The organism is Janibacter endophyticus (genome assembly GCF_016888335.1).
GTDB classification, from domain to species: Bacteria; Actinomycetota; Actinomycetes; order Actinomycetales; family Dermatophilaceae; genus Marihabitans; species Marihabitans endophyticum.
This window is the reverse complement of sequence record NZ_JAFEJG010000004.1, coordinates 2,705,726-2,931,935: the sequence shown is the minus strand read 5'-3', so window position 1 is coordinate 2,931,935 and position 226,210 is coordinate 2,705,726. Positions and strand designations below refer to the sequence as shown.

Genomic DNA, 226,210 nt, shown 5'->3' with positions numbered 1-226,210 from the left:
TGGCCGCCAGGTTCTTCCTGTGTGCGCGCCGAGCGATCGCGGCCGAGGAAGCGACTCTGGCCCCTGCGGTGGCCCTGCTGTGCCAGCGCAAGCTCGGCCCACCACTGATCGAGCTGCGGGTCCGCGACGGGGTCTACCCGATCGGCGCTCACGGCGGTGGGCGGCGCACGGTCGTGGTCTCCGACGGTCTGATCGCAGCGATGCGTGAAGGGGTCCTGCCCGCGGAGCAGGCCGCGGCCGTCATCGCGCACAGCAGCGGCCTGGTCCGCTCCGGTGCCGTCCGCTCAGACTTTGCGTTGAACTTCTGGACCCTGCCCTGGCAGATCGTCCAAGGCTTCGGTCTCGGGGTGGGCCGGGCCTTCTCCCGTCTTCCCTTGGTCAGCCTCGCGTGGCGCGCCCGGTTCATCGTCGGCGCGGTAGCCCTGGCCCAGGGGGTCGCCGAGGGAACCCCTGCAACCATCGTCAGCGGCGTCATCGGCGCGGGAGTGATCGCCCTCAGCTACGCCATGCCCCGGTGGGATGCTCGCTGGCAGTGCGCTCTCGTGGCCATCGGCGACACGCAAGTCACCGAAGCAGGCCTCGCCGGGCACCTCGACGAGTTCCTGCAGCGGTGCCCGCAGACACCCGCGACCGCTGATCGCCGCCATCGCCTTACCAGCAGCCGCCAGCCGGACGCGAGGCCCCACCTGGCCCTCGTCACGGGCACAACGTCATGATCTGCCCCGAGTGCCGCCAGGGCGATCACGCCCACTGCTACGACACCAAGCACCCCGCGCAGGACTACCGCGGCTGCGCCTGCCAGCACCACCCGGCCCCGGACAACGCTCCGGAGACGACTCAGGCCGGACGACCCAGGGGTTAGGCGAACCGGTCAACGCCCTTCCCCGTGCTGGAGGGATCTGGCTCGCTCAAGGTCCTGTCGGCGCTGCTCAACCAGGCGGGCCTCGCCCTGTCGGCGCTGCTCTTCGAGCATGCGCTCTCGCGCTTCGCGTGCCTCTCTCGCGGCGGCTTCGTGACGCTCGGTCTGGTCTCTCACGGTGTTCCTTCCTGTCGGCCCGTCAGGTGGGGCAGTGACCCCACAGGCCTGACGGGTTTGATCGAGCCTGGTCTTGTGCTGCTGCGTACTCCGCGCTGCGGTGCGAGCGGGCGGGGGAGTGCCGGGCCGAGCCCTCCTCGAGGAGCTCACGGCCCACGTCCTGGCCGTCGTGCTCGACGTGCCGCAGGAGACGTCCGTAGCGATCTCGGTCAGGCTGGGCCGGGTCAGGGTGCAAGGTGACGGTCGCGCCGACCGGGGTGAGCCTGGCCAGAGCGGTGCGGGCCTGGGGTGCCCAGCACTGGTCTGGCTGGCCGCCGCGGCCCAGCTCGGGCGCGTCGATCCTTGCCAGGCGCACTCGGCCCAGGTCGTGCCCGTCGGGGTCGTGCACGCGGATGGTGTCGCCGTCCGTCACCGCGACGACGATCGCTTGGTGTCCTGCCGGGGCGCGGTCCTCGCCGTGATCGCCGGCCCCGAAGCCGACCGCTGCGCCGATGCTGGCCAGGGCGAGCAGGACCGCTCGACCGAGGCGGTTCACGACTTCGCCTGCGTGGCGATCCCCATGGGGTCAGGGCGCAGGACGACCGCCTGGGACATCTCAGTCGCCAGAGTGGCCGAGGCCTGGAGCGACGTGCGCAGGAACCCGACCGCCATCTGAAGGCAGGCACTCAGACCACGCCCTTGCGAGTCTCCCGGCTCCGGTCTCGGGGCAAGACAGTGCAGCGCAGCGCTGAGCGACGACGCGACCGTTGCCGCGGTGGACGCTGCTGCGCTGATCGTGGCGAGCAGGCCGGGGGAGGGGCGCACGGACTCGGCCAGGTCGAGAGACCCTCGCACGGACCGCTGGACCCCCTGGACCTGGTGGTCGAGCACGGTCATGGCCCCGTAGATTGCGGTGGCTTCGCCGGGGTCGAAACCGATTCCCGCGACCACCCGTTCCCACAGGGCGACCGCCCGACCGAGGACGGAGCGGATGCCCGCGTCCAGAAGCTCGCGCCGCTGTTCGGCCAGGGCAACGCTTCGTGCCAGACGGCTGTCCGCGTGCGGGGCACTGGCGGCGCTCATCGAGAGGGGCCCTCGAAGGAGACCGCTGCCGCAACGTGCGGGGAAGTCTGCTGCTGGGACTGAGGGTGGCCCAGGCGCGCCTGGGCGTCAGCGGTGATGCACTCTGCTTCGGTTGCGACCTTGGCGATGCTCGCCTCAGCCCGGTCCACCGTCCTGCCGAGGTGCCGCTCGTCAGCCTCGGCCCGACCGAGGTCGTTGCTGACCACGCTCAGCGACCCGAACGTCATTGCGGGGATCGGTTCCACGCCGCTCGCATGCCCTCCAAGGGTCCGACCGGCCCCGACACCGTGCGCAGCTGAGTAGAGGTGCTCCGAGGCGGCGGTGGCCATCGGCAGGGCAAGGTCGACGACCTCCCCGACAGCGGCCGTGCGGGCCTCCAGCACAGCCAGGTCGGCGGCTGCTGGCCCTTCGAGCCCTCCTCGGTCTACCCGCTCCAGAGCACGCCGGGCATCCTCGATCGACTCGCTGGCTGTCTTCAGGTGCGATGCGATCTCCACGCCGACAAGGGCAGCCGAGTCACAGAGCCGGCCGACGCGACCCAGGTCCTCGGGAGCGACGGACTGCATCCATGACTCAGGGCTCAGGCCACGCGCGTGCAGCTCGGCCTCCGAGAGGGCAGTGGAGGCCGTCGACACCCCCTGGTGGAGGTCGTCCAGACGGAGACGGGCCAGGGTCACTTCCCTGTGCGCGTCACGCAACGCCCAATCGGCCTTCATCAGCTCCCGCTCACTCATCGCCGACCTCCGGCTCCGCACGGTCGGCCAGAGAGCGCATCGACTGCTCCAGCTCGTCGAGGAGTCTCATCACCTCGAGCAGGTGCCCACGCACATGCGAGACGGGGTCCGGGGTCGACTCGGTGTCATCGACCATCGCACAGTCCTCACGGCGTCGTGGCTGACCCCCGGATGGGCCGCGCTACTTACCAAAGCCGTCGAGCCCCTTCCGAGCGTTCACCACTGATGGAGTACTCGACCGCGTTGAGACTGCCGCGCTGATTGCGAGTGTCCAGCCGTGAGGCGTCAGATGACTGATGGCTTTCCCCCACCCCCGTTTGTCGAGTTGCAAGGGGACTGCTGAAGGTTCGGTTGACACTTCGGGTGTGGTGTTTTCGGCCGCATGTGCGGGCCAGTAGATGGTCTCCAACTCGACCCCGGACGCCTTCGACCTCGACGCATGGCTCGCCGACGCGCAACCTGCCCGAGACGACCGTGAGGGTCAACAAGTTCGGCCCCCTCGCGGCCCGCCTCGAGGACCTCGAGGAGCAGCACGCGCAGGCCCGTCGCGAGGAGTGCGGCGACGTGCGACTGTCGGGCAAGCAGGGCAAGGCGTACCCGCTTGCCTAGGAGATCGAGAAGGTCCGCTCGCAGATGGAGTCGGGTTGGCTGACGATCCGGCTGCGTGGCATGACCTCCAACGAGCTTGAGCGCAGGAGGAGCTCGCCAAGGCGGGCGTGTCCACGGCTGACATTCTCGGCGGTGCGCTGCGTGGGTCGCTCGATCTGGCTGCGGCCGGCGGGCTGGACCTGGCGAAGTCCGCCGAGATCGCCGCGCAGGCGATGAACCTGTTCAACCTCGAGGGGTCCGACGTATCGCACATCGCGGACGTGCTGACGGCGGCGGCGAACAAGAGCGCCGCCGGTGTCGACGACCTGGGCATGGCGCTCTCGCAGTGCGGCACCGTCGCCGCGGCGACCGGGCTGACGATCGAGGAGACCACCGGCACGCTTGCGGCCTTCGCCGACTCCGGCATGAAGGGCTCCGACGCCGGCACGTCTTTCAAGGCGATGCTTCAGCGGCTCAACCCGACGAGCAAAGAGGCCGCTTCCACGATGGAGCGGCTCGGGATCAGCGCATATGACGCGCAGGGCAACTTCGTCCGCATGGAGTCCCTCGCGGGGCAGCTGCAAACGAGCATGGCTGGCCTGACTGCTGAGCAGCGGAACTCGGCGATGGCGACGATGTTCGGGTCCGACGCCGTGCGTGCCGCGAACATCATCTACGGGCAGGGCGAGGCGGGCATCCGCGAATACGTCGCGGCCGTGAATGACCAGGGCGCGGCGCAGCGCATGGAGTCCCTGATGACCGACAACCTCAAGGGCGACTGGGAGGAGCTGACGGGCGCGATCGAGACCGCGCTCATCAAGACCGGCTCCGGTGGCGCGGAGGCGCTGCGCGGGTGGGTGGAGGGGCTGGAGGGCGTCGTTGCCTGGTACAACCAGCTCGATGCTGGCACGCAGTCCGCCGTGCTCAACGTGGCCGCGCTGTCGGCGGCGATTCTCGATCGGGGTGGCCTTGGTCAGGGACCTGATGTGGATGACGGTCCCGTCGGGGTCCTGGCTGATAAACGGCCCGGGGGGTTCATGTTCCTTTGTGGGTCAGGTGGCGGGCGAAATCGTCCTCGACGACGAAGGCGTCGTGTTCTCCTGCACGGAGGCGACGAGCGCCCGTCGTCGCCGAGGGTGAAGGTCTAGCGGTTGGCCATCATGGTGCGCCGCTGGCGCATGATCCTCCGGCGAGCGACGAAGGGAATTTGGCTGCTGCACAGGGAAGGTCGGACTGATCAGCGGGCAGCGATGCCGAGTACCTCCCGAGCAGCCGTCGGGTCCAGCGGCTCACGATTCGCTAGTCGTCCCAGCCCAGCCGCTCTCAGTACGAGCTCGGTGTTCGAGGTCACCGGCCGCCCTGGTGAGAGCGTCAAGGTGTCCTCCATGCCGACACGCAGGTGTCCACCCAGCGCCAGAGCCGTCAGCAACACCGAGACGCTGCTACGGCCCACCCCGGTGGCACTCCAACTCGAAACCTCTGGAGGCAGCATGGAGGCGGCCGCCATGACTGCTTGGGGAGTCCCGGGCATACCGCCCGGCACACCGCATACGAGATTGCAGTGCACGCGGCCCTTCGCTGGCACACCCTCGTCCCGGAGTAGGCGACGCAGAGACTCGATGTGCCCCAGGTCGAACAGTTCGAACTCTGGGACGATGTCTCGCTCCCGGACATCTCGGTAGAGGTCTCGGATGAACCCCGGCGGGTTGTGAAATACGCCGTCCCCGAAGTTCACCGTGCCCATGGACACGGAGCACGAGTCCGGCTCGACCTCGAGCACCGCGAGGCGATCCTTGAAAGAGTCGGTCACTGCCCCGCCCGTCGAGATCTGCACGACGAGATCGGTACTTTCGCGCACGGCGGCCACCCACTCACGCCCGACGCCCACGTCCAAGGTCGGTTCGTGGTCCGCGTCTCGAAGGTGGAGATGGATCATGGCGGCTCCCGCAGCCTCCACCTGCTGCGCGGTTGCGACGATCTCCTCGACGGTCGTCGGCAGGGCCGGCACGTCCTCCTTGCGACTCTCCGCCCCGGTCGGCGCGACCGTGATCATCACACCCATCGACCCTCCCTCTCCGCGGGGATGACGACCGTCCCGGTCGCGCTCGTCACGAGTAGTGGTTCGTCCAGGACATCGGCTTCCCCCGGTCCCCGGCCGCTGCGTCTGGCCAGCACCTCGACCGTAAAGTGCATACGCCGGCTACGCGACCCGACCGCGGCAACACGCGCCCTGCTCTCGACCACGTCACCGGCCCTGACCGGTTCGTGAAAGGTCACCCGCGAGTAGCCCGCGAAGAGCCCCTCGCAACCATCGGTGCGGATGCATAGCTCGGTCGCGAGGTCGCTGAAGGACTGCATGAGCGTCCCTCCCGAGACCAGACCACCTTCGTAGTGACCCTCGTCGTCCCCGACGTACCGGCGGTGACTGACCGAAACACCCACCCGCTCGTCGATCTTGACCGGCACCGGACGGTGCGCCTCCAGGAATGCGCGGACGGCAGGCTCGGTACGCACAATCTCCAGCGCGAGCACAGCGTGTCCGGGCACGAAACCGTTGCCGATGATCATCTCGACCTGTGACGCGAGACCCTCGGCACCGAGCGCCGCCGCTGCGAAAGACGTCGCCATCGAGAAGAAGATGACTGTCCCCGTTGCCGTCGTCGCGAGCACGGCAGAGTGCTCGCACCCTGGAGCATCGACGCACACCACCGTCAGGTCCACCGGGCCGAAGGGCTTGACCTGCTCGGCCGTGCGCAGTGGATCACGAGCGTCCCCCACCAAGACGTGGTCGGCCTTCCCTGTCTCCCGGAGCTCGGTGGCGTCCTCCTCCGAGAGCACCAGACCGATCGTCTCCGCCCCGGCCATCCGGGCAGCCGCTAAAGACAGGACGCCGGCTTTGCCTGCGCCCCCGAGGACGAGAACTCGAGGAGTAACCCCCTCGTCCCGAAGCCGCCTGACCACCCGGTCGGTCTGCGCCGGTGCTCCGCAGACATCCAGGACCGAGAGGCACAACTCTTCCGGCAGGTCCTCCGGGAGCACAGCCGTCTCGGAGCGGGCAAAGAGGATCGCTGTGCCGTCACAGGGGACCTGCTCGGAGAGCCCATCCCAGTCGCGCAGCTCGTCCTCGATACGAAGGGGGGTGAGGGACAAGGACACCAGCGTCGCCACTCTGTCCCCGGGGGAGAGTCCTAGGGATGAGTCAGGGTGGACCTCGTCGACCACGCCGACGAGCATCCCCCCGGAACCCGTGACGGGGTTCTGCATCTTGCCCCGTCGCCTCACGATGTCGAGGACCGCTCCGCGGACACGGTCGCCGTCGTGGCCGTGCTCCTCAACGAGCTGACGAAGCGAGGCTGCGTCAAGGTTGAGGCGTTGGACGCGGACTCGGGTCTCGCCACGCCGGAGTACAGGGTCAGGGTTGAGCCTGTCTGCCGCCTGCGGCAGTACCGCCTCGACGTCGAGCACCCGATGCGCGCCGACCTCCCAGCCCGGTTCCTCAGAACTTCGCATCGTTGATCTTCGCGGTCTCGATCATCGAGTCCTCAACACCCCATTTCTTCATGATCTTCTCGTAGGTGCCGTCGTCGATGAGGGACTGCACTGCCTGCTGAACTGCCTGCGTGAGCTCGGTGCCCTTCGGCAACGCGATTCCAAGCGGAGCGGTTTCGTAGGGCTCCCCGACGATCTCCAGCTCGTTGCCGGACTGCTTGACGGACCACGCCACGACCTGGAGGTCGGTCAACCATGCGTCCTCCTTGCCGGACGCCACGGCCGTCGCCGCGTCAGCGAGGACGGGGTACTGGCTGATCTTGATCTTGTCCTTGCCCTCCGCCTCGCAAGCAGCCGACTTGTCCTGGACATCCTTGAGGTGAGTCGAACCGCGCTGCACCCCGACCTTGGCACCGCACGCGTCATCGGGCGTGATGTTCTTCGGATTTCCCTTCTGCACGGCCCAGGACGTACCGGCGAAGGTGTAGGTGACAAAGTCGACCGTCTTCTCGCGCTCCTTTGTGTCGGTGAACGCCGACATCCCTACCTCGTACTTGCCCGAGTCCAGCCCGGGGATGATCGCGTCGAAAGGTGCCGCCTTGAGCTCGATCTCGAGGCCGAGCTTCTGTCCGATGGACTTCGCCAGGTCGGGCGTGATCCCGATGATCGTCTTGCCGTCCTCGTCAATGAACTCGTTTGGGGCATCAGACGGGTCGGTGCCGACCACGAGTTTGCCGTCGGACGCGATCTCGTCAGGAACCAGGTCTGCCATGCCCTGGTCCTTCTCGACGGCTGGGATCTCGTCGGTGCCGATCTCCGTCTCGGTGCCTGACGCCTCGCGATCGAGCGTCGAGGAGCCGCACGCCGACACTGCAAGAGCGACTGCTGTCGTCAGCGAGAGTACGAGTGCTGCCTTTGTCGACCTCATGCGTGTTCCTTCCGGTGGGTGGTGTTGAGCGGTGCACCGAGCAGACGCAGGGACATGTCTGTGAACTGGGTGCAGATGTCCTCGATGGACGACGGACCGTCAGCGCGATACCAGCGCGCCGGTCCCGTGCACATCTCGAGAAGGCCGAGCACAGCGATCTTGGGGTTCGCGACGTGAAACTGTCCGCTCGCCGTGCCCTCCTCGACGACGGCGACCCAGACCGCTTGGTAGGAGTCCCGCTGAGCGATGATCGCTGCCCTCGCGTCACCGAAGAGCGACCGCACCTCGGTGTCCGTGACGAAGCACGCTTGAGGCTGTTCTGCGTGCATCCGGACGTGGCTCGTGACCAGCGCCCCCAGCGCGTCTGCGGGGTCGGGGTTCGCGAGGACGCACCTCGCGGCTTCTTCCTCCAGCTCCGTCATGGTCGTGCGCATGATCGAGAGGAGGAGCTCCTCCTTCGTGGAGAAGTGGTGGTACATGGCTGACAACGACAGTCCCGCGGCAGAGGCGATCTGCCGGATTCCGGTCGCGGCGTAACCCTGGTTGGCGAAAAGCTCCAGAGCGACCTGCCGCACAGATCCGGAGGTGGCCTCTGATCGTGACTGCGATGACATGGCGAAAGTGTGCTGAACGATCGTTCGAAAAGCAAGCGGTTCGGCGACACATCCTCGAGAACTTCGTTGCCGCGCCCTGTCCGATGCTGCACCCCATAAGTTCGGAGCCTCTGGTCGACGAGGCGCGCGAAGCCGATGGCCGCGAACCGCATTACGGATCTGGTCGCAGCTGGGCTGGTGGGCCGCGTTCGGCAGACCTAAGGGAGGCAAGGCCAAGAAGCCCGGCGGCCCGCCGGTCCGCGAAGGCCTGTGCGCCATGGGACGACAAGGCTGGGGTTCGGCACGAGTTCACCGGCCGACGCTCCAATCCGCGTCTGCTCACCGACATGACCGGACACATCAGGAGCGAAGGCGATCTCTACTGCTACGCGAGATGGGCGTCTACGCCAACCAGATCGTCGACTACTCCATCAGCGACCGGATGACCGCCCAGCTCGCGGTCGACGCTCCCAACAGTGTCGTGGTGCGACGACGTGTCGAGGACCTGTGGTCACGGTTCTTCGAAATGGCTTGGCGCATAGGTCGCTGTCGAACGGCGCGGCGGCAAGCCTCGGCTTTATGGGGTCGATGTTCTTCACGTCGCCGAGCCACGACAGCGTCGGCCAAGGTGTCGTGGAACTCGCCCAGGCAGCGGCACGAGCACTTGCCGTCAGCCTCCAGGGCAAGGAGGCACACGGATGAGGACAGGATGGTCGCCTATCCGGCAGTAGTAGTCCCGCCAATGTGCAAGATTGCGTCGGTGACCAACGAAACGGGTAACGCCGTCGCCGCCTCGCGGCCGACAGCCGACATGACGATCGCTCACGAAGCCGGCGAGGTGATCGCGCACATGCTCGGCGACGGCCAGTCGGTGATCGATCCTGGGACGACGATCTGGACCTATGAGGCGGCGGAGGATCTCCGGGCGAGAATTGGCGACAACCCGATCATCGGTGCGGGACAGGGTCAATGGGAAAAGCTCGACCACCAGCTCAAAGGTGCATCCCGGGAAGTGGTGATCCTGGCCGCCGAGCTGCTGTTCCTTCGCGAGCACCCGCTCCGCTCGGCCACGCCGCAGACCCGCCGAGCTCACCTCGAACGAGTGCTCGCACACCTCGACTCCCCCGTCACCATCCCCGAGCCGATGTCCACCTGGCTCGCACGACCCTCCGGAACCGCCGGGTTGGAGCCGGGATCCTGGTATAACGGCGCTCTGTGGCGACACGTCATCTGGGCCTCCACCTTTGTGTGCCACTGGACTGGCCTGTCGCCCACGGAACGCGAGAAGGCGCGAACGGACCCGTGGGAGTTTCAGCGCGTGATGCTCACCTCGGGTGACGACCGCTCCGACATCCGAAACGTTCTGCAGTTCCTCGCCTGGCCGGGAGTGTTCGAGCCGATCTCGTCGGCAGCCATGAAGGCGAAAGTCCGAGACGGCCTCGCGGAGCGGGTGGGCGGTGCGACCGGCGATGACCCTGCTTCGCTGGACCGCGATCTCCTCGGGATTCGCGCTGCGGTGGCCCGCGAGGTCGAGGGGCCGTTCCACTTCTGGTCACCAGGCGTGAACGAACTCTGGGACAGTGCGCCGGACCAGAGCGCCTCCGACGCTGGGGCCACGGATAAGGCTGAGCCCCGGCAACGGCACTACTGGCTCTATGCTCCCGGTCCGCAGGCCTCGGAATGGGAGGAGTTCTCATCCAGCGGCATCATGGCGATCGGCTGGGACGAGCTCGACGACCTGGCCACCTACCCGAGCCGAGAAGCCATCCGCCGAGCGCTCGGTCCCGCCGGCACGGGCGGGTCCATGAAGAACGACGTTCTCGCGATCTGGCAGTTCCAGAACGAGATGGCCGTCGGCGACATCGTCTTCGCCAAGCGCGGGCGACGGGAGATCGTCGGACGCGGTGAGGTGTCCTCCGATGCACGCTTCGAACCGGACCGTGACGGCTACCGACATGTCCGCTCGGTGAAGTGGACCCACACCGGTTCCTGGCCGCACCCCGGTGATGCGGTGACGAAGACGCTGACCGACGTCACGAAGTACACCGACTACGACGAGCAGCTCGAGGCACTCGTCTCTGGCGAGGATGACCTCCTGCTACCGGAAACGCCGACACCTCCGCCGGCATACGACAAGGACGACTTCTTGAAGGAGGTCTACCTCTCGGAGGTGCGCTACGAGCGCCTGCGGTCGCTGTTGGCGCGTAAGAAGAACGTCATCCTCGCGGGCCCGCCCGGGGTAGGGAAAACCTACGCCGCGAAGCGACTGGCGTACTCAGTCATGGGCGAGAAGGACCCAGCTCGGGTCCAGGTGGTCCAGTTCCACCAGAGTTACTCCTACGAGGACTTCATGATGGGCTACCGGCCTACGGAGACAGGCGGATTCAGTCTTGCCGAAGGGCCGTTCTATCGGTTCTGCGAGGCCGCCCAAGCTGCCGACGACGACCAGCCGTATTTCTTCATCATCGACGAGATCAACCGGGGCAACATCTCGAAGATCTTCGGCGAACTGCTCATGCTCATCGAGGCTGACAAGCGCGGGCATGCCCTGCGGCTCCTCTACAAGAACGAGACGTTCACCGTCCCGGCGAACGTCCACATCATCGGCATGATGAACACCGCCGACCGCAGCCTTGCGGTCATTGACTACGCGCTGCGTCGACGGTTCGGATTCTTCGAGATGCCCCCAGGGTTCGACTCGGCCGGGTTCCGCCGGTGGCAGCAGGAAGCTGGCAGTCCCACTCTCGATCGCCTCGTAGAGGCTGTCGTCGAGCTCAATGTCGTGATCGGGGAGGACCCCGCGCTCGGCCAAGGCTTCGCCATCGGGCACAGCTTCCTGTCCCGCCCAACGGGCACCGACGCTGACGACGCCTGGCTCTACTCGGTTGTCGAGGACGAGCTCGTACCGTTGCTCGACGAGTACTGGTTCGACGAGCCAGCGAAGGCCCAGGAGTGGGCCGGCAGGCTGCGGGCCGCCGTCGCATGATCGACCGATCGATCGCCGTTGGAAACGTGTACGTGATGCTGGCCTACGCGTTCCGGACGATCAGCAGTGCGGGCACGGATCGGCTCAAGACGGAGCCGTTCGGCCACCTCCACGACCTGTTCGCGGAGATCCTCGTTCGAGGCGTCGGCGCACAGGTCAAGCGCGGCCTGCACCGCGACTACCTGGACCGCAACGACGAACTCGCCACGGTACGCGGTCGCATCAACCTCACCCGTACCGTGGCCACACGCTCCACGACGCGAGGGCGGCTGATGTGCGAATTCGACGAGTACGAAGCGGATACGCCGCACAACCGGGCTCTGAAGTCGGTCATCGTGCTGCTGATCCGACACGGGGACGTTGATGCCCAACGCAAGGCGGCACTGCGCCGGCTCCTGCCCTACCTGGACGCCGTGACCCTGGTCGCGCCAACAACCATCCGTTGGGACGCACTCACCTACCACCGCTCCAACGCCACCTACCGGCTGCTGCTGGGCGTCTGTGAGTTGGTCGTCCGCGGGCTCCTGCCGACCGAAGACCCCGGAGCTGCGCAGCTCAGTTCGTGGATGTCGGACGAGCAGATGAACCGGCTCTACGAGCGGTTCATCCGCGAGTACTTCGTGTTTCACCATCCCGAACTGTCGCCTGGTGCTCCCGCCGTCCCCTGGGACTACGACGACACGAACGCGCACGGAGTCGAACAGTTGCCGGCGATGCGCACCGACGTCACACTCCGGTCAGGTCAGCGCACTCTCATCATCGATGCGAAGTACTACGGCACGTCGATGCAGGTCAGTCCGTGGGGCAAGACGACGGTGCACTCCGCGAACCTCTACCAGGTTCTCGCTTACGTGAAGAACGCCGACGTCCGTCGCGACGGGTCCGTCAACGGTCTGTTGCTCTATGCCCGAACGAACGCGCCCGAGCAGCCCGATCTCGACGTCAGCGTCCAAGGTAACCGCATCGGCGCTCGAACACTCGATCTCAACCAGCCGTGGGAGAAACTTCGCGCTCAAATTGAAGGTGTCATCTCCTGGCTGACGGACAAACACCCCTCCTGATTCACAAGAGCAGCGGCTCGTGGCAGGTCACCTCTGACCCACCTCGAAACGCTGGTCCTCAGTCCAGAATGCGGCCAGCAACTGCCGCGCCAGCGCGCCAAGTCCGGCAGCTGCCGCCTGAACTGGAGGTCGCTAGCGAGCACCGGGGCGCTCATCTCGCCCGTCCGCCGCAGGTCAAGTCCATCGGGCAAACCTAGGTGAGCTCACGACGGCTTCTCAGAACCGGCTAAGACGGGCCCAGCAGGTATCGGTTCTATTCGGCCACAAACGGGTGGGAGAGGACGTCCAGGGTGCGGGCAGAGGGGTGGGGAATCCCTCCCAACGAACCGACCTCACGTTGATTCCATCCCACGCCGACTGGCCCGCTCTCCTGTCGAGAGCGAGCTGATCGCAGGCCCCACGACGGCCGTGCACTGCACTACGGGGGGCGGCTCGTGCCGGTTCGCGAGCCTGGAGGTCAATCACCGGGGGCGTCGATCGTTTTTGTGTCGCGGCTGAGGCCCTGTCCAGCGCCGCGTCCTGCGAAGTCAGCGAGTCAGGCGATCACCCCGCTCGGGGGCTGGATCGGCGCCGACGTGAAGCGCTGAGAGGGGACAGGCGAGGTCCGCGCGATTGTGCTCGACACCCTTCTCGGGTGGAGCTGCTACGGGTACTATGAGAGCCACGTGCAGCAACCGCCTTGCTGTCGTCCGGCCCCCGGAGGTTGCCGCCTCGCGGGGGTCATTCACGTCCGCAGCCGGTCGAGTTATGCCTCAGTTGTGCCCATGGGAGGGAACGACGAAGGCCTCTGACTGCGTTTCCGCAGGTCAGAGGCCTAAGTCAGTTGGTCGGGGTGACAGGATTTGAACCTGCGGCCTCTTCGTCCCGAACGAAGCGCGCTACCAAGCTGCGCCACACCCCGTGGCCGGTCGCTGCCCCTTCGGGCAACGACAAGGAAGGATAACTCAGCCCCCAGGCTCACCCGTAATCGGGGCAGAGGTACGTGACGCCTGTGGGGTCAGGGTGGGGGAGCCGGTCGTCGGCTGCGGCGTCGTCGGGTCGCTCGAGGTGCTGCTCGGGTCAGGTGTCGACTGGGTCGACGAAGGGGTCTCCTCCTCCGGGGGTGTCCAGGTGGACGTGGTCTCTGGGGCCGGGGGAGTCCAGGCGGGGGGCGTCCACGAGGACCTCGGCGGTGTCCACGCCGGCACGCTCGGGGTCGACGTCGGCTCCGGGGTCCAGCTGCTGGTCGACGAGCTCGTGGGAGTCCACGTCGCCGAGGTGCGGGTGCTCGATGTCGTGCTGGTGGTGCTCGTGGTCGACGTACGGGTCCGCGACGTCGTCGATGTGCTCGACGTCGTCGTGGTCAGCGTCATCCGCTCGGGGACCGGTGCCGGTGCCTCACCCACACCGAGCGCCACGACCGAGGTGCCCACCGCGAAGATCGCCGCGAGCGCCAGTGCCGCCGCCTCACCCCTGCGCATCAGGGGCCGTCCGATCGGGCTTCGCGGTGAGCGTCAGGAGCGTGGCCTCGGGCCGGCAGGCGAAGCGCACCGGTGCGAAGCGGGACTCGCCGAGCCCGGCGGAGACGTGGAGCCACGAGGCGTCGGCGGGAGCGGCCTCGTCGCGTCGCCCGGCTGCACCCGGCCACCACCGCGACACCCCCTTCGCCCGTCGCCGGTCCAGGTCGCAGTTCGTCACGAGCGCTCCGACGCCGGGCACGCACAGCTGGCCGCCGTGCGTGTGCCCGGCGAGGATGAGATCCGCGCCATCCCGCTGCATGGCGTCGAGGACACGCTGGTAGGGCGCGTGCGTGACGCCGACGAGGAGGTCGCTGCTGGGCGATCCCGGGCCGGCGACGTCCTCGTAGCGGTCCCGCCCGATGTGCGGGTCGTCGACGCCGACGAGCTCGAGGGCGAGACCGTCGACCTCGAGGGTGGTGCGTGCGTTGTCCATGTCGACCCAGCCCGCGGCGAGCATCCCGGCGCGCAGGTCCTCGGTCAGCAGCTCGATGCGCTCCGGCGGCGCCTCGGCGTGGCGCGACGTGAGGTAGAGCGCGGGGTTCTTCGGCCGGGGTGCGTAGTAGTCGTTCGACCCCATGACGAAGGCCCCCGGCACGTCGAGGAGCGGACCCATCGCGGCGAGCGCGCCGGGCACGGCCTCGAGGTGACTGAGGTTGTCGCCGGTGTTGACCACCACGTCGGGGCGCAGCCCCGCGAGATGGCGGATCCACGCGGCCTTGCGGTCCTGGCCCGGCACGAAGTGGATGTCGCTCAGCTGGAGGACGCGCAGCGGTCGCGCCCCGGCCGGGAGCACGGGCAGCGTCCACCGTCGCAGCGTGAAGAGGCGCCGCTCGACGAGGCTCGCGTACGCGAGCGCGGCGACTCCGGCAGCGGCACCACCGGTGGCGGCGCGGACGAGCGTGGACGACATGGAGCCATTGTCGCCCACGGCCGTCGGATATCTGGTCGCTGGGGCGACTGCGACGCGCGACAATGGCTCCATGACCGAGTCCCTCAAGGCCACCCTCCAGCACGACCTGCACGACGCGATGCGCCAGCGCGACGCGCTGCGCTCCTCGACCCTGCGCATGGCGCTGGCCGCCATCACCACCGAGGAGGTCGCCGGAGAGAGCGCCCGTGAGCTCTCCGACGCCGAGACCCTCAAGGTCGTCGCGAAGGAGGCCAAGAAGCGCAAGGAGGCCGCAGCCGCCTACACCGACGCCGGACGCCCCGAGCTCGCCGAGCAGGAGCAGGCCGAGCTCGCCATCCTCGAGGCATACCTCCCCGAGCAGCTCGACGAGGCGGCCCTCGCCGAGATCGTGGACCGGGCCATCGCATCCGTCGGTGCGACGGGCATGGGTCAGATGGGCCAGGTCATGAAGGCCGCCCAGGCCGAGGTCGCCGGGCGGGCCGACGGCGGGGCCGTGGCCGCGATGGTCAAGCAGCGTCTCGCCGGCTGATCGTCCAGGCATGACGAAGGGGTGACCACCCGCGGGTGGTCACCCCTTCGACTGTGTGCCGTCGCTACTCCCGCTTCGGCGGAGGCGTGGGCTTCGGCTTCGGCTTGGGTTTGGCCGTGGTCGTCGACGTCGCCTTCGGCTTGGGTGTCGAGGTCGACGGCTTGGGCGTCGTCGGCGCCGGCGCTGACGTTGTGGACGGTGGTGGCGGCGGGGGCGGCGGGGTGTACGGAGGGATCCCGTTGGAGAGGTAGTAGTCCACGGTCCCGCCCTTGATCGCCTCGCTCGTCGGGGACGTGCTCGTGACGGTGCCCCACGGCGCATGGCTGTTCACGGCGCCGGCGTTGCGCGGGTTGAAGCCCGCTGCGCGGAGGAGCTGCTCGGCCTCCGCGCCCGACTTCCCGACAACGTTGGGGATGTCGCGGACGTCCCCACGGACGACCTTCTCGCTGGGCTTCTTGAAGTCCTTGCGCTCCATCCCCTTGCTGGCGGTGTCCATGGCCTTCTTCCACAGCGGCGCTGCGATGGTCCCCCCGAAGACCTGCCCTGCGCAGATCCCGCCGATGCACACGCCGTCCATGCTCTTCTCGGTGATCGGGGTGCCGACCCAGACTGCGGTCGCGAGCTGCGGGGTGTAGCCGACGAACCAGGACTGACGGTGCTTGTCGGTCGTTCCGGTCTTGCCGGCGGCCGGCCGGCCGCCGTCGAGGACCGCGTTACGGGCCGTACCCTCCTTGATCGGCGACTCGAGGAGACTGGTGACACCTCGCGCCACATCGGGCTCGATGACCTGCTTGCACCGGGTCGGGTTCAGCGTGATCGGCTTGCCGTTGGCCCGGGTGATCGACTCGATGGGGTTCGGCGGGCAGTACTTGCCGTCGGCGGCGAGGGTGGCGAAGGAGTTCGCGAGCTGGATCGGTGAGGTCGAGTCCGAGCCGAGGACGATGTTGGCGATCGAGTAGTCACCCTTGACCTTCGTGCCGTCCGAGCCGTAGACGAGACCGTAGGTCTGACCGTTTCCGTCCGTGAGCCCCATCTGGCTCATCACCTTGGGGATGTTGCACGACCCCACGTCGGAGGCGAGCTGGGCGAACGCGGTGTTGATGGACTGCGCGGTGGCTCGACGCAGAGAGATGTTCCCACCGCTGGTGAAGTCGTTCTGGACCTCCCAGGGTGCGCCGGCGGTGCACTTGGGGTCGAACTCGCTGGGCATGAAGGTGTGGGGTCGACCCAGTCCTGCCATCGGCGCCCGGATGTCGGACTCCATCGGCATGCCCTGCTTGAGCGCCGCGACGAGTGCGTACATCTTCGCCGTCGACCCGATGGCGAAGCCGTTGGTCCCGCCGTAGGCCGAGGGGTAGGTCCAGGCCTGCTCCGAGTACTTCGTCGATGCGTTCTTCAGACCCACCTTGTACTGCGAGGTCTGCGCGATCGCGCGCACCTTGCCGGTGCCCGGCTCGATCACCGCCGCGGCGGCCCCGACGCCGCTGGGGTCGCCGTTGGGCACCCGCTCGGTGAGGTCCTCGTGGATCTCCTTCTGCCAGTCGCGGCGCAGCGTGGTCTTGATCGTCAGGCCGCCGGTGTTGACCGCCTGGAGGCGGGCGTCGGGGTCGGGCCCGAGCTCGGGCAGGGTCTTGAGGTACTCCATGACGTAGTTGCAGAAGTACGGGTCGACTGCCTTGGTGCAGGTGCCGCCCTCGTTGCGCTTGAGGCGCACCATGTCGGCGACGTCCTGCTTGGTGTAGCGCTCGTGCTCCTTCGTGTCGATCATGCCGAGCGCGTGCATCCGGTCGAGGACGAGGTCGCGGCGCTGCTGGACCTCCTCGGGGTTGGTCCGGATGTTGAGCCGGCTGGGGGACTGCACGACGCCCGCGAGGGTGGCCGCCTCGCCGATCGTCAGCTTGCTGGCCCGCTTGGAGAAGAAGTGCTGCGCCGCCGCCTCGACGCCGTAGGCCTGGTCGCCGTAGTAGACGAGGTTGAGGTAGCCGTTGAGGATCTGGCTCTTGGTGTGGGTCTTCTCCACGTCGAGCGCGTACTTCATCTCCTGCAGCTTGCGGCTGTAGCTCTGCTCGACCGCTGCCTTGGCGCCCTCCAGGTCGTCCTGCCGCAGCGCCTTCTCCTGGAGCATGATCTTGACGTACTGCTGCGTGATCGAGGACCCGCCCTGGGTGGAGTCGCTCGAGAGGTTCTGGAAGAAGGCGCGGCTCGTGCCTCGCAGGTCGATCCCGCCGTGCTCGTAGAAGCGGCTGTCCTCGATGGCCAGCTGCGCGTTGATCATGTTCTTGCTGATCGCCTTCATCGGCACGATGATCCGGTTGGCGTCGTACGGCGTCGCGAGGAGCTTGTCGTCCGCCGAGTAGATCTTGCTCTGCTGAGCCAGCGAGACGGCGGAGAACTCGCCGTCGAGGTTGTCGAAGGCGTTGACCGTGCCGCGGGCTGCGCTGCCCGACGCGCCGGCGAGGGGCATGAGCAGGCCCGCGCTGATGAGGCCCATCCCGACGGCGACCGCGACGAAGGCGCCGAGGAGGCGGACCAGGTGGGGGCTGGCGTTTTCCGGCATGAGAGGCAGGGTAACGGCGGAGTCTGAGAGGCGAAGGGAGGCGCGAGGGGCGTCGGGGGGCCGGCCGGCGGCGTGACCTTGGTCGCCGATAGTCCTTTCGGACTATAGGTCGGGGGGGTCGACGTGCTTACCATGGCCGAGGGTCTTACCGGGGAGTAATGGCCTGTGAATAAAGGAGTTGTTCACATGAGCGTCGCAGCAGCCGCCCGCCCCGTCTGGAGCGCCGACTGGGCCAAGGACGGGCAGTGCCGGGGGATGGACCCCGATGCACTCTTCGTCCAGGGCAAGGACCAGCGAGCGGCGAAGCTGGCCTGCCGTGGCTGCCCGGTGATCGCCGAGTGCCTCGCCGACGCTCTCGACAACCGCACCGAGTTCGGCGTCTGGGGCGGCATGACCGAGCGGGAGCGTCGCGCGCTGCTGCGTCGTCGCCCCGAGGTCGCCAGCTGGTCGGAGCTCTTCCGGACCGCCGCCGCCCGGGAGGCCGCGCTCAGCGACGGCCGCTGAGGTCGTCGGCCACGACGCTCAGCGTGGGGATGTCATGGACGTCCCCACGAGACGGGACGACGTGGACGAGCTGATCGCCACCCGGTCGAGCCCGCAGCGACCGCAGGACGCCCGCGTGCCTGCGTGCGGTCCGGGAGCGGTCGACGTGCTCCTCGAGCGCAGCGCGCGCGAGCGGGCCGGGGGAGCGGGTGAGGGCCTGCTGCGCCGCGCTGATCGACAGGCCGCCGCCGGCCCGGACGACCTTCGTCACGACGACGGCCCGCGGACTCACCTCGTCCTCGGCCAGGCGCGCCACGAGGTGCTCCGCCTCGGCCACGGCGGCCTCCTCGGCGGTCGTGACGACGACGAACGCCGTCGACGAGGACGTGAGCGCCGCGTAGGTGGCCTCCGCTCGCTCACGGAACCCCCCGAGCACCGACTCCAGAGCGACGAGGAGCACCTGGACGTCGTCGACGAGCGAGCCGCCCAGCACAGCCCCGACAACACCCCGTGCCAGTCGCAGGCCACCGCCGACGACCCGCAGGCCGGCCCGCCCGCCGACCCGGGCCGGAGCGGAGAGGAGCCGGACGAGACGGCCGTCGAGGAAGCTGCCGAGACGGCGAGGCGCGTCGAGGAAGTCCAGCGCGGAGCGCGAGGGCGGGGTGTCGACGACGAGCAGGTCCCACCGGCCCGACCCGGCCATCTCCTCCCGGAGCTGGCCGAGCCGCTCCATCGCCATGTACTCCTGGGTGCCGGCGAGCGAGGAGGCCAGCGAGTCGTACAGCGGGTGCGTGAGGATCGCCTCGACCCGCCCCGGTGGGGCATGTGCCCGGACGACGTCGTCGAAGGTGCGCCGCATGTCGAGCATGAGCACGTCGAGCACCGCGGGGTCTCCGTCGAGCGTCTCGAGACCCTCCACCCGGTGGGGCTCCGTGCTCACCGTGTCGGCGCCGAGCGCCTGGGCGAGCCGGCGGGCAGGGTCGATGGTGAGGACGGCGACCCGGCGACCCTGCCGGGCGGCGTAGAGGCCGATGGCGGCCGCGGTCGTCGTCTTGCCGACGCCGCCGGCGCCGACGCACACGACAACCCGGGTCGCGGGGTCGGTCACGGTCTGCGCGAGGGAGGAGATCACGGCAGGGCTCCGACCTGCGACAGCTGCGCCGCGAGGGCATCGAGGTCGGGCCGGCCGTCGGGTCCGTGCCCCGGGCGAAGGGGGGCGAGCGGCAGCCCCGTCGTCGCGAGCCGGTCCCGGAGGGCGTGCCGCTCCTCGTCGCGGGCGGTGCGCTGCCGCAGGTGGTCGACGAGGGTGCGCGCGGTCGTCGGGGTGACGTCGAGCCCGCAGGCCGAGAGCTCGGCGGCCAGGTCGGCCGCCGCGTCCGGGCCCGCGAGCGTGGCCACCCCTCCTTCCGCGAGCGCAGCGGGCTCGTCGTCGTTGACGACGACGTCCGAGACGCTCCATCCGTCCTCGGCCAGCTCGGCCACCGCCTCGCACGTCTCCTCGACCGGCAGCTCCTCGAGGAGGGCCACGAGGTGGATCACGGTGCTCTCACGCAGCCAGTCCTCGATCCGCAGGGCCTGAGAGCCGATCGGGCCGGCCTGAGCCAGCTCGGCCACCTGCCGAGGGGCGGCGAGGAACCGTCCGACCCGGCCGGTGGGCGGTGCGTCGAGCACGACGGCGTCGTAGCGCGGCCCGGGCCGGGAGGTGCGCTCGCGGCGCGCCGCCTCGTAGACCTTGCCGAGCGCGATGACGTCGCGCACGCCGGGCGCGACCGTCGTCGCGAAGTCGACGGCCCCGACCGCGCTGAGGACCCCGGCGGCCGCGGGGACGGGCACCTTGAGCCGCAGGTACTGGAGGAGCGCCGCCCGCGGGTCGACGTCGAGCACGTAGACCTCACCCCCGCCCTCCGTCGACACCGCGAGCTGCTCGCCCTTCGCCTCGGTCAGGCCGAAGGCCGCGGCCAGCCCACCACGACCCTCGACCTCGACGACGAGGACGCGGGCCCCTCCCTTCGCCAGGGTGAGCGCGAGGGCGGCGGCGACGGTCGTCTTGCCCGTGCCGCCCTTGCCGGTGACGACGTGGAGCCGCGGTGGACGCGGCGCAGGACGGGCGGGCACGACTGCAGCGTAGAGGTCCGGCGGTTCGTCGCTAGGCTGCCGTCATGACTCAGTGGGAGTACGCAACCGTGCCGCTCATCGTCCATGCGACCAAGCAGATCCTCGACCAGTGGGGCGAGGACGGCTGGGAGCTCGTCCAGGTCGTCACCGGCCCCGACGGATCCGGCCTCGTCGCGTACCTCAAGCGGCCCAAGGGCGCCTGATGGGACGCGTCACCGACCGCCTCGGCGAGCTCGGCCTCGAGCTCCCGCCCGTCGCGCCCCCTGCGGGCTCCTACCAGCCCGCGGTGCGCGACGGCGACCACGTCTGGACCTCCGGGCAGCTGCCCATGGTCGACGGCGCCATGGCGCACACCGGGCAGGTCGGCGAGGGTGACGGGCTCGTCGCCCCCGCCGACGCGCAGGCGCTGGCCCGCACCTGCGTCGTCAACGCGCTCGCCGCCATCGGCTCCGTCGTCGACCTCGATGACATCGTCCAGGTCGTCAAGCTCGTCGGCTTCGTCTCGAGCGACCCGTCCTTCACCGGCCAGCCCGGCGTGATCAACGGGGCGAGCGACCTCCTGGGCGAGGTCTTCGGCGACGCGGGGCTGCATGCCCGCTCTGCCGTCGGTGTGGCAGTGCTGCCGCTCGACGCCAGCGTCGAGGTCGAGGTCGTCGTCCGGGTCCGATGACGACCCGGGACTTCCCCGTCGTCCACGACCGCGGGCTGCTCGACGAGCCGGAGACGATCGCCCCGCTCCGGCCGGCGTCGACCGTCATGCTCGTGCGGGACGGCATCGGCGGGCTCGAGGTCTTCGTGCTGCGCCGGGTGGGCACGATGAGCTTCGCCCCGTCGGTGCACGTCTTCCCGGGTGGCGGGGTCGACGGGAGGGACACCTCCGACGACCTGCCCTGGGCGGGCCCGTCGGTGACCGAGTGGTCCGAGGTCATGGACTGCCCGGAGGACGAGGTGCGCGGCTTCGTCGCCGCCGCGGCGCGCGAGGTCTTCGAGGAGACCGGTGTGCTGCTCGCGGGCGCCGAGGACGGCAGCGACCCGGTCGAGCGGCTCGGTGGGCGTGAGGCGGCCGCGCGCAGCCGCCAGGCGCTCGTCGAGCGCGAGCTGAGCTTCGCCGAGGTGCTCCGGGACGCGGGACTGCGGCTGCGCTCTGACCTGCTGACCTACCGGGCGCACTGGATCACTCCCGTGACCGAGCCGTGGCGCTTCGACACCCGCTTCTTCCTCGCCGAGGTCCCCGCGGGCCAGGAGCCGGACGGCGAGACCTCGGAGGCCGACCACGCCGCCTGGGTGCGGCCGGAGGAGCTGCTCGCCGCCGGTGACTCCGGCGACGCGCTCGTCATGCCGCCGACCCGGGTCTGCCTCGAGCAGCTCGCCGCGGCCGGGTCCGTCGCCCGGGCGATGGCCGAGCGCCCCCCGACGTCGGCGATCCTGCCCGTCTTCGTCAACACCCCCGACGGGCCGGTCGTCCGCGTGGAGCTCCCGTGACCACCCCTGCCCCCCAGCCCTCCGCCCCCTTCGGGCAGTGGGCCGGAGGGCAGGTGACGCCGCACGCCCACTGCCTCCTCCAGGGCAACCCCGGGCCGATGACGCTCGACGGCACCAACACCTGGGTCGTCATGGCGCCCGGGTCGAGCAGCGCGCTCGTCATCGACCCGGGCGAGGACGACCCGGCCCACCAGCAGCGGGTCGTCGACCACGTCGCGGGGCTGGGCGCACGGGTCACCCGGATCGTCCTCACCCACGGCCACCTCGACCACAGCGAGGGCGCTCCGCGGCTGGCCCGGCTCACCGGGGCGCCGGTCCAGGCGGTCGGTGGCGGGCACGACGACCTCGGCGACGGTGACGTGCTCGACGCGGGCGGGGTCGACCTGCGCGTCGTCGCGACGCCGGGGCACACGTCGGACTCGGTGTCCTTCGCGCTGTCGGCGGACCACGCGCTCCTCACGGGTGACACGGTCCTCGGGCGGGGGACGACGGTCGTGGCCCATCCCGATGGCGAGCTCGAGGCATACCTCGCCTCGCTCGAGCGGATCGCGGCGCTCACCGGCGGGGGAGAGGTGACCTCGATCCTGCCGGGGCACGGCCCGGTCGTGCCGGACGCGGCCGCGATGGTCGACTACTACCGGGTGCACCGGAGGGAACGGCTGGAGCAGGTGCGGGCGGCGCTCGCGTCAGGGGCGAAGGGGGTCGACGAGGTCGTCGAGATCGTCTACGCCGATGTCGACCGGTCGGTCTGGTCGGCCGCAGCGATGTCGGTGCGGGCGCAGCTCGCCTATCTCACCGCCCGCTCCTAGGTCAGCGGGCGCGGCGGCGGAGGCGCTCGACGTCGAGCAGGAGCACCGCGCGGGCCTCGAGGCGGAGCCAGCCGCGGGTGGCGAAGTCGGCCAGCGCCTTGTTGACCGTCTCGCGGGAGGCACCGACGAGCTGGGCGAGCTCCTCCTGGGTGAGGTCGTGGGCGACCAAGACGCCCTCCTCGACCGGACGGCCGAAGCGCTGGCTCAGCTCGAGCAGGGCCTTGGCGACGCGGCCCGGGACGTCGGTGAAGACGAGGTCGGCGAGGTTCTCGTTCGTGCGCCGCAGACGGCGGGCGAGCGCGGCGAGCAGGGTCGCCGCGATGCGGGGGTGGCTGCCAAGGAGCTGGCGGAGCTGATCGTTGCCGAGCCCGATGAGCTGCGTCTCGGCCACCGCGGTCGCGGTCGCCGTGCGCGGGCCGGGGTCGAAGAGGCTCAGCTCGCCGAACATCTCGCCGGGGCCGAGGATCGCGAGGAGGTTCTCGCGGCCGTCGGTGCTCGTGCAGCCGAGCTTGATCTTGCCCTCGGTGATGACGTAGAGCCGGTCACCCTGGTCGCCCTCGTGGAAGAGGACGTCGCCGCGCTCCATGCGCACGGCGTCCATGGACGCCATGACCTCGCGGGCCGAGTCGTCGTCGAGGGTCGCGAAAAGAGGGGCGCGTCGCACTACTTCGAGGTCCACAAGCCCACAGTGTGCCACGCCACCTTCTCGGGCGTGGCCGTAGTGTGCGGACTGTGCCTGAGCCCAGCGACAGCCTCCTCGCGCTGAAGCGGCGCGCCCGTCGTGGCTACCGCCTGCTCCACGAGCGCTACCCCTACGCCCACTGCGAGCTCGACTTCGAGACCCCGCTCCAGCTGCTCGTCGCGACGATCCTCTCCGCGCAGACCACCGACGTCGGGGTCAACAAGGTGACGCCGACCCTCTTCGCCCGGTACCCGACCGCCGCCGACCTCGCGGCGGCCGTGCCCGAGGAGATGGAGGAGATCCTGCGGCCCACCGGCTTCTACCGCGCCAAGACCCGCTCGGTCATCGGTCTCGGCCAGGCGCTCGTCGCGGACCACCACGGTGAGGTGCCGCGGCGTCTCGAGGCGCTCGTCACGCTGCCGGGCGTCGGCCGCAAGACGGCCAACGTCGTGCTCGGCAACGCCTTCGGGGTCCCCGGGATCACCGTCGACACCCACTTCGGCCGGGTCGCCCGCCGTCTCGGGTGGACCGAGGAGACCGACCCGGTGACCGTCGAGCACGAGGTCGGCGCGCTCTTCCCCCGCAAGGACTGGACGATGCTCAGCCACGTCCTGATCTTCCACGGCCGCCGCACCTGCCACGCGCGTCGGCCGGCGTGCGGTGCCTGCCCCGTCGCGCGGATCTGCCCGTCGTACGGCGACGGCGAGACCGACCCCGTGAAGGCGGAGAAGCTGCTCAGGTACGAGCTCGCCCCGAAGAAGGACGCATGAGCACCCCGCCCCCCTGGCTCGCAGGCGTCGTCCCGGCGCTGCACGGCGACCTGCCCGACTGGTTCACCCGGTTCGCCCCGCCCCCGGAGGCCGAGCGCGAGTCGGCGGTCCTCATGCTCTTCGGCGAGCGCCCCGGGTCGGACCCGACCGACCCGGTCGTCGAGGTCGTCCTCACCGAGCGCGGGTCGGCCCTCAGCTCGCACGCCGGGCAGGTCTCCTTCCCCGGGGGGCGGCTCGACCCCGGCGAGGACGCGACGACGGCGGCCCTGCGCGAGGCGCAGGAGGAGGTCGGCCTCGACCCCGCGAGCGTCGACGTCGTCGGGGTCTTCCCGCCGCTCTACCTCTCGCCGAGCCGCAACTCGGTCTACCCGGTCCTCGCCTGGTGGCGTGAGCCGCACGACCTCCACATCGCCTCCCCCTTCGAGGTCGCGAGCATCGAGCGGGTCGCCGTCGCCGACCTCGTCGACCCGGCCAGCCGCTTCACCGTCCGGGTCGGTGACGAGTACGAGGGCTACGGCTTCGACGTCCACGGCCTCTTCGTGTGGGGGTTCACCGCGCACCTGCTCGAGGTCTTCCTCGACGCGGCCGGCCAGACCGTGCCCTGGGACGAGGAGCACGTCCGTTCTCTGCCCTGGAAGTACCTCAGGCCGTTCGTCGAGCGCCGGGCCGAGCGGAGCAGCGACGACCTGTGATCAGCGCGCCGGCGGGACGACCGTCGGCAGCCACGCGAGCAGCGTCTCCGTGACGATCTCGGGCCGCTCCTCGTGGACGAAGTGCCCCGCACCGGGGACCGTGACGAGCTGGAGCGGGCCCCGCACGTAGCGGGCGCTCTCGTTGACGAGCGACGGGAGGACGGCCGGGTCGGCCTGCCCGTGGAGGGCGAGGACAGGCACGGTGATCGGCTGGCGCACCTTGTGCATGTACCGCCACCCGTTCAGGGTCACCCGGGAGCGCACCATCCACCGGTAGTACTCGGTCGCGGCCTGCGCGGCGAAGGGCAGCGACATCATCTCCTCGCACCGCGTCTCCACCTCGGGGGTGAGCCAGGACCGGTCCGGCCCGGACCAGGCCCGCAGGTGACGGCTCACGGAGCCCGTCCCGCGGGCGGCCCGCTCGGGGGCGAAGGGGGTCTGCATCGCCCGGATGTAGCTGTTGGCGCGTCGCTGACGGCGCAGCCGCCACGAGGCGGAGCGGAAGACCGACGGGTGCGGCATGCCGAGGCTGGCCACCCCCTTCGTCACGGTGGGGTGCAGTCCAGGCATGGACCAGGCGATGCTGCCGCCGAGCCCGTGACCGACGACGACGGCGCCGTCGGCGCCGAGGGAACGGATCACCGCGGCGACGTCGTCGCAGACGGTCAGCGGGTCATGCCCGCCGGGCGGCTTGTCGGACGCGCCGAACCCGCGGAGGTCGAGAGCGGCGACGCGGTAGCCCGCATCAGCCAGGCGAGGGATCTGCTCGCGCCAGGTCCACCAGAACTCGGGGAACCCGTGGAGGAGCAGCACGAGCGGCCCGTGCCCCGCGACGGCGAGGTGGAACCGGGCGCCGTTCGCCGCGACGAACCGGTGCTCCCACGCCCCCTCGACGAGGGCGGCCGAGGAGTCGGGGGCGCTCAGCGGCCCGGCTTGATCGCCTCGACGGTCTCCTGCGCGTTGCGGATCGCCTTCTCCGGCATGGGCTTGGCCTTCTTGAGGGCCTTGACACCGAGGAGAGCGAGGACGCCCGCGATCGCGAAGAGGAGGACCGTGACGATGAGGTAGCCGGCCCACAGCGGCAGCCACACGTCGAGGGTGTGCGCGAGGGTGTGGAAGAGGAAGATCAAGCCGAGCAGGGCGAGGAAGCCCGCACCGCCGAGCAGCCCGGCACCCTTGCCGCCGATCTTCAGGCCCGCGGTGACCTCGGACTTCGCGAGCTGGATCTCGCTGCGGACCAGGGCCGAGACGTCGTGGCTGGCGTCGGCGACGAGCTGGCCGACGGTGCGCTCGGTCTCACCCTCGGCAGGACGGCCGACGAGACGGCGTGCGGAACGGTCCGCGAGGTCGTTGCGGTCGGTGTCGAGGCGGTCGAAGGTACCCACGACTCTCTCCTTCAGGAAGGCGTCGACGGGTCAGGCCCGTCCTGCTGTCGCGACAACCCTACCTGCGGGCCGGCGCCCGGCAGCCAGATCGGGGGAGGGGGACCGTGGGCGCTCGCCGTGCGTCCGTAAGATGTCCCCATGGTCGGCGCGGTGCAGGGGTCCAGGTCCGCGCGTGGGATGCGTGCATGAGCACCGACGCCGCCCTGCCGCTGACGCTCCTCGCCCTCGGGGCGATCGTCGCCCTCACCCCGCTCCTCACCCGCCTGCTCGGCCGGCACGCCGGCTGGCCGCTTGCCACCGCGTACGTCGCGGTGGCGGCGCTCCTCGTACCGGTCGCGGATGCCGTCCTCTCGGGTCGGACCCCCTCGTGGGCGCGGGAGTGGATGCCCTCGCTCGGCGTCTCGCTCGCGCTGCGGGCCGACGGGCTGGGCATCGTCTTCGCCGCCATCGCCCTGCTCGTCGGGGCGGTCGTCTTCGCCTACTCGACGGCCTACCTCGGCGAAGGGAGGCAGACGAGCTTCTACTGGCTCATGACGACCTTCACCCTGGCGATGGTCGGTCTCGTGCTGGCGGACGACCTTGTGGTGCTCTTCATCTGCTGGGAGCTCACCTCACTGGCCTCCTTCCTCCTCATCGCGCGCTCCGGGACCTCCGGCGAAGGGGCGTCGATGCGCACCCTGCTCATCACCGGGGTCGGTGGGCTCTTCCTCCTCGCCGCTGTCGCGGCGATCGTCGGCCGCCTCGGGACGACCTCGCTCACCGAGGTCCTGGGCTCGCCGGTGTGGGCCGACGACCCGGCCTTCGCCACCGTCGTCGCGGTCCTCGTCGCCCTCGCGGCGTTCACGAAGTCCGCCCAGGTCCCCTTCCACGTCTGGCTGCCGGACGCGATGGCCGCGATCACGCCGGTGAGCGCCTACCTGCACGCCGCCGCGGTCGTCAAGGCCGGCATCTTCCTCATGCTCCGGATGAGCCCGGCGCTGCGCGACGTGCCGGCCTGGCAGGTCCTGCTCGTCGTCGGCGGGCTCGCCACCGCTGTCGTCGGGGGCTTCGCCGCCGCCCGGCAGCGTGACCTCAAGAAGCTCATGGCGTGCTCGACGGTGAGCCAGCTCGGCTTCATCACGGCGGCGATCGGCATCGGCACGACCTTCGCGCTCGCTGCGGCGGTGCTCCACACGATCGCGCACGCGCTCTTCAAGTCCGGCCTCTTCATGATGATCGGCGTCATCGACTCGGCATCGGGTACGCGCGACCTGCGTCGGGTGCCCCGACTCGTCGGAGCGATGCCGGGCAGCTTCGTCGTGCTCGTCCTCGGCTGCGCCTCGATGGCGGGCATCCCGCCGATGCTCGGCTTCATCAGCAAGGAGCAGATCTTCGCCGCGCTGCGAGAGGCTCCCGCGGGCGAAGGGGTGGGACTGCTCGCCCTCGCCGTCGCAGCCGGCGCGGCGGTGCTCACCGTCGTCTACTGCGGCCGGGTCGTCCTCGGTGGCATGGTCGACGGCGACCCGGAGAAGGAGCCTCGTCCCGTCTCACGCGTGATGATCGGCTCCGCGGCCCTGCCCATCGTCGTCGGCCTGCCGCTCGCCCTGGGCGTCGGTGTCCTCGACGGCCCCGTCGGTGCGGCCACCCACGCGGCCACGCACGACGCAGCCGCGCACGACACCCACCTCGCCCTCTGGCACGGGGTGACCCTCGAGCTGCTCGTCACCCTCGCGGTGCTCGGCCTCGGAGGTCTGCTCGTCGCACAGCGGCGCGCGCTCGCCCCCTTCGCCGACGGCCGCCGGCTCACCCCCGACGGGGCGAGCGTCATGGCGACGCTCGACCGGACCGCCACCCGGGCGGGGGAGCGGCTCGTCGCCCTCACCCAGGTAGACCACCCCGGCCGCCACGCCGCGATCATCCTCGCGACCCTCTCCGCCGTCGTCCTCGGTGGGGTGCTCGTCGTCCGCGAAGACATCGCTGCTGCGCCGCTGAAGGCGGGGTTGTCCCGCCCGGTCGACGGCGTCATCCTCGTGCTCGTGACGCTCGCGACCATCGGCGTCGCGGTGACCCGCTCGCGGCTGGCGGCCACCCTGTGCCTCAGCGGCGTCGGCATCCTCGCCACCGCGCAGATCATGGCGCTCGGCGCGCCGGACGTGGGCCTCACCCAGCTCCTCGTCGAGTGCCTGACGATCATCGTCATCATGCTCGTCCTGCAGAAGCTGCCGAAGGCCTTCGGCTCGGCCCGTCGGGACGGCGACCGGGTGCTCGCCGGACGGGTGGCGCTCTCCCTCGTCACCGGCCTGGCCGTAGCCCTGGGGACCTGGGCGCTGACCAGCCGACGGCCACGCACCGAGGTCGGCACGTACTACCTCGCCGAGGGCCCGCGGATCACCGGCGGGGCCAACATCGTCAACACGATCCTTGTCGAGTTCCGCGCCCTGGACACCCTCGGCGAGCTCGCCGTGCTCGGCATGGCCGGCGTCGCGGTCGTCGCGCTGCTCTCGAGCGTCCGGCACGACTTCATCGACCCGCCCCCGGAGAAGAACCGTTGGCACGAGGCGCCCCCCGAGGTTCCGCTGGCCGGTGAGGGGACGACGGCTCACCGGGCGATCCACGAGGCGTGGCCCAACACGGTCGCCCTGCAGCTCATGGTCCGGGTCGCCGGCCCGGTGCTCGGGCTCGTCTCTGTCTATCTCTTCTGGCGCGGTCACAACGCGCCGGGTGGGGGCTTCATCGCCGCGCTCGCCGCCTCTGCGATCGTCGCCCTGCTCTACCTCTCCACCTCGCGGGACCGCCAGATCGGCCCGCCGCGGCTGCCGCTCTACCTCATCGGCGGCGGGGTCGTCGTCGCGGTCGGGAGCGGCATCTGGGGGCTGATGGCGGCGGGGGCCTTCCTCGAGCCGCTCCACGGCGAGGCGCTCGGGCAGCGCTGGACGAGCTCGATCGTCTTCGACGTGGGCGTCTACCTCGCCGTCCTCGGTCTCGTCCTCGTCACGGTCAACCTCCTCGGCACGAGCGAGGGTGACGCACCTCGGCCGGGCGAGGAGTGGACGAGGGAACGCGTCGACGAGAGCGTCGAGGGCGAGCTCGCCGGGCCGCTCGACACCGTGCGTGGTGAGTCGCGGAGCGGCGCCGAGGCGCAGCGCCGGGTCGGCGTCGGCACGCACCACGTCGCCGAGGGCGTGCCCCCGAGGGAGGTCGGCCGATGATCATCTTCGTCCTCATCGGTGTCCTCGTCGCGGGCGGCACCTACCTCGTCCAGCAGCGCTCGATGGTCCAGGTCGTCTTCGGGCTCGCGCTGCTCAGCCACGCGGCCAACTTCGTCCTGCTCAGCGCCGGCGTCGCCGCGTGGCGCGGTGAGCCGCTCGCCGACCGCACGGCCGCGGTCGACGCGGCCGACCCGCTGCCGCAAGCCTTCGTCCTCACCGCGATCGTCATCACCATGGCGGTCACGATCTTCATGCTCGCCACGGCGGTCGTCGGGCACAACGACGACACCCACCGCATGCCGGAGACGGGGGAGGGGCACGACCGATGACCGCCGCCTCCGCACTCCCGCTCCTCGTCGCCGTCCCGCTCGGGCTCGCCGGGCTCACGGTCATCGTGCGACGCCACGTCGTCGGCGTCGCGCTCCTCCTCGCGACCCTGGTCGGCACGCTCGTCGCCTCGGCGCTCCTCGTCCGGCACCACGCTGAGGTGCCGGCCCTCGCGACCGGGGTGGGCGGCTACGCACCGGGCGTGGCCATCCCCTTCGTCTCGGACACGCTCACCGCAGTGATGCTCGCCGTCACCTCGCTCGCCACCCTGGCGACCACCGCGTGGCTCGTGCTCACCGGCGAGACGCGCTACCGCTTCTTCGTCCCGCTCGTGCTGCTCCTCATGACGGGCGTCTACGGGGCGCTGCTCACCGGCGACCTCTTCAACCTCTTCGTCTTCGTCGAGGTCATGCTCCTGCCGAGCTACGCCCTCATCGCGGTCACCGGTACGTGGCGCCGGCTCGGCGTCGGGCGGCTCTTCGTCGTCGTCAACCTCGTGACCTCGGCGATCCTGCTCATGGGCGTCGGCCTCGTCTACGGCACCGCCGGCACCGTCAACATCGCTGCCCTCGCCGGCCAGGGCAGCGCCGACGGGCGCTCCGGCCTCGCCGTCGGCATCGTCCTGCTGGCGCTGGGCATCAAGGCCGGTGTCGTGCCCGTGCACACCTGGCTGCCGCGCAGCTATCCCGCGACCTCGCCGGGCGTCATGTCGCTCTTCGCGGCGCTGCACACCAAGGTCGCCCTCTACGCGATCTACCGCATCGTCTCCGTCATCTACGACGGTCAGGTGCCGTGGGTGAGCGTCCTCGTGGTCGTCGTCGTCCTCACCTGCCTCGTGGGGTCGCTGAGCACCTTCGGCGAGCAGACCTTCCGCCACGCGATGGCGTACCAGATGGTGGCCGGCGTGGGGCACATCCTCATCGGCGTCGTCGTCTTCACCCAGGTGAGCCTCGCGGGCGGCCTGCTCTACCTCGTCCACCACGTCATCACCATGGGCGGGCTGCTGCTCACCGGCGGGGCGATCGAGCACACCTACGGCTCGCAGCGCTTCGACCGGCTCGCCGGTCTCATGCGGCGCGAGCCCTGGGCCGCCGCGGCCGTCGCGCTCGGGCTGCTCTCGCTCGTCGGGCTCCCGCCGACGTCGGGCCTCTGGGGCAAGCTCGGCCTCGTCATCGGTGCCGCCGACGCCCCGGGCTGGCAGGCCTGGGCGCTCATCGGGGCCGTCGTCGCCGCCTCGATCCTCTCGATCATGGCGCTGCAGCGCGTCTGGGCCGAGATCTTCTGGGGGCCGCCGATGGAGCGCTACCGCACCGACAACGCCCAGACCCGGCTCTCCGAGCCGGTGCCACTGCCGGACGAGGTGCGGATCCCCCTTCGCCTCCTGCTGCCCGGTGCTGCGCTCATCGCGCTCTCCGTCGCGATCTTCATCGGCATCGGCGTCCTCGACCCGGTCATCGACCGCGCCGCCGCCGGGCTGGTCGACCCGGCCCCCTACGTCGAGGCGGTGCTGCGATGAGGCTCTGGCAGTGGCTCTCCTACCTCGCCTTCATCGCGGTCGAGCTGCACCGGGGGGCGTTCCAGCTCGCGGTCGACATCGCGACGCCGGGGTCCTCCCGCGCGCCCGCCCTCGTCGAGCTGCCGCTGCGCTGCCGCACCGACCTCGAGATCAGCGCCCTCGCCTCGTCGATCACCATCACGCCCGGGACCCTCGTCGTCGGGACCGCCGCCGCACGCGGTGACACCCCGCCGACGCTCTTCGTCCACTGCCTCTACGGCCGGGACATCGACGAGGTCGTCGAGGGTCTGCGCGACATGGAGTCGCGCCTGCTGCGCGCCACCCGCGGGGCGAAGGGGGTGCCGGCGTGACCGTCGTCGTCTACCTCGCGATGGCCGTCCTGGCCGTCGCCATCGGGCTCTCCCTCTGGCAGATCCGGGCGGCTGTCGATGCGGCGAGCGCCGCCGTCGTCGGTGACCTCGTCTTCTTCAGCGGGATCGGCATCCTCCTGCTGCTCAGCGTCGTCCGGGAGTCGGCCGCGGTCGTCGACGCGGCGCTGCTCGCCGCGCTGCTCGGGATCCTGGCGACCGTGGCGCTGGCCCGCATCATCACGAGGGGGCGCCGATGATCTCGCTCGCCGCCCCCGCGGCCGGCCCCGTGACGCCCGGCGCGGTCGAGCCGATGCTCACCGGCGGCCCCGCGACCGTGGCCACGGTCGTCGCGGCGGTCCTCGTGCTCGGCGGGGCGCTCTGGGTGCTCGTCAGCGCCGTCGCGATGCACCGTGTGACCGACGCCCTGAGCCGGGTCAACGCCCTGGGCCCCGCGACCGGGGTCGGTCTGCCGTGGATCGTCGTCGGTGCCTGGCTGCACAGCCTGACCGTCCACCCCTTCGCCTGGCTCGACGTCGTCAAGGTCGGCGTGACCGTCGCCGCGCTGCTCGTCGTCTCGTCGGTGGCGAGCAACGCGCTGTCGCGCGCCGCGGTGCTCTCCGGCGCCGAGATCGACCCGCGGACCGCGCCGAACGACCTCCTCGACCCCTGAGATCGCCCCCGGCGGCCCTGGGGGAGCGGAGCGACGACCACCGTGTGAAGCGTCGGTGAACCCTTGCCCGCAGACCCCGCGGGTGGCGTGGGAACCCCTTCGGCCGGGCCCACCATGGTGACCATGAGGTACGGCGACACGACCGAGCCCCTGGCCATCGCGCACCGTGGAGGTGCCGCGCTGGCCCCGGAGAACACCCTCGCCGCCTTCGCGAGGTCGACCGCCCTCGGGCTGCGCTACCTCGAGTCCGACATCAAGATCACCGCCGACGGCCAGCTCATCTGCTTCCACGACGACACGCTCGAGCGGAGCACCGACGGGTGGGGCCGGGTCGGTGCCAAGACCCTCGCCGAGCTGCGCGGTGTCCGCGTCCACGGGCGCGAGCCGATCCCGACGCTCGAGGAGGCGCTCGAGGCCTTCCCCGATGCATGCTTCACGATCGACCTCAAGGACCGGGCGGCGATCGCGCCGATGGCCCGGCTGCTGCAACGCCCGGCTTACGCGGAGCGGGTATGCGTCGCCGGGGCGTGGGACGGGTGGCTGCAGCTGCTCCAGTCGCAGGCGCCGCACGCGCGGGTGGCGCTCGGCTGGCGCTCGCTGACGACGCTCGTCTCGATGAGCAAGGCCGGGGCGCCGGTGCCGGCGTGGATGGTGCGCGGCGGCTTCGCGCACGTGCCGATGCACCTGGGGCGCATGCCGATCCACTCCGACAAGCTCGTGCGGCGGGCCCACCGGCTCGGGGTGCGCGTCGTGGTGTGGACCGTCGACGACCCGGCCGTCATGCGCCGCCTGCTCGACATGGGCGTCGACGGGATCATCACCGACCGCCCGGACGTCCTGCGCGAGGTGATGATTGCCCGCGGCACCCGCGGCACCTGGACCCCGATGGTGGCGCGCCCGGAACGCCCCGTGACCGCGGGGCTCTGACCTGCGCAGACTCCTCGTGGACCGGGCGGACGGCCCGGCCGACCCCGCCTGACGCACGACGAAGGGGCCCGACCGCCGAGCGGCCGGGCCCCTTCGTCGTGGGTCCTACTTCTGCAGGCCGGACTGGATGAGGTTCATCACCGAGGAGTCGGCGAGGGTCGTGACGTCGCCGACCTCACGGTTCTCGGCGACGTCCTTGAGCAGGCGGCGCATGATCTTGCCCGAGCGGGTCTTCGGCAGCTCGGGGACGATCATGATCGAGCGCGGCTTGGCGATCGGACCGATCTCCTTCGCGACATGGTTGCGCAGCTCCTGCACGAGGTCGCCACCCTCGCCGACCTCGTCGGCACGCTCCTGGGCCTCCTCGCGGAGGATGACGAAGGCGACGACAGCCTGGCCGGTGGTCTCGTCGGCGGCGCCGACGACCGCGGCCTCCGCGACCGCCTCGTGCGAGACGAGCGCGGACTCGATCTCGGCCGTGGAGAGCCTGTGGCCGGAGACGTTCATGACGTCGTCGACCCGGCCGAGCAGCCAGATGTTGCCCTTCTCGTCGTACTTCGCGCCGTCACCGGCGAAGTAGTACTTCGGCCCGAAGCGGCTCCAGTAGGTGTCCTTGTATCGCTGCTCGTCACCCCAGATGCCGCGCAGCATCGCCGGCCACGGCTTGGTGAGCACGAGGTAGCCGACCTTCTCGGCCTCGGTGAAGGGCTGCCCCTCGTCGTCGAGGATCTCCGCGCTGATGCCGGGGATCGGGCGCTGCGCCGAACCGGGCTCGAGCTCGGTGACGCCGGGCAGCGGGCTGATCATGATGCCGCCGGTCTCGGTCTGCCACCACGTGTCGACGATCGGGGCCGAGCCGCCACCGATGTGCTCGCGGTACCAGCGCCACGCCTCGGGGTTGATCGGCTCGCCGACCGACCCGAGGATGCGGATCGAGGACAGGTCGTACTTCGCGGGGATGTCGTCGCCCCACTTCATGAACGTCCGGATCGCCGTCGGCGCGGTGTAGAGGATCGAGACCTTGTACTTCTCGACGATCTCCCAGAAGCGGCCCTGGTGCGGCGTGTCCGGCGTCCCCTCGTAGAGCACCTGGGTCGCGCCGTTGGCCAGCGGCCCGTAGACGATGTAGCTGTGCCCGGTGACCCAGCCGATGTCGGCGGTGCACCAGTAGACGTCGCTCTCCGGGTGGAGGTCGTGGACGACGGAGTTCGTGTACGCCGCCTGGGTGATGTACCCGCCGCTCGTGTGGAAGATGCCCTTCGGCTTCCCCGTCGTGCCCGAGGTGTAGAGGATGAAGAGCGGGTGCTCGCTGTCGTGCGGCTGCGCCTCGTGGGTGTCGCTCTGACCGTCGACGACGTCGTGCCACCACTGGTCGCGGCCCTCGTGCCAGTCGACGTCACCCTTGGTGCGCTGGACGACGAGCACCGTCTCGACCGGGGACTCGTCGTCGCCGTGCGCGATCGCGGCGTCGACGGCGGCCTTGAGCGGTGCGGGCTTGCCGCGGCGGAACTGGCCGTCGGCGGTGATGACGACCTTGGCGTCCGCGTCGGCGATGCGGGTGTGCAGGGCCTCGGAGGAGAATCCGCCGAAGACCACCGAGTGCGGGGCGCCGAGGCGGGCGCACGCGAGCATCGCGAAGACGGCCTCGGGGATCATCGGGAGGTAGATCGCGACCCGGTCGCCCTTGGCGACGCCGAGCGAGGTGAGCGCGTTGGCCGCCTTGGCGACCTCCTTCTGGAGGTCCGCGTACGTGATGGTGCGGGTGTCTCCCCCTTCGCCCTCGAAGTGGATGGCGACCCGGTCGCCGTTGCCGGCCTCGACGTGCCGGTCGACGCAGTTGTAGGCGACGTTGAGCTCGCCGCCGACGAACCACTTGGCGAAGGGGGCGTTGCTCCAGTCGAGCGTCACGTCGAAGTCCTTGGCCCAGGTGATCCGCTCGCGGGCCTGCGCGGCCCAGAAGCCCTCGAAGTCGGCCTCGGCCTCTGCGAACAGCGACTCCTGGCCGTTGGCCTGGGCGGCGAGCTCGGGGCTCGGTGCGTAGCTCTCCGACACGTGTCCTCCTCGTTGAGTTGCCGCGCGCGGGTGCGCGGGCGTCACGGTGTGCTGCCCCCCACCCTGCCGTCACCCGCGTGGGCGGCACAACTGGCCCGGACGGCCGAACGACGAGTGGACCGCTGACGCGCCCAGCGGCTGCTCGTAGGCACGCTGACCAGGGTGAGCGGTCACCCCTTCGCCGGATGGTGGGCAGTCTGCACAGCAAAGGCGGTAACGGTCGCGCAGGTCGTCCAGGAGTGGCACGGTCCTGGGCACCCCAGGACGTCACGACGAGGTGGCGCCCGTGGCGCAGGAGGACGCGATGTTCGAGGACGGCCAGCTGTACTCCCCGGTGACCGAGCACGAGGACGGGACCGTCGAGGTCCACCTCGCCGACACCCACCCGGGCAAGGACGACCCGGCCTACCTGCACCGACGCGGCGAGATCGCCGGCGCGGCGCTGCGCTGGGACCGCGACGGCGGTGCCCCCGTGCCGACGATCGAGTACACCGAGGCGGAGCACGTGGTCTGGCGCACTGTGAGCGCCGAGCTCGCCCCCAAGCACGAGCGCTACGCCCACCCCGAGTACCTCGTGGCCAAGGAGCGGCTCGGCCTGCCGACCGATCGGGTACCGCAGCTCGCCGAGGTGACCGAGCTGCTCGTGCCGCTCACGGGCTGGACCTACGTCGCCGCTCCCGGTCTCGTGCCGCTGCGTGAGTTCTACGGCGACCTCGGCGACCGGGTCTTCAACAGCACCCAGTACCTGCGCCACGGGAGCGGGCCGCTCTACACGCCCGAGCCGGACATCATCCACGAGGTCATCGGGCACGCGAACCAGCTCGCGAGCCCGCGCTTCGCGGCGATCACGCAGGCTGCCGGTGCGGCCCTGACCCGGCTGGAGACCGACGAGGCGGCCAAGCTCGTCGCTGACGTCTTCTGGTTCTCCATGGAGTTCGGGGTCATGCACGACGGTGACGACCTCACGGCGTACGGCGCGGGCATCCTCTCGAGCTTCGGCGAGATGGACGAGTTCCGCGACATGGAGATCCGCGACCTCGACCTCGCCGACATGGGCACGCTCAACTACGACATCACCCAGTACCAGCCGGTCCTCTTCGCGGCCCGCTCGCTCGACCACCTCGAGGCCGCCGTCGGGGCGTTCTTCGAGACGGCGGACGACGAGGTGTGCGCGCGGCTGCGCCGCGAGGCGCAGAGTCGGGGCCTCGTCGAGGCGACGGTCTGACCCCTACGCTCAGACGCGGGTCGCGACGCCCGCGACGACGATCGCCAGCCCGGTCGCGAAGTTGTCCGGGGTGTCGTCGGTGACGACCCCCAACCGCCGCGCGTGGGCGTTCGACTGCTCGGCGTAGGCGTGCCCGTAGACGAAGTGGAGCAGGGTGCGGGCCGCGGTCGCGGCCTCCTCGGCCGGCAGCCCGGCCTCGGTGAGCAGCTCGCGCAGCTCGACGAAGGGGGCGTCCCCGCCCATCCCGAAGGCCCACATGCTCATGACGACGTCCGCGCCGTCGGGGTAGGCGGTGACCGCTGCGTGGAGGTCCTCGCAGCGGCGGCGCACCCGGTCTTGCCAGGCGTCGTCCTTCCGGGCGCGTCGGCGCGGGCCGCGGGCGAGGATCTCGTCGGCGACCGCGCCGAGGAGGGCCTGCTTGTTCTCGACGTGGTGGTAGAGGGCGCTCTGCTGCACGCCGAGCTCGGTCCCGAGCGCCCGCATCGTCAGGTCGGGCAGGCCCACGCGGCCGAGGATCTGCAGGGCGGTGTCGACGACGTCGGAGCGTCGGAGACGTCGCGTTGACGTGGTCACCCCCAGACCCTAGCCTGAACGCCGTTCACCCCACCTGAACAGCGTTCAGCAGAGCCCGAAGAGGACCCATGACCACGACCACCCAGGCGCCCGCCCGCTCGACGACCGTCGACCTCGCCCTCGTCGCCGCGCTCGCCGCCGTCATCGCGGTCTGCTCGATCCTCCCGGCGATCAACGTCTCGACCTTCGCGCCGATCACCCTCCAGACCTTCGGGGTGCTCCTCGCCGGCGCTCTCCTCGGCGCCCGAAGGGGTCTGCTCGCCGTCCTGCTCTGGGTCGCCGTCGGCGCGGCCGGCCTGCCGGTCTTCGCCAACGGCAAGTCCGGGTTGCCCGTCCTCGTCGGCCCGACCGGCGGCTACATCGTCGGCTTCGTCCTTGGCGCCGCCCTCCTCGGGCTCGTCGTCCAGCGGCTCGCCCGTCAGGGGCAGGCCACCAACCCGCTGGCGATCATCTTCGGCGGGATCGCGGCGCTGCTCGTCATCCACGCCGTCGGCATCGTCGGCCTCAACCTGCGCGCCGGGCTGGACCTGGTCGCCGCCGCGAAGGTCGACGCGGCCTTCTGGATCGGCGACATCCTCAAGCTCGTCGCGACCGGCCTCGTCGCCGCGGCCGTGCACCGCGCCTTCCCCTGGCTGCTGCGCCGCGGCGCCTGATGCCGGCGATCGAGCTCGACCGGGTCACCGTCCGGCGGGCCACCGCCGACGGCGAGATCCTCGCGCTCGACGAGACCAGCCTCGAGATCACCGAGCAGCGGGTCGCCCTCGTCGGCCCCAACGGTGCCGGCAAGTCGACGCTCGCCCGCCTCGTCAATGGGCTCGTCCCCGCGACGACCGGCACGGTGCGGGTCGACGGGCTCGACGTCGCCCGCGAGGGCCGCGAGGTGCGGCGCCGGGTGGCCTTCTCCTTCACCGACCCGAAGGCGCAGCTCGTCATGCCGACCGTGGGCGAGGACATCGCCCTCTCCCTGCGGCGGGCCGTGCGGGACAAGGAGGCGCGAAGGGAGGCGGCCCGGGCCGTGCTCCGACGCTTCGGTCTCGCGGAGCTCGAGGAGCGCAGCGTCCACGCCCTGTCGGGCGGGCAGGCCCAGCTCGTCGCGCTCGCCGGGGTGCTCGCCACGGACCCTGATGTCCTCATCGCCGACGAGCCGACGACCCTGCTCGACCTCGCCAACGCGCGCGCGATCGGTGACCTCCTCCTCGGCCTGGCCCAGCAGCTGCTCCTCGTGACCCACGACCTCGATCTCGCTGCCCGCTGCGACCGGGCCCTGCTTGTCGTCGGCGGACGGGTCGTCGCCGACGGGGCTGCCGCTGAGGTCGTCGACCACTACCGGGCGACGGCGTGAGCAGCGCGATCCTCGGCGCCTACCGGCCCGGCCGCACGGTGCTGCACCGGCTGCCGGCGGGCGCCAAGCTCGCCGGGCTGCTCGTCGCGAGCCTCGTCGTCACGCTCCTCGGGGGGTGGCGCTCCGCCGTCGCGGCGCTCCTCCTGGCCCTCGGCCTCGCCGCGCTCTCGCGCATGCCGTTGCGGGTCGTCGGCCGGTCGCTGCGCGGCCTCGTCGTGCTCGCGGTCCTCCTCGGTGCCTGGCTGACCTGGCAGACCGGCTGGCAGCGGGCCGTCGAGACCGTCGGCGACCTCGTGGCCCTCGTCGTCCTCGCGACCGTGGTCACGACGACGACGCCCGTCGACTCGATGCTCGACACGATCACTCGGGTCCTCTCACCCCTTCGTCCGCTCGGGGTGCGCCCGGAGCGGGTGGCCCTCGCCTTCTCCCTCGTCCTGCGGACCATCCCGGCGACGATCGGCCTCGCCGAAGAGACCCGCGACGCCGCCCGCGCCCGAGGGCTCGAGCGCGACCCGAGGGCACGGCTCACCCCCTTCGCCATCCGCGTCGTCGCCGACGCCCAGGCGACGGGGGAGGCGCTCCACGCCCGAGGCATCGGCGACGACTGACCACCGCACGACCACCCAGGAGGGACCATGACCACCACCTACGACGAGATCGTCGAGCGCATCCTCGCCGGCGGGCAGGCGAGCACCGACGAGGTGCTCACCGTCCTGCGCACCCCCGACGAGGAGGTGATGGACCTCGTCGCCGCCGTGTCGCGGGTGCGGCGGGCGCACTTCGGCATGACCGTCAAGGTCAACTACCTCGTCAACCTCAAGTCCGGCCTGTGTCCCGAGGATTGCGGCTACTGCTCGCAGGCCCTGGGCTCGACGAGCGAGATCCTGCGCTACACCTGGCTCGGGAAGGACGAGGCACTGGCCCAGGCCGAGGCCGGGCTGCGCGGCGGCGCCACCCGGGTGTGCATGGTCGCCAGCGGCCGCGGCCCGACCGACCGCGACATCGACCGCGTCGCCGACATGGTCGGGGCGATCAAGGACGAGAACCCCGACGTCGAGGTCTGCGCCTGCCTCGGCCTGCTCAAGGACGGGCAGGCCGAGCGGCTCCGCGCGGCGGGTGTCGACGCCTACAACCACAACATCAACACCGCCGAGTCGCACCACGACACGATCGTCTCGACGCACACCTACGAGGACCGCGTGCGCACGGTCGCGAAGGCGCAGGGCGCCGGGCTGTCGGCGTGCAGCGGCCTCATCGCCGGGCTCGGCGAGAGCGACGAGCAGCTGGTCGAGGCGTTGACGGCCTTGCGGGACATGGGGTCCGACTCGATCCCGGTGAACTTCCTCATGCCCTTCGACGGCACCCCGAAGCAGCAGACGTGGGAACTCACCCCGCTGCGCTGCCTCAAGATCCTCGCCGCCGCCAGGGTCGTCGCGCCCGCCACCGAGGTGCGGATCGCCGCCGGGCGCGAGATGCACCTGCGCAGCCTCCAGGCGGTCGCGCTGCACCTCGCGAGCTCGATCTTCCTCGGCGACTACCTCACCTCGGAGGGGCAGTCGGCGCAGGACGACCTCGACCTCCTCGCCGACAGCGGCTTCACGATCCTCGGGGCCGACGAGCTCCCCGCCGGGGAACGCACCGGCGACCCGGTCATCCGCCGGCGGGGAGCCGGCACCGCAGAGCCGGCCAACGCCTGAGCACGACGAGGGGGGAGAGCCGGCGGCTCTCCCCCCTTCGCCCGTACCCGAGGTGATCAGTGCTCGAGGGCCTCGGCCACACCGTGACCGGTGAGGCTGCGGACCTCCATCTCGGCGTACTTCGCGCGGTTGAACTCCTTGCTCGTCACCGTGCCGATGAAGCCGAGCAGGAAGCCCAGCGGGATCGAGACGAGGCCCGGGTTGTCGAGCGGGAACCAGTGGAAGTCGACGTTCTGCAGCATCGACGGGCTCTTGCCGGTCAGCGGGTCCACGGGCTTGCCGGAGACCACCGGGCTGAAGAAGATCAGACCGATCGCGGAGATGAGACCGCCGTAGATCGACCACAGCGCACCCCGGGTGTTGAAGCGCTTCCAGAAGAGGCTGTAGAGGATCGTCGGGAGGTTCGCCGAGGCAGCGACCGCGAAGGCCAGCGCCACGAGGAAGGCGATGTTCTGGTCCTTGGCGAGCATGCCGCCGAAGATCGCGATGACACCACCGCCGAGCGCGGCGTACTTGGCAACCTTGACCTCCTGCTCCGGCGTGGCCTGACCTCGCTTGAAGACCTGGTTGTAAAGGTCGTGGGCGAAGGTCGCGCTCGTCGTGATCGTCAGGCCGGCGACCACCGCGAGGATCGTCGCGAAGGCGATGCCGGAGACGATGCCGAGCAGTGGCGAGCCACCGAGCTCGTAGGCGAGCAGCGGTGCCGCGGCGTTGGCCTTGCCCGGTGCCGCCGCGATCCGCTCCGGGCCGACGAGGGCGCCGGCGCCGTAGCCGATGACGAGCGTCAGCAGGTAGAAGCCACCGATGAGCCAGATCGCCCACTCCACCGACTTGCGGGCCTGACGGCTCGTCGGGACGGTATAGAAGCGCTGGAGCACGTGCGGCAGACCCGCGGTACCGAGGACGAGGGCGAGCGAGAGCGAGATGAAGTCGATCTTCGTCGTCATGTTGACGCCGTACTTCAGGCCCGGCTCGAGCAGCTTCTCGCCGGCCTTGGGGTTGTTGTCGATCGCGGCCTGCATGAGCGAGGAGAGATTGAGGCCGTACTTGCCGAGGACCCAGAAGGTCATGACCGCGGTGGCCGCGATGAGCAGGATCGCCTTGATGATCTGCACCCAGGTGGTGCCCTTCATCCCGCCGATCATGACGTAGGCGATCATCACGACGCCGACGATGGCGATGACGATGTTCTGCGCCATGGCGCCGTCGACGCCGAGGAGCAGCGAGACGAGACCGCCGGCGCCGGCCATCTGCGCGAGCAGGTAGAAGAACGAGACCGCGAGGACCGAGGTCGCCGCCGCCATCCGGACCGGGCGCTGCCGCAGCCGGTAGGACAGGACGTCGGCCATCGTGAAGCGGCCGGTGTTGCGCATGAGCTCGGCGACGAGCAGGAGCGCGACGAGCCACGCCACGAGGAAGCCGATGGAGTAGAGGAAGCCGTCGTAGCCCTGGAGCGCGATGGCACCGGCGATACCGAGGAAGGACGCGGCCGAGAGGTAGTCGCCGGCGATGGCGATGCCGTTCTGACGGCCGGAGAAGGAGGACCCACCGGTGTACATCTGGCCGGCGGTCTTCTTGCCGCCGGCGACCTTGATGACGATGCCGAGGGTGACGAGGACGAAGACGGCGAAGATGCCGATGTTCAGCACGGGGCTGCCGACCTGGTCGGCGGCGACAGGGGTGAGGGCGGGGAGCAGGCTCATGGCAGTCACTTCCGGTCCTGGTCGTCGAGGCGCTCGGCCTCGAGGGCACGGTCGATGTCGCCGGGGGCCCAGTCGCCGGAGTCGCTGAAGTCGTGGTCGGAGCGGCTGTCCATCATGGCGCCGACGGCGTCGGCCTTCGGGTCGAAGGTCTTGTTGGCCCACCGCGCGTAGACGAACGTGATCGCAAAGGTCGTGACGAACTGCAGGAGGCCGAAGAGCAGGCCGATCGTGATGTTGCCGGCGATCTTCGTGCCCATGAACTCCGAGGCGAAGATCGAGAGCAAGACGTAGGCGAAGTACCACGCGAGGAAGAACGCGGTCACTGGGAAGACGAAGCGGCGGAAGCTGCGCCGTAGATCGGCGAACTCCGCAGACTCCTGTACGGCGATGTATCGCTCGCCGAGCTGAGCGTCGTTGCTCACTGGGTCTCACCTCCAGGTGATGGTGATGCCGCCCACCTCGTTGTGAGCGGCAGTGGTCACCTTGCTGCGCGTGGGCAGGGTGTGTCTCGCGGTCGGGGGCGTGGCGCGTCCGGTGGCGCCCTCGGGCTGCCGTACGGCACGAAGGGGTGCGACGAACGGTCGGTCTGCCCGGCTCAGCGGTCGGGCAGGGCCGCCTCGGGCGTGTGCAGGCGGGCCATCACGGAGGCGGTCCCCGTCGGGATGCGGCGGTGCGTCAGCAGCGAGACCGTCACCATGACGACGACCGAGATCGGTGCTGACCAGGCGGCCGGGGAGCCGAGGAGCGTGGCCAGCCAGCCGTCCCCGACGTCGGTGAGGATGTTGAGGGTCGCCGCCCCGATGGCGCCGACGCCACCGGCGAGGATGCCCGCCGCGGCGCCGACGGGTGTGAGCCGGCGCCACCAGACGCCGAGGATGACGAGCGGTGCGAAGGTCGACGCGGCGATGGCGAAGGCGTGCCCGACGGCCTGTGACAGGCCGACCGGGTCGACGAGCTGGCTCACGACGAGCGGGACGGCGACGCCCGCGAGCGCGGCGATCCGGAAGGTCTGGACCGGTTGTGAGTCGCCCCCCGTGCGCCGGTTGGCGATGCGCCGCAGGACGTCCTGGTCGATCGCACCGGCCACGGACAGGGCCAGCCCGGAGGCCGTCGAGAGGAAGGCGGCGAAGGCCCCGCCCGCGAGCATCGCGGTGAGGATCTCGCCGCTGACCTCGGGCAGCACCGCGTGCGGCAGGCCGAGGACGACCTCGTCGCTGCGCACCCCTTCGCCGAAGGGCAGGTAGGTCCGGCCGAGCAGCCCGTAGACGGGCGGGAAGACGTAGAAGAGCCCGAGGAGGGCCAGGACGGCCACGGTGGTGCGGCGGGCGGCGCGGCCGTCGGGGTTGGTGTAGAAGCGGACCACGATGTGCGGCAGGCCCATCGTGCCGAGGCAGAGCGCGAGCAGGGTGCTGTACGTCGTGTAGAGCTGGTGGTCCTCGCGGGCGGAGGTGAGGGGCTCCCACCACTGCTCGTCGGCGACGGGGGAGGGCGACCCGTCGCGCAGCCACGCGGTGAGCAGGACGAAGGCGGGGACCGCGATGCAGGCCAGCTTGATCCAGTACTGGACCGCCTGGACGAGGGTGATCGAGCGCATGCCGCCACCGACGACGCCGGCCGCGATGACGACCGCGACGACGACGCTGCCGACCCAGGTCGGCAGGCCGCTCACGTGCCGGAGGGCCAGGCCCGCGCCCTGCATCTGGGGGAGCAGGTAGAGCCACCCGATCCCGACGACGAGTGCGGCGCAGAGCAGCCGCACGGGCTGGGAGCGCAGCCGGATCTCGGCGAAGTCGGGAAGCGTGTAGGCGCCGGACCGGCGCAGGGGAGCCGCGACGAGCACGAGGAGGACGAGGTAGCCGATCGTGTACCCGACCGGCAGCCAGAGCATGTCGGCGCCCTGCGTGTACACCAGCCCGGCGACGCCGAGGAAGCTGGCCGCCGAGAGGTACTCGCCGCCGATCGCGCTCGCGTTGCGCCACGGGCTGACCGTCCGCCCGGCGACGTAGAAGTCGCTCGTCCCGCGGGCCAGCCGCATGCCCCAGGCCCCGAGGACGAGGGTGGCCAGGCAGACGACGGTGATGGCCGCGATGCTCGCGAGGCTGACGTCGGGACTGCTGGTCATCGATCACCGACGACGGCCGCGAACTGTGCCTCGATCCGCTCCGCGGCGCGGGTGTACTGCCGGGCGGAGAGGACGGCCGCCGGGTACACGAGCAGCCCGAGGACGACCCAGGGCAGGGGCAGCCCGAGGACGTCCACCCGACGGGTCGCCGGGACGAGCGCGAAGACGAGCGGCAGCGCCCCGAGGACGATCCCGAGCGTCGCGACGACGGTGAGCGAGAGCCGCAGCTGGGCGCGCATCAGGGAGCCGAGGTAGGCGGCGCCGAGGGGGCTCTGCGAGTCGATCTCGGTGCGGAGCGAAGGGCGGCGTGTGCGGCTGGTCGTCGTCCGCGTCCGGGTGACCCTGACCCGGGGCGGCGTCTGCATCACGTCTTGTCGCCGAGGCGCAGCAGGGTCGAGCGCAGGGCGCGGGTGTGCCGGCGGGAGACCTGGAGCATGACGTCGCCGTCGACGACCACGGTGCAGCGGCCCTGGTCCATCCGGACCTCGGTGATGTGCCGCGTCGAGACGATCGTGCTGCGGTGGATCCGCACGAAGCCCGCCTCCTGCCAGCGCTCCTCGAGCGTCGCGAGCGGGATGCGGACGAGGTGGGAGCCGCGCGCCGTGTGCAGTCGCGCGTAGTCGCCGTGCGCCTGGACGTAGCGGATGTCGTGGCGGGAGACGAAACGGGTCACGCCGCCGAGCTCGACCGGGATGGTCTCGTCCTCCTCGGGCGTGGCCCGCTCACCCCGCTCGAGGTCGACGAGGCAGCGCCGCACCGCCTCGCCGATGCGCTCCTGGCGTACCGGCTTCATGACGTAGTCCACGGCGTCGAGGTCAAAGGCGTCGACGGCGTGGTTGTCATGGGCCGTGACGAAGACGACGGCGGGCGGCTCGCTGAAGCGCTTGATGACCCGGGCGAGCTGCATGCCGTCGAGGCCGGGCATGGAGATGTCGGAGAAGACGACGTCGATCCGCTCGTGCTCCAGCGCGGCCAGCGCGGCCGTGCCGCTCGGAGCAGCGAGCACTCGCGACACCCGCGGGTCCTGGTCCAGGACCCAGGCGAGCTCGTTGCGCGCCGGCGCCTCGTCGTCGACGACCAGGACGACGAGGCCGTCCGTCGGTGCGTCGCTGCCTTCGACCATGGGGTCCACCCTAGGGGGCCGCGTGGACGGCGGGCGAGTACTTCGGGACACGGAAGGATGCACGCATGCCCGCGCCGGGTGCCGTCTCGACGACGAGGCCGTACTCCTCCCCGTACACCTGGCGGAGCCGGGCATCGACGTTGCCCAGCCCGACAGAGTCCGCACGGCTCTGCCCGTCGAGGATCTTGCGGATGGTGGCGGGGTCCGCCCCGACCCCGTCGTCCTCGACGCTCACCTCCGCCTCGGTGCCCACGTCTGCCACCGTGAGGGTGACCCGGCCCGGTCCGTCCTTGGGGGCGAGGCCGTGGCGGACGGCGTTCTCCACGAGAGGCTGGATCGCGAGGTAGGGGAGCTGCACGACGAGCACCTCGGGCGCGATCTTGAGGGTGATGCTCAGCCGCTCGCCGAAACGGGCCTGCTCGAGCACGAGGTAGCGCTCGACGTTGCGCAGCTCCTCGCGCAGGGTCGTGAAGGCACCGCCTCGCCGCAGGGCGTAGCGGGTGAAGTCGGCGAACTCGAGCAGCAGCTCGCGGGCGCGCGCGGGGTCGGTCCGGACGAAGGAGGCGATCGCCGCGAGCGAGTTGTAGATGAAGTGGGGGCTGATCTGGGCGCGCAGGGCACGCAGCTCCGCCTCCATCGCCCGCGTCCGCTCGAAGGAGAGCTCGGCCAGCTCGACCTGGGTCCCGACCCACCCGGCGAGCTCCTCGACGGCCCGGGTCATGCCGGCCGAGGTCCCGGGGCCGTAGGCGGCCAGCGCGCCGACCACGCCGCTCTCGAGCTGGATCGGGGCGATGACGGCCGCCCGGATCGGGCACTCCGTGGACGTGCAGGTCACCTCCTCCGGGCCGAGCACGACGGTCCGTCCCGAGGCCAGCGCCGGGCCGGCCTGGTCGACGACCGACGGGAGGTGGTGCCCCCCTTCGCCCTCCCAGGTGATGACCGACCCGTGGTCGCAGATCGCCAGGGCCGGCGTCGCGACGAGCGCCCGGAGGTACGGGGCCGCCCTCGCGCAGCCGTCGTCGGTCAGGCCGTCGGCGAGATGACGGGCGGCGAGCGCGGCGGTGTGCAGCGTCTCGTAGGTCGCCTGGTCGCCGACCGAGATGAATCCCTGCGGGCGGCTGCGCCACCGGTACAGGAGGACAAGGAGGGCGACGACCGCGACGACGGCGAGCACCGCGAGCGCGGTGGGCAGATGCGGCGCGGTCATGGCCCGCAGCCTAGGCCGGGACGGGCCGTAGGGTGAGCGTCGTGTCCGCGATCGTCACCTCCCTGCACCAGCTGGCCGTCCTCGACGACGTCGCCGCCGCGAGCGAGCGGGCACGCGAGGCGTGCACGGCACTGCGCTGGCACGAGGGCCTGCGGCGCCGGACCCCCGAGGCGGCCGCCGAGTCGCGGGTGCGCGGTGCCTGGGCGAGCGCGGAGCTCGACGGCGCCCGCTCGACGGCCACGATCGTCCGGGACCTCATGCGGGGTGCCCGCGAGCGCGCGACAGAGCCCGACCCGACCGAGCGCATCATCCACGGTGCGATGGCGGCCACCGCCGAGACGGAGCACCTGCGCTCGATGATCGGCTCGGCCCCCGGTCAGGTGCTCGCCCGGCTCCACACCGTCGCCGCGGCCGAGCTGGTCACCGATCGTGACGAGCTGGGACGGCCGCGCCGCGACGGGGAGACCTGTCGCGAGCTGAGCGATCTCGGCCCCGCCCCGGAGGGCGCCGAGCTCCAGCAGCGGCTCGCCGGGATCATCGAGATCATCGCCGCCGCCGACCAGGCGCCGGCGCTCGTCGTCGCGGCGGTCGTCCACGCCGAGATCGCCGCGGTGCGCCCCTTCACCGTGGGCAACGGGCTCGTCGCCCGTGCCGTCGAGCGGCTCCTCGTCCAGTCGACCGGCCTCGACCCGACGGGCGTGGCCGTGCCGGAGGTCGGGCACGGGGCCGAGGGTGGCCCGGCCTACCTCGGGTCGCTGACGGGGTACACGCAGGGCGGTACCGACGGCGTGCGCCTCTGGCTGCGGCACTGCGGGGACGCGGTCGTCGCGGCGGCCGAGGAGGGGCAGCGGGTCGCGGACTCGGTGCGGGCGGGTCGCTTCGTCTGACGTGGTGGGGCCGGGCCCTGGCCCCCGGTGAGTCTTGACCGAATCCTTACTCGACGGCGCCGCCGTCAGGTGGTTGACAACAGCGGGTCAGATGTAGAGTGGTGGGTGTCGCTCCCCGAGAGGGTCGCAGCGACGGCGCGCCAGATTCCCTCCCCCCGGGGCTGGCCGCTGGTGGCCCCGGTCTGCTCCCCCCCAAGACCGGGGCCACCGTCATGCCCGGGGACGGTTCGTCCACAGGCCCCAGGCCGGGCCTCCCGTCGTCCCCAGGCGCTCGCGGGCCCGTCCACCGGCCGCTCCGCCCGCGCCACCGTGGGCACATGCACCCCCTCGTCCTTGTCGTCTCCGCCTCCGGCGGCCTGGGTGCCTCGACGCTCGCGGCGGTCGTGGCCCGCCAGGCCGGCGGGATCCTCGTCGACGGTGACCTGGAGGGCCCTGGCGCCGACGCCACGCTCGTCCTCGAGGAGGAGCCGGGTCTGCGGTGGCCCGACCTCGAGGGTCTCGAGGGGCCCGTCGACCCGCGGCGCCTCGTGGCGCGGCTGCCCGGTCAGTCGCCTCCTGTCCTCGCCGCTGCCGGTGCGTGCCGTCTCCGCGAGGGAGCCGTGCGCTCCGCGGTGACCGCCCTGCGTGAGGTCGGCCCGGTCGTCGTGGACCTCCCGGCGGTCGCGATGCGGGGCTACCCCTGGCTTCAGGAGTGCGACCTCACGGTCCTGCTCGCCGGCCTGCGGCCGCGGCAGGTCCGAGACGCGGAGGTGACCATGCGGGGCCTGAGGGACGTCGCTGCGGACGTCGGTGCGGTGACCCGAGGTGCCCGACGCGCGGAGGGTGTCGGCCGGGAGGTCGCCGATCACCTCGGGGCGCGGTGGCTCGCTCACCTCGCCGACGACCCCTCGGTCCCCCGGGACGAGGGGTGCGGACGGGCGCCGCGGTCCCGTGGGCGGGTGGGCCTGGTCGCCCGGGAGATCGTGGCCCTGGTGCCACCCGTCGCGACGGGCGAAGGGGGTGAGCAGCGGTGGTTGCGGGCAGCCGGGTGACGTCCGTGACCGGTCGCGACGCCGAGGCACTCATCCGGGCGGGAGGAGCCCCCACGCCGGCCTCCATCGACGAGGTCGCGAGGTCCGAGGCCGCGGTCCTCGGCGAGGCGGGCGTGCGACGACGTGAGGCCCAGCTGAGGTCGTCCCTCGTCGGGCTGGGCCCCCTCGAGCGCGTCGTCGCGGAGGCCGGTGTCACGGACGTGCTGGTCAACGGTGACGGCGCGGTGTGGGTGGACCGGGGCGAAGGGGTCGAGACCGCGGGGCTGGTCGTCGGTGACGCAGCAGAGGTGCGACGGCTGGCCACCCGGCTGGCCGGGCTGGCCGGGCGTCGCCTCGACGACGCGTCGCCGTGGGTCGACGGCCTGCTGCCGGACGGGACCCGGCTGCACGCGATGCTGCCGCCGCTCGTCGACGGGGGAGCCCACGTCTCGCTGCGCATCCCGCGTCACCGGCACCGTGGTCTCGACGACCTCACCGAGCTCGGGATGCTCACCTCGGAGCAGGCCGGCGAGCTGCGCGCGGCGGTCGCGGGGCGTCGCTCGATCATCGTCAGCGGCGGTACCGGCTCGGGCAAGACGACGCTGCTCGCGGCCCTGCTCGCCTGCGTGCCCGGCTCCGAGCGCATCCTGCTCGTCGAGGACGTCGCCGAGATGTCGGTGGCGCACCCGCACACCGTGCGTCTCCAGGCCCGCAGCGCCAACACCGAGGGCGCGGGTCGCGTCACGCTCGAGGAGCTCATCCGGCAGGCGCTGCGCATGCGGCCGGACCGGCTCGTCGTCGGTGAGGTCCGCGGCGCTGAGGTGAGGGAGCTCCTCATGGCCCTCAACACCGGGCACGAGGGCGGGTGCGGCACGGTCCATGCCAACGGCGCCGCCGACGTCCCCGCCCGCCTCGAGGCGCTCGGGGGTCTCGCCGGTGCGGCACCCGAGGTGGTGCGGGCGCAGGCGGTCCTCGGGATCGACCTCGTCGTCCACCTGCGTCGGGGACCCTGGGGTCGGCGCGTCGAGGAGATCGTCCCTTTCGCGGACCTGGTGAGCTCGTGAGCCTGCTCCTGCCGCTCGTCGCGGTCCTCGCGGCCCTGGTCTGGCCGAGCCGTCGACCGCAGGTCGGCCCGCGGCCCGGCCTGCGCACCGTGCCGGATGGGCGGGGGCGTCGAGGCGCCATGACCCTGGCGGATGCGGCCGCGCTCGCCGAGCTGCTCGCGATGGCGCTGCGCAGCGGAGGCTCGCGAGCCCGGGCGGTCGAGGTGGTGAGCCCGGACGCACCCTGCTCGCTGCGACCCTTGCTGGACGAGCTCGCGTCGGTCCTCGCGGGTGGCGGGAGCGGGTCGGCGGCCTGGCGGCGCTGGGCCGACGAGCACCCGGCGCTCGAGCCCTGCGCCGCTGCCTGGCGGCTCAGCGACGAGTGCGGCGTCCCTCTCGCCCCGGCGCTCGAGCAGGCAGCGACCTCCGCCCGCTCTCGTCTGGCCGCGGCGCAACGGATCGAGGCCGCGAGCGCGGGCGCCCGGGCGACGATGACGCTGCTCACGCTCCTGCCCGCTCTCGGGCTGGGTGCCGGGTGGGCGCTCGGGGTGTCGCCGGTGCGCGTCGTCCACGAGTCGCCGGTCGCAGCTGCGAGCCTGCTCGCAGGTGCTGTGCTCACGGTGACCGGCTGGGCGGTCGGGCGCATGATCCTCCGGCGGGCGATGCGCCCGGGGCTGGCGTGATGCTGGCCGTCGCCCTGCTCGTGACGAGCGCGGTGCTCCTGTGGCCACCGTGGGGAGCGCCGCCGCAGCAGGTGGGCTCCTCGGCTGCCGCGGGTGACCGGTGCGGTGGGAGGGGGGAGAGCGAGGAGCGCCCGCGGCTCACCGACGTCGCCGATGCCACCGATCTCATCTCCCTCGCGCTGACGGCCGGCGGGAGCATCCCGGACGCCCTCGACTCCGTCGCCCGGGTCGCCCCGTCGGCGGTTGCCCGCGACCTGCGCCGGGTCGGCGCGGCGCTGCGGTGGGGCCGGGACATGCGCGAGGCGTGGAGCTTCGCGAGCCCAGGGTGGGCGCCTGCGGCGACGGCCCTCGTCGTCTCGACGAGCTGCGGAGCCCCGGCGAGCGAGGTGCTCCGGTCCGCGGCAGCGCGCATCCGGGAGAGCGAGGAGCGCCGCCTCGAGGCAGCAGCCGGGCGTGCGGCCGTGCTGCTCGTGCTGCCGCTCGGTCTCTTCTTCCTCCCCGCCTTCGTCGCGACCTCGATCGTGCCCATGCTGCTCGTCCTCCTCGGTGAGAGCCTGCGCTGACCCCACGTCCCGGGCGTCTGTCCCCAGGGCGTGGAGGCGGGCCCACGTCACCCACAGGCTGCGATCCCCGGTCGATCATCGAGCCCGGTCAGAGCAGCGTGGGGCCAGCGGGAGCGAGAGGCGCTCCCGGTCGAAGGGAGTGGATTGCCATGCGAGAGAACATCATCCGACGGTGGCGCAGGACCAGGGCCGCCTGCGAGGCCGGCATGACGACGGCGGAGTACGCGGTCGGGACGCTGGCGGCGGTGACCTTCGCCCTCGTCCTGCTCGCCGTCGTGAAGTCAGGTGCGGTGAGGTCGGGGCTGGCCGGTGTCATCACCGAGGCGCTCGGCCTGCGCTGAGCGGCGGGGCGACGCCGGGATGGTGACCGCCGAGACGGCGGTCGCCCTCCCGGCGGTCGTGCTCGTCCTCGCACTGTCGCTCTCTGCCCTGACGCTCGGCGTCGACGCGGTGCGCTGCCAGGACGCGGCCCGGGTCGCCGTGCGCGAGCTCGCTCGCGGCGAAGGGGTGGACCGGGCCGAGAGCGATGCGGCCCGGGCGCTGCCGTGGGGGTCGGAGGTCACCAGCTCACGGTCCGGGGACGACGTCACGGTCATGGTGCGCACCCCGGCTCCACGCATGCTCCGCGCCATCGGGGTCGTGCGGGGCGCAGAGTGCTCCTCGACGGCCCGGGCCGAGACGGTGACGGGGTGAGGGCTCCAGCGGCCCGTTCCCGTCACCGACGGCCTCGAGGGGACGAGGGCTCCGGTGCGGTGCTCGTGCTCGCCGCGACCGGTGCCGTCCTCAGCGTGCTCGTCGCGGCGCTCGCCGTCGCCGGGGCGCTGCGGGCCGCTCACTCCGCCCGGGATGCCGCCGACCTGGCCGCACTTGGCGCAGCGCAGGAGAGCGTGCTCGGTGCGTCGCCGGCGCGTGCGTGCGAGGTCGCAGCAGTCATCGCCACCCGCAACGGCGCCAGGCTCACCGCGTGCACGGTCACCGGTGCCTCGGTGGTCACCGTCGCGACGGAGGCCGCGGTCCCGTTGCGCCTCTCGGGCCGCTCGCCGTCCGTGCTGGGTGGTCGTGCCCGGGCCGGGCCCGTGCTCGACCCGTAGCTCAGGCGCGCGGTCCGCGGTCGTGGTCGCGGCGGTCCCCGACGTGACGGTCCCGGTCGGCGGCGGGCGCTCGCCCGGCTTCCTCCTCGGCGACCTCGGCGCGCTCGCGGGCCGTCTCGGTGGCCATCCGCTGCTCCTTGAGCTTGGCCTTGTGGTCGCGCTCGGCGGCCTCGCGCTCACGCAGCGCCGCGGCCTGGCGCTGCTGCGCGAGACGGGCCTCCTCCTTGCGCTCCCGGCGCAGGCGCGCCTTGCGCGTGAGGGCGCTGCGGATGAGCACGAGACCGAGCCAGGCGAGGAACATCGCGCCCATGCCGGCGAGGACGAGCGCGAGCGGGTTGAGCGTCACCTGGACCGTGTCGTAGAGCGAGATCTCGACGTCCTGGGCGGCGACGTCGGGGCTGCCGGCACCCATGACGAGGAGCGTGCCGAGCGCGAGAGCGACGAGCAGGATGAGCAGACCGAGGACGACCATCGCGAAGGATCCCTCCGAGGGTGGGTGGCGTGAGCGTCGGCGGCCGGGCCGTCGACGGGGCGGAGCGCGACCAGGCTAACCCCGCTCGGCGAGGATCGCCCGGAGGAGCCGACCCGCGCCGTCCTTGTCGAGCGGTTCGTTGCTGTTGCCGCACTTCGGCGACTGCACGCACCGGGGGCAGCCCTGGCGGCAACCGCACCCGTCGACGATCTCCAGCGTCGCCTGCCACCACCGCTCGACCGTGTCGTGGGCCCGCGCAGAGAAGCCGGCGCCGCCCGGGTACCCGTCGTAGACGAGGATCGTCGGCAGCCCGGTGTCGGGGTGCAGGTCGGTCGAGACGCCGCCGATGTCCCACCGGTCGCACGTCGCCAGCAGCGGCAGCGCGCCGATCGCCGCGTGCTCTGCCGCGTGGGCCGCGCCCGGGACGGCGTCCTCAGCGATCCCGGCGCCCTCGAGCAGGTCGGGCGTCATCGTCCACCACACCCCCCGCGTCGTCAGCACCTGCTCGGGCAGGTCGAGGGCGTGCGTGCCGATGATCTCCCCGCCCGGCAGCCTGCGGACGAAGGAGGTCACCCGGCGTCGCACCCGCACCGCGCCCCACGACAGCCGCAACCGCCCGGATGCCGTGCCCGACTCCTCACCGAGGATGTCGAAGGAGGACACCGACTGCGCCGTCGTCGTCCACCCCGGGTCGCCGCGCACGACCGTCGCCGTCGCGGCGTCGAGATCGAGGTCGGTGACGACGTAGGTCTCGCCCTGGTGGACGTGGACCGCCCCGGTGTGCGCCTGGGAGTGCGCCGCCGCGGCGTCGACGGTCCCGACGACCCGACCGGTCCTCCCTTCGACGAAGCTGACGACGGTCCCGACCCCTCGCAGCGACACGTGGTCGCCCGGACGGTCCTCCCGGGCCCAGTACCAGCCGGACGGGCGGCGACGAAGGATCGAGCGGGCCGTGAGGGTGTCGAGCACGCTGCGCAGCCCGGGACCGAACCACGCCTCGTCGTCGAGGGTGACGGGCACCTCCGCGGCGGCCGCCGCGACGTGCGGGGCGAGGACGTGGACGTTGCCGGGGTCCATGACGATCGCCTCGACCGGGTCCCCGAAGAGATAGTCGGGGTGGTCGAGCAGCCAGCCGTCGAGCGGGTCGTCCGCCGCGACCGACACGACGAGCGCCTCGCGGGCGGACTGCCCGTCCACCGCCTTCTCCCGGCCCGCGCGGCCGGCCTGCTGCCACCAGGACGCGCGTCGCCCGGGCCAGCCCGCGATGACGACGGCGTCGAGACCGTTGATGTCGACACCGAGCTCGAGGGCGTTCGTCGCGGCCACGGCCATGAGGTCGCGCGAGCGCAGCCGGCGCTCGAGCTCTCGCCGCTCCTCGGGCAGGTAGCCGCCCCGGTAGGCCGCGACCGACTCGACGAGGTCGGGCCGGTCGAGCTCGAGCCCCTCACCGACCTGCGAGGCGACCCCCTCGACACCGGCACGTGACCGGACGAAGGCCAACGTCTGCGCGTCGTCACGGACAAGAGCGCCGACGACGTCTGCGGTCTCCGCCGTGAGCGAGCGACGCGACCCGTCTGCCCCCTCCGGCGGCTCCCACAGGACGCATGTCGTGGCCGCGCGGGGCGACCCGTCGTCGGTGACGGCGACCACGGGGCGTCCTACGAGCGCCGACGCATGTCCCTCGGGGTCCGCGACGGTGGCCGAGGCGAGGACGACCGTCGGGGTCGCGCCGTATCGCTGCGCCACCCGGAGGAGCCGGCGCAGCACGAGCGCGACGTGCGCGCCGAAGACGCCCCGGTAGGCGTGGCACTCGTCGACGACGACGTAGGACAGCGAGCGCAGGAAGGGCGCCCACTGCCGGTGCCCCGGCAGCAACGAGTGGTGGAGCAGGTCGGGGTTGGTCAGGACGATCTGGGCGTGCTCCCGGATCCAGCGCCGCTCGTCCGTCGGGGTGTCGCCGTCGTAGGTCGCGGCCCGCACGCCCGGGACGGCCAGCGCATCGATCCGCGCGCGCTGGTCGGCGGCCAGGGCCTTGGTGGGGGAGAGGTAGAGCGTCGTCCCGCCACGCACCGTCGTCCGGCCCGACGGGGGACCGTCGAGCGCCGCGGTGAGGGCGGGCAGGAGGTAGCCGAGGGACTTGCCCGAGGCGGTGCCGGTCGCCACGACGACGTCCTGGCCCTCGTGCGCGAGCCCGGCCGTGCGCGCCTGGTGCGACCACAGGGTCTCGAGGCCGCTGCCGGTCACAGCGGCGCGCACGGCCGGCGAGAGCCACCCGGGGAGGTCGGCGACCACCGCCGGCCGGGAGCTGATCTGCTCGACGTGACGCACCCGGCCAGGCAGCCGACGCACGAGCCGGTAGAGCCGCGCGGACCCCCCGTTTTCCTGCGTCGAGGGGATGCCGGGGCTCACGGTGGTCTACGGTAAGCGCGGAGCAGCACGGATCGATATGACGTCCCTGCCTGTGAGAACGTCGAGATCACGGCGCCCTTGCGGGGGCGCCCCTGTCATGAAGGAGCGAACCGGTGGGCCTCACGATCAGCACCAGCAACAAGAACGGTGCCGTCGTCGTGCACTGCGCCGGCGAGATCGACGTCGCCACGGCGGCCCAGCTGCGCGACGTCGTGCAGCAGGTCTTCGCCGACGGGTCCCGGGCGGTCGCGCTCGACATGAGCGAGGTCTCCTTCATGGACTCCACCGGCCTCGGTGTCGTCGTCGGCCGGCTCAAGACGCTGCGTCGCGCCGGGGGCAACCTCACCATCGCCGTCACCGCTGACCGGGTGCGGCGGGTCTTCGAGATCACCGGTCTCGACAAGGTCTTCGTCCTCCACGAGACGGCGGATGCCGCGGCTTCTGCCGCTGCCCAGACGGGAGCCTGACCCAGGAGTAGGGTGACGCCCACCGCCCACGCACCGCGTGGGCGGGCGCAGGACCGGACCATCGAGGAGGATGGGCATGGCGGGCTATCTCCCTACTGCCACGGAGGCGCTCGAGCTGTCGAGCAGCAACGTGTACCTCACCGCGGGCGTCGCGCTCATCGGTGTCGTCTGTCTCGTCATGGGGCTGGTCTTCCGCTCCCAGGTGATCGCCGCAGACCCTGGTACCGAGCGGATGCGCGAGATCGGGGCGGCGATCGAGGAGGGCGCGCACGCCTACCTGCGGCGCCAGTTCAAGACGCTCGGGATCTTCGTCGTCCTCGTCTTCGCACTCCTTCTCGTCCTGCCTGCGGACACCACCGGGATCCGATGGGGCCGCTCGGGCTTCTTCGTCCTCGGTGCGCTCTTCTCCGCGGCCATCGGCTACCTCGGCATGTCGCTCGCGGTCAAGGCCAACGTCCGGGTCGCCGAGGCGGCCCGCACCTCCGGACGTGACGCCGGCATGCGGATCGCCTTCCGCACCGGCGGGGTGGTCGGCATGTTCACCGTCGGCCTGGGCCTCCTCGGCGCGGCGATCGTCGTCCTCGCCTACCAGGGCAACGCGCCGAAGGTCCTCGAGGGCTTCGGCTTCGGCGCCGCGCTCCTCGCGATGTTCATGCGGGTCGGCGGCGGCATCTTCACCAAGGCCGCCGACGTCGGCGCCGACCTCGTCGGCAAGGTCGAGGCAGGCATCCCCGAGGACGACCCGCGCAACGCCGCGACGATCGCCGACAACGTCGGCGACAACGTCGGCGACTGCGCCGGCATGGCGGCCGACCTCTTCGAGTCCTACGCGGTGATGCTCGTCGCCGCGCTCATCCTCGGCACGGCGGCCTTCGGCGAGTACGGCCTCGTCTTCCCGCTCCTCATCCCTGCCATCGGCGCGCTGACCGCCCTCCTCGGGGTCTACATCACCAAGGCGGCGCCCGGGGGCGACGCGCTCGTCGCCATCAACCGCAGCTTCTACATCACCGCCGGCATCTCCGCTGTTCTCACCGCGGTCGTGGCCTACGCCTACCTGCCCGGCAGCTTCTCCGAGCTCGGCAGCACCAACGAGCAGGTCGGCACGCTCGACGGCGACCCGCGGCTCTCCGCGCTCCTGGCCGTCCTCATCGGTGTCGTGCTCGCCGCGATCATCCTCTGGATGACCGGCTACTTCACCGGGACCGACAAGCGGCCCACCAAGGACGTCGCCCGCACGACGCTCACCGGAGCCGCGACCGTCGTGCTCTCCGGCATCGGCGTCGGTCTCGAGTCGGCGGTCTACAAGGTGACCACCCTGGCGATCGCCATCTACCTCGCCTACATCCTCGGCGGCGGGTCGATGACGCTCTCGCTCTTCTTCATCGCGCTCGCCGGCTGCGGCATCCTCACCACCGTCGGTGTCATCGTCGCCATGGACACCTTCGGCCCGGTCTCCGACAACGCCCAGGGCATCGCCGAGATGTCCGGCGACGTCGACGCGGAGGGCGCCCAGGTCCTCACCGAGCTCGACGCGGTCGGCAACACGACCAAGGCGATCACCAAGGGCATCGCCATCGCGACGGCGGTGCTCGCGGCTACTGCCCTCTTCGGCTCGTACACCGACGCGTGGTCCTCGGAGCTGCGCAAGACCGCCGAGAGTCTCGGCGCCAAGGTGACCAACGGCGAGATCGACCCGTCGGCCGCCCCGGGGATCCAGCAGACCTTCGACGACTTCGCGGTCTCGGCGGGCTCCGAGATCGTCAGCCCGCACACCCTCGTCGGCCTCCTTCTCGGAGCTGCGGTCGTCTTCCTCTTCTCCGGCCTGGCGATCAACGCCGTGACCCGCGCCGCCGGTGCCATCGTCTTCGAGGTGCGCCGCCAGTTCCGCGAGCACCCAGGGATCATGGCGGGCACCGAGAAGCCCGAGTACGGGCGCGTCGTCGACATCTGCACCAAGGACTCCCTGCGCGAGCTGGCCACCCCCGGCCTGCTCGCCGCGTTGACCCCGGTCATCGTCGGCTTCGGTCTCGGTATCGGGGCCCTCGCCGGCTTCCTCGCCGGTGCCATCGCCTGCGGCGCACTCATGGCGGTCTTCCTGTCGAACTCCGGCGGCTCCTGGGACAACGCGAAGAAGATCGTCGAGGACGGGCACCACGGCGGCAAGGGGTCCGAGGCGCACGCGGCGGCCGTCATCGGTGACACCGTCGGCGACCCCTTCAAGGACACCGCCGGTCCGGCGATCAACCCGCTCATCAAGGTGATGAACCTCGTCTCGGTGCTCATCGCTCCTGCGATCGTCGCCCTCATGGTGCGCGAGGAGCCGATGACGGCGCTCCGGCTGGCCATCGCCGGTGTCGCTCTCGTGATCGTCGTCGGCGCGGTCTACGTCAGCAAGCGTCGCGACATCGCGATCGGGGACGATGAGTCGCTCACGGGCGACGAGCGCCCGCTGCGCCACGTCCCGACGAGCTACGACCCGGCCAACCCGTAGGACGAAGGGGGTTCCGCCTCGCCCGCCGTAGGCTGACCGGTCGTGACCGATCTCAGCCCGACGCCGGAGGCGGACCCCCGGCTCCTCCACCTGCTGCGTACCGACCTCGAGGGCGCCGGCGTGACGGTCGACGCCGTCGAGGAGCTCCTCCGCCCGGTCGCGGCAGCGGCCATCCACCGCGAGGACCCCGTGCCGGCGCGCCGCCGGCTCGCCGAGGTCGACGGGCCGCTCGCGACCTTCGTCCGCCTCTTCACCCTGGGGATGCCGGTCGACCCCGCCGAGGTCGACGAGCTGCTGCCGACCCTGGGTGCCACCGGCCTCCTCGAGCTCGGCCTCGCCCGTGAGAGGTCCGCCGGTCTGTGCTCGACGGCCGAGGTGCGTCCCTACGGCGACGAGGAACGCGAGTGGTTCGTCGTCTCCGACCACAGCGAGCTGGTCCTCGGCGGAGCGCTGCCGACCGACCACGTCCTCGGCATCGGTGGCGCCTCGACGACCCTGGCGCGCTGGACGCCCCGGCCGCAGGTGCGCCGCGCCCTTGACCTCGGCACGGGCTGCGGGGTCCAGGCGCTCCACCTCTCGACGCACGCCGACGCGATCGTCGCCACAGACACCTCGCCCCGCGCCCTCGGCTACGCGAGCGTCAACGCCGAGCTCGCGAGCCTCGCCCTCGACCTGCGTGCCGGCTCGCTCCTCGACCCCGTGGCCGGCGAGCGCTTCGACCTCGTCGTGAGCAATCCCCCCTTCGTCATCACCCCGCGGACCGACGACGTGCCGCGCTACGAGTACCGGGACGGCGGGGCGACGGGGCACGCGATCGTCGCGGGGCTCGTCCGTGACCTCGGCGGCGTCCTCGAGCCCGGCGGCATCGCCCAGATGCTCGGCAACTGGGAGGTGCGTGCGGGGGAGAGCTGGACCGGGGTCGTCGGCGCCTGGCTCGACGCGGCCGAGCGGGCCGGCCACCCGGTGGACGCCTGGGTGATCCAGCGCGATGTGCAGGACCCCGCCGAGTACGCCGCGACGTGGTCGCGCGACGGCGGCCACCGCCCGGGCACTTCGGAGCACGAGGCGATGGTCACCGCGTGGCTCGACGACTTCGCGAGCCGGGGGGTCGAGCGGATCGGCTTCGGCGTGATCACGCTGCAGCGACCTGCCGAGGAGCGAGCGACCTTCCGGGACCTCGTCGAGCACACGGGCCCGGTCGCATCACCGATGGGTCCGACCATCCTCGACGGCCTGCGCGCGCGCACCTGGCTGGCCGGGCGCACCGACGCGGAGGTCCTTGACGTCGCGTGGCGGTGCGCACCCGACGTCACCGAGGAGCGGCACGGACGGCCGGGCGCGGACGACCCGTCGGTCATCGTCGTGCGGCAGGGGGCCGGGCTGCGACGCGCGGTCCGGGTCGACACCTTCGGCGCGGCCCTGGTCTCGGTGTGCGACGGCGAGCTCACCGCGGCGCAGGCGAGCGCCGCGATCACGGGGCTGCTGGGGCTCGACGCAGACGAGGCGACGGCTGCCGCAGCGGCCCTCGTGCGTGATCTCGTCGCCGACGGTCTCCTCGTCCGGTAACCCTCAGAGCCCGAAGGTCACCCGCCACGCGTCGTCCACCTTGACGAGCCGGATCTGCGAGCGCTGGCCCTCGTAGGTCGTCGGCACGATGGCGCTGGCTCCGTCCTCGGAGAGCTCCGCATCGCCGATCTCCAGCTTGTCGGGGTCGCCGAGGAGCCCCTCCTCGCCGCTGTCCTCCGCGGCGCCCTTGATGGACTCCTCGCAGGAGGTGCCGTCGGCCTTCTCCGCCGCCTCGACGTACTCCGGGTCGAGCAGCGCGCAGACCCGCGCGAAGTCCTCGGCGGCAGCGGCCTGGGCGAGCTCCTTGACCGTGTCCTCGGGCGATCCGTCCTCGCCGCAGGCGTCCAGCCCGAGCGTGATCGCGCCCGCGAGGGCGACCGTCATGACCGTCTTCATCATGCGTCCCCTGTCTGCCCGGGCAGCTGCCCGGTCCTGGCCGAGGATAGCGAGGCCGGCCTCGGCAGGCTCCCCGGTGCACGCCAGAGGTTGCTCAGCCGAACTGCCAGGACCGCTTGCTCAGGCCGAACCAGAAGCCGTCGATGGTGCTCTCGACGGTGCTCGCGCCGGACGCGTCGGCCGCGCCGAGGGCGAGGTAGAGGGGCGCCCAGTGCTCGGTGCGGGGGTGCGCCTCGTGGGCGGCGGGGGCCCTGTCGAGCATCTGGATGAGCGAGTCGATGTCGCCGGCCGCGACCGTCTCGGCGGCCCAGTGGTCGAACTCGGCCGAGGGGGTGGGCGGCGGCGCGTCGGCGCCGGCGGCCGGGTTGAACCACCGCAGGTTGTGGGTGGTGAAGCCCGAGCCGACGATGAGCGTCCCCTCGTCGCGAAGGGGGGCGAGGGTGCGCCCGATCTCGAAGAGGGTGGCCGGGTCGAGCGTGGGCATCGACATCTGCAGCACGGGGACGTCGGCGTCGGGGTACATCTCGACGAGGGGGACGTAGGCGCCGTGGTCGAGGCCGCGGGTCTCGTCGCGGTGGACCTCGAGCCCGCGTCCGCCGAGCAGCCCGGTGACGGAGTCGGCGAGCTCGGGGGCGAGCGGCGCTGCGTACTCGACCTCGTAGTACTTCTGCGGGAAGCCCCAGAAGTCGTAGGTGAGGGGGACCAGCCGGGTCGTGGGGCTGACCGAGATCGGGGCCTCCTCCCAGTGCGCCGAGATCATGAGGACGTTCTTCGGCTTCTCGAACGCAGCCGACCAGTCGGCGAGCTGCTGGGTCCACCGGGTGTCGTCGGCGAGGGGCGGGGCGCCGTGGCTGAGGTACAGGACGGGTGCGGTCATGCCCCCATGTTAGTTGACATGACAACTAATAACAACCGAACCGGCCCCCTTCGTGCCCGTGGGCTACCGTTCCAGACGCGACCCCTCGTCAGAGCCGCGACGAATCCGCGGCACGAGGGTCACCGAAGGAGTCCGCATGAGTGCCCGCAACCTCGTCATCGTCGAGTCTCCGGCGAAGGCCAAGACCATCGCCGGGTACCTCGGCCCCGACTTCGCCGTCGAGGCGTCGGTCGGCCACATCCGGGACATCCCGCAGCCGCGTGACCTGCCCGCTGCCGAGAAGAAGGGCCCCTTCGGCCGCTTCGGCGTCAACGTCGACGACGGCTCCTTCGACGCGCTCTACGTCATCGACGCGGACAAGAAGAAGAAGGTCGCCGAGCTCAAGCGACTGCTCAAGGACGCCGAGACCCTCTACCTCGCCACCGATGAGGACCGCGAGGGCGAGGCCATCGCGTGGCACCTCCTCGAGGCGCTCAAGCCCAAGGTCCCGGTCAAGCGGATGGTCTTCCACGAGATCACCCAGGAGGCCATCCAGCGCGCCGTGCAGACGACGCGCGACCTCGACATGGACCTCGTCGAGGCCCAGGAGGGGCGGCGGATCCTCGACCGGCTCTACGGCTTCGAGATCAGCCCCGTCCTGTGGCGCAAGATCAAGCAGGGCCTCTCCGCCGGGCGCGTCCAGTCCGTCGCGACCCGGATCGTCGTCGAGCGCGAGCGCGAGCGGATGGCCTTCCGGGCCGCGAGCTACTGGGACGTCACCGGCACCTTCACCCCGAGCCAGGCGCGGCAGGAGTTCACCGCCCGCCTCGCGTCGGTCGACGGCCGGCGGGTCGCGGCCGGTCGCGACTTCGCCGACGACGGCACCCTGACGAAGGGGGATGTGCTCCACCTCGACGAGGTGGCCGCCCGCGCGGTCGCCGAGGCGACCGCCGCCACCTCGGCGAGCGTCACCGCGGTCACCGAGAAGCCGTACACCCGCCGCCCGTACGCGCCCTTCACGACCTCGACGCTCCAGCAGGAGGCCTCGCGCAAGCTGCGGCTCGGCAGCCGCGACGCGATGCGCGTGGCCCAGCGGCTGTACGAGAACGGCTACATCACCTACATGCGGACCGACAGCACGAACCTCTCGCAGTCGGCCGTGAGCGCCGCTCGCGGTCAGGCCCGGGACATGTACGGCGCCGAGTACGTGCCGGACCAACCGCGCGTCTACGGCAAGAAGTCCAAGGGTGCCCAGGAGGCGCACGAGGCGATCCGGCCCGCCGGCGACCGTTTCCGCACCCCCGCGCAGGTCCAGGGCGAGCTGCGCGGCGACGAGTTCCGCCTCTACGAGCTCATCTGGAAGCGCACCATCGCCTCGCAGATGGCCGACGCGAAGGGGTCGACGGCCACGATCCGTCTGGCCGCGGACATCTCCGGCTGCCCCGTCGGTGCCAGTGCCGAGTACTCCGCCTCGGGCACGGTCATCACCTTCAAGGGCTTCCTCGCGGCCTACGAGGAGGGCCGCGACGAGGGCCGTGGTGGCTCCGGCGAGGACGAGGAGCGTCGCCTGCCCAAGCTCTCCGAGGGTGTCGCCCTCGACGTGCTCGGCGCCGAGGCCGCGGGTCACGAGACCTCACCGCCGCCGCGCTACACCGAGGCCAGCCTCGTCAAGCGCATGGAGGAGCTCGGCATCGGCCGTCCCTCGACCTACGCCTCGACGGTCTCGACGATCCAGGACCGCGGCTACGTCCGCCGGCAGGGCTCGGCGCTCGTCGCGACCTGGATGGGCTTCGCGACGACGCAGCTCATGGAGAAGCACTTCCCGCGGCTCGTCGACTACGACTTCACGGCCCGGATGGAGGAGCGGCTCGACGAGATCGCCGGCGGCAACCTCGGCCGGGTCGCGTGGCTCGACCGCTTCTACAACGGGGTCGGCAACGACGACGGCGCCGGCCTGCGCGCCATGGTCACCGACCTCGGCGAGATCGACGCCAAGGCGATCAGCACCGTCGAGATCGGCGAGGGCGTCGTCGTGCGGGTCGGTCGCTACGGGCCGTACGTCGAGGAGGTCGTCCCGGCCGGGGTCGACCCGGCCACCGGCGAGGTCGCCGAGGGCGCGAGCCTGCCGGAGTCCGACAGCGACAAGCCGCGGCGGGCCAACGTCCCCGAGGACATCGCCCCTGACGAGATGACCCCCGAGCGCGGGCGCGAGCTGCTCGCCCAGGCCGCCGACGACGGGCGCGAGCTGGGGAGGCACCCCGAGTCGGGTCGCGTCGTCGTCGCGAAGGCGGGCCGCTACGGCCCCTATGTCACCGAGGTCCTCACCGACGAGGAGGCCGAGCTCAAGGGCAAGGCCAAGGTCAAGCCGCGCACGGCCTCGCTCTTCCAGGACATGGACCTCGCGACGATCGAGCTCGACACCGCGCTCAAGCTCCTGTCCCTGCCTCGGGTCGTCGGCGTGGTCACCGAGAGGGTCACGGCCGAGGACGGCACCGAGTCCGAGCAGCAGGTCGAGATCACGGCGCAGAACGGTCGCTACGGCCCGTACCTCAAGAAGGGGACGGACAGCCGGTCGCTGACCACCGAGCAGCAGCTCTTCGACATCACGCTCGAGGAGGCCGAGGCGATCTACGCCCAGCCCAAGCAGCGCGGACGGGCCGCCGCCAAGCCGCCGCTGCGCGAGTTCGGCGAGGACCCGGCGAGCGGCAAGAAGGTCGTCGTCAAGGACGGCCGCTTCGGCCCCTACGTCACCGACGGTGAGACCAACGCGACGCTGCGCCGCGACGACGAGCCCGAGACGATCACCCAGGAGCGCGCCTTCGAGCTGCTCGCGGAGAAGCGCGCCAAGGGCCCGACGACCCGCAAGAAGGCCGCGAAGAAGACGACCAAGAAGGCCGCGAAGAAGACGACCGCGGCCAAGAAGGCGACGAAGAAGACGACGAAGAAGACGACCAAGAAGGCGTGATCTTCCTGACGGCCGGCCCGACCCCGTCGTGACTCGTCGGTAGGGTCGGTCGGCAGACGTGCCGGACGACCTCGAGACCTCAAGGGTGAGATCACATGGATCTGCTGACCGTCGCCAAGACCATGGCCAAGCGTGGCATGCTCGCGCCGGGCCTGCCGCACCGGCAGGTCACCCAGCTCGCCGCGCTGCACCGGTGGGGCTTCGGCCTCGCCGGTGAGCTGAGGCAGGCGGCCGGCCGGAGCCCGAGCACGATCGCCGTCATCGACGAGCAGCGTGGGGCGATGACCTACGCCGAGCTGCTCGCCCGCTCCGAGCGCGTCGCCGCGGTCCTCCTCGAGCGGGGCTACCAGCCGGGCGACCGGCTGGGCCTGCTCGCCCGCAACCACGTCGGCGCGATCGAGGTCATGTGCGGCACGGCCGCGATCGGCGTCGACGTCGTCCTCGGCAACACCGGCCTCGGCGGGGCACAGCTCGCGCTCGTCGCGGGGCAGCAGGAGCTCAAGGGGATCGTCTACGACGACGAGTTCGCCGAGCACGTCGGTGCGCTCGACCCGGGCATCGAGCAGATCAGCGAGAGCGAGCTTGCCCGACACGCGGATGCGGTCGCGCAGCCGAGCAGGCTGACCCCGCCAGACCGGGTCGCCCGCACGATCATCCTCACCTCGGGCACGACGGGCACCCCGAAGGGCGCGGCCCGCAAGACGCCGGGCGGCTTCGGACCGCTCATCTCGATCATCGACCGGATCCCGCTGCGCGCGAACGACCGGATCCTCATCTCGGCGCCGCTCTTCCACACCTGGGGCTACGCCGCGATGCAGCTCTCGATCGCCCTGCGGGCGACGATCGTGCTCCAGCGTCGTTTCGACCCGGCCGCCGCCCGCCAGGCGCTCGAGGAGCACCAGCCGCACGCGATGTTCGCCGTCCCGGTGATGCTCCAGCGGATGATGGAGCTGCCGTCCGACCCGGCCGCGCGCAACCGGCGCAAGCTCCGCGTCGTCGCGACCTCCGGGTCGGCGTACCCGAGCGGGTTCACGACGACGTTCATGGACGAGTACGGCGACGTCCTCTACAACCTCTACGGCTCGACCGAGGCGTCCTGGGTGTGCATCGCCACGCCGCGCGACATGCGCCGAGAGCCGGACACCGCCGGTACCCCGCCGCTGGGGACGGTCGTCAAGATCCTCGACGCGGACGGTCGGGAGATGCCGAAGGGGGAGACCGGTCGGATCTTCTGCAGCAACGAGATGATCTTCGAGGGCTACACCGACGGGCAGAACAAGGAGTTCCTCGACGGGCTCGTCTCCACGGGGGACATGGGCTTCGAGCGCGACGGGCTCTTCTTCGTCGCCGGCCGGGACGACGACATGATCATCAGTGGCGGCGAGAACGTCTACCCCTCGGAGGTCGAGTCTCTGCTCGTCCAGCACCCCGCGGTCCGTGAGGCCTCCGTCGTGGGTGTCCCCGACCCGGAGTTCGGCCATCGGCTGGCGGCCTTCATCGCGCTGCGGCCAGGGGAGGAGGTCACGGCCGACGAGGTCAAGGACCTCGTCCGGGCCAACCGCGCCCGCCACTGCGTCCCCCGCGAGGTCGTCTTCGTCGACGAGCTCCCGCGCAACGCGACCGGCAAGGTCCTGGCCCGCGAGCTCAAGCAGCACTTCGCCTGACCGCCCCCGCCCGCCCGCCCCTTCGCACGAGCCAAGGCTCCTGCCTCACCCTTTCGCACGAGCCAAGGCTCCTACCCGTCGAACGGGTAGGAGCCTTGGCTCGTGCGGGTCCGGTAGCAGCTACCAGGGGTCCTACGACGCTGACCTCTTTGGCGCGCTCAGCGCCCACTCCCTGGGCCGGGAAAACGCGACCGGGCCGGGCAACCGTGAGGTGGCCGGGACGCGTCCCGGCCACCGGCGGGTTGCGCGGCCACGGGAGGGATTACCGGGCGTCTCGTGCTGCCGCGCCCTCCGTACGAGGCCGCCGAGGGTCGAAGGGGTCAACCCCTTCGCCGCCTCGTCACAGCCACTGCCCGAAGGCCATCGGCTCCCGCGTGAAGATGTACGTCGCCCAGTTGAAGGCGCTCACCCGGCCGTCCTCGCCCCGGCGCACGCGCAGCATCTCGCCGCGCTCGCGCCCCGACACCGTCCGGTAGAGGTCCTCCTCGACCCGCTCGAAGACCGACGGCGGCATCTCCTTCGGCGCGCCGACGACCCGTGCCTCGAGCCGGCCCTCGCGCACGGACAGGACGAAGCCGGCGCCCTCGGAGTACCAGTAGCCGAGGAGCTCGGCGTGCTCGGGCGACACCGCGGTGCCCGGCCGCCACGGCTCCGGCGCGACGGGCTCACGCTCGATCGTCAGCGTGCCGAGCTCGGCGGCGGCCAGCGCGGGCGAGACGGGCGCGGAGTTGTTCATGAGGATCGTCGCCGTCGTCGCCGACTCTCGGTCGGTGAAGCACCCGGTGACCGACCCCGGCCACCCGCCGGTGTGCCCGACCCAGGTGCGCCCCTCGTGCCGCATGAGCTGCCAGCCCAGGCCCCACGCGACGGTCCACCCGCGCTCGTCGGACATGATCTGCGGCTGGCACATCTCCTCGAGGGTGTCGGGGGAGAGCACCTCCTCGACCGGGTCGGCGACGAAGCCGCCCCAGCGCGACATGTCGGCCACCGTCGACGCCAGCCCGCCCGCCGCGTCGAGCGCCTCCGCCGGGAAGTCCGGCTCCGGCAGCGGCACGTCGCTGAAGGGCGGGACGTAGTACCCCTTCGCCCGCTTGCCCGTGTGCCCCAACGTCGTCCGCCGCATCTCGAGCGGTCGCAGGATGCGCGCCTCCACCGACTCGAACCACGAGCGTCCGTCGAGCCGGGTGATGACCTCGCCGAGGATGCCGTAGGCGAGGTTGCTGTAGTGCCACGTCGTGTGCGGGCGGCCGACCCGCTGCGCCTCGCTCCAGCCGCGGACGAGCTCCTCGCGGTCGGGCATCTGCATGACGTCCCAGACGTCGCCGACCGGCTCGCGCTGCATGCCCGAGGTGTGGCTCAGCAGCTGGCGCAGGGTGACCCGCTCGTGCGTCGTGCCCGGCAGGTGCTGGTCGACGGTGTCGTCGAGGTCGAGCCGGCCTTCGTCGCGCAGCGCCATGACGACGACGGCCGTGAACGTCTTGGAGTTGCTCGCCACCGCGTACTGCGTGTCCTCGTCGGGCGCGACGTCGGGGGCGTCGAGATCGGCGGCGCCGATCCCGGTGGACCACTCGAGGGACCCCTTGCGGGCGACGCCGGCGGCGAGCCCCGGCACCCTCCCTTCGCGTTGCTTGTCCAGGGCGAGGTGGTCCAGGGCGCGGCGGGTCTCGTCGGTGAAGGCCATGGGCGTCAACGTATCGGCCGTCGGGCCGGTGGGCTGCAGGGCGAAGGGGGATCCGCTCACCCTCGGTGGCCGTCGGAGGGGTGACCTAGGCTGCGGCAGGTGAGCAGCGCACCCGGTCCCGGCCTCTTCGTCGCCTTCGAGGGGGGCGACGGGGCCGGCAAGTCGACCCAGGTCGAGCTGCTGGCGGGCTGGCTGCGCGACCAGGGTCGTGAGGTGGTGGTCACCCGGCAGCCCGGTGGGACCGCGCTGGGGCAGCAGCTGCGCGATCTCGTCCTCCATGGCGGGCACATGAGCCCCCGTGCGGAGGCGCTGATCTTCGCCGCGGACAAGGCGCAGCACGTCGCCGAGGTCATCGCCCCGGCCCTGGCACGCGGCGCGGTCGTCATCACCGACCGGTACACCGACTCCTCGGTCGCCTACCAGGGGGCAGGTCGCGACCTCGGGCACGCCGAGGTCCACGACCTGCAGATGTGGGCGGTCGGCGATCTCATGCCCGACGTGACGGTCGTCGTCGACATCACCGCCGAGGAGGGCCGCCGCCGCCGGGACGAGGTGCACGACCGGATGGAGTCCGAGGACGACGGCTTCCACGAGGCCGTGCGCTCGCACTTCCTCGCGATGGCGCGGGGGGCTCCGGCGCGGTACCTCGTCGTCGACGGCACCGCTGCGCCCGAGCAGATCCATGGGGCGATCCTCGACGGGCTCGCGTCGCGGGGGGTGCTCGCGTGAGCACCGTCGCGGCCGAGCCCGCAGGCGTGTGGCGCGACGTCGTCGGCCAGGGGCCCGCGCTCGCGGTGCTGCAGCGGGCGGTGGCGGACGAGGCGGCGATGACGCATGCCTGGCTCTTCACCGGGCCGCCCGGGTCCGGGAGGTCGGTGGCGGCGCGGGCCTTCGCCGGGGCGTTGATGTGCGCCCGTGGTGGCTGCGGCGAGTGCAAGGAGTGCGCCACGGCGCTGGACGGCACGCACGCCGACGTCGACGTGCTGAGCACCGAGGCGCTCTCGATCGGGGTCGCCCAGGCGCGCGAGCTCGTCCAGCTCGCCGGGCGCGCACCGTCGGTCGGACGGTGGCGGGTGATCCTCGTCGAGGACGCCGATCGGCTCACCGAGCACTCGGGCAACGCGCTGCTCAAGGCGCTCGAGGAGCCGACGCCGCGCACGGTCTGGCTGCTGTGCGCGCCGGCCCCGGACGACGTCCTCGTCACGGTGCGCTCGCGCTCGCGGCACGTCCGGCTGCGGACCCCCGCCGTCGAGGACGTCGCCGTCCTGCTCATCCGGCGAGACGGCATCGACCCGCCGATGGCGCACTATTCGGCCCGGGCGGCGCAGAGCCACATCGGCATGGCCCGGCGGCTGGCGACCGACGAGGGTGCCCGCATCCGCCGTCGCGACACCATCACGCTCGCGACCCGCATCCGGGGTGTCTCCGACGCCGTCGGCGCCGCGGCCGACCTCGTCCAGATCGCGGAGGAGGAGCGCGACAAGGTGCTCACCGACCGGCTGGCGGAGGAGAAGGCCAAGCTCTTGGCGACCCTCGGCGCCGAGGCCGGGGCGCGCACGCAGCCGCCGCACGTCCGGGCCCAGATCACCGCCCTGGAGAAGTCGCAGAAGACCCGGGCCACCCGCTTCACCCGCGACATGATCGACCGCTCTCTGACCGACCTGCTCTCGGTCTACCGGGACGCGCTCGTCGTGCGCACCGGCGCGACCGTCGGCCTGATCAACGAGGACGCCCGGTCCGTCGTCGACGAGGTGGCGCGGGCGCTGACCTCGGAGCAGATCCTGCGGGCCATGGACGCGATCGGCGTGGCCCGGCGCCGGATCGACGCAAACGTCGCGCCGCTGCTCGCCCTGGAGTCCATGGCGATCGACCTCACCCTGCCTTAGGTAGCGTGCGGGCCATGCGTGCCCAGCTCCTCGCCCTGTTCACGGCGACCGCGCTCGTCCTCTCCGGCTGCTCGCTGCTGCCCGGCCAGGACGAGCCGACGGCCGTCCCCGCGGACGCGACCCAGGCGCCGGAGGGGCAGGAGGACCTCGCCCGCTTCTACGAGCAGCGGCTCGACTGGGGAGACTGCGGTGACCTCACCGGCGAGTGCGCCGAGCTCGAGGTGCCGGTGGACTACGAGCAGCCCGAGGGCGAGACGTTGAGGATCGGCGTGCTCAAGGTCCCGGCCAAGCGCGAGAAGCAGGGCAGCCTCGTGCTCAACCCTGGTGGTCCCGGTGGCTCCGGCATGGAGTACGCGAGCGCCGCGGACTACGTCGTCAGCCCCCAGGTCCGTGACCGCTTCGACGTGGTCGGCTTCGACCCCCGCGGGGTCGGGCGCTCGGCGCCCGTGGACTGCCTCGACGACCGTGCCCTCGACGAGTTCCTCGGGTCCGACCCTACCCCGGACGATGCCGCCGAGGAGGAGCAGCAGGGCGCGGTCATGCGCTCGATGGGCCAGGGCTGCGAGGAGCTGTCCGGGACGATCGCGCCGCACATGTCGACGGCGGAGGCCGCGCGCGACATGGACGTGCTCCGGGCGGCGCTCGGGGAGTCGCAGCTGGACTACCTCGGCAAGTCCTACGGCACCTACCTCGGGGCGACCTACGCCGATCTCTTCCGCGACAAGGTGGGCCGTTTCGTCCTCGACGGGGTCCTCGCGCCCGACCTGACGGCCGCCGAGGTCAACATCGGCCAGGCGAAGGGCTTCGACACCGCGACCCGGGAATGGGCGGCCGCGTGCGTCGAGGAGGGCTGCCCCTTCGGCGGGACGCAGGACGAGGTGATCGACCGGGTCCGGGGCATCCTCGAGGACCTCGACAGCAACCCCGTCCCCGGCGCCGCGGGGCTGGAGCTCACCGAGGGCTGGGCGACCCTCGGCATCGCCCAGGCGATGTACGACCAAGGGGCGTGGAGCACGCTGACGGACGCACTCGCCTCAGTCGAGGAGGGCGACGGTCGGGACCTCATGGAGATGGCATTCCAGTACGCCAGCCGCAACGCCGGCGGTGACTACGCGGGCAACATCATGGAGGCGATCTACGCGGTCAACTGCCTCGACCGCCCGGAGCCCGAGGGCGCCGAGCGCGAGGAGATGGTGGAGGAGGCGGAGCGGGTGGCCCCGATCTGGGGGCAGTTCATCGCCGGTGGCTCAGGGCCGTGCAGCGAGTGGCCGTGGGAGCCGGTGGGCGAGCCGCGCCCGATCGACGCGAAGGGTGCGAACCCGATCCTCGTCGTCGGCACGACCCGTGACCCGGCGACGCCGTACGAGTGGGCGCAGCGCCTGCACGACCAGCTCGCGGACAGCCGCCTCATCACCCACGAGGGCGACGGCCACACCGCCTACATGCGGCAGAACGACTGCGTCGACAAGGCCGTCGACACCTTCTGGCTCACGGGTGAGCTGCCCGCCGAGGACATCACCTGCTCGTGATTTCTCGCCGGGCGAGGCCGTCGGTATGATCGTGCCTCGCGTCCGGGCGACCCCCGGACGTGTGCCGCCTTAGCTCAGACGGTTAGAGCGATTCACTCGTAATGAATAGGTCATCGGTTCGATTCCGATAGGCGGCTCAGAGCAGGCCCCCAGCCCCCGGCTGGGGGCCTTTCTGTGCCCTTCCGTCGCGGACCTGGGTGGGCGACGCCGCGCCTCCTCTCACTGCTCTGCGACGAGGCGTCCTCCTGCACCGGGACGGGCCACCTCGGCGTCGGGGCTACAGCGCGCTCTGACCCGCCTCGGGCCGGGGCGAGCGGACGCGGTCGAGGATGGCCGAGGCCACCTCTGCCGACCGGGTCTCGGGCAGCCAGTGGCCACCGGCCAGCTCGACGAACCGGTATACCGCGTCGGGGTCGAGCCCGGCCTGCTCGGCGGCCCGACGCATGACGACACCCGTCCGCTCGGCCGCGTCCCGGCCGAGCGCCGGGTCCTGCCGGCCCCAGACGTAGGTCGTCGGGACGATCGTGCCGGCGTTCTTCGGGCGTCGGTCGGGGCGGGGCGAGGACGTGCCCTTGCGCCCGAGGCGCTCCTCGACCATCCGGCGAAGGGGGAGTGCCGCGCGGTACCAGTTGAGGCTGGCCTGGGCGGCCCCGGGCTGAGCCATCCGCTCCGCGTACATCTCGGCGTGGTCGGCGGGCAGGCCTGTGCGCAGCAGCAGGGGCTTCGTCGCGCGGCGCATCACCGCGGCGGGGAGCGTCGGCAGGGCGAAGAACACCTGGTACGCGCTGCGTCGAGCCTGGTCGCCGTGCTTGAAGGCCCAGGCCATCGCCGCCGGGTGCGGGGTGGAGATCACCGTGAGGCTGGCGACGCGCTCGGGGTGCCGGGACGCGACGACCCACGCGAGCGCCCCTCCCCAGTCGTGCCCGACGACGTGGACGCGCTCGGCGCCGACCTCGTCGGCCAGGGCGATGACATCGGCGACGGACTCGCCGATCTCGTAGTCCGACGGTCGGGGCGGACGGGCGCCGGGGGAGTAGCCCCGCAGGTCGGGGGCGAGCACGCGCAGCCCGTCGGCGACGAGCGCAGGGGTGATCGCTCGCCAGGCACGACGATCCTGGGGCCAGCCGTGGAGCAGGACGACGACGTCGGTCCCCGGCGCGGCCTCGCCGGCCTCAGGGCCGGCGGAGTCGTCGAGGTCGAAGGTCAGTCGGTCCCGGGAGAAGTAGCGCACCCACCCAACGTACCGGTCGCCCCTTCGTCAGGCACAGTGGAAGAGACATGGTCGACCGACTCGCCTTCCACGACGCCTGGGAGCTGCCCGCGCCCCCGGAGCGGGTCATCGAGGTGCTCGCCGCCGTCGACGAGTACGACCGGTGGTGGCCGCAGGTCAAGGAGATCCACCGGATCGACGAGAGCAGCGGGGTGGCCTGCATCCGCTCCACCATCCCGGTGATCCTGCGGCTGACCCTGACTTGCGAGGCCGAGATCCGCGACGAGGGGATCCTGCGGGTCCGGGTCGAGGGCGAGCTGCGCGGCTGGTGCCAGTGGCACGTCGTGCCGACACCCTCCGGGAGCCTGGCCTGGTTCACCGAGGAGGTGGCCGTCGCGCGGCCCGTCCTGCGTCTCCTCGCGTCGTTGCCGGGCATCGGCGACCGGATCTTGCGGGCGAACCACGAGGCGATGATGCGCGATGGCAAGGTAGGCCTGCGTTCGCGCCTCGTCGCGACGTCGTCCAGTCGTGTCTAGCAAGAGGGTTGACGATGCGTGATGCAGTGATCTGCGAGCCCCTCCGGACCCCTGTCGGCAAGTACGGCGGTGTCTTCAGGGACGTCCCCGCGGCCGAGCTGGCGGCGACCGTCCTCACCGGCCTCGTCGAGCGCACCGGGATCGACCCCGGTGCCGTCGATGACGTGATCTTCGGGCAGTGCTACCCGAACGGCGAGGCACCGGCGATCGGCCGGGTGGCGGCCCTCGATGCGGGCTTCCCGATCACGGTGCCCGGTCAGCAGCTCGACCGTCGCTGCGGCTCGGCGCTCCAGGCCGTCCTCGACGCCGCCATGCGCGTGCAGACCGGGGCCTGCGACGTCGTCATCGCCGGCGGCGCCGAGTCGATGAGCCAGGCCGAGCACTACACGGTCGGTGGTCGCTTCGGCTACCGCGGCGACTCCACACCGATGTGGGACCGCATCGCGCGCGGCCGCATCACCTCGGGTGGCAAGCACTACCCGGTGGAGGGCGGCATGCTCGAGACCGCGGAAAACCTGCGGCGTGAGTTCTCCATCAGCCGCGAGGCGCAGGACGAGCTGGCCCTCGAGTCGCACCGTCGTGCCGTCGCGGCGATGGACGACGGTCGCTTCGCCGACGAGATCGTGCCGGTGACGGTGCGGACCCGTCGCGGCGAGACCGTCGTCGACACCGACGAGCACCCTCGACGGGACGTGACGATGGAGTCGCTCGCCGCCCTGCGCCCGGTGCGGCTCAGGGTGGACGAGGGGTCCACGGTCACAGCGGGCAACGCCAGCGGGCAGAACGACGGCGCGGCTGCCTGCCTCGTCGCGACACCCGAGCAGGCAGAGGCCCTCGGCCTGAGGCCGCTGGCACGCGTCGTCACCTGGGGCGCCGCAGGGGTCGAGCCGAACCGGATGGGGATCGGCCCGGTGCCCTCCACGGAGAAGGCGCTGGCCCGCTGCGGCCTGACTCTTGCCGACATGGACCTCATCGAGCTCAACGAGGCGTTCGCGGCGCAGGCGCTGGCCTGCACGACGGCGTGGGGCCTTGGTCAGGACGACCTCGAGCGGGTCAACGTCAACGGATCGGGGATCTCGCTGGGGCACCCCGTCGGTGCGACCGGGGCGCGGATCCTCACGACGATGCTCCGTGAGCTCGACCGCCGGCAGGGCCGCTACGCCCTCGAGACGATGTGCATCGGCGGCGGTCAGGGCCTGACCGCGATCTTCGAACGGGTCTGAGCGTCAGGTCAGTCGTCGCTGAGCGGCCTGTCCTTCGTCGCGAGCTCCTCGCGTGCCTTGGCCTGGGCCGCGGCGATGTCCTCCTCGGACCGGCCGACGGTGGCGCCGTGGGCGGCAGCGCTGAAGGGCGCCTTCCACCGGGCGGTCGACATGCCGGCGTCCGTGGCGCGCTGGATGGCCTCGTTGATGACGCGCTCGGCATCGGCGCGGCCGGCCCAGTGGGCGCCCTCGACGGACTTGCCGGGCTCGAGGTCCTTGTAGGTCTCGAAGAAGTGCTGGATCTCGAGCCGGTCGAACTCGCTGATGTCCTCGAGCTCGGTGATGTGGTCCTTGCGCGGGTCGCCCGCGGGGATGCACAGGATCTTGTCGTCGCCACCGGCCTCATCGCGCATGTGGAACATGCCGATCGGGCGTACGCGGACCAGGCAGCCAGGCCACGTCGGCTCGTCGAGGAGCACGAGCGCGTCGAGCGGGTCGCCGTCCTCGCCGAGGCTTTCCTCGACGTACCCGTAGTCGCTCGGGTAGGACATCGCGGTGAAGAGAAGGCGGTCCAGGCGGATGCGGCCGGTCTCGTGGTCGACCTCGTACTTGTTCCGATGCCCCTTCGGGATCTCGATCGTGACGTCGAACTCCATGGACTACCCCTTCGTGTCGATGACCTAGGCTCTCGAGGACAGTTTCCACCATGACCCGCCGATCCGGCACCAGGGGGACGTGACGTGCGCCGACTCGCTGCCGGTATCGCTGTGGTCGCCGTCGGCGCAACCGCCTACGGCGCAGCGGATGTGCTCGACGCGGCCCCCGGCGTGCTCACCCGCGATGACAGCGCGACGGTGGCGCAGATCACCCCCGGGCCCACCCCTTCGCCTGCCGGCGAGGTCATCGCCGAGGCATCGAGCAGCGCCCCGCTCCCGACCGAGGCCGGGCTGACGCAGGCGCTCGACCCGCTCGTCACCCACGACTGGCTCGGTCCGCGGGCCGGGGTCGTCGTGCGCGACGCACTCACCGGTGACGTCCTCTACGAGCACCGCTCGGCCGTCGCGATGGTCCCCGCCTCGACGCAGAAGGTCCTCGCGGGCGCGGCCGTCGCCGAGACCAGCGACCTGTCGCGGACGATGACGACGACGGTCGTCCGCGGCGCGCAGCCTGACGAGATCGTCCTCGTCGCGGGTGGCGACACCCTCATGGCGAGGGGGTCCGGTGACCCGGCCGCCGTCGAGGGCCGGGCCGGCATGCGCGACCTCGCCGAGCAGGTCGCGGAGACTGTCGGGCCGACGACGAAGGGGGACAGGCTCACCCTTCGCCTCGACGCCACGTATGCCCCCGGCCCGCGGATGCCCACGACCTGGGACCCGGTGGACGCCGCCAACGGCTTCACCCAGCCGGTGACGATGATCGGCATGGCCGACCAGCGGCCGATGCCGTACGACCCGTCGCCCGAGTACCCCGAGCGGTCTGCGCTGAGCGCGCTCGCGGCCGAGCTGAAGAAGGCGGGCGTCGCCGTCACGGTCGACGACACCCCACAGAGCTGGCAGGAGGCCGCCCCGGCCGGCGCGGAGGTCCTCGGCTCGGTCGCGTCGGCCACGATCGGCGAGGTCCTCGCCGAGGCCCTCTCGAGCAGCGACAACGCCCTGACCGAGAACCTTGCCCGTCAGGCGGCGCTGGCCGACGGCACGAGCGCGGGCGACGCCCAGTCCGTCGCCGACTGGATCAAGCAGACCCTCGCCGCCGCCGGGGCCGACATGACGCGGGTGCGGATGCACGACGCCTCCGGGCTGAGCAGCGGCCAGGCCATCCCCGCGGAGACGATCTCCGAGGTCATGCAGCTCGGCATCACCGGTAGCGCCAAGGGCCTGCGCGGCGTGCTCATGGGCCTGCCCGTCGCGGGGCTCACCGGCACCCTGCACGACCGTTTCGGCCAGCCGGAGGCGCGACCGGCCGCGGGCGTCGCCCGGGCCAAGACCGGCACCCTCACCGGCGTGTCCGGGCTGGCCGGGACGACGGTCACCGAGGACGGCCGGGTCCTCACCTACGTCGTCCTCGCGGACCGGGTCCCCTCGACGACGGGAACTCTCGGGGCCCGCGCGGTGTTGGACCAGATCGTCGGCACCCTCACCGCCTGCGGGTGCCGGTAGCACGCCGGGCGTGGAGATCCCCGCCCGACCAGGACCTTCGAGAGGGCCCGCCCGTGAGTCAGTACGTCGACTGGAGCTTCGCCAAGACCACCGGGGGACGCCTCGCGCCCGCCGGACCCGACGTCAGCGCCGACGAGGCGGTCGAGATCGTCGAGCAGATCCGCGCCCTGGCGGCCCAGGCGGTCGAGCCGGTCGCCCACACCTCGCGCCTGCGCGCGCCCGGCGAAGCGCCCGCCCCGGTCGTCGTCGACCGGCCGACATGGATCAACGTCAACGCCGACTCCATGGCCGCGATGCTCGACCCCGTCGTCGACAAGATGGCCTTAAGGCAGAAGCGCCCCCCCGGCCCGATCGCCCAGGCGATCGGCGGCAAGGTGACCGGTGCGGAGGCCGGCGGCCTCTTCGCCTTCCTCTCGACGAAGGTCCTCGGCCAGTACGACCTCGCACCCGGCGGTACCCCTTCGCTCCTCCTCGTGGCCCCCAACCTCGTGGCGACGGAGCGTGAGCTGGGGGTGGACCCCCGCGACTTCCGCTTCTGGGTGTGCCTGCACGAGGAGACCCACCGCGTGCAGTTCACCGCGGTGCCGTGGCTGCGCGAGCACGTCATCGCCGAGGCGCAGTCGCTCGCGACCGAGCTCGTGCCGGACCCGGACTCGCTCGGCGAGCGCCTCCAGCAGATCGTCCAGGAGATCCCGCGCGCCTTCAGCGGCGAGGGGGCCGGCATCGCCGACGTCTTCGCCACCCCGGCGCAGCGCGAGCGGCTCGCCGAGATCACCGCCGTGATGTCGCTCCTCGAGGGGCACGCCGACGTCGTCATGGACGACGTGGGCCCCGTGCACGTCCCGAGCGTCGAGGAGATCCGCCGCAAGTTCGACGTCCGCCGCAAGGGCGCCGGCTCGGTCGACAAGATCCTGCGCCGCCTGCTCGGGCTCGAGGCCAAGATGCGCCAGTACAAGGACGGTGCCGCCTTCGTCCGCTCGGTCCAGGAGACCGTCGGGGTCGACGGCTTCAACGCGATCTGGAGCTCGCCGGAGACCTTGCCGCGGGCCCGCGAGATCACCGACCCGCAGACCTGGGTCCGCCGCATCCACGGCTGAGCCGCTCGCGGGTCAGGAACGCGCCCAGACGAGCGTCCCGCGGTCGTCGGTGCAGCGGAAGACCTCGACCCGCATGCCGTCCGGGTCGTCCTGCTCGACGGTGCACTCGAACCCCTCGGCGCTCAGCTCGGCCGGCGCCTCGCCGACGGGGTGCAGGGCGTTGACCGCCGTGACGACCGGGACCGCCTCGGGGCACGTGAGCTCCGGCTCGACGGACGCCGAGAGCACCTGACCGTCGTCACCCTGCATGGCGGCGAGCTCGGCCTCGCACGCGGTGTCGACGTGGCCGTCGTCGTGGTCCTCGTGCTCCTCGTCGTCGGCGTCGAGCTCCTCCGTGGTCGGGCTGGCCGAGGAGCTCGCGACGGTCGTGGTCGTGTCGGCCGGCTCGTCGTCGCCACCGCAGCCGGTCAGCAGGAGGGCGGCCGCGGCGAGGGTCAGGGTCGTCGTCCTCATGGGTGCGCATTGTCGTCGGTCATCATGAGACCCATGGCAGCAGGTCATCCGGCGCAGGCCGAGGTCCGCCGCGCCGTGCGGCGTGTCCTCACGGACGTCCCGCCCGGTGGGCTCGTGCTCGCGGCGGTGAGCGGGGGAGCGGACTCGCTCGCGCTCGCCCACGGCCTCCTCGACGAAGGGGGGGCCGCCGGCTGCCGTACCGGCGTCGCCGTCGTCGACCACGGCCTGCAGCACGGGTCGGCCGAGGTCGCGGAGCGGGCCGCGGAGCAGTGCCGGGGGATGCGGGCGACCGACGGCCGTCGGTACGAGGTCGTCGAGGTCGTCCGCGCCGAGGTCCGGGTGACGGGCGCCGGGCCCGAGGCCGACGCCCGGGACGCCCGTTACGCGGCCCTCGTGGTCGCCGCTGCGCAGCACGACGCCGTGCTCGTCCTGCTCGGCCATACCCGCGACGACCAGGCCGAGCAGGTCCTCCTCGGGCTGCTCCGCGGATCGGGCGCCCGGTCCCTCTCCGGGATCCCCCCGACGACCACCCGGGACGGCACCCCCTTCGCCCGGCCGCTGCTCACGGTGACCCGGGCGACGACCGAGGCGGTCTGCGTCGCCGCGGGGCTGGAGCCGTGGCAGGACCCGATGAACGACGACCCCGCCTACTCCCGGGTGCGCGCCCGCGGGGCGCTCGCCGACCTCGCGACCGACCTCGGCCCCGGCATCCCCGAGGCGCTCGCCCGCAGCGCCGAGCTCCTCCGGGCCGACGCCGACCACCTCGACGCTCTCGCCGAGGCCGCACTCACCCCCTTCGCCGATGACGACGCGCCGCTGGCCGCGGACCTCGCCGCCCTCCCCGTGGCGATCCGCACCCGCGTCCTGCGGCGCCTGCTCGTCGCCCGAGGCGCTCGCCCTGGCGATCTCTCCGTCGGCCACGTCGCCGAGGTCGACCGGCTCGTCACCCACCCCCGCGGGCAGGGTCCGCTCCACCTCCCCGGTGTCGACGTCGCCCGGACCGGCAACGGAGCGCAGGCCCGCCTGTCCATCACCCCCCGCGGTCTGGTCTGATAGGCACGTGGACGCCAAGGACATCGAGGCCGATCTCGTCAAGGTGCACTGCACCGAGGAGCAGATCCAGCAGCGGCTGGCCGAGCTCGCCCAGGAGGTCTGGGACTACTACGAGGGCAAGGACCTGCTGCTCGTCGGCGTGCTCAAGGGGGCGGTCATGGTCATGGCCGACTTCATGCGCCACCTCCCGGGCTCCGCGCCGATGGACTGGATGGCGGTCAGCTCCTACGGCTCCGGCACGAAGTCCTCGGGCGTCGTGCGGATCCTCAAGGACCTCGATGCCGACATCACCGGCAAGCACGTGCTCATCGTCGAGGACATCATCGACTCGGGCCTGACCCTGTCGTGGATCCGCGCCAACCTTGAGTCGCGCTCCCCGGCCTCCGTCGAGGTGCTCACGCTCCTCCGCAAGCCCGACGCCGCCAAGGTCCAGGTCGAGACCCGTTGGGTCGGCTTCGACATCCCCAACGAGTTTGTCGTGGGGTACGGCCTCGACTACGCCGAGGCCTACCGCAACCTCCGTGAGGTCGCGACCCTCGCCCCGCACGTCTACAGCTGAGCCCTCCCGCCGGGACGAAGGGGGGAACACCCCTTCGCCGTCGAGCGTTGGGTCGGGTGCCGGGACTGCTCCGACCCCGACCGGTCGGGTAGTTTCGTCTCTTGATCCTGCCGTCCGTCGGGCGGCTGTCGTCGACCAGGAAGATCGGGAAGCACCCGTACCCGCATGAACGCCAAGAAGGTTTTCCGCGCCCCCCTGTTCTGGGCGCTCATGATGCTCGTCCTCTTCATGCTCGTCTTCCGCATGGGCAGCGGGGGGGAGTACTCGCGGATCGACACCTCGGCCGCCGAGCAGCTCATCGACGAGGGCAAGGTCGACAAGGCCCACTTCACGAGCGACAACACCCTCCAGCTCGACCTCAAGGAGGGCCAGACCTACTCCGACGGAGAGGCGGTCACGGACGCGGGGAAGGTCGAGACCGAGTTCGTCGACGCACGCGCCGAGCACATGGTCACGCTCGTCGACGAGAAGGTCCCCGGCGTCATCAACGACACGATCGAGGAGCCGGGCATCCTCAGCTCGCTGCTCTTCTCGCTGCTGCCAATCCTCCTGCTCGTCGGTCTCTTCTGGTTCCTCATGAGCCAGGCGCAGGGCGGCGGCAACAAGGTCATGCAGTTCGGCAAGTCCAAGGCGAAGCTCGCCTCGAAGGAGGCGCCGAAGGTCACCTTCGCCGACGTCGCGGGTGCCGACGAGGCGGTCGAGGAGCTCCACGAGATCAAGGAGTTCCTCCAGGAGCCGAGCAAGTTCCTCGCCGTCGGCGCGAAGATCCCCAAGGGCGTCCTGCTCTACGGCCCGCCCGGCACCGGCAAGACCCTCCTCGCACGCGCCGTCGCCGGCGAGGCGGGCGTCCCCTTCTACTCGATCTCCGGCTCGGACTTCGTCGAGATGTTCGTCGGTGTCGGCGCCTCGCGTGTCCGTGACCTCTTCGAGCAGGCGAAGCAGAACGCTCCGGCGATCGTCTTCGTCGACGAGATCGATGCCGTCGGCCGGCACCGCGGTGCGGGTCTCGGCGGTGGCCACGACGAGCGCGAGCAGACGCTCAACCAGCTGCTCGTCGAGATGGACGGCTTCGACGTCAAGACCAACGTCATCCTCATCGCGGCGACCAACCGTCCCGACATCCTCGACCCGGCGCTGCTGCGCCCCGGCCGCTTCGACCGGCAGATCGCCGTCGAGGCGCCCGACATGATCGGCCGCCACCGCATCCTCGAGGTGCACTCGGCCGGCAAGCCGATGGCCCCCGGCGTCGACCTGCTCGCCGTCGCCCGCCGCACGCCCGGCATGACCGGTGCCGACCTGGCCAACGTCCTCAACGAGGCGGCGCTGCTCACCGCCCGCAGCGACCAGCAGTTCATCGACGACGCGACCCTCGACGAGGCGATCGACCGGGTCATGGCCGGCCCGCAGAAGCGGACCCGGATCATGAGCGCCCGTGAGCGCAAGGTCACCGCCTACCACGAGGGCGGTCACGCGCTCGTCGCCGCGGCGATGAACCACACCGACCCGGTCGCCAAGATCACGATCCTCCCGCGTGGCCGGGCGCTCGGCTACACGATGGTGCTCCCGACGGACGACAAGTACTCGACCTCGCGCAACGAGATCCTCGACCAGCTCGCGTACGCCCTCGGTGGCCGCGTCGCGGAGGAGATCATCTTCCACGACCCGACGACCGGTGCCGCGAACGACATCGAGAAGGCCACCGCGATGGCCCGCAAGATGGTCACCGAGTTCGGCATGAGCGAGCGCATCGGTGCGGTCAAGCTCGGCCAGTCCCAGGGCGAGGTCTTCCTCGGCCGCGACATGGGCCACCAGCGCGACTACTCCGAGGAGATCGCCGGCATCGTCGACGAGGAGGTGCGCCGCTTCATCGAGGCCGCCCACGACGAGGCCTGGCACGCGCTCAACGACAACCGTGACGTGCTCGACCGGCTCGTCCTCGAGCTGCTCGAGCACGAGACCCTCGGCCCGAAGGAGATCGCGGCGATCTTCGAGGACGTCCGCAAGCGGCCGAAGCGCCCGACCTGGCTGTCGTCGGAGAGCCGCACGATCTCCGACATCCCGCCGGTGCTCACGCCCGCCGAGGAGGCGGCGCTCGCGGCCCGCGCCGCGCAGGCCAGCCCGACCGGTGCCCCACCCGCGGGGGTCGACCCGCAGCAGGGTGATCCGGAGACCGTCGCGGCGATCGACGAGGCCGCCGAGGTGGGTGCCAACCCGTACCCGGAGGAGAACCCCGTCGAGGAGACACGGCAGATCCCCGCGGGCGGTCACGTCGACCCCGACGGTCGGCACTGAGGCCCGCCGCGATGGACCTGCCCCGGATCGAGGCCGCCGTGCGGGAGATCCTCCTCGCCGTCGGCGAGGACCCCGACCGCGAGGGTCTGCGCGAGACGCCCGGCCGGGTGGCACGGGCCTACGCGGAGACCTTCGCCGGCCTGCACCAGGACCCGGCGGAGGTCCTCGCGACGACCTTCGACATCGACCACGACGAGCTCGTCATCGTCCGCGACATCGCGCTCTACTCGACCTGCGAGCACCACCTCGTCCCCTTCCACGGGGTGGCGCACGTCGGGTATGTCCCCGGGCGCAGCGGTCAGGTCACGGGACTGTCCAAGCTGGCCCGGCTCGTCGACGTCTACGCACGTCGGCCCCAGGTGCAGGAGCGGCTGACCAGCCAGATCGCCGACGCCCTCGTCGAGCATCTCGACGTCATGGGCGTCATCGTCGTCGTCGAGGCCGAGCACCTCTGCATGTCGATGCGTGGCGTCCGCAAGCCCGGCGCGCGCACCCTGACCTCCGCCGTCAGGGGACAGCTGCGCGACCCGGCGACGCGGGCCGAGGCGATGGCTCTGCTCACCGGGGCGCGATGACCGTGGCGCGGCCGACCTCCGCCGCCGGGCGACCGGTCGTCATGGGGATCGTCAACGTCACCCCCGACTCCTTCAGCGACGGCGGACGGTGGTTCGACGAGGACGCCGCCGTCGCCCACGGCCTCGAGCTCGTCGCCCAGGGCGCCGGGATCGTCGACGTCGGTGGCGAGTCCACCCGACCGGGCGCCGAGCGGCCGGGCGAGGCGGAGGAGCTGCGCCGGGTCGTGCCCGTCGTGCGCCGCCTCGCCGAGCAGGGCGTCGTCGTCTCCGTCGACACGATGCGCTCCGCCGTCGCCGCCGCCGCGGTCGACGCAGGCGCGACGATCATCAACGACGTGAGCGGGGGTCTGGCCGACCCGGCGATCGCCGAGGTCGTCGCCGGGACGGAGATCCCCTTCGTCGCGATGCACTGGCGTGGCCACTCGAGCGACATGTACGCGGGCGCACGCTACGACGACGTCGTCGCCGACGTGTGCCGAGAGCTCTCGGCGCGCGTCGACGAGCTCCTCGCCGCGGGTCTCACCGAGCAGCAGATCGTCGTCGACCCGGGCGTCGGCTTCGCGAAGAACGCGGCGCACAACTGGCAGCTGCTCGCCGGGCTCGCCGACGTCGTGGCCCTGGGCCTGCCCGTGCTGGTCGGGACCTCGCGCAAGCGGTTCCTCGGCTCCGTGGGCCGCGCGGAGGGGGCCGAGCGCCCGCCGACCGAGCGCGACACGGCGACGGCTGTCACGACCGCGCTCGCCGCGAGCACCGGCGTCTGGGCGGTGCGCGTCCACGACGTCGTCGCCTCCGTCGACGCGCTCGACGTCGTCGCCGCCCTGGACGGTGCCCGTGGCTGAGCGCGACAGCATCGAGCTCCTCGGCGTCCGGGCGAAGGGGTACCACGGGGTCTTCCCGGAGGAGCGCCGCGAGGGCCAGGACTTCGTCGTCGACGTCATCATGACCACCGACCTCTCCCGGGCCGGGGCGAGCGACGACCTCGGCGACACTGTGAGCTACGCGGAGATCGCGGCCGACGTCGTCGCCCGCATCGAGGGGGAGCCGCTCGACCTCATCGAGGCGCTCGGCGAGCGCATCGCTGCCGACGTGCTGCACCGTCCCGAGATCGCCGAGGTCGAGGTCGTCGTGCACAAGCCGCAGGCGCCCGTCGGGGTCCCCTTCGGGGACGTGCGGGTGCGGCTGCATCGCACCCGGAGCAGCGCGGTGACGATCGCCCTGGGGTCCAACCTCGGCGACTCGACCGGCACGCTGGGGGAGGCCGTCGAGGCGTTGCGCGAGCACGTCGAGATCGCGGCCGTGAGCCGCCCATACGTCACCGTGCCGGTCGGCGGTCCAGAGCAGCCTGACTACGTCAACGCCGTCGTCACAGGGACGACCCGGCTCACCCCCTGGGCGCTGCTCGACGCGCTCCACGACATCGAGGCCGGTCACGGCCGCACCCGCGAGGTCCGGTGGGGTCCCCGGACGCTCGACCTCGACATCATCACCTTCGGCACGACGGGCGGCCCGGACGAGGCGCGGCTCGACCGCGACCTCCTGACCCTCCCGCACCCGCGCGCCCACGAGCGGGCCTTCGTGCTCGTCCCGTGGCTCGACGCGGACGCTGAGGCCGTCCTGCGGGTCGGCGACGAGGTGCACCCGGTCGCCGCGATCGTCGCCGAGGTCGACTCCGGCGGTGTCCGCCCGGTGGGTGCCTGATGCTCCCCGACGGGCTGCGCCCGCGCATCACCGTGCTCACCGGAGCAGCGGTGACCGTCGTGTCCTGGCTCTTCAGCCGCTGGTGGCTCGCCGGCGGACGTCGCGTCCTCGAGACGCCGTGGCTCGCGGCCGGGCTGCTGGCGGTCATGGCGGTGGCCCTCGTCGTCGTCGCGTGGCCGATGCGGCGCTACCGCCGCGAGGGCCGGCCCGTCGAGCCGCTGCGCGCGGCCCGGACCCTCAGCCTCGCCCAGGCCTCCGCGCTCACGGGGGCGATCGTTGCGGGCCTCTACGCGGGTCACGCGCTCGCGCTCGTCCCCGACCTGGGCTTCGGCCGGCACTCCGAGCTCGCGATGCGGCTGGCGCTCGCGGCCGCCGGGGGAGTGCTCGTCGCCCTCGCCGGTCACCGCGCCCAGGGGTGGTGCCGGATCCGCGACGAGGACCGCTCGGACTTTCGCTCCGACGAGGACTGACCCGGTCGTCGAGCCGTCGGCGGTCGATTCACCGGTGGGGTCAGGCCAGCTCGGCCCAGACCACCCAATTGCCCTCGTAGTGACCGCCGTTGAGCGGGGTCGTCGGGTCGCACGTGATGAGCCGCAGGAGCGGCTCGGGGTTGTCGTGGTCCCAGATCGAGTCGTCCCGGGGCACCTGCTGCTTCGTCGCCGCCTCGGAACGGGTGATCCTCCACTCGACGGTGCGGCCGGAGCCGTAGGTCACCGTCACCCGGTCGCCGAGGCTGACCTGGGGGAGGTTCCAGAAGACGTCGGGCTTGCTGCCGTGGTTGATGTGCCCGACGAGGATGCTCGCCCCGGCGTGGCCCGGCTTGGGCCAGCCGTCCTCGGCGTACCAGCCGGCGGTGCCGAAGGGGGGAGCCAGGACGTTCTGCGCGTCGAGGTAGGTCGGGATGAGGGAGGCATCGACGAGCTCGCGCCCGGCAGAGGTCGTGACGACGACCCGCGTCGGGTCCCCTGGCGGGGCCGGGACGCCGGCCTGGGTCGTCGAGGCAGAGGGCACCGCCGTGGTGCTCGAGGTCGTGGCCTTCGTCGACTTCTTCGTCGGCTTCTTCGTCGGCTTCTTCGTCGCGGTCGTGCTGCTCGAGGTGGCCGGCTCGGAGGTGGTCCGGGAGATCTCGCTCGGGGCGACGTAGGTGCCGGGGTCGACCGCTCGCGCGCTGTCCCACCACCACCAGCCCCCGAGCACGAGCGCCGCGACCGCGGCCAGGGCGAGCAGGCCTCCGACGACGCGGGACGTGGCTGCGTCCTTGCGTCGCTGCTGGGCTCGTCGGGCGCGGGTCACGTGCGCGGTCCTTTCTCGTCAGGTCTGAGCGGGTGACCTCCAGAGTCTCTCAGGGTTCCCTGGGATGGCGAAGGGGGCGTCGCCCCGACCGGGACGACGCCCTCTTCGTCCGGTCCTGTGGTCAGGTCCGGGTGTCGCGCCTCAGCGGTGGAGGCCACCCGTGCGACGGCGGGCGGCGAGCAGGGCCACGGCGGCGCCGGCGAGCGTGGCTCCGCCGTGGAGGAGCGGGGAGGCGCCGAGGGCCCCGCCGTCGGTCTGGACGACGTCCGGACGCTGAGGACCGGACTCGTCGTCACCAGATCCGGTGGCGTCATCGTCGTCCTCGGTGGGCTCGGGCTCGGTGGGCTCGGGCTCGGTGGGCTCGCCTCGGTGGGCTCGTCCTCGACCGGCGCCTCCTCGGCGGTGATGGTGTCGATGACCTGGGTGCCGGACCTGTACTCGCAGGGGATCTCGAACTCGCCCGCGGCAGAGCCGTCGGCCTTGATGCCGGAGAACGTCGAGGTGAATGCGTCCGGCGCCTCGATCGTGTGCTCACCGGCCGCGAGACCGGTGAGGGTGACGGAGCCGCCGGTCAGGGGCAGGGTCGCCTGCGTGGCGGAGACCGGGGTCCGGGGAGTCGTCAGGTTGGTCAGGTCAGAGACCGTCGTGCCCTCGGCCTCGGCCCACCCGAGGAGGCCGACCATGCCGTTGATCGTCCTCTCGTTGAGGGTGACAGAGCCGGTCACGGCCGCGGTGACGTCCGCACCGGGAGTCACCGACTCCGGGGCGTCGGTGTCGAGCGAGACGGTGAAGTCCTGCGCGCCGAGGATCGGCACCTCACAGGTGTAGACGAGGTCGGTGGTTGCAGCGGGCGCGGGGGCGGAAAGCCCGATCGCCGTCACTTGTCGACGTCGCCGACGACGAAGAACATCGAGCCGAGGATGGCGACGAGGTCGGCCACGAGGTGCCCCGGGAGGACCTCGGAGAGCACGGCGACGTTGTTGAAGGAGGCCGAGCGCAGCTTGAGCCGCCACGGGGTCTTCTCACCCCGTGAGACGAGGTAGTACCCGTTGAGGCCGAGCGGGTTCTCCGTCGCGGTGTAGCGATCGCCCTCGGGCACCTTGAGCACCTTGGGCAGCCGCTGGTTGACCGGTCCGGGGGCCAGCGTCCGGAGCCGGTCCACGCAGGCGTCCGCGAGGTCGAGGCTGACGTGGGTCTGCTCGAGCAGCACCTCGAGTCGGGCCAGGCAGTCGCCGTCGGTGCGGGTGACGACCCGGCCAGGCCCCCCTTCGCCGAAGAGCTCGCCATAGGCGAGGTAGGGCGCGTCGCGCCGCAGGTCGAGGTCCACCCCGCTCGCCCGGGCGATCGGTCCCGAGACGCCGTAGGCGTGGACGAGCTCGGGGGAGAGGACACCCACCCCCTTCGTCCTCGCCTGGAGGATCTCGTTGCCGACGAGGAGCGACTCCAGCTGCGGCAGCCGCCCGCGGACCCCGTCCACGGCGCGGGCCACCCGGTCGAGCCAGCCCGCCGGCAGGTCGTCCTTGAGGCCGCCGACGCGGTTGAACATGTAGTGCATCCGGCCGCCGGCGATCTCCTCCATGACGGCCTGGATCTCCTCACGCTCGTTGAAGGCGTAGAAGACCGGGGTGATCGCGCCGAGCTCGAGCGGGTAGGAGCCGAGGAACATCAGGTGGTTGAGCACCCGGTTGAGCTCGGCGAGGAGGGTCCGCGCCCAGACCGCCCGCTCGGGCACCTCCATGCCGAGCATCGCCTCGACGCCGAGGACGACGCCGAGCTCGTTGCCGAAGGCGGAGAGCCAGTCGTGCCGGTTCGCGAGCACGGTGATCTGGCGGTAGTCGCGGACCTCGAAGAGCTTCTCCGCACCCCGGTGCATGTACCCGACGACTGGGTCGGCCGAGGCGACCCGCTCGCCGTCGAGGACGACGCGCAGCCGCAGCACCCCGTGCGTCGCCGGGTGCTGCGGGCCGATGTTGAGGACCATGTCGGTGCTCTCGACGCCGGAGCCGACCCCGAGGGTCACCTCGCGGGGGGTGCTCGCTGCGGGGGGCATGCAGCCGAGTATGCCGCGCCGGCGCTCGATAACCTCGAGGCATGGCAGCGGCACGGTCGATCCTCGCTGGCGCGGCCGCCGCCGTGGCGCTCGCACTGGCGCTCACCGTGCCGCAGTCGCCGGCGCAGCGCGACGCCCGGGTCGTGGAGCACCGCGACACCCTCGATCCCTGGTACCAGGCCCTCGAGGAGTCGCCCCTCACCCCCGCCACCGTCGTCGTCATGGGCGACTCGGTGAGCGAGGGCTTCGGGGTGCGGCAGGACCTCGAGCGCCGCTGGGTCGGTCAGCTCCAGGACGCGCTGCGCACCCAGGTCGAGTCCCCGGACTGCCCGGTCGGTCCGGGCGGGTACCACGGCGCCAGCACGCTCATCCCGGCGTGGTACGCGGCCGGCAGCCTGCCCGACCCGCAGACCCGCGGCGAGGCGCGACGCCTCAGCGGCGTCGGACCGGGCGGTCGGGCGCTCGCCCTCGGCCCGGGTGCCGAGGTCACCTGGCAGGTGGTCGCCTCCGAGGTCGCCATCGGGTACCGGACCGGGCCCGAGGGCGGCGACCTCGAGGTAACGGTCGACGGCGAGGCGACGCTGTCCGGGCAGCAGGTGAGCACCGAGGCCGAGGACGCCGAGCGCCAGGTGTGGCACTCCGACACGCGTGACCTCGAGCGCCGGGCCTGGACGGTGCGCAACACCAGCCCCGACCGCACGGTCGTCGTCACCGACCTCACCCCCTTCCGGGGGGACCGCGACCGGTGCGTCCACGTCGTCGACGCCTCGCACTCCGGCATCACCGCTCGCTCCGTCAGCCGGGCGCCGGTGTACGTCCACGACTCGGTGTCGATGAACCCAGACCTGCTCGTCCTCGCCCTCGGCTTCAACGACGCCCGCGCGGGCATCCCGCCGGCCGGCCTGCGCACCGACCTCGTGCAGATCATCGACACCGCTCGGAGGGCGGGCTTCTCCGGCCCGGTGCTCCTCGTGTCCTGGCACCGGCCGCCGCCGGGCTTCTTCCGCTACTCCTGGGTCGACTACCGCACGGTGCTGCGGGGCATGGCGGTGCTCGACGGCGTCTCCTTCGTCGACGTCGGCGCCGACCTGCCGCCGGTGGTCGGGGCGCCGCGCGGGACCTACCTCGACGCGCTCCACCCGGGCCCCCGGGGCCAGGACCTCATCGCCGAGGTGATGACCCGCACGCTCACCCCGCAGGGCCCGCCCGTCCCGACGACGAAGGGGTAGCCGCCCCCTCCCCCCGGCCCGCCGGCGCGATGGGAGGATCCCCGCATGGCCGGCCCCACCCCTTCGCTCGACCTGACGGACCCGGACGTCGTCCGCGACCCGTACCCGCACCTCGCCGTGCTGCGCGCGCACGACCCCTTCGTCTGGGTCGACGGGCTGGAGGCGCACGTGGCGTCCGGCCACGCCGAGGTGTCGGCGGCGCTGCGCCATCGCGGGCTGGGCCGGATCTTCCGGCCGCGCGAGCCCGCGGCGGACTGGGAGACCTTCAACTGGCTGCACGCCGACTCGATCCTCGACAGCGAGCCGCCGAAGCACACCCGGCTGCGCCGCCTCGTCGCGGGCGCCTTCAACCGCGGCCACGTCGCCCGGCTCGAGCCGCGGATCCGGCAGATCGCCGACGACCTGCTCGACGCCGTGGGGGAGGGCCCCCTCGACCTCATCGAGGCGGTCGCCGAGCCGCTGCCGGTCACCGTCATCGCCGAGCTGCTCGACTGGCCCGAGGCTGACCGCCACCTCCTGCGTCCGTGGAGCCAGGCCATCGTCAAGATGTACGAGGTCGACCCGAGCGAGCAGGAGCGGCTCGAGGCCCGCCGGGCGAGCGCTGAGTTCGCCGCCTACGCCGACGAGCTCGCCGACCACCGCGCCCGGCACCCCGGCGACGACCTGCTCACCGACCTCGTGCAGGCCCGCGACTCCGGCGACCGGCTGAGCCGTCACGAGCTCGTCGCCACCGTCGTGCTCCTGCTCAACGCCGGCCACGAGGCGAGCGTCAACGGGCTCGGCAACGGAATCCACTCCTGGCTGCGGGCCGGCTCGCCGACCGTCGACGTCCACGACGACGCGGCGCTCGCCCCCTTCGTCGAGGAGCTGCTGCGTCACGACAGCCCGCTGCACCTCTTCGAGCGGACGGCGACCGCCGACATCGAGGTGGCCGGTCGGCCGGTGGCGCAGGGGGAGAAGGTCGTCGTCCTCCTCGGCGCGGCCAACCGCGACCCGGCGGTCTTCGCGGACCCGGACGTCTTCGACCCGACGCGCGACCCGAACCCGCACCTCGCCTTCGGGCTGGGCATCCACTTCTGCATCGGGGCACCGCTGGCCCGGCTCGAGCTGCAGCAGTCGGTGCGGGCGCTGCTCAGCCGTCACCCCCGGCTCGAGATCGTCGAGGCGGTCCAGCGCCCGACCTTCGTGCTGCGCGGCTACGAGCGGCTCGTGCTTGCCCCGTCGTGACCCGCGGGTACGACGACCTTTGCCCATGCGCGAGAGCAGAGAGTGGCTCTGCGCTGTGCGCCGAGGGTGTTGGGCCGGACCAATGGTCGTCGTACCCGCGAGTCATCTCAGCCGCGGGCGATGACCCAGGCGAAGCGGCCGTACGGCTCGCCCAGGAGCGTGCGGGCGGCGCTCACGTCGGCGAGGGCGGCGAGGTAGCCGGCCGGGTCGGTGCGGGACAGCGCGTGGTCGGGGAGCGTCGCTGAGGGTCCCCACCGCCGGACCGCCTCCGCCCCGCTGACGATCTCGTCGTGGCGAAGGGAGTCGAGGGCCACGTGGGCGGTGAGGTCGGCGGAGCCGTCGGGGACGGGGAGGACGACCTCGCCGTCGCGGTAGGCCGCGAGGGTGCCCGACGGGGGACGGGTGCCGGCCGTGTGGCCGTAGTCGATCGCCACGGCACGAAGGGGGTGCCATGCGTCGAGTACCGCAGCCCAGGCGTCGTCGCGGGCCAGGCCGACCTCGACGCGGGCGCCTGGCTCGTCGGTCGGCCACCACCGCTGAGCCCAGCCGAGAGCGTCCCCGGTGACCGCGGCGCCGAGCCGCTCGACTCCTGCCGCGTCGACCTCGACCTCGCGGAGCACGCCGTCGTCGACCTGCGCGACGGTGCAGGGCACGACGTCGAGCCACTCGTGCGCGACGACGAGCGCCCGACCCAGGTCCGTGCCGAGCGCGTCCGTGACGGTGGTGGGCTCGGCGAGCCGGTCGCCGCCCGGCGCCACGACCCACCCGGTCTCAGCGGGCAGGCCCGCCGGGCGGTCGACGACGTCGACACCCGCGAGCGGCCCGGCAAACCCGACGGAGCGCAACGCGCTGAGCAGCTCCCCGCGCCCCGCGCCGAGGTCGACGACCCCCTCCGCCCCGGTCTCGGCCGCGAGCCCGACGAGGGTCCGGGCGAGGGCCCGGCCCACCGGCCCGTGCGTCGCCGTCTCGAAGTGTCCGACCGGCCCCTCGGGCCTCCGGTAGAAGCCGCCGGAGCCGTAGAGGGCCTCCTGCCAGGCCTCGCGCCACGGGATGATCACGGGGCTCACCCTAGGTCCGCGATAGCGTCGCCCCCGTGAGCGAGCCCACGGACCTCCCGCGCCCCTGGCTGCGTGTCGGTGTCGTCGGCGCCGGCCGGGTCGGTGCGGTGCTCGGTGCGGCCCTCGCGGCGGCCGGGCACCGGGTCGTCGCCGTGAGCGCCGTGAGCGAGGCCAGCCGCGAGCGGGCCGAGGCGCTCCTGCCGGAGGTGCCGGTCCTGCCCGTCGAGGAGGTCGTCGCCGCCGGCGACCTCGTGCTCCTGGCCGTCCCCGACGACGCGCTCGCCGGGCTCGTCGCCGGGCTCGCGACCACCGGTGCATGGCGCTCGGGACAGATCGTCGCCCACACCTCCGGGGCCCACGGGCTGACCCCCTTCGCCCCGGCGGTGGAGCAGGGCGTCATCCCGCTGGCGCTCCACCCGGCGATGACCTTCACCGGCACCTCGCTCGACCTCGCCCGGCTCCACGAGGCGTGCTTCGGCATCACGGCGCCGGAGCCGCTGCGCGCCGTCGCGGAGGCGCTCGTCATGGAGATGGGTGGCGAGCCGGTCTGGGTGCCCGAGGAGGCGCGGGCGCTCTACCACGCAGCGCTCGCCCACGGCAGCAACCACCTCGTCACCCTCGTCGCCCAGGCCCGCGAGATCCTCGCAGAGGCCGGCGTCGAGCACGGCGACCGTCTGCTGCGCCCGCTCCTCCAGGCGAGCCTGGACAACGCGCTGGCCTCGGGGGACTCCGCGCTCACCGGTCCCGTGGCCCGCGGCGACGTCGGCACCGTTGCCACCCACCTGAGCGTCCTCGGCGCGCTCGCGCCGGACCTCCGCCCCGCCTACGCTGCCCACGCCACCGCGACTGCCCGCCGCGCCCTGCGGACGGGACGGCTGCGCGCCGACCAGGCCGCGCCGATCCTCGACCGCACCGACGCCACACCCCCTTCGTCCCCGGACCAGGAGAGCCCATGACGACGCAGGCCACCACCACCCCCGTGATCGCCCGCACCCGCGACGAGCTCCGGGAGGCACGCACCCACCTCACCGGGCAGACCGCCGTCGTCATGACCATGGGGGCGCTGCACGAGGGGCACGCCACCCTCATCCGCGAGGCTCGCAAGGATGCCGAGCACGTCATCGTGACGATCTTCCTCAACCCGCTGCAGTTCGGGCCCAAGGAGGACCTCTCGAAGTACCCGCGGACCTTCGACTCCGACCTCGAGATCTGCCGGGAGCACGGCGTCGACCTCGTCTTCGCGCCGACCCCCGACGTCGTCTACCCCGACGGTGACCCCGGTGTGCGGATCTCCGCCGGGCCGCTCGGCGACGTGCTCGAGGGCCAGTCGCGGCCCGGTCACTTCGACGGCATGCTCACCGTCGTCGCCAAGCTCATGCACCTGACCCGTGGTGACGCCTTCTACTTCGGGCAGAAGGACGCCCAGCAGCTCCTCCTCATCCGGCGCATGGTCCGCGACATCGACTTCCCGGCCCGGGTCGTGTCGGTGCCGACCGTCCGCGAGGAGGACGGCCTGGCGATGAGCAGCCGCAACACCTATCTCACCGACTCCGACCGCGAGGTCGCGCTGTGCCTCTCGCGCGCCCTCACCGCCGGCGCCGCGGCCGCCATCGAGGGCCCCTCGGCCGTCCGCCGGGCCGCCCGCGCGGTGCTCGTGAGGGAGCCGCTCGCGCTCATCGACTACCTCGTCCTCGTCCACCCGACGACGCTGCAGGACGTGCCCGAGTGGTACCGCGGCGAGGCCCTGCTCGCGGTCGCCGGCCGGATGGGCACGACCCGCCTCATCGACAACACCCCGGTCGTCATCGGCCCCGGGGGCGGCCGCCGCGAGATCTTCTCCGAGACCGTCGAGCCGGTCTGACCGGGCCGTCCGGAGGGTCCGAGCCGGGCGAAGGGGGACCCAGTCCCCTTCGATATCCTCCTCGGGTGACCGAGACCCCCGCTCCCGCGCCGACCGACGACCTCCCGGAGCAGATGAGGGTCCGCCGGGAGAAGCGCGACCGGCTCATCGCGGGCGGGACGCCGGCCTACCCGACGGCGGTCGGGCGCACCCACACCCTCGCCGAGGTCATCGGCGCCTACGCGCACCTCGAGACCGGCGAGGAGACCCAGGACGTCGTGACCGTGGCCGGTCGGGTGATGTTCGTCCGCAACACCGGCAAGCTCGCCTTCGCCTCCCTGCAGGAGGGACCCGGCGACCGGCTCCAGGTGATGCTCAGCCTCGCCGAGGTGGGCGAGGACGCGCTCGCGGCGTGGAAGTCCGACGTCGACCTCGGCGACCACGTCGCGGTGACCGGCCGCGTCATCCGGTCCCGCCGGGGTGAGCTCTCCGTCATGGCTACGAGCTGGGTCATGGCGAGCAAGGCGCTGCGCCCGCTGCCGACCCTGCACAAGGAGCTCTCCGAGGAGGCCCGGGTCCGGCAGCGCTACGTCGACCTCGTGGCCCGCCAGGAGGCGCGCGACATCGTGCGCACCAAGGCGGCCGTCCTGCGCGCCGTCCGGGCGACGCTCGACGGCGAGGGCTTCGTCGAGGTCGAGACGCCGGTCCTCCAGCTCATCCACGGCGGCGCGGCGGCGCGCCCCTTCGGCACGCACATGAACGCCTTCGACCAGGCCATGTCGCTGCGCATCGCCCTCGAGCTCAACCTCAAGAAGGCCGTCGTCGGCGGGGTCGACAAGGTCTACGAGATGGGCCGGATCTTCCGCAACGAGGGCGTGGACTCCACGCACTCGCCGGAGTTCACGATGCTCGAGGCGTACGAGGCCTACGGCGACCAGCGCAGCGTCGCCGAGCTGACCCGGCGTATCTACCTCGCCGCCGCCGACGCCGTCGGCTCGCGCGTCGTCCAGACCCCCGCCGGAGAGGTCGACCTCGACGGTGAGTGGCGCTGGCTCTCGGTCTACCCCGGGCTGTCCGAGGCGCTCGGCCGTGAGGTCACCCCCGACACCCCGCTCGCCGAGCTCGTCGCGATCGCCGCCGAGCGCGAGGTCGAGATCGACCCGTCGTGGCCCGCGGGCAAGGTCGTCATCGAGCTCTTCGGCGAGATCGTCGAGCCGGGCATCCTCGCGCCGACCTTCGTCTGCGACTACCCCGCCGAGGCGCAGCCGCTCGCCCGCCGCCAGGACAAGGACCCCCGGCTCATCCACGCCTGGGACCTCATCATCGCCGGCGTCGAGCGCGGCACCGGGTTCACCGAGCTCGTCGACCCGGTGGTGCAGCGCGAGGTCCTGGTCGCCCAGTCGCTCGCCGCGGCGGCCGGAGACCCTGAGGCGATGCAGCTCGACGAGGACTTCCTGCGGGCGCTCGAGTACGGCGCCCCGCCGATGGGCGGTATCGGCATAGGCATCGACCGCATGGTGATGTTCTTCACCGGGGCAAGCATCCGCGAGACCTTGCTCTTCCCGCACCTCAAGCCGGAGGCCTGATGTTCGACGCGATCTCTCCCTATCTTGCGACCCTGCTGCCCACGGTCGGCGTCGCCTTTCTCTTCTACTGGATCATCAAGTACATGATCGAGGCGGACCGGCGCGAGCGCAAGGCGCTGGCCGCCTGGCGCAAGGAGCACGACAAGCCGGCCGGCGCGCCCGAACAGCCCGCAGAGAATGCGGAGAATGCCCCGTCGGGCGCGGCAGAGGGCAGCGAAGAAAAGCCGACAAGCTGAATTCTCAGAGAATGCCGAGAGAGCATTTCTGGCGAAGGGCGTACCGTAGGTCTGGCAATTCAATCTCTGCCTGCTCGATCATGTGCCGGACAGAGATGAACTCCAACGGCTTTCATGAAAGGCAATTCATGGCTCAGCGAGTCCAGATCATCCTCGAGGACGACATCGACGGTGGTCCCGCCGACGAGACCCTGACCTTCGGGCTTGACGGCGTCACCTACGAGATCGACCTCAACGAGAAGAACGCCTCCGCCCTGCGGGATGCCCTCGCCCCGTACACGGGCCACGCGCGCCGGGCCGGCGGCCGGCGATCCACCGCTCGCAAGGCGGCCACCCCGGGCGGCAACACCTCCGAGGTCCGCGAGTGGGCCCGGGCCAACGGCCACACCGTGAGCGACCGCGGCCGGATCAGCGCCGACGTCATGGCCGCCTACGAGAAGGCCAACCGCTGACCCACCCCAGCACCGAGCAGGCCGGCGCGAAGACCCCCTTCGTCGCCGGCCTGCTCGCGCTCCGCCCCCACCTGTCCTACCTCGACGTCGTCGCCGACGGGGTCCCCGACCCGCGCGAGGTGCCGCTCGGCGGCCCGCTGACCGACCCCGACCGCGTCCGCCGCTGGGTCGAGGCCTACGCGAGGGTCACCGAGCGTCAGTCCGGCCTCGCCCCGCCCGGGATGCCCTCGGCCTTCGTCCTGCAGCACCACCTCGACCCCTTCGCCACGGTGGTCGCCACGGCCGCGGTGCGCGGCGCCTGGGTCCTCGACCCCGACCCCAGCTGCTGGTGGATCACGCTTGAGCCCACCTACCTCTACCCGCTGAGCGTCCGGGTGGTGCAGGGGGAGGCCCGCGAGGTCCACGACCTCGCCGTGCGGCTCGACGCTGCCGCCATCGGCTACCGCGCGACCGGTCGCCGGCTCGCCGAGGCCTTCCCCTCGGCCGAGAAGATGAGCAGCCACCAGCGCCTCGGGATGGTCGACGACATGTGGGAGATCGCCCTGCACCGGCTCGTGGGCGGCCCGCCGCCGGAGCGGCAGTCGTGCTGCCTCATGTACGCGCTGCCCGGCCTGCACCCCTGCACCGGCTGCCCGCGGATCAGCTGAGCAGCCCCTCGGCGAGATCACCGTGACGGTCGAGCCGGTCTCGAACCTCCTCGATGTCGAGCTGCCGCAACGCATCCGGGCGCTCGGCGCCCTCCTCGACCTCGTCCCAGGTGCGCGGCGTGGCCACCCACGGGTCGTCGCGCCCGCGCATCGAGTAGGGGCTGATCGTCGTCTTGGCCGCGACGTTCTGGCTCCAGTCGAGGAAGACCTTGCCGGGGCGCAGCGTCTTGGTCATCTTCCACAGCAGCAGCTCGGGGTGGGCACCGGTGAGCTCCTGCGCGAGCTGCTGGGCGAGGTCGCGCACCTGGTCGGAGCTGAGGTCGCCGCCGAGCTGCGCGTAGAGCTGCATGCCCTTGCTGCCCGACGTCACCGGGTAGAGCTCGAGGCCGAGCTGCTGGAGGCGGTCGCGGACGACGAGCGCCGCGCGGGCGCACTCGTGCAACCCGGCGGGTGGACCGGGATCGAGGTCGATGACGAGCCGGTCGGGGTTCACCCGCTGGTCGTCCTCGACCCGCCACTGGGGGACGTGCAGCTCAAGGGCGTTGAGGTTGACGAGGTAGGTGAGGTCGGCGGCGTCGGTGACGAAGGGGTAGGTGACGTCGTCGATCTGCACCCGGGTCAGCCAGGACGGCGCCCCGGACGGGACGTTCTTCTCGAAGAAGGACTGGTCCCCGACACCGTGCGGCCACCGCACGCGCGTCACCGGGCGGCCCGCGAGGTGCGGCAGCAGGACCGGGGCGACGGCCGCGTAGTAGGCCAGCACCTCCCCCTTCGTCGTCTCGGTGGCGGGATACATGACCTTGTCGAGGGAGGTGAGGCGCAGGGTGCGGCCGGCGACCTTGACGCGGGCGACGTCGGGCTCAGGCATCGAGGTCCTCCGGGGTGAGGTCGGGGCGGGTGCGCTGGAACGAGGGCTGCCGCAGCCGGCCCCCGTCGGTGCGTCCGAGCGACGCGACATCGATGACGACGGTCGGCTCGACCCAGCGGGCCCCGGCCGCGTCCACCCGCGGGAGGTCGTCGGCGAAGGGGGATCCGCTCGCCTCCTCGAGGAGGTCGCGCAGCCGCGCGCCGGCCTTGCCGGCGAGGCCGGACCCGACCCGACCGGCGAAGCGCAGACCCCCCTCGCCCGGGATGCCGACGAGGACCGCGCCGAGCCGGCCGGCCGAGCCCGTCTCGGGACGCCACCCGCCGACGACGACGGAGACGGTCGCTCGGTGGGGGAGCTTGAGCCAGTCGGCCGACCGGCGGCCGGGGAGATAGAGGGAGTCGCGGCGCTTGCTGACGATCCCCTCCAGACCCTGCTCCTCGGTGACGCCGAGAAGCATCTCGCCGTCGTCGTAGATGGGCGGCACCTGCCAGCGGGCGGTGTCGATCTCGAGCTGCTCGAGCAGGGCACGACGGGCGTGCCACGGCTGCCCGGTGACGTCCTGCCCGAGGACTCGTAGGACGTCGAAGACCATGAGGGTTACGGGTGCCGTGGCCGCGAGCTGCTGTGCCCGATGGGCCGAGGTGACGTGCATCCGGTCGGCGAGCGCGTGGAAGGAAGGCACACCGTCGCGCAGCGCGACGATCTCGCCGTCAAGGAGGAGGTCGTCGTAGAGCTCGGCCAGGCCGGCGAGCTCAGGGAACGCCACGGTGACGTCTCGCTCGCTGCGTGACCAGATCGTCAGGTGTCCGTCGCGCACGTCGACGAGCACGCGCATCCCGTCCCACTTCACCTCGTGCACCCAGGCGTCGCCGGCCGGCACGCGGTCGGTCGACGAGGCGAGCATGGGTCGCATCCTCCGATCCTGCCGCACCGACCGTCATGACCGCAGATGCCATGCTTTCGGAGCCATCGCAGACATGAGGAGACAACCGTGACCACACGACCCCAGACCCCGCTCGGGCTCTTCGGGACCGACACCCTGATCGGCGAGGAGGACCGTGCGATCCGCGACACGGTGCGGCGCTTCGTCGACGCCCGGATCCGTCCAGAGATCGCCGACTGGTACGAGGCAGCCAGCATCCCCGTCCGTGAGCTGGCCAAGGAGCTCGGCTCGCTCGGCGTGCTCGGGATGCACCTCGAGGGCTACGGCTGCGCCGGCACGAGCGCCACCGCGTACGGTCTTGCCTGCATGGAGCTCGAGGCCGGGGACTCCGGCCTCCGCTCGCTGGTGAGCGTCCAGGGCTCGCTGGCGATGTTCGCCATCTGGAAGCACGGCTCCGAGGAGCAGAAGCAGGAGTGGCTCCCCCGGATGGCGGCGGGCGAGGCCATCGGCTGCTTCGGTCTCACCGAGCCGGACTTCGGGTCCGACCCCGGCGGGATGCGCACCCGCGCGGTCCGTGACGGCGACGACTGGGTGCTCAACGGCAGCAAGATGTGGATCACCAACGGGTCCGTCGCCGACGTGGCCGTGGTCTGGGCCCAGACGGACGAGCGGATCCGCGGCTTCGTCGTCCCGGCCGGCACCCCGGGCTTCTCGGCGCCGGAGATCAAGAAGAAGATGTCGCTGCGTGCCAGCGTCACCTCCGAGCTGGTCCTCGACGACGTACGGCTCCCCGCCGACGCCGTGCTGCCCGAGGTCTCGGGCCTGTCCGGGCCGTTGTCCTGCCTCAGCGAGGCGCGCTACGGGATCGTCTTCGGCTCGCTCGGTGCGGCTCGTGACTGCCTGGAGAGCGCGATCGCCTACAGCCAGGACCGGGCGATCTTCGACAAGCCGCTCGCGGCCTACCAGATCACCCAGACCAAGCTCGCGGACATGACCCTCGAGCTCGGCAAGGGGATGCTCCTCGCGCTCCAGCTCGGTCGGCTCAAGGACGAGGGCACGCTGCGGCCCGAGCAGGTATCGCTCGGCAAGCTGAACAACGTCCGTGAGTCCATCGCGATCGCCCGGGAGGCCCGGACGATCTTCGGGGCGGCCGGCATCACGCTGGAGCACCCGATCATGCGTCACGCGAACAACCTCGAGTCGGTGCTCACCTACGAGGGGACGAGCGAGGTGCACCAGCTGATCATCGGGCGGGCACTCACCGGCGAGGCTGCATTCCGGTGAGATCCGACCCGGCCCCCGGGGCCCTCGACGGGGTGCGTGTCGCCGACTTCAGCAGGGTGCTGGCGGCGCCGTACGCGACGATGCTCCTGGCGGACCTGGGGGCCGAGGTCATCAAGGTCGAGCGCCCAGGCGTGGGGGACGAGACCCGCGCCTGGGGGCCGCCCTGGTCGGACGAGGGGGAGGCGACGTACTTCCTCTCCGTCAACCGCAACAAGGAGTCGCGGGTCATCGACCTCTCCTCACCCGAGGGGAGGCAGGCCGCGCTCGACCTCGTCGCGGAGTGCGACGTCGTCATCGACAACTTCCGCAGCGGCACCATGGAGCGGCTCGGGCTCGGCCCGGACGAGCTCCTCGACCGGCACCCCGGCCTCGTCGTCTGCTCGGTCACGGGTTTCGGCTCGGGCGAAGGAGCGTCCCTGCCCGGGTACGACCTCGTCGTCCAGGCGGTCGGCGGCCTGATGTCGGTCACCGGGTCCGAGGAGTCCGGCCCGATGAAGGCCGGGGTCGCGCTCGTCGACGTCATCACCGGCCTGCACGCGACCATCGGGATCCAGGCCGCGCTGCGGCACCGGGATCGCACCGGCGAGGGCCAGCGGGTCGAGGTCAACCTCCTCTCCTCGATGCTCTCGGCCATGGTCAACCAGGCCTCCGCCTACGTCGTCACCGGCCAGGTGCCGCAGGCGATGGGCAACCTCCACCCGAGCATCGCGCCGTACGAGCTGCTCACGACCGCCGACCGTCCCCTGGCGGTCGCCGCGGCCAACGACAAGCTCTTCGCCCTGCTCGCCGAGGGCATCGGCCGACCGGAGCTCGCCCGCGACCCGCGCTTCGCGCGCAACTCCGACCGGGTCTCCCACCGTCGCGTGCTCGTCGCCGAGCTCGAGGACGTCCTGCGCGAGCAGCCCGCTGACCACTGGTTCGAGGTGCTCTCCGGCCTCGGGGTCCCGTGCGGGCCGATCAACGACCTCCAGCAGGCCTTCGACCTCGCCGATCGGCTCGGGCTGCAGCCCGTCCAAGAGATCGCCGAGCCCGGCCGCCCGCCGGTCAGGACCGTCGCCCACCCGATCACCCTGTCCCGGACGCCGGCGACGTACCGCACGCCGCCCCCGCTGCTCCCCCCTTCGCCCGGGACGTCCCAGGCAGGCGGGGCGTGACGCGGCTTCGGGCCGCCGTCGTCGGCGGCGGCATCATCGGGACTGCGGTGGCGCGCCACCTGGCCCGCGAGCACGGCGCCGACGTCACCCTGCTCGAGAAGGAGGACCGCCTCGCGGCCCACCAGACCGGGCACAACAGCGGGGTGGTCCACGCCGGTCTCTACTACGAGCCGGGGAGCCTCAAGGCCACCCTGTGCCGCCGCGGCGTCGGCCTCCTCCAGGACTTCGTCGCGCAGCACGACATCGCCTACGACGAGTGCGGCAAGGTCGTCGTCGCGCTCGACGACGTGCAGGCGGGACGGCTCGGCCCGCTCCACGAGCGAGCGGTGGCCAACGGGGTGCCGGGTGTCCGGCTCGTCGAGGGTGACGAGCTGCGCGAGATCGAGCCCGGGGTGGCCGGGGTGCGGGCCATCCACTCGCCCCGGACGGCCATCGTGGACTTCCCTGCCGTCACCGAGGCGCTCGGCGCCGAGCTCGTCGAGGCGGGCGGTGCGGTCCGCCTCGGCCACGAGGTCAGGAGCATCAGCGTGCGGGGCGGCGGGGTCCGGGTCGGCACGACGACGAAGGGGGGGCCCGGCGGGTCCGAGGACGGCGGGGAGTTCGCCCTCGTCGTGGCCTGCGGCGGGCTGCAGAGCGACCGTCTCGCCGCGCTGCTCGGTGAGCGGCGGGACCCACGGATCGTGCCCTTCTACGGCGACTACTTCGTCCTGCCTCGTGAGCAGCGCCCGGTGGTCCGGGGGATGGTCTACCCCGTCCCGGACCCGCGCTACCCCTTCCTCGGGGTCCACGTGACCCCGCGCGTCGACGGCGTGCTCACGCTCGGGCCCAACGCCTTCCTCTCGCTGGGCCGGGAGTCCTACGAGCGCGGCCGGCCGGTGGCACGCGACGTGCGCGACGTCGTCGGCTACCCGGGCTTCTGGCGCTTCGCCGCCCGCAACGTCCCGGCGGCGGTCCGCGAGACCCGCACGGCGCTCAGCTCAGGGCAGTTCCTCCGGGAGGCCGTGCGGTACGTACCCGGCCTCGACGTCTCCCGCGCGGTCCGCGGGACCCGCGGGGTCAGGGCCCAGGCGATGGCCGGTGACGGCCGGCTCGTCGACGACTTCGTCATCACCGGGACCGACCGGGTGGTCGTCGTGCGCAACGCCCCGTCGCCGGGAGCGACGTCCGCGCTGGCGATCGCGGAGCACATCGCCGCCGAGGCGATGCGGCGCCGCTCCGGCCGGTAGCCGGGGGCCGCACCGCCGGTCCGGCACCGGAAGTCGCAGACGTCCGAGCATGGTCTCGTCCGCCCGGGGGAGGCATGCTTGGGTCATGCGAGCGATCTGGAAGGGCGCGGTCTCCTTCGGTCTGGTCAATGTCCCGGTGCGGCTGTACTCGGCGACGGAGAACCACGACGTGCAGTTCCGTCAGGTGCACGTCGCGGACGGCGGCCGGATCCGTTACAAGCGGATCTGCCAGATCGATGGCGAGGAGGTGCCTTACGACGACATCGCGAAGGGGTACGAGACCGAGGACGGCGAGATGGTCATCCTCACCGACGAGGACCTCAAGGACCTGCCGACGCGCTCCAGCAAGGAGATCAGCGTCGAGAAGTTCGTCCCCTCGGACCAGATCGACCCGATCTACCTCGACAAGACGTACTACCTCGAGCCGGACAAGAGCGCGCAGAAGCCGTACGTCCTGCTGCGCGACGCGCTGGAGGGGGAGGACCGGGTCGCGATCGCGACCGTGTCCATCCGCACCCGGATGACGATGGCGGTGCTCCGCGTCCGCGACGGGCTGATCGTCATGCAGACGATGCTCTGGCCCGACGAGGTGCGCTCCACCGACCAGTTCGGCGACCTTGGCGAGGACATGCACGCCACCGACAAGGAGCTGTCGATGGCGCAGGTGCTCATCGACCAGCTCGCCGACGACTTCGACCCCGACGACTACGAGGACGACTACGCCAACGCGGTCAAGGCGCTCGTCATGGCCAAGGTCGAGGGCGGCGAGGTCAAGGCCGCGCCCGAGGACGAGGAGGAGGGCGGCGAGGTCGTCGACCTGCTCGCGGCGCTCGCGCGCTCGGTCGAGAAGGCCAAGTCCCGCCGCGGGGAGTCCACCGGGGCGAAGGGGGAGGAGTCTGGGGCCGAGCAGCCGGCGCCGACGACCGCTGGAGCCAAGGCTCCTGCGAAGAAGACGGCGAAGAAGGCGCCGGCGAGGAAGGCCGCGGCGAAGAAGACCGCGACCAAGGCGGCCGCGAAGAAGACCACGGCGAAGAAGTCGGCGACGAAGAGCACCGCGAAGAAGACCCCGGCGAAGAAGGCCGGCTGAGGTGCCCGAGGGCCACACCCTCCACCGGATCGCCCGCGACCTCGACGCCGCGTTCGCCGGTGCGCCGGCCCGCTTCAGCTCGCCGCAGGGACGATTCGCCGACGGCGCCGCGCTGCTCGACGGGGGCGAGGTCGTCGAGGCCCGGGCGCACGGCAAGCACCTTTTCGTCGAGGTGGACTCCCACGAGACCCGCATCCTGCACGTCCACCTCGGGCTCATCGGCACCTTCACGATCGACGCGGACCCCTACGCCGGAGAGCGCCCGGTCGTCGGCATGGTCCGCGCCCGGATCGAGAACGACGCGCACGTCGCCGACCTCCGCGGCCCGATGACGTGCGCGGTCATCACCCCCGAGGACGAGGCGGCGGTCCACGCGAAGCTCGGTCCCGACCCTCTTCGCGATGTCACCGGCGACCGCGCCTGGGAGCGGGTCACCCGCTCGAAGAAGTCGATCGCCGCACTCCTCATGGACCAGGCCGTCCTCGCCGGGGTGGGCAACGTCTACCGCTGCGAGGTCCTCTTCCGGGCCGGGGTCGACCCGATGACGCCGGGCACACGGTTGCGCCGCGAGACATGGGACGAGATCTGGGCCGACCTGCGCCGCCTGCTGCCGCTCGGCGTCGCGACGAGCCGGATCGTCACCCTGCCGGAGCAGGTCGAGCAGATCGAGACGGCCCTGGCGAAGGGGGAGGAGGTTTACCTCACGGAGCGCGACAGCTTCGTCTACAAGCGCACCGGGGAGCCGTGCCTCGTCTGCGGGACGCCGGTCTCGGCGACCGATGTCGCGGGACGCACCCTCTACTGGTGCGCCACCTGCCAGACCGGCCGCTGAGCCGGGACGTCCTCAGCGGCGGGCGGGCCCAGGAGCCCGATGAGGCGGAGCGCGACGGCGGTGAGGAAGCTCAGCGCAGAGGCGAGCTCGACGATCTCCTCGACGGTCTGCTCGAGGCGCTCGACGTCCAGGCTCATCGCCTCGGGGTCGATGGAGTCCATGCCGACGGCGACGACCGCCAGGACGACCCCGAGGACGAGCGCGCGCCGCGCCCCGGGGTCGGGCGCGAAGGACCGCCACACCACAGGCAGGAAGAGCAGCCCGGCGAGGGCCACGAAGATCATGAGGAAGTCCCCGGGCCCCACCCACGGCAGGAAGGGCAACGTGATGTCACGAGGAGCGAGCACCCGGTCCCGCACCCGCTCGTGGATCGCGAACCGCTCGTCGAGGCCCAGAGCGGCGAAGCCGGCCCCCAGGAGGAACCAGGGCCATGAGGGCGACGAGCGGCGCGCGCCGACGGTGACGGCCACGAGCCAGCACAGGACGGCTGCCACGACGAGTGAGACCGACTGCAACCGGGTCATCGGGGTCTGCTCCTTGGCGATCCACTCCCACCAGCTGGGCCACTGGGCCGCGGCCAGGACAGCCGGTGCGAGGACCGCGACGACGACCGCGAGCGCGACGGCTGCGCGACGCGCGCGCGAGATCACGACGCCACCGAGGAGTTCGCGGCGTCGGTCGCGTGGCCCAGGGCCTCGAGGACTGCCTCGCCGAACATCTGGGATCCGCGCTCGAGCACCTCGTCGCGCCACCACGCGCTGTGCGCGGTCTGCAGGAGCCGCCCCTCTGCGACGACATCCGCGTGCTCCGCCGGATCGGCGACGATCTCGTCGACGGCATAGCCGCGGAGGCCCTGCGAGCGCAGGGCGCAGATCGCGGCACCGGTGTCGACGAGCGGCGGACGCCCGACGTTGACGAGGAAGGCTCCTGGGCGCATGGCGGCGATCTCGTCAGGGCCGAGCAGGGGTGGCGCGCCCGGGGTCGTCGAGGCGCAGACCGCGATGACGTCGCTCTCGCGGACGAGTCGGTCGAGGTCGACGGGTGCGATGCCCAGGGCGCGGGCGCGACGGCTGGCCTGCTCGTCGATGTCGGTGCCGACGACCCGCATGCCGATGCCGGAGGCGATGACCCCGAGACGACTACCGATCCGGCCGGTCCCGAGGATGCCGAGGGTGCGTCCCGCGAGCTCGACCCCGCGGAGGGAGACGTCCGCCGGCGCGGAGCCCCGGGACCGGTCGTTGGCGAGCACGGCGCGGGTCGCCTGGGTCATGACGAGCGTCAGGGCGTGCTCGGCGACCGCGACCGTCGCGTAGCACGGCAGGGTGTGCAGCTCGACGCCACGCGAGGCCAGCAGGTCCCGGTCGACGTGCTCGTACCCGGTGGCGTAGATGACGACGGCCCGCAGCCGGGGGCAGGCGTCGAGGAGATCCGCGTCGAGGCGGGGGAGGCAGATGTTCGTCGCTGCGAGCACGGTGGCATCGCGGAGGAGATCCTTGGCCTCCTCCGGCGAAGGCGCCGAGCCGCGCTGCACGGCGCGCAGTCTGGCCACGGACTCGATGCGTGCGAGGCCGTGGTCGGTGAGCGATGCCCGACCGGCCCTGCTGATCATCACGACGTCCATCGAGCTCCCCTGCTCATCACTCCCGGCAGCACGTCAGCGCTGGTCTCACTGTTGTCGGCAGGTTTCCGCCGCCCGACGCGGCGGTAAAGCACCGCCACTCGCCCGTGACCTTTTCGTGAGCAGATGTTCAACTACTCGTTTATGCCCTCAGCGGAACGCTCCGACGGAACAGCACAGGCGGTTCGCGCGTTGACCCCACAGATCGGCCGGCTGTCGTGCGCCGAGGGCGGAATGCCCGAGGCGAGCGGCACCGGCCCGGATAGCATCGTGGCAGCCAAGCCAGAAGGGGCGTCCCATGTTCGAACGGTTCACCGACAGGGCCCGCCGAGTCGTCGTGCTCGCGCAGGAGGAGGCACGCCTCCTCAACCACAACTACATCGGCACCGAGCACATCTTGCTCGGCCTCATCCACGAGGGTGAGGGCGTCGCCAGCAAGGCGCTGGAGTCGCTCGGCATCTCGCTGGAGCAGGTCCGCGAGCAGGTCCAGGACATCATCGGTCCCGGCCAGCAGGCGCCCACCGGCCACATCCCCTTCACGCCGCGGGCGAAGAAAGTGCTCGAGCTCTCGCTGCGCGAGGCGCTCCAGCTCGGCCACAACTACATCGGCACCGAGCACATCCTGCTCGGCCTCATCCGTGAGGGCGAGGGCGTGGCCGCCCAGGTCCTCGTCAAGCTCGGCGCGGACCTCGGCCGGGTGCGGCAGACCGTCATCCAGCTCATCTCGGGCTACCAGGGTGGCAAGGAGGGCCAGGCCGCCGGTGTCGGCGCCAGCTCCGGTCCCGCCGAGGGGCAGCCCGCCGGCTCGCTCGTCCTCGACCAGTTCGGCCGCAACCTCACTCAGGCCGCGCGCGACAACACCCTCGACCCGATCGTCGGTCGCGACAAGGAGATCGAGCGGGTCATGCAGACCCTCTCGCGCCGGACGAAGAACAACCCGGTCCTCGTCGGCGAGCCCGGCGTCGGCAAGTCCTCCATCGTCGAGGGCCTGGCCAGCAAGATCGTCGAGGGTGACGTCCCCGAGACGCTCAAGGACAAGCAGCTCTACACGCTCGACCTCGGCTCGCTCGTCGCCGGCAGCCGCTACCGCGGTGACTTCGAGGAGCGCCTCAAGAAGGTGCTCAAGGAGATCAAGACGCGCGGCGACATCATCCTCTTCATCGACGAGATCCACACCCTCGTCGGGGCAGGTGCCGCAGAGGGCGCGATCGACGCGGCGAGCATCCTCAAGCCGATGCTCGCGCGTGGTGAGCTCCAGACGATCGGCGCGACGACGCTCGACGAGTACCGCAAGCACATCGAGAAGGACTCGGCGCTCGAGCGTCGCTTCCAGCCCATCCAGGTCGACGAGCCGTCGATCGCGGACGCCATCGACATGCTCAAGAAGTTGCGTGACCGATACGAGGCGCACCACGGCGTGACGATCACCGACGAGGCGATCGTCTCCGCGGTGACCCTCTCAGACCGCTATGTCAACGACCGCTTCCTCCCGGACAAGGCGATCGACCTCATCGACGAGGCCGGCGCGCGCCTGCGCATCTTCCGCCTCTCCGCCCCCCCGGCGGCCAAGGAGGTCGACGAGAAGATCGCGGCCGTCCGTCGCGACAAGGAGTCGGCCATCGACGGTCAGGACTTCGAGCTCGCCGCGCGGCTGCGTGACGACGAGAAGAACCTGCTTAAGGAGAAGGCCACCCTCGAGGAGGAGTGGAAGTCCGGTCGTCTCGACGAGGCCGTCCAGCTCGACGAGGAGCATGTCGCGGAGATCCTCACGATGAGCACCGGCGTGCCCGTCGGCAAGCTGAGCGAGAACGACGCGACCCGCCTGCTCAAGATGGAGGAGGAGCTGCACAAGCGCGTCATCGGCAACGACCTCGCGATCAAGGCGCTCTCGCAGTCCATCCGCCGCACCCGCGCCGGTCTGAAGGACCCGCGTCGCCCGGGAGGTTCGTTCATCTTCGCCGGCCCGACCGGTGTGGGTAAGACCGAGCTCGCCAAGGCGCTCGCCGAGTTCCTCTTCGGTGACGAGGACGCGCTCATCACCCTCGACATGTCGGAGTTCTCCGAGAAGCACACGGCGAGCCGTCTCTTCGGCAGCCCGCCCGGCTACGTCGGTTACGACGAGGGCGGCCAGCTCACCGAGAAGGTGCGCCGCAAGCCCTTCTCCGTCGTGCTCTTCGACGAGGTGGAGAAGGCGCACCCCGACATCTTCAACAGCCTGCTCCAGGTGCTCGAGGAGGGACGACTCACCGACTCCCAGGGTCGCGTCGTCGACTTCAAGAACACCGTGATCATCATGACGACCAACCTCGGCTCGCGTGAGATCAAGGCGGTCTCGCTCGGCTTCGCCGCGGGCACGGACTCGGGCACCGAGTACGAGAAGATGAAGGCCTCGGTCACCTCGGCGCTGCGCGACCACTTCCGCCCGGAGTTCCTCAACCGGGTCGACGAGACCATCGTCTTCCCGCGCCTCACCGAGGCCGAGATCGTCCAGATCGTCGACCTCGAGATCGCCAAGCTCGACACGCGCCTCAAGGACAAGGACATGGGCATCGAGCTCACGCCCGCGGCCAAGGCGCTGCTCGCGCACCGCGGCTACGACCCGGCCCTCGGCGCCCGTCCGCTCAAGCGGACGATCCAGCGCGAGATCGAGGACCAGATCGCCGAGAAGATCATCTTCGGCGAGCTGACCCCGGGCACGATCATCGGCGTCGACATCGAGGGTGAGGGCAAGTCGGCGAACTTCACCTTCGCCGGCACGCACAAGCCGGACGTCGACGACGTCGCGGTCGCGGTCGTGACCGGCGAGGCCGGCCCCGCCCCGCAGGGCTGACCGACCCGACCCAGAGCGAAGGGGGCGGCGCACCCAGGTGGTGCGCCGCCCCTTCGCCGTCCCCCGGCCGTGCTGCTCGTCGAGGGTGTCGCCCTGCCCCGTGGCGCGGGCAAGGTCCCACTCGGTCGTACATTGGTCCGGTGTCCAAGACCGATGTCGTCGTCCGCCACGCTCGCACCGCGGACGTCCGGGCGATCCGTGAGCTCGTCCAGCCGCTCGCCGAGCGCCGGGTCCTCGTGAGCAAGGACGCGGTCGCGTACTTCGAGGGGATCCAGGAGTTCCGGGTCGCCGAGATCGACGGCGTCGTCGTCGGTTGCGGCGCCGTGCACGTCATGTGGGAGGACCTCGCCGAGATCCGCACGCTGGCCGTCGGGGCGGACCACCTGGGCCTCGGGGTCGGGTCGGTGCTCCTCGAGACGCTGCTCGACGACGCCCGTGCGCTCGGTGTGGAGCGGATCTTCTGCCTGACCTTCGAGACCGACTTCTTCGAGCGGCACGGGTTCAGCGAGATCGAGGGGCAGGCCGTCGACCCCGAGGTGTACACCGAGCTCCTCCGCTCGTACGACGAGGGTGTCGCCGAGTTCCTCGACCTCGAGCGGGTCAAGCCCAACACCCTCGGCAACTCCAGGATGCTTCGCCAGCTCTGAGGCAAGTCTGCGACGCTACGGTCGGCGGATGACCTCTGACCCGCGAGCCGTCCGCCACATCGTCGTCATGGGTGCCTCCGGCGCCGGAAAGACGACCCTGGCCCAGGGCATCGTCGACGCGACCGGCTGGGACTTCCTCGAGGGGGACGAGCTGCACCCGCCGGAGAACGTCGCGAAGATGACCTCCGGCCGGCCGCTGACCGACGAGGACCGGTGGCCGTGGTTGCGTTCCGTGGGGGAGTGGATCAGTGAGCGGGAGGCGAAGGGGGAGCCGGCCGTCATCGCCTGCTCGGCACTCCGACGCGTTTACCGCGACCTGCTGCGCGAGGGACGCGAGCACGTGGAGTTCCTCATGATCGAGGTCCCCGCCGAGGAGCTGCACCGTCGGCTCGAGGAGCGCACCGACCACTACATGAAGGCGTCGATGCTTCAGTCCCAGCTCGACACCCTCGAGCCGCTCGAGGCCGACGAGCCGGGCGTGACGCTGCGCTCCGGCGGCGACGAGGGCCAGGCCCTGGCCGACGCCCTCGTCGAGCTGGACCTGCAGGGCCGGGATCAGGCCGGCAGGGCGTAGCCGCCGTCCACGGGCTCGACGAGCCCGTCCTCGATGAGCCCGGTCAGGCACCGGTCGACCTTCGCCGGGTCCTCCGGCCACACGGTGTCGACCTCCGCGCGGGCGACGGCGCCGGAGGTCTCGCGGAGCAGCTGGACGATCCGCCCCCGCACCTGACGGTCCGTGCCGTGCCACGCCTGACCTCGCCGCGCGGGGCCGTCGTAGGCGGGGCACCCGGCACGCTGCCAGGCGCACAGGTCGACCACGGGGCAGCGGTCGCACTGCGGGGCCCGCGCGGTGCAGACGAGTGCGCCGAGCTCCATGACCGCGGCGTTCCACGTGTTCCCGTCCTCTGCCGACGGCGGCATGGCCGCCGCGGCGAGCCGGGTCTCGTGGGCGGTGAGCGAGGGCGCAGCCTGCGCCTGCCCGTCGAGCGCCCGGGCGAGGACCCGGCGGACGTTGGTGTCGATGACGACCTGGGGGTCACCGAAGGCGAAGGAGGCGACCGCCGCTGCGGTGTAGGCGCCGACGCCGGGGAGCGCGAGGAGGTCCGCGTGCGTGCGCGGCACCTCACCCTCATGGCGCTCGACCATCGCCACGGCTGCCTCCCGCAGGCGCAGCGCCCGGCGGGGGTAGCCGAGCCGGCCCCAGAGCCGCACCGCGTCACCGGGGGAGGCCGCAGCGAGGTCTGGTGGCGTCGGCCAGCGGCGCAGCCACTCGCGCCAGGTCGGGACGACCCGGGCCACGGGTGTCTGCTGCGACATCACCTCGGAGAGGAAGATCTCCCAGGCAGTGGTCCCCGCCGCTCGCCACGGGAGGGGGCGAGCGTGCTCGCCGTACCACCGCAGGACCCCGGCGTGGATCAGCGGGAGATCATCGGGGGTCGTCATGGCAGGGAGAGATCGCGTGGTCCGGCTCCGGGGAGCGCTCAGACGTAGCGCTCGAGGATCGAGGTCTCGGCCAGGCGAGACAGGCCCTCGCGGACGAGGCGGGCCCGGCCCTCTCCGACGCCGTCGACGTCCATGAGGTCGTCGACGTTGGCGGCGAGGAGGCGCTGCAGGCTGCCGAAGTGCGCGACGAGCCGCTCGACGATGGCGCCGGGGAGCCGGGGCACCTTGCCGAGGATGCGGTAGCCGAGCGGGCTGACCGAGGCGTCGAGGTTCTCCCCGACGATCGAGAAGCCGAGCGTCTTGGCGCACGCCCCGAGATCGAGGAGCTGGGTGGCGTCGAGCGCGGCGAGCGAGGCCATGACCTCTGGGGTCGCGACCTCGTTCGTCGCGTTCCGGGTGTAGTCGCGGGCGACCCACACGAGGTCGTCCTGGAGGCCGGCGGTGAGCTCCTCGAGCTGGAGCGAGAGGAGGCGCCCCTCGGTGCCGAGCTCGACGATGTAGCTCTCGATCTCCTCGCTGATGCGGCGGACCATCTCCATCCGCTGGAGGACCGAGGCGACGTCGCGGACGGTGACGAGGTCCTCGATCTCCAGGGCGGACAGGGCGCTCGTCACCTCGTCGAGCCGACCCTTGTACCGCTCGAGGGTCTGGAGCGCCTGGTTCGCGTGCGAGACGAGCTCCGGGGTCGGCTTGACGACGTGCCGGCGGTCGCCGAGGTAGAGCGCGATGATCCGCATGGACTGGCTGACGGAGACGACCGGGTGGCCGGTCTGGCGGGCGACACGCTCGGCGGTGCGGTGCCGGGTGCCGGACTCCTGCGTCTCGATGCTCGGGTCAGGGACGAGCTGGACGCCGGCGCGCAGGATCTTGGCGTGGTGACGGTCCATGACGATGGCGCCGTCCATCTTCGCGAGCTCGCGCAGGCGGGTCGCGGAGAAGTCCACGTCGAGGGCGAAGCCGCCGGTGGCGATGGACTCGACGAGCTTGTCGTGGCCGAGGACGACGAGCGCGCCGGTGTTGCCGCGCAGGATCCGCTCGAGACCGTCGCGCAGCTCGGTCCCGGGCGCGACCGCCGCGAGGGTGGCGCGGAAGAGCTCTTCGTCGTGGTCTGACACGTCGGTGAGTCTATGGGGCGACGGGGGCCCCCTCGACCCGCTCGCCCGCGTACGGCCTGGACCGGGCGCCGACCTGCTCGATGGCGGCGGCCAGGTCGCTCACCTCGAGGACCTCCATCCGCGGAGGGGGCGCCGTGCCGTCGAGCGCACCCACGGGGACGATCGCCGTGGTGAACCCGAGCCGCGCGGCCTCGCCGAGCCGCCGCGCGACGCCGACGACGGGGCGGACCTCGCCGGACAGGCCGACCTCGCCGAGGGCGAGGAGCGTGTGGGGGAGCGGCTGGTCGAGGAGGGCGCTCGCGATGGCCAGCGCGACGGCGAGGTCGCTCGACGGCTCCGTGATCCGGACCCCGCCGACGGTGCTCACGTACGTGTCGGCCCGGCCGACGGGTGCCCCGGCGCGGCGGTCGAGCACCGCCATGATCATCGAGACGCGGGACGAGTCGAGCCCGACGCTGGCCCGCCGCGGGGTGGGGATCTCCGAGGGGGCGACGAGGGCCTGCACCTCCGTGACGAGGGGGCGGCGGCCCTCGAGGGTCACCGTCGCGCAGGTGCCGGGCACGGTGATGTGCCGCGACGACAGGAAGAGCCCGCTCGGGTCGTCCAGCCCGTGAATCCCCGAGTCGGTGAGATCGAAGCAACCCACCTCGTCGGTCGGACCGTAGCGGTTCTTCACCGCTCGGACGAGGCGCAGCCGTGACTGACGGTCGCCCTCGAACTGCACGACGACGTCGACGAGGTGCTCGAGCATGCGAGGCCCCGCGATCGACCCGTCCTTGGTGACGTGGCCGACGAGGAGCATGGCGACGCCTGCGGCCTTCGCCCGTTGGATGAGCACCCCCGCGACCTCGCGGACCTGGCTCACGTTGCCAGCGGCCCCGTCGACCTCGGCGGAGGCCAGCGTCTGCACGGAGTCGACGACGGCCAGCGCGGGGGTACGCTCGTCGAGGTGCGCGAGCACGGTCCCGAGGTCGGTCTCGCTCGCGAGGTAGAGGTCGTCCGCGAGCGCGCCGATGCGCTCGGCGCGCGAGCGCACCTGCGCGGCTGACTCCTCGCCGCTGACGTAGAGCACCGTGCGACCCGCGGCCGCCCGCGCGGCGACGTCGAGGAGCAGGGTCGACTTGCCCACGCCGGGCTCACCGGCGACGAGCACGACGGAGCCGGGCACGATCCCGCCACCGAGCACCCGGTCGAACTCGGGCACGCCGGTGCTCCAGGCCTGGGCGTCCTCGACCGGCACCTCGGCGATCGGCCGGGCGGGTGTCTCGACCCGGGTCGCGCTCGTCGTCCGCACCCGGGGCGCCCCGGCCTCGGCCACGGTCCCCCACGCCTGGCACTCGCCGCAGCGGCCGACCCACTTCACCGTCGTCCAGCCGCACTCGGTGCACCGGAAGGCGTGGGTGCGGGTGCTCTTCGTCGCCATGAGGGTCAACCTATGCGCCGCTCCCGACAACGGCCGGGTGGCCTCGGCTCAGCCCTCGCCCTGGGTCGCGAGGGTGGCCGGGTGGACGAGCAGGGGCAGGAGGTCACGCCCTTCGGGCCCCGGACGAAGGGGTGAGCGGCCCCCCTTCGCCCTCAGGCCGGAGGCCGCCCGGACCGCGTCGACGACGCCCAGGTGAGCCTCGCACCGGCGGGCCAGCTCGTCGTAGCCGCCCTGCCCCATGAGCTCGACGAGGCCATCGCGCTCGGTGACGTAGACGGGATCAGCGGCGACGTGCGCCTCGGGGTTGCCGGAGCAGTACCAGTCGAGGTCGTGGCCGCCGGGGCCCCAGCCTCGCCGGTCGTACTCGCCGATGCTGATCTCGAGGTAGCTCGACTCGTCGGTGAGGGTGACGGTCCGGTAGGTGCGCCGGATCGGCAGCTGCCAGCAGACGTCCGGCTTGAGCGTGTGCGGCGGGACGCCGGTGAGCACCGCGTGCTGGTGGAGGGCGCAGCCCGCCCCGGCGGGGAAGCCGGGCCGGTTGAGGAAGATGCACCCGCCGTCGACGACCTTCGTCTTGCGGGCGCCGTCCTCCTTCTCCGTCCACGCCGAGACCTTGGTGCTCCCCGGGTGGAGCTGCCACTCGTCCTCGCCGAGCTCCTTGGCGACCGCGTGGACGCGGGCGACGTCGTCCTTGTCGCTGAAGTGCGCCCCGAGGGTGCAGCACCCGTTGTCGGGGTGGTCGGCGTCGATGCCCTGGCAGCCCTGACCGAAGATGCACATCCACCGAGACGTCAGCCAGGTGAGGTCGCACCGGAAGCGCTGACCCGCGTCGGCCGGGTCGTCGAACTCGGCCCAGGTCCGGGGGGTGGTGAGCGGCGTCTCGCCGGGGTGCGTGGTCATCGCGGACACCCTACGGCCCGTAGGCTGGGGGACCATGCGGCTCGGGGTCATCGACGTGGGATCGAACACCGTCCATCTCCTCGTCGTCGACGCGCACCCCGGCGCGCACCCGCTGCCCGCCACCTCGCACAAGATCGACCTGCGTCTGGCCGAGCACGTCCTCGACGACGGACGGATCGCGGCCTCAGGCACCGACCGCCTCGTCACCTTCGTCCAGGAGTGTCTCGAGGTCGCCGAGGACCAGGGCGTCGAGGAGCTGCTCACCTTCGTCACGAGCGCCATCCGCGAGGCCCCCAACGGCGAGGCCGTGCTCGCCAAGGTCCGCAAGAAGACGACGAAGGAGCTGCTCGTCCTCTCCGGCGAGGACGAGGCCCGGCTCACCTTCCTCGCCGCGCGCCGCTGGACCGGCTGGTCGGCCGGCAAGCTGCTCGTCGTCGACATCGGCGGCGGCTCCCTCGAGCTCTCCCTCGGGACCGACGAGGACCCCGACGTCGCCCTCTCGCTCCTCCTCGGCGCCGGCCGGGTGACCCGTGAGCGGCTCGCCGAGGACCCCCCTTCGCCGGCGACGATCAAGGCGGCCCGCAAGGCCGTCCGCGCCGAGATCGCCTCCCAGATCCGGCCGCTCGCCAAGGCGGGCGCCCCCGACAAGGTCGTCGGCACGAGCAAGACGATGCGCTCCCTCGCCCGCATCGCGGGTGCGGCACCCTCGGCCGAGGGGCCTTACGTGCGTCGTGAGCTGAGCCGCGCCGACATCACGGAGACGATCGCCCGGATCGCCCCGCTCACCGCGGCCCAGCGTGCCGAGCTCCCCGGAGTCTCGGCCTCCCGGGCCCACCAGCTCCTCGGCGGCGCCATCGTCGCGGAGGCCGCGATGGACCTCCTCGGCGTCGAGACCCTCGAGATCTGCCCCTGGGCCCTGCGCGAAGGGGTCATCCTGCGCTACCTCGACCACCTCGACTCCTGAGCCGCTCGGCCCCGTCGAGGCAGGCGAGGTCTACTCTCGTGACCATGGCGAGCATCCCCGTGGCCCTGTCCACGGCGTCCGTCTACCCGCAGACCACGGCTGCCGCCTTCGACGTCGCCTCCCGCCTCGGGTACGACGGCATCGAGATCATGATCTGGACCGACCCGGTGACGCAGAACGCGCAGGCGCTCGCGGCGCTCTCCGAGCACCACGAGCTCCCGATCGTCTCCATCCACGCCCCGACCCTGCTGCTCACCCAACGGGTCTTCGGCAACGACGCGTGGGCCAAGATCGACCGCTCGATCGAGATCGCCCAAGAGGTCGGGGCGCCGACGGTCGTCCTTCACCCGCCCTTCCGGTGGCAGAAGGACTATGCGCGGGGCTTCGCCGACGGTGTCGCCGAGCGCGAGGACGCGTCGGGGATCGTCCTCGCGGTGGAGAACATGTACCCGTGGACGGCGCGCGGCCGTCAGGTCGAGGCCTACCTGCCGCACTGGGACCCGGTGCCCCAGCCCTACGACCACGTGACCATCGACCTCTCCCACACGGCGTCCGCCGGCTCCGATGCGCTGCAGATGGTCCGTGACCTCGACGACCGGCTGGCCCACATCCATCTCGCCGACGGCAGCGGGCGCACGATCAAGGACGAGCACCTCGTGCCGGGGCGCGGGTCGCAGCCGTGCGCGGAGGTGCTGCAGCACGTCGCGAGCTCGGGCTTCGACGGCGCGGTCGTGCTCGAGGTGGGCACGCGCAAGCGCACCCTGGCCGACCGTGAGGCGGACCTCGCCGAGTCCCTCGCCTTCGCCCGCGGCCACCTGACCGCCTGACGGCCTCGCCGGGAGCGCCTAGCCTGAGGCCATGCCCTATCTCATGATCGTCAACGACGCCGCGGGCACGAGCACCGACGACGTCGTCGAGGACGTGAGAGCGGCGCTCGCGGTGCACGGCGAGGTCGAGGTCGCGGCGACGTCCTCGATGGACGAGCTGCGCGAGGCGCTCCAGGGCCGTGGCGATGCCGAGGTCGTCGTCTGCGGCGGCGACGGCTCGCTCCACGCGGTCGCCACGGCGCTCTGCATGCGTGACGAGCTCGGTGACGGCGAGCGTGAGGGGCCGGTCCTGGGCATCGTCCCGCTGGGGACCGGCAACGACTTCGCCCGCTCGGTCAACCTCTCGGACGACCCTGTCGAGGCGGTCAGGGTCGTCGTCGAGGGACCGCTGCGGCCCATCGACGTCATCCGTGACGACAAGGCGCGCGTCGTGGTCAACGCCGTCCACGTCGGCGCCGGAGACGAGGCCGGTCGGCTCGCCAAGCCGTGGAAGGAGCGTCTCGGCACCGTCGGGCTCGGACCCCTCGGCTACGTCGTCGGCACCGTCCTCGCCGGCGTCCGCAAGGCGGGGTGGAAGCTGCGGGTCACCGTCGACGGCGAGGTCGTCGCCGACGGCCAGACCCGGCTCATGCAGGTCGGTATGGCCAACGGCACGAGCATCGGCGGCGGGGCCGTCCTGGCCCCCGACGCCGCGCCGGGCGACGGGTTGGGCGACATCGTCATCGCCGAGGCGCGCACCCGCCCGCAGCGCCTCCTCTACGCACTGCGGCTCACGTCCGGCGACGTCGAGAGCCTCGAGGGTGTGCGTCGGCTGCGCGGCACCGAGGTCCGGGTCGAGGCGATGACCGACCACGGCTTCGGGGTCAACGCCGACGGCGAGCTCCTCGACCCTGTGCGCGCGACGACCTGGCGGGTCCAGCCCGGCGCGTACCGGCTGCACGTCCCCGCCGGGGTCGAGCCGACGGTCACCGACCTGGAGCCGCCGGCGTGACCCCGCGGCCGGTCTTCGACACCGCCCGACGACGGGCGCTCGACCTCGTCACCGCACCTGCCGCACGCGACCGGGTCGCGGCCTCGGCGCCGGTGCGGGCCGCCCGCGGCCGGTTCGTCGCGGGCCCCGAGGTCGGTCACGCCGTCGACCTCGCCCTCGGCCTCGGGCTCACCGGCCGACGCGCCTCCATCGAGCCGCTGAGCCCGCCCGTCACCGACGAGGCCCAGCTCCGCGCCAACGTCGCCCGTGCCGTCGAGGCGGTCGACGCCGCCGTCCTGGCGAAGGGGGACACCCACGCCACCTCGCCCCTCGGGGTGGTCCTCGCGCCGACCCGCATCGGGCTGGGGCGCGGGGAGCCCGCGGACTTCCGGCGGGTGCTGAGCGACCTCCTGGAGCGGGCGGAGTCGGGTGGCGTCGGGATCACCCTGCGCACCGTCGCCCCGGAGCTCGAGGACGAGCTGCAGGCCGGCGTCGAGTCGATCTGGTCGACGCACACCCCGCCGCCGCTGCGCATCTCGGTGCTCGCCCGGCGCCACCGGGGCGAGCACGACTGCGCGCGCCTGTCCGACCTCGGGATCCCGGTGCGGCTCGTCCGGGGCGGCCCCCGCGAGGGTGCCCGCACCGCGTGGGCCGACCGGCACGAGGCCGACCTCGCCTACGTCCGCTGCCTGAGCACGCTCCTGGCCACCGGCCCACGCCCGATGGTCGCCACGCAGGACCCGGCGCTGCTCGAGGTCACCGACGCCCTCGCGGAGCACCACGGTCGTGGGCGTGACGTCGAGTACCAGATGTACCTCGGGGCGCAACCCGACCGGCAGGTCCGCAGCGCGGACGCGGGGCACCTCGTCCGGGTGCTCGTGCCGTACGGCGAGGAGTGGTTCGACTACCTCGCCGACCTCGCCGAGCGCCCGGCGACCCTGCGCCGGCTCCTCACCGTCCTCTCCGGCCAGGGGTGAGCCCCACTACGCTGCCCGGGTGAGCGAGCAGCAGCAGGTCATGGCCATCTACGGGGTCGGCGCCATGGGCGGCGCCATCCTCGACGCCCTCGTCAGCGACCGTGGCGAGGGTGATCCCGAGGTCCGGGTCGTCGAGCCCCGGGCCGAGCAGGCCGACGAGCTGGGTCGCCGCGCCGGGGTCCGGGCCCTGCCGGCGGCAGCGGCTGCGTCCGAGGCGGACGTGCACATCATCACCGTCAAGCCCTACGACGTCCCGACGCTCCTGGAGTCGGTGCGCGACTCCCTTCGCCCAGGGTCCGTCGTGCTGTCCCTGGCGCTGGGTGTCACCCTCGCCGAGCTCACCGCTGCCCTGCCCGACGGGGTGAGCGCCATCCGTGGGATGCCGAGCACGCCGGCCCGGGTGGGCCAGGGCATGACGGTGCTCTCCCCGGGCGACGGGGTGAGCGACGAGCAGGTGGCGGCCGTGCGTGAGCTCCTGGCCCCGACCGGGCGCACCGTCGTCCTGCCCGAGTCGCAGCAGGACGTCGCGACCGCGATGTCGGGCTCGGCGCCCGCGTACTTCTACCTCGTCGTGGAGGCGCTCGTCGACGCCGGTGTGGCCGGTGGGCTGCCGCGCGCCACGGCCGCGGACCTCGCGGTCCAGGCCGCCCTCGGTGCGAGCACGATGATGCGGGAGACCGGCGAGGAGCCGGTGCTGCTCCGCGCCCAGGTGACCTCGCCGGGCGGCTCCACCGCGGCGGCCCTGCGTGAGCTCGAGGCCGGCGGGATCCGCGAGACCTTCGCGCGGGCGGTCGAGGCCTGCGCCCGGCGCTCCGCGGGGTCGTGAGCCTCGACGAGGTCACCGTCCGTCGGCTCACCGAGGACGACTGGCCCGACCTGCGTGCGGTGCGCCTCGCGATGCTCCTCGACGCACCCCGCGCCTACGGCAGCACCTTTGCCCGGGAGCGGGACTACCCCGAGTCGCTGTGGCGCGAGCGGGCGAAGGGGCACGCCTGGCTGGCGTACGGGCGGCTGGGTGAGGTGGTCCTGCCGGTGGGATCGGTGACGTTGTGGCACGGCCCGGACCAGCCGGCCGGCGAGAGCCGGCTCGTCGGCATGTGGGTCGCCGCCCACGCGCGCGGCAGCGGCGTGGCCGACCGGCTCGTCGCCGCGCTGGTCGCGGAGGCACGTGGTCTCGGCCTCACCCGGGTGCTCCTCCAGGTCGCCGAGGACAACCCCCGGGCGGCTGGTGCCTACCGGCGGCTCGGCTTCGTCGAGACCGGTGGACGCGAGCCCGCTGTGGCCTACCTCGGGCTCTGCGAGGCCGAGATGGAGCTGCGTCTCGACGGGTCTGCGGGCGGGTGAGCCCCCGGTGACCGGGGCAGCCTGCCCGGGCGCGGCATGACAGAGTAGGTGCCATGAGCGAGATCACCGTGCGCGCGCTGACCGAGGACGAGTGGGAAACCTTCCGCGAGGTCCGTCTGGCTGCTCTGGCAGAGTCGCCCGAGGCCTTCGTCGCCTCGCACGCCGAGGAAGAGGCCGAGCCCGAGCAGTACTGGCGCGACCGGATGAGGCGCAGCCACCGCCTCGTCGCCGAGGTCGACGGTGAGCGCGTGGGTGTCGTGAGCATCGGCGGTGCGCCCGAGGAGTCGAGCCCGGATGTCGGGCAGCTCTTCGGCCTCTGGGTCGCACCCGACTGGCGCGGTCGCAGCGTCGCCGCCTCGCTCGTGCAGGAGGCTGCCGCCTACGGTCGCGGCCAGGGCCTGAGCCGGCTCTTCTACTGGGTGGGCACCGACAACGCCCGGGGTGTGGCCTTCGCGAGCAGCTTCGGCTTCCGCCCGACGGACCGTCGCCGACCGATGCGGGTGCAGGGCGACTCCGAGGAGGAGATCGCCCTGGTGCTGGCGCTCGGGGACGACCGCGCCTGAGCGCGGCGTGCTGCCGACGGGTCAGGGCCGGGCGGCCATCCGCTCGATGAGCGTCGTCGGTCCGCTGACGATCAGCGTGTCGCCGGCGTGCACCTTGGTGTCCGGCCTGGCGTAGGTGAAGTCCTCGCCGGGCGACTTCACCCCGACGATCGTCACGCCGTACTTGCTCCGCATCTGCGACTGCTCGAGCGTGAAGCCGATGGCCTCCTGCGGGGGAAGCATCTTGACGATGGCGAAGCCGTCGTCGAACTCGATGTAGTCGATGAGCTTGCCGCCGATGAGGTGCGCCAGCCGCTGCCCTGACTCGATCTCGGGCGAGAGCACGTGCTGGACCCCGATCCGGTTGAGGATGCGGGCGTGCTCGGGACTGACCGCCTTGGCCCACACCTTCGGGCAGCCGGCGTCGATGAGGTTGACCGCCGCGAGGACCGAGGCCTCGACCGACGACCCCACGCCGAGCACCGCGGCGGAGAACTCCTGCGGGCGCAGCTCCTGCATGAAGGTCACCGACGTGGCATCACCCTGGACGATGCGGCCGACGCGGCCGAGGAAGGACTCGGCCAGCTCGTGGTCGAGCTCCACCGCGGTCACCCGGTTGCCCAGCCGGTGCAGCTCGGTGGCCACCGCGCCGCCGAAGCGGCCGAGGCCGATGACGAGGATGTCCTCGTTGTGCAGCCGTAGCTTGCCCACGTCGTGTATCTCCCACTCTCCGGGTCACTTGTTCCCGCCGAGAGTAGTGCGAGTAGCGTGCAGAGCATGAGCACACAGGCGTGCGTGGTGTGGGGGCAGGACTTCACGAGGTACGACTTCGGGGCCGGGCACCCGATGGGCCCGCTCCGGATCGACCTCACCGCGCGGCTGGCGCGTGCCCTGGGCGTGCTCGAGGCCGTCGAGATCGTCGACCCCGAGGTCGCCGGCGACGACGTGCTCGGGACGGTGCACACCCCCGAGTTCATCGACCGCGTCAAGGCGGTCAGCGCCGACCCGACGCTCGCCGACACCTCCTTCGGCATCGGTACCGACGATGTCCCCGCCTTCGCGGGCATGCACGAGGCGAGCGCCCGGATCGTGGCCGGGACCCTCGCGGTGACCCAGCGGGTGTGGCAGGGCGAGGCCGAGCACGGGGTGAACTTCACCGGGGGCATGCACCACGCCATGGCGGACCGGGCCTCCGGCTTCTGCGTCTACAACGACATCGCCGTGGGCATCCAGTGGCTCCTGGACCAGGGGGTGGAGCGGGTCGGCTACATCGACGTCGACGTCCACCACGGCGACGGCGTGCAGGAGATCTTCTACGACGACCCGCGGGTGCTCACCTGCTCGCTGCACGAGTCGGGCCGCACCCTCTTCCCCGGCACCGGCTGGCCGGGAGACACCGGCGGGCCGTCGGCCCCGGGGACCGCCGTCAACGTCGCGCTGCCTCCCGGCGTCGCCGACTCGCCCTGGCTGCGGGCGATCTCGTCGGCGATCCTCCCTGTCGTCCGTGCCTTCCAGCCGCAGATCCTCATCACCCAGCACGGGTGCGACACCCACGCCAGCGACCCCCTGGCCAACATGGCCCTCTCCGTCGACGCGCAACGGCACGCCATGGTGTCCATGCACCGGCTCGCGCACGAGCTGTGCGACGGTCGCTGGGTAGCCCTCGGGGGAGGGGGCTACGACCTCGTCGGGGTGGTCCCGCGCTCCTGGACCCATCTCACGGCGATCGCGGCGCACGCCCCGCTGGCCGCCGACACCGAGGTGCCCGTGGAGTACGCGGAGCACGTCCGCAGCGTCGCCGGGGCCGAGCCTCCGTCGACCATGGGGGACCTGCCGGCCAAGGAGCTGCCGATCTGGGTCCAGCCGTGGTCGATGGGCTACAACCCGCACAGCGACGTGGACCGGGCGATCATGGCGACGCGGGAGGCGGTCTTCCCGCACCACGGGCTCGACATCTGGTTCGATTGAGGGGCTTTGTCGGCGGTTCGCGGCGTGTCGGCTGGACTCCTCGAGGAATTTCCTCCCAGCCACTTCCCAGGAGTCACATCTGCCCCTATGGTTACCCCAGCACGGGACGTAGACGTCCGTTGGTGACGTGCGCCAACGATGCGACCGGCGAGAAGATCGAGGTGGACATGTCCGACGACCGACTGAGTGAGGTCCGGTTCCTCACCGTCGCCGAGGTTGCCTCGATCATGCGGGTGTCGAAGATGACCGTGTACCGCATGGTGCACAACGGCGAGCTGCCCGCGGTCCGGGTCGGCCGCTCCTTCCGGGTGCCACAGGACGCGGTGAACGCGTACCTCGACTCGTCCTTCGTCGAGACCGCCTGACCCTCCCGGTTTGGGTGCCGGTCCGTGGCCGGATAGGCTGGCCCACTGACTCTGACGACAACCGGTGGAGCCCTGCACGACGTCAGGACGGCTGCCGATCGCCGACGAGACCACGATCGCCTCACGGGTGATCGACGACCACGAAGGACGATGCATGGGTTCTGTCATCAAGAAGCGCCGCAAGCGGATGGCCAAGAAGAAGCACCGCAAGCTGCTGCGCAAGACGCGTCACCAGCGCCGCAACAAGAAGTGAGCGGCTGCGAGGGGGCCCCGGCGATGCCGGGGCCCCTTCGCCGTCCCCTCGCGTGGGGTGGGAGGTATCACGCTCCCGTCAGGGGTCCTTCGGCCCGTGCGGCCCGGGGGCTCGTTAGGCTCTCAGTCGTGCGGTGACCGACCGGTCGTCGCACTGCTCTCAGACGCGAAGGAGGGGCGGGATGGCGCGCACCGTCCTCATCACCGGGGTCTCCCGGCATCTCGGTGGCGCCTGCGCCCGGCGGCTGAGCCGCGAGGAGTCGGTCGAGCGGATCATCGGCGTCGACGTCGTCCCGCCGCGGCACGGCATCGGCCGTGCCGAGTTCGTCCGCGCCGACATCCGCAGCCCGCTCATCACCCGCATCCTCACGGACAACGAGGTCGACACCGTCGTCCACATGTCGGTCATCGCGACGCCGGCCGCGAGCGGCGGGCGGGCCTCCCAGAAGGAGATCAACGTCATCGGCACCATGCAGCTCCTCGCTGCGTGCCAGAAGGCGGAGAGCCTCGAGCGCCTCGTCGTGAAGTCGACCGCCGCCGTCTACGGGTCGAGCCCCAAGGATCCCGCGATGTTCAAGGAGGAGTACTCGGCCCGCCGGCTGCCTGGCGGGGGCTGGGGCCGCGACTCCGTCGAGGTCGAGGGGTACGTCCGGGGCTTTGCCCGTCGCCGTCCTGACGTCGGCATCACGATGCTCCGCTTCGCCAACGTCATCGGTCCGCGCGTGCGCACCGCGATGACCGACCTCTTCTCGCTCCCGGCCGTCCCCCTGCCCCTCGGCTACGACGCCCGACTCCAGTTCGTCCACGAGGACGACGTCGCGGACGCCCTCACCCTGGCCGTCACGGGCCCCGACGTGGGGACGGTCAACATCGCCGGCGACGGCATCATCACCGCGAGCCAGGCAGCGAACATCGCCGGGCGCCCCTTCATCAGCGTGCCGAAGCCGGGCGCGGGGCTCGTCTCGGGGATGCTGCAGCGGGTCGGCATGATCGACACCGGGCCCGACCAGCTCGACCTGCTGACCTTCGGCCGAGGGCTCGACACGACGCGGATGCGCGAGGAGATGGGCTTCGAGCCGCGGTACACGACCCGGACCGCCTTCGAGTCCTTCGCCGCCACGCTCACCCACCGGCGGTTCTTCCTCGGCACCGCCGTGCGACCGAGCTGGATGGCGACCGAGGTGGCCGAGCGCGCGATCTCCGCGATGGACATCACTGGGAAGAAGGACTGATGGCGACCACCAAGACCGCGGCCACGAAGAGCGCGGCGAAGCGGACCACCGCGAGGAAGGCGCCGGCCACCAAGGCCCCGCCGCCGAAGGCCGCCGCGAAGAAGGCGCCGGCCGCCAAGGCGCCCGCGCAGAAGGCGCCGGCCGCCAAGGCTCCCGCGCAGAAGACGCCCGCGAAGAGCTCGAGCGCCAAGAAGGCGCCCGCCCGCCGCTCCACGGTCGCGGCCGCGGCGGAGCGAGCCGGGGGCGAGCGGGCCCGCCGCCGCTCCACCCCGCTCCTCGACGGCAGCGACCTCGCGGCGCCGGCCCGCCGCGCCCCCGCGGCCCGGACCCGCAAGGCCGGCGCGAAGCCCGCCGGCACGGGAGCCGCGACGACGGCGACCCGCAAGACCTCCTCCAGCCGGGCGGCCCGCAAGGTCACGGCCTCGGGCAAGCCCGATCTCAGGGTCGTCCAGGGTGACGGGGGAGCGGCCCCGCGCCGTCGCCCGTCGCGATCCCGGGTCGCGGCCAAGGCGCGCTCGTCGCGGCCCACCCCGGCCCCCACCCCTTCGCCCGTCCCGGAGGTGGCCCGTCCCGCCGAGGGGACCCCGAGCTCCGGCACGGCACTCGCCCCGGGCTTCGCCGAGCTGATGTCGGTGGCGCTCTCCGCGGGCCAGGTGGCCTCACGCACCGTCGGCAGCGCCCTGAGCAGCGCCGCCGGGGAGGAGTGGGAGCAGCGGCTCGGGGACGTCCTGGCCTTCCTGCGGCGCCGGGTCCAGGGGGACTACACCGTCGACGACTTCGGCTTCGACGAGGACTTCACGATCCACACGGCCTTCCCGCTCTTCCGGCTGCTCAAGGACAGGTGGTTCCGGGTCGAGGTCCGCGGGATCGAGAACATCCCGGCCGAGGGTGGCGCACTCATCGTCTCCAACCACTCGGGGACGATCGCGCTGGACTCGGTGATTACCCAGCTGGCGATCTACGACTCGCACCCGCAGAAGCGCTTCCTGCGCATGCTCGGTGCCGACCTCGTCTTCCAGATGCCGGTTGTCGGCGACTACGCCCGCAAGACGGGCGCGACGCTCGCGACGAACCCGGACGCGGAGCGGCTCATGACCTCCGGCGAGCTCGTCGGCGTCTGGCCCGAGGGCTTCAAAGGGGTCGGCAAGCCCTTCCGTGAGCGCTACAAGCTGCAGCGCTTCGGGCGCGGCGGCTTCGTCTCCGCGGCGATCCGTAGCGAGGTGCCGATCATCCCGTGCTCCGTCGTGGGTGCCGAGGAGGTCTACCCGATGATCGGCAACATGAAGGCGGTGGCCCGGCTCATCGGGGCGCCGTACGCGCCGGTCACGCCGACCTTCCCGCTCCTCGGCCCGCTCGGGCTCATCCCGCTGCCGAGCAAGTGGATCATCGAGTTCAGCCCGGCGGTGGACACCGCGAGCCTCGGTCCGTCCACGGCGGACGACCCGGCGCTCGTCTTCGACCTCACCGACCAGGTGCGCGAGACGATCCAGCAGACGCTCTACTCGGTGCTCATGACGCGCCGTTCGGTCTTCTTCTGATGGCCGGCTGGGAGTCCTCCGCCCGGGTGAGCGTCGTCGGGCGGCAGGGCTGCCACCTGTGCGACGTCGCGCTCGAGATCGTCCGCCGCGTGGCGGCGGAGACGGGGGCCGATGTCGAGGTCGTCGACATCGACGAGCACCCCGACCTGCTGGCGCGCTACGCCGACGAGATCCCGGTGACCTTCGTGGACGGGGCCCAGCACGACTACTGGCGGGTCGACGAGGGACGGCTCCGCGCCGCCCTCTCATGACTTTGTGCAAATGTTCACAAGCGGCTAACCTCGGGACCCGAGCCGTCCGACGCGGGTGAGCGTCGGTGGTCCTGAGAGGAGCTTCAGCCGCCAGTGTCCGTCGACAGCGCCGCCAAGCGGGGGATCCCTGACGCGACCGTGGCTCGCCTGCCCGGCTATCTCCGGTCGCTCGACGGCTTCGTGGCCCAGGGCATCGGCTCCGTCTCCTCCGAGGAGCTCGCCACCCGCTCGGGCGTGAGCAGCGCCAAGCTGCGCAAGGATCTCAGCCACCTCGGTTCGTACGGCGTCCGGGGGGTCGGCTACGACGTCGGCCACCTGCGCTACCAGATCTCCCGCGCGCTGGGACTCACGCAGGACTGGCCCGTGGCCATCGTCGGCATGGGCAACCTCGGTCGCGCGCTCGCCTCGTACGGGGGATTCGCCCCGCAGGGCTTCACGGTCGTCGCCCTCCTCGACCAGGACGACGCGGTCGTCGGTCAGCGCGTCGGCAACCTCGTCGTCCAGCCGATGGAGGTGCTCCCCACCCTGACCGAAGGGGGGCGGGCCGCCATCGGGGTCATCGCGACCCCCACGGCGTCGGCGCAGGACGTCGCCGACCGGCTCGTCGCGGCCGGCTTCACCTCGATCCTCAACTTCGCGCCAGGGGTGATCACCGTGCCCGCGGGCGTCCAGGTCCGCAAGGTCGACCTCGCGACCGAGCTGCAGATCCTCGCCTACCACGAGCAGCGCCGGGCCCTGCCCGACGAGCTGCGTCTCGAGGTGGCGCCGTGAGCACCCTCGTCCTCGGCCTCAACCACCACCGCACCCCGATCGAGATCCTCGAGCGGGTCGCCCTGTCGGTGGAGAGCCAGACCGCGCTGTCGACGGCGGCGCTGGAGAGCCCGGACATCGCCGAGGTCGTCGTCATCTCGACGTGCAACCGGATCGAGGTCTACGCGGAGGTCTCCGCCTTCCACGGAGCCGTCGCCGACCTCACGGCCGCACTGACGAGCGTCACCGGCGTCGCCGCGGACGACCTCGTCGACCACCTCGAGCTGCAGTACGGCGAGGCGGCCATCGCGCACGTCTTCAACGTCGCCGCGGGCCTGGACTCGATGGCCATCGGCGAGGCGCAGATCCTCGGGCAGCTGCGCGACTCGCTCTCGACCGGGCAGTCCACCGGCGCCGTCGGCTCCGGGCTCAACTCGCTGCTCCAGCAGGCCCTGCGCACCGGCAAGCAGGTCCGCACGGAGACCGGTCTCGACCGTGTCTCGCGATCTCTCGTCGAGGTCGGCCTGGCCCAGGCGGTCGCCGAGCTCGGCCCGCTCGATGAGCTCACGGTCCTCGTCGTCGGTGCCGGCGCCATGAGCGCGCTGAGCGCGACCACGGCCCATCGGCTCGGCGCCACGGTCACCGTGGTCAGCCGGACCGAGGATCGCGCTCGCGCGCTGGCGGACCGGCTCGCGGCCACCAGCCGGCCCATCGAGGAGCTCGGCGAGGCGCTCTCCGAGGCCGACGTCGTCCTCTCGTGCACCGGCGCGACGGGCATCGTCGTCGACCTGCCCTCCGTCGCCGCCGCGCAGGTCGCGCGCGCCGGGCGCCCCCAGGTCTACATCGACCTCGCGATGCCGCATGACGTCGCCGCCGAGGTGGGCAGCCTGCGCGGGGTCACCCGCCTGGGTCTGGCCGAGCTCGGCTCCGCGCTCGGCGGGGGAGAGGACCTGGCGGAGGTCCGCGCGGCTCGCTCCGTCGTCGCCGACGCCGTGACCCGTCATCTCGGGGACCGCGCGGCGCAGGTCGTCGTCCCGACCGTCACCGCCATGCGCGCCGCGGCCGCGGAGATCGTCGCCCGTGAGATCGAGCGCTTCGACCAGCGCACCCCCGACCTCACCGAGGCTCAGCGGGCCGAGGTGCACCTCGCGGTCCACCGCGTCGTCGAGAAGCTGCTCCACCGCCCCACGGTGCGCGTCAAGGAGATGGCCGTCGACGGCCGGATCACCGAGTACGAGGACGCCATCCGGGCACTCTTCGACCTGCACTCCGGAGGTGCCTGACATGACCCTGCGGATCGGCACCCGCCGCAGCGCCCTCGCGACGACGCAGACCGGCCACGTCGCCGACGCGCTGCGCGCCGCCGGGCACGACGTCGAGATCGTCGAGATCACCACCGAGGGCGACGTCACGACCGCGCCCCTCAGCCAGCTCGGCGGGACCGGGGTCTTCGTCTCCGCCCTGCGTGAGGCTTTGCGCGACGAGCGCGTCGACATCGCGGTCCACTCGCTCAAGGACATCCCCACCGCCGCCGAGCCGGGCCTGACCATCGCCGCGATCCCGCCCCGGGTGGACCCGCGCGACAGCCTCGTCGCCCGTGACGGGCTGACCCTCGGCGAGCTGCCTCCGGGCTCGGTCGTCGGCACCGGGTCGCCCCGTCGCCGGGCCCAGCTCGCCGCCCTCGGGCTCGGGCTCGACTTCCGCGACATCCGCGGCAACGTCGGCACCCGGCTGGCGATGGTCGGCGACACGGTCGACGCGATCGTCCTCGCGACGGCCGGGCTGACCCGGCTCGGGCAGCGCGAGGTCATCACCGAGGTCCTCGACCCCCTCCAGATGCTCCCCGCCCCCGGCCAGGGCGCCCTCGCGGTGGAGTGCCGCGCCGGTGACGCCTCGACCCTCGCCGCCCTCGCCGGGCTCGACGACCCCGACACCCGGGCCGCCGTGACCGCAGAGCGTGCCCTGCTGGCCCGCCTCGAGGCCGGTTGCGCCGCACCTGTCGGCGCGCTCGCCGAGATCGTCGACGACGTCGACGGCCCGGTCGTCTCCCTTCGTGCCGTCGTCGGCGCCCTCGACGGTTCCGTCGAGCTGCGCCGCTCCCTCACCGGCCCGGTCGCCGACGCCGAGGCCGTCGGCCGAGCGCTGGCCGAGACCTTCCTCGTCGACGGCGCCGAGGACATCGCTCCCCTTCGCCCAGCCCCCCCAGCAGCACCCACCACGAGCTCCCCGGAGAGTGCACAGTGAGCCCCCGCGCAAGCCGCAAGACCGACCCGAACCGCAGCGGTCCCGCCACCGTCACCTTCGTCGGTGCCGGCCCCGGCGACCCGTCGCTGCTCACCCTGGCCGCGGTCCGTCACCTTGGCCGCGCCGACGCGGTGATCATCGACAGCACCGCCCGGGACGACCTCGTCGCGGAGCACCTGCCGGAAGGCGTCGAGATCGTCGACGCGGGCCACGGCGAGGCGGGTCAGCAGCTGACGCACGCCTCCCGCGCCAAGCTCGTCGTCAAGACTGCCAAGGCCCACCGCGGCGGACACGTCGTGCGGCTCATGGACGGCGACCCCGGGACCTTCAACGGCCTCGCCGAGGAGGCCCGCGCCCTCGTCAAGGCCGGCATCGCCTACGAGATCGTCCCCGGCGTCTCCAGCGTCAGCGCGGTCCCGACCTACGCCGGTGTGCCCCTGACCGTCGGCAACGCGAGCAGCGTCCACGTCATCTCGGTGACGAGCGGCCGCACCCCCGACCTCACCGGATCGGTGGCCGACGACATCACGGTCGTCCTGCTCGGTCAGCCCGAGCGGCTCGTCGCTGCGCTGGCCGCGCTGCGTGACGCCGGCCGTCCCGAGAGCACGCCCGTCGCGCTCACCGAGCGGGGGACGACCCGCCAGCAGCGCACCGTGGCGGGGACGCTCGCAGAGGTCGAGACGCTCGCGGCGGGACTCGAGCGGCCCGCGCTCGCCGTGGTCGGCCCGCCCGTCGAGCTGCGCGACGAGCTCTCCTGGTTCGAGACCAAGCCGCTCTTCGGCTGGCAGGTCCTCGTGCCCCGCACCAAGCAGCAGTCCGGCTCGATGGAGGAGCGGCTCGGCGACTTCGGTGCGACGAGCAAGGTCGTCCCCACGATCTCCGTCGAGCCGCCGCGGACCCCTCAGGCCATGGAGCGCGCCGTCCGCGGGCTCGTCACGGGCCGCTACGAGTGGGTTGGCTTCACCTCGGTCAACGCCGTCCGCGCCGTCCGCGAGAAGTTTGAGGTCATCGGCCTCGACGCGCGTGCCTTCGCCGGTCTCAAGGTCGCCGCGGTCGGCGGCGCCACCGCCGCCGCGCTCGAGGACTGGGGGATCGCCCCGGACCTCGTCCCCTCCGGCGAGAAGTCGGCCGCCGGGCTGCTCGAGGACTGGCCGCCCTACGACGACGTGCTCGACCCGATCAACCGGGTCCTCCTCCCGCGCGCCGACATCGCGACCGAGACCCTCGTCGCCGGCCTGCAGGGCATGGGCTGGGAGGTCGACGACGTCACCGCCTACCGCACCGTGCGCGCCTCGCCGCCGCCCGCGCCCACGCGCGACGCGATCAAGGCCGGTGCCTTCGACGCCGTCGCCTTCACGTCCTCCTCGACGGTGCGCAACCTCATCGGCATCGCCGGCAAGCCCCACCCGAGCACCGTCGTCGCGTGCATCGGCCCGGCGACGGCCAAGACGGCCGAGGAGCTCGGCCTGCGGGTCGACGTCGTCGCCTCGGAGGCCGACGCCGTCCGCCTCGTCGAGGACCTCGCCGACCACGCCCGTGGGCTCATCGCCCAGGCGGTCGCCCACGGTGAGCCGGTCCGGCGCCCCAGCGAGAAGGTCCCGGCGACCTCGCGACGCCGCGCCAAGGCGAAGGGGTGAGCCCGGTGGCCTCCGGTGACCTCGACCCGATCATGGTCCGTCCTCGGCGGCTGCGCTCATCGGCCGCCATGCGGCGGCTCGTCGCCGAGCACCGGCTGCACCCGGCCGACCTCGTCCTGCCCGCCTTCGTGCGTGAGGGGATCAGCGAGCCGGTCGAGATCGCGAGCATGCCCGGGGTGCACCAGCACACCGTCGAGAGCCTCGTCGAGCTCGCGCGTCGCTGCGTCGAGGCGGGCCTCGGCGGGCTCATGCTCTTCGGCGTGCCCGAGCACAAGGATGCGCGGGGCAGCGGTGCCGACGACCCGGACGGCATCCTCAACGTCGCGACCCGCGCGGTCGTCGACGCGGTCGGCGACGCCCTCGTCGTCATGACCGACCTGTGCCTCGACGAGTTCACCGACCACGGTCACTGCGGCGTGCTGGCCGAGGGGCCCGACGGCGTCGTCGTCGACAACGACGCGACCCTCGAGCGCTATGCCGACATGGCCGTGGCGCAGGCCCGGGCCGGCTCCCACGTGCTCGGGATGAGCGGGATGATGGACGGGCAGGTCGGCTTCGTCCGGGGCGCGCTGGACCGCGAGGGGCTCACCGGCACCGCGATCCTCGCCTACGCGGCGAAGTACACCTCGGCTCTCTACGGTCCCTTCCGCGAGGCCGTCTGCTCCTCGCTCACCGGTGACCGGGCCACCTACCAGCAGGACCCGGCCAACGCGACGGAGGCGGTCCGCGAGCTCGAGCTCGACATCGCCGAAGGTGCCGACATCGTCATGGTCAAGCCGGCCGGGCCGCACCTCGACGTCGTCGCCGCGGCCGCCGCCATGTCACCCGTCCCCGTCGCTGCGTACCAGATCTCCGGGGAGTACAGCCAGATCGTCGCCGCCGCGGAGCGGGGGTGGATCGACCGGAAGCAGGCGATGCTCGAGTCCGTCATGCACGTCCGGCGCGCGGGCGCGTCGATCATCCTCACCTACTTCGCCCTGCAGATCGCCGAGGTCCTGGACCGCGGGAGCACCTCATGACGCCCGCGGAGGCCCCGCGCTGGCTGAGCCACGAGGAGCAGCTCGCCTGGCGGGCCTACCTGCGGGGGTCCCGGCTGCTCGTGCAGGCCCTCGACGACGACCTGCGCCCGACCTGCCAGCTCACGGAGTACGAGCTCATCTCGATGCTCTCCGAGGCGCCGGGGCAGCGCATGCGCATGTCGCACCTCGCCGACGACATCGTCCAGTCCCGCAGCCGGGTCACCCACACGGCGAACCGCCTCGAGCAGCGCGGCTGGGTCCGTCGTGAGCGGGCCAAGGACGATGGCCGCGGGGTCGAGATCACCCTCACCGACGCCGGCCGGGCCGCGATCGACGAGCTCGCACCGCGCCACCTCGCCTCGGTGCGGCAGCACCTCGTCGACGCGCTGACCCATGAGCAGCTCATGGCGCTCGGCGACGCCATGGCGGTCATCCGCGACCGCCTCTGCCCGAACCACCACGAGATCGGGATCGACGACTGACCGCAGGGCGCCGAGCCGCGTAGGCGAGACTGGACCTCATGACGAGCACCGACCGGTCCGCCGCCCTCTTCGACCGCGCCCGCGCGGTGACCCCCGGCGGGGTGAACTCGCCGGTGCGGGCCTTCCGCGGGGTCGGGGGCACACCACGCTTCATCGCGTCGGCGCAGGGACCGTGGCTCACCGACGTCGACGGCAACCGCTACGTCGATCTCCTCTGCAGCTGGGGGCCGATGATCCTCGGCCACGCCCACCCGGACGTCCTGGCCGCCGTCGGCGAGGCCGCCTCGCGCGGCTTCAGCTTCGGCACCCCGAGCGAGAACGAGGTCGCTCTCGCCGAGGAGATCGTCGCGCGGGTCGAGCCGCTCGAGCAGGTGCGTCTCGTGAGCAGCGGCACCGAGGCCACGATGTCGGCGCTGCGCCTGGCCCGTGGCGTCACCGGTCGCAGCGTCGTCGTGAAGTTCGCCGGCTGCTACCACGGTCACGTCGACGCGCTCCTCGCGCACGCGGGATCCGGTGTCGCGACCTTCGCCCTGCCCGACTCGGCCGGCGTGCCGGCCAGCGCCGCGGGCGAGACCATCGTGCTGCCCTACAACGACCTCGGCGCGGTCGAGCAGGTCTTCGCCGAGCGCGGTGAGGAGATCGCTGCCGTCATCACCGAGGCCTCGCCGGGCAACATGGGGGTCGTGCCGCCCGCCCCCGGCTTCACCGAGGGGCTGCGGCGGGTCACCCGCGAGCACGGGGCGCTGCTCATCAGCGACGAGGTGATGACCGGGTTCCGGTGCAGCGCGGCCGGCTGGTACGGCCACGAGACGGGCGACGGGGGAGCCCACCCGGGCGGCTACCCCTCCGGGGCGCCGGACCTCTTCACCTTCGGCAAGGTCATGGGCGGCGGCTTCCCGGCGGCCGCGTTCGGCGGCCGGGCCGAGGTCATGGCCCACCTCGCGCCGGACGGGCCCGTGTACCAGGCCGGCACGCTGTCGGGGAACCCCGTCGCCACGGCCGCCGGCCTCGCCACGCTGCGGGCGTGCACCCCTTCGCTCTACGACCACCTGGGCCGGGTCGCGGACACCATCTCGACCGCGGCCTCCGAGGCCCTCACGGCCGAAGGGGTGGCGCACACGGTGCAGCGGGCAGCCTCGATGTTCTCGATCTTCTTCACCGACGGGCCGGTGCGCAGCTACGCCGACGCGCAGCAGCAGGACACCGCTGCCTTCGGCCGCTTCTTCCACGCGATGCTCGACGGCGGCGTGCACCTGCCCCCGAGCGCCTACGAGGCGTGGTTCGTCGGGGCGGCGCACGACGAGGCGGCGGTCGACGCCGTGCTGGGCGCGCTCCCCGCAGCGGCCCGGGCCGCTGCACAGCCCTAGGTAATTCCGCGCGTCAGACGTTGTCCATTTCCGGTCGGTAACCGGGCACATCTCACATCTCAGATGCGTGGGGTGAGGCCGTGAGCCGCCTCACGTCGCGGTAGGTTGCCCCCGTGGCTACTACGACTGCTTCCGCGCCGGCGCAGCGGGGGGTGTCTCGTTCCACCATCGGGCTCAAGCTCATGATGGCGGTCTCGGGGATCATCTTCGTGCTGTACGTCCTCCTTCACATGTACGGCAACCTCAAGGTGCTGGCCGGGCAGGCCGCCTTTGACGAGTACGCCCACCACCTCCGCGAGTTCGGCGAGCCGATGCTCCCGTACGGCGGTCTGCTGTGGATCGTGCGGATCGTCCTCATCGTCGCCCTGCTCGCGCACGCCTACGCGGCGTTCGCCCTGTGGAGCCGGGCCAACGGGGCGCGCCCGAACCGGTACGCGGTGAAGAAGGCGGTGGGCTCCTCGCTCGCCTCCCGGACGATGCGGTGGGGCGGGGTGACGCTGCTGCTCTTCGTGATCTTCCACCTCATCCACTTCACCATCGTCAAGCCGAACTTCAACAGCTCGGCCGACGCGGCGGCGGTCAAGGAGAGCCCCTTCGTCATGGTCTCGGCGAGCTTCTCGCTCATCTGGGTCGTGCTCGTCTACACCCTCGCGATGCTCGCTCTCGGGATGCACATCTTCCACGGCGCCTGGAGCGCCCAGCAGACCCTCGGCCTCACGAGCTCGGTGGGCGCCCGCGCCCGGGCCAAGACGATCGCCGCGGTCCTCGCCGGCCTCATCGTCGTCGGCTTCCTCATCCCGCCCTACTACCTGTTCTTCACGAACCTCTGATCGGGGAGCGACCACATCACCATGACTGAACTCATCGACGGCCTCTACCGCCTCGGCGAGCCGATCGCGGACACGAAGGCTCCGGACGGCCCCATCGAGACGCGCTGGGAGCGCCACAAGTTCGACAACAAGCTCGTCAACCCGGCCAACCGCCGCAAGCTCTCCGTGATCATCGTCGGGACCGGCCTGGCCGGTGCCTCCGCGGGCGCGACGCTCGGCGAGGCCGGCTATCACGTGAAGTCCTTCTGCTACCAGGACTCCCCGCGGCGCGCGCACTCGATCGCCGCCCAGGGTGGCATCAACGCCGCGAAGAACTACAAGGGTGACGGCGACTCGGTCTACCGGCTCTTCTACGACACGGTGAAGGGCGGCGACTACCGCGCTCGCGAGAACAACGTCTACCGTCTCGCCGAGGTCAGCCCGAACATCATCGACCAGTGCGTCGCCCAGGGCGTCCCCTTCGCCCGCGAGTACGGCGGCCTGCTCGACAACCGTTCCTTCGGCGGCGTGCAGGTCTCCCGGACCTTCTACGCGCGCGGCCAGACCGGTCAGCAGCTGCTCATCGGGGCCTACCAGGCGCTCGAGCGGCAGATCGCCAAGGGCACCGTCGAGATGTACAGCCGGCACGAGATGCTCGAGCTCGTCGTCGTCGACGGCAAGGCGCGCGGCATCATCGCCCGCGACATGGTGACCGGTGAGATCGAGACGCACCTCGCCGACGCGGTCGTCCTGGCCAGCGGCGGCTACGGCAACGTCTTCTTCCTCTCCACCAACGCCATGGGCTGCAACGTCACCGCCGCCTGGCGTGCGCACCGCAAGGGTGCCTACATGGGCAACCCCTGCTACACGCAGATCCACCCGACGTGCATCCCGCAGTCCGGCGACAAGCAGTCCAAGCTCACCCTGATGTCGGAGTCGCTGCGCAACGACGGCCGGATCTGGGTGCCCAAGGACGCGGCCGACTGCACCAAGGACCCGCGCGAGATCCCCGAGGAGGCCCGCGACTACTACCTCGAGCGGATCTACCCCTCCTTCGGCAACCTCGTCCCGCGCGACATCGCCTCGCGCCAGGCGAAGAACATGTGCGACGAGGGCCGCGGTGTCGGCCCGGCCGTCGAGGAGGTGGGCCCGGACGGCGAGACCCGTCAGGTCCGCCGTGGCGTCTACCTCGACTTCGCCGACGCCGTCAGCCGGCTCGGCCGCGACGCGGTCGAGGCCAAGTACGGCAACCTCTTCGACATGTACGCCCGGATCACCGGCGAGGACCCGTACGAGACCCCGATGCGGATCTACCCGGCCGTCCACTACGTCATGGGTGGCCTCTGGGTCGACTACGACCTCGAGTCGACGATCCCCGGGCTCTTCGTCACCGGTGAGGCCAACTTCTCCGACCACGGGGCCAACCGGCTCGGCGCCTCGGCACTCATGCAGGGTCTGGCCGACGGCTACTTCGTCCTGCCGAACACCATCCGCAACTACCTGGCGGACGGCCCCTTCGCCCCGGTGGCCGAGGACGCCCCCGAGGTCGTCGAGGCCCGCCAGGACGTCGAGGGACGGATCCAGCACTTCCTCACCTGCAACGGCGAGCGCACCGTGGACTCGATCCACAAGGAGCTCGGCTCGATCATGTGGGAGTACTGCGGCATGGAGCGCAGCGAGGAGGGCCTGAAGAAGGCCATCGGCCTCATCCGCGCCCTGAAGAAGGAGTTCTGGACCAACGTCAAGGTGCTCGGCTCCAACGAGCAGCTCAACCAGAGCCTGGAGAAGGCCGGCCGCGTCGCCGACTTCCTCGAGCTCGGCGAGCTCATGTGCATCGACGCGCTGCACCGTCGTGAGTCCTGCGGCGGCCACTTCCGCGTCGAGTCCCAGACCGAGGACGGCGAGGCGCTGCGTCACGACGACGAGTACGCCTACGTCGCGGCGTGGGAGTACATGACCGGCGGTGATCAGGATCTGGAGCCGGTCCTCCACAAGGAGGACCTGGTCTACGAGTTCATCGAGATGAAGCAGCGGAGCTACAAGTAATGCGACTGACACTGAAGATCTGGCGCCAGGCCGGCCCGCAGGACAAGGGTGGCTTCGAGACCTACACGGTCGACGAGATCTCCGAGGACATGAGCTTCCTCGAGATGCTCGACGAGCTCAACGAGAACCTCCAGGCCGAGGGCGTCGAGCCGGTCGCCTTCGACAGCGACTGCCGTGAGGGCATCTGCGGCATGTGCGGCCTGATGATCTCCGGCATGGCCCACGGCCCCGAGGTCACGACGACCTGCCAGCTGCACATGCGCAGCTTCACGGACGGCGACGAGATCACCATCGAGCCGTGGCGCGCCGCGGCCTTCCCGGTCATCAAGGACCTCGTCGTCGACCGGACGTCCTTCGACCGGATCATCCAGGCCGGCGGGTACATCTCCGTCGACACCGGGGCGGCCCCGGACGCGGCGGCCACGCCGGTGCCGAAGGTCCAGGCGGACCGGGCCTTCGACGCCGCCACCTGCATCGGGTGCGGCGCCTGCGTCGCGGCGTGCCCGAACGCCTCCGGCATGCTCTTCATGGGGGCCAAGGTGACGCATCTCGGCGAGCTGCCCCAGGGCCAGGCCGAGCGACACTCCCGCGTCATCGACATGGTTGCCCAGCACGACCACGAAGGCTTCGGGGGGTGCACGAACATCGGCGAGTGCGCCGCGTCGTGCCCCAAGGAGATCCCGCTCGACGTCATCTCGCAGCTCAACAAGGACCTTCGGGTGGCCGCACGCGCCCGTCGCTGAGAGCGACCCACGTCAGAGCCCCCACGGCGACCTCTGGTCCGCCGTGGGGGCTCGTCGGTTCTCGTGAGCGGTCGTCAGGCCGCCCGCGGGCGGGGGGTCCGCTGACGACGCAGCCGTCGCCAGGCCCGCCAGACCCACCAGAGCATGGCGGCGAGCCCGGCGAGGACGAGCACGACGAGCACCGGCAGGAAGATCGCCACGAGCGCGATCGTCACCGATGCACCGTCCTCCATCGTCGAGACGACCGGGGCCCCGATGCCGGCCGTGCCGGCGTTGACGACCGGACGCGCCGCGGCCTTGCCGGTGTGGACGAGACCCGCGACGACGATGCCGAGGACGACCCCGATCCACGGGTTCTCCTGCATGAAGCTCGAGCCCTCGATCTCGTTCGCGCTCATCGCGGCGGCACCCATCAGGCCGCCCATGCCGGGCCGGATGAAGGTCTGCACCGCGTCGTTGAGCGAGTCCACGGCGGGCACCTTGTCGAGCGTCACCTCGGTGACGAGGAGGACGGCGCCGACACCGATCGCCCACCAGGACTCCATCCACTCCCACCCGGTGGGCAGCGTGACGATGTCGGTGAAGCGGGCGAGCAGCGCCATGATGAGGAACGGGATGTAGGCGTTGAGCCCCGCCGCGGCGGACAGGCCCATGCCGGTGAGGGCAGCGATCACGAGACCACCTCGATGCTCTGGGCGGCACAGGAGGGGCCGCGGTCACTGACGACGAACGCTACGCCGACGGCGCATCATCCCGTCGGATGCGGGCACCTAGGATTGAGCACCATGAAGGTCCTCTCTGCCGTCGCTTGGCCGTACGCCAACGGCCCGCGTCACCTCGGCCACGTCGCCGGCTTCGCCGTCCCCTCCGATGTCTTCAGCCGTTACATGCGCATGGCCGGGCACGACGTGCTCATGGTCAGCGGCTCCGACGAGCACGGCACCCCGATCCTCGTCCTCGCGGACAAGGAGGGGGTCACCCCCCGTGAGCTCGTCGACCGCAACCACGCGATCATCGCGGGCGAGCTGGCCGACCTCGGCTGCTCCTACGACCTCTACACCCGGACGACGACGCCGAACCACTACGCGGTGGCACAGGAGCTCTTCCGGCAGGTGTGGGCCAACGGCTACATGGTCGAGCAGACGACCAAGGGGGCCGTCTCGCCGTCGACCGGACGCACGCTGCCGGACCGCTACATCGAGGGCACCTGCCCGATCTGCGGCTACGAGGAGGCCCGCGGCGACCAGTGCGACAGCTGCGGCAACCAGCTCGAGCCGGAAGACCTGAAGAGCCCGCGCAGCAAGATCGACGGGGAGACCCCGCGCTTCATCGAGACCCAGCACTTCTTCCTCGACCTGCCCGCGCTCGCCGACTCCCTCCGCACCTGGCTCGAAGGGCGGGAGGCGAGCGGCACGTGGCGGCCCAACGTCATCAAGTTCAGCCTCAACATCCTCGACGACATCAAGCCGCGGGCGATGACGCGCGACATCGACTGGGGCATCCCCGTGCCGCTCGAGGGCTGGGACGACGCCTCGCAGGTCGGTCCCAAGCGGCTCTACGTCTGGTTCGACGCGGTCGTCGGCTATCTCTCCGCCTCGATCGAGTGGGCCCGCCGCCTCGGCGAGCCCGAGCGCTGGCGCGAGTGGTGGGTAGAGGGCACGGTCCCTGAGGCCCAGGAGTCTTACTACTTCATGGGCAAGGACAACATCACCTTCCACTCCCAGATCTGGCCGGCCGAGCTGCTCGGCTACGCCGGCAAGGGGGCGAAGGGGGGAGAGCCGGGGGTCTACGGCGAGCTCAACCTGCCGACCGAGGTCGTCTCGAGCGAGTACCTCACGATGGAGGGCAAGGCCTTCTCGTCCTCGCGCGGGTACGTCATCTACATCCGTGACGTCCTCGAGAAGTACGGCCCCGACGCGATCCGCTACTACATCTGCGCCGCCGGGCCGGAGGCGCAGGACGCGAACTTCACCTGGGCCGAGTTCGTCCAGCGCAACAACAGCGAGCTCGTCGCCGGCTGGGGCAACCTCGTGAGCCGGACCGCCGCGATGATCGCCAAGAACTTCGGCGAGATCCCGCAGCCGGGCCCGCTCGAGCCGGTCGACGAGGCGGTCCGGGCCGCGGTGCTCGGCGCCTTCGGCACCGTCGGTGACCTCCTCGCCCGCCAGCGCGTCAAGGCGGCCCTCGGCGAGGCGATGCGCACGGTCGGCGAGGTCAACAAGTACGTCACCGACACGGAGCCCTTCAAGCTCAAGGGCGAGGACGAGCGTGAGCGGCTCGCCACGGTCCTGCACACCCTCGTGCAGTGCGTGGCGGACCTCAACGTCATCCTCGCCCCCTTCGTCCCGGCCGCCGCCAACCGCGTGCACACGGCCATCGGCGGCGAGGGCGAGCTCATGCCGATGCCGCGGCTGGCGACCGTGCCGGACCTCGACGAGGAGGGCCGCGAGTACCCGATCGTCACGGGCGAGTACACCGCCACCCCTGCCTGGGCGTCGCGGCCGGTGACCGTCGGTGCGCCGATCACCAAGCCGGCGCCGCTCTTCACGAAGTTCGACACGGAGACCGTCGTCGCCGACGAGCTCGACCAGGTCCCCGGGGCCTGAGGGCGTGGCCCCGCACGACGACCGCGGTCATGGTGACCCGGCGCCCCTGCCGGCGCCGCTGCCCGTGCCTGTCGTCGACAACCACACCCACCTCGACATCCACCGCGACGACCTGCCCGAACCCCTTCGTGCGGAGGGGGTGGACGGGGTCGCCGGTGCGCTCGCGATCGCCGCGAGCGTCGGCGTGGACCGGGTCGTCCAGGTCGGCTGCGACCTCGAGAGCGCCCGCTGGACCGTCGAGGCGGTCGACGCCCACCCGGCCATGCTCGGCGCGGTCGCGCTGCACCCCAACGAGGCCCCGAGGCTCGCGGAGCAGGGCCGGCTCGACGAGGCCCTGGCCGAGATCGAGGCGCTGTCGGCGCACCCTCGGGTCCGGGCGATCGGGGAGAGCGGGCTGGACTACTACCGGACAGGCGAAGGGGGAGTGGCCGCCCAGCAGGAATCCTTCCGGTGGCACATCGACCTCGCGAAGCGCACCAGCAAGGCGCTGCAGATCCACGACCGCGACAGCCACGACGACGTCCTGCGGATCCTCGCCGAGGAGGGAGCACCCGAGCGGACCGTCCTGCACTGCTTCAGCGGCGACGTGGCCATGGCCCGGGAGTGCGCGGAGCGCGGCTACTACCTCTCCATCGCGGGCACCGTGACCTTCAAGAACGCCCGCGGCCTGCGGGACGCCCTCGCCGTCACCCCGACCGAGCGGCTCCTCGTCGAGACCGACGCCCCCTACCTCACCCCTTCGCCCCACCGAGGGTCGGCGAACGCGCCGTACCTCGTGCCCCATACCGTGCGGCGGATGGCGGACGTCCTCTCGGTCGACGTCGCGACCCTCTGCCGGGATCTCTCGGACAACGCCGAGGCGGTCTACGGGCCCTGGTGACGGGCGCCGGACGGGCGCCCGGCCGGCCTCCGAAGGGCCTGGGAGAGCACGCTCACATCGCTCTCCGTTACCAAAACTTGACCTTGACCCCCTTGGCAAGGCACCGTGGATGACTGAACGCCGGGGCCGGCAACCCCTGAGCTCGCCTCGTACCACCGTCGGTGCGCCCGCAGGATCTGCGGGCGCACTCGTGCGGAGAGGCGGCGCCGGTGCCCGGGACGCACGACGAAGGATCTCTCTTGTCTTCACCCACGGTTCGCCGTCTCACCCAGGCCGGCGTCGTCGGCGCCCTCGTGCTCGGCGTCTCTGGCGTCGCCGTCATGGACAAGTCCGTCGCGCTCGACGTCGACGGCCAGAAGAGCTCGGCGCACGCCTTCGGCGGCACCGTCGCCGACGTCCTCGAGAAGCAGGGCGTCGAGCTCGGCGCCCGTGACCAGGTCACCCCGGCGCTCGGCACCCCGGTCGCCGACGGCCAGCAGATCGTCGTGCGCTACGCCCGGCAGCTGACCATCACCGTCGACGGCGTCGAGAAGACGTACTGGACGACCGCCAAGACCGTCGGCGAGGCCATCGACCAGCTCGGCCTGCGCGGCGACGGCGCGGTGCTCTCGGCCTCCCGGAGCAAGAGCCTCGGCCGTGAGGGCCTGGCCTTCTCCATGGCCACCCCCAAGGACGTCACCCTCGTCGTCGGCGGCAAGAAGTCCAAGCAGTCCACGACGAGCCTCAACGTCCGTCAGGCGCTGCGCGACCTCGAGGTCAAGGTCGACGGCAACGACAAGGTCCGCCCCGGGTTCAAGACCGTCGTCAAGAACGGCATGACGATCCACGTCGACATCATCGACACCAAGGACTCGAGGCGCACCGAGGCGATCCCCTTCGAGACCATCGTCAAGAAGGACTCCTCGCTCGCCGCGGGTACGACGAAGGTCACCCGCGAGGGCAAGGCCGGCTCGCGCACCGTGACCTACCGCCAGACGCTGAAGAACGGCAAGGTCGCCTCGACGAAGCAGACCGCCTCGAAGGTGACGAGCAAGCCGGTCGCCAAGGTCGTCGTCCAGGGCACCAAGCCCAAGCCGGCGCCGAAGCCCGCCGCCCCGCGCCCGAGCAGCCCCGCGCCGACCTCGTCGTCCACCTCGACCTCGTCGTCCACGTCGACCGGCTCCTCCTCGGGTGCCGGGATCAACCTCTCGAACGCCGCGATGTGGGACCGGATCGCCCAGTGCGAGTCGACGGGTAACTGGTCGATCAACACGGGCAACGGCTACTACGGCGGTCTCCAGTTCGACTCCGGCACGTGGCTGTCCGTCGGCGGCGGCGACTTCGCCCCGCGGGCCGACCTCGCGAGCCGCGCCGAGCAGATCACCGTCGCCAACCGCCTCTACGCCCAGCGTGGGCTCCAGCCCTGGGGCTGCGCGCACGCTGCCTGACGCACGATCTCGGGAGGCCCCGTCCATGCTCAGCGTGGGCGGGGCCTCGCGCTGTCTGCGCATAGGGTGCGGTGCATGACCTCACCCGACGTCCAGCTGCTCGGCGCGGCCGCCGTCCGCGACCTCGCCCAGCGGCTCGGGGTGCACCCGACGAAGCAGTGGGGCCAGAACTTCGTCGTCGACGCCAACACCGTGCGACGCATCGTCCGGGCGGGCGAGGTGACCGGGGAGGACGTCGTCCTCGAGGTGGGGCCCGGGCTCGGGTCGCTCACCCTCGCCCTGCTCGAGCAGGCCCGCCGGGTCGTGGCGATCGAGGTCGACCCCCGGCTGGCGGCCGCCCTGCCCGAGACGGTCGCGGCGCTGGCGCCGGCACGAGCCGGGGACCTCGACGTCGTCCACGCGGACGCGCTCCGGGTCACCGAGCTGCCCGGCCCACCCCCCACAGCCCTCGTCGCGAACCTGCCCTACAACGTGTCGGTGCCCGTCGTCCTGCACCTGCTGCAGACCTTCCCGAGCATCGAGCGGGTGCTCGTCATGGTGCAGCTCGAGGTCGCCGAGCGGCTTGCGGCTCGCCCCGGGAGCAAGACCTACGGCGTGCCGAGCGTCAAGGCCGCCTGGTACGGCGACGTGTCCCTGGCCGGCACGGTCTCGCGGAGCATCTTCTGGCCGGTCCCGAACGTCGACTCGGGGCTGGTCCGGCTGACCCGTCGCGAGCCGCCGGTCACGCAGGCCAGTCGGGCCGAGGTCTTCGCCTGCGTCGACGCCGCCTTCGCCCAGCGCCGCAAGACGCTCCGTGCCGCGCTCAAGGGGTGGGCGGGGTCGGCCGCGGCCGCCGAGGAGGCCCTGCGCGCGGCCGGGGTCGACCCTCAGACCCGTGGCGAGCAGCTGACGGTCGAGCAGTTCGCGGCGGTCGCCGCGGCCCGCACTAGGGTGGCGTCATGACCTCGGTGCTCGAGACGGCCCCCGCCGTCACCGCGCGCGCGCCCGCCAAGGTCAACCTCGAGCTCGGTGTCGGAGCAGTCCGTGAGGACGGCTACCACCCGCTCGCGACGGTCTACCAGGCAGTGGGTCTCCACGAGGACGTCACGGCCGCCACGGCGGACGCCTGGGGCGTCACCGTGCGGGGACGCGACGCAGAGCTCGTCCCGACCGACGAGACCAACATCGCGCTGCGAGCAGCCATGCTGCTCGCGGACGAGGTCGGCGGCGACCTCGCCCCGGTCCACCTGACGATCCACAAGCGGGTCCCCGTCGCGGGCGGCATGGCGGGCGGCTCGGCGGATGCCGCGGCCGCCCTCGTGGCGTGCGAGGCCCTCTGGGCCGCGGGCCTGAGCAAGGCCGAGCTGGACCCGATCGCGGCGCAGGTCGGCAGCGACGTCCCCTTCCTGCTCCACGGCGGGACAGCGGTCGGGTCGGGCCGCGGCGAGATCATCACCCCCGTGCTGGCGAAGGGGTCCTACCACTGGGTCTTCGTGCCGACCCCGGCCGAGGGCCTCTCGACCCCGGAGGTCTACCGGACCTTCGACGAGCTCACCGAGGGGCGACGGGTCCCGGAGCCAGAGCCCAGCCCGGCGATGATGGCCGCCCTGCGCCTCGGTGACGCCGAGGCTCTCGCCGACGTGCTGACCAACGACCTCCAGCCGGCGGCGATCAAGCTCCAGCCGCGGATCGGCGAGGTCATCGAGGCCGCGATGGGCTTCGGTGCGCTCGGTGCCATCGTGTCTGGTTCGGGGCCGACCGTCGCGCTCCTCGCCGGCAGCCAGGAGGGCGCGATCGATCTCGCGGTGGCGCTCACCGCCTCCGGTGTCGCCGACGAGGTCCTGCGCGCCTCCGGCCCGGTGGCCGGCGCCCATGTCATCCCCGCGCCGCGTCTGACCTGATGGCCAACCTCATCTCGGTCGAGCGTGCCACCCTCGCGCTCGGTACCGCCCACATCCTCGACGGCGTCTCGCTCGGCATCAACGAGGGGGCCCGGATCGGCGTCGTCGGGCGCAACGGCGGTGGCAAGTCCACGCTCATGAAGGTGCTCCACGGGGAGATCCCGCTCGACGACGGGCGGATCACCCGGATGGGCAGCGCCACCGTGGGCATGCTCAGCCAGGCCGACGTGCTCGACCCGGCGGCTACCGTCCGCGAGGTCGTCCTCGGCGACCGGGCGGAGCACGTCTGGGCGGGGGACTCACGGATCCGGGACGTCGTCGACGGGCTCCTCGGCGGGCTCGACGCGCAGGCGATGGGGGGCTGGGACGCCACGGTCGCCCCGATGTCCGGCGGCGAGCGGCGTCGTCTGGCCCTGGCGAAGATCCTCGTCGACGACCCCGACGTGCTGCTGCTCGACGAGCCGACGAACCACCTCGACGTCGAGGGCGTGGCCTGGCTCGCGGACCACCTCGTCAACCACAGGGCCCGCCCAGACAACGCGCTCGCGACGATCACCCACGACCGGTGGTTCCTCGACGCGGTCGCCGACCGGACCTGGGAGGTCGTCGACGGGCAGGTCGAGCAGTACGACGGTGGCTACGCCGCCTACGTCCTCGCGAAGGCCGAGCGCGACCGGATCGCTGCGGTCACCGCCGAGCGCCGCAACAACCTGCTCCGCAAGGAGCTCGCCTGGTTGCGCCGTGGCCCGCCCGCGCGCACCAGCAAGCCGAAGTTCCGCATCGACGCCGCCAACGCGCTCATCGCCGACGAGCCACCCCTTCGCGACGACGTCGAGCTGGTGCGCTTCGCGACGACCCGGCTCGGCAAGGACGTCATCGACCTCCATGACGCCTCCGTCGAGCTCGGTGGACGCACCCTGCTCGACCGGGTGACCTGGCAGCTCGCGCCGGGCGACCGTTTCGGGATCGTCGGCGTCAACGGGGCGGGCAAGTCGACGCTGCTGCGGGTGCTCGCGGGCGAGGTGCCGCTCGCCTCCGGCAAGCGCAAGCAGGGCATCACCGTCGTCATCGGGCACCTCACCCAGGACGTCCGCGAGCTCGACGCCCTCGCCGACCGCCGCGTCATCGACGCCGTCGAGGACGTCAAGAAGGTCACGACGCTCGGCAAGAAGGAGGTCACCGCCTCCCAGCTCGCGAAGAAGCTCGGCTTCTCCGGCGGCCGCCAGCAGACCCGTGTCGCCGACCTCTCCGGTGGCGAGCGCCGGCGCCTGCAGATCCTGCGGCTGCTCATGGCCGAGCCCAACGTCCTCATGCTCGACGAGCCGACCAACGACCTCGACATCGAGACCCTCACCCAGCTCGAGGACGTCCTCGACGGCTGGGCCGGGACGCTGCTCGTCGTGAGCCACGACCGCTACCTGCTCGAGCGGCTCTGCGACCGGCAGGTGGCGCTGCTCGGCGACGGCAAGGTCCGGGACATGCCCGGTGGGGTCGACCAGTACCTCGAGCTCCGGGCGCGGGGGGAGGGACCTTTATCGGATAACCCGATAAAGGTGGTCGAACCCGGGAACCGTTCCGGGGTGGGAGGAACCAACCCGGGTGGGGCGAAGGGGGATGAGCTCACCTCGTCGGGTCCGAGCCCGGCCGAGACGCGCGAGGCGCGCAAGACCATGGCCCGGGTCGAGAAGTCGCTGCAACGGCTGGCCGAGCGCGAGGAGCGGGTGCACGCGGCGATGGCGGAGGCGGCCAGCGATCACGCGCGCGCCCTGGAGCTCAACCGTGAGCTGCGCGAGATCGTCGACGAGCGAGAGGTCCTCGAGCTCGAGTGGCTGGAGGCTGCCGAGGTCGTCGGCTGACGTCAGCACTCGAAGGGGGCGAGGAGCCGGCGGAGCAGGGCCGTGAGCTCGCCCGTCTCGGTCTCGCTCAGCTCGGCGAGGAGGTCGCGCTCCCGCGTGATGAGGTCGGCCATGGCGCCGTCGACGGCGGCCCGTCCGGTCTCGGTGAGGCGGACGATGACCCCGCGGCGGTCGCTGGGCGACGGGGTGCGCTCGACCCATCCCTTCGCCGCCAGCCGGTCGATCCGGTTGGTCATGGTCCCGGAGGTCACGAGGGTCTCCTGGACGAGACGCCCGGGGGAGAGCTCGTAGGGCGCGCCCGCGCGGCGCAGTGCGGAGAGGACGTCGAACTCCCAGCCGTCGATGCCGTGGTCGCCGAAGGCGGTGGCGCGGTCCAGGTCGAGGCGGCGGGCGAGCCGCGAGAGCCGGCTGAAGACGTGGAGCGGCTCGGGGTCGAGGTCAGGTCGCTCGCGCCGCCAGGCGTCGACGATCTCGTCGACGTCGTCGTGGATCGGCTGTCGCTGGGGCATGCGTCAAGAATACGCACGATCAAGTTTCTCGATATCAAGAGATGGCCTCTCGTAGGATCGCCCCACCACTCATCGACGAGACGGAGGCACCGGATGCCCAGCTGGGACCCGACGCAGTACGAGAAGTTCGCCGCCGAGCGGACCCGCCCCTTCGTCGACCTGCTCTCCCGGGTAGCTGCTCAGGAGCCCTCGCTCGTCGTCGACCTGGGGTGCGGCAACGGCATCGCGACCCTCGCGCTCGCCCAGCGGTGGCCGCACGCACGCGTCGTCGGGGTGGACAACAGCGCCGACATGATCGAGTCCGCCCGGGCCCAGGATGATGGCGCCCGCGTCGAGTGGGTCGAGGCCGACCTCGCCTCGTGGGACATCGCATCGCTCGGTCAGGCCCCTGACGTCATCGTCACCAACGCGGCCCTCCAGTGGGTCCCCATGCACCTGCCGCTCATCGAGGGCTGGGTCGACGCGCTCGCTCCGCAGGGCTGGTTCGCCCTCCAGGTCCCGGGCAACTTCTCCTCGCCGACCCATGCCCTCATGCGCGAGGTCGCGGTGGAGCACCCGCAGGCCGCCGCGCTCGAGGCCGCGACGAAGCGCTACGGCGCCGCCGAGCCGAGCACCTACCTCCAGATCCTCGCCCAGCACGGGCTGCTCGTCGATGCCTGGGAGACCACCTACCTGCACGTCCTCGACCCGGCCGGCGAGCAGGACAACCCCGTCCTCGAGTGGGTCACCGGCACGGGGCTGCGCCCGATCCTCGACGTCCTGACCGACGAGGCGGAGCGGCAGGACTTCCTTGACGTGTACGGCAGCCGGGTCGCCGAGGCCTACCCGCGGACCCCGGCCGGTGTGCTGCTGCCCTTCCGCCGGGTCTTCGCCGTGGGGCACAAGGAGGGGTGAACTACCCTGGGGGCGCCGCGATCTCGCGGCGTTCCCCGGTTGGTCTGCCGGCAGGGCCCGCCTGACTTTGAATCAGGACTAGCGACGTAGGTTCGACTCCTACCCGGGGAGCCAGGGGTCGCCCTCACGAGGGCGTGGGCAGGCCCCGGTGCAACGCGCTGTGGCGTGCGGGGCACTTGGCCCGAAAGCCCCACATCCCGATGTGCCACTTTGGTAGAACCAGGAGATGAAGCCTTCACACCTCGTGGTCCCCGCGGCCCTCGTCCTCTCGCTGACCGCATGCGGTGGTGGAGACTCTCCCGCCGCAGTCGAGACGTCCACATCGGGTGTGTCCTCCCAGGAAGGCTCCAGCTCGCCCCCCTCTGAGTCCGCGGCCGGCGCGGACCAGAACGCAGACTCGCTGGCGGCCGAGCTGAAGGACGAGGTCGGTACGGTGACAAAGGCTGTGACCATCACCGAAGACAACGATCCCAACGACCTCCTGGGCCGCCCGAACGGTTATGTCTCTGCAGCCGTGCTCTATGACTCCGCGGCCGCCTGCGGCTCCCTGGGTTCCGACTGTGGCGCCGTGATCGAGGTCTTCAAGGACGAAGCCGCAGCAACGGCCCGGGCCGAGTACATCCAGGGAATTCTCGCAGGATCCCCGGCCCTCGGCTCCGAGTGGGACTATGTGAACGGAGCCGCGCTTCTGCGGGTGTCCGGCGAGCTCAAGCCCTCGGCAGCCGCGGCCTACGCAGAGGCCTTCGGCGGCACCGAGGTTACGGCGGGGGAGTGACGCCCGACTCCTACCCGGGGAGCCCAGCTCCCGCTGCGGAGTAGAGTGAGGCACGGCCGCTCACCGCTACCCCTTCGGAGATCACGCGTGTCCGACACCGCTCACCGCCCTGCTGCCGTCATCATCCTCGCCGCCGGCGAGGGCACCCGGATGAAGAGCACGACCCCCAAGGTCCTGCACCGCATCGGCGGGGACACCCTCCTCGGTCACGCGATGCGGGCCGCCCGCGGGGCGGGCGCCGACTCGACCGTGGTCGTCATCCGCCACCAGCGCGACCGCGTCGCCGCCTTCATCGAGGAGTGCAACGCGAAGGGGGAGAGCCGGGTCCTCGTCGCGGACCAGGACGAGGTCAAGGGCACGGGCCGAGCCGCCGAGTGCGGGCTCGACGTCCTCCCGGCCGATCTCACCGGCACCGTCGTCGTGACCATGGGAGACGTGCCCCTGCTCACCGCCGAGACGATCTCGCAGCTGACCACCGCCCACGTCGAGGCCGGCGCCGCCGTCACCGTCATCACCTCGATCCTCGACGACGCGAAGATGTACGGCCGCGTCATCCGCGACGCCGACGGCAACGTCGAGCGGATCGTGGAGTTCAAGGACGCCGACGAGACCCAGCGCGCCGTCCGCGAGATCAACTCCGGCATCTACGCCTTCGACGCCGACGTCCTGCGCGCCCAGCTCGCCAAGGTCACGACCGACAACGCCCAGGGCGAGAAGTACCTCACCGACGTCCTTGCGCTCGCCCGCGAGGACGGTGGCCGGGTCATCGCCCACGTCCTGCAGGACCTCTGGCAGACCGAGGGCGTCAACGACCGCACCCAGCTCGCCGAGCTCGGCCGGGTGCTCAACCAGCGCACCTGCGAGCGACACATGCGTGCGGGCGTGACGATCGTCGACCCCGCGTCGACCTGGATCGACGTGGACGTCGAGATCGGCCAGGACACGACGCTGCTGCCCGGGACCCAGCTGCTCGGCGCGACGACGGTCGGGGCGGAGTCGGTGGTCGGCCCCGAGGTCACGCTCACCGACTGCGAGGTCGGTGACCGGGCGACGATCCGGCGTGCCGAGGGCCACCTCGCGGTGGTCCACGACGACGCGACCGTCGGCCCGTACTCGTACCTGCGCCCAGGTACCGTCCTCGGGGCGAAGGGGAAGATCGGCGGCTTCGTCGAGACGAAGAACGCGCAGATCGGTGCCGGTGCCAAGGTCCCGCACCTCACGTACTGCGGCGACGCGACGATCGGCGACGGGGCCAACATCGGCGCGGGCACGATCTTCGCCAACTACGACGGCGTGACCAAGGGCCACACGAACGTCGGCAGGCACTCCTTCGTCGGCAGCAACTCCGTCCTCGTCGCCCCGGTCGACATCGCCGACGGCGCCTACGTGGCCGCCGGGTCCGCGATCACGGGGGCCGTCGCCCCCGGGCAGATCGCCATCGCCCGCGGCAACCAGCGCAACATCGACGGCTGGGTCGACCGCCGTCGTGCCGGCACCGCCACCGCAGACGCCGCTCACGCGGCCGAGCGCGCCGCTCAGTCGGTCGAGGGCCCCCCTTCGTCCGAGACCCTCAGCTGACCACCCCGCCGCCACGACGACCGAAGGACACCATGGGCCACAAGGGACCCCGCACCAGCATCTCCAAGAAGACCAAGAAGAACCTCATGGTCTTCTCCGGCCGGGCGCACCCCGCGCTCGCCGAGGAGGTCGCCGAGGACCTCGGCACGCAGCTCGTGCCGACGAGCGCCTACGACTTCGCCAACGGCGAGATCTACGTGCGCTACGAGGAGTCCGTCCGCGGCTCCGACGCGTTCGTCATCCAGAGCCACACCGCACCGATCAACGAGGCGATCGTCGAGCACCTCATCATGATCGACGCGCTGAAGCGGGCCTCGGCCAAGCGGATCACCGTCGTCATGCCCTTCTACGGCTACGCGCGCCAGGACAAGAAGCACCGCGGCCGCGAGCCGATCTCGGCGCGACTCATCGCCGACCTCTTCGCGACGGCCGGCGCCGACCGCCTCATCGTCGTCGACCTGCACACCGACCAGATCCAGGGCTTCTTCGACGGTCCGGTCGACCACCTCATGGCCCGCCCGCTCCTCGCCGACTACGTCAAGGAGAAGTACGGCGACCGTGAGCTCGCGGTCGTCTCGCCGGACGCCGGCCGGATCAAGGTGGCCGAGCAGTGGTCGGCGCACCTCGGTGGTGTGCCGCTGGCGTTCATCCACAAGACCCGTGACATCAACCGCCCCAACGAGTCGGCGGCCAACCGGGTCGTCGGTGAGGTCGAGGGCCGCATGTGCATCCTCGTCGACGACATGATCGACACCGCGGGCACGATCACCAAGGCCGCGGACGCGATCATGGCCGAGGGCGCAGCCGGCGTGGTCATCGCCGCGACGCACGCGATCTTCTCCGGCCCCGCGATCGAGCGGATGGAGGCCTGCTCCGCCGAGGAGATCATCGTGACCAACACGCTGCCGCTGCGCGAGGACCAGCACTTCGACGGGCTGACCGTCCTCTCGATCGCCCCGCTCATCTCGGCCGCGATCCACGAGGTCTTCGAGGACGGCTCGGTGACGAGCCTCTTCGGCGGCCGCGCCTGACCACCCCTTCTCAGCGGAGGCGAGCGGGCCGCGGGGCAGGGCGCTCAGCCGCCGTCGTCATGGCTCCAGCGTGGCACCGTCCTGCCGGGCGCGATAGGCCGCGGCGGCCAGCCGGTTGCCGCAGCCGCCCTCGCAGTAGCGCTTGCTCCGGTTGCGGGAGAGGTCGACGAGCACGTCGTCGCAGTCGTCGGCCTCGCAGACCCGCAGCCGGCTGCGCTCGCCCGAGCGCAGCACGTCGACGAAGCCCATGGCCGCCTCGACCTGCATCCGGCGGGCCAGCGGCGCGTCCGGCTCGGTCGCGTGGACGTGCCACCCGTAGCCGTCGTGGTCGACGAGCTGGGGGAGGGCGGCGCCGGTGCGCAGCAGGTCGTTGACGAGCTCGACGCACTCCTCCTCGGTGCCGGCCTCCCAGAGCGCCCGCAGCCGCGGCCGCAGCGACCGGACCTCCTCGAGCTCGCGTTCGTCGCCGTCGACCCGTCCGGTCCATGCCCACTCACCGAGGAAGGCCTCCAGCTGCTCCGTCGTCGTCAGGGTGTCGCCGTCGGAGTCGGGGTGGGCCCCGACCGCGGTGTTGACCAGTGCCGCAGCGCCCCGCAGCGCGTCGTTTGTGTCATGGGCAAAGGCCACGTTGACTCCTGACGTTGTCCCCGGATACCGTCATGACCAACACCATAGTTGACTGATGACGACAGGACAGCCCGCCATGCCCACGAGGACCGCAGCCTCCGCCCCCTTCGTCGTGGGCCTGGCCCTCGCCCTCGTCTCCGCCGCGACCTTCGGCTCCAGCGGGACCTTCGGCAAGGCCCTCATGGAGGCCGGCTGGTCGCCGGGCGCGGTCGTGACGGCCCGGATCAGCACCGCGGCCCTCGTCATGCTCGTCCCCACCCTGCTCGCGATGCGCGGCTGCTGGGACCGCCTGCGGCCCAACATCGGCAAGGTCGTCGCCTACGGCACGTGTGCGATCGCCGGCTGCCAGCTCTTCTACTTCAACGCGGTCAACCACCTCTCGGTCGGCGTCGCGCTGCTCCTCGAGTACCTCGCCCCCGTCCTCATCGTCGGCTGGGTCTGGGCCCGGCACGGCCGTCGGCCCTCCCGGCTGACCTCGCTCGGGGTCGTCGCCGCCGTCATCGGGCTCGTCCTCGTCCTCGACGTCACCTCCGGCGCGAAGGTCGACCTCGTCGGCGTCATGTGGGGCCTGCTCGCCGCGGTCGGTCTCATGGTCTTCTTCCTCCTCTCCGCCGACGACCAGGACGACTCTCTGCCGCCGATCGCCTTCGCCGGGATCGGGCTCGTCGTCGGCGCGCTCAGCCTCGGCGTCGCCGCGCTGCTGCGACTCATGCCCATGACGGCCACGACCCAGCAGGTCGACCTCGCCGGCTGGGCCGCCCCCTGGTGGGTCGCCGTCGCCGAGCTCGCCCTCGTCGCGGCAGCGCTCGCGTACGTCACCGGCATCGGCGCCGCCCGCATCCTCGGGCCCACGGTCGCCTCCTTCGTCGGCCTGAGCGAGGTCCTCTTCGCGGTCGTCTTCGCCTGGGTGCTCGTCGGGCAGGCCCTCACCCCGGTCCAGCTGCTCGGCGGAGCGGCGATCCTCGCGGGCGTCGTCGCGGTCCGCCTCGGGGAGCCGGCCCAGGACGAAGGGGGCGGTGGGCCGCACGCGTCGATCGCCGAGACCGGGCCGGCCGGGTCGGGCGACGCCGAGCACGCGGGTTTGGTCCAGGCCTGAGCCCTGGCCTAAGATCGACAAGTTGCCTCGGCGAGGGACGCTGCACAGTCGCAGCAGTCCGTGATCGACGCGGTGGACTCCGCGACCTGACGGTCCGGTCCATCGTGACCGCGCCGCGCCCCGCGTCGAGGCCCACCGCACCACGACGACCAGACCACGACGACCTGTCCTTGCCGGCGGGTCACCCAGATCAGAGGAGCCCCCCGCATGTCCGACGACATCCGCCTTGAGGCGCAGACCCGCACCGAGTTCGGCAAGGGCGCGGCCCGCCGCATCCGCCGCGAGCACAAGATCCCCGCCGTGATGTACGGCCACGGCACCGAGCCGGTCCACATCACCCTCCCCGGCCACGACACGATGATGGCGCTCAAGCACAGCAACGCGCTCCTGACGATCGTCGTCGACGGCGACGAGCAGCTCGCGCTCGCCAAGGACGTCCAGCGCCACATGATCAAGCCGGTCATCGAGCACGTCGACCTCGTCGTCGTGAAGCGCGGCGAGAAGGTCACCGTCGACGTCGCCGTCCACGTCGAGGGCGAGGCCGGCCCGGAGACCGTCGTCACCGTCGACTCCCAGACCCTCGAGGTCGAGGCCGACGTCACGAACCTCCCTGAGGCGGTCACCGTCTCCGTCGATGGCCTCCAGGCCGGCACCCAGATCCTCGCCTCGCAGGTCGAGATGCCCGAGGGCGCCACGCTCGTCACCGACGGCGAGACCCTCGTCGTCAACATCACCGAGCAGATCTCCGCCGAGGCCCTCGAGGCCGAGCTCGCCGAGGCCGAGGCCGAGGCGGGCATCGAGCACGACGAGTCTGGGGACGACGCCGCCGAGGGCGCCCCGAGCGACAAGCAGCTCGCCGAGGGCGACGCCCCGATGGAGTCCCCGGAGGACGGCAACAAGGAGGACTGACCTCCTCCCGCCGCACCCAGGCTCACACCGAAGGGGTCCGCACCAGCTGGTGCGGACCCCTTCGTCATGCCGTGGGCGAGCCCCGCGCCCGCAGACGAGCCCCCCGATCTAGAGTGGCGCCCCGTGAGCGATGAGACGTGGCTGGTCGTCGGCCTGGGCAACCCCGGCCCCCGGTACGCCGGCAACCGGCACAACGTGGGCGCGATGGTCGTCGACGAGATGGCCCGCCGTGCCGGGGCGACGCTCCGGGCCCACAAGTCGGGTGCCCGCGCCGAGTCGGTCCGGCTCGCCCCTCCCGGGGGCGGGCTCGGCCCCCGCGTGATCATCGCGACGCCGACGTCGTACATGAACGTCGCCGGCGGCCAGACCAAGGCGCTCGCCTCGTTCTTCTCCGTCGACCTCGACCACCTCGTCGTCGTCCACGACGAGCTCGACATCCCCTTCGCCGAGGTGCGGCTCAAGCGTGGTGGCGGTGAGGGCGGGCACAACGGGCTGCGTTCGATCAGCTCGAGCCTCGGGACGAAGGACTACCACCGGGTGCGCGTCGGCATCGGTCGTCCGCCGGGACGCATGGACGTCGCGGACTTCGTGCTCAAGGACTTCGCCAAGACAGAGCGGGAGGAGCTGCCCTTCCTCCTCGACGGTGCCGCGGACGCCGTGGAGCTGCTGATCCACCGGGGTCTGACGGACGCCCAGCAGGTCGTCCACGCGCCAGCCCCCTGACCCCTGACATGCGTCGAGGTGATCCACGCGGACGTCATCGGCGTGGATCACCTCGAACGGGTGGAGCGGTTGCGCGTCAGGCGCCGTCCTTGAGCTGCTGGAGCCGGGCCTCGATCTCGGCGTCGTGGCTGTGGTCCTCGAGCTCGGCGAACTGGTCCTCGATCGTCGTCGCCTGTGCCTCGGCGCGACCCTTGACCATCGCCTCCTGGTGCTTGATCTTGTCCTCGAAGCGGCCGAGCTCGCTCGTCGGGTCCATGACGTCGATCGAGCGGATCGCGCCCTGGACCTTCTCCTGGGCCTCGGCCGAGCGGGCGCGCGCGATCAGCTGGTCGCGGCGGCTCTTGAGGTCCTCGAGCTTGGTGCGCATCTGGGTCAGGCCGCCCTTGAGCTGCTCGACCGTCGCGTTCTGCGCGGCGATGCGGGGCTCGGCGTCGCGGGCCTCGCCCTCGAACTGGATCTGGCGCTGGAGCGCGACCCGGGCGAGGTTGTCGAACTTGTCGGCGCCGGCGGCGTCACCACCGCCGCGCAGCTCCTCGGCCTTGCGGGAGGCCGCGGCGGCCTTGCTGCCCCACTCGGTGGCGGCCTTGCGGTCCTCCTCGAGGTCGGCCTCGGCCAGGCGCGTGTTGGCGATCGTCTGGGCGACCGCCTCCTCGGCCTCGGCGATGGAGTTCGTGTAGTCGCGGACCAGCTGGTCGAGCATCTTCTCGGGGTCCTCGGCGCGGTCGAGGAGGGAGTTGATGTTGGCCTTCGCCAGCTGGGCGACGCGGCCGAGGAGGGTCTGCTTCTGGGTCATCGTGGGCCTTCCGTTCGATGGTGGTCGGTGGTGCGAAGGGGAGTGCTGCGGTCGGTGGGTACGAGCCTTGGCTCGTGCGAGAAGGGGGGAGGGGCGAAGGGGGGTGTGAGGGGGGAGGTCGGGGTGTCAGAAGCGGCCACCTCCGCCGAAGCCGCCTCCGCCGCCGAAGCCGCCCCCACCGAAACCACCGCCGAAGCCGCCGGAGCTGCCGCCCCAGCCGCCCCCGCGGCCGCCCCCGCCGAAGCCGCCGGTGAGGATGCCGCCGAGGATGACGGAGCCGACGTCGACACCGCCGCTGCGACCGCCGCCGTAGCCACCGCCGAAGCCGCCCCCACGCCCCTGCCACTGGTCGACGTCTCGCTGGGCCTTGGAGAGTGCCCGCTCGCCGAGGGCCTCGGCCTCGGTGAGCAGCTGCTCGGCGCGGTCGGGGTCGCTGCCGGCGATCTGGGCAGCCTGGTTGTAGAGCTCGAGCGCCTGGTCGATGTCGGTGCGGGCCTCGTAGGCGACGGCGCCGCGGTTGCGCGAGATCGTCCCCTGGATCGACTCGAGCCGGGCACGGACGGTCGCCATCCGCCGGCCGACCCGGTCGGCGGCCCGCCGCCGGGTCTCGTCGGCCTCGCGGTGCGGGGCGAGCGCGGCGTCGAGGTCGTGCTCGGCCCGCTCGAGGGCGGACAGCGCCGCGAGCGGGTCACCGCCGGAGCGGGCGCGGGTGCCCTGCTCGATGGCGACCCGGGCCGCGCCGAGCGCGGTCGTCGTCAGCTGGTCGGTGGCGCCGAGCCGCTCGACGTCGGCGACGTCCGCGGAGATCGAGGCGAGCGCCCGGTCGAGGTGCCCGGTCGCGTCGGCGAGCATCGCCTTGGCCCCGCTGACGTGGTCGAGGGCGTCGCTCGCCTGGCCGAGGGCGTCCTCGGCGGCCCGCGCGGCAGCGACGGCCGCGGGCCGGTTGTCGCCCTGGGCGAGGTGCTCCTTGCCGGTCGTGACGAGCTCGCGGGCCGAGGCGACGAGCCGCCGCGCCTGCTCGATGCTGTCGCCGACCGAGACGAGCGCCTCGGGGGCGTGGGTGGCGCGCAGCCCGGCGAGCTCCTGCTCGGCGACGGGCAGGCGCTGCTCGACCTCGCCGGCGCGCACGTCGAGCTCGGTGAGCATCTGCGGCACGCGGGTCTGCAGGTCGCGCAGCCGGGAGAACTCGGCCTCCTCGGCGTCGAGCGCGGTGTCGGCCTCTGCGGCGAGCGCGAGGATGCGCTCGAGCCCGGCGCGCTGCTCGGGCTCGGCGAGGTTGCCGAGCCGCTCGGCGTCGTCGAGCCGGCGCTGGATGCCGAAGGCCTCGCTCGCCTTGGCCCTGGCCGCCTCGAGGGTCTGCTGGAAGCGCTGGGTCGCCTGCTGCCCGAACTGCGCCTGGGCGAAGGTCAGCTCCTCGGCGGAGGCCCGGATCGCGTTGTCGAGGTCGACGAGGGCGGTGCCGGCGCGCCTGCGGAGCGCATCGATCGGCTCGGCGGGTGCACCGGCCGGACCGTGGCCGGGAGCCGCCCCCGAGCGGCCCTTGCGCCCGGCGCGGGCGAGGAGCAGCCCGGCGCCGCCGATGCCGACGAGGCCGGCGACGGGCAGCCAGCCGGGGATCCCGGAGCCGCCGATGCCGTCGCCGCTGCTCCCGGGGCCGCCCCCGCTCAGGGCATCGGCGTAGCCGCGCGCGGCGGCCGTCACGGCGCCGCCCCAGTCGTTGTCGCCGAGCGCCGGCTCGATGTACATGCTGCGCACACCCTGGTCGTCCTCGGCACTGAGCCCGGACTCCTCCATGGCGTAGGTGCCGTAGCGCCGGTCCTGCACGGCGACGGCGAGGAGCACGTCGTCGCCTCCCATGCCGGACTCCTCGAAGGTCTGCTGCGCCCAGGTCGCGCCGTCCATGCCGTCGAAGGAGTCGACGTAGACGACGAAGAGCTGGATCCCGGCGGCGCGGGCCTCGTCGAGCGCCTCGTCGTACTGCGAGAGGTCGCCGAGGACGCCGGTCTCGTCGGTCACCTGGTCGGGGAGGTTCATCGGCTCGGTGGCCGGCGCGGACGTGAGCGAAGGGGGCGTGGCCGGGACCGCGGCGTGGGCCGCCGCGGGCGCGAGACAGGTGGCGAGGCCGACCGCTGACGCGGCCGACCATCGTCGGACGGTGACGGCTCGACGCGACACTCGCGGGCACCCCTTCGTCGGTACGGTGCCGCCGGTCGGCAGCCCCTGGACTGACCCTGCCACACGGCGGCGCGTCACGGGAGGTGCGAGGTACGGCAGACTGGACCCCTGTATGAGCGAGTCCCTGGCCCCCCTGCGCACAGCCGTCGCCGACCTCCCCGTCGTCCACGAGCTGCTCACCCACACCCACCGCACCGACGAGCTGGACGTCAGCGTGCCCCCGGGCCTGCGGGCCCCGCTGATCTCCCTGCTCAGCCGGCCCGTCGAGGACGGCGCGAAGGGGGTGGCCCCCCTCCTCGTCGTCACGGCCACCGCACGCGAGGCCGACGACCTCGCGGAGGCGTTGCGCTGCCTGATCGACAGACCGGACGACGCGACGAGCGCGGTCGTCACCTACCCGAGCTGGGAGACGCTCCCGCACGAGCGGCTCAGCCCGCGCAGCGACACCGTCGGCCGGCGGCTCGCGGTCCTGCGTCGCCTCGCGCACCCGGAGGTCGACGACCCCGAGCACGGTCCGGTGGCCGTCGTCGTCGCCTCGGTCCGTGCGGTCCTCCAGCCCATGGTCAAGGGCCTCGGCGAGCTCGTCCCGGTGAGCCTCGAGGTGGGCGACGAGCGGCCGCTCGAGCAGATCGTCGACGACCTCGTCGCCGCCGCCTACGTGCGCACCGACCTCGTCCAGCGCCGCGGCGAGTTCGCCGTGCGCGGCGGCATCCTCGACGTCTTCCCCCCGACCGACGAGCACCCGGTGCGGGTCGAGCTCTTCGGCGACACCGTCGAGTCGATCCGGTGGTTCAAGGTCGCCGACCAGCGCAGCATCGAGGGCACGCCCGGCGTCGCCGACCGGCTGTGGGCGCCGCCGTGCCGCGAGATCCTGCTCACCGACGAGGTCCGTGCTCGCGCGGCCGAGCTCGCCACCCAGCTGCCGGGCGTCGCCGACATGCTGCACAAGGTCGCCGAGGGCAACGCCGTCGAGGGCATGGAGTCGCTCGCACCGGCCCTCGTCGACGGCATGGAGTCGGTCCTCGACGTCCTGCCCGACGGCGCCCGCGTCGTCGTGAGCGACCCCGAGCGGGTGCGCACCCGCGCCCACGACCTCGTCTCGACGAGCGAGGAGTTCCTCCAGGCGTCGTGGGCCAACGCCGCGAGCGGCAACGCCGTGCCCGTCGACCTCGAGGGCGTCCTCGACACCGGCTCCCACTGGACCCTCGCCCAGGCCCGCGAGCACGCGCTGGCCCTCGGCCTCGGGTGGTGGACGCTCACCCCCTTCGCCGTCGACGCCGAGCTGGCCGACACCATGGCCGACGCCGTCGAGCACGACCACGTCGCCCTCCACGTCCCGGCGGCGGAGCCGCCCCGCTTCCGTGGCAACACGGACGCGGCGGTCGAGCAGTTCCACCAGTGGCACGACGCGGGGTGGCGCATCCTCGTCGCCACCGACGGGCCCGGCCTCGCCGAGCGCGTGCGAGAGGTCATGCGGGACAACGACATCCCGACGCGTGACGGAGGGTCGCTCGAGAGCGGCACCGTGACCGTCACCGTCGCGACCCTGGGCACCGGCTTCGTCGCCGAGGGTGACCGGCTCGCCGTGCTCACCGAGTCCGATCTCCTCGGGGCGAGCACCGGCACCGGCTCGACGCGCGACATGCGGCGGATGCCGAGCAAGCGGCGCAAGCAGGTCGACCCGCTGGAGCTGCGCCCCGGCGACTTCGTCGTCCATGAGCAGCACGGTGTCGGTGCCTTCGTCGAGATGATCCAGCGCACCGTGCAGGGCGCGACCCGTGAGTACCTCGTCCTCGAGTACGCGCCGAGCAAGCGCGGCCAGCCGGGGGACCGGCTCTTCGTGCCGACCGACCAGCTCGACCAGGTGACCCGCTACGTCGGCGGCGAGACGCCGTCGGTCAACAAGATGGGCGGCAGCGACTGGAAGGCGACGAAGTCGCGCGCCCGCAAGTTCGTCAAGCAGATCGCCGGCGAGCTCATCCGCCTCTACAGCGCGCGGATGGCGACGAAGGGGTACGCCTTCGGCCCCGACACCCCGTGGCAGCGCGAGCTCGAGGAGGCCTTCGCGCACATCGAGACCCCTGACCAGCTGAGCACGATCGAGGAGGTCAAGGCAGACATGGAGCGGTCCGTCCCGATGGACCGGCTCATCTGCGGCGACGTCGGCTACGGCAAGACCGAGATCGCGGTCCGGGCGGCCTTCAAGGCGATCCAGGACGGCAAGCAGGTCGCGGTGCTCGTGCCGACGACCCTGCTGGTGCAGCAGCACCTCAACACCTTCTCCGAGCGCTACGCCAGCTTCCCCGTCACGGTTCGGGCGCTCTCGCGCTTCCTCACCGACAAGCAGGCCAAGGACGTCATGGCGGGCCTGGCCGACGGCAGCATCGACATCGTCATCGGCACGCACCGCCTGCTCGGCGGCGAGGCGAAGTTCAAGGACCTCGGCCTGGTGATCATCGACGAGGAGCAGCGCTTCGGCGTCGAGCACAAGGAGCAGCTCAAGGCGATGCGCACCGCCGTCGACGTCCTCGCGATGTCGGCGACCCCGATCCCGCGCACGCTCGAGATGGCGGTCACCGGCATCCGCGAGATGTCGACGCTCGCCACGCCGCCGGAGGAGCGCCACCCGGTGCTGACCTTCGTCGGGCCGTACGAGGAGAAGCAGGTCGCCGCCGCGATCCGCCGCGAGCTGATGCGTGAGGGCCAGATCTTCTTCGTGCACAACGACACCCGCACGCTCGACCGGACCGCCGCGCGGCTGCGCGAGCTCGTCCCCGAGGCGCGGGTCGAGACCGCCCACGGCAAGATGGGCGAGCACCGGCTCGAGCAGGTCGTCGTCGACTTCTGGGAGCGTCGCTTCGACGTCCTCGTGAGCACGACGATCGTCGAGACCGGCCTGGACATCTCCAACGCCAACACGCTGATCCTCGACCGCGCCGACAAGCTCGGTCTCTCGCAGCTGCACCAGCTGCGCGGTCGCGTCGGGCGCGGTCGCGAGCGCGCCTACGCCTACTTCCTCTACCCGCCGGACAAGCCGCTCACCGAGACCGCGCACGACCGGCTGCAGACGATCGCGGCCAACACCGACCTCGGCTCCGGCATGCAGATCGCGATGAAGGACCTCGAGATCCGCGGCGCGGGCAACCTCCTCGGCGGCGAGCAGTCTGGCCACATCGCGGGCGTCGGCTTCGACCTCTACGTCCGGATGGTCGGCGAGGCCGTCGCGGACTTCAAGGGCGAGGGCGAGAAGGCGCCGGCCGAGGTCAAGATCGAGCTGCCCGTCGACGCGCACCTGCCGCACGAGTACATCCCTGGCGAGCGGCTGCGCCTCGAGGCCTACGCCAAGCTCGCCGGCGCGGCGAGCGAGAGCGACCTCGAGGAGATCGTCGAGGAGCTGATCGACCGCTACGGCGCCCTGCCCGAGCCGGTCCGCAACCTCGTCGCCGTCGCCCGCCTGCGCATCCTCGTGCGCCAGGCCGGGCTCACCGACGTCGTGGCCCAGGGCCAGCACGTGCGCCTCGCCCCGGTGAGGCTGCGCGAGTCCCAGCAGCTGCGTCTCGCCCGGGTCTACCCGAAGTCCCTCTACAAGGAGGGGACCGGCACGGTCCTCGTGCCCAAGCCGATGACCGCACGCATCGGCGGCGCCCCCCTTCGTGACCAGGCGGTGCTCGACTGGGCCGCCGATCTCGTCCGTAACGTCATGCTCGACAATGTGGTGGAGACTGGTGCCGGGAGCCCCTCCCGATGACTCATGTGGTGCCAGCACAGACCCGAAAGGACCTCGTCGTGACCCGACGCCCCCGCCTCGCCCTCACCTCCCTCGCCCTCGCCTGCGGCGTCGCGCTGGCCGGGTGCGGGTCCGCCGAGGTCACCGAGGTCGGCCAGACCGCGCCCCGTGAGGCCGCGGCCACCGTCGGCGACCGGACGATCACCATCGGCGACGTCCAGGCGGCGACCAAGGGGACCAACGACTTCATCCGTGAGCAGGGCGGGCAGCAGACGATGAGCGGCCGTGACATCCTCACGACGCTGCTCTTCGCACCCGAGATCATCGAGACCGCCCAGACCTCCGGCGTCTCCGTGCCGAGCGCGGCGGCCGTCGAGCGCGTCCTCGGCCAGCTCGGCATCGACAAGGCGCCGGCGACCGTCGAGCTCATCCGCGCCCAGAGCGTGCGTGAGCAGATGACGCCCGAGCAGGTCCAGGCGGCCTTCGAGTCCGCGAGCACGGACATCTCGGTCAACCCCCGCTACGGCACCTTCAGCCCCGAGCAGGGCCTCACCGAGGCGACGCCGAACTGGCTGGCCGCCGAGGAGGAGCCGCTCGAGCCCGGCCACAGCGCCGACGACGGTCACGACCACTGAGCCTGACGCGGTGAGCGCTCGCGTCGTCCTGCTCGCGAGCAGCCCGCGGGTCGCCCCCGGGCTGCTCAGCGCGGACGCCTGGCGCTGCCTCGACGGCGCCGCCGGCCGTCTGGCGCGCACCGACGACGAGGTCCTCGTCGCGGCCGTGCGGGCCGCCGGCCTCGAGGTCGAGACCGTGGGCGAAGGGGTGTCCGCACCCGATCTCTCCCGCCGCCTCGTCGAGAAGGCCGCCTCCCTGGACGGCGAGGTCGTCTGGCTCGGGTCCGCCGACGGCGACCCCGGGTTGAGCGACGCCCTGGCGGCCGAGCTGTCGGCTGCCGCGGAGCCGCCGGAGATCGAGGTGCTCGTCGGGTCGTGGGACGTGCCCGGCGCCCGGCTGCTCGACGCCGTCGCGGTGATGGACCGGCTGCGCAGCCCGGGCGGTTGCCCGTGGGACGCGGAGCAGACCCACGAGAGTCTGGCCCCCTACGCGGTCGAGGAGGCCGGCGAGGTCGCCGAGGCGATCGAGGGGCTGGCCGACGGGTCGCATCGCTACGAGGACGTCAAGGAGGAGCTCGGCGACCTGCTGCTCCAGGTGCTCTTCAACGCCCGGGTGGCCAGCGAGGGCTCGCACCCCGCGGCCCACGCGCAGACCGCCGCCGACACCCCCTTCGACATCGACGACGTCGCGGCGACCCTCGTCGACAAGCTCGTCCGGCGTCACCCCCACGTCTTCGCCGGGTCGACCGCGGCGACGCCAGAGCAGGTCGAGGCGCAGTGGGCCGAGATCAAGGCTGCGGAGAGGGCCGCCAAGGCGGCCCGGCGGGCGACCCCACCACGCTGACTCGCGGGTACGACGACCCTTGCCGTGGAGGCGGCACCCGATGACGCCCGGAGCAGGCGGATGCGCAGCCCTGCTCGCCGGGCAACGGTCGTCGTACTCGCGCGTAGCTGCGGACAACCTGCCGGGGAGGCGGCCGGCACCTGGGTGGGGTGGGGGGAGGCGGCGTAAACTACCGATGAGTAGCTGATGCCGACGGCGAAGGGGTAGCGATGAGGTCGGTGCAGGAGCGGGCCGGGGCCCGGACGTCGGCGGTCGAGGCGGCCCGGAAGGCCGAGGACGCCGAGCGCGCCGGCCGCTACGACGCGATCGTCGTCGGCGCCGGGACGAGCGGCGGGATCATGGCGCGCGACCTCAGCGAGGCGGGCATGCGAGTCCTCGTCCTCGAGGCCGGCCAGCACATGAGCCGCGACACCTACCCGCGCAACGAGCTCGACGGCAACAGCCAGCTCTACTGGGGCGGCGGCGTCGAGCTGACGACGGACGCGGCCATCGGCATCCTGCGACCGCGGGTCGTCGGCGGTGGCGGCATCGTCAACCAGGCGCTCATGGACCGCTTCGACGACGTCGCGCTCGACGACTTCCGCGCCGCGTCCGGCCACCCGCTCTTCAGTGTCGAGGCGATGGCGCCCTGGTACGGCGACGTCGAGGGACGCACGGCGCTCGAGGACGTCTCCGGCCGCACGCGCAACGGCAACGCCGCGATCTTCGCCGAGGGCTTCGCGGCCAACGGCTACCGCTACAAGCCGCTGCGCCGCGCCCAGTCGGCCTGCGACTACGAGGGCGGCGCGTCGTGCGTCGAGTGCCTCAACGGCTGCCGCCTCGACTCCAAGCAGTCGCCGAACGTCACCTCGATCCCCAGGGCGCTCGCCGCCGGAGCGACCCTCGTCCCGCAGACCGAGGTCGGCGAGGTGAGCGAGGACGCGACCGGCGTGACCGTCCACGCCCGCTCCGCGGACGATGTCGACCGGACCTACACCGCGGACCGGCTCGTCCTGGCCTCCGGCGCGATCGGCAACTCCAGGCTGCTCCTCGCGTCGGGCTTCGAGCGGCAGCTGCCCCGGCTCGGGCACAACTTCTTCAGCCACCCGCAGTACATGAACATCGGCGTCTACGACGAGCCGGTCGGCGCCTTCCGCGGGCCGCTGCAGAGCTACAAGTCCGACGACCCGGGCTTCCGTCGGCAGGGCTTCAAGCTGGAGAACGTCTTCGCCGGACCGGTCGGCATCTCGATGCTCGTCCCGGGCATCGGCGCCGACCACGCCGACGTCATGAAGCAGCTCGACCGTCTCGGCTGCGTCGAGGTCGCCGTCCGTGACACCAACCCTGGCCGGATCCGCCTCGGCAAGAGGACGAAGGGGGTCAACGGCGCGATCGGGTATGCACCGGTCATCGAGAAGAAGCTGAACGCCGAGGACCGGCGTCGTCGTGACCTCGGCATGGACGCGATCCGCAACATCTTCCACGCCACCGGCGCCCGCCGGGTCATCCACGGCCGCATGGGGATCGGCCTGCACCTCATGGGCGGGCTGGCGCTCAGCGAGTCCCCGAGCACGGGCTGCGTCGGGCACGACTTCCGGCTGCACGGCAGCCGACGGATCTGGACCGGGGACAGCTCGACCTTCCCCAACGCCCCAGGCATCAACCCTTCGCTGACGATCCAGGCCATCTCGGCCGCCGCAGCCGCCGCGATCACGGAGGACGCCCGATGACACTCACCCCGACCCAGCGCGCCGGGCTGCTCCGCCTCGGCGACGTCATCATCCCCGGCGACGGCGAGCTCCCCTCCTTCTCGCAGTCCGGCGTCGCCGACCACGTCGACCAGATGCTCGACTGGATGTACGAGGCGGACCGCTCCGCCCTGCTCCTTCTGCTGACGACGGTGTCGAAGATGCCGCGCCTCGCGGTCAAGGCGCTCGTGCTCTCGACCGAGCACGGCGACTCGGCCCCCGAGCCGCTCGCCGGAGGGCTGCGCATGGCCAGCCTCGGCATCAAGGGCGTCATCCTCAGCCTCTATTACTCCGGCGTCGACGCGGGCGGCCGTGTCCGCGAGGTCATCGGCTACGACGTGGGCTGCCCGACCAACCCCGACGAGCCCGACCGCTCGCTGCCCGAGAACGCCTCCCTCCCACCCGTCGGACGACAGGAGCGCACCCGATGAGCGCCCGCAGCTATCCCACCCACGACGTCGAGGTCGAAGGGGCCGTCGAGCGTGGCCGTGCCGCCGCCCGGGCGCTCGCCGCGCTCACCGTCGAGGAGCGGGTCGGCCACCTCACCCGCCTGCGGCACGCGATCCTCGTCCGGCGCGAGGAGATCATCGACGTCATCCAGGCCGACACCTCGAAGTCGCGCAGCGACATCCTCGTCTCGGAGATCTTCGGCGCGCTCGACGTCATCCGCTGGTGCGAGGACAACGCCGCCTCGGCGCTCGCCGACGAGAAGGTCCCGACCCCGCTCACGATGATGGGCAAGAAGTCCTTCATCGCCTACGAGCCGCTGGGCACCGTCCTTGTCATCTCGCCGTGGAACTACCCCTTCTACCAGGCGATGGCGCCGATCGCGCTGAACCTCGCGGCGGGCAACACCGTCCTCTACAAGCCGAGCGAGCACACCCCTCTCCGCGGGCTGATCGAGTCGCTCCTCGAGGAGGCCTCTGTCGCCCCGGCGTGGGTGCAGGTCCACTACGGCGAGGGCGACGTCGGCGCCGCGCTGCTCGAGCAGGGGCCGGACAAGGTGATGTTCACCGGGTCGACCGCGACCGGCAAGAAGGTCATGGCCGCCGCGGCCGAGCGGCTCGTCCCCGTCGAGCTCGAGCTCGGCGGCAAGGACGCGATGATCGTCTTCGACGACGTGACGATCGAGCGCGCCGTCGCCGGGGCGCTCTGGGGCGGGCTGACCGCCACCGGCCAGTCGTGCACCTCGGTCGAGCGGATCTACGTGCAGCGCGGCATCTACGACGCCTTCGTCGCCGCGCTCGCCGACGGCGCCCGCCGGATCAAGCAGTCGACCGACGAGGACGGCGACTCCGACATCGGCGCGATGATCACCCCGTCGCAGATCGGGATCGTCGCCGAGCACCTCGCCGACGCCGTGGCCGCCGGGGCGACCCTGCGCACCGGTGAGGAGTGGGACCACACCTCCGCGATGATCCCGCCGCTCGTCCTCACCGACGTTCCCGAGACCGCCCAGATGGCGACCGAGGAGACCTTCGGGCCGATCCTGCCGGTCTACCCCTTCGAAACGGAGGCCGAGGTGATCGAGCGCGCGAACGACTCCGTCTACGGGCTCACCGCGAGCGTGTGGAGCAAGGACCTCGACCGCGCAGACCGGGTCGCGCGTGCGCTGCGCGTCGGGGGCGTGTCGATCAACAACGTCATGGCGACCGAGTCGACGCCCGCGCTGCCCTTCGGCGGGGTCGGGCTGTCGGGGATGGGGCGCTACAAGGGGGTCAACGGGCTGCGCGCCTTCACCAACGCGAAGTCCGTCGTCGTCGACAAGGACAGCGACGTCATCGAGGCGAACTGGTTCCCGTACACGTCGAAGAAGTACGAGATGTTCGTCGCGATGATGGAGGCGTGGTTCTCCGACGGCCCGACCCGGCTGCCGCGCTTCGGGGTCCTCGGCACCCGGCTCGAGTCGTACGCCAAGAAGGCCCGCCGCTGACCGGACCGTCCACACCCGCGCCCCCTCTCTCTTTCCGCACGAGCCAAGGCTCGTACCCTTCGAAGGGGTACGAGCCTTGGCTCGTGCGATGGGTGGGAGGGTGGGAGGGTGGGGGGGCGGCCGTCCCGCTCAGACCCTCTCGACGTGGTCGGCCTGTGGTCCTCGGTCGCTCTGCCGGACCTGGTACCGGACCCGGTCGCCTGGGTACAGCTCGTCGGTGCCGCTGACGACCGACACGTGCACGAAGAGGTCGGCGCCTCCCGCGTCCGGGGTGATGAAGCCGAACCCCCGCTCCGCGTCGTAGCGCGCGACCACTCCCTCGCCGCCGCGCACCGGGCCGTCGGAGGCACCTCGGTGCCCCGACCTGGCGCGAGGTGCCGACGGCGCGCGTGAGCTCCGCGGCGCCGAGCCGCGTGCGAGGCGCACGTCACGAGCCTGCGGTCCCCGGTCGCCCACGACGACGTCGTAGGTCACCCGGTCTCCCTCGCGCACGTCGGGGAGCCCGTCGGCCAGCTCCCGGACGTGGACGAAGACGTCCGCGCCGCCCGAGTCTGGGGTGATGAAGCCGAAGCCCTTGTCCTCGTCGTACCAGGACACGGTGCCGTCCGCCCCGTCGGACGCCACGGCCGCCTGCGCGGCCTGGGCCCCCAGAGGGAGCAGGTGATCCGCCTGTGCTCCCCGCTCGCCGTCGACGACGAGGAACGCCACCCGCTGGCCCTCGGAGACGACCCCGCCTCCCACGATGGCCGAGCTGTGCACGAAGATCTGGGCGCCGCCGTCGTCGGGGGTGATGAAGCCGTACCCCTTGGCCGGCTCGTACCAGGCGACGGTGCCGAGCACGCCCAGCGGGGCATCGGCGGCCTGGTCGGCCGTGACCCGGACACGGCGGGCCTGCGGGCCGCGGTCGCCCTCGCCGATCTCGAACTCGACCACCTGTCCCTCACGGAGCACCCTCACCGCGTCGGGGCTGACGATCTCGGACGCGTGGACGTACAGGTCCTCCGACTCCTCCTCGAGGGCGATGAAGCCGAACCCCCGGTCGGTGTCGAACCAGCGGACAGTTCCCTCAGGCACGGCGGACTCCTCATCGAGACTACGGTCGGTCCGCTCCAGTGTCCCGCACGGGACGAGGCAGCGGGTGCGCACGGACGAGGCGTGGCGTACCTGCCGCACGAGCTGTCGTGCGACCGGGTCGCAACGGCGCAGCTCCCCCGGTGGTTTCGCCGTGATGAAGCTGAGCGTCAGCCTGAGCAAGGAAGACCTCGAAGGCCCCGCGGGGCAGGTTCGCTCGGTCGCCGTTGGACGGATCGGCTCGTCCGTCGGTCGGGTGCCGCCCCGATGGGTGGTTGCGGTCGACGCAGCGCTGCGACTCCATCTGCAGCTGTGGCCGCCCTCCATCCGGCACGACCCGTACCGGGCCGCGCGTCGCTCGGCGGAACCGGCCGACGCCGCCGATACCCTCGGCAATAGGCTCGAGGGGGAGCACGCACGCCCCCCTTCGCCCTCGACATACAGGAGTGACTGCACGTGGCCACCATCGAAGCCATCGGCGCCCGCGAGATCCTCGACTCCCGAGGCAACCCGACCGTCGAGGTCGAGGTCGCTCTCGACGACGGCAGCATCGGCCGCGCGGCCGTCCCCAGCGGTGCCTCCACCGGCGCCTTCGAGGCCGTCGAGCGCCGTGACGGCGACAAGAAGCGCTACCTCGGCAAGGGCGTCCAGGACGCCGTCCGCGCCGTCGAGGACGAGCTCATGCCGCAGCTCCTCGGCTACGAGGCAAGCGACCAGCGGATCATCGACTCCGAGATGATCGCCATCGACGGCACCGACAACAAGGGCAAGATCGGCGCCAACGCGATCCTCGGTGTCTCCATGGCCGTCGCCCACGCCGGCGCCCTCTCCGCGGGCCTGCCGCTCTTCCGCTACATCGGCGGCCCCAACGCGCACGTCCTGCCGGTGCCGATGATGAACATCCTCAACGGCGGCTCGCACGCAGACTCCAACGTCGACATCCAGGAGTTCATGATCGCCCCCATAGGCGCCGCCTCCTTCCGCGAGGCGCTGCGCTGGGGCACCGAGGTCTACCACGCGCTCAAGGCCGTCCTCCACGACAAGGGCCTGGCGACCGGCCTCGGCGACGAGGGTGGCTTCGCGCCGAACCTCGACAGCAACCGCGACGCCCTCGACCTCATCCTCGAGGCGATCAAGAAGGCCGGCTACGAGCCGGGCAAGGACATCGCGCTCGCGCTCGACGTCGCCGCCTCCGAGTTCTACGAGGACGCAGGCAAGGGCTCCTATCGTTTCGAGGGCAAGAAGAAGTCGGCCAAGGACATGGTCGACTACTACGCCGAGCTCGTCGACGCCTACCCGCTCGTCTCGATCGAGGACCCGCTCAACGAGGACGACTGGGAGGGCTGGGTGGCCATCACCGAGCGCCTCGGCGACAAGGTCCAGCTCGTCGGTGACGACCTCTTCGTCACCAACCCCGAGCGCCTCGCCCGCGGCATCGCCGACGGCGCGGGCAACGCCCTGCTCGTCAAGGTCAACCAGATCGGCTCGCTCACCGAGACGATGGACGCCGTCGAGCTCGCCCACCGCAACGGCTTCAAGTGCATGATGAGCCACCGCTCCGGCGAGACCGAGGACGTGACGATCGCCGACCTCGCCGTCGCGACGAACTGCGGCCAGATCAAGACCGGCGCCCCGGCCCGCTCCGAGCGCGTCGCCAAGTACAACCAGCTCCTGCGCATCGAGGAGGAGCTCGACGACGCCGCGGTCTACGCCGGCGCCGGCGCGTTCCCGCGTTTCAAGGGCTGATCGATGGGTCGTCCGACGAGCCGCCGCCCGAAGGGGTCCTCCGGGACCTCTCGGGGGGCCGGCCCGACCCGCCCGCCCGGCCGCAGGGCCGGCGGGCGGGCGACTGGACGACCCCGGGCCGGCGCCACCCCTTCGTCCCGCCGCCGGAGGCTCTCGCTGACGCCGCGCCGCTGGGTGGCCCTGGCCTCCGTCCTCTTCCTCCTCGCGGTCATGCTGGTGCCGACGGCCAAGAGCTATCTCGACCAGCGCTCGCGGATCGGTGAGCTGCGGGCCGAGGTCGCCCAGCAGGAGCAGGACGTCAAGGCGCTCGAGCGGGAGCGCGAGCTCTGGGCCACCGACGAGTACGTCGAGGCACAGGCCCGGCAGCGGCTGAAGTTCGTCAAGGTCGGCGACCGCGCCTACACGGTCATCGACGCCGACCCCGAGGCCGACGTCGACCCCGAGACCGGCGCGGCGACCGGTGACCTCACCGGACCCTGGTACGAGCGGCTCGGTGACTCGCTCGCCGCGGCCGACGCTCGCACCGGGACCGCGCGCTAGATGGCGACCTACGACGAGCACGGCAACGACCTCGACCGGGTGAGCCAGGCCGACCTCGACGCCGTGACGGCCCAGCTGGGGCGCCAGGCGCGCGGGGTCGTCGAGATCGCCGCCTACTGCCCGTGCGGGTGCCCGGCGGTGGTGCGGACGGCGCCGCGACTGCCTGGTGGCACGCCCTTCCCCACGTCGTTCTACGCGACCTGCCCGCGGCTGACCGGCGCGATCTCCACGCTCGAGAGCGCCGGGGTCATGGCCGAGATGAGCCGGCGGCTGGCGCAGGACGAGGCCTATGCCGCCGCCTACCAGGCCGCGCACGAGGACTACCTCGCCCGCCGTGCCGAGCTCGGTGACGTGCCCGAGGTCGCCGGCATCTCGGCCGGCGGCATGCCCACCCGGGTCAAGTGCCTCCACGTCGTCGTCGCGCACGCGATGGCGGTCGGTCCCGGTGTGAACCTCCCCGGCGACGAGGCGCTCGCGATGCTGCCGCGCTGGTGGGACGGCGGTTGCTGCGCCGTCCTCACCGAGGAGGACGCATGAGGGTCGGCGCCGTCGACTGCGGCACCAACTCCATCCGCCTGCTCGTCGCCGACGTCACCGCCGGCGGCGACGCAGCGCCGGCGACCCTGGCCGACGTCGTCCGTCGCGGCGAGGTCGTCCGGCTCGGCCAGGGGGTCGACGCCACCGGCCGCCTCGACGACGCGGCGCTCGCCCGGACCCTGGACGTCGCCGCCGAGTTCGCCCAGACCTGTGCCGACGAAGGGGTGGAGCGCGTCCGCTTCGTCGCGACGTCGGCGTCGCGGGACGCGGAGAACGCCGCAGACTTCGTCGCGGGAGTGCAGGCGGCCTTCGCCGCGCACGGGCTCGAGGTCAGCCCCGAGGTCGTCTCGGGGGACGAGGAGGCCGAGCTGTCCTTCGTCGGGGCGACGAGCGGGATGGCCGGATCGGGGATCAAGGGTCCCTACCTCGTCGTCGACCTCGGGGGCGGCTCGACCGAGCTCGTCCGGGGGAGCGACGCGGTGAGCGAGGAGATCTCGCTCGACATCGGCTCGGTGCGCATCACCGAGCGGCACCTGCTCTCCGACCCGCCGACCGTGCCGGAGGTCGAGGCTGCCCGCTCCGACATCGCCGATGCGCTCGACCTCGGGGAGTCGCGGGTCGGCATCGGCGGGCTCGGTGCGCTCGTCGGGCTCGCGGGGTCGATCACGACGGTGACGGCCCGGGCGCTCGGGCTCGACCGCTACGACTCCGAGCGGATCCACCTGGCCCGGCTCGCGCCGGAGCAGGTGCTCCAGGCGGCGGCCGAGATCGTCTCCGCCGACCGCGAGACGCGGCGCGCCATGCCGTACATGCACCCCGGCCGGGTCGACGTCATCGGCGCCGGCGCGCTCATCTGGCATGACCTCGTCGCCCGGGTGGCCGAGGTCAACGGGCCCGACCTGGCGGTCGTCACCTCCGAGAAGGACATCCTCGACGGGATCGCCTTCTCCGCCGCCGGCCGCGGCGCCTGACTTTTCGCGTCTGCCACGGCACCCGCGAAGGGGCCGCCCAACCACCCCCTTTCGCACGAGCGAAGGCTCCTGTCCACCCTCTTTCGCACGAGCCAAGGCTCCTGCGGTCTCCGGCTGGATTCTGGCGGTACGAGCCTTGGCTCGTGCGAATCGTGGGGCGCATCGAGCGCCACCGAGGACCTCCCGGGCACCTCCTCGTCGTCGAGCTCGGGCAGCAGCTCGGAGAGCTCGGCCACGACGAAGGGGGAGGCGCGCACCCCTTCGGTCGACGGTCCCACCGTCGGCATCTGACTGACCCCACCGACCCGAAGGGGGAGCCGAGCGTCGCAGGGGGCCCGGCGGCTCCCCCTTCGCCTACCCTGGACCTGCCCCCGTAGCCCAACTGGCAGAGGCCGGAGACTTAAAATCTCCCACGGTGCGGGTTCGACTCCCGTCGGGGGTACCGAGCGGTGGGCCGTGCGTGTGGTCCGTGTCACGATGGACGACATGCAGATCGCAGACCACATCACCGACCTCATCGGCCACACCCCGCTGGTGCGGCTCGGCCGCGTCACCCCGCCCGGATCCGGACTCGTCGCCGCGAAGGTCGAGTACCTCAACCCCGGCGGCAGCGTGAAGGACCGGATCGCCCGCAAGCTCGTCGACGCCGCGGAGGCCTCCGGCGAGCTCAAGCCCGGCGGCACCATCGTCGAGCCGACCTCCGGCAACACCGGCGTCGGGCTCGCGCTCGTCGCCCAGGAGCGCGGCTACCGCTGCATCTTCGTGTGCCCGGACAAGGTCGGCAAGGACAAGATCGACGTCCTGCGCGCTTACGGCGCCGAGGTCCAGATCGTCCCCACCTCCGTCGCACCGGACCACCCCGACAGCTACTACTCCGTGAGCGACCGCCTCACCGCCGAGATCGACGGCGCGTGGAAGCCCAACCAGTTCTTCAACCTCAACGGGCCGCAGGCGCACTACGAGAGCACCGGCCCGGAGATCTGGGAGCAGACCGGCGGCAAGATCACCCACCTCGTCGCCGGCATCGGCACCGGCGGCACCATCACCGGCACCGGCCGCTACCTCAAGGACATCAGCGAGGGGCGCGTCACGGTCGTCGGCGCCGACCCCGAGGGCTCCGTCTACTCCGGCGGCACCGGCCGTCCCTACCTCGTCGAGGGCGTCGGCGAGGACATGTGGCCCGGCGCCTACGACCCCGACGTGCCCGACGAGGTCATCGCCGTGAGTGACGCCGAGTCCTTCGCGATGACGCGCCGCCTCGCCCGCGAGGAGGGCCTGCTCGTCGGCGGCAGCTCCGGCATGGCCGTCGTCGCCGCGCTCAAGGTCGCCGAGCGCGACCCCGACGCCGTCATCGTCGTCCTCCTGCCGGACGGCGGCCGCGGCTACCTCGCGAAGATCTTCGACGACGAGTGGATGGCCAGCTACGGCTTCACCGGTGGTAGTGACGACGCGACCACCCTCGGCGACGTCCTGCGCGGGAAGTCCGGCGACCTCCCTTCGCTCGTCCACACCCACCCGACCGAGACGATCCGCGACGCCATCGAGATCCTCCGCGAGTACGGCGTCTCGCAGATGCCGGTCGTCAAGGCCGAGCCGCCCGTCGTCCTCGGCGAGGTCGCCGGCGCGGTCACCGACCGAGACCTGCTCGACGCCCTCTTCGAGGGCAAGGCCTCGCCGGCCGACCCGGTGAGCAAGCACATGGGCGCCAAGCTGCCGCAGATCGGCGCCGGCGAGAGCGCCGCCGCCGCGGTCGCCGCGCTCGAGCACGACGACGCCCTCCTGGTCATCGAGGGTGGCAAACCGATCGGCGTCGTCACCCGCCAGGACCTCCTGGGCCACATCTCCGTCCGAGCGAAGGGCTGACCCATGGGCGAGCACAAGAGCGCGGCGGACGCGCACTCCACGCACGGCTTCTCCACCCGGGCGATCCACGCCGGCTACTCCCCGGACCCGCTCACCGGCGCGGTCAACGTGCCGATCTACGCGAGCTCGACCTTCGCCCAGGACGGCGTCGGCGGGCTGCGGGGCGGCTTCGAGTACGCCCGGACGGGCAACCCGACCCGGCAGGCCCTCGAGGCCAACGCCGCCTCGATCGAAGGGGGGTCGCACGGCCGCGCCTTCGCCTCCGGGATGGCGGCGACCGATGCCCTCCTGCGGGCGACGCTGCGCCCGGGTGATCACCTCGTCATCCCCGACGACGCGTACGGCGGCACCTTCCGGCTCATCGACAAGGTCTTCTCCCAGTGGGGGATCGAGCACACGCCAGCACCCGTCGGCGACGTCGACGCGATCCGCGCCGCGATGCGTCCGAGCACCAAGCTCGTGTGGCTCGAGACGCCGACCAACCCGCTGCTCAACGTCGGCGACATCGCGGCAGCCGCCGAGGTCGCCCACGCCGGCGGGGCGCGGCTCGTCGTCGACAACACCTTCGCCAGCCCCTACCTGCAGCAGCCGCTCGCGCTCGGCGCCGACGCCGTCCTCCACTCGAGCACGAAGTACCTCGGTGGCCACAGCGACGTCGTCGGCGGCCTCCTCGTCACCGACGACGAGCAGCTGGACAGCGACATCGCCTTCCTGCAGAACGGCTCCGGCGGCGTCCCCGGCCCATTCGACGCGTACCTCACGATGCGTGGCATCAAGACGCTCGGTGTGCGGATGGAGCGGCACTGCGACAACGCCGAGGCGATCGTCGAGCTGCTGCAGTACCGCCGAGAGATCACCCACGTGCTCTACCCGGGGTTGCCCGAGCACCCGGGGCACGAGGTCGCGGCTCGTCAGATGAGCCGCTTCGGCGGGATGATCTCGGTGCGCATGGCCGGGGGTCGCGAGGCGGCGCAGCGGCTGTGCGCGCGGACCGAGATCTTCACCCTCGCGGAGTCGCTCGGCGGCATCGAGTCGCTCATCGAGCACCCCGGCGCGATGACGCACGCCTCGACGGCGGGCTCGCAGCTCGAGGTCCCCGACGACCTCGTCCGGCTCTCCGTGGGCATCGAGGACGCCGACGACCTCCTCGCCGACCTCACCCAGGCCCTCGACGGCATCTGACCCCTTTGCGTCCGCCACCGTGGGGTCATCGGCCCCACGGTGGCGGACGCAGGCAGGGGTGGGCCCGGGGTGGCGCGGAATGCTCGCGCAGCCCCGGGCCTTAGTCTTGTCAGCAGTATCTCCACGGACCCCATGAAAGAGGCCCGCATGTCCAACCCCATCCTTGGCCGCGTCGAGCAGGACGCCCGCAACGGCTACGTCGGCTTCCGCGACCACGCCCAGACCCCGCAGGGCGGCTACCAGCAGACGCAGACGCCGCAGTACGGCGGCCCGCAGCAGGGCTACGGCCAGCAGGGCTACGGCCAGCAGGGCTCCGGCCAGCAGGGCGGCTACCAGCAGACCCAGCCCGGCTTCCCGCAGGACCCCACGGTCCAGCACGGCGGCGGCTGGGGTGGCGACGGTGGCCGGTCGGTGACGATCGACGACGTCATCATGAAGACGGCGGCCCTCTTCGCGGTCATGCTTGCCGCCGCGGTCCCCGCGTGGTTCCTCGCGCCGACCCTGGGTCTGGCGGTCTGGGGCGTCGGCCTCGTCGGCGGTCTCGGCATCACCCTCTACCTGATGTTCTCCAAGAAGCCGGTCAGCCCGGCGCTGGCCGTCGCGTACGCGGTCTTCCAGGGCCTCTTCGTCGGCGCGATCAGCCGCAGCTACCACGAGGTCTTCGACGTCGCCGTCACCGGCCAGACGCTGCCGATCTTCCAGAGCATCGTCGTCCAGGCGGTCCTCGCGACCCTGTGCGTCTTCGGCGCGATGCTCTTCCTCTACAAGTCCGGCATCGTCAAGGTGACCCAGAAGTTCCGCGCCGTCGTCTCGATGATGGTCCTCGGGTACTTCGTCTTCGCCCTGATCAACCTCGCCTACGCGATGATCACGAGCACCCCCTTCGGCATCGGCGGCAGCGGCATGCTCGGGATCGGCATCTCGATCTTCGCGGTCGGTCTCGCGTCGGTCACGCTGGCGCTCGACTTCGACAACATCGATACCGCGATCCGCACCAACGCGCCGGAGTCCTACTCCTGGACGCTCGCGCTCGGCCTCGTCGCCACGCTCGTCTGGCTGTACCTGGAGATCCTGCGACTCCTCGGTCGCCTGCGCAGCGAGTGACGCCCGTGCTGCGCTCGCCCGTCCCGGACGATGTCGCAGCCGAGCTCGACCGCGCGGTCCGACGGTGGCACCAGCTGCCGTGGGACCGCGCGGTCGCTGCGTCTGCGGGCGTCCACGACCTCCTCGCGGAGCTCGCGGGGCAGTCCCTGCCGGACCTCGGCCCGGCCGTCCTGGCCGACCAGCTGAGGGTCGTCGTCTACGACGCCTGCGCGAAGGGGGAGGTGCCGGGCCTGGCAGACCGGCTCGCCTCCCTTCGCCTCACCTGGGCGTGACGAAGGCCCCCGACCGAGCCGGTCGGGGGCCTTCGTCGACGGGGATCAGCTGAGGCGCTCGTAGATGATCGCCATGCCCTGGCCGCCGCCGACGCACATCGTCTCGAGACCGAAGGTCCCGTCCGTGGCGGAGAGGCCGTTGAGCAGCGTCGTCGTGATCCGCGCGCCGGTGGCACCGAAGGGGTGGCCGAGGGCGATCGCGCCGCCGTGGACGTTGAGCTTGTCCTCGTCCATGCCGAGGTCGTCGGCGGAGGCGAGCACCTGGACGGCGAAGGCCTCGTTGATCTCGTAGAGGTCCATGTCCGAGATCGACATGCCGGCGTTGGCGAGCGCCTTGCGCGAGGCCTCGACCGGGCCCATGCCCATGATCTCGGGGGAGAGGCCGGAGACGCCGGTGGCGACGACCCGCGCGAGCGGGGTGAGGCCGAGCTCCTTGGCCTTGGTGTCGCTCATGACGACGACCGCGGCGGCGCCGTCGTTGAGCGGGCAGCAGTTGCCGGCGGTGATGACGCCCTGCTCGCGGAAGACCGGCTTGAGTCCCTGGACGGCCTCGAGGGTGACACCGGCGCGGGGGCCGTCGTCGGCGGAGACGACGGTGCCGTCGGCGAGGGTGACGGGGATGATCTCGCGCTCGAAGAAGCCGGCCTTGATGGCCTCCTCGGCGCGGTTCTGGGAGCGCACGCCCCACTCGTCCATGCGGAGGCGGTCCATGCCGCGCGAGGTGGCGACGTTCTCGGCCGTCTGGCCCATCGCCAGGTAGACGTCGGGCAGCAGGCCCTGCTCGCGCGGGTCGGTCCACGTCTCGTTGGACCGGGCCATCTCCGCGGAGCGGGCCTGGGCGTCTGCGAAGAGCGGGTTCATCGCGTCGTTGTCGACCCCGCCTGCACCGGCGAAGCTCTGGTACTGGCTGACGCACTCGACGCCGCCGGAGACGAAGATGTCGCCCTCGCCGGCCTTGATCGCGTGGTAGGCCATGCGCGTGGTCTGCACCGACGAGGCGCAGAAGCGGTTGACCGTCGTGCCGGGCAGCTTGTCGTAGCCGGCGAGCACGGCGATGACGCGGGCCATGTTGGACCCGGCCTTGTGGCTCGGCTCGGCGCAGCCCCAGTGGAGGTCGTCGACGGTGTCGCCGTCGAGGCCGATCTTGTCGAGGGCGGCCTTGACCATCTGGGCCGACAGGTCGTCAGGACGGAGATCCTTCAGCGAGCCCTTGAAGGCGCGTCCGATGGGGGAGCGGGCGGTCGAGACGATGACGGCTTCGGTCACAGGTCCTCCTGCGTCGGGGGTGGGTCCGCGGCGGGGCCGCAGTCTCTCTGAGCCTAGGGCAGACGGCGTGGCGTCGGCGCGCCCCCGTGGGCAGGGTCACCCGATCGCACGAGCCAAGGCTCGTGCGTCGGGGGAGGACGGATCGACCGGGTAGGAGCCTTGGCTCGTGCGAAGGGGGGAGGGGGCGAGGGGAGGGGGTATGGGAGGGGGGTGGGGTGGGGCGGCTGCGGCGGGTGCGGCGGGTCAGCCGGTGGCGTCGGGCGAAGGGGTGACCAGCCGGCGACGCAGCACCGCCCAGCGACCCAGCGGCCCGGCCACGCGGCCGTCGATGGTCGCCGCGCTCACCTCGGCGCCGGGGGTCTCGACCGCGCGGCCGGCCGCGTCGTCGATCGAGCCCAGACCCTCACCGCGGGAGGGCTCCGGATCGGTGTCACGCTCCGCCCCGCCCGGCCAGGCATCGAGCGCCGCCGCCACGCTCGGCAGCAGCGCGCTCGCGACGCGGGCGTACCCGGCGGCGGAGGGGTGGAACCGGTCCTGGCTGAACATCACCGACGGGCTGGCCTCGAACTCGGGTCCCAGCAGGTCCGCCAGGGAGACGGTGCGCGCCCCGGCCTCGACGACGGCGACGGTCTGCGCGGCGGCCAGCTCGCGGCTCCACCGGCGCAGCAGCGCGTTGAGCGGGAAGGGGATCGGCTCGACGGTGCCGAGGTCGGGGCACGTCCCGACGACGACGGGCACGTCGAGGGTCCGCAGGTAGCGCACGGTCCGCTCGAGGTGCCGCACGGCGGTGCTGCGGTCGATCCGGTGGGTGACGTCGTTGGCGCCGATGAGGATGACCGCGATGTCGGGGTGGTCCACGCGGGCGAGTGCCCGCGAGAGCTGGGCGGTGAGAGCGCTGGACTCGGCGCCGATGTCCGCCTCGTTCGTCAGCTCGACGGGGCGGCCCATGATCGCGGCGAGCCCGGTCGCGATGATCGCGCCGATCGTCTGGTAGCGGGTGTCGGCGCCCATGCCGGCGGCGGTGGAGTCGCCGAGGACGATGAGCTGGACGGGGTCGCCAGGGGCCGCGCCGTAGACGCCGTCGTCGTCGGGCGCCCCCTCGAAGGGCCGACCGACGACACGCCGCGCGATCCGGCCCTCGACCTGGATGAGGCCGTAGCCGAGGCCGGCGAGGGCCGCGCCGGTGAGCGCCGTTGCACCAGTAGCCGTCGCGGCTCGCCATGCGAGTCGTGTCACGCCGCTCATCGGTGTCCTTTCGCGTGCGGAACGGCCAGACTAGTGTGCGCTTCCCCTCCCCCCGACGTAGAAGGACCGATGACCGACTTCCCGCACCTCTTCGAGCCGCTCGACCTCGGCTTCACCACCCTGCGCAACCGCACGATCATGGGGTCGATGCACACCGGCCTCGAGGACCGGGCGCGCGACTTCGAGCGGCTCGCGACCTTCTTCGCCGAGCGGGCGAAGGGGGGTGTGGGCCTCATCGTCACGGGCGGCTTCTCGCCGAACCTCGAGGGTTCCTTCTACCCGGGGTCCTCGAAGATCACGACCCGTCGCGAGGCCCGCCGCCACCGCCAGATCACCGACGCGGTGCACAAGGAGGGCGGGAAGATCGCCCTCCAGGTCCTGCACGCCGGCCGGTACGCGTACTCGCCGATCAAGGTGGCGCCCTCGGCGATCAAGTCGCCGATCACCCCCTTCGTCCCCCGGGCGCTCTCGGAGCGGGGCGTCCGCCGCCAGATCCGCTCGTACGGCCGCGCGGCCGAGCTGGCCCGCGAGGCGGGCTACGACGGCATCGAGATCATGGGCTCCGAGGGCTACTTCATCAACCAGTTCCTCGCGCCGCGCACGAACAAGCGCGAGGACGGCTGGGGCGGCTCGGCGGAGAACCGGCGCCGGATCGCCGTGGAGATCGTGCGTACCGCCCGGGCGGCGGTCGGCGAGGACTTCATCATCTTGTACCGACTCTCCGTGCTCGACCTCGTCGAGGACGGCCAGACCTGGGAGGAGATCGTCGCTCTCGCCAAGGAGATCGAGGCGGCCGGCGCGACGATCATCTCGACCGGCATCGGCTGGCACGAGGCGCGCGTCCCGACGATCGTCACCTCGGTGCCGCGGGCGGCCTTCGTCGACATGGCGGCCCGGCTGCGCGAGCACGTCTCCGTCCCCGTCGTCACGTCGAACCGGATCAACATGCCGGACGTCGCGGAGTCCATCCTCGCGGCGGGCAAGGCCGACCTCATCCAGATGGCGCGGCCCTTCCTCGCCGACGAGGACTGGGCGATCAAGGCGCAGGAGGGGCGCGTCGACGAGATCAACACGTGCATCGGCTGCAACCAGGCCTGCCTCGACCACACCTTCGAGCGCAAGACCGCGAGCTGCCTGGTCAACCCGCGCGCCGCTCACGAGACCGAGCTGGTCATCGGTCCGACCCGCACGGTCAAGCACGTCGCGGTCGTCGGTGCCGGACCGGCCGGGCTGTCCGCCGCGGTGACCGCCGCCCAGCGTGGCCACCGGGTCGAGCTCTTCGAGGCGGGGGAGGACATCGGCGGGCAGTTCGCCATCGCGATGCGCATCCCCGGCAAGGAGGAGTTCGCCGAGACGGTCCGCTACTACCGCACCCAGCTCGACCTCACCGGCGTCAAGGTCCACCTCGGGACGCGTGCCGACGAGGAGACGCTCTCGGACTTCGACGAGGTCGTCCTCGCGACCGGTGTCGAGCCACGCGTGCCGCAGATCGAGGGCATCGACCACCCGAAGGTGCTCACCTACCCCCAGGTCGTCCTCGGTGAGGTCGAGGTGGGACCGCGTGTCGCCGTCATCGGCGCGGGCGGCATCGGGGTCGACGTCACGGAGTTCCTCACGACGACGCACAGCCCGACCCTCGACCTGCAGGCGTGGGAGCGCGAGTGGGGGATCGACGCCGACTCCGACAACCGCGGCGGCCTCGTCGAGCCGCAGGTCGAGCCGTCGCCGCGCGAGGTCTACCTCGTGCAGCGCAAGACGACCAAGATCGGCGCCGGTCTCGGCAAGACGACCGGCTGGGTCCACCGCGCCGCCCTGAAGATGAAGGGCGTCGGCCAGATCACCGGCGCGACCTACGACCGGATCGACGACGCGGGCCTGCACATCACCGTCGACGGCGAGCAGCGTGTCCTCGACGTCGACCACGTCGTCGTCTGCGCGGGCCAGGAGTCGGTCCGTGACCTCGTCGAGCCGCTCGAGGCGAAGGGGGTCAAGGTCACCGTCATCGGTGGCGCCGACGTCGCCTCCGAGCTCGACGCGAAGCGTGCGATCCGTCAGGGGACGGAGGTCGCCGCGGCGTTGTGACGGGGGCTCGGGAGCCGTCGCGGGACGTGACCGAGAGGCAGACCCGTGGTCGGTCAGCCCGTGCCGACCTCGGTGGTCCCCTCGTAGAGGCCGATGTGGTTGCCGTCGGGGTCGGCGAAGATGGCCCACCAGCTCGTCTCGCTGATCGGTGAGCGCTCCATGACGACGCTGCCGCCCGACTCGGTGACCTTCGCGAGGGTCTCGTCGATGGAGTCGACCTCGACGTAGCTGCGGGGCTGGGTGAAGCCGTCCTCGCGCGGGGCGAGGCCACCGCCGCTGATCTTGTTCGGGGCCTGCCACATCGGGTAGTCCTCGAAGCCGGGCGGGGCGGAGATCTGCCAGCCGAAGAGGCCGGAGTAGAAGTCCTGGGCGGCCGCGATGTCGCTCACGGGGATGTCGATGTGGGTGATGTCGCCGTGCGGCATGGCTGACTCCTTCGTCGGGGACCTGCTGGCGCTCCCGACGCTAGACCCGCCCTCCGACAGCCGTCAGCGACGCTCCGGTGAACGGTCGGCAGCCGTCCGGGTCAGGCGGGCGGCTCGACGTCGACCTGCGCCGGGACCTCGTCCTGGCGGACGAGCCCGACCTGGCAGGTCAGGCCGTTCGGCCCGTGGTTGCAATATCCACCGGGGTTCGCGTCGAGGTACTGCTGGTGGTACGGCTCGGCGTAGTAGAAGACCCCCGCCTCGCTCGCCGGGCGCTCCTCGGTGGTGATCGAGCCGTGCCCGTGCCGGGTCAGCTCGCCCTGGAAGGCGTCGTGCGTGGCGCGCACCGCCGCCTCCTGCTCGGGCGTCGTCCAGTAGATCGCCGAGCGGTACTGCGTGCCGACGTCGTTGCCCTGCCGGTTCGGCGTCGTCGGGTCGTGGTTCTCCCAGAACGCCTTGAGGATCTCCTCGGGCCGGATCTCCTCGGGGTCGTAGGCGACGAGGACGGCCTCGGTGTGCCCGGTCTGCCCGGTGCAGGTCTCCTCGTACGACGGGTGCGGCGTGTACCCGCCCATGTACCCGGCCGCGGTCGTGAGCACCCCGGGCAGGCGCCACATGATCCGCTCGGCGCCCCAGAAGCAGCCCATGGCGACGAAGAGCACCTCGGTGTCCTCGGGCCACGGGCCGGTGGGGGAGGCCTCGAGGACCCGGTGCTCGGTCGGCAGGGCGAAGGGGTACTCCCGCCGGCCGGGCAGGGCGGCCTCGGGGGTGACCATCTCGGGCGTGGGGCGGAAGCCGAACATCAGCCGCTGGTCAGCTCTCGTAGGGCTTCGCGGAGACGATCTCGACCTCGATGCTCTTGCCGTTGGGGGCGTTGTAGGTCGTGGTCTCGCCGGCCTGCTTGCCGTTGATCGCGGCGCCGAGCGGGGACTGCTCGGAGTAGACGTCGAGGTCGCTCTCGCCGGCGATCTCGCGGGAGCCGAGGAGGAAGGTCTCCTCGTCGCCGAAGAGCTTGACGGTGACGATCATGCCCGGCTCGACGACACCGTCGTCCGGCGGGGCCTCGCCGACCGTCGCGTTGTCGAGGATCTGGGTCAGCTGGCGGATGCGGGCCTCCATCTTGCCCTGCTCCTCCTTGGCCGCGTGGTAGCCGCCGTTCTCCTTGAGGTCGCCCTCCTCGCGGGCCGCCTCGATGCGCTTGGCGATCTCGACGCGGCCGGGGCCCGAGAGCTCGCGCAGCTCGGTCTGGAGGCGGTCGAAGGCGTCCTTGGTCAGGTACGAAGCCTTGGTCGCTGTCTCGCTCACGGTCTTGCTCCTCACATGCGTCACCCGGGCGACGGTGCCTGGGCGGAATAGTCACGAGGTCTGGACCGGGCGGTCCAGACCTCGTTCTCGGTATCAGGCCAGTCTAACAAGGAGGCGGACCGAGTCCACCTCGTCGCGAGATCTGGTCGCGGACGGGCGAAGGGGTCAGACCTTGCGGCAGTGGTCCACCGTGGCCGTGACGGCCTGGGTGGTCGTGCGGATCTCGACGGTCTGCCGGGTCGAGCGCTCGGTGCTGGCCGGCACCTCGACGTCGACGGACCCGACGGTGGCGTAGCTCTTGTCGAGCGCCTTGACGTGACAGGTGACGACCATGCCCGTGGGCCGGTCGACGTCGAAGACCATCGTCACCTGGCGCGGCTGGCGGGTGAAGGCGACGTCGGTCGCGGTGACCGTCCCACGCGTCCCCTCGATGCCGAACCACACGACGACGGCCGTCGCCGCGACGACGAGCAGCGAGCCGACCACCCACCAGAAGCGCTGGGACCGAGCCGGGCTCGCCCCTTCGTCGTCGCCCTCGTCGAAGGGGTCGTCGGCGGGGGTGCTGCTCATGCGGGGGCTCCTGAAGGTGAGAGAATCACGCCTATCGTCCCAAACGAGGAAGAGTGACTGTGGAACCCCTGCGCCTCATGGCCGTCCACGCCCATCCCGACGACGAGTCGAGCAAGGGCGCGGCCACCACCGCCAAGTACGTCGCCGAGGGCCACCGTGTCCTCGTCGTCTCCTGCACGGGGGGTGAGCGCGGCGACGTCCTCAACCCCGCGCTCAAGGACGACGCGCACATCCTGCGCGACCTCGCCCAGGTCCGTCGCGACGAGATGGCGCGCGCGATCGCGATCCTCGGGTGCGAGCACACCTGGCTCGGCTTCGTCGACTCCGGCCTGCCCGAGGGGGACCCGCGCCCGCCGCTGCCCGTCGGCTGCTTCGCCCTCGAGGACATCGACACCCCGGCCGAGGCCCTCGTCCGCGAGATCCGTCGCTTCCGCCCGCACGTCATGACGACGTACGACGAGAACGGCGGCTACCCGCACCCCGACCACATCATGACCAACCGGGTCTCCGTCGAGGCCTTCCTCGCGGCGGGCGACCCCGACCGCTACCCGCACGCCGGCGAGCCGTGGCAGCCGCTCAAGCTCTACTACAACGGCGGCTTCCACAAGGAGCGGCTGCAGACCTACCACCAGGCCCTGCTCGAGCGCGGCATCGAGTCCCCCTTCGAGGACTGGCTGGCGCGCTGGGAGGACCGACCGGAGCGACGCATCTCCACCCGCATCCCCGCCGCGGAGTACTTCGACGTCCGCGACGACGCGTTGCGGGCGCACGCCACCCAGGTCGACCCCGACGGCGCGTTCTTCGCCGTGACCAACGACATCCAGGCCGAGGTCTGGCCGACCGACGACTTCGAGCTGGCGATGGCCTACGTCGAGACCGATGACGACGAGGACGACCTCTTCGCCGGCATCGACCCCGCCCGGGCCGACGAGCTCGCGACGAGCCGACCCACCCTCCTGCGCGACGACCGCGCGGAGCCGACCGTGAAGGACTGGCGATGACCGCACCGAGCACCGAGATCGGCCCCGGATGGTGGGCCTTCGTCGCCTTCTTCTTCCTCGCGATCGGGCTGTGGATCATCATGCGCAGCATGTTCAAGCGGCTGCGCCGCATGCGCATCGCCGAGGCGCACCGGGTCACGGACGAGCGCACCGAGCGCGCCCGGAGCGACGCCTCAGGCGTGCTGCGCGACCGGTCCGTAGAGGGCCAGGGCCGCGGCGGCGAAGTGCGCGATGAAGGCGAGGATGGTCAGGGCATGGAAGATCTCGTGGAACCCGAACCACCGCGGTGACGGGTTCGGTCGCTTGAGGCCGTAGACCACGGCGCCGGCCGTGTAGAGCAGCCCGCCGAGGACGACGAGGCCCATGATGAGCGCGCCGCCGTGCGTGAGCAGCGGGCCGATGTAGAAGACGGCGACCCAGCCGAGCGCCATGTAGACGGGGACGTAGAGCCAGCGCGGAGCCCCGATCCAGAAGACGCGGAAGAGCACCCCGAGGATCGCGCCCGACCAGACGATCGCGAGCAGCGTGATCGCCTGGTTGCGTGGGAGCAGCATCGCGAAGGGCGTGTAGCTGCCCGCGATGATCAAGAAGATGTTCGCGTGGTCCCAGCGCCGCAGGAGCGCGTCGACCTTGGCCGACCAGTGGCCCCGGTGGTAGACGGCCGAGGTCGTGAAGAGCAGCCCGGCGGTCAGGGTGAAGACGAATGCGGCGATGCGCCCCTTCATCGTCGGGGCCGTGCTCATGAGGACCATGCCCCCGATGAGGGCGAGCGGGGCCATCGCGAGGTGCAGCCAGCCACGCAGGTGGGGCTTGACCGCGTCGACGAACTCGTCGACGTGCTCGGAGACGTCTCGCGCCACGTCGTGCGCGCGCTCACGCAGGTCGTGGCCCTCGGATCGCATGGTCTCGACGGTACCGGAGAGACCGGGGTCTGGACCCCGCGCGATAGGTTGCTGTCCGGACCACCGTCGGTCGGGAGACGAGGAGCAGGAGTGCGCAATCCGCTGTACGCGGCGTACGAGGCTCGGCTCGCGCGCGAGGTCGCCCGGGTGGGGGTCCCGCGGCACGTGGGGATGATCGTCGACGGCAACCGCCGCTTCGCCAAGGCGCGGGGGGCCCAGACCGAGCACGGGCACCGGGCCGGGGCGGCGAACATCGCGAACTTCCTCCAGTGGTGCGACGAGGCCGGTGTCGAGGTGGTCACCCTGTGGCTGCTCTCGACGGACAACCTCGCCCGGTCGCAGGACGAGCTCCAGCCGCTGCTGCGGATCATCGAGGGGGTCGTCTCGGACATCGCCGCGACCGGGCGGTGGCGCGTCCACCCGGCGGGCGCCCTCGACCTGCTGCCGGTCGAGACGGCAGCGGCCCTGCGCCGCGCGGCCGAGCAGACCGCCGACGTCGACGGCCTCGTCGTCAACGTCGCCGTGGGGTACGGCGGCCGGCAGGAGATCGCCGACGCCGTGCGCTCGCTGCTCCGCAAGGCCGCCGAGCGCGGCGAGACGCTCGAGGACGTCGCCCGGTCGGTGACGACCGAGACGATCGCCGACCACCTCTACACCGCGGGCCAGCCCGACCCCGACCTCGTCATCCGCACGTCGGGGGAGCAGCGGCTCTCCGGCTTCCTCCTCTGGCAGAGCGCGCACAGCGAGTTCTACTTCTGCGAGGCCTACTGGCCCGACTTCCGCAAGGTCGACTTCCTGCGTGCGCTGCGCGCGTACGGCGAGCGGCAGCGCCGCTTCGGTGCCTGACCACCGCCGGGACGCCTCGGTGTCGCGCGCGTGACCGTTCGCTGAACACTCCCGCGACACGCGCGGACGGTGGTGCCGAGGGCGATCGCCCGGGCTTACATTCGCCGGGACGGGTCGCCCCATGTGGCTCGTCCGGGAGGCCCGAACATGGAGCTGCTGCTTCGCACGACGGGCCGGTCCCGGCCCCGGTGCCAGCTCCGGGAGCGGGTCCGGCTCACCATCCGAGACTGACGGCGCGCACGCGCCGGACGGCGCGGGCGTGCGACAGGGAGGCAGCAGTGTCCACGACCATCGATCTCGCCCCGTCCGAGCTCAGCGCCGCGGACCCCGTGACGCTGCCCAGCGTCGAGCAGGGCACGTGCACCTACGTGCTCGACACCTCGGTGCTGCTCTCCGACCCGCGAGCGATCCTGCGCTTCAAGGAGCACGAGGTCGTGCTCCCTGTCGTCGTCATCACCGAGCTCGAGGGCAAGCGTCACCACCCCGAGCTCGGCTACTTCGCCCGGACCGCCCTTCGCCTCCTCGACGACCTCCGGGTCTCCGTCGGCCGGCTCGACGCCCTGATCCAGGTGAGCCCCGACGGCGGGACGCTGCGCGTCGAGCTCAACCACACCGACCCCTCCGCGCTGCCCGCCGGCTTCCGGCTCGGCGACAACGACACCCGCATCCTCGCGGTGGCCAAGAACCTCGCCGACGAGGGCCACAAGGTGACGATCGTCAGCAAGGACCTCCCGATGCGGGTCAAGGCCTCGGCCGTCGGCCTCGACGCGCAGGAGTACCGCGCCGAGCAGTCGAGCATCGACTCGGGCTGGACCGGCGTCGCCGACCTCGCGCTCTCGGCCGAGGACGTCGACGCGCTCTACGAGCACGCGCGGATCGAGCATCCCGATGTCGCGGAGATGCCGTGCCACACGGGCCTGCGGCTCACCTCCCCGCGGGGGAGCGCCCTGGGCCGGGTGACGCCGGACCGCCAGATCCGCCTCGTCCGCGGCGACCGCGACGCCTTCGGCCTGCACGGCCGCAGCGCCGAGCAGCGCATCGCCCTCGACCTCCTGCTCGACCCCGACGTCGGCATCGTCAGCCTCGGCGGCAGCGCCGGCACCGGCAAGAGCGCCCTGGCGCTGTGCGCCGGGCTCGAGGCCGTCATGGAGCGGCGCCAGCACCGCAAGGTCGTCGTCTTCCGCCCGCTCTACGCCGTCGGCGGCCAGGAGCTGGGCTACCTGCCGGGCTCGGAGAACGAGAAGATGGGGCCCTGGGCGCAGGCCGTCTTCGACACCCTCGGGGCGCTCGTCTCCAAGGAGGTCGTCGAGGAGGTCATGGACCGCGACATGCTCGAGGTCCTGCCCCTGACCCACATCCGCGGGCGCTCGTTGCACGACGCGTACGTCATCGTCGACGAGGCGCAGAGCCTCGAGCGCAACGTCCTGCTCACCGTGATGTCGCGCATCGGGCAGAACTCCAAGATCGTGCTCACCCATGACGTCGCCCAGCGCGACAACCTCCGCGTCGGGCGGCACGACGGGGTCGCCGCGGTCATCGAGCGGCTCAAGGGGCACCCCCTCTTCGCCCACGTCACCCTGACCCGCAGCGAGCGCAGTCCCATCGCGGCGCTCGTCACCGACCTCCTCGAGGGAGGGGAGATCTGAGCGTCCGGCGCACGCCAGCTTGAGGGCACCGGCCGGCCCCGGTAAGGTCTCAGATCGGTAACGACGCGTCTGCTGCCAGGCGCCGCCGTGAGACCACAGGCCAGGAGCGACCACCCGTCCCCTGCAGCACCGACGGGTGGTCGCGCCATGAGGAGGATCAGCTTTGAGCTCGCAGTACACCCCGCGGCACGGTGCGAAGCGCCAGGCGCGCGTGCCGTCCCCTGCCTCGGTCCGGCGACCCGTCGTCGGCGCCGGCATCGCGCTCGCGCTCGTCGCCTCCGTCGGGGCGACGGTCGAGGCCGGTCCGTCCTCCGCCGCCGGCGCGGGCGAGCCCGCCTCCGGCCGGCTCGCCCCCTCCGGCGACGCCCTCACCGCCCTCACCGCCGCCACGAGCACCGACGTGCAGCGCCTCGAGCAGGACCGGCGCACCGCGGCCGCCAGCCGCAGCGCGAGCCGAGAGCAGGAGCGGCTCGCCGAGGTCCGCAGGAAGGCGGCCGAGAAGAAGGCGGCCGCAGAGCGCAAGAAGGCCGCCGAGGCGCGCAAGCGCAAGGCGGCGCAGGAGAAGCTCAAGGCCGTGCAGGCCAACCCGAAGGCGTACGCCCAGCAGATGGTGCGCGACATGGGCTGGGGCGACGAGCAGTTCGGCTGCCTCAACATGCTGTGGATCGGCGAGAGCGACTGGGACCACACCGCGACCAACCCGACCTCGGGCGCCTACGGCATCCCGCAGTCGCTGCCGGCGAGCAAGATGGCCAGCGCGGGACCCGACTGGAAGACCAACCCGGTGACCCAGATCCGGTGGGGGCTGGACTACATCAAGCAGTCCTACGGCTCACCCTGCGGCGCGCTGAGCTTCTGGAACGCCCAGAGCCCCCACTGGTACTGATCAGACCTTCCGCAGGCGGATCCGGCTCACCTCGTGGTTCGCGCTCTTCGTGAGGATGAGCGTCGCCCGGCTGCGTGACGGCTGGACGTTGTCGCGCAGGTTGGGCTCGTTGATCCGCGCCCAGATCCCCAGCGCCGTCTCGCGAGCCTCCTCGTCGGTGAGCTGCGCGTACCGGTGGAAGTACGAGGCGGGGTCGGCGAAGGCCGTCGCGCGCAGCGACAGGAAGCGGGAGACGTACCACTCCCGGATGTTGGCGACGGTCGCGTCGACGTAGACCGAGAAGTCGAAGAAGTCGCTGACCGCCAGCCCCGAGCGCCCGTGCGCGTCGACCCGGGGTGGCTGCAGCACGTTGAGCCCCTCGACGATGAGCACCGCCGGCTTGCGGACGACGATCTTCTCGCCGGGGACGATGTCGTAGGTCAGGTGCGAGTAGACGGGGGCGCGGACCTCCGCGCGCCCGGCCTTGACGTCGGCGACGAAGCGCAGCAGCTTGCGGCGGTCGTAGCTCTCCGGGAACCCCTTGCGCTGCAGCAGGCCCCGCCGCTCGAGCTCGGCGTTGGGGTAGAGGAAGCCGTCGGTCGTCACGAGCTCGACGTGCGGCGTGTGCGGCCAGCGGCTCAGCAGCTCCTGGAGGATGCGGGCGGTGGTCGACTTGCCGACGGCCACCGAGCCGGCGACCCCGATGACGAAGGGGGTGCGTCCCGGGCGCTCGCCGAGGAACTCGCTCGTCGCGAGGTGGAGTCCGTAGGTCGCCTCGACGTAGAAGTGCAGCAGCCGGGAGAGCGGGAGGTAGACCTCCTCGACCTCGTCGAGGTCGACGCGGTCGCCCAGACCCTGCACCCGCGCGATGTCCTCCGCGCTGAGGTTCATCGGGTGGTTCTCGCGCAGCCGCGCCCACGCAGACCGGTCGAGATCGACGAAGGGGGAGACGACGGGGGCGTGCGACACGTCGCCATTGTGTCGCACCCGCCGTGTCGCACTGCGGGATAGCGGGCAGGCCGCCCCGGGCGGATACCCTGGCGACCATGTGTGGAATCGTGGGTTACGTGGGGCCGAACGCCGACGACAAGGCGCTCGGCGTCGTCATGGAGGGCCTGGCCCGCCTCGAGTACCGGGGCTACGACTCGGCCGGTGTCGCGCTCGTCGCGGACGGCGAGGTCGTCGGCGACAAGAAGGCCGGCAAGCTGGAGAACCTCCGGGCCGCCCTCGAGGCCCGTGACCTCCCCCCTTCGGCCACGGCCATCGGGCACACCCGCTGGGCGACCCACGGCGGACCGACCGACGCCAACGCCCACCCCCACCGCGGCGGGACGGACAACAAGCTCGCCGTCGTGCACAACGGGATCATCGAGAACTTCCACGCGCTGAAGAACGAGCTGCTCGAGCAGGGCGTCGAGTTCCGCAGCGAGACCGACACCGAGGTCTCGGCCCACCTCGTCGCGCGCGCGTTCGAGGAGGCCGGTGACCTCACCGAGGCGATGCGTCAGGTCGTCAACCGGCTCGAGGGTGCCTTCACCCTCCTCGCGGTCCACGCCGACGCCCCCGACACGGTCGTCGCCGCCCGCCGCAACAGCCCGCTCGTGGTCGGCCTCGGCGAGGGGGAGAACTTCCTCGGCTCCGACGTCGCCGCCTTCATCGGCTACACCCGCAACGCGCTCGAGCTCGCGCAGGACCAGATCGTCACGATCACGCCGACGAGCCACGAGGTCATCAACTTCGACGGCTCCCCGGCCGAGGGCAAGGCCTACGAGGTCACCTGGGACGCGGCCGCCGCGGAGAAGGGTGGCTACGACACCTTCATGGAGAAGGAGATCCACGACCAGCCGCACGCCGTCCGCGACACCCTCCTCGGCCGCACCGACGAGACCGGTCGCCTCGTCCTCGACGAGCTGCGCATCTCCGAGGAGCAGCTCTCCGGCATCAACCGCATCTACGTCGTCGCCTGCGGCACCGCCGCCTACGCGGGCATGACGGCCAAGTACGCGATCGAGCACTGGACCCGCATCCCCGTCGAGGTCTCGCTCGCCCACGAGTTCCGCTACTGCGACCCGATCGTCGACGAGCGCACCCTCGTCGTCTCGATCAGCCAGTCCGGCGAGACGATGGACACCCTCATGGCGGTCAAGCACGCCAACGAGCTCGGTGCGCTGACCATCTCGATCTGCAACACGCACGGGAGCACGATCCCGCGCGAGTCCGACGCGGTCCTCTACACCCACGCCGGCCCGGAGATCGCCGTCGCCTCGACGAAGGCCTTCGTCGCCCAGATCACCGCCTGCTACGTCCTTGGTCTTTACCTCTCGCAGCTGCGCGGCAAGCAGTACGCCGACGACGCGAAGAACGTCATGGCCGAGCTCGCCGAGATCCCGGAGAAGATCGAGACCCTGCTCGGCTCGATGGACCGGGTGGCCGAGATCGCCCGCTTCATGGCCGACTCGCGCGCCGTGCTCTTCCTCGGGCGCAACGTCGGCTACCCGATCGCGCTCGAGGGCGCGCTCAAGCTCAAGGAGCTCGCCTACATCCACGCCGAGGGTTTCGCCGCCGGCGAGCTCAAGCACGGCCCGATCGCGCTCATCGAGCCCGGTCAGCCCGTCTTCGTCATCGTCCCCGGCCCGGACACCCCGCACGACCTGCACAAGAAGGTCGTCTCCAACATCCAGGAGATCCGCGCCCGCGGTGCCCGCACCCTGGTCATCGCCGAGGAGGGGGACGAGGACGTCGTGGCCTTCGCCGACGAGGTCATCCGCGTGCCCCAGGCCCCGCCGCTCCTCGAGCCGCTGCTCACGGTCATCCCGCTGCAGGTCTTCGCCCTGCACCTGGCGACCGCCAAGGGCCTCGACGTCGACCAGCCGCGCAACCTCGCGAAGTCCGTCACCGTCGAGTAGGCCCGGTACGGTCGAGGCGTGATCTCGGCATACGACGCAGACCAGGTCCGCCAGGCCGAGGAGGGGCAGCCCGAGCTGCTCGTCTCGGGTGAGCTGATGCAACGCGCGGCACGCGGGCTGGCGAAGGTCACGCGACGGCGCATGCGTGACCTCGGCGTGACCCGGGTGGTCGCGCTCGTCGGGGCCGGCAACAACGGCGCCGACGCGCTCTGGGCCGCAGCCCGCCTCGCGCGGCGGGGGCTCGAGGCCACCGCCGTCGTCCACGACGTGTCCGCGTCTCCCGCGCAGCAGGCCGCCGCCGACGCGGCGACCGAGGCCGGGGCCCGGGTCCTCGAGGGCACCGGTGCGGACGCGCTCGAGGCCATCGCCGCCGCCCAGGTCGTGCTCGACGGCGTCACCGGCATCGGTGGACGACCCGGGCTGGCCCCCTTCGCCCGGCAGTGGGTCGACGCGATCTACCCGACCGCCTACGTCATCGCCGTGGACACCCCTTCGGGCCAGCCCGTCGACGGCGGGCCGCTCGTCGCCGACGCCGTCTTCGCCGACGAGACGGTCACCTTCATCGCCCCCAAGCCCGTCCATCTGCTCCCGCCGACCGACGCGGCCACGGGCCTGCTCACGGTCGTCGACATCGGCGTGGCCGAGCCCGCCGAGCCGGCGGTCCGCGCGCTCGATCCCGGCGACGTGGCCGGGCTGTGGCCCACCCCGACCCGCACCGACGACAAGTACTCGCGCGGCGTCCTCGGCGTCGTCGCGGGCGGTGAGCAGTACACGGGCGCGGCCCTGCTCAGCACGCACGCCGCGGTCTGCGCCGGTGCGGGCATGGTCCGCTACGTGGGCACCCCGACCCCCGAGATGCTCGTGCGCGCCCACGTGCCCGAGGCCGTCCACGGTCCCGGCCAGGTCCAGGCCTGGGTGATCGGCCCGGGCCTTGACGTCGCGAGCCGGGCGAAGGGGGCCAAGGCGCAGCTCGACGTGGCGCGGGAGGCCCTCGCCTCGGACCTGCCGGTCCTCGTCGACGCGGGCGGGCTCGACCTCGTCGACGCCCCCCGGGCGGCGCCGACGCTGCTCACCCCGCACGCGGGGGAGGCGGCCCGGCTGCTCACCCGCCTCGGCGAGGCCGAGGTGACGCGCGATGACGTCGAGGGCGATCCCGTGCGGGCTGCGCGCCGGCTCGGGGAGCTCACCGGGGCGACGGTGCTGCTCAAGGGCTCGACGACCGTCGTCGCGGCGTCGGGCGGTCCGGTCTACGTGCAGTCGGGCGCTCCTGCCTGGCTGGCGACCGCCGGAGCCGGCGACGTCCTCGCCGGGATCGTCGGGACCCTCCTCGCCGCCGGTCTCGAGCCGGACGTCGCCGGGGCTCTCGGGGCGCTCGTCCACGGCGAGGCCGGGCACGACGCCAACCCGGGCGGCCCGGTCCGGGCGCTCGCCGTCGCCGCAGAAGTCGGTCGCACCATCGCCCGTCTCCTGGCAGCATCCGACGGGTGAGCGAGCCCACCACCGACCGCGCGGACCTGCTGAGCCAGTACGACAAGGTCCTCCGTCCCTACGAGATGCAGATGCCCTCGGCGCACCGGAGCGAGCGGGTCGGGCCGGTGGCGATCGGCCACTACGACGGTGGCCGTGGGTTCGTCAGCTGTCAGGACCTCGAGGGGCTCGACGCGAGCGATGTCCGCGCACTCGTCGACGAGGTCGTCGACCGGCTCGTGGGCGACCCCACCATCACCTCCTTCGAGTGGAAGACCCGCAGCCACGACGAGGCACCGGGGCTCATCGAGGCACTGACCGCCCGAGGGTTCGTCGCGGACGAGGAGGAGTCGGTGATGATCGGCCCGGCCGAGGCGCTCGTGCAGCACGAGCCGCCCGCGGGGGTCACCGTCCGCCAGGTCTTCACCGAGCCGGAGGTGCGCGCCGCGGTGGCCGCGGCCAGCGCGGTCTTCGGCTCGCCGCCGCAGGTCGAGCAGCGGATGGCCGACGAGCTTGTGCGCCGGGTGCTCTCCGGGGAGGGCGACCTCGAGATGTGGGTGGCCGAGGCGGGCGGCGAGATCGTCAGCAGCGGCCGGCTCGAACCCGTGCCTGGCACCCCCTTCGCCGGTATCTGGGGCGGCTCGACCCGCGCCGACTGGCGCCGCCGGGGCGTCTACCGCGCCCTCACCGCGGCCCGCGCCCGGTCGGCCATGGAGCGCGGCGTGCGATACCTCCACTCGGACTCCACCGAGGACTCCCGGCCGATCCTCGAGCGCTCCGGATTCGTCCGGGTGACGACGACGACCCCCTACGAGTGGCACCGCTGACCTGGTGCCCGGCAGGCCCACCGCTGCTGGGCACCCTGCCGGACGGTGCGCAGGGGTGAGCCTGACGGGTCGTCGCAGCCCGCCGACCTAGGATGGGGAGACCATGACGTCGCCCCCTGAGCCCCCCGCGCGCACCACCCAGCCCTACCTCGGGACGAGCCGCGCCACCATCGACCTCGCTGCGATCCGTGACAACGTCGCCGAGCTCGACCGCAGGGCCGGGGACGCCGGCGTCATCGCGGTCGTCAAGGCCGACGCCTACGGCCACGGGCTCGTCCCCTCCGCCCGTGCGGCGCTCTCCGGGGGAGCCCGCTACCTCGCCGTCGCCCAGCTCGCCGAGGCGCTCACCCTCCGCGCGGCCGGGGTCACCGCACCCCTGCTCACCTGGCTCTTCGCCCCGGGCGACGACCTCACCGAGGCCGCCCGCGCCGAGATCACCCTCTCTGCCGGAGCCCCCTGGGCGATCGAGGCGATCGGTGCCGCCGCCCGCGAGACCGGCACGACCGTGCGCACCCACATCAAGGTCGACACCGGCCTGGGCCGCGGCGGCTCGTGGGGTGACGACCTCGACGCCGTGCTGCGCCGTGCGGGCGAGCTCGAGGCCGAGGGCGCCGTCGAGGTCGAGGGGATCTGGTCGCACTTCGCGTGGGCCGACGCGCCCGACCACCCGACGGTCCGCCAGCAGCAGGAGACCTTCATGGAGGTCTGCTCCCGGGCCGAGCGGATGGGCCTGCGGATCCCCCTTCGCCACCTCGCGAACTCCGCGGCCACCCTCACCAACCCCTCCGCGGCCCTCGACCTCGTCCGCCCCGGGCTGGCGATCTACGGCCTCTCACCGGTCCCAGACCTCGGCCGGCCGGAGGACTTCGGGCTGCGCGAGGCGATGCGCCTGACCGCGCGGCTCGTCAACGTCAAGGACGCGCCGGCGGGGCAGGGCGTCTCGTACGGGCACGCGTACACGACCTCCGAGCCGACCCGTCTCGGGCTCGTGCCGCTCGGCTACTCCGACGGCATCCCGCGGCACGCGGGCAACGCGGGACCGATGCGGGTCGGGTCGAGCACGCTGCACGTCGCGGGACGGGTGTGCATGGACCAGCTCACCCTCGACCTCGGGCCGGCCTCCGACGCGGTCGCCGGTGACGAGGTCGTCATCCTCGGTCGTGGCGTCGACGGCGACCCGACCGCCCAGGACTGGGCCGAGGCCGCCGGCACCATCAACTACGAGATCGTCACCCGGCTGGGCGCGCGCGTCCCGCGCGTCTACGTCGGCCCGGACGACGGGGTGAGCGCCTGATGGCCTCCCGTCGCACCAAGACCGTCGTCGGGACCTCCCTCGGGGCCGGTGCGATCGCCGCGGGCGCCGGGGCCGTCGCCGTGGCCCGTCGCGGAGCCCGGTCGGATGCCACCCACCCCGACGGCAGCCACCCGTGGGGGCACACCGCGGAGCGGCTCGAGGCGGCCGTGGCGTCCGACGGCACCGTGCTGCACGTCGAGATCGACGAGCCCAAGGGGTCGACCCGCAAGGGTCGCCCCACGGTCGTGCTCGCCCACGGGTTCACCCTGGACCTCACGTCATGGGCCCGGCTGCGCGCCCGCCTCATCCTCGAGGGCTACCGGGTCGTCTGCTACGACCAGCGCAACCACGGGCTCTCCGGGGTGGGGGACCACGACCACTGCACCATCGAGCAGCTCGGTCGCGACCTCAAGGCCGTGCTCGACGCCTTCGCTCCGGAGGGGCCTGTCGTCCTCGTCGGTCACTCGATGGGCGGCATGACGATCATGAGCCTCACCGGCCTCTACCCGGACTACGTGCGGGAGCGGGTCAAGGCGGTCGCGCTCGTCTCCACGAGCGCCGGCGGGATGGGTCTCGTGAGCGTCGGCTTCGGCAAGATCCTCGACCTCTTCGTCGTCCGCTTCGGGCCCGGCCTGCTGCGCGGGCTCAGCGCACGACGGACCCTCTGGCAGAGCGTGCGCCGGGTGGGCCGCGAGGCCGAGAAGGCGGCCGTCCAGCGCTACGGGTTCGGCCGCAAGGCCGACGACGAGACGCTCGAGCACTTCTCCGACGTCATCTTCGGCACGCCGCTCGACACGACCGCCGCGTTCCTGCCGCACCTCGACGACCTCGACGTCCGCGACGCCCTGCCGGGCCTGGCCCGCACCGAGGTGCTCGTCATCGGCGGCAGCCGCGACGAGCTCACCCCGCCCTCGCACAGCGACGAGATCGTCGAGCTCGTCCCGCACAGCGCGCACGTCGTCGTGCCGGGGGCCGGTCACCTCCTGCCGATGGAGCGTCCCGAGGTCGTCGCCGACGAGGTGCTCGAGCTCATCAGGCGCGGGATCTCCGGCGCGACCCGCAAGGCCGACCGCGGGAGCGATGCCGACGCCGTGGTCCGTGACACCGGCGACGCCGTGGAGGAGCCGGCGTGACCATGCTGACGATGGCCACCGCGGACGACACCCGCGCGGTCGGCCGTCGGCTCGGGGAGCGGCTCGGCGCGGGCGACCTCGTCGTGCTCGCCGGGGGGCTCGGCGCCGGCAAGACGACGATGACCCAGGGCATCGGCGAGGGGCTGGGCATCCGTGGTCCGGTGACCTCGCCGACCTTCGTCATCGCGCGGGCCCACCCGAGCCTCGTCGGCGGAGCGGCTCTCGTCCACGTCGACGCCTACCGTCTCGGCGGGAGCGCCGAGCTCGACGACCTCGACCTCGACACCGACCTCACCCAGAGCGTGACGATCGTCGAGTGGGGGAGCGGTCTCGTCGAGGAGCTGAGCCCGGACCGGCTCGAGCTCACCCTCACCGCCGACCCGGCGACGGAGTCCCGCACGCTCGACCTCGTGGGCCGGGGCCGCTGGGCGGAGCGGGTCGACGAGCTCGTCGCCCACCTGGAGGGCCGCTGATGCTCCTCGCGCTCGACACCTCGACCTCCGCCGTGACGGTCGCGCTGCTCTCCCTCGACGGAGGGCTGCTCGCCGAGCAGCACGTCGTCGACGCCCGGGGGACCACCGAGCTGCTCGCCCCGCTCGTCGCCCGCGTCCTCGACGACGCTGGGTCGACGCCCGCCGACGTCGAGCTCGTCGCGGTCGGGACCGGGCCCGGCCCCTTCACCGGGCTGCGGGTCGGGATCGTCACCGGGCTGACCTTCGCGCACGCCCGCCGGATCCCCGTCCTCGGGGTGCCCTCGCACGACGCGCTCGCCCACGCGTGGGTGCTCGCCGGCGGGCAGGGCTCGCTCCTCGTCGCGACCGACGCGCGCCGCAAGGAGGTCTACACCTCGGTCTACGAGACGGTGGCGTCCGGCGACGAGACGCACCTGCCGTGGCGGCGGCTCAGCGGCCCGACCGTCGGCAAGGCCGCCGAGCTGCCCGAGGCCGAGCGCGCCCTGCCCATCGCCGGGCGCGGCACCGTGCTCTACCCCGACGCGCTGCCCCACGCCGCAGGCTCGCTCGACGTCTCCGCCGCCGCGCTCGGTGGCGTCGCGCTCGTGCGCCACCGCCTCGGCGAGGAGCAGCCGACGGAGCCGCTCTACCTCCGCCGCCCCGACGCGACGATGCCCGGTGCCCCCAAGCCCGCCCTGGTGCCCCGGCCCCAGGACCAGCAGGCCCTTCGCCGCGACCCGCACGCGCTCGACCCACGAGACCCGACCGCCGGAGCGGACCAGTGACCCCCATCGCACGAGCCAAGGCTCGTGTCGCTCAGGCGACACGAGCCTTGGCTCGTGCGAGGTCGGGGGACGCGCCGGTGCCCACGTGGCGGGCGGTCACCTGGCAGGACATCCCGGCGCTCGCCGCGCTCGAGCGCGAGATCTACCCCGACGACGCGTGGTCCGAGCAGTCCTGGTGGGGCGAGCTCGCCGGCCGGCCGCGTCGTGACTACCTCGTCGTCGAGGACGACGGCGGGATCCTCGGCTACGCCGGGCTCGACCACGGCGGCGACGTCAGCGACGTCATGACGATCGCGGTCGCGCCTCGGGGCCGTCGCCAGGGTCTCGGCGCCGCCCTGCTCGACGAGCTGCTCACCCGGGCGCGCGGCGCGGGTGCCGAGCGGGTCATCCTCGAGGTCCGGGCCGACAACGACGCCGCGCGGGCGCTCTACGCGGCGCGTGGCTTCACCACCCTGCAGACCCGCCGGGGCTACTACCCGGGTGGGGTCGACGCGCTCGTCCTCGGGCTGACCCTTCGGAAGGCGAGCTGATGACCCCTTCGCCCACCACCTCGACCCCGCTCGTCCTGGGCATCGAGACCTCCTGCGACGAGACCGGCGTCGGCATCGTCCGCGGCACCGAGCTGCTCGTCGACGCGGTCGCGAGCTCGGTCGACGAGCATGCCCGCTTCGGCGGGGTCGTGCCCGAGGTCGCCAGCCGCGCCCACCTCGAGGCGATGGTCCCGACGATCGAGCGAGCGTGCGCCCAGGCCGGGGTCGCCCTCGACGACCTCGACGGCATCGCCGTCACGTCCGGCCCGGGGCTCGCCGGGGCTCTCATGGTCGGGGTGGCCTCTGCCAAGGCCCTCGCCCTCGCCCTCGGCAAGCCGCTCTACGGCGTGAACCACCTCGCCAGCCACGTCGCCGTCGACATCGTCGAGCACGGGCCGCTGCCGGAGCCGACGATGGCGATGCTCGTGAGCGGCGGGCACTCCTCGCTGCTCCTCGTCCCCGACGTCACGCACGACATCCGCAGCCTCGGCTCGACGATCGACGACGCGGCGGGGGAGGCCTTCGACAAGGTGGCGCGCGTGCTCGGGCTGCCCTTCCCCGGTGGGCCGCACATCGACCGGGCCGCGCGCGACGGGCAGATCACCATCGACTTCCCGCGTGGTCTGACCTCGCGCAAGGACATGGAGCGGCACCGCTTCGACTTCTCCTTCAGCGGGCTCAAGACCGCGGTCTCGCGGTGGGTCGAGACGCAGCGGGCCGCCGGTGTCGAAATCCCGGTCGCCGATGTCGCCGCGTCCTTCCAGGAGGCGGTCGTCGACGTGCTCACCCGCAAGGCGGTCCTCGCCTGCCGCGAGCACGACGTCGCCGCCCTGCAGATCGGGGGTGGTGTCGCGGCCAACTCACGGCTGCGCGCGATGGCGCAGGAGCGGTGCGACGACGCCGGGATCCAGCTGCGTGTGCCGCGCCCGGGCCTGTGCACCGACAACGGCGCGATGGTCGCCAGCCTCGGCGCGCAGATGATGCTCAAGGGCAGGCCCGCGAGCTCGCTCGACCTCCCCGCGGACTCCTCGATGCCGGTCACCGACGTGCAGTCCGGGCTGCCGGTTGACGTCGACCACGACCACCCGCACTGACCCCCTTCGCCCTCAGCCGCAGGTGAGCAGACCCATCTCCTCCTTGAGGGTCAGCACCCGGGTCACCGCCGCCTCGACCTGATCGGCGAACTCCTCGTCGGACTCGGCCCGCGCGACGATCGCCTCGGTCATCGTCGCCGTCTGACGCGCGTCGGCGGTGAGCACGATGTCGCCGCCCGCCTCGATGAAGCGGGTGGCCCGCTCACCGACCGGGACGTCCGCGACCGCCTTGGCGACGCCGACGTCGTCGGTGATGACGACCCCGTCGAAGCCCATCTGCTCACGCAGCAGGTCGGTGACGATCGCCTCCGAGAAGGGCGCCGGGTTCTTCGCATCGAGCTTGGGGTACCGGGCGTTGCCGACCATGACGATCGTCGGCGTGGCCTCGATGACGTCAGCGAAGGGGGTGAGGTGGGGATCCTTCGTCGTCGCGGTGTCGTCGGTGATCCCGTCGGCGGTCGAGTCCGTGTTGCCCCGGATCCGGCCGATGCCGGGGAAGTGCTTGGTCGTCGGCATGACGCCGGCGGCGTGCATCCCCTTCGCGAAGGCGACGGCCCCCTGGCCTGCTGCTGCCGGTGTGGCGCCGTACTCCCGGCCGTACTGGCCGATGGGTCCGTTGGCGCGTCCGATCTCGGCTGGGACGGTGTCGGTCGTCGGTGCGAGGTTGACGTTGACGCCGGCCTGCTTGAGCTCCTGGCCCCAGGCGGTCGCCTGTCGCTCGAGCTCTGCGGGGCTCATCGCGCCCTGGTCGCGGCCGGAGGGGATCGTGGAGAAACCCTGCCCGGTGAGCTGCTGGACCTCGCCGCCCTCCTGGTCGGCGGCGACGAGGAGACCGACCGTCGTGCCGTCGAGGTCGAGCGCCCGGTCCTGGAGGTGCTGGCTCGCAGCCTCCACGGTGGCACGCTCGGTCCAGCCGCCGAGGTAGAGCATGCTGCCCAGGCCGCCCTCGATCTGGGCGTCGAGCCCGGCCTGCCCCATGTCGGGGGTGAGCGCGACCATGAGGAGCTGGCCGGCGTGCTGCTGACGGGTCATCGCGTCGCGGGCCGAGGTGACGCAGTCGCTGGCGGAGGGCCCCCCGGCGGTGGGTGAGGACTGCGTCGCGGACGTCGTCGACGTCGTGGTCTCCTCCGCGGAGGTGGTCTGGGGTGACGGAGGGCCGGAGCAGGCCGCGAGGGCGACGAGGGTGGCCAGGGCTGGGGCGGCGGCTCGCAGTCGGGTCACGCGCGCCAGGCTACGTGAGCGGCTCGACGAGGATCGCGGCCTGATCGCCCGCGACGCGCGTGAGGATGACGACCGCCTGGGCGCCCGATCCGGCACCGCGACCGATCTTCAGCGAACGGCGCAGCTGGTCGTCGTCGATCCGCATGCCGCGCTTCTTGATCGTCAGCCCGGTGATGCCGCGCTCGCGCAGCCACGCCCGGAGCGTCTTGACGTTGTAGGGCATCGCTTCGAGCACGCGATAGCCGCGGGCGAAGGGGAGCTCGATCGCCTGCTCGCTCGAGACGAGACCCAGCCCGGGCTCGGCCTCCGCGCCGTCGACCTCCGCGGTCACCGCGCCGACAAGACCCGCCCGCACGATCGCGCGGTCCGCTTCATAGAGGTGGGAGCCCAGCGCGCCCAGCGAGGACAGGGAGGGCGGGTCCTCGTCGGCCTGGGTCTGGTCGACCCGCACGCTCGGGGCGTCGTGCCGCATGACGAGGGCGGTGCGGCCCGCCGAGCGGACGAGCGGGCCCCACCACACGGCGCACTCGAGGAGCGTCCCGTCGTAGGAGACCCACTGGGCCTCGGTGCCGAGCGGGGGCACGTCGTGAGGGAGCGAGGGCGACATCTTCACGCCGGTCGCCGGGACGGCGGTGGCTATGGCGAGGACGGTCTGCCAGCCCGGCGAGATCTCGTCGAGCCGGAAGACCCGTCGGGTGCGTCCGCTGATGTCGGCCACGCCGGGCGTGCGGCGCGCCGGGTCGAGCCAGACCCCCACCCGGGAGCGAAGGGGGTCCGCCGGCGGCTCGAAGTCCTCGGCCCTCCCCGGGCGGGCCCGGCTGTCGGGCCAGGGGCGCAGGTTCGCGTCGGCGACGGCAGCGGTCACCGGGTCGACGTCCACGCCGTGCACGGTCACGCCGAGAGAGCTCATCGTCATGGCGTCGGCGCCGATGCCGCAGCCGAGGTCGTGGACGGTGGCCAGCGACGCCGCGGCGTAGCGCGACGCGTGGGCGGCGGCGACCTCGAGACGGGTGGCCTGCTCGAGCCCGTCGGGGGTGAAGAGCATGCCGTCGGCGAACTCGCCGAACTTGGCCCGTGCCCGGTGGCGCAGGCGCTGCTGGGTCAGCGCGGCGGCGACGAGCTCGGGGGGGTACCCCGCGCTGCGGAGGCGATCCTGGAGGGCGAGGACCTGGGACTCGTCGTACGGCGGCAGCGCGCTGAGCAGCTCGTGCCCCTCGGGCCCGGCGAGGGCCTTGACGGTCTGGATGTCCACGGAGGCCACCTTCTCACCCCTTCGTCCTGGAGGGGTCTCCCGGACCCGCTCCTGCCGGATCTGGCACTCAGGTTGACCGAGTGCTAACCGGCGGCCTAGATTTCTGCTTGGCACTCTCCACCGGTGAGTGCCAGGACCAGAGCAGCTCGACCCCCGCGACGGCGAACCGCCCTGATCCACGCAGACTGCCCAGAACATCCGTGAATCGAAGGAGCCAACGTGTCGGTTTCGCTCAAGCCGCTCGAGGACCGCATCATCGTCAAGTCGCTCGAGGCCGAGCAGACCACGGCCTCCGGCCTGGTCATCCCGGACACCGCCAAGGAGAAGCCCCAGGAGGGCGAGGTCGTCGCTGTCGGCCCCGGCCGCTTCAACGAGGACGGCGACGAGCGCGTCCCGATGGACATCTCCGTCGGCGACCGCGTCATCTACTCCAAGTACGGCGGCACCGAGGTCAAGCACGGCGGCGAGGAGTACCTCATCCTCTCCGCGCGTGACGTCCTCGCCATCGTCGGCTGACGATCCCCCCTTCGCGCATCGCCCCGGGTGCGGGCCCACCCGGGCTCCCCGGGGCGACGCCGTACCCACCTGCACACCTGTAGAGATCAAGGACACTCATGGCCAAGGAACTGGAGTTCAACGACTCCGCCCGTGACGCCCTCCAGCGCGGCGTCGACCAGCTCGCCAACGCCGTCAAGGTGACGCTCGGCCCCAAGGGTCGCAACGTCGTCATCAACAAGGCGTGGGGCGCCCCAACGATCACCAACGACGGCGTGACCATCGCCCGCGAGATCGAGCTCGAGGACCCGTACGAGAACCTCGGCGCCCAGCTCGCCAAGGAGGTCGCGACCAAGACCAACGACGTCGCCGGTGACGGCACGACGACCGCGACCGTCCTCGCCCAGGCCATGGTCAAGGAGGGCCTGCGCAACGTCGCCGCGGGCGCCGCCCCGTCCGGCCTCAAGCGCGGCATCGACAAGGCCGTGGAGGCCGTCTCCGCCCGCCTGCTCGAGGTCGCCCGTGAGGTCCAGGGCAAGGAGGAGATCGCCCAGGTTGCCTCGCTCTCCGCGCAGGACGAGACCATCGGCGGCACCATCGCCGAGGCCTTCGACAAGGTCGGCAAGGACGGCGTCATCACCGTCGAGGAGTCCTCGACCGCCGAGACCGTGCTCGACTTCACCGAGGGCATGCAGTTCGACAAGGGCTACATCAGCCCGTACTTCATCTCCGACGCCGAGCGCATGGAGGCCGTCCTCGAGGACGCCTACGTCCTCATCAACCAGGGCAAGATCTCCACGGTCGCCGACATCCTGCCGGTGCTCGAGAAGGTCGTGCAGTCGGGCAAGCCGCTGCTCATCATCGCCGAGGACATCGACGGTGAGGCGCTCTCGACGCTCGTCGTCAACAAGATCCGCGGCACCTTCAACGTCGTGGCCGTCAAGGCCCCGGGCTTCGGGGACCGCCGCAAGGCGATGCTCCAGGACATGGCGATCCTCACCGGTGGCCAGGTCATCGCCGAGGAGGTCGGGCTCAAGCTCGACCAGGCCGGTCTCGAGGACCTCGGCCAGGCCCGTCGTATCGTCATCACCAAGGACAGCACGACGATCATCGACGGCCAGGGCGAGAGCTCCGAGGTCGAGGGCCGGGTCGGGCAGATCAAGTCCGAGATCGAGCGGACCGACTCGGACTGGGACCGCGAGAAGCTCCAGGAGCGCCTCGCCAAGCTCGCCGGCGGCGTCTGCGTCATCAAGGTCGGCGCGCACACCGAGGTCGAGCTCAAGGAGAAGAAGCACCGCATCGAGGACGCGATCTCCGCGACCCGCGCGGCCATCGAGGAGGGCATCGTCGCCGGTGGCGGCTCGGCCCTCACCCACGCGGTCTCCGTCATCGACGACCTCTCGCTCGAGGGCGACGAGGCGACCGGTGCGCAGATCGTCAAGAAGGCCGCCGTCGAGCCGCTCCGCTGGATCGCCGAGAACGCCGGCATCCAGGGTTACGTCGCGGTCTCCAAGGTCCAAGAGCTCACCCCCGGCAACGGCCTCAACGCCGCCACCGGTGAGTACGGCGACCTCGTCGGCGCCGGCGTCATCGACCCGGTCAAGGTGACCCGCTCCGCGCTCGTCAACGCCGCGTCGATCGCGTCGATGGTCCTCACCACCGACACCCTCGTCGTGGAGAAGAAGGAGGACGAGGAGCCCGCCGCGGCGGGCCACGGTCACCACCACTGACCTCACCTCTGACACACCTCGAAGGGGGCGTCCCACCAACCGGTGGGGCGCCCCCTTCGTGGTCCGGGTGTACCCGAGTCGCGGTCCTGAGCTCGTCGGTATCGATATCTCGCGGCGACGACGTCAGGACAGCGATCTGTGCGCGCCCAGAGAGCCGCCCGCTACTCGCCGACGATGACCCGGACCTCGATGGTCTCGTCCATCTCGCGGAGCCGCTGCTCGACGCCGCCAGGCAGGGCGCCGTTGAGGTCGGTGACGGCGTAACCGAGCTCGCCCTTGGTCGAGAGGTGCTGGCTGTCGATGTTCGCGCCGCCCTCGGAGAGCAGGGTGTTTACCCGGGCGAGGACGCCGGGGACGTTGCGGTGCAGGTGCAGGATCCGGGTGTCGCCGGGGGACTTGCTGAGCGCCACGGCAGGGACGTTGACGGACATGGTCGTCGCGCCGGTCTGGGCGTACTCGCGGAGCTTGCCGGAGACGTACCGGCCGATGTCGTACTGGGCTTCCTCGGTCGACCCGCCGACGTGCGGGGTGAGGATGACGTTGGGCAGCCCCTGGAGGATCGAGACGAAGGGGTCGCCCGCGGACTTCGGCTCCTCGGGGAAGACGTCGACGGCGGCGCCCGCGATGTGGCCGCTCACGAGGTGATCGCGGAGCGACTCGAGGTCGACGACGAAGCCGCGGGAGAGGTTGAGGAAGAGGCTGCGCGGGCGCATCTGGGCGAACTGCTCGGCCCCGAAGACCCCGGCGTTGCCTGCTCGGCCGTCGACGTGGAGCGTGATCGTCTCGCAGGAGCGGAGGAGCTCGTCGAGCGACTCGCAGCGGCGGGCGTTGCCGAGCGGCAGCTTGTCCTCGACGTCGTAGTAGTAGACGTGCATGCCGAAGGCCTCGGCGATGACCGAGAGCTGGCTGCCGATGTTGCCGTACCCGACGATGCCGAGGGTCCGCCCGCGGACCTCGTGCGCCCCCTTCGCCGACTTGTCCCAGACGCCCGCGTGGAGCGCGGCGTTCTTGTCGGTGAGGTGACGGGCCATCGCGATGATCTCGGCCATGGCGAGCTCGACGACCGAGCGGGTGTTGGAGAAGGGCGCGTTGAAGACCACGGTGCCGGCCTGAGCAGCCGCGTTGAGGTCGATCTGGTTGGTGCCGATGCAGAAGGCGCCGATGGCCTTGAGCTCGGGCCGAGCCCGGAGCGCCTCGGCCGTCACGGTCGTCTTGGAGCGGATGCCGAGGAGGTCGACGCCCTCGAGGGCGTCGATCAGCTCGCTCTCGTCGAGCGCGCCGGAGCGGGTCTCGACCTCGAAGCCGGCCTGGGTCAGCGCCTCGGCGGCGCACGCATGGATGTTCTCGAGCAGCAGGGCCTTCACGCTCTGAGCCTAGGTCCCCGCTCGGGATCGCCGTCGAGGTGTACACCTGGCGGACACCGGCGTCCATGGCGCACTAGGGTTGCCGCCATGAAGCTCCTGGGTGTCATCGGTGGCATGGGCTGGTCGGCGACGGCCGAGTACTACCGGCTCCTCAACGACGGGGTGGAGTCGCGCCTGGGCGGCCTGCACTCCGCGCGGGTCCTGCTGCACAGCGTCGACTTCGAGCCGGTGACGGCGGCGGAGAACGCTGGGGACTGGGCATCGATGGCCGAGCAGCTCACCGCGGCGGCCCGCTCGCTCGAGGCCGGCGGCGCCGACTGCTTCATCATCGCCGCCAACACGATGCACGCCGTCGCCGACGAGGTCGCCGCAAGCGTCGACATCCCCTTCCTGCACATCGCCAAGGTCGCCGCCGAGCACGTCGAGCAGGCGCGCCAGCGGACCGTGGGCCTGCTCGCGACGGCGACGACGATGAACGCCGACTTCTACACCGGCCCGCTGCGCGAGCGCGGTCTCGAGGTCATCCTCCCCACCGAGGAGGAGCGCCCGGAGATCGACGCGATGATCTACGACGAGCTCGTCCACGGGGTCATCAACGACGCGTCGCGCAAGCGTTTTCGCCAGGTGATGCAGGGGCTCGTCGATCGCGGCGCCGAGGGTGTCGTGCTCGCCGGGACCGAGCTCGGCCTGCTGCTCGAGGCCGACGACTGCCCGGTGCCGATGCACGACACGACCGTGCTGCACGTCGAGGGCTGCCTCGACTGGATGCTCAGCGACTGACCCGCACAGCTGCCCGGGCAGGGTGGGTCACCAGGGGACGTCGATCTCCGGCTCGCCCTGGATGACGACGATCTCCTGACCCTGCAGGGCCACGACCTGCCCGGTGCGGATCTGCCCGCCCCGGCGGGTGTCGACCTCGCCGTCCACGGTGACCTGCCCGGTCTGGATGAGCTCGCGCGCCATGGCGCCGTCCTCGACGAGCCCGGCGAGCTTGAGCAGCTGCCCGAGCCGGATGGACTCGTCCTTGATGTAGACCTCGCCTGGCTCGCTCACGGGGCCAGCGTACGGCGGTCGGTCAGCCGGCGAGCTCGGCGCGGGTGGCGAGGAGGGTGTCGCGCTCGTCCTCCGAGAGGCCGCCCCAGACGCCGAAGGCCTCGCGGGTGGCGAGGGCGTGCTCACGGCACCGCTCGATGACGGGGCAGGCGCCGCAGATCTCCTTCGCGGCGGCGACCCGGAGGCGGCGAGCCGCGCCGCGCTCACCCTCCGGGTGGTAGAAGGCGTCGGTGTCGGTGGAGCGGCAGCGCCCCTCGTACTGCCACTCCCAGAGCTCGGCGACAGGTCCCGGCAGGTGTCCCAGGTCGGCCATGGCGGCGTCCCCCCTCGTGATGCGTTCTCTTCGTCGACCGTGGGGACTGCTCGTCCGTGCTGCCGACCTCGTTGGCAAGGACGCTACGAACCGGTTGCCCAGGTCGACACCCCCAGATCGTCAGGATTCGTCCAAGATCGGCGGGACTTGGTCAAGAGATGGTCATGACGGGTTGCGAAGGGGGCCCGCGTCCGGTGGGTGGGTGGCCCAGGTCACTCGACCTCACCCCTTCGCCCGGACCGTCGAGATGTGGTCCGGGGCACCCCCGGACGACGCCTACGATGGGTCAATGGCTCTCGGTTCCTCCTCCGGTCCCCTCGACTCGACGCCTGAGCACGACCCCTTCGCCAAGGTGGGTCTGACCTACGACGACGTCCTGCTCCTGCCCGGCTACAGCGAGCTCGCGCCGAACGATCTCGACACGACGACCCGGCTGACCCGTGAGATCACGCTGCGCACGCCCCTCGTCTCCGCCGCGATGGACACGGTGACGGAGTCGCGGATGGCGATCGCGATGGCCCGCCAGGGCGGCATCGGTGTGCTGCACCGCAACCTCTCGATCCAGGACCAGGCGTACCAGGTCGACCTCGTGAAGCGGACCCAGACCGGCATGGTGACCAACCCGATCACCATCGGCCCCGACGCGACCCTCGAGGATCTCGACAACCTCTGCGGCGAGTACCGCGTCTCCGGCCTGCCGGTCGTCGACCCGGACAACGTGCTCATCGGCATCATCACCAACCGTGACCTGCGTTTCACCCCGGTCGCCGAGTGGACGACGACCCTCGTCCGCGACGTCATGACGCCGATGCCGCTCATCACGGCGCCCGTCGGCATCAGCCGCGAGGACGCGACCACCCTGCTGCGGCAGCACAAGCGCGAGCGGCTCCCGATCGTCGACGAGGGCGGCCACCTCGCCGGTCTCATCACGGTCAAGGACTTCGTCAAGAGCGAGCAGTTTCCCAACGCGAGCAAGGACGGCCAGGGGCGCCTCCTCGTCGGCGCCGCCATCGGCTACTACGGCGACGCGTGGGAGCGCGCGACGACGCTCATCGACGCGGGGGTCGACGTGCTCGTCGCCGACACCGCGCACGGGCACGTCCGGATGCTCCTCGAGATGGTGCAGCGCCTCAAGAGCGACCCGGCGACCAAGCACGTCCAGGTCATCGGCGGCAACGTCGCGACGACGGAAGGCGCACAGGCCTTCGTCGACGCGGGCGTGGACGCGGTCAAGGTCGGTGTCGGGCCGGGCTCGATCTGCACCACCCGCATCGTCACCGGCGTCGGCGCCCCCCAGGTCACCGCGGTCTACGACGCGTCGCTGGCCTGCCGGCCCGCTGGTGTCCCGGTCATCGCCGACGGCGGCATGCAGCACAGCGGCGAGATCGCCAAGGCGATCGTCGCCGGCGCGGAGGCCGTCATGGTCGGCTCGCTGCTCGCCGGCTGCGAGGAGAGCCCGGGCGAGCTGATCTTCGTCAACGGCAAGCAGTTCAAGGCCTACCGCGGCATGGGCTCGCTCGGCGCGATGAGCAGCCGCGGCAAGAAGTCGTACTCCAAGGACCGCTACTTCCAGGCCGAGGTCGAGAGCGACGACCAGATCGTCCCCGAGGGTGTCGAGGGCCGGGTCGCCTACCGCGGCGCGCTCTCGGCCGTGACGCACCAGATGATGGGCGGCCTGCGGCAGTCGATGTTCTACGTCGGCGCGCGGACGATCCCCGAGCTCCAGGAGAAGGGCCGCTTCGTGCGGATCACCTCGGCCTCGCTCAAGGAGAGCCACCCGCACAACCTCCAGGGCATCGTCGAGGCGCCGAACTACTCCGTCGGCGGCTGAGCTCCCGGCCGACCCGCACCCTCTCCCTCTTTTTCGCACGAGCCAAGGCTCCTACCCGAAATTTCGGACAGGAGCCTTGGCTCGTGCGAGGTCAGGGGTGGGGGAGGTCCGCGGTGATCGCATCGCGGTAGCTCAGGAGGTGGGCGCCGCCGTCCGCGGTGCGGTCGACGGACTGCGCCGCGAGGATCGCGTGGGCGATCGCTCGGCTGATGCAGCGGGCCGCCTCGGTCTGCAGGGCCACCAGGACGAAGGGGTCGGGTGCCGGGCGGCTGCCCGTGGCCAGGGCGAAGATCGTGTCCCCGTCGAAGGCGGTGTGCACGGGGGAGAGCGCGCGGGCCAGCCCGTCGTGGGCGACCCGGGCGAGCATCCCGCACCCCGCCTTGGCGAGGGTCGCGTCGGTGGCGACAACCCCGATCGTCGTGGCCGTCCCCGCGCGGAGCGCCGCGGTCTCGGCGGCCCGCTCGTCCCAGTACGCCGCGACCCGGCCAGGGTCCGGCGCAGGGAGGGTGGCCCGCTCCTCGTCGGTGAGCAGGGGAGCGGCGAGGAGGGTCCCGTCCGCGGCCAGGGGTGAGCCGACTGCGTTGACGACGACGAGCGCTCCGACCGTCGTGCCGTCCGGCAGGACCGCGCTCGCCGTGCCGACGCCACCCTTGAGCCCCCCGGCGCGGGCACCCGTGCCGGCGCCGACACCCCCTTCGTCCACCGGACCGTCGGAGGCGGCGAGGTAGGCCGCCCGGCCGTCGTGCGCCCCCGGGTGGTGCCGCCAGGCGCCACCGCGCCCGAGGTCGAAGACGATCGCGGCCGGGACGATCGGCACGACCTGACCCTCCTCCGGGCCGGCCGGCCAGCCCCGGCCGTCGTCCGCGAGGGCGGCCATCGCGCCTTCGGCCGAGGCAAGACCGAAGGCGCTGCCGCCGCTCAGCACGACCGCGTCCACCGCGTCGACCGCGTGACGGGGGTCGAGGAGGTCGGTCTCCCGGGTCCCCGGACCGCCGCCGCGCACGTCGACGCCGCCGACCGTCCCGACCGGGGGCACGACGACCGTCGTCCCGGTGAGCCAGCCCGGTTCGTCGCGGGTCGCGTGGCCGACCCGGAGGCCGGGCAGGTCGGTGATGGCGTCGAGCGGTCCCGGGGGTGCGAGGTCCATGTCCCCAGCATGCTTGACTGCCGGGATGCCGAGCACCGACACCACCGGGATCCGCGTCCTCGATGGCCACAACGACCTGCCGTGGCACCACCGCGAGCTCGCCGGCCACGACCTCGACCGTTGTGACATCTCCGAGCACCAGCCCGCGCTGCACACCGACCTGCCGCGGATGCGTGCGGGCGGCCTCGCAGCTCAGCTGTGGTCGGTCTGGGTGCCATGCGAGCTCCAGGGCGAGGCCGCGGTGGCCGCGACGCACGAGCAGATCGACTTCGTCGAGGCGATGTGCGCCCGCTACGACGAGATGGTGCTGGCGCGCACGGCAGCCGACGTCGAGGCGGCCTGGGCGGACGGGCGCCACGCGGCGCTCATCGGCATGGAGGGCGGACACTCGATCGACGAGAGCCTCGAGCACCTCGAGGCCTTCGCCGCGCGGGGCGCGCGCTACCTGACCCTGACGCACAACGACAACACGCCGTGGGCCGACTCGGCGACCGACGAGCGGGTGCACGGCGGGCTGACCGACTTCGGCCGCGAGGTCGTGCGGCGGATGAACGCGCTCGGGATGATGGTCGACCTGAGCCACGTGAGCGCCGAGACGATGCACCAGGCGCTCGATACGACCTCACGGCCCGTCGTCTTCAGCCACTCCGGCGCGCGGGCGGTCACCGACCACCCGCGCAACGTGCCCGACGACGTGCTCACCCGCATCCCCGGCAACGGGGGAGTGGTCATGGCCAACGTCGTGCCGAAGTTCGTCAACCAGGCCCGCGCCGACGAGGTCCTCGGCCGCACCGACATCGTGCCCGACCCGGTCGCGACGGTCGCCGACGTCGTCGCCCACCTCACGCACCTGCGCGAGGTCGTGGGCATAGAGCACGTCGGCATCGGCGCGGACTACGACGGCGTCGACGAGACCCCCGTCGGGCTCGAGGACGTCGCGACCTACCCGGTGCTGCTCGCCGCGCTCGCCGAGCAGGGCTGGTCGCGGGCCGACCTCGAGGCGCTGGCGCACGGCAACATCCTGCGCGTGCTCCGCGACACCGAGGCCTGACCCAGCGGGGGTCAGCCGGCGGGCGGAGGCGGCGGGGGCGCGGCACTGCCTCCGCCGCTGCCCCCCTGCGGGGCGGGCGGCGGGACGGAGCTGCCGCCACCCGAGGAGCCCTTGGCCACGGCCTCCTTGGCCTTCGTCGAGGCCTTGGTGATCTTCGTCGAGTACTTGCCCTTGGTCTGCCGGTCGACGACAGCCCCGGCCTTGTCGATGTAGGCCTGGGCCTTGTCCGGGTTGTTCTTCGCCCACTGACGGGCCGCCTCCGCGGCGGTCGCGAGGACCGTGATCTTCCCAAACTTTGCCATCGTGCTCTCCTTGCTGTCGACGTGCTGCGTCCAGCACAACACGTCCGGCCCCCGGTTTGATCCCGGACGACCCGACGAGATCAGCGGATCCCCCTTCGTGGCCCACGACGGTCGCCGCGGCGCCGCCCCGTAGGCTGGGACGGTGAACGAGATCGAGATCGGGCGTGGCAAGCGGGGCCGTCGGGCCTACTCCTTCGACGACATCGCGGTGACCCCGTCGCGGCGCACGCGTGACCCCGAAGAGGTCTCGCTCGACTGGCAGATCGACGCCTACCACTTCGACATGCCGGTCATCGCCGCCCCGATGGACTCGGTGATGTCGCCCAGGACCGCGATCGCCTTCGGCCAGCACGGCGGCCTGCCGGTGCTCGACCTCGAGGGCGTGTGGACCCGCTACGAGGACCCCGAGCCGGTCCTCGCGGAGATCGCGACCCTCGACCCGGCCGTCGCGACGACCCGGATGCAGGAGATCTACTCCGCCGAGATCGTCCCCGAGCTCATCACCGAGCGGCTCCGCGAGATCCGCGCCGCCGGGGTCACCGTCGCCGGCGCGCTCAGCCCGCAGCGCACCCAGCAGCACTGGAAGACCGTCGTCGACGCCGGCGTGGACCTCTTCGTCATCCGCGGTACGACCGTCTCGGCCGAGCACGTGAGCAGCCGGGCGGAGCCGCTCAACCTCAAGCGCTTCATCTACGAGCTCGACGTCCCCGTCATCGTCGGCGGCGCGGCGAGCTACACCGCGGCGCTGCACCTCATGCGCACGGGCGCGGCGGGCGTGCTCGTCGGCTTCGGCGGCGGGGCCGCGCACACGACCCGGCAGACGCTCGGCATCCACGCGCCCATGGCCAGCGCCATCGCCGACGTCGCCGCCGCCCGGCGTGACTACCTCGACGAGTCCGGCGGGCGCTACGTGCACGTCATCGCCGACGGCGGGCTCGGCACGAGCGGCGACATCGTCAAGGCGGTCGCCGTCGGCGCGGACGCGGTCATGCTCGGTGCGGCGCTCGCGCGGGCGACCGACGCCCCCGGCCGGGGCTACCACTGGGGTGCCGAGGCCCACCACGGCGAGCTGCCGCGCGGTGCTCGCGTCGAGGTCGGCTCCGTCGCCAGCCTCGAGGAGGTCCTCTTCGGCCCCAGCCGCCAGCCCGACGGCACGACCAACCTCATGGGCGCGCTGCGCCGGGCCATGGCGACGACGGGCTACACCGACGTCAAGGAGCTCCAGCGCATCGACGTCGTCGTCTCCCCCCACCGGCCCAGCTGAGCGGCCTTCGCGCGGGACGTCGGCAGGTTGCCCCCAGCGGGGCGACGTGCCGGACGCAAAGGGACGTACGTCTCAGCGAAGGGCATACCCTGGTGCCGTAGGAGCCGCAGGCTTACCGTGGGGTAATGACGTCCGAGATCATCGCCGATCCTGAGCTCGACCCGACCGCGACCTATGTCGTCGACCCGAAGCGGGCCCGCCAGCTCGCCGCCCGCGTCGTGGCCTCGCCCAGGGCGGAGACGTTCACCCGCACGTCGCCGATGACCGGTGCCCCCATCGCGTCCCTGCCGGTCTCGACCGAGGCCGACGTGCAGCGCGCCTTCGCCTCGGCCCGCGCGGCCCAGCCCCGGTGGGCAGCGACCTCGCACGAGCAGCGGCGCCGGATCTTCCGCCGCTTCCACGACCTCGTCCTCGAGCACCAGGTCGAGCTGCTCGACCTCGTCCAGATCGAGGCCGGCAAGGCCCGGCTGCACGCCTTCGAGGAGGTCCTCGACTGCGCCATCGCCTCGCGTCACTACGCGGCCAAGGCGGAGGGCTACCTGCGCACCACCAAGCACCTCGGCGCCGTGCCGGTGCTCTCCCAGGCCCGGATGCTGCGTCACCCCAAGGGCGTCGTCGGCATCGTCTCGCCGTGGAACTACCCGCTGAGCCTGGCGATCACCGACGCCATCCCCGCGCTCCTCGCCGGCAACGCCGTCGTCCTGCGCCCCGACCAGCAGGGCTCGCTGAGCGCCCTCGCCGGGATCGAGCTGCTCCACGAGGCCGGCCTGCCCGAGGGCGTCTTCCAGGTCGTGCTCGGCCCCGGCCGCAGCACCGGTCAGGCGGTCGTCGACGGCGGCGACTACGTCTGCTTCACCGGCTCGACCCCCACCGGCCGCAGCGTCGCCGAGTCCGCCTCGAAGCGGCTCGTCGGCTACAGCCTCGAGCTCGGGGGCAAGAACTCCGTCTACGTCGCCGACGACGCAGACCTCGGCCGCGCCGTCGACGGCGCCGTCCGCTCGTGCTTCGCCTCCGCCGGCCAGCTGTGCATCTCGACCGAGCGGCTCCTCGTCCACGAGGGCATCTACGACCGCTTCGTCCCCGCCTTCGTCGAGCGGGTCAAGGCCCTGCGCCTCGGGACCGCCCTCGAGTACGGGTACGACATGGGCAGCCTCGTCTCCCAGGACCAGCTCGACACCGTGACCCGGCACGTCGCGGACGCCGTCGCCAAGGGCGCCACCCTGCTGACCGGCGGCAACGCACGACCCGACCTCGGCCCCTTCGTCTACGAGCCGACCGTCCTCACCGGGGTCACCTCGGCGATGCTCTGTCGCGACGAGGAGACCTTCGGCCCGGTCGTCTCCATCTACCGGGTCGCCGGCGACGACGCGGCTGTCGCGCTCGCCAACGACACCGAGTACGGCCTCAACTCCTCGGTCTGGACCAAGGACACCGCCCGCGGACGCCGGATCGCGGCCCGGATCAAGACGGGCACGGTCAACGTCAACGAGGCCTACGCCGCCGCCTGGGGGTCCATGGGTGCCCCGATGGGGGGCATGAAGGACTCCGGGGTGGGCAGACGCCACGGCGCCGAGGGCATCCTCAAGTACACCGAGAGCCAGAACGTCACCGTCCAGCACCTCATGCCGATCGCGCCGTCGATGGGCCTGTCCGACGAGCGCTACGCGAAGGTCATGACCCTCGGGGTGCGGCTCATGAAGGCCGCGGGCCTCTCATGACCACGCAGGGGCGGACCGACGCGACCGTCGACACCGACGTCGTCGTCGTCGGGTCCGGCTTCGGCGGGTCCGTCGCGGCCCTGCGGCTCGCGGAGAAGGGCTACTCCGTCGTCGTGCTCGAGGCCGGGCGTCGTTTCCGTGACGAGGACTTCGCGCAGACGAGCTGGGACCTCAAGAACTTCTTGTGGGCTCCCAAGCTCGGCTGCTACGGCGTGCAGCGGATCCACCTGCTCAAGGACGCGATGATCCTCGCCGGCGCCGGCGTCGGTGGCGGATCGCTCAACTACGCGTGCACCCTCTACGTCCCGCCGGAGCACTTCTTCCGGGACCGGCAGTGGGGTCACATCACCGACTGGCAGGACGAGCTGGGGCCGCACTACGCCATGGGCCAGTCGATGCTCGGCGTCGTGACCAACCCGTGCGAGGGCCCGGTCGAGCAGGCGATGCGCGACACCGCCGCGGACATGGGCGTCGCCGACACCTTCCGCAAGACGCCGGTGGGCATCCTCTTCGGCGAGGGCAACGCGCCGCAGGAGCAGGGCCGCACCGTGCCCGACCCGTACTTCGGGGGAGCCGGGCCGGAGCGCACGACCTGCACCGAGTGCGGCAACTGCATGGTCGGCTGCCGCGTGGGTGCCAAGAACACGCTCGTGAAGAACTACCTCGGTCTGGCCGAGCGGCTCGGTGCCGAGGTGCGTCCGATGCGCACGGCGACCCGGCTCGGCATCGTCCCGGGCACCGAGGACGCGCCCGTCTACCGCGTCCGCCACGAGGCGACCGACGACCGGGGCGACCGCAGCGCGCGTGTGATCACCGCCCGGCACGTCGTCCTCGCCGCCGGCACCTGGGGCACCCAGCACCTGCTCCACGAGATGAAGGCCGACGGCGAGCTCCCGCGCATGAGCGGGCGGATGGGCGAGCTCACCCGGACGAACTCCGAGGCCCTCGTCGGCGCGCTCGCCGCCAGCCCGCCGTCGGGCGAGGCCGACCTCACGAAGGGGGTGGCCATCACCTCCTCCTTCTACCCGGACGCGAGCACCCACATCGAGAACGTCCGGTACGGCAAGGGCTCCGACGCCATGGGCATGCTCACGACCCTGCTGGCGCCGCCGCGCACGGGTCGTGCACCGCGCGTGCTCAAGCTCCTCGCCGACCTGCCACGACACCCGCGAGCGCTCAAGGCGTGGTTCCCGCCGGGCGTCCACTTCGCCGACAGCACCGTCATCGGGCTCGTCATGCAGTCGCTCGACAACTCGCTGACGACCTCGCTGACGACGGTCGCCGGGCGTCGTCGCCTGACCTCCAGGCAGGGGCACGGCGAGCCCAACCCGACGTACATCAAGGTCGGTCACGACGGGATCCGCGCGCTCGCGGCCCGGCTCACCGAGCGGATCGGCATCCCCTTCTACCCCGGCGGCACGTGGGGCGAGGCCTTCGACATCCCGATGACGGCGCACTTCCTCGGTGGTGCGCCGATCGGTGACTCCCCGGAGGCCGGCGTCATCGACCCCTACCAGCGACTCTGGGGCTACCCCGGGATCAGCGTCGTCGACGGCACCGCCGTGAGCGCCAACCTCGGGGTCAACCCCTCGCTGACGATCACCGCGCAGGCCGAGCGGGCCTTCTCGCTGTGGCCCAACAAGGGCGAGGCCGACCAGCGACCCGCGCAGGGCGAGGCGTACGCACGGCTCGACCCGGTCCCGGCGCGCACCCCCGCGGTGCGGGCCTTCACCCACGAGGCGTCGCGCCAGGTCGACCTCGGGATGCCCAGCGTCGCTCCGCCGCCGGAGGAGGTCGACCTCGTCGGCCCGGACGAGAGCTGGCGTCGGGCGACCACCTGACGGACTCCCTTCGCTCGTCCTCTGCGGTTTGCGGAGGGTGCCCCACCCTGAGAGCATGGATACCCCCATCCGTATCTCAGGAGGTCGACCATGGCAACCGTCCGCACGATCGAGACGAGCTCGCTCGGGGACCGGAGCTATCTCGCGCACGACGGAGAGGTCGCCTTTGTCGTCGACCCGCAGCGCGACGTCGACCGGGTCCTCCGGCTCGCGGAGGAGGAGGGGGTGCGGATCACACACGTCCTGGAGACCCACATCCACAACGACTACGTCACGGGCGGGCTCGTGCTCGCCGAGCGCACCGGCGCGGCCTATCACGTCAACGCCGACGACGAGGTCTCCTTCGAGCGGGTCGGCGTGCGCGACGGTGACGTCATCGAGGTGTCCCCGTCGTTGCGGGTCCGGGTGGTCCACACGCCCGGCCACACCTTCACCCACCTCAGCTACGTCCTCGAGGCGACGGCCGAGGGTGACGCGGTGGCCTTCACCGGCGGTTCGCTCCTCTTCGGCACGACCGGTCGGCCGGATCTCCTCGGCCAGGCCCACGCCGAGGAGCTCGCCCGGCACCAGCACGCCTCTGCCCACCGGCTCGTCGACGAGGTCCCTGACTCCGCCGCGGTCATGCCCACCCACGGCTTCGGCTCCTTCTGCTCCGCGACCCAGAGCGACGCCGACGAGTCGACGATCGGCCGAGAGCGGACCGCGAACCCCGCCCTGACCCAGGACGTGGAGACCTACGTCCGAGAGACCCTCGACGGGCTCGACCTCTATCCCGCCTACTACGCGCACATGGGCCCCGCGAACGCCTCCGGCCCCCCGGAGGCCGACCTCACGGTCCCGGTCCGCGCGGACAAGGTCGAGCTCGCGAGGCGGATCGACGCCGGGGAGTGGGTCGTCGACCTGCGCACCCGCAGGGCCTTCGCCGCCGGTCATGTGCCGGGCACGTACAACGTCGGGCTCGACGGTCAGATGTCGACGTGGGTGGGCTGGGTGGTCCCGTGGGGTGCCCCCGTCACCCTCCTCGGGGAGAGCGAGGACGAGGTCGCCGAGGCCGTCCGTGAGCTCGCCCGGATCGGCTACGACAACACTGCGGCCAGCGCGACCGGGGGACCGCGGGAGTGGACCGACGGCGACCTCGCGACCCTGCAGCGCGCGGACTTCGGCGATCTCCTGCAGGTGCGGCACCACCGGCCGGTCGTGGTCCTCGATGTCCGCAACCCCAAGGAGCACGCCCAGGAGCACCTCGACGGCGCCGTGAGCATCCCGCTCGGGCAGCTCGTCGACCGGGTGGCCGACGTCCCCGACGGTGAGGTCTGGGTCCACTGCGCGAGCGGGTACCGCGCCTCTGTCGCCGCGTCGATCCTCGCCGCCCGTGGGCGCCAGGTCGTCGTGATCGACGACGACTTCGACAAGGCCGGGCAGGCCGGTCTGGTGATCGTCGGGTCCTGATGGGCCGCCCAGGTCGACCACGTAGCCTGGCCGGGTGCTGAGGACCGCGACCCGACCCCGGTGGCTGGGTCTGCTCGTCCTCGCGCTCGTGCTTGCCGCCCTCGCCGTCTTCCTCGGGAGGTGGCAGTGGGCCGCCGCGCACGACAAGGCGCGCGAGGACGCCGTCCGGGAGGTCCAGGAGCGTCCCGTCGAGCCGATCACCGAGGCGATCAAGCCGCTCGAGTCCTTCCCCGACGACGGGTCCGGCCAACGGGTGCGGGCGAAGGGGGAGTACGTCGCCGAGGGCGGTTTCGTGGTCGTCGACCGGCTGCTCGACGGGCGTCACGGGGGCTGGGCGGTCGAGCGCTTCGTCGTCGCGGGGACCGGGGCCAACCTGCCGGTGGTCCGGGGCTGGCTGCCGCCCGACCAGGAGCCGCCGGAGCCGCCGACCGGCGAGCTCGAGATCGTTGCCTCGCTGGCACCGGGAGAGGCCCCGGACACCCGTATCGACCTGCCGGAGGGGCGAGCCTCGACGATCGACCTCGGCCGGCTCGTCAACGCCTGGCCGGGCGAGCTCTACAACGGCTTCGGCTTCGCCATGGAGGAGCGTACGGGCGGCGCAGACGTCGCCCCGGTCGGTCTCGAGCGCGTCCCGCCGCCGCTGCCGGACACCTCGATCGACTGGCGCAACGCCAGCTACGCCGCCCAGTGGTACGTCGTCGCCGCCTTCGTCCTCTGGATGTGGTGGCGGATGATGCGGCAGGAGGCCCGCCGCGAGCGCGACGCCGACGAGGCTCCCGACCCGGCCGGCACGCCCGCGGCCGCCACTTCGTCCAACGCCTCAGACCCAGGAGAGTCATGACCCAGCCGACCAGGACCCAGACCACGCCGGATCAGCTCCGCACGGCGCTGACGATCTTCCGCGTCACCGCGATCATCGCGGGTCTGGCGATGTTCGTGCTCATCCTCGAGATGGTCCTCAAGTACGGGATGGACAACGACGTGCTCACGTGGTGGAGCCCGGTGCACGGCCTGATCTTCATGGTCTTCGCCGCGGCGACCGCAAACCTCGGCCTCAAGGTCGGCTGGTCCGTGGGCCGGATGATCCTCATCCTCGTGCTCGCGTGCATCCCCTTCCTCGCCTTCGTCGAGGAGCGTCGGGTCGTCCGCGAGGTCGAGCCGCTCACCCGCTGACACCCCTCGCCACAGCTGCCCGGGCTCGTGCGAAGGGGGCTGCGAAGGGGGAGGAGGGCACCCCTTCGCCCGCGGGTAGCCTGAGCCCGTGACGGATTCGCTCAAGCAGCACCCGGTCCTCGTCGTCGACTTCGGTGCCCAGTACGCCCAGCTCATCGCCCGACGGGTCCGTGAGGCCAACGTCTACAGCGAGGTCGTCCCGCACGAGATGACCGCGGAGGAGATGCTCGCCAAGGAGCCGGCCGCGATCATCCTCTCCGGAGGCCCCAGCTCGGTCTACGAGGAGGGCGCGCCGCGCCTCGACGCCGCGCTGCTGCAGGCCGGGGTCCCGGTCTTCGGCATGTGCTACGGCTTCCAGTCGATGGCGCAGGCGCTCGGCGGCACCGTCGCCAAGACCGGTCTGCGCGAGTTCGGCAGCACCCGTGCCCAGGTCACCGACCGGGAGTCGACCCTCTTCAACGGGCAGCCCGAGGACCAGTCGGTGTGGATGAGCCACGGGGACTCCGTCACCGAGGCCCCCGAGGGCATGACCGTCACCGCGACCACCTCCGGCGCCCCTGTCGCCGCCTTCGAGGACGACGAGCGTCGGCTCTACGGGGTCCAGTGGCATCCCGAGGTCATGCACTCGACCTTCGGCCAGCGGGTGCTCGAGAACTTCCTGCACCGTGGCGCCGGGCTGCCCGGCGACTGGACCGCGAGCAACGTCGTTGACGACCAGGTCGCCGCGATCCGCGAGCAGGTCGGTGAGGACCGTGTCCTGTGCGCCCTCTCCGGCGGCGTCGACTCCTCCGTCGCGGCCGCGCTCGTCCAGCGTGCCGTCGGCGACCAGCTGACCTGCGTCTTCGTCGACCACGGGCTGCTGCGGCAGGGCGAGGCCGAGCAGGTCGAGCAGGACTTCGTCGCGGCGACCGGCGTCGACCTCGTCGTCGTCGACGCCAAGGAGCAGTTCCTCACCGCCCTCGCCGGCGTGACCGAGCCCGAGGCGAAGCGCAAGATCATCGGTCGCGAGTTCATCCGGGTCTTCGAGCAGGCGGCACGCGACGTGGTCGAGGACCGCGGCGACGCTGAGCACCCGGTGAAGTGGCTCGTCCAGGGCACGCTCTACCCCGATGTCGTCGAGTCCGGCGGCGGTTCCGGCACGGCCAACATCAAGAGCCACCACAACGTCGGCGGCCTGCCCGACGACCTGCAGTTCAGCCTCGTCGAGCCGCTGCGTGCGCTCTTCAAGGACGAGGTGCGCCAGGTCGGTCGCGAGCTCGGCGTGCCCGACGCGATCGTCGACCGCCAGCCCTTCCCGGGGCCCGGCCTGGGTATCCGGATCATCGGCGAGGTCAACGAGGACAACCTCGACATCCTCCGCCGGGCCGACGCGATCGCCCGCGAGGAGCTCACCGAGGCCGGTCTCGACAAGGAGATCTGGCAGTGCCCGGTCGTCCTGCTCGCCGACGTCCGCTCGGTCGGCGTCCAGGGCGACGGCCGCACCTACGGGCACCCGGTCGTCCTCCGGCCCGTTTCCTCCGAGGACGCGATGACCGCGGACTGGACGCGCGTCCCCTTCGACGTCCTCGCCCAGATCTCGACCCGGATCACCAACGAGGTCGAAGAGGTCAACCGGGTCGTCCTCGACGTCACCTCCAAGCCGCCGGGCACCATCGAGTGGGAGTGAGCCTGCCGTGAGCTCACCGGGGATGGCCGCCGCCGAGTGGTTCCTCCGTCGCGTGGCGGTGGGGCCACCCCTTCGCGCCTATCTCCGGCTCACCGTCGAGGGACGTGAGCATGTCCCGCAGACGGGACCGGTGATCATCGCGAGCAACCACCTGAGCTTCGTCGACTCGATGGTCGTCCCGCTGGCCGCGGGGCGCACGGTCGGCTTCCTCGGCAAGGCCGAGTACGTCACGGGCACGGGGGCGAAGGGGTGGCTGAGCCGCCTCTGGTTCGGCGAGTTCGGGGGGATGATCCCGGTCGATCGCGACGACCCGCGGGGGGCCGCGCGCTCGCTGGAGCTCGCCGAGGAGCAGCTGCGGTCGGGGGGAGCCTTCGGGATCTACCCCGAGGGCACGCGCTCGCGCGACGGGCGGCTGTACCGGGGCAAGCCGGGGGTCGGCCGGCTGGCCGTCGCGACAGGGGCCCCCGTGGTCCCGTGCGCCCTCATCGGCACCGATCGCGTCCAGCCCGTCGGGGCGAAGGGGCTGCGTCCCCACCGCGTGACGGTGCGCTTCGCGCCCCCGGTGGACGTCGCGGGACTGTCCGAGGAGCACGTCAAGAGCCGTCTGCACCGGGCGATCACCGACGCGACGATGGACGCGATCGCGCAGCGCTCGCCCCAGGTGCGGGCCGACACCTTCGCCGATCGCACCTGACTCTCGCTCCCGCCATCTCCCTGGCGCACGAGCCAAGGCTCGTACCCCTGTCGGCCCGCACAGGCCAAGGCTCGTACCCCTGTTGACCCGCACGAGCCAAGGCTCGTGCGCTCTTGGGCGACAGGAACCTTGGTTCCTGCGAGATCTGGGGACAGGAGCCTTGGCTCGTGCGAAGGGGGACGGGGCGCGGGGAGCGGGTCGGTAGGCTGATGCGGTGCTGAGAACCACCGCCGCCGTCATCGCCGGCAAGGCCGCGCGCACCGCCGCCCGGCTCCGAGGAGGCGGGACCGGCGGGTCGGCGCTCCCCGGGCTCGTCGCCGAGCGGGTCGACCCCGGATTCCTGGCCCACGCCCTGCGGGACGTACCCCAGGTCGTCGTCGTCTCCGGCACCAACGGCAAGACGACGACGACGAAGATGCTCGTCGCGCTCCTGCGCGCCCACGGCAAGCAGGTCTTCACCAACCCGACCGGGAGCAACTTCACGCGCGGCGTGATCTCCGCGATGCTCGCCGAGCTGCCCCTGCGTGGCCGGCTCCAGGCCGATCTCGCGGTCCTCGAGCTCGACGAGGCGCACGCGCTCCACTTCGCGAAGGCGGTCGCGCCCACCCACGCGCTGCTGCTCAACGTCGCCCGCGACCAGCTCGACCGTTTCGCCGAGATCGACCACACCGCACGGCTGCTCAGCACGCTCGCCGGCCAGACGACGACCGGTGTCGTGCTCAACGTCGACGACCCCTACGTCAACCGCATCGCCGCCGACCTCGCGCCAGGCGTCGAGGTGCGCTGGTTCGGGCTCGACGAGTCCATCGCCGACCGCCTCGGCGAGCTCCAGGAGCAGGACGTCCGCGAGCAGGCCGAGTACACCCCGCCTGCGGCCGGGACCGGCGACGGCTTCCTCCGCCCGGTCGACGAGCAGCAGCTCGAGATCCTCTTCGGTCGCCAGGGCGAAGGGGGGTCCGTCGGCCCGGTCACCCTGCGGCAGCGGGGTCTGGCCGCGATGATCAACGCGACCGCCGCGACGACGACCGCCCGGATGCTCCTGGGCGGCAGCTTCCGCCCCGACGCCGCCGAGCACTCGCTGCGGACGGTTCAGCCCCCCTTCGGCCGGGGTGAGGTGATCGACGCCGACGGCCAGCCGCTCGAGCTCGTCCTCGTGAAGAACCCCGCCGGATTCACCGTCGCCCTGAGCACGTACGGGTCGACGCCGAGCGCGACGATGATCGCGATCAACGACGACTACGCCGATGGCCGCGACGTCTCCTGGCTCTACGACGTCGACTTCTCCTCCTTGCGGGACAAGGGAGTTGCGCTCACCTCCGGGGTGCGCGGCTGGGACATGGCGCTGCGGCTCCAGTACGACGACGTGCCCGTCGCCTCGACCGAGACCGACCTCGAGCGGGCGCTCACGACCTTCCTCGCGGACCACCGCGACGAGCCGAAGCGGATCTTCACGTCGTACACGGCGATGCTCTCCCTGCGCCGGCTGCTCTCGCAGCGCTACGACCTGCCGGAGATGGGCGAGGACGCCCAGGACAGCAAGGAGGCGGGCGCGTGAACCAGCGTGACGTCACGATCCTCGGCGAGCCGGAGAAGTCCGGCCTGCCCGCCGACCCCGGCCAGGAGGGCAAGGGCGAGATCCACCTCGTGCACCTCTACCCGCGCGAGATGAGCATCTACGGCGACCTCGGCAACACCCGCTGCCTCGCGGCCCGGATCCGGCGCCACGGCTACGTGCCCGTCGTCCACCAGCACCACCCGGGCGAGCCCTTCCCCGAGCAGGTCGACCTCGTCGTCGGCGGAGGCGGCCAGGACTCAGGCCAGGTCAAGGTCGAGGCCGACCTCGCCGCGATCGGTGAGCGCCTCCGCTCGCTCGCCGACGAGGGCGCCGCGATGCTCATGATCTGCGGCATGTACCAGCTCTTCGGCAACGCCTTCATCACCGTCGAGGGCAAGCGCCTGCCGGGCCTGGGCATCCTCGACGTCACGACCCAGGGCAACGAGAAGCGGATGATCGGCCCCGTCGTGCTCTCCACCGACCACGGCGACGTCGTCGGCTACGAGAACCACTCCGGCTCCACCACGCTCGGCGCCGGCCAGGCCCCCTTCGGCCGGGTGCGCCACGGCATGGGCAACAACGGGAGCGACGGCACCGAGGGCGCGATCCGCGACCACGTCGTCGGCTCCTACCTCCACGGCCCGGTCCTGCCCGCCAACCCCCAGCTCGCCGACGCCCTCATCGGCTGGGCCGCCGAGCACGCGACGGGATCCCCCTTCGTCCCCGGAGAGCTCGACGACACGGTCGCCCGCGAGGCCCAGCAGCGGCAGGTCCGGCGGCTGCTGGCCTGATCAGGCGTCCTCGAGCTCCTCGCCGCTCGCCTTGGGCATGAGCGACCACGCGAGCCAGCCGAGCGCCCCGAGCGGCACCTCCAGGAGGTGCGTGAAGATCGAGAAGAGCACGACCCCGGCCATCGCCGCCGCCGGGTCGGCGCCCCACGCGACGAGCGCCGCCGCCGTGCCCGTCTCGGTGACCCCGAGCCCCCCCGGCGTCACCCCGACGGCCGTGAGCAGCCGCCCGATCGCGTAGGCCGCGAAGAGCTGACCGAAGGGGAGGTCGGTGCCGGTCGCGCGCGTGCAGAGCAGGAAGAGCACGTAGTAGAGACCGAAGAAGCCGACCATCCCGAGCGTCATCTTCAGCCAGCCGGTCTGGACGGTGTCGGCGATGCGGCTGCGGAGGTCGGCGAGGGTGGTCTCGACCTTGTCGGTGTGGCTGCGGCGGACGAGCCGGATGCCGCGGTCGATCGTGCTGCCCGCGAGCCGGGCACCACGGTCGGTCGCGACGGCCAGCACGAAGACGGCCAGGACGATGCCGCCGGTGATGATCGCGGCCCAGGCGGCCTCCTCCATCCGCGACGGCAGATCCTTTGCGCCCCAGGAGAGCCCGAAGATCGCGATGATCGGCAGGGCGGCACGGGAGAGGATGTTCCACACCCCGGTGACCACGGCCATCGTCGTGACGCGAGCGGCGGAGAATCCCCAGGACTTCGCGATCGTGTACGTCGCCGCCAGGCCTACCGCGCCCCCGCCGGGCAGGAGGTTGCTCACCGACGAGCCGCAGAGGTTGAGGATGAGCGCACGGGGGTGGCTCAGGCCAGGCATCGCCCCGACCATGACGAAGGTGTAGCAGTAGAGCCCCGCGACGACGAGGGCGGTGAAGAGCAGCGCCTGCGCCGGGTGGACCGTGCCGAGGACGCCGAAGACCTCGCCCCACGACGTCTGCGCGAAGTAGGGCAGGCCCCAGATGAGCAGGACCGCGGCGAGTCCCAGCCCGACGACGGCCTGGACGACGCGCTTGACCGGTATACGGCGGGGGCTCGTGGGGGCGGCGGTCATCGGACGTCCTCGAAGACGTCGCGCCGGATCGTCGAGCCGGGCGGGAGATCGGGGTCGCGGTACCACTCGCGCGCGAAGACGAGGTCGTAGAGCGGGCGCGGGATGCGCAGGAAGGCCCCGAGCGTGCGGGAGTCGCCGCCGCTGGCCTGGCTCGCGTGGGCGCGCATCGACGCGCGCTTGGCCCGGATGTGCCGGCGGACCGAGATGCGATGGGTGATCTCGGCCCGGGCCGAGTAGGCGTGGTCGAAGGAGGCCCGGTCGAGCTCGGGCGGGAAGCGGTAGACCTTCGCGACGAGGTCGAGGGCCCGGGTCATCGTGTCGCGGGGGACCGTCGCCTCGAGGACGCGAAGGGGCAGCCCGCTCGCCTCGCGGTGCCGGCGGGCCGCCTCCGCCCCGACCTCGTGGACGCGGACGTGGTCGCGGTGCCCGTAGCCGCCGTTGCGGTCGTAGGTGAGCAGGACGTCGGCGCGCTCCTCGGCGAGGACAGCGGCGACGCGGTCTGCGGCCTCGGTCAGCGGCGTGCGGGCGAATCGGGTGCGTCCGGGCGGGTCGGGGTAGAGCTCGGGACCGCTGCCGGAGTCGGCGTAGCCGAGCTCGACGACCCGGGCGACGCCGAGCGCCTCGGCGCTCGCGGCGAGCTCCCGGCTGCGGGTCGAGGCGAGGGCGTCCCCCGTCGTGCCGAAGGTCTCGTCGGCCAGGCCGAGGGCGCCGTCGGTGGCGACCACGAGGACGACGCGGTGGCCCTGCGCCGCCGCCCGGGCCATCGTGCCGGCGGTGAGGAGGGCCTCGTCGTCGGGGTGGGCGTGCAGGGCGACGAGCGTCCGGCGACCCGGGGTCTGCGAGGTCATCGGGGCAACTGTCCCACAGCGGCGTGGCAGGGTTGGGGACGTGAAGATCGCGCTGCTCTCCGACTGCTACCCGCCGCGCGTCGGTGGCATCGAGTCGCAGGTGAGCGACCTCGCGGCGCGGCTGGTCGGCGCCGGCCACGAGGTGGAGGTCTTCACGGCTACCGCCGGGCCGAAGGGGGAGTGCCGCGGGGCGATCGAGGACGTCCCGGTCGCGGGGGGGCGGGTGGGGGTGCACCGCCTCGCCGAGCCGCTGCTCGGGGGGCTTCCGGTCAACCCTCTCGCCGTGGGGGAGATGCGAGATCGCTTGCGGGACGGGGCGTTTGATGTCGCGCACGTGCACGTCGGCGTGGTCTCGCCTTTCGCCTGGGATGCGGCGCGGGTCGCGACGCGGCTCGGGGTGCCGACGGCCCTGACCTGGCACTGCGTGCTCGACCGTGCGGCGACCGGCTACCGCGCGACGGGGGTCCTGCGCCGGTGGGTGGAGCGGGGCGCGGTGCTGTCGGCGGTGTCGAGCTTCGCGGCGCGGCAGGTCGAGGCGGCGGCGCCGGCCGGGACCGAGGTCGCGGTGCTGCCCAACGCGATCGACCTCCAAGCGTGGGCCCCCCGCTCCCTGAGCCGCATGATCCCCAAGGTGCGAGGAGCCTCGAAGGGTGAGGTCCGACTCGTCTCCACCCTGCGCCTCGTCCCCCGCAAGCGCCCCGTCGAGCTCGTCGAGGCCTTCGCCGCGGCGGGGGTCGCCGACCGCGCCCGTCTGGAGATCATCGGCGACGGTCCGCTGCGTGGCCGGGTCGCGGCGCGCATCGCCGACCTGCGGCTCACGGGCCGGGTGATCCTGCGCGGCCGTGTCGACCGGGCCGCGCTGCTCGAGACCTACGCACGCGCCGACGGCTATCTCGCGCCGACGAGGCTCGAGGCCTTCGGCATCGCGGTGCTCGAGGCGCGCGCCGCGGGCCTCCCGATCGTGGCCATGGGCGGGTCGGGGGTCGACGACATCGTCGAAGACGGCGTCGACGGGCTGCTCGTGACAGACGACGCGGCGCTTGCCGCCGCCATCCGGCGGCTCGTCGACGACGAGCTCTGGCGGTCGCAGATCTCTGAGCACAACGCCACCGTCCCGCCACGGCAGAGCTGGGGCGCCGTGCTCGTCGACGTCGAGGCCGAGTACCGCCGAGCGAGGGCGTCCCGATGAGCGTCCGGCTGAGGGTCGCCCCCGCCGGGGGGACCGAGGCGACGGTCATCCCCCTTCGTCATGGTCTGGACCCGAGGTCCGCGCTGGCGGAGGTGGGCTGGCACGACCCGACCTACCTGCGGGCCGCCCGACCCTCCGGTGAGCCCGGCGTCGTCGTCATCGACGTCGAGGCGAGCCCGGGGGAGGCGGTGGCCGCCGACGAGCCCGCCGCGACCGCCGCCGACCCGGCCCTCGAGATCGCCGCCGGCGAGGTCGCCGTGCCGCACCAGCGGCTCGCCGCCTACGCGGTCGTCGTCGAGGAGGGCGCCGTGCTGCTCACCCAGCTCTCCGAGCGAGTCCACCTCGTCCCTGGCTGGTGGAACCTCCCCGGCGGAGGTGTCGACCCGGGCGAGGACCCGGTCGACGGTGTCGTCCGCGAGGTGTGGGAGGAGACCGACCAGCGGCTCGAGCCCGGCGAGCTCATCGACGTGCACACCCAGCACTGGCTGGGTCGGGCGCCGAGCGGGGTGCTCGAGGACTTCCAGGCGATCCGGCTCATCTTCGCCGGACGGGTGCGGCAGCCGACCGAGCCCGTGATCCACGACGTCGGCGGCTCGACCGCCCAGGCCCGGTGGGTGCCGCAGGCCGAGCTCGACGACCTGCCGCTCGTCCAGACGATCGCCCTGCTCCGCCAGGCCGGGCGGCTGTGACGCAGGCCATGACCGTAGGCTTCGGACCCATGGACGCCTTGCACCTCTTGCTCTACGTCGCCCACATGATCGCCATGGTCGCCATCGTCGTCGGCGCCGTGGTCCCGCCCCAGAGCGGGCGCGTCATCCAGGTCTGGGCCGCGCGCGTCCAGCTGGTCCTCGGCCTGCTCCTCGTGACGGTCCTCGAGATGGGCCGCGACGAGGGTGACCCGTCGCTCAACCACATGAAGATCGGCGTCAAGCTGCTCGTCATGATCGCCGTCGTCGCGTGCGCGGAGATCAGCAACGCGAAGTACAAGCGCGGCGAGGACGGGAAGACTCTCGCGCTCGCCGCGGCCGGCCTGACGATCGTCAACGCCGCCATCGCCTTCCTCTGGTGACGACCTGACGTGAGGGGCCCGGGGACATCCCCGGGCCCCTTCGTCGTTCCCCCCTCGCTCACCCCTTCGTCCGGCACACCTCGTGACTGTCGGGTACTGCTGAGGTTCGACCGCCGGGAGCCGCGTCTCCCGCGAGATCTCGTCCGGACGCGCGCGAACCTCAGCACGACACGTCAGCTCGCGCGGCGGGCGCGACGCTGGGTGTGGGCGAGAGCGATGACCTCGTGGACCCACCGGTCGTGCTGCATGACGTGCTCCCACGCGAACCGGAGCACCCACCACCCGGTGAGCCCCATCTCGACGTAGCGATGGCAGTCACGCACGATGTCGGAGCGGGTCTTGTGATGCGCATGGCTGTCGGCCTCGAGCGCGATGCGCAGCGCCGGATGCCCGACGTCGGGATGCCGCAGCCGTCCGTCGCGGAACCGCAGCTCGGGCTGCGCCACCCATGACTCGTCCCCCGTCGCGGTGATCGCCGCTGCTCTCAGGCCCGACTCGAAGGGGCCGGCCGACGCCCCGGATGCCAGGCTGAGCACCCGCATCGCCCGCCGGCGCCCGGTGCGGGGCAGCTCCTCGACGGCATGCGCGAGATCGAGCAGCGCGACGTCACCCGTCCGCACGGCGGAGTCGGCGACGGCCAACGACTCGGCCAGGGGCAGGTCCCGCGCACAGTCGATGACCGTGCGTATCGGTGAGGTGCGGGCTCCGTCGACGTCATCGGCGGCCAGCTGTCGGTACCGGACGTCGCGTCCCCGACGGTCAGGGGCCGTGAGGTGGCGCTGCGGTGGCTCAGGGTTGCGCCGATCGTGGCCGCATGGGTGGCGTGCCCCTCGAGGCTGGTCAGCCCGTAGACACCGCGCCGGTGCCGGTGGACCGCGCCGCGGGTGAGGGCGGCCCGGAGCGTGCCCTCGGTGACGACATCGAGGATGTCGGCGGTCGTCGCAGTGCCGCCGATCTGGGCGATGCGCGTCGCGACGAGGTCCATGCCACGCAGTGTGGCGCGAGAGCTCCGTCCCGTGTCGGCCGCTGTCCACAGGCGCGTGTCCTGCTGATGTTCGCGGTCGGTGGAGCGAGAGATGGCCTCAGAAGGGAAGGTCCGTCGTCGAACCTCAGCAGTACCCGACAGTCACGAGGTGTGTCGGGAGGGGCAGGACGAAGGGGTGGACGAGGGGGGGTCAGGGGATGAGCAGGAGCTTGCCGGAGGAGCGGCGGCCCTCGAGGTCGGCGTAGGCCTGGGCGGCGTCGTCCCACGCGTAGCGCCCGCCGATGTGCACGTCGAGCCGCCCCTCGGCGACCGCGCCGAGCAGGTCCGCGGCCCGCGACCGCAGCTCCTCGGGGGTGGCGATGTGGTGGGCGAGGGTGGGCCGGGTGAGGTAGAGCGAGCCGGCGGAGTTCAGCCGCTGGATGTCGAAGGGGGGCACCTGGCCGCTGGCACCGCCGAAGAGCACCATGAGCCCCCGCGGTCGCAACGACGCGAGCGAGGCGTCGAAGGTCGCCGCCCCCACGCCGTCGTAGGCGACGTCGACCCCGTCGTCGTGCCCGAGGCGGTGGGCGGCGGCGAGCACGGCGCGGGCCAGCGCGTCGGTGCCCTCGACGGACCGGTAGTTGATCATCTCAGGGGCGCCGAGATCCCTTGCGACAGAGCACTTCTCGTCGGTCCCGGCGGTCGCGACGACCTGCCCGCCGAGGTGGGTGATCATCTGCACGAGCAGCCGCCCGACGCCGCCCGCGGCGGCGTGGACGAGCGCGACCGTGCCCGGGCCGACGGCGTACGTCGACCGGGTGAGGAAGTGCGCGGTCAGCCCCTGGAGCATCACGGCCGCGGCGGTCTCGAGCTCGACGCCTTCGGGGACGTGCGCCACCTTGTCGACGGGGACGATCGCGACCTCCGCGGCGGCCCCGAGGGTGAAGGGCCAGGCCACCCGGTCGCCCGGGACGACCTCGGCCACCCCTTCGCCGACGGACCGGACGACCCCGGCCCCTTCGTTGCCGATGACGAAGGGAGTGTCCGTCGGGTAGACGCCCTCGCGCTGGTAGACGTCGATGAAGTTCACGCCCACGGCCGCGACCTCGACGGCGATCTCGCCGGGGCCGGGGGCGGGCTCGAGCCGTGACTCGACGGCGAGGACGTCGCCACCGCCGGGTCGGGTCGCGACGAGCGCTCGGATGTCGGTCATCCCGTCAGCCAACCAGAGACGCGACGACGTCGTCGAGCATCGTCTGGGTGAGCCGGCCGGTGAAGGTGTTCTGCTGGCTCACGTGGTAGCAGCCGACGAGGCTCACCTGCCGTCCGGTCGGCGTCACGAGCACCGCCCGCGCCCCGTGCCCGAAGCGCGGCTTGGGCCGCGGCACCTCCCAGCCGGCGGCGCGCACCGCCGCGATCGTCGCGTCCCAGCCGATCGAGCCGAGGCACATGATCGAGCGGACGTGCGGCTCGGAGAGGGCGAGGTCGGCGAGCAGCCAGGGGGAGCAGGTCGCCTTCTCGAGCGTCGTCGGCTTGTTCTGCGGCGGGGCGCATCGCACCGGCGCGACGATGCGCGCGCCGACGAGCTCGAGCCCGTCACCGGCGTGCGTCGAGTCCGGCTGGGTCGCCAGCCCCGCGCGGTGCAGGGCGGCGTAGAGCCAGTCGCCGGAGCGGTCGCCGGTGAAGTTGCGGCCGGTGCGGTTGGCGCCGTGGGCCGCCGGCGCGAGCCCGACGATGAGCACGGGCGCGTCGACGGGGCCGACGGCCGGGACCGGCCGCCCCCAGTACGGCTGGTCGGCGAAGGCGGCGCGCTTGGTCACCGCCACCTCCTCGCGCCACGCGACGAGCCGGGGGCAGGCGCGGCACACGGAGATCCGCGCCGCGAGCTCGTCGGGGTCCTCGGTCCCGGCGAGCCGGCGCACCTGCGCGGCGGTCCGGGCGACGGGCGTCGCGTCGGTGGCCGGGTCGTCCGGCCACCCCGTGCCGGGCGGCACCGGGGAGGCGAAGGGGGTGCCGGTCACCGGGTGGGGGAGGAGGGGTCCCGTCGTCGCGCTCATCGCCCCACTATCCACCCGACGACGGCGGGATCGCCCGACCCCTCCCCTTCGCCCTCCCCGGCCGCTAGGGTCGAGGAGTCCAGTCCGAGGGCCGCTGCCCTCGGTCGCGGCCACAGCACCAAGGGAGGCAGCTATGGCTACGAACGACCGCGAGACGGTCCTGGAGGTCATGCGCGCCACGCGCATCGCCGTCATCACCTACGAGGACACGCAGGGGCGCCTCGTCTCCACGCCGATGGGCACGCAGGACGTCGAGGACCCCTCGACCGTCTGGTTCATCACCCGCACCGACTCCGAGAAGGCCCACGCGCTCCGGGCCAACCCCCGGGTCAACGTCTCGTACAGCTCGGACAAGGGCTGGGTCTCCCTCTCGGGCACCGCCGAGGTCGTCGACGACCGCGCGAAGCTCGAGGAGCTGTGGGACCCGTCCGTGAGCGCCTT

Annotated in this window: 223 protein-coding genes, 4 tRNA genes and 1 pseudogene (2 of these 228 cut by a window edge); 156 read left to right on the top strand and 72 right to left on the bottom strand. The window is 72.0% G+C overall.

Annotated elements, in window-relative coordinates; translation table 11 throughout:
- Positions 1–716 carry the 3' portion of a hypothetical protein gene (locus JNO54_RS14070; protein WP_204144457.1) on the top strand. 121 nt of this gene lie to the left of the window's left edge, so only the last 716 of its 837 coding nucleotides appear in the window; the start codon falls outside the window, past its left edge; the stop codon is at positions 714–716.
- A gap of 342 nt (positions 717–1,058) precedes the next feature.
- On the opposite strand, the gene JNO54_RS15065 is transcribed toward JNO54_RS14070, so the two are convergent.
- Genes JNO54_RS15065 through JNO54_RS14050 form a run of 4 tightly spaced genes read right to left on the bottom strand, consistent with a single transcriptional unit; the run spans position 1,059 to position 2,968 of the window.
- The gene (locus JNO54_RS15065; RefSeq protein ID WP_204144456.1) at positions 1,059–1,571 is read right to left on the bottom strand and encodes a thermonuclease family protein; all 513 of its coding nucleotides are present in this window, start codon (positions 1,569–1,571) and stop codon (positions 1,059–1,061) included.
- Positions 1,568–2,098: a hypothetical protein gene (locus JNO54_RS14060; RefSeq protein ID WP_204144455.1), complete on the bottom strand. Its 531-nt coding sequence runs from the start codon at positions 2,096–2,098 to the stop codon at positions 1,568–1,570. Before JNO54_RS14060 ends, JNO54_RS15065 begins: the two co-directional genes overlap by 4 nt.
- Positions 2,095–2,832 (bottom strand): hypothetical protein, encoded by a 738-nt coding sequence (locus tag JNO54_RS14055; protein ID WP_204144454.1) that lies wholly within the window; start codon positions 2,830–2,832, stop codon positions 2,095–2,097. The genes JNO54_RS14060 and JNO54_RS14055 overlap by 4 nt, the downstream gene beginning before the upstream one ends.
- Positions 2,825–2,968 carry a hypothetical protein gene (locus JNO54_RS14050; RefSeq protein WP_204144453.1) on the bottom strand — a complete coding sequence of 48 codons (144 nt, stop codon included), beginning with the start codon at positions 2,966–2,968 and terminating at the stop codon, positions 2,825–2,827. Before JNO54_RS14050 ends, JNO54_RS14055 begins: the two co-directional genes overlap by 8 nt.
- Before the next feature lie 338 nt (positions 2,969–3,306).
- Here JNO54_RS14050 and JNO54_RS14840 point away from each other — a divergent pair, with 338 nt between their 5' ends.
- Both JNO54_RS14840 and JNO54_RS14045 read left to right on the top strand, forming a co-directional pair.
- Positions 3,307–3,441: a hypothetical protein gene (locus tag JNO54_RS14840; RefSeq protein ID WP_267911260.1), complete on the top strand. Its 135-nt coding sequence runs from the start codon at positions 3,307–3,309 to the stop codon at positions 3,439–3,441.
- 92 nt (positions 3,442–3,533) lie between these two features.
- Positions 3,534–4,568, top strand: a pseudogene (locus JNO54_RS14045) (phage tail tape measure protein); the annotation flags it as partial.
- Between the two features lie 89 nt (positions 4,569–4,657).
- Here the strand turns inward: JNO54_RS14045 and JNO54_RS14040 are convergent.
- The 4 genes from JNO54_RS14040 to JNO54_RS14025 all read right to left on the bottom strand — a co-directional run bounded on the left by JNO54_RS14040 (position 4,658) and on the right by JNO54_RS14025 (position 8,451).
- A complete protein-coding gene (locus JNO54_RS14040; RefSeq protein WP_204144451.1) occupies positions 4,658–5,482 on the bottom strand; it encodes a beta-keto acid cleavage family enzyme in 825 nt (274 codons plus the stop codon).
- Positions 5,473–6,930 carry an L-erythro-3,5-diaminohexanoate dehydrogenase gene (gene kdd, locus JNO54_RS14660; RefSeq protein ID WP_233703261.1) on the bottom strand — a complete coding sequence of 486 codons (1,458 nt, stop codon included), beginning with the start codon at positions 6,928–6,930 and terminating at the stop codon, positions 5,473–5,475. The genes JNO54_RS14040 and kdd overlap by 10 nt, the downstream gene beginning before the upstream one ends.
- The gene (locus JNO54_RS14030) at positions 6,917–7,681 is read right to left on the bottom strand and encodes an ABC transporter substrate-binding protein (protein WP_204144450.1); all 765 of its coding nucleotides are present in this window, start codon (positions 7,679–7,681) and stop codon (positions 6,917–6,919) included. Before JNO54_RS14030 ends, kdd begins: the two co-directional genes overlap by 14 nt.
- A gap of 152 nt (positions 7,682–7,833) precedes the next feature.
- Positions 7,834–8,451 carry a TetR/AcrR family transcriptional regulator gene (locus JNO54_RS14025; protein WP_204144449.1) on the bottom strand — a complete coding sequence of 206 codons (618 nt, stop codon included), beginning with the start codon at positions 8,449–8,451 and terminating at the stop codon, positions 7,834–7,836.
- A 373-nt stretch (positions 8,452–8,824) separates the two neighbouring features.
- Between JNO54_RS14025 and JNO54_RS14655 the strand changes: the two genes are divergently transcribed.
- Together JNO54_RS14655 and mcrC are read left to right on the top strand one after the other, a co-directional pair.
- On the top strand, positions 8,825–11,416 hold the full coding sequence (locus JNO54_RS14655) for a DUF8426 domain-containing protein (RefSeq protein WP_233703260.1): 2,592 nt from the start codon (positions 8,825–8,827) through the stop codon (positions 11,414–11,416).
- Positions 11,413–12,477: a 5-methylcytosine-specific restriction endonuclease system specificity protein McrC gene (gene mcrC / locus JNO54_RS14015; RefSeq protein ID WP_204144448.1), complete on the top strand. Its 1,065-nt coding sequence runs from the start codon at positions 11,413–11,415 to the stop codon at positions 12,475–12,477. Before JNO54_RS14655 ends, mcrC begins: the two co-directional genes overlap by 4 nt.
- 824 nt (positions 12,478–13,301) lie before the next feature.
- Here the strand turns inward: mcrC and JNO54_RS14010 are convergent.
- From JNO54_RS14010 to JNO54_RS14000, 3 genes are all read right to left on the bottom strand, one after another.
- Positions 13,302–13,378: transfer RNA gene (locus JNO54_RS14010), tRNA-Pro, on the bottom strand.
- A 158-nt stretch (positions 13,379–13,536) separates the two neighbouring features.
- On the bottom strand, positions 13,537–13,725 hold the full coding sequence (locus JNO54_RS14005) for a hypothetical protein (protein WP_204144447.1): 189 nt from the start codon (positions 13,723–13,725) through the stop codon (positions 13,537–13,539).
- A gap of 198 nt (positions 13,726–13,923) precedes the next feature.
- Positions 13,924–14,886: a metallophosphoesterase gene (locus tag JNO54_RS14000; protein WP_204144446.1), complete on the bottom strand. Its 963-nt coding sequence runs from the start codon at positions 14,884–14,886 to the stop codon at positions 13,924–13,926.
- Positions 14,887–14,956: 70 nt separating this feature from the next.
- Between JNO54_RS14000 and JNO54_RS13995 the strand changes: the two genes are divergently transcribed.
- A complete protein-coding gene (locus JNO54_RS13995; protein ID WP_204144445.1) occupies positions 14,957–15,415 on the top strand; it encodes a GatB/YqeY domain-containing protein in 459 nt (152 codons plus the stop codon).
- 64 nt (positions 15,416–15,479) lie between these two features.
- On the opposite strand, the gene JNO54_RS13990 is transcribed toward JNO54_RS13995, so the two are convergent.
- A complete protein-coding gene (locus JNO54_RS13990; RefSeq protein WP_204144444.1) occupies positions 15,480–17,972 on the bottom strand; it encodes a transglycosylase domain-containing protein in 2,493 nt (830 codons plus the stop codon).
- Positions 17,973–18,158: 186 nt separating this feature from the next.
- On the opposite strand from JNO54_RS13990, the gene JNO54_RS13985 reads away from it, so the two are divergent.
- Positions 18,159–18,476, top strand: a complete 318-nt coding sequence (locus JNO54_RS13985) for a WhiB family transcriptional regulator (RefSeq protein ID WP_204144443.1) — start codon at positions 18,159–18,161, stop codon at positions 18,474–18,476.
- On the opposite strand, the gene JNO54_RS13980 is transcribed toward JNO54_RS13985, so the two are convergent.
- A complete protein-coding gene (locus tag JNO54_RS13980; RefSeq protein ID WP_204144756.1) occupies positions 18,460–19,587 on the bottom strand; it encodes an ArsA family ATPase in 1,128 nt (375 codons plus the stop codon). The two genes, JNO54_RS13985 and JNO54_RS13980, sit on opposite strands and share 17 nt — an antisense overlap.
- Positions 19,584–20,570 carry an ArsA-related P-loop ATPase gene (locus tag JNO54_RS15060; RefSeq protein ID WP_204144442.1) on the bottom strand — a complete coding sequence of 329 codons (987 nt, stop codon included), beginning with the start codon at positions 20,568–20,570 and terminating at the stop codon, positions 19,584–19,586. Before JNO54_RS15060 ends, JNO54_RS13980 begins: the two co-directional genes overlap by 4 nt.
- Positions 20,571–20,614: 44 nt before the next feature.
- Between JNO54_RS15060 and sp36 the strand changes: the two genes are divergently transcribed.
- The 4 genes from sp36 to JNO54_RS13955 all read left to right on the top strand — a co-directional run bounded on the left by sp36 (position 20,615) and on the right by JNO54_RS13955 (position 22,861).
- Positions 20,615–20,773: a Sp36 family protein gene (sp36, locus tag JNO54_RS13970; protein WP_204144441.1), complete on the top strand. Its 159-nt coding sequence runs from the start codon at positions 20,615–20,617 to the stop codon at positions 20,771–20,773.
- Complete coding sequence (locus JNO54_RS13965; RefSeq protein WP_204144440.1) at positions 20,773–21,240, top strand: RidA family protein; 468 nt, start codon at positions 20,773–20,775, stop codon at positions 21,238–21,240. Before sp36 ends, JNO54_RS13965 begins: the two co-directional genes overlap by 1 nt.
- Entirely contained in the window at positions 21,237–22,052 is an 816-nt protein-coding gene (locus JNO54_RS13960) for an NUDIX hydrolase (protein WP_204144439.1), read from the top strand. The genes JNO54_RS13965 and JNO54_RS13960 overlap by 4 nt, the downstream gene beginning before the upstream one ends.
- A gap of 98 nt (positions 22,053–22,150) precedes the next feature.
- Positions 22,151–22,861, top strand: a complete 711-nt coding sequence (locus JNO54_RS13955; RefSeq protein WP_204144749.1) for an MBL fold metallo-hydrolase — start codon at positions 22,151–22,153, stop codon at positions 22,859–22,861.
- A gap of 1 nt (position 22,862) precedes the next feature.
- Here the strand turns inward: JNO54_RS13955 and JNO54_RS13950 are convergent, their stop codons facing one another.
- On the bottom strand, positions 22,863–23,540 hold the full coding sequence (locus JNO54_RS13950; protein WP_204144438.1) for a Crp/Fnr family transcriptional regulator: 678 nt from the start codon (positions 23,538–23,540) through the stop codon (positions 22,863–22,865).
- A gap of 53 nt (positions 23,541–23,593) precedes the next feature.
- Between JNO54_RS13950 and nth the strand changes: the two genes are divergently transcribed.
- Together nth and JNO54_RS13940 are read left to right on the top strand one after the other, a co-directional pair.
- A complete protein-coding gene (gene nth / locus JNO54_RS13945) occupies positions 23,594–24,313 on the top strand; it encodes an endonuclease III (RefSeq protein ID WP_372430723.1) in 720 nt (239 codons plus the stop codon).
- On the top strand, positions 24,310–25,005 hold the full coding sequence (locus JNO54_RS13940) for an NUDIX hydrolase (RefSeq protein ID WP_204144436.1): 696 nt from the start codon (positions 24,310–24,312) through the stop codon (positions 25,003–25,005). The genes nth and JNO54_RS13940 overlap by 4 nt, the downstream gene beginning before the upstream one ends.
- On the opposite strand, the gene JNO54_RS13935 is transcribed toward JNO54_RS13940, so the two are convergent.
- Positions 25,006–25,818, bottom strand: coding sequence for an alpha/beta fold hydrolase (locus JNO54_RS13935; RefSeq protein ID WP_307818234.1), 813 nt, complete (start codon positions 25,816–25,818; stop codon positions 25,006–25,008). It abuts the gene before it with no gap.
- Positions 25,819–25,925: 107 nt separating this feature from the next.
- The gene (locus tag JNO54_RS13930) at positions 25,926–26,390 is read right to left on the bottom strand and encodes a phage holin family protein (RefSeq protein ID WP_204144435.1); all 465 of its coding nucleotides are present in this window, start codon (positions 26,388–26,390) and stop codon (positions 25,926–25,928) included.
- A 185-nt stretch (positions 26,391–26,575) separates the two neighbouring features.
- On the opposite strand from JNO54_RS13930, the gene JNO54_RS13925 reads away from it, so the two are divergent.
- The 7 genes from JNO54_RS13925 to JNO54_RS13895 all read left to right on the top strand — a co-directional run bounded on the left by JNO54_RS13925 (position 26,576) and on the right by JNO54_RS13895 (position 33,368).
- The gene (locus JNO54_RS13925; protein ID WP_204144434.1) at positions 26,576–29,578 is read left to right on the top strand and encodes a DUF4040 family protein; all 3,003 of its coding nucleotides are present in this window, start codon (positions 26,576–26,578) and stop codon (positions 29,576–29,578) included.
- Complete coding sequence (locus JNO54_RS13920) at positions 29,575–29,907, top strand: sodium:proton antiporter (RefSeq protein ID WP_204144433.1); 333 nt, start codon at positions 29,575–29,577, stop codon at positions 29,905–29,907. The genes JNO54_RS13925 and JNO54_RS13920 overlap by 4 nt, the downstream gene beginning before the upstream one ends.
- Complete coding sequence (locus JNO54_RS13915) at positions 29,904–31,421, top strand: monovalent cation/H+ antiporter subunit D family protein (RefSeq protein WP_204144432.1); 1,518 nt, start codon at positions 29,904–29,906, stop codon at positions 31,419–31,421. Before JNO54_RS13920 ends, JNO54_RS13915 begins: the two co-directional genes overlap by 4 nt.
- A complete protein-coding gene (locus JNO54_RS13910) occupies positions 31,418–31,771 on the top strand; it encodes a Na+/H+ antiporter subunit E (RefSeq protein WP_204144431.1) in 354 nt (117 codons plus the stop codon). The genes JNO54_RS13915 and JNO54_RS13910 overlap by 4 nt, the downstream gene beginning before the upstream one ends.
- A complete protein-coding gene (locus tag JNO54_RS13905) occupies positions 31,768–32,028 on the top strand; it encodes a monovalent cation/H+ antiporter complex subunit F (protein ID WP_204144430.1) in 261 nt (86 codons plus the stop codon). Before JNO54_RS13910 ends, JNO54_RS13905 begins: the two co-directional genes overlap by 4 nt.
- Positions 32,025–32,441, top strand: a complete 417-nt coding sequence (locus JNO54_RS13900) for a monovalent cation/H(+) antiporter subunit G (RefSeq protein WP_233703258.1) — start codon at positions 32,025–32,027, stop codon at positions 32,439–32,441. Before JNO54_RS13905 ends, JNO54_RS13900 begins: the two co-directional genes overlap by 4 nt.
- Positions 32,442–32,564: 123 nt before the next feature.
- Positions 32,565–33,368, top strand: a complete 804-nt coding sequence (locus JNO54_RS13895) for a glycerophosphodiester phosphodiesterase family protein (protein WP_204144429.1) — start codon at positions 32,565–32,567, stop codon at positions 33,366–33,368.
- Positions 33,369–33,473: 105 nt separating this feature from the next.
- Here the strand turns inward: JNO54_RS13895 and acs are convergent, their stop codons facing one another.
- Positions 33,474–35,420: an acetate--CoA ligase gene (acs, locus tag JNO54_RS13890; protein ID WP_307818232.1), complete on the bottom strand. Its 1,947-nt coding sequence runs from the start codon at positions 35,418–35,420 to the stop codon at positions 33,474–33,476.
- A gap of 286 nt (positions 35,421–35,706) precedes the next feature.
- Here acs and JNO54_RS13885 point away from each other — a divergent pair, with 286 nt between their 5' ends.
- Positions 35,707–36,645, top strand: coding sequence for a phenylalanine 4-monooxygenase (locus JNO54_RS13885; protein WP_307818231.1), 939 nt, complete (start codon positions 35,707–35,709; stop codon positions 36,643–36,645).
- 9 nt (positions 36,646–36,654) lie between these two features.
- Here the strand turns inward: JNO54_RS13885 and JNO54_RS13880 are convergent, their stop codons facing one another.
- The gene (locus tag JNO54_RS13880) at positions 36,655–37,218 is read right to left on the bottom strand and encodes a TetR/AcrR family transcriptional regulator C-terminal domain-containing protein (protein ID WP_307818230.1); all 564 of its coding nucleotides are present in this window, start codon (positions 37,216–37,218) and stop codon (positions 36,655–36,657) included.
- A gap of 68 nt (positions 37,219–37,286) precedes the next feature.
- Here JNO54_RS13880 and JNO54_RS13875 point away from each other — a divergent pair, with 68 nt between their 5' ends.
- From JNO54_RS13875 to bioB, 4 genes are read left to right on the top strand one after another with little or no spacing between them, the layout of a single operon-like run.
- Positions 37,287–37,871, top strand: coding sequence for a biotin transporter BioY (locus JNO54_RS13875; RefSeq protein WP_204144427.1), 585 nt, complete (start codon positions 37,287–37,289; stop codon positions 37,869–37,871).
- Positions 37,871–38,560: an energy-coupling factor ABC transporter ATP-binding protein gene (locus JNO54_RS13870; RefSeq protein ID WP_204144426.1), complete on the top strand. Its 690-nt coding sequence runs from the start codon at positions 37,871–37,873 to the stop codon at positions 38,558–38,560. The genes JNO54_RS13875 and JNO54_RS13870 overlap by 1 nt, the downstream gene beginning before the upstream one ends.
- A complete protein-coding gene (locus tag JNO54_RS13865; RefSeq protein WP_204144425.1) occupies positions 38,557–39,168 on the top strand; it encodes a CbiQ family ECF transporter T component in 612 nt (203 codons plus the stop codon). The genes JNO54_RS13870 and JNO54_RS13865 overlap by 4 nt, the downstream gene beginning before the upstream one ends.
- A gap of 27 nt (positions 39,169–39,195) precedes the next feature.
- Positions 39,196–40,257 (top strand): biotin synthase BioB, encoded by a 1,062-nt coding sequence (gene bioB, locus JNO54_RS13860; protein WP_204144424.1) that lies wholly within the window; start codon positions 39,196–39,198, stop codon positions 40,255–40,257.
- Between the two features lie 56 nt (positions 40,258–40,313).
- On the opposite strand, the gene JNO54_RS13855 is transcribed toward bioB, so the two are convergent.
- The 6 genes from JNO54_RS13855 to JNO54_RS13830 form a co-directional block, all read right to left on the bottom strand.
- Positions 40,314–41,960, bottom strand: coding sequence for a monocarboxylic acid transporter (locus tag JNO54_RS13855; protein WP_204144423.1), 1,647 nt, complete (start codon positions 41,958–41,960; stop codon positions 40,314–40,316).
- 5 nt (positions 41,961–41,965) lie between these two features.
- Positions 41,966–42,382, bottom strand: coding sequence for a DUF485 domain-containing protein (locus JNO54_RS13850; protein WP_204144422.1), 417 nt, complete (start codon positions 42,380–42,382; stop codon positions 41,966–41,968).
- Positions 42,383–42,555: 173 nt separating this feature from the next.
- The gene (locus JNO54_RS13845; RefSeq protein ID WP_204144421.1) at positions 42,556–44,082 is read right to left on the bottom strand and encodes a sodium/solute symporter; all 1,527 of its coding nucleotides are present in this window, start codon (positions 44,080–44,082) and stop codon (positions 42,556–42,558) included.
- Positions 44,079–44,447, bottom strand: a complete 369-nt coding sequence (locus JNO54_RS13840; protein ID WP_204144420.1) for a hypothetical protein — start codon at positions 44,445–44,447, stop codon at positions 44,079–44,081. The genes JNO54_RS13845 and JNO54_RS13840 overlap by 4 nt, the downstream gene beginning before the upstream one ends.
- Positions 44,447–45,205: a LytR/AlgR family response regulator transcription factor gene (locus JNO54_RS13835; RefSeq protein ID WP_204144419.1), complete on the bottom strand. Its 759-nt coding sequence runs from the start codon at positions 45,203–45,205 to the stop codon at positions 44,447–44,449. The genes JNO54_RS13840 and JNO54_RS13835 overlap by 1 nt, the downstream gene beginning before the upstream one ends.
- A gap of 10 nt (positions 45,206–45,215) precedes the next feature.
- Complete coding sequence (locus JNO54_RS13830) at positions 45,216–46,412, bottom strand: sensor histidine kinase (RefSeq protein ID WP_204144418.1); 1,197 nt, start codon at positions 46,410–46,412, stop codon at positions 45,216–45,218.
- Positions 46,413–46,453: 41 nt separating this feature from the next.
- Here JNO54_RS13830 and JNO54_RS13825 point away from each other — a divergent pair, with 41 nt between their 5' ends.
- From JNO54_RS13825 to JNO54_RS13790, 8 genes are all read left to right on the top strand, one after another.
- Positions 46,454–47,299, top strand: coding sequence for a Fic family protein (locus tag JNO54_RS13825; protein WP_204144417.1), 846 nt, complete (start codon positions 46,454–46,456; stop codon positions 47,297–47,299).
- A gap of 317 nt (positions 47,300–47,616) precedes the next feature.
- The gene (locus JNO54_RS13820; protein ID WP_204144416.1) at positions 47,617–48,330 is read left to right on the top strand and encodes a CpaE-like family protein; all 714 of its coding nucleotides are present in this window, start codon (positions 47,617–47,619) and stop codon (positions 48,328–48,330) included.
- Between the two features lie 5 nt (positions 48,331–48,335).
- Positions 48,336–49,373, top strand: coding sequence for a TadA family conjugal transfer-associated ATPase (locus tag JNO54_RS13815; RefSeq protein WP_204144415.1), 1,038 nt, complete (start codon positions 48,336–48,338; stop codon positions 49,371–49,373).
- Entirely contained in the window at positions 49,370–50,035 is a 666-nt protein-coding gene (locus JNO54_RS13810; protein ID WP_204144414.1) for a type II secretion system F family protein, read from the top strand. Before JNO54_RS13815 ends, JNO54_RS13810 begins: the two co-directional genes overlap by 4 nt.
- A complete protein-coding gene (locus JNO54_RS13805; protein ID WP_204144413.1) occupies positions 50,035–50,598 on the top strand; it encodes a type II secretion system F family protein in 564 nt (187 codons plus the stop codon). Before JNO54_RS13810 ends, JNO54_RS13805 begins: the two co-directional genes overlap by 1 nt.
- Positions 50,599–50,747: 149 nt before the next feature.
- A complete protein-coding gene (locus tag JNO54_RS13800; protein WP_204144412.1) occupies positions 50,748–50,939 on the top strand; it encodes a DUF4244 domain-containing protein in 192 nt (63 codons plus the stop codon).
- Positions 50,908–51,291, top strand: a complete 384-nt coding sequence (locus JNO54_RS13795; protein WP_204144411.1) for a TadE family type IV pilus minor pilin — start codon at positions 50,908–50,910, stop codon at positions 51,289–51,291. Before JNO54_RS13800 ends, JNO54_RS13795 begins: the two co-directional genes overlap by 32 nt.
- Positions 51,288–51,689 (top strand): Rv3654c family TadE-like protein, encoded by a 402-nt coding sequence (locus JNO54_RS13790; RefSeq protein WP_204144410.1) that lies wholly within the window; start codon positions 51,288–51,290, stop codon positions 51,687–51,689. The genes JNO54_RS13795 and JNO54_RS13790 overlap by 4 nt, the downstream gene beginning before the upstream one ends.
- Position 51,690: 1 nt before the next feature.
- Here JNO54_RS13790 and JNO54_RS13785 read toward each other — a convergent pair whose 3' ends face one another.
- On the bottom strand, positions 51,691–52,161 hold the full coding sequence (locus JNO54_RS13785; protein WP_204144409.1) for a hypothetical protein: 471 nt from the start codon (positions 52,159–52,161) through the stop codon (positions 51,691–51,693).
- 75 nt (positions 52,162–52,236) lie between these two features.
- A complete protein-coding gene (sftH, locus tag JNO54_RS13780) occupies positions 52,237–54,570 on the bottom strand; it encodes a DEAD/DEAH box helicase (protein WP_307818229.1) in 2,334 nt (777 codons plus the stop codon).
- 113 nt (positions 54,571–54,683) lie between these two features.
- On the opposite strand from sftH, the gene JNO54_RS13775 reads away from it, so the two are divergent.
- From JNO54_RS13775 to JNO54_RS13765, 3 genes are all read left to right on the top strand, one after another.
- Positions 54,684–55,037 (top strand): STAS domain-containing protein, encoded by a 354-nt coding sequence (locus JNO54_RS13775; protein WP_204144408.1) that lies wholly within the window; start codon positions 54,684–54,686, stop codon positions 55,035–55,037.
- Positions 55,038–55,113: 76 nt separating this feature from the next.
- A complete protein-coding gene (locus JNO54_RS13770; RefSeq protein ID WP_233703257.1) occupies positions 55,114–57,528 on the top strand; it encodes a sodium-translocating pyrophosphatase in 2,415 nt (804 codons plus the stop codon).
- Positions 57,529–57,570: 42 nt separating this feature from the next.
- The gene (locus JNO54_RS13765) at positions 57,571–59,094 is read left to right on the top strand and encodes a DUF7059 domain-containing protein (RefSeq protein ID WP_204144406.1); all 1,524 of its coding nucleotides are present in this window, start codon (positions 57,571–57,573) and stop codon (positions 59,092–59,094) included.
- 3 nt (positions 59,095–59,097) lie between these two features.
- Here the strand turns inward: JNO54_RS13765 and JNO54_RS13760 are convergent, their stop codons facing one another.
- A complete protein-coding gene (locus tag JNO54_RS13760) occupies positions 59,098–59,490 on the bottom strand; it encodes a nuclear transport factor 2 family protein (protein ID WP_204144405.1) in 393 nt (130 codons plus the stop codon).
- Positions 59,491–59,584: 94 nt separating this feature from the next.
- Positions 59,585–60,367, bottom strand: coding sequence for a dioxygenase family protein (locus JNO54_RS13755; protein WP_204144404.1), 783 nt, complete (start codon positions 60,365–60,367; stop codon positions 59,585–59,587).
- A gap of 136 nt (positions 60,368–60,503) precedes the next feature.
- On the opposite strand from JNO54_RS13755, the gene topA reads away from it, so the two are divergent.
- Positions 60,504–63,311 (top strand): type I DNA topoisomerase, encoded by a 2,808-nt coding sequence (topA, locus tag JNO54_RS13750; protein ID WP_204144403.1) that lies wholly within the window; start codon positions 60,504–60,506, stop codon positions 63,309–63,311.
- 95 nt (positions 63,312–63,406) lie between these two features.
- Complete coding sequence (locus JNO54_RS13745) at positions 63,407–64,975, top strand: AMP-binding protein (RefSeq protein ID WP_204144402.1); 1,569 nt, start codon at positions 63,407–63,409, stop codon at positions 64,973–64,975.
- A 340-nt stretch (positions 64,976–65,315) separates the two neighbouring features.
- Here the strand turns inward: JNO54_RS13745 and JNO54_RS13740 are convergent, their stop codons facing one another.
- Positions 65,316–66,656 (bottom strand): serine hydrolase domain-containing protein, encoded by a 1,341-nt coding sequence (locus tag JNO54_RS13740; RefSeq protein ID WP_204144401.1) that lies wholly within the window; start codon positions 66,654–66,656, stop codon positions 65,316–65,318.
- Between the two features lie 99 nt (positions 66,657–66,755).
- Here JNO54_RS13740 and tmk point away from each other — a divergent pair, with 99 nt between their 5' ends.
- From tmk to JNO54_RS13720, 4 genes are all read left to right on the top strand, one after another.
- Positions 66,756–67,385, top strand: coding sequence for a dTMP kinase (gene tmk / locus JNO54_RS13735; RefSeq protein WP_204144400.1), 630 nt, complete (start codon positions 66,756–66,758; stop codon positions 67,383–67,385).
- Positions 67,382–68,542 carry a DNA polymerase III subunit delta' gene (locus tag JNO54_RS13730; protein ID WP_204144399.1) on the top strand — a complete coding sequence of 387 codons (1,161 nt, stop codon included), beginning with the start codon at positions 67,382–67,384 and terminating at the stop codon, positions 68,540–68,542. The genes tmk and JNO54_RS13730 overlap by 4 nt, the downstream gene beginning before the upstream one ends.
- A 14-nt stretch (positions 68,543–68,556) precedes the next feature.
- Positions 68,557–70,071: an alpha/beta hydrolase gene (locus tag JNO54_RS13725; RefSeq protein ID WP_204144398.1), complete on the top strand. Its 1,515-nt coding sequence runs from the start codon at positions 68,557–68,559 to the stop codon at positions 70,069–70,071.
- Between the two features lie 63 nt (positions 70,072–70,134).
- Positions 70,135–70,208: transfer RNA gene (locus tag JNO54_RS13720), tRNA-Thr, on the top strand.
- Between the two features lie 140 nt (positions 70,209–70,348).
- Here JNO54_RS13720 and JNO54_RS13715 read toward each other — a convergent pair.
- Positions 70,349–71,302 carry an alpha/beta fold hydrolase gene (locus JNO54_RS13715; RefSeq protein ID WP_204144397.1) on the bottom strand — a complete coding sequence of 318 codons (954 nt, stop codon included), beginning with the start codon at positions 71,300–71,302 and terminating at the stop codon, positions 70,349–70,351.
- Positions 71,303–71,349: 47 nt separating this feature from the next.
- Between JNO54_RS13715 and JNO54_RS13710 the strand changes: the two genes are divergently transcribed.
- Complete coding sequence (locus JNO54_RS13710; RefSeq protein ID WP_204144396.1) at positions 71,350–71,817, top strand: SRPBCC family protein; 468 nt, start codon at positions 71,350–71,352, stop codon at positions 71,815–71,817.
- A gap of 14 nt (positions 71,818–71,831) precedes the next feature.
- Positions 71,832–73,040 (top strand): acetyl-CoA C-acetyltransferase, encoded by a 1,209-nt coding sequence (locus JNO54_RS13705; RefSeq protein ID WP_204144395.1) that lies wholly within the window; start codon positions 71,832–71,834, stop codon positions 73,038–73,040.
- A gap of 8 nt (positions 73,041–73,048) precedes the next feature.
- Here JNO54_RS13705 and JNO54_RS13700 read toward each other — a convergent pair whose 3' ends face one another.
- On the bottom strand, positions 73,049–73,675 hold the full coding sequence (locus JNO54_RS13700) for an inorganic diphosphatase (RefSeq protein WP_204144394.1): 627 nt from the start codon (positions 73,673–73,675) through the stop codon (positions 73,049–73,051).
- A gap of 84 nt (positions 73,676–73,759) precedes the next feature.
- On the opposite strand from JNO54_RS13700, the gene JNO54_RS13695 reads away from it, so the two are divergent.
- On the top strand, positions 73,760–75,175 hold the full coding sequence (locus tag JNO54_RS13695) for a D-alanyl-D-alanine carboxypeptidase/D-alanyl-D-alanine-endopeptidase (RefSeq protein WP_204144393.1): 1,416 nt from the start codon (positions 73,760–73,762) through the stop codon (positions 75,173–75,175).
- 53 nt (positions 75,176–75,228) lie between these two features.
- Positions 75,229–76,272 carry an Rv3626c family coenzyme F420 biosynthesis-associated protein gene (locus JNO54_RS13690; protein ID WP_204144392.1) on the top strand — a complete coding sequence of 348 codons (1,044 nt, stop codon included), beginning with the start codon at positions 75,229–75,231 and terminating at the stop codon, positions 76,270–76,272.
- Positions 76,273–76,284: 12 nt separating this feature from the next.
- On the opposite strand, the gene JNO54_RS13685 is transcribed toward JNO54_RS13690, so the two are convergent.
- Entirely contained in the window at positions 76,285–76,725 is a 441-nt protein-coding gene (locus JNO54_RS13685) for a hypothetical protein (protein ID WP_204144391.1), read from the bottom strand.
- Between the two features lie 33 nt (positions 76,726–76,758).
- Between JNO54_RS13685 and tilS the strand changes: the two genes are divergently transcribed.
- The 7 genes from tilS (at position 76,759) to JNO54_RS13650 (ending at position 83,372) form a co-directional block, all read left to right on the top strand.
- Positions 76,759–77,778, top strand: a complete 1,020-nt coding sequence (gene tilS / locus JNO54_RS13680) for a tRNA lysidine(34) synthetase TilS (protein WP_204144390.1) — start codon at positions 76,759–76,761, stop codon at positions 77,776–77,778.
- Between the two features lie 7 nt (positions 77,779–77,785).
- Positions 77,786–78,337: a hypoxanthine phosphoribosyltransferase gene (gene hpt, locus JNO54_RS13675; RefSeq protein WP_204144389.1), complete on the top strand. Its 552-nt coding sequence runs from the start codon at positions 77,786–77,788 to the stop codon at positions 78,335–78,337.
- Between the two features lie 165 nt (positions 78,338–78,502).
- Positions 78,503–80,629 carry an ATP-dependent zinc metalloprotease FtsH gene (ftsH, locus tag JNO54_RS13670; protein WP_204144388.1) on the top strand — a complete coding sequence of 709 codons (2,127 nt, stop codon included), beginning with the start codon at positions 78,503–78,505 and terminating at the stop codon, positions 80,627–80,629.
- An 11-nt stretch (positions 80,630–80,640) separates the two neighbouring features.
- Entirely contained in the window at positions 80,641–81,204 is a 564-nt protein-coding gene (gene folE / locus JNO54_RS13665) for a GTP cyclohydrolase I FolE (RefSeq protein WP_204144387.1), read from the top strand.
- Positions 81,201–82,043 (top strand): dihydropteroate synthase, encoded by an 843-nt coding sequence (gene folP / locus JNO54_RS13660; protein ID WP_204144386.1) that lies wholly within the window; start codon positions 81,201–81,203, stop codon positions 82,041–82,043. Before folE ends, folP begins: the two co-directional genes overlap by 4 nt.
- Complete coding sequence (folK, locus tag JNO54_RS13655; RefSeq protein ID WP_204144385.1) at positions 82,036–82,902, top strand: 2-amino-4-hydroxy-6-hydroxymethyldihydropteridine diphosphokinase; 867 nt, start codon at positions 82,036–82,038, stop codon at positions 82,900–82,902. The genes folP and folK overlap by 8 nt, the downstream gene beginning before the upstream one ends.
- A complete protein-coding gene (locus JNO54_RS13650; RefSeq protein ID WP_204144384.1) occupies positions 82,902–83,372 on the top strand; it encodes a DUF3180 domain-containing protein in 471 nt (156 codons plus the stop codon). Before folK ends, JNO54_RS13650 begins: the two co-directional genes overlap by 1 nt.
- A 40-nt stretch (positions 83,373–83,412) precedes the next feature.
- Here JNO54_RS13650 and JNO54_RS15055 read toward each other — a convergent pair whose 3' ends face one another.
- The 3 genes from JNO54_RS15055 to JNO54_RS13635 all read right to left on the bottom strand — a co-directional run bounded on the left by JNO54_RS15055 (position 83,413) and on the right by JNO54_RS13635 (position 86,245).
- A complete protein-coding gene (locus tag JNO54_RS15055) occupies positions 83,413–84,195 on the bottom strand; it encodes a class F sortase (RefSeq protein WP_204144383.1) in 783 nt (260 codons plus the stop codon).
- Positions 84,192–85,010 carry a DUF6801 domain-containing protein gene (locus JNO54_RS13640; protein WP_204144382.1) on the bottom strand — a complete coding sequence of 273 codons (819 nt, stop codon included), beginning with the start codon at positions 85,008–85,010 and terminating at the stop codon, positions 84,192–84,194. Before JNO54_RS13640 ends, JNO54_RS15055 begins: the two co-directional genes overlap by 4 nt.
- A gap of 62 nt (positions 85,011–85,072) precedes the next feature.
- Positions 85,073–86,245, bottom strand: a complete 1,173-nt coding sequence (locus tag JNO54_RS13635) for an NADH-quinone oxidoreductase subunit D (protein ID WP_204144381.1) — start codon at positions 86,243–86,245, stop codon at positions 85,073–85,075.
- Between the two features lie 41 nt (positions 86,246–86,286).
- Here JNO54_RS13635 and JNO54_RS13630 point away from each other — a divergent pair, with 41 nt between their 5' ends.
- Positions 86,287–87,474: an SGNH/GDSL hydrolase family protein gene (locus JNO54_RS13630; protein ID WP_204144380.1), complete on the top strand. Its 1,188-nt coding sequence runs from the start codon at positions 86,287–86,289 to the stop codon at positions 87,472–87,474.
- A 45-nt stretch (positions 87,475–87,519) separates the two neighbouring features.
- Positions 87,520–88,701: a cytochrome P450 gene (locus JNO54_RS13625; protein ID WP_204144379.1), complete on the top strand. Its 1,182-nt coding sequence runs from the start codon at positions 87,520–87,522 to the stop codon at positions 88,699–88,701.
- A gap of 107 nt (positions 88,702–88,808) precedes the next feature.
- On the opposite strand, the gene JNO54_RS13620 is transcribed toward JNO54_RS13625, so the two are convergent.
- Positions 88,809–89,759: an SAM-dependent methyltransferase gene (locus JNO54_RS13620; RefSeq protein WP_307818228.1), complete on the bottom strand. Its 951-nt coding sequence runs from the start codon at positions 89,757–89,759 to the stop codon at positions 88,809–88,811.
- Positions 89,760–89,794: 35 nt separating this feature from the next.
- Between JNO54_RS13620 and JNO54_RS13615 the strand changes: the two genes are divergently transcribed.
- From JNO54_RS13615 to JNO54_RS13590, 6 genes are all read left to right on the top strand, one after another.
- A complete protein-coding gene (locus tag JNO54_RS13615) occupies positions 89,795–90,715 on the top strand; it encodes a Rossmann-like and DUF2520 domain-containing protein (RefSeq protein ID WP_204144378.1) in 921 nt (306 codons plus the stop codon).
- Positions 90,712–91,620, top strand: coding sequence for a pantoate--beta-alanine ligase (panC, locus tag JNO54_RS13610; RefSeq protein ID WP_204144377.1), 909 nt, complete (start codon positions 90,712–90,714; stop codon positions 91,618–91,620). The genes JNO54_RS13615 and panC overlap by 4 nt, the downstream gene beginning before the upstream one ends.
- Positions 91,621–91,733: 113 nt before the next feature.
- On the top strand, positions 91,734–93,185 hold the full coding sequence (gene lysS, locus JNO54_RS13605; RefSeq protein WP_204144743.1) for a lysine--tRNA ligase: 1,452 nt from the start codon (positions 91,734–91,736) through the stop codon (positions 93,183–93,185).
- Positions 93,185–93,421: a hypothetical protein gene (locus JNO54_RS13600; protein WP_204144376.1), complete on the top strand. Its 237-nt coding sequence runs from the start codon at positions 93,185–93,187 to the stop codon at positions 93,419–93,421. Before lysS ends, JNO54_RS13600 begins: the two co-directional genes overlap by 1 nt.
- A 128-nt stretch (positions 93,422–93,549) precedes the next feature.
- Positions 93,550–93,873, top strand: coding sequence for a histone-like nucleoid-structuring protein Lsr2 (locus JNO54_RS13595; RefSeq protein WP_204144375.1), 324 nt, complete (start codon positions 93,550–93,552; stop codon positions 93,871–93,873).
- On the top strand, positions 93,786–94,520 hold the full coding sequence (locus tag JNO54_RS13590; RefSeq protein ID WP_204144374.1) for a (2Fe-2S)-binding protein: 735 nt from the start codon (positions 93,786–93,788) through the stop codon (positions 94,518–94,520). Before JNO54_RS13595 ends, JNO54_RS13590 begins: the two co-directional genes overlap by 88 nt.
- Here the strand turns inward: JNO54_RS13590 and ligD (JNO54_RS13585) are convergent.
- Both ligD (JNO54_RS13585) and ligD (JNO54_RS13580) read right to left on the bottom strand, forming a co-directional pair.
- Complete coding sequence (gene ligD / locus JNO54_RS13585) at positions 94,513–95,388, bottom strand: non-homologous end-joining DNA ligase (protein ID WP_204144373.1); 876 nt, start codon at positions 95,386–95,388, stop codon at positions 94,513–94,515. The genes JNO54_RS13590 and ligD (JNO54_RS13585) overlap by 8 nt on opposite strands.
- Positions 95,381–96,292, bottom strand: coding sequence for a non-homologous end-joining DNA ligase (ligD, locus tag JNO54_RS13580; RefSeq protein ID WP_443667579.1), 912 nt, complete (start codon positions 96,290–96,292; stop codon positions 95,381–95,383). The genes ligD (JNO54_RS13585) and ligD (JNO54_RS13580) overlap by 8 nt, the downstream gene beginning before the upstream one ends.
- A gap of 45 nt (positions 96,293–96,337) precedes the next feature.
- Here ligD (JNO54_RS13580) and JNO54_RS13575 point away from each other — a divergent pair, with 45 nt between their 5' ends.
- The 5 genes from JNO54_RS13575 (at position 96,338) to JNO54_RS13555 (ending at position 101,854) form a co-directional block, all read left to right on the top strand.
- A complete protein-coding gene (locus JNO54_RS13575) occupies positions 96,338–97,555 on the top strand; it encodes an acyl-CoA dehydrogenase family protein (protein ID WP_204144371.1) in 1,218 nt (405 codons plus the stop codon).
- Positions 97,552–98,709 carry a CaiB/BaiF CoA transferase family protein gene (locus JNO54_RS13570; RefSeq protein ID WP_307818226.1) on the top strand — a complete coding sequence of 386 codons (1,158 nt, stop codon included), beginning with the start codon at positions 97,552–97,554 and terminating at the stop codon, positions 98,707–98,709. The genes JNO54_RS13575 and JNO54_RS13570 overlap by 4 nt, the downstream gene beginning before the upstream one ends.
- A complete protein-coding gene (lhgD, locus tag JNO54_RS13565) occupies positions 98,706–99,935 on the top strand; it encodes an L-2-hydroxyglutarate dehydrogenase (protein ID WP_204144370.1) in 1,230 nt (409 codons plus the stop codon). Before JNO54_RS13570 ends, lhgD begins: the two co-directional genes overlap by 4 nt.
- An 85-nt stretch (positions 99,936–100,020) precedes the next feature.
- Positions 100,021–101,022 carry a non-homologous end joining protein Ku gene (gene ku, locus JNO54_RS13560; protein ID WP_204144369.1) on the top strand — a complete coding sequence of 334 codons (1,002 nt, stop codon included), beginning with the start codon at positions 100,021–100,023 and terminating at the stop codon, positions 101,020–101,022.
- Between the two features lies 1 nt (position 101,023).
- Positions 101,024–101,854: an Fpg/Nei family DNA glycosylase gene (locus JNO54_RS13555; protein ID WP_204144368.1), complete on the top strand. Its 831-nt coding sequence runs from the start codon at positions 101,024–101,026 to the stop codon at positions 101,852–101,854.
- Here the strand turns inward: JNO54_RS13555 and JNO54_RS13550 are convergent.
- The gene (locus tag JNO54_RS13550) at positions 101,821–102,504 is read right to left on the bottom strand and encodes a DUF8692 domain-containing protein (RefSeq protein WP_204144367.1); all 684 of its coding nucleotides are present in this window, start codon (positions 102,502–102,504) and stop codon (positions 101,821–101,823) included. The two genes, JNO54_RS13555 and JNO54_RS13550, sit on opposite strands and share 34 nt — an antisense overlap.
- Positions 102,501–103,475, bottom strand: coding sequence for a 2-hydroxyacid dehydrogenase (locus JNO54_RS13545; protein WP_204144366.1), 975 nt, complete (start codon positions 103,473–103,475; stop codon positions 102,501–102,503). The genes JNO54_RS13550 and JNO54_RS13545 overlap by 4 nt, the downstream gene beginning before the upstream one ends.
- A 295-nt stretch (positions 103,476–103,770) precedes the next feature.
- On the opposite strand from JNO54_RS13545, the gene JNO54_RS13540 reads away from it, so the two are divergent.
- The 3 genes from JNO54_RS13540 (at position 103,771) to JNO54_RS13530 (ending at position 107,523) form a co-directional block, all read left to right on the top strand.
- Entirely contained in the window at positions 103,771–106,302 is a 2,532-nt protein-coding gene (locus JNO54_RS13540) for an ATP-dependent Clp protease ATP-binding subunit (protein WP_204144365.1), read from the top strand.
- A 140-nt stretch (positions 106,303–106,442) separates the two neighbouring features.
- A complete protein-coding gene (locus JNO54_RS13535) occupies positions 106,443–106,949 on the top strand; it encodes an amino-acid N-acetyltransferase (protein ID WP_204144364.1) in 507 nt (168 codons plus the stop codon).
- 28 nt (positions 106,950–106,977) lie between these two features.
- A complete protein-coding gene (locus JNO54_RS13530; RefSeq protein ID WP_204144363.1) occupies positions 106,978–107,523 on the top strand; it encodes a gluconokinase in 546 nt (181 codons plus the stop codon).
- Here JNO54_RS13530 and JNO54_RS13525 read toward each other — a convergent pair.
- The 4 genes from JNO54_RS13525 to JNO54_RS13510 are packed head-to-tail and all read right to left on the bottom strand — an operon-like array spanning position 107,505 to position 111,830.
- Positions 107,505–108,392: an iron-sulfur binding domain-containing protein gene (locus JNO54_RS13525; protein WP_204144362.1), complete on the bottom strand. Its 888-nt coding sequence runs from the start codon at positions 108,390–108,392 to the stop codon at positions 107,505–107,507. The two genes, JNO54_RS13530 and JNO54_RS13525, sit on opposite strands and share 19 nt — an antisense overlap.
- Before the next feature lie 38 nt (positions 108,393–108,430).
- Positions 108,431–109,507: a DNA integrity scanning diadenylate cyclase DisA gene (disA, locus tag JNO54_RS13520; protein WP_204144361.1), complete on the bottom strand. Its 1,077-nt coding sequence runs from the start codon at positions 109,505–109,507 to the stop codon at positions 108,431–108,433.
- A gap of 10 nt (positions 109,508–109,517) precedes the next feature.
- Positions 109,518–110,930 carry a DNA repair protein RadA gene (radA, locus tag JNO54_RS13515; protein WP_204144360.1) on the bottom strand — a complete coding sequence of 471 codons (1,413 nt, stop codon included), beginning with the start codon at positions 110,928–110,930 and terminating at the stop codon, positions 109,518–109,520.
- A 48-nt stretch (positions 110,931–110,978) separates the two neighbouring features.
- Positions 110,979–111,830 carry a DUF3109 family protein gene (locus tag JNO54_RS13510; RefSeq protein WP_204144359.1) on the bottom strand — a complete coding sequence of 284 codons (852 nt, stop codon included), beginning with the start codon at positions 111,828–111,830 and terminating at the stop codon, positions 110,979–110,981.
- Positions 111,831–111,864: 34 nt separating this feature from the next.
- Between JNO54_RS13510 and JNO54_RS13505 the strand changes: the two genes are divergently transcribed.
- The 7 genes from JNO54_RS13505 to JNO54_RS13475 are packed head-to-tail and all read left to right on the top strand — an operon-like array spanning position 111,865 to position 117,475.
- Positions 111,865–112,794: a Ppx/GppA family phosphatase gene (locus JNO54_RS13505; protein ID WP_204144358.1), complete on the top strand. Its 930-nt coding sequence runs from the start codon at positions 111,865–111,867 to the stop codon at positions 112,792–112,794.
- Positions 112,795–112,838: 44 nt separating this feature from the next.
- The gene (locus JNO54_RS13500) at positions 112,839–113,621 is read left to right on the top strand and encodes a sugar phosphate isomerase/epimerase family protein (RefSeq protein WP_204144357.1); all 783 of its coding nucleotides are present in this window, start codon (positions 112,839–112,841) and stop codon (positions 113,619–113,621) included.
- 31 nt (positions 113,622–113,652) lie between these two features.
- A complete protein-coding gene (locus tag JNO54_RS13495; RefSeq protein ID WP_204144356.1) occupies positions 113,653–114,612 on the top strand; it encodes a diacylglycerol/lipid kinase family protein in 960 nt (319 codons plus the stop codon).
- Positions 114,609–115,568, top strand: a complete 960-nt coding sequence (locus tag JNO54_RS13490) for a proline dehydrogenase family protein (protein ID WP_204144355.1) — start codon at positions 114,609–114,611, stop codon at positions 115,566–115,568. The genes JNO54_RS13495 and JNO54_RS13490 overlap by 4 nt, the downstream gene beginning before the upstream one ends.
- Positions 115,569–115,587: 19 nt before the next feature.
- Complete coding sequence (gene proC, locus JNO54_RS13485; RefSeq protein ID WP_204144354.1) at positions 115,588–116,394, top strand: pyrroline-5-carboxylate reductase; 807 nt, start codon at positions 115,588–115,590, stop codon at positions 116,392–116,394.
- Positions 116,391–116,912 carry a GNAT family N-acetyltransferase gene (locus JNO54_RS13480; protein ID WP_204144353.1) on the top strand — a complete coding sequence of 174 codons (522 nt, stop codon included), beginning with the start codon at positions 116,391–116,393 and terminating at the stop codon, positions 116,910–116,912. Before proC ends, JNO54_RS13480 begins: the two co-directional genes overlap by 4 nt.
- A 53-nt stretch (positions 116,913–116,965) precedes the next feature.
- Positions 116,966–117,475: a GNAT family N-acetyltransferase gene (locus JNO54_RS13475; protein ID WP_204144352.1), complete on the top strand. Its 510-nt coding sequence runs from the start codon at positions 116,966–116,968 to the stop codon at positions 117,473–117,475.
- 21 nt (positions 117,476–117,496) lie between these two features.
- Here the strand turns inward: JNO54_RS13475 and JNO54_RS13470 are convergent, their stop codons facing one another.
- On the bottom strand, positions 117,497–118,165 hold the full coding sequence (locus JNO54_RS13470; RefSeq protein ID WP_204144351.1) for a potassium channel family protein: 669 nt from the start codon (positions 118,163–118,165) through the stop codon (positions 117,497–117,499).
- 66 nt (positions 118,166–118,231) lie between these two features.
- Between JNO54_RS13470 and JNO54_RS13465 the strand changes: the two genes are divergently transcribed.
- From JNO54_RS13465 to JNO54_RS13390, 16 genes are all read left to right on the top strand, one after another.
- Positions 118,232–119,422 carry an acetoin utilization protein AcuC gene (locus JNO54_RS13465; RefSeq protein WP_204144350.1) on the top strand — a complete coding sequence of 397 codons (1,191 nt, stop codon included), beginning with the start codon at positions 118,232–118,234 and terminating at the stop codon, positions 119,420–119,422.
- 167 nt (positions 119,423–119,589) lie between these two features.
- A complete protein-coding gene (locus JNO54_RS13460) occupies positions 119,590–119,787 on the top strand; it encodes a helix-turn-helix domain-containing protein (RefSeq protein WP_204144741.1) in 198 nt (65 codons plus the stop codon).
- Between the two features lie 154 nt (positions 119,788–119,941).
- Entirely contained in the window at positions 119,942–120,040 is a 99-nt protein-coding gene (locus tag JNO54_RS13455) for a 30S ribosomal protein bS22 (protein ID WP_003792170.1), read from the top strand.
- A 181-nt stretch (positions 120,041–120,221) separates the two neighbouring features.
- Positions 120,222–121,271: an NAD-dependent epimerase/dehydratase family protein gene (locus tag JNO54_RS13450; protein ID WP_204144349.1), complete on the top strand. Its 1,050-nt coding sequence runs from the start codon at positions 120,222–120,224 to the stop codon at positions 121,269–121,271.
- Positions 121,271–122,809 carry a lysophospholipid acyltransferase family protein gene (locus tag JNO54_RS13445; RefSeq protein ID WP_204144348.1) on the top strand — a complete coding sequence of 513 codons (1,539 nt, stop codon included), beginning with the start codon at positions 121,271–121,273 and terminating at the stop codon, positions 122,807–122,809. Before JNO54_RS13450 ends, JNO54_RS13445 begins: the two co-directional genes overlap by 1 nt.
- Positions 122,809–123,060 carry a glutaredoxin family protein gene (locus JNO54_RS13440; protein ID WP_204144347.1) on the top strand — a complete coding sequence of 84 codons (252 nt, stop codon included), beginning with the start codon at positions 122,809–122,811 and terminating at the stop codon, positions 123,058–123,060. The genes JNO54_RS13445 and JNO54_RS13440 overlap by 1 nt, the downstream gene beginning before the upstream one ends.
- A 93-nt stretch (positions 123,061–123,153) precedes the next feature.
- Entirely contained in the window at positions 123,154–123,831 is a 678-nt protein-coding gene (locus JNO54_RS13435) for a redox-sensing transcriptional repressor Rex (protein WP_204144346.1), read from the top strand.
- Complete coding sequence (gene hemA, locus JNO54_RS13430) at positions 123,828–125,093, top strand: glutamyl-tRNA reductase (RefSeq protein WP_204144345.1); 1,266 nt, start codon at positions 123,828–123,830, stop codon at positions 125,091–125,093. The genes JNO54_RS13435 and hemA overlap by 4 nt, the downstream gene beginning before the upstream one ends.
- Position 125,094: 1 nt before the next feature.
- Entirely contained in the window at positions 125,095–126,054 is a 960-nt protein-coding gene (gene hemC, locus JNO54_RS13425) for a hydroxymethylbilane synthase (protein WP_204144344.1), read from the top strand.
- The gene (locus JNO54_RS13420) at positions 126,051–127,691 is read left to right on the top strand and encodes a bifunctional uroporphyrinogen-III C-methyltransferase/uroporphyrinogen-III synthase (protein ID WP_204144343.1); all 1,641 of its coding nucleotides are present in this window, start codon (positions 126,051–126,053) and stop codon (positions 127,689–127,691) included. Before hemC ends, JNO54_RS13420 begins: the two co-directional genes overlap by 4 nt.
- Before the next feature lie 32 nt (positions 127,692–127,723).
- Positions 127,724–128,710: a porphobilinogen synthase gene (gene hemB, locus JNO54_RS13415; RefSeq protein WP_204144740.1), complete on the top strand. Its 987-nt coding sequence runs from the start codon at positions 127,724–127,726 to the stop codon at positions 128,708–128,710.
- Positions 128,707–129,192, top strand: a complete 486-nt coding sequence (locus JNO54_RS13410; protein WP_204144342.1) for a MarR family winged helix-turn-helix transcriptional regulator — start codon at positions 128,707–128,709, stop codon at positions 129,190–129,192. Before hemB ends, JNO54_RS13410 begins: the two co-directional genes overlap by 4 nt.
- A 38-nt stretch (positions 129,193–129,230) precedes the next feature.
- On the top strand, positions 129,231–130,559 hold the full coding sequence (gene hemL, locus JNO54_RS13405; RefSeq protein ID WP_204144341.1) for a glutamate-1-semialdehyde 2,1-aminomutase: 1,329 nt from the start codon (positions 129,231–129,233) through the stop codon (positions 130,557–130,559).
- Positions 130,560–130,711: 152 nt separating this feature from the next.
- Entirely contained in the window at positions 130,712–131,389 is a 678-nt protein-coding gene (locus JNO54_RS13400; RefSeq protein WP_307818224.1) for a succinate dehydrogenase cytochrome b subunit, read from the top strand.
- A gap of 21 nt (positions 131,390–131,410) precedes the next feature.
- Complete coding sequence (locus tag JNO54_RS13395; protein WP_204144339.1) at positions 131,411–133,414, top strand: fumarate reductase/succinate dehydrogenase flavoprotein subunit; 2,004 nt, start codon at positions 131,411–131,413, stop codon at positions 133,412–133,414.
- Positions 133,414–134,157 (top strand): succinate dehydrogenase/fumarate reductase iron-sulfur subunit, encoded by a 744-nt coding sequence (locus tag JNO54_RS13390; RefSeq protein WP_204144338.1) that lies wholly within the window; start codon positions 133,414–133,416, stop codon positions 134,155–134,157. The genes JNO54_RS13395 and JNO54_RS13390 overlap by 1 nt, the downstream gene beginning before the upstream one ends.
- A 74-nt stretch (positions 134,158–134,231) precedes the next feature.
- On the opposite strand, the gene JNO54_RS13385 is transcribed toward JNO54_RS13390, so the two are convergent.
- Positions 134,232–134,831, bottom strand: a complete 600-nt coding sequence (locus tag JNO54_RS13385; RefSeq protein WP_204144337.1) for a DUF4126 domain-containing protein — start codon at positions 134,829–134,831, stop codon at positions 134,232–134,234.
- A 111-nt stretch (positions 134,832–134,942) separates the two neighbouring features.
- Between JNO54_RS13385 and metG the strand changes: the two genes are divergently transcribed.
- From metG to JNO54_RS13355, 6 genes are all read left to right on the top strand, one after another.
- Positions 134,943–136,763: a methionine--tRNA ligase gene (gene metG, locus JNO54_RS13380; RefSeq protein WP_204144336.1), complete on the top strand. Its 1,821-nt coding sequence runs from the start codon at positions 134,943–134,945 to the stop codon at positions 136,761–136,763.
- Positions 136,764–136,767: 4 nt separating this feature from the next.
- Entirely contained in the window at positions 136,768–137,643 is an 876-nt protein-coding gene (locus tag JNO54_RS13375; RefSeq protein WP_204144335.1) for a TatD family hydrolase, read from the top strand.
- A 239-nt stretch (positions 137,644–137,882) separates the two neighbouring features.
- The gene (locus JNO54_RS15050; RefSeq protein ID WP_307818223.1) at positions 137,883–139,070 is read left to right on the top strand and encodes a resuscitation-promoting factor; all 1,188 of its coding nucleotides are present in this window, start codon (positions 137,883–137,885) and stop codon (positions 139,068–139,070) included.
- Positions 139,071–139,145: 75 nt separating this feature from the next.
- Positions 139,146–140,012, top strand: a complete 867-nt coding sequence (gene rsmA, locus JNO54_RS13365) for a 16S rRNA (adenine(1518)-N(6)/adenine(1519)-N(6))-dimethyltransferase RsmA (protein WP_204144334.1) — start codon at positions 139,146–139,148, stop codon at positions 140,010–140,012.
- A complete protein-coding gene (locus JNO54_RS13360) occupies positions 140,009–140,950 on the top strand; it encodes a 4-(cytidine 5'-diphospho)-2-C-methyl-D-erythritol kinase (protein WP_204144333.1) in 942 nt (313 codons plus the stop codon). Before rsmA ends, JNO54_RS13360 begins: the two co-directional genes overlap by 4 nt.
- Positions 140,950–142,806: an ABC-F family ATP-binding cassette domain-containing protein gene (locus JNO54_RS13355; RefSeq protein ID WP_204144332.1), complete on the top strand. Its 1,857-nt coding sequence runs from the start codon at positions 140,950–140,952 to the stop codon at positions 142,804–142,806. Before JNO54_RS13360 ends, JNO54_RS13355 begins: the two co-directional genes overlap by 1 nt.
- A gap of 2 nt (positions 142,807–142,808) precedes the next feature.
- Here JNO54_RS13355 and JNO54_RS13350 read toward each other — a convergent pair whose 3' ends face one another.
- Positions 142,809–143,315 (bottom strand): MarR family winged helix-turn-helix transcriptional regulator, encoded by a 507-nt coding sequence (locus JNO54_RS13350; RefSeq protein ID WP_233703256.1) that lies wholly within the window; start codon positions 143,313–143,315, stop codon positions 142,809–142,811.
- Between the two features lie 93 nt (positions 143,316–143,408).
- On the opposite strand from JNO54_RS13350, the gene JNO54_RS13345 reads away from it, so the two are divergent.
- From JNO54_RS13345 to JNO54_RS13325, 5 genes are all read left to right on the top strand, one after another.
- Positions 143,409–144,209: a methyltransferase domain-containing protein gene (locus JNO54_RS13345; protein WP_204144331.1), complete on the top strand. Its 801-nt coding sequence runs from the start codon at positions 143,409–143,411 to the stop codon at positions 144,207–144,209.
- Positions 144,210–144,241: 32 nt separating this feature from the next.
- Positions 144,242–144,323, top strand: a tRNA-Gln gene (locus JNO54_RS13340).
- A 112-nt stretch (positions 144,324–144,435) separates the two neighbouring features.
- Positions 144,436–144,984 (top strand): hypothetical protein, encoded by a 549-nt coding sequence (locus tag JNO54_RS13335; protein ID WP_204144330.1) that lies wholly within the window; start codon positions 144,436–144,438, stop codon positions 144,982–144,984.
- An 87-nt stretch (positions 144,985–145,071) separates the two neighbouring features.
- On the top strand, positions 145,072–146,562 hold the full coding sequence (glmU, locus tag JNO54_RS13330; protein ID WP_204144329.1) for a bifunctional UDP-N-acetylglucosamine diphosphorylase/glucosamine-1-phosphate N-acetyltransferase GlmU: 1,491 nt from the start codon (positions 145,072–145,074) through the stop codon (positions 146,560–146,562).
- 32 nt (positions 146,563–146,594) lie between these two features.
- Positions 146,595–147,593 carry a ribose-phosphate diphosphokinase gene (locus JNO54_RS13325; RefSeq protein ID WP_204144328.1) on the top strand — a complete coding sequence of 333 codons (999 nt, stop codon included), beginning with the start codon at positions 146,595–146,597 and terminating at the stop codon, positions 147,591–147,593.
- A gap of 57 nt (positions 147,594–147,650) precedes the next feature.
- Here JNO54_RS13325 and JNO54_RS13320 read toward each other — a convergent pair whose 3' ends face one another.
- On the bottom strand, positions 147,651–148,220 hold the full coding sequence (locus tag JNO54_RS13320) for a CGNR zinc finger domain-containing protein (protein ID WP_204144327.1): 570 nt from the start codon (positions 148,218–148,220) through the stop codon (positions 147,651–147,653).
- A 55-nt stretch (positions 148,221–148,275) separates the two neighbouring features.
- Between JNO54_RS13320 and JNO54_RS13315 the strand changes: the two genes are divergently transcribed.
- The 3 genes from JNO54_RS13315 to pth all read left to right on the top strand — a co-directional run bounded on the left by JNO54_RS13315 (position 148,276) and on the right by pth (position 150,948).
- Positions 148,276–149,316 (top strand): EamA family transporter, encoded by a 1,041-nt coding sequence (locus JNO54_RS13315; protein WP_233703255.1) that lies wholly within the window; start codon positions 148,276–148,278, stop codon positions 149,314–149,316.
- A 207-nt stretch (positions 149,317–149,523) separates the two neighbouring features.
- Positions 149,524–150,225: a 50S ribosomal protein L25/general stress protein Ctc gene (locus tag JNO54_RS13310; RefSeq protein WP_204144326.1), complete on the top strand. Its 702-nt coding sequence runs from the start codon at positions 149,524–149,526 to the stop codon at positions 150,223–150,225.
- Positions 150,226–150,348: 123 nt separating this feature from the next.
- On the top strand, positions 150,349–150,948 hold the full coding sequence (gene pth / locus JNO54_RS13305; protein WP_307818222.1) for an aminoacyl-tRNA hydrolase: 600 nt from the start codon (positions 150,349–150,351) through the stop codon (positions 150,946–150,948).
- 76 nt (positions 150,949–151,024) lie between these two features.
- Here pth and JNO54_RS13300 read toward each other — a convergent pair whose 3' ends face one another.
- Both JNO54_RS13300 and JNO54_RS14835 read right to left on the bottom strand, forming a co-directional pair.
- Positions 151,025–151,741, bottom strand: a complete 717-nt coding sequence (locus tag JNO54_RS13300; RefSeq protein WP_204144324.1) for a PspA/IM30 family protein — start codon at positions 151,739–151,741, stop codon at positions 151,025–151,027.
- Positions 151,742–151,867: 126 nt separating this feature from the next.
- Complete coding sequence (locus JNO54_RS14835) at positions 151,868–153,916, bottom strand: TPM domain-containing protein (protein ID WP_204144323.1); 2,049 nt, start codon at positions 153,914–153,916, stop codon at positions 151,868–151,870.
- A gap of 112 nt (positions 153,917–154,028) precedes the next feature.
- On the opposite strand from JNO54_RS14835, the gene mfd reads away from it, so the two are divergent.
- The 6 genes from mfd to JNO54_RS13265 all read left to right on the top strand — a co-directional run bounded on the left by mfd (position 154,029) and on the right by JNO54_RS13265 (position 162,761).
- Positions 154,029–157,664: a transcription-repair coupling factor gene (gene mfd / locus JNO54_RS13290; RefSeq protein WP_204144322.1), complete on the top strand. Its 3,636-nt coding sequence runs from the start codon at positions 154,029–154,031 to the stop codon at positions 157,662–157,664.
- A 38-nt stretch (positions 157,665–157,702) separates the two neighbouring features.
- Entirely contained in the window at positions 157,703–158,278 is a 576-nt protein-coding gene (locus JNO54_RS13285) for a hypothetical protein (RefSeq protein WP_204144321.1), read from the top strand.
- 10 nt (positions 158,279–158,288) lie between these two features.
- Positions 158,289–159,101, top strand: coding sequence for a MazG nucleotide pyrophosphohydrolase domain-containing protein (locus JNO54_RS13280; RefSeq protein WP_204144320.1), 813 nt, complete (start codon positions 158,289–158,291; stop codon positions 159,099–159,101).
- Between the two features lie 209 nt (positions 159,102–159,310).
- On the top strand, positions 159,311–160,810 hold the full coding sequence (locus JNO54_RS13275) for a GMC family oxidoreductase N-terminal domain-containing protein (RefSeq protein WP_204144319.1): 1,500 nt from the start codon (positions 159,311–159,313) through the stop codon (positions 160,808–160,810).
- The gene (locus tag JNO54_RS13270) at positions 160,807–161,259 is read left to right on the top strand and encodes a hypothetical protein (protein ID WP_204144318.1); all 453 of its coding nucleotides are present in this window, start codon (positions 160,807–160,809) and stop codon (positions 161,257–161,259) included. Before JNO54_RS13275 ends, JNO54_RS13270 begins: the two co-directional genes overlap by 4 nt.
- Entirely contained in the window at positions 161,256–162,761 is a 1,506-nt protein-coding gene (locus JNO54_RS13265; protein WP_204144317.1) for an aldehyde dehydrogenase family protein, read from the top strand. Before JNO54_RS13270 ends, JNO54_RS13265 begins: the two co-directional genes overlap by 4 nt.
- A 129-nt stretch (positions 162,762–162,890) precedes the next feature.
- Here the strand turns inward: JNO54_RS13265 and JNO54_RS15045 are convergent, their stop codons facing one another.
- Positions 162,891–163,835 carry a cold-shock protein gene (locus JNO54_RS15045; RefSeq protein WP_204144316.1) on the bottom strand — a complete coding sequence of 315 codons (945 nt, stop codon included), beginning with the start codon at positions 163,833–163,835 and terminating at the stop codon, positions 162,891–162,893.
- A 453-nt stretch (positions 163,836–164,288) separates the two neighbouring features.
- On the opposite strand from JNO54_RS15045, the gene eno reads away from it, so the two are divergent.
- The 10 genes from eno (at position 164,289) to JNO54_RS13210 (ending at position 172,047) form a co-directional block, all read left to right on the top strand.
- On the top strand, positions 164,289–165,578 hold the full coding sequence (gene eno / locus JNO54_RS13255; RefSeq protein WP_204144315.1) for a phosphopyruvate hydratase: 1,290 nt from the start codon (positions 164,289–164,291) through the stop codon (positions 165,576–165,578).
- A 3-nt stretch (positions 165,579–165,581) separates the two neighbouring features.
- A complete protein-coding gene (locus JNO54_RS13250; RefSeq protein WP_204144314.1) occupies positions 165,582–166,118 on the top strand; it encodes an FtsB family cell division protein in 537 nt (178 codons plus the stop codon).
- The gene (locus JNO54_RS13245) at positions 166,119–166,655 is read left to right on the top strand and encodes a DUF501 domain-containing protein (protein WP_204144313.1); all 537 of its coding nucleotides are present in this window, start codon (positions 166,119–166,121) and stop codon (positions 166,653–166,655) included.
- Positions 166,652–167,626: a Ppx/GppA phosphatase family protein gene (locus tag JNO54_RS13240; protein WP_204144312.1), complete on the top strand. Its 975-nt coding sequence runs from the start codon at positions 166,652–166,654 to the stop codon at positions 167,624–167,626. Before JNO54_RS13245 ends, JNO54_RS13240 begins: the two co-directional genes overlap by 4 nt.
- A 143-nt stretch (positions 167,627–167,769) precedes the next feature.
- Positions 167,770–168,003 (top strand): hypothetical protein, encoded by a 234-nt coding sequence (locus JNO54_RS13235; protein WP_204144311.1) that lies wholly within the window; start codon positions 167,770–167,772, stop codon positions 168,001–168,003.
- A tRNA-Leu gene (locus JNO54_RS13230) sits at positions 167,994–168,068 on the top strand. The genes JNO54_RS13235 and JNO54_RS13230 overlap by 10 nt, the downstream gene beginning before the upstream one ends.
- 44 nt (positions 168,069–168,112) lie before the next feature.
- Positions 168,113–169,489, top strand: coding sequence for a cystathionine beta-synthase (locus JNO54_RS13225; protein WP_204144310.1), 1,377 nt, complete (start codon positions 168,113–168,115; stop codon positions 169,487–169,489).
- A gap of 3 nt (positions 169,490–169,492) precedes the next feature.
- Positions 169,493–170,671, top strand: a complete 1,179-nt coding sequence (locus tag JNO54_RS13220) for a cystathionine gamma-synthase (RefSeq protein ID WP_204144309.1) — start codon at positions 169,493–169,495, stop codon at positions 170,669–170,671.
- Positions 170,672–170,818: 147 nt separating this feature from the next.
- Positions 170,819–171,775 (top strand): Bax inhibitor-1/YccA family protein, encoded by a 957-nt coding sequence (locus tag JNO54_RS13215; protein ID WP_233703254.1) that lies wholly within the window; start codon positions 170,819–170,821, stop codon positions 171,773–171,775.
- 5 nt (positions 171,776–171,780) lie between these two features.
- The gene (locus JNO54_RS13210; RefSeq protein ID WP_204144307.1) at positions 171,781–172,047 is read left to right on the top strand and encodes a hypothetical protein; all 267 of its coding nucleotides are present in this window, start codon (positions 171,781–171,783) and stop codon (positions 172,045–172,047) included.
- Positions 172,048–172,092: 45 nt separating this feature from the next.
- Here the strand turns inward: JNO54_RS13210 and JNO54_RS13205 are convergent, their stop codons facing one another.
- Positions 172,093–173,313 (bottom strand): acetyl-CoA C-acetyltransferase, encoded by a 1,221-nt coding sequence (locus JNO54_RS13205; RefSeq protein ID WP_204144306.1) that lies wholly within the window; start codon positions 173,311–173,313, stop codon positions 172,093–172,095.
- Positions 173,314–173,556: 243 nt separating this feature from the next.
- The gene (locus tag JNO54_RS13200) at positions 173,557–174,558 is read right to left on the bottom strand and encodes an SGNH/GDSL hydrolase family protein (RefSeq protein ID WP_204144305.1); all 1,002 of its coding nucleotides are present in this window, start codon (positions 174,556–174,558) and stop codon (positions 173,557–173,559) included.
- Positions 174,559–174,627: 69 nt separating this feature from the next.
- Between JNO54_RS13200 and JNO54_RS13195 the strand changes: the two genes are divergently transcribed.
- Positions 174,628–176,640, top strand: a complete 2,013-nt coding sequence (locus JNO54_RS13195; protein WP_204144304.1) for an NADPH-dependent 2,4-dienoyl-CoA reductase — start codon at positions 174,628–174,630, stop codon at positions 176,638–176,640.
- Positions 176,641–176,693: 53 nt separating this feature from the next.
- Here JNO54_RS13195 and JNO54_RS13190 read toward each other — a convergent pair whose 3' ends face one another.
- The 4 genes from JNO54_RS13190 to JNO54_RS13175 all read right to left on the bottom strand — a co-directional run bounded on the left by JNO54_RS13190 (position 176,694) and on the right by JNO54_RS13175 (position 178,940).
- Entirely contained in the window at positions 176,694–177,065 is a 372-nt protein-coding gene (locus JNO54_RS13190) for a VOC family protein (RefSeq protein ID WP_204144303.1), read from the bottom strand.
- 101 nt (positions 177,066–177,166) lie between these two features.
- Complete coding sequence (gene msrA / locus JNO54_RS13185; protein ID WP_204144302.1) at positions 177,167–177,868, bottom strand: peptide-methionine (S)-S-oxide reductase MsrA; 702 nt, start codon at positions 177,866–177,868, stop codon at positions 177,167–177,169.
- A 10-nt stretch (positions 177,869–177,878) separates the two neighbouring features.
- The gene (gene greA, locus JNO54_RS13180) at positions 177,879–178,370 is read right to left on the bottom strand and encodes a transcription elongation factor GreA (protein ID WP_204144301.1); all 492 of its coding nucleotides are present in this window, start codon (positions 178,368–178,370) and stop codon (positions 177,879–177,881) included.
- Between the two features lie 165 nt (positions 178,371–178,535).
- Positions 178,536–178,940, bottom strand: coding sequence for a DUF4307 domain-containing protein (locus JNO54_RS13175; RefSeq protein WP_204144300.1), 405 nt, complete (start codon positions 178,938–178,940; stop codon positions 178,536–178,538).
- Positions 178,941–179,017: 77 nt separating this feature from the next.
- Between JNO54_RS13175 and mca the strand changes: the two genes are divergently transcribed.
- The gene (gene mca / locus JNO54_RS13170) at positions 179,018–179,941 is read left to right on the top strand and encodes a mycothiol conjugate amidase Mca (protein WP_204144736.1); all 924 of its coding nucleotides are present in this window, start codon (positions 179,018–179,020) and stop codon (positions 179,939–179,941) included.
- Positions 179,938–180,231, top strand: a complete 294-nt coding sequence (locus JNO54_RS13165) for a hypothetical protein (RefSeq protein ID WP_204144299.1) — start codon at positions 179,938–179,940, stop codon at positions 180,229–180,231. The genes mca and JNO54_RS13165 overlap by 4 nt, the downstream gene beginning before the upstream one ends.
- Here JNO54_RS13165 and trhA read toward each other — a convergent pair.
- A complete protein-coding gene (trhA, locus tag JNO54_RS13160) occupies positions 180,115–180,843 on the bottom strand; it encodes a PAQR family membrane homeostasis protein TrhA (RefSeq protein ID WP_204144298.1) in 729 nt (242 codons plus the stop codon). The genes JNO54_RS13165 and trhA overlap by 117 nt on opposite strands.
- A 90-nt stretch (positions 180,844–180,933) precedes the next feature.
- On the opposite strand from trhA, the gene JNO54_RS13155 reads away from it, so the two are divergent.
- The 3 genes from JNO54_RS13155 to JNO54_RS13145 all read left to right on the top strand — a co-directional run bounded on the left by JNO54_RS13155 (position 180,934) and on the right by JNO54_RS13145 (position 184,221).
- Positions 180,934–181,689 (top strand): isoprenyl transferase, encoded by a 756-nt coding sequence (locus JNO54_RS13155; RefSeq protein WP_204144297.1) that lies wholly within the window; start codon positions 180,934–180,936, stop codon positions 181,687–181,689.
- A gap of 329 nt (positions 181,690–182,018) precedes the next feature.
- Complete coding sequence (gene phoH2 / locus JNO54_RS13150) at positions 182,019–183,335, top strand: RNA 5'-3' helicase PhoH2 (protein ID WP_307818244.1); 1,317 nt, start codon at positions 182,019–182,021, stop codon at positions 183,333–183,335.
- A gap of 163 nt (positions 183,336–183,498) precedes the next feature.
- Positions 183,499–184,221 (top strand): aggregation-promoting factor C-terminal-like domain-containing protein, encoded by a 723-nt coding sequence (locus tag JNO54_RS13145; RefSeq protein ID WP_233703253.1) that lies wholly within the window; start codon positions 183,499–183,501, stop codon positions 184,219–184,221.
- Here JNO54_RS13145 and coaA read toward each other — a convergent pair whose 3' ends face one another.
- A complete protein-coding gene (gene coaA / locus JNO54_RS13140; RefSeq protein ID WP_307818220.1) occupies positions 184,222–185,169 on the bottom strand; it encodes a type I pantothenate kinase in 948 nt (315 codons plus the stop codon). It abuts the gene before it with no gap.
- A gap of 77 nt (positions 185,170–185,246) precedes the next feature.
- On the opposite strand from coaA, the gene glmS reads away from it, so the two are divergent.
- From glmS to tsaD, 9 genes are all read left to right on the top strand, one after another.
- The gene (gene glmS, locus JNO54_RS13135; protein WP_204144294.1) at positions 185,247–187,106 is read left to right on the top strand and encodes a glutamine--fructose-6-phosphate transaminase (isomerizing); all 1,860 of its coding nucleotides are present in this window, start codon (positions 185,247–185,249) and stop codon (positions 187,104–187,106) included.
- An 18-nt stretch (positions 187,107–187,124) separates the two neighbouring features.
- Positions 187,125–188,594, top strand: coding sequence for a bifunctional ADP-dependent NAD(P)H-hydrate dehydratase/NAD(P)H-hydrate epimerase (locus tag JNO54_RS13130; RefSeq protein ID WP_307818219.1), 1,470 nt, complete (start codon positions 187,125–187,127; stop codon positions 188,592–188,594).
- The gene (locus JNO54_RS13125; RefSeq protein WP_307818218.1) at positions 188,591–189,400 is read left to right on the top strand and encodes a GNAT family N-acetyltransferase; all 810 of its coding nucleotides are present in this window, start codon (positions 188,591–188,593) and stop codon (positions 189,398–189,400) included. The genes JNO54_RS13130 and JNO54_RS13125 overlap by 4 nt, the downstream gene beginning before the upstream one ends.
- 103 nt (positions 189,401–189,503) lie before the next feature.
- Complete coding sequence (alr, locus tag JNO54_RS13120; RefSeq protein ID WP_204144293.1) at positions 189,504–190,694, top strand: alanine racemase; 1,191 nt, start codon at positions 189,504–189,506, stop codon at positions 190,692–190,694.
- Positions 190,694–191,827 (top strand): alpha/beta fold hydrolase, encoded by a 1,134-nt coding sequence (locus JNO54_RS13115; protein ID WP_204144292.1) that lies wholly within the window; start codon positions 190,694–190,696, stop codon positions 191,825–191,827. Before alr ends, JNO54_RS13115 begins: the two co-directional genes overlap by 1 nt.
- Positions 191,828–191,829: 2 nt before the next feature.
- Positions 191,830–192,300: a tRNA (adenosine(37)-N6)-threonylcarbamoyltransferase complex ATPase subunit type 1 TsaE gene (tsaE, locus tag JNO54_RS13110; RefSeq protein WP_204144732.1), complete on the top strand. Its 471-nt coding sequence runs from the start codon at positions 191,830–191,832 to the stop codon at positions 192,298–192,300.
- Complete coding sequence (gene tsaB, locus JNO54_RS13105; RefSeq protein WP_307818217.1) at positions 192,300–193,064, top strand: tRNA (adenosine(37)-N6)-threonylcarbamoyltransferase complex dimerization subunit type 1 TsaB; 765 nt, start codon at positions 192,300–192,302, stop codon at positions 193,062–193,064. The genes tsaE and tsaB overlap by 1 nt, the downstream gene beginning before the upstream one ends.
- A gap of 77 nt (positions 193,065–193,141) precedes the next feature.
- The gene (gene rimI / locus JNO54_RS13100; RefSeq protein ID WP_204144291.1) at positions 193,142–193,594 is read left to right on the top strand and encodes a ribosomal protein S18-alanine N-acetyltransferase; all 453 of its coding nucleotides are present in this window, start codon (positions 193,142–193,144) and stop codon (positions 193,592–193,594) included.
- Positions 193,594–194,688: a tRNA (adenosine(37)-N6)-threonylcarbamoyltransferase complex transferase subunit TsaD gene (tsaD, locus tag JNO54_RS13095; protein ID WP_204144290.1), complete on the top strand. Its 1,095-nt coding sequence runs from the start codon at positions 193,594–193,596 to the stop codon at positions 194,686–194,688. Before rimI ends, tsaD begins: the two co-directional genes overlap by 1 nt.
- Before the next feature lie 12 nt (positions 194,689–194,700).
- On the opposite strand, the gene JNO54_RS13090 is transcribed toward tsaD, so the two are convergent.
- Positions 194,701–195,909 carry a glycoside hydrolase family 3 N-terminal domain-containing protein gene (locus tag JNO54_RS13090; RefSeq protein WP_307818216.1) on the bottom strand — a complete coding sequence of 403 codons (1,209 nt, stop codon included), beginning with the start codon at positions 195,907–195,909 and terminating at the stop codon, positions 194,701–194,703.
- Between the two features lie 10 nt (positions 195,910–195,919).
- Positions 195,920–197,161 carry a class I SAM-dependent methyltransferase gene (locus tag JNO54_RS13085; protein ID WP_204144289.1) on the bottom strand — a complete coding sequence of 414 codons (1,242 nt, stop codon included), beginning with the start codon at positions 197,159–197,161 and terminating at the stop codon, positions 195,920–195,922.
- Positions 197,162–197,380: 219 nt separating this feature from the next.
- Here JNO54_RS13085 and groES point away from each other — a divergent pair, with 219 nt between their 5' ends.
- Positions 197,381–197,677: a co-chaperone GroES gene (gene groES, locus JNO54_RS13080; protein ID WP_204144288.1), complete on the top strand. Its 297-nt coding sequence runs from the start codon at positions 197,381–197,383 to the stop codon at positions 197,675–197,677.
- A 98-nt stretch (positions 197,678–197,775) separates the two neighbouring features.
- The gene (gene groL, locus JNO54_RS13075; protein ID WP_204144287.1) at positions 197,776–199,386 is read left to right on the top strand and encodes a chaperonin GroEL; all 1,611 of its coding nucleotides are present in this window, start codon (positions 197,776–197,778) and stop codon (positions 199,384–199,386) included.
- 161 nt (positions 199,387–199,547) lie between these two features.
- Here the strand turns inward: groL and serA are convergent, their stop codons facing one another.
- Complete coding sequence (gene serA, locus JNO54_RS13070; RefSeq protein WP_204144286.1) at positions 199,548–200,750, bottom strand: phosphoglycerate dehydrogenase; 1,203 nt, start codon at positions 200,748–200,750, stop codon at positions 199,548–199,550.
- An 87-nt stretch (positions 200,751–200,837) separates the two neighbouring features.
- Between serA and JNO54_RS13065 the strand changes: the two genes are divergently transcribed.
- Positions 200,838–201,530, top strand: a complete 693-nt coding sequence (locus JNO54_RS13065; protein WP_204144285.1) for an aspartate/glutamate racemase family protein — start codon at positions 200,838–200,840, stop codon at positions 201,528–201,530.
- A gap of 27 nt (positions 201,531–201,557) precedes the next feature.
- On the opposite strand, the gene JNO54_RS13060 is transcribed toward JNO54_RS13065, so the two are convergent.
- Entirely contained in the window at positions 201,558–201,803 is a 246-nt protein-coding gene (locus JNO54_RS13060) for an RNA-binding S4 domain-containing protein (protein ID WP_204144284.1), read from the bottom strand.
- Between the two features lie 22 nt (positions 201,804–201,825).
- A complete protein-coding gene (locus tag JNO54_RS13055; RefSeq protein ID WP_204144283.1) occupies positions 201,826–202,116 on the bottom strand; it encodes a WhiB family transcriptional regulator in 291 nt (96 codons plus the stop codon).
- Positions 202,117–202,405: 289 nt separating this feature from the next.
- Between JNO54_RS13055 and guaB the strand changes: the two genes are divergently transcribed.
- Positions 202,406–203,947: an IMP dehydrogenase gene (guaB, locus tag JNO54_RS13050; RefSeq protein WP_204144282.1), complete on the top strand. Its 1,542-nt coding sequence runs from the start codon at positions 202,406–202,408 to the stop codon at positions 203,945–203,947.
- Between the two features lie 91 nt (positions 203,948–204,038).
- Here the strand turns inward: guaB and JNO54_RS13045 are convergent, their stop codons facing one another.
- Complete coding sequence (locus JNO54_RS13045; RefSeq protein WP_204144281.1) at positions 204,039–205,094, bottom strand: P1 family peptidase; 1,056 nt, start codon at positions 205,092–205,094, stop codon at positions 204,039–204,041.
- A gap of 25 nt (positions 205,095–205,119) precedes the next feature.
- Between JNO54_RS13045 and JNO54_RS13040 the strand changes: the two genes are divergently transcribed.
- Positions 205,120–206,145, top strand: a complete 1,026-nt coding sequence (locus JNO54_RS13040) for a dipeptidase (protein ID WP_204144280.1) — start codon at positions 205,120–205,122, stop codon at positions 206,143–206,145.
- An 11-nt stretch (positions 206,146–206,156) separates the two neighbouring features.
- Here JNO54_RS13040 and JNO54_RS13035 read toward each other — a convergent pair whose 3' ends face one another.
- Positions 206,157–206,447 (bottom strand): antitoxin, encoded by a 291-nt coding sequence (locus JNO54_RS13035; RefSeq protein ID WP_204144279.1) that lies wholly within the window; start codon positions 206,445–206,447, stop codon positions 206,157–206,159.
- A 142-nt stretch (positions 206,448–206,589) separates the two neighbouring features.
- Between JNO54_RS13035 and JNO54_RS13030 the strand changes: the two genes are divergently transcribed.
- The 10 genes from JNO54_RS13030 to JNO54_RS12985 all read left to right on the top strand — a co-directional run bounded on the left by JNO54_RS13030 (position 206,590) and on the right by JNO54_RS12985 (position 218,598).
- The gene (locus JNO54_RS13030; protein WP_204144278.1) at positions 206,590–207,711 is read left to right on the top strand and encodes a GuaB3 family IMP dehydrogenase-related protein; all 1,122 of its coding nucleotides are present in this window, start codon (positions 206,590–206,592) and stop codon (positions 207,709–207,711) included.
- 125 nt (positions 207,712–207,836) lie between these two features.
- A complete protein-coding gene (locus JNO54_RS13025; RefSeq protein ID WP_204144277.1) occupies positions 207,837–209,429 on the top strand; it encodes a succinic semialdehyde dehydrogenase in 1,593 nt (530 codons plus the stop codon).
- On the top strand, positions 209,426–211,270 hold the full coding sequence (locus tag JNO54_RS13020) for an FAD-binding protein (RefSeq protein WP_204144276.1): 1,845 nt from the start codon (positions 209,426–209,428) through the stop codon (positions 211,268–211,270). Before JNO54_RS13025 ends, JNO54_RS13020 begins: the two co-directional genes overlap by 4 nt.
- Before the next feature lie 90 nt (positions 211,271–211,360).
- Complete coding sequence (locus tag JNO54_RS13015) at positions 211,361–212,719, top strand: MBL fold metallo-hydrolase (RefSeq protein ID WP_204144275.1); 1,359 nt, start codon at positions 211,361–211,363, stop codon at positions 212,717–212,719.
- A gap of 34 nt (positions 212,720–212,753) precedes the next feature.
- The gene (locus JNO54_RS13010) at positions 212,754–213,560 is read left to right on the top strand and encodes an SURF1 family protein (RefSeq protein WP_204144274.1); all 807 of its coding nucleotides are present in this window, start codon (positions 212,754–212,756) and stop codon (positions 213,558–213,560) included.
- Positions 213,557–213,892, top strand: coding sequence for a DUF3817 domain-containing protein (locus tag JNO54_RS13005; RefSeq protein ID WP_204144273.1), 336 nt, complete (start codon positions 213,557–213,559; stop codon positions 213,890–213,892). Before JNO54_RS13010 ends, JNO54_RS13005 begins: the two co-directional genes overlap by 4 nt.
- Before the next feature lie 88 nt (positions 213,893–213,980).
- A complete protein-coding gene (gene guaA, locus JNO54_RS13000; protein WP_204144272.1) occupies positions 213,981–215,558 on the top strand; it encodes a glutamine-hydrolyzing GMP synthase in 1,578 nt (525 codons plus the stop codon).
- A 7-nt stretch (positions 215,559–215,565) separates the two neighbouring features.
- Positions 215,566–216,252 carry a lysophospholipid acyltransferase family protein gene (locus tag JNO54_RS12995; protein ID WP_307818215.1) on the top strand — a complete coding sequence of 229 codons (687 nt, stop codon included), beginning with the start codon at positions 215,566–215,568 and terminating at the stop codon, positions 216,250–216,252.
- Positions 216,253–216,466: 214 nt separating this feature from the next.
- The gene (locus JNO54_RS12990; protein WP_204144271.1) at positions 216,467–217,807 is read left to right on the top strand and encodes a Mur ligase family protein; all 1,341 of its coding nucleotides are present in this window, start codon (positions 216,467–216,469) and stop codon (positions 217,805–217,807) included.
- Complete coding sequence (locus JNO54_RS12985; RefSeq protein ID WP_204144270.1) at positions 217,804–218,598, top strand: type 1 glutamine amidotransferase; 795 nt, start codon at positions 217,804–217,806, stop codon at positions 218,596–218,598. The genes JNO54_RS12990 and JNO54_RS12985 overlap by 4 nt, the downstream gene beginning before the upstream one ends.
- On the opposite strand, the gene JNO54_RS12980 is transcribed toward JNO54_RS12985, so the two are convergent.
- A complete protein-coding gene (locus JNO54_RS12980; RefSeq protein ID WP_204144269.1) occupies positions 218,599–219,642 on the bottom strand; it encodes a lysylphosphatidylglycerol synthase transmembrane domain-containing protein in 1,044 nt (347 codons plus the stop codon).
- Positions 219,639–220,490, bottom strand: coding sequence for a PIG-L deacetylase family protein (locus JNO54_RS12975; RefSeq protein ID WP_204144268.1), 852 nt, complete (start codon positions 220,488–220,490; stop codon positions 219,639–219,641). The genes JNO54_RS12980 and JNO54_RS12975 overlap by 4 nt, the downstream gene beginning before the upstream one ends.
- Before the next feature lie 40 nt (positions 220,491–220,530).
- On the opposite strand from JNO54_RS12975, the gene JNO54_RS12970 reads away from it, so the two are divergent.
- From JNO54_RS12970 to JNO54_RS12960, 3 genes are read left to right on the top strand one after another with little or no spacing between them, the layout of a single operon-like run.
- Positions 220,531–221,679 (top strand): glycosyltransferase family 4 protein, encoded by a 1,149-nt coding sequence (locus JNO54_RS12970; protein WP_204144267.1) that lies wholly within the window; start codon positions 220,531–220,533, stop codon positions 221,677–221,679.
- The gene (locus JNO54_RS12965; RefSeq protein WP_204144266.1) at positions 221,676–222,368 is read left to right on the top strand and encodes an NUDIX domain-containing protein; all 693 of its coding nucleotides are present in this window, start codon (positions 221,676–221,678) and stop codon (positions 222,366–222,368) included. The genes JNO54_RS12970 and JNO54_RS12965 overlap by 4 nt, the downstream gene beginning before the upstream one ends.
- A gap of 29 nt (positions 222,369–222,397) precedes the next feature.
- On the top strand, positions 222,398–222,748 hold the full coding sequence (locus JNO54_RS12960; RefSeq protein ID WP_204144265.1) for a hypothetical protein: 351 nt from the start codon (positions 222,398–222,400) through the stop codon (positions 222,746–222,748).
- Between the two features lie 173 nt (positions 222,749–222,921).
- On the opposite strand, the gene JNO54_RS12955 is transcribed toward JNO54_RS12960, so the two are convergent.
- From JNO54_RS12955 to JNO54_RS12945, 3 genes are all read right to left on the bottom strand, one after another.
- On the bottom strand, positions 222,922–223,389 hold the full coding sequence (locus JNO54_RS12955; protein ID WP_204144264.1) for a putative endonuclease domain-containing protein: 468 nt from the start codon (positions 223,387–223,389) through the stop codon (positions 222,922–222,924).
- A gap of 534 nt (positions 223,390–223,923) precedes the next feature.
- Positions 223,924–224,925, bottom strand: a complete 1,002-nt coding sequence (locus tag JNO54_RS12950) for a quinone oxidoreductase family protein (RefSeq protein ID WP_204144263.1) — start codon at positions 224,923–224,925, stop codon at positions 223,924–223,926.
- A 4-nt stretch (positions 224,926–224,929) separates the two neighbouring features.
- Complete coding sequence (locus JNO54_RS12945) at positions 224,930–225,769, bottom strand: uracil-DNA glycosylase (protein ID WP_204144262.1); 840 nt, start codon at positions 225,767–225,769, stop codon at positions 224,930–224,932.
- 133 nt (positions 225,770–225,902) lie between these two features.
- On the opposite strand from JNO54_RS12945, the gene JNO54_RS12940 reads away from it, so the two are divergent.
- Positions 225,903–226,210, top strand: partial view of a pyridoxamine 5'-phosphate oxidase family protein gene (locus tag JNO54_RS12940; protein WP_204144261.1) — the 5' portion only. 172 nt of this gene lie beyond the right edge of the window; 308 of the gene's 480 nt are visible here — the first part of the coding sequence; it begins with the start codon at positions 225,903–225,905; its stop codon lies off the right edge, out of view.

Coding starts and splice junctions, on each gene's coding strand:
- JNO54_RS13350 (WP_233703256.1), bottom strand. CDS start 143,315: ATGCCCCAGCGACAGCCGATCCACGACGACGTCGACGAGATCGTCGAC.
- hemL (WP_204144341.1), top strand. CDS start 129,231: ATGACGAGCACCGACCGGTCCGCCGCCCTCTTCGACCGCGCCCGCGCG.
- JNO54_RS13220 (WP_204144309.1), top strand. CDS start 169,493: ATGGGCGAGCACAAGAGCGCGGCGGACGCGCACTCCACGCACGGCTTC.
- JNO54_RS13625 (WP_204144379.1), top strand. CDS start 87,520: ATGGCCGGCCCCACCCCTTCGCTCGACCTGACGGACCCGGACGTCGTC.
- JNO54_RS13760 (WP_204144405.1), bottom strand. CDS start 59,490: ATGAAGACGGTCATGACGGTCGCCCTCGCGGGCGCGATCACGCTCGGG.
- JNO54_RS13200 (WP_204144305.1), bottom strand. CDS start 174,558: ATGAGCGGCGTGACACGACTCGCATGGCGAGCCGCGACGGCTACTGGT.
- hemB (WP_204144740.1), top strand. CDS start 127,724: ATGGTCCGTCCTCGGCGGCTGCGCTCATCGGCCGCCATGCGGCGGCTC.
- JNO54_RS13770 (WP_233703257.1), top strand. CDS start 55,114: ATGGCGGGCTATCTCCCTACTGCCACGGAGGCGCTCGAGCTGTCGAGC.
- JNO54_RS13245 (WP_204144313.1), top strand. CDS start 166,119: ATGGCGACCTACGACGAGCACGGCAACGACCTCGACCGGGTGAGCCAG.
- JNO54_RS14025 (WP_204144449.1), bottom strand. CDS start 8,451: ATGTCATCGCAGTCACGATCAGAGGCCACCTCCGGATCTGTGCGGCAG.
- JNO54_RS13540 (WP_204144365.1), top strand. CDS start 103,771: ATGTTCGAACGGTTCACCGACAGGGCCCGCCGAGTCGTCGTGCTCGCG.
- tilS (WP_204144390.1), top strand. CDS start 76,759: ATGGCAGCAGGTCATCCGGCGCAGGCCGAGGTCCGCCGCGCCGTGCGG.
- JNO54_RS13525 (WP_204144362.1), bottom strand. CDS start 108,392: ATGACGACCCCCGATGATCTCCCGCTGATCCACGCCGGGGTCCTGCGG.
- JNO54_RS13315 (WP_233703255.1), top strand. CDS start 148,276: ATGACGACAGGACAGCCCGCCATGCCCACGAGGACCGCAGCCTCCGCC.
- guaB (WP_204144282.1), top strand. CDS start 202,406: ATGGCTCTCGGTTCCTCCTCCGGTCCCCTCGACTCGACGCCTGAGCAC.
- JNO54_RS13005 (WP_204144273.1), top strand. CDS start 213,557: ATGACCCAGCCGACCAGGACCCAGACCACGCCGGATCAGCTCCGCACG.
- JNO54_RS13020 (WP_204144276.1), top strand. CDS start 209,426: ATGACCACGCAGGGGCGGACCGACGCGACCGTCGACACCGACGTCGTC.
- JNO54_RS13895 (WP_204144429.1), top strand. CDS start 32,565: ATGAGGTACGGCGACACGACCGAGCCCCTGGCCATCGCGCACCGTGGA.
- JNO54_RS13685 (WP_204144391.1), bottom strand. CDS start 76,725: ATGAGGACGACGACCCTGACCCTCGCCGCGGCCGCCCTCCTGCTGACC.
- JNO54_RS13700 (WP_204144394.1), bottom strand. CDS start 73,675: ATGGAGTTCGACGTCACGATCGAGATCCCGAAGGGGCATCGGAACAAG.
- JNO54_RS13460 (WP_204144741.1), top strand. CDS start 119,590: ATGTCCGACGACCGACTGAGTGAGGTCCGGTTCCTCACCGTCGCCGAG.
- groL (WP_204144287.1), top strand. CDS start 197,776: ATGGCCAAGGAACTGGAGTTCAACGACTCCGCCCGTGACGCCCTCCAG.
- alr (WP_204144293.1), top strand. CDS start 189,504: ATGACGTCGCCCCCTGAGCCCCCCGCGCGCACCACCCAGCCCTACCTC.
- JNO54_RS13225 (WP_204144310.1), top strand. CDS start 168,113: ATGCAGATCGCAGACCACATCACCGACCTCATCGGCCACACCCCGCTG.
- JNO54_RS13450 (WP_204144349.1), top strand. CDS start 120,222: ATGGCGCGCACCGTCCTCATCACCGGGGTCTCCCGGCATCTCGGTGGC.
- JNO54_RS13510 (WP_204144359.1), bottom strand. CDS start 111,830: ATGACCACGCACCCCGGCGAGACGCCGCTCACCACCCCCCGGACCTGG.
- JNO54_RS13915 (WP_204144432.1), top strand. CDS start 29,904: ATGACCGCCGCCTCCGCACTCCCGCTCCTCGTCGCCGTCCCGCTCGGG.
- JNO54_RS13940 (WP_204144436.1), top strand. CDS start 24,310: ATGAGCACCCCGCCCCCCTGGCTCGCAGGCGTCGTCCCGGCGCTGCAC.
- JNO54_RS14060 (WP_204144455.1), bottom strand. CDS start 2,098: ATGAGCGCCGCCAGTGCCCCGCACGCGGACAGCCGTCTGGCACGAAGC.
- JNO54_RS13800 (WP_204144412.1), top strand. CDS start 50,748: ATGCGAGAGAACATCATCCGACGGTGGCGCAGGACCAGGGCCGCCTGC.
- JNO54_RS13740 (WP_204144401.1), bottom strand. CDS start 66,656: ATGGCCTTCACCGACGAGACCCGCCGCGCCCTGGACCACCTCGCCCTG.
- JNO54_RS13465 (WP_204144350.1), top strand. CDS start 118,232: ATGAGCACACAGGCGTGCGTGGTGTGGGGGCAGGACTTCACGAGGTAC.
- panC (WP_204144377.1), top strand. CDS start 90,712: ATGACGACGCAGGCCACCACCACCCCCGTGATCGCCCGCACCCGCGAC.
- JNO54_RS13190 (WP_204144303.1), bottom strand. CDS start 177,065: ATGCCGCACGGCGACATCACCCACATCGACATCCCCGTGAGCGACATC.
- JNO54_RS13015 (WP_204144275.1), top strand. CDS start 211,361: ATGGCAACCGTCCGCACGATCGAGACGAGCTCGCTCGGGGACCGGAGC.
- trhA (WP_204144298.1), bottom strand. CDS start 180,843: ATGCGATCCGAGGGCCACGACCTGCGTGAGCGCGCGCACGACGTGGCG.
- JNO54_RS13390 (WP_204144338.1), top strand. CDS start 133,414: ATGCGACTGACACTGAAGATCTGGCGCCAGGCCGGCCCGCAGGACAAG.
- mfd (WP_204144322.1), top strand. CDS start 154,029: ATGAGCGAGTCCCTGGCCCCCCTGCGCACAGCCGTCGCCGACCTCCCC.
- JNO54_RS13985 (WP_204144443.1), top strand. CDS start 18,159: ATGAGCGTCGCAGCAGCCGCCCGCCCCGTCTGGAGCGCCGACTGGGCC.
- JNO54_RS13995 (WP_204144445.1), top strand. CDS start 14,957: ATGACCGAGTCCCTCAAGGCCACCCTCCAGCACGACCTGCACGACGCG.
- JNO54_RS13785 (WP_204144409.1), bottom strand. CDS start 52,161: ATGGTCGTCCTCGGTCTGCTCATCCTGCTCGTCGCTCTCGCGCTCGGC.
- JNO54_RS12965 (WP_204144266.1), top strand. CDS start 221,676: ATGAGCGTCCGGCTGAGGGTCGCCCCCGCCGGGGGGACCGAGGCGACG.
- JNO54_RS13650 (WP_204144384.1), top strand. CDS start 82,902: ATGCTCCCCGACGGGCTGCGCCCGCGCATCACCGTGCTCACCGGAGCA.
- ligD (WP_443667579.1), bottom strand. CDS start 96,292: ATGCTCGCCTCGTCGACCGACCGCGTGCCGGCCGGCGACGCCTGGGTG.
- JNO54_RS13065 (WP_204144285.1), top strand. CDS start 200,838: ATGAAGCTCCTGGGTGTCATCGGTGGCATGGGCTGGTCGGCGACGGCC.
- JNO54_RS13635 (WP_204144381.1), bottom strand. CDS start 86,245: ATGCCCCCCGCAGCGAGCACCCCCCGCGAGGTGACCCTCGGGGTCGGC.
- JNO54_RS13505 (WP_204144358.1), top strand. CDS start 111,865: ATGCGGCTCGGGGTCATCGACGTGGGATCGAACACCGTCCATCTCCTC.
- JNO54_RS13175 (WP_204144300.1), bottom strand. CDS start 178,940: ATGAGCAGCACCCCCGCCGACGACCCCTTCGACGAGGGCGACGACGAA.
- JNO54_RS13215 (WP_233703254.1), top strand. CDS start 170,819: ATGTCCAACCCCATCCTTGGCCGCGTCGAGCAGGACGCCCGCAACGGC.
- JNO54_RS13310 (WP_204144326.1), top strand. CDS start 149,524: ATGTCCGACGACATCCGCCTTGAGGCGCAGACCCGCACCGAGTTCGGC.
- JNO54_RS13300 (WP_204144324.1), bottom strand. CDS start 151,741: ATGACCCAGAAGCAGACCCTCCTCGGCCGCGTCGCCCAGCTGGCGAAG.
- JNO54_RS13325 (WP_204144328.1), top strand. CDS start 146,595: ATGGGCCACAAGGGACCCCGCACCAGCATCTCCAAGAAGACCAAGAAG.
- JNO54_RS13545 (WP_204144366.1), bottom strand. CDS start 103,475: ATGGACGTCGTGATGATCAGCAGGGCCGGTCGGGCATCGCTCACCGAC.
- tsaB (WP_307818217.1), top strand. CDS start 192,300: ATGCTCCTCGCGCTCGACACCTCGACCTCCGCCGTGACGGTCGCGCTG.
- JNO54_RS12975 (WP_204144268.1), bottom strand. CDS start 220,490: ATGACCTCGCAGACCCCGGGTCGCCGGACGCTCGTCGCCCTGCACGCC.
- JNO54_RS13965 (WP_204144440.1), top strand. CDS start 20,773: ATGGGACGCGTCACCGACCGCCTCGGCGAGCTCGGCCTCGAGCTCCCG.
- JNO54_RS13055 (WP_204144283.1), bottom strand. CDS start 202,116: ATGGCCGACCTGGGACACCTGCCGGGACCTGTCGCCGAGCTCTGGGAG.
- JNO54_RS13345 (WP_204144331.1), top strand. CDS start 143,409: ATGCCCAGCTGGGACCCGACGCAGTACGAGAAGTTCGCCGCCGAGCGG.
- JNO54_RS13025 (WP_204144277.1), top strand. CDS start 207,837: ATGACGTCCGAGATCATCGCCGATCCTGAGCTCGACCCGACCGCGACC.
- JNO54_RS12945 (WP_204144262.1), bottom strand. CDS start 225,769: ATGAGCGCGACGACGGGACCCCTCCTCCCCCACCCGGTGACCGGCACC.
- JNO54_RS13955 (WP_204144749.1), top strand. CDS start 22,151: ATGACGCTCGACGGCACCAACACCTGGGTCGTCATGGCGCCCGGGTCG.
- JNO54_RS13275 (WP_204144319.1), top strand. CDS start 159,311: ATGAGGTCGGTGCAGGAGCGGGCCGGGGCCCGGACGTCGGCGGTCGAG.
- sp36 (WP_204144441.1), top strand. CDS start 20,615: ATGACTCAGTGGGAGTACGCAACCGTGCCGCTCATCGTCCATGCGACC.
- JNO54_RS13920 (WP_204144433.1), top strand. CDS start 29,575: ATGATCATCTTCGTCCTCATCGGTGTCCTCGTCGCGGGCGGCACCTAC.
- JNO54_RS13925 (WP_204144434.1), top strand. CDS start 26,576: ATGAGCACCGACGCCGCCCTGCCGCTGACGCTCCTCGCCCTCGGGGCG.
- topA (WP_204144403.1), top strand. CDS start 60,504: ATGAGTGCCCGCAACCTCGTCATCGTCGAGTCTCCGGCGAAGGCCAAG.
- JNO54_RS13355 (WP_204144332.1), top strand. CDS start 140,950: ATGGCCAACCTCATCTCGGTCGAGCGTGCCACCCTCGCGCTCGGTACC.
- JNO54_RS13845 (WP_204144421.1), bottom strand. CDS start 44,082: ATGACCAGCAGTCCCGACGTCAGCCTCGCGAGCATCGCGGCCATCACC.
- tsaE (WP_204144732.1), top strand. CDS start 191,830: ATGCTGACGATGGCCACCGCGGACGACACCCGCGCGGTCGGCCGTCGG.
- JNO54_RS12960 (WP_204144265.1), top strand. CDS start 222,398: ATGGACGCCTTGCACCTCTTGCTCTACGTCGCCCACATGATCGCCATG.
- JNO54_RS13455 (WP_003792170.1), top strand. CDS start 119,942: ATGGGTTCTGTCATCAAGAAGCGCCGCAAGCGGATGGCCAAGAAGAAG.
- JNO54_RS13360 (WP_204144333.1), top strand. CDS start 140,009: ATGACCTCGGTGCTCGAGACGGCCCCCGCCGTCACCGCGCGCGCGCCC.
- JNO54_RS13040 (WP_204144280.1), top strand. CDS start 205,120: ATGCCGAGCACCGACACCACCGGGATCCGCGTCCTCGATGGCCACAAC.
- JNO54_RS13875 (WP_204144427.1), top strand. CDS start 37,287: ATGACCACGACCACCCAGGCGCCCGCCCGCTCGACGACCGTCGACCTC.
- hemC (WP_204144344.1), top strand. CDS start 125,095: ATGACCCTGCGGATCGGCACCCGCCGCAGCGCCCTCGCGACGACGCAG.
- JNO54_RS13265 (WP_204144317.1), top strand. CDS start 161,256: ATGAGCGCCCGCAGCTATCCCACCCACGACGTCGAGGTCGAAGGGGCC.
- JNO54_RS13195 (WP_204144304.1), top strand. CDS start 174,628: ATGACCGACTTCCCGCACCTCTTCGAGCCGCTCGACCTCGGCTTCACC.
- JNO54_RS13165 (WP_204144299.1), top strand. CDS start 179,938: ATGACCGCACCGAGCACCGAGATCGGCCCCGGATGGTGGGCCTTCGTC.
- JNO54_RS13855 (WP_204144423.1), bottom strand. CDS start 41,960: ATGAGCCTGCTCCCCGCCCTCACCCCTGTCGCCGCCGACCAGGTCGGC.
- JNO54_RS13475 (WP_204144352.1), top strand. CDS start 116,966: ATGAGCGAGATCACCGTGCGCGCGCTGACCGAGGACGAGTGGGAAACC.
- ftsH (WP_204144388.1), top strand. CDS start 78,503: ATGAACGCCAAGAAGGTTTTCCGCGCCCCCCTGTTCTGGGCGCTCATG.
- JNO54_RS14000 (WP_204144446.1), bottom strand. CDS start 14,886: ATGTCGTCCACGCTCGTCCGCGCCGCCACCGGTGGTGCCGCTGCCGGA.
- JNO54_RS13900 (WP_233703258.1), top strand. CDS start 32,025: ATGATCTCGCTCGCCGCCCCCGCGGCCGGCCCCGTGACGCCCGGCGCG.
- JNO54_RS13335 (WP_204144330.1), top strand. CDS start 144,436: ATGAAGCCTTCACACCTCGTGGTCCCCGCGGCCCTCGTCCTCTCGCTG.
- JNO54_RS14655 (WP_233703260.1), top strand. CDS start 8,825: ATGGGCGTCTACGCCAACCAGATCGTCGACTACTCCATCAGCGACCGG.
- JNO54_RS14055 (WP_204144454.1), bottom strand. CDS start 2,832: ATGAGTGAGCGGGAGCTGATGAAGGCCGATTGGGCGTTGCGTGACGCG.
- JNO54_RS13440 (WP_204144347.1), top strand. CDS start 122,809: ATGGCCGGCTGGGAGTCCTCCGCCCGGGTGAGCGTCGTCGGGCGGCAG.
- mca (WP_204144736.1), top strand. CDS start 179,018: ATGGCCGTCCACGCCCATCCCGACGACGAGTCGAGCAAGGGCGCGGCC.
- JNO54_RS13805 (WP_204144413.1), top strand. CDS start 50,035: ATGCTGGCCGTCGCCCTGCTCGTGACGAGCGCGGTGCTCCTGTGGCCA.
- JNO54_RS13250 (WP_204144314.1), top strand. CDS start 165,582: ATGGGTCGTCCGACGAGCCGCCGCCCGAAGGGGTCCTCCGGGACCTCT.
- JNO54_RS13960 (WP_204144439.1), top strand. CDS start 21,237: ATGACGACCCGGGACTTCCCCGTCGTCCACGACCGCGGGCTGCTCGAC.
- JNO54_RS13035 (WP_204144279.1), bottom strand. CDS start 206,447: ATGGCAAAGTTTGGGAAGATCACGGTCCTCGCGACCGCCGCGGAGGCG.
- JNO54_RS14040 (WP_204144451.1), bottom strand. CDS start 5,482: ATGGGTGTGATGATCACGGTCGCGCCGACCGGGGCGGAGAGTCGCAAG.
- JNO54_RS13830 (WP_204144418.1), bottom strand. CDS start 46,412: ATGACCGCGCCGCATCTGCCCACCGCGCTCGCGGTGCTCGCCGTCGTC.
- JNO54_RS13270 (WP_204144318.1), top strand. CDS start 160,807: ATGACACTCACCCCGACCCAGCGCGCCGGGCTGCTCCGCCTCGGCGAC.
- JNO54_RS13910 (WP_204144431.1), top strand. CDS start 31,418: ATGAGGCTCTGGCAGTGGCTCTCCTACCTCGCCTTCATCGCGGTCGAG.
- bioB (WP_204144424.1), top strand. CDS start 39,196: ATGACCACCACCTACGACGAGATCGTCGAGCGCATCCTCGCCGGCGGG.
- JNO54_RS14050 (WP_204144453.1), bottom strand. CDS start 2,968: ATGGTCGATGACACCGAGTCGACCCCGGACCCCGTCTCGCATGTGCGT.
- JNO54_RS13495 (WP_204144356.1), top strand. CDS start 113,653: ATGCCCTATCTCATGATCGTCAACGACGCCGCGGGCACGAGCACCGAC.
- folE (WP_204144387.1), top strand. CDS start 80,641: ATGGACCTGCCCCGGATCGAGGCCGCCGTGCGGGAGATCCTCCTCGCC.
- glmS (WP_204144294.1), top strand. CDS start 185,247: ATGTGTGGAATCGTGGGTTACGTGGGGCCGAACGCCGACGACAAGGCG.
- JNO54_RS13870 (WP_204144426.1), top strand. CDS start 37,871: ATGCCGGCGATCGAGCTCGACCGGGTCACCGTCCGGCGGGCCACCGCC.
- ligD (WP_204144373.1), bottom strand. CDS start 95,388: ATGCCTGAGCCCGACGTCGCCCGCGTCAAGGTCGCCGGCCGCACCCTG.
- JNO54_RS13840 (WP_204144420.1), bottom strand. CDS start 44,447: ATGCAGACGCCGCCCCGGGTCAGGGTCACCCGGACGCGGACGACGACC.
- JNO54_RS13705 (WP_204144395.1), top strand. CDS start 71,832: ATGCGTGATGCAGTGATCTGCGAGCCCCTCCGGACCCCTGTCGGCAAG.
- JNO54_RS13410 (WP_204144342.1), top strand. CDS start 128,707: ATGACGCCCGCGGAGGCCCCGCGCTGGCTGAGCCACGAGGAGCAGCTC.
- JNO54_RS13835 (WP_204144419.1), bottom strand. CDS start 45,205: ATGGTCGAAGGCAGCGACGCACCGACGGACGGCCTCGTCGTCCTGGTC.
- JNO54_RS13530 (WP_204144363.1), top strand. CDS start 106,978: ATGACCTCTGACCCGCGAGCCGTCCGCCACATCGTCGTCATGGGTGCC.
- JNO54_RS13500 (WP_204144357.1), top strand. CDS start 112,839: ATGGCGAGCATCCCCGTGGCCCTGTCCACGGCGTCCGTCTACCCGCAG.
- JNO54_RS13045 (WP_204144281.1), bottom strand. CDS start 205,094: ATGGACCTCGCACCCCCGGGACCGCTCGACGCCATCACCGACCTGCCC.
- JNO54_RS13445 (WP_204144348.1), top strand. CDS start 121,271: ATGGCGACCACCAAGACCGCGGCCACGAAGAGCGCGGCGAAGCGGACC.
- ku (WP_204144369.1), top strand. CDS start 100,021: ATGCGAGCGATCTGGAAGGGCGCGGTCTCCTTCGGTCTGGTCAATGTC.
- JNO54_RS13725 (WP_204144398.1), top strand. CDS start 68,557: ATGCGTGCCCAGCTCCTCGCCCTGTTCACGGCGACCGCGCTCGTCCTC.
- JNO54_RS12980 (WP_204144269.1), bottom strand. CDS start 219,642: ATGACCGCCGCCCCCACGAGCCCCCGCCGTATACCGGTCAAGCGCGTC.
- JNO54_RS13395 (WP_204144339.1), top strand. CDS start 131,411: ATGACTGAACTCATCGACGGCCTCTACCGCCTCGGCGAGCCGATCGCG.
- msrA (WP_204144302.1), bottom strand. CDS start 177,868: ATGTTCGGCTTCCGCCCCACGCCCGAGATGGTCACCCCCGAGGCCGCC.
- JNO54_RS13710 (WP_204144396.1), top strand. CDS start 71,350: ATGGTCGACCGACTCGCCTTCCACGACGCCTGGGAGCTGCCCGCGCCC.
- JNO54_RS13600 (WP_204144376.1), top strand. CDS start 93,185: ATGTTCGACGCGATCTCTCCCTATCTTGCGACCCTGCTGCCCACGGTC.
- JNO54_RS14030 (WP_204144450.1), bottom strand. CDS start 7,681: ATGGCAGACCTGGTTCCTGACGAGATCGCGTCCGACGGCAAACTCGTG.
- tsaD (WP_204144290.1), top strand. CDS start 193,594: ATGACCCCTTCGCCCACCACCTCGACCCCGCTCGTCCTGGGCATCGAG.
- JNO54_RS13990 (WP_204144444.1), bottom strand. CDS start 17,972: ATGCCGGAAAACGCCAGCCCCCACCTGGTCCGCCTCCTCGGCGCCTTC.
- kdd (WP_233703261.1), bottom strand. CDS start 6,930: ATGCGAAGTTCTGAGGAACCGGGCTGGGAGGTCGGCGCGCATCGGGTG.
- JNO54_RS12950 (WP_204144263.1), bottom strand. CDS start 224,925: ATGACCGACATCCGAGCGCTCGTCGCGACCCGACCCGGCGGTGGCGAC.
- radA (WP_204144360.1), bottom strand. CDS start 110,930: ATGGCGACGAAGAGCACCCGCACCCACGCCTTCCGGTGCACCGAGTGC.
- folP (WP_204144386.1), top strand. CDS start 81,201: ATGACCGTGGCGCGGCCGACCTCCGCCGCCGGGCGACCGGTCGTCATG.
- JNO54_RS13115 (WP_204144292.1), top strand. CDS start 190,694: ATGGCCTCCCGTCGCACCAAGACCGTCGTCGGGACCTCCCTCGGGGCC.
- JNO54_RS13745 (WP_204144402.1), top strand. CDS start 63,407: ATGGATCTGCTGACCGTCGCCAAGACCATGGCCAAGCGTGGCATGCTC.
- metG (WP_204144336.1), top strand. CDS start 134,943: ATGAAGGTCCTCTCTGCCGTCGCTTGGCCGTACGCCAACGGCCCGCGT.
- JNO54_RS13240 (WP_204144312.1), top strand. CDS start 166,652: ATGAGGGTCGGCGCCGTCGACTGCGGCACCAACTCCATCCGCCTGCTC.
- JNO54_RS13575 (WP_204144371.1), top strand. CDS start 96,338: ATGCCATGCTTTCGGAGCCATCGCAGACATGAGGAGACAACCGTGACC.
- JNO54_RS13820 (WP_204144416.1), top strand. CDS start 47,617: ATGCACCCCCTCGTCCTTGTCGTCTCCGCCTCCGGCGGCCTGGGTGCC.
- JNO54_RS13595 (WP_204144375.1), top strand. CDS start 93,550: ATGGCTCAGCGAGTCCAGATCATCCTCGAGGACGACATCGACGGTGGT.
- JNO54_RS13630 (WP_204144380.1), top strand. CDS start 86,287: ATGGCAGCGGCACGGTCGATCCTCGCTGGCGCGGCCGCCGCCGTGGCG.
- mcrC (WP_204144448.1), top strand. CDS start 11,413: ATGATCGACCGATCGATCGCCGTTGGAAACGTGTACGTGATGCTGGCC.
- lysS (WP_204144743.1), top strand. CDS start 91,734: ATGAGGGTCCGCCGGGAGAAGCGCGACCGGCTCATCGCGGGCGGGACG.
- JNO54_RS13755 (WP_204144404.1), bottom strand. CDS start 60,367: ATGACCGCACCCGTCCTGTACCTCAGCCACGGCGCCCCGCCCCTCGCC.
- rsmA (WP_204144334.1), top strand. CDS start 139,146: ATGACCTCACCCGACGTCCAGCTGCTCGGCGCGGCCGCCGTCCGCGAC.